Raw genomic sequence first — 230,686 nt, 5'->3', positions numbered from 1 at the left:
TCGGTCACGCGGCGATTCAGCTCCTCCGGCCACGGCGACCAGATGTCGCCGCTGCGCAGGCCGGCCTCCACGTGACCGACCGGCAGATAGCGATAGAACGCCGCCAGGCTCACCGCGAGCGTGGTCGTCGTATCGCCGTGGACCAGCACGACGTCCGGCCGAAAATCGTCGAAGACGACGCCGATCGCATGAAGAATGCCGGTCGTCACGTCGGTCAGCGTCTGGCCTTGCCGCATCAGGTTGAGATCGTAGTCGGGCTTGATGTCGAACAGCGTCAGCACCTGATCGAGCATTTGCCGATGCTGCGCGGTCACGCACACGCGGGCGTCGACATCCGTCTGCGCCTTCAGCGCACGCACCAGCGGCGCCATCTTGATGGCCTCCGGCCGAGTCCCGAACACAAGCAAGATCTTCTTCATCGTTATCCTCGTTTAGCCGCTTCGCGCCCGGCGATCCTGCACGCGGCGCGAAGCATGTATTCGGGCGGCGCATCCCGTACACGCACGCGATCGACATGCGGCGGTGTGGCGGGGCGAGCGCGCTGCCGCGTCCGCGCGGTCCAGGCCGCGCGAATCGTCGTACTACCGGCGTCCCGTTGCACTGGATCAATCACGTCATGAGTCGTTCCTCGCTGTGTCGAGCGTCACGTCCTCCCACACCAGCAATATTCAAACCAGCCGGCTCGCGTCGCGGCCCGCTTCGCTCCGCGGCCATTGCCCGCGAACGGTGCGTCATGGAATGTTTCACAACTGCTACGGACACCCGCATCGCCGGATCGACGCGGCAACGATAAACAGCCGGACGCTCGCGCGATCCGTCTGACGACGTCGTCCGACGAATCGCGCATGCATGTCGAGCCCTCGTGACGAAGCGAATCGCACGGACCTTTCGACGCGCGTTGCGTCGCCTCGATTCGCCCCTTTCGTCTGTGCAGTGCGCGGCGCGCACGCGAGCGTCGACCGCCGTGGCGCGCGCAGGATTTCGCCCACATCCGACGCCGCGTTGAATCACACGAATCGGGGCTCGGGAAATGTTGCGAATGTGTAACGCGGATTCGAAACCGGCGAATACATCGGAGTCCGGTCCATTCGTCTCATGTGAAAGCAGCGCGCGTAGCGATCGCGGGCCGACGCGTGCATGCCGAACGACACGCGACGGCCAGCCATGCCAAGCCGCACCCGGCCACGCGGCATCGGCAGCTGGGACGGTCCGGGCGCCGCGCGACGCGCTCGAGCCGCGCGGCCGACCGTGCGGGGTCGGATGCGACGCGCGCACGCTGATTCGTCAGTGAATCAAAACACGCCGGCTGCACGCATGCCGCATCCGCTTCCCGCGCGGGCCTCCTTGCTGCGCGGGGCATCGCGGCAGATGGCTCACCCCTTGCTTGATGTCGGACAGTGCGTCCCGAAGCACGCGCATCGCAGCAGACAGATGGGGACGCCAAAGCAACGAAGCCGGGAGACGATGCGACGCATCCGTCCGGGGCAGCCGACAACCGCCCCGCGACGAACGCGCCATCGTTTCCCATTGACGTCCGCGCGATCCACGGAGCGCCTTCAGCTCTCATCGGTCGTCGTTGCGGGCACGGGGATGGGGACATGAAGAAAAGGGCGGCGTCATTCTGCGAGCAAGGCATCCTGCTGCTGATCGTGCTTGCGTGCTCGCTGATCGTGCGCGACACCGCCTCGCAGGCGATCGCCGAACCGGCCCGGTTCGGCGTGCCCGCCGCAACCGCCGCAACGGCCGCAACCACCGGGATCGCGATGGCGCGCATCGCGCTCGTCGCGCCGGCCTCGCCCGATCCGGACGCGTCGCTCGAGCCGCCGCCCGCCGCCACGCCGGGCGTCGCATTCGATCCCGAGCTGCTGCTGATACCGTGCGTCGCGTACCTGTGGCTGTTCACGCTGTTGACGTGCGCGTATGCCGCCCGGCATTACGTATTCAGCCTCGACCGCCTGTTCAAGCCGCAACACGCGCCCTACCGGACGATGACCCACGGCGACTGGCCGCGGCTCACCGTCTTCGTCGCCGCCCACAACGAGGAAACCGTCATCGTCGATTGCCTGATGGCGCTGCTGGCGACGACCTACCCGCGCGACCGGCTGACGATCATTCCGGTCAACGACCGCTCGACCGACAACACGCGCGCATTGATCGACGAAGTCCGCGCACTCGCGCCCGAGCTGATTCAGCCGTTTCACCGCGAGACCGGCAAGCCGGGCAAGGCAGCCGCGCTGAAGGATGCGCTGCGCTTCATCCGCGGCGACATCATGGTCGTATTCGATGCCGACTACCTGCCGCGCCCAGGGCTGCTGAAGGAACTGGTCGCGCCGTTCTTCGACCCGGAAGTCGGCGCGGTGATGGGCCGTGTCGTGCCGCAGAACGCCGACAGCAACCTGCTCGCACGGCTACTCGATCTCGAGCGCGCGGGCGGCTATCAGGTCAACCAGCAAGCCCGCAACAATCTGAACCTGGTGCCGCAGTACGGCGGCACGGTCGGCGGCATCCGCAAGGGCGCGCTCGACGCCGTGGGCGGCTGGTGCGACGACACGCTCGCCGAAGATACCGACATGACCTACCGCCTGCTGCTGAGCGACTGGCGCACGGTCTATCTGAACCACGCCGAATGTTACGAGGAAGTACCGGAGCGCTGGGCCGTCCGCGCGCGGCAACTGACGCGCTGGGCGAAGGGCCACAACCAGACGATGCTGCGCTATCTGGTTCCGGTGCTGCGCAACCCGCTGATCTCGCGCCGCTGCCGGCTCGACGGCGCGCTGCTGCTCGGCGTGTTCACGATGCCCGCGCTGCTCGCGATCGCGTGGAGCGCCGCGCTCGCGCTCTACCTGTTCAACGGCGTCAACTCGACCGCGCTCGGCCTGCTGCTGTCGCTGTTCGCGCTGTTCTCGTTCAGCACCTTCGGCAACTTCGGCGTGTTCTTCGAGATCGTCGTCGCCGCGCGGCTCGACGGCCGCGCGACGCGGCTGCGGCTCGTGCCGGTCAACGTCGTCGGCTTTTGCGTGACGATCGCGGCGGTCGTCTCCGCGCTGTGGGGACTCGCGCTCGACGCGGCGTTCCGCCGCGAACTGAAGTGGGACAAGACCGAGCGTTTTCGCCGGCAGTTGAAACCGGAGCGATGAGCGATGACGACCTTCAACGTGATGGTGCCGGTGGCCGGCGTGCTCACGCTGCCGTTCCTGCCGATGCTGCATGAACTGATCCGGCGCAGCGACGTCGCGGCGCTGCCGATCGGCGACGGGCCGTTCGTCGACCAGGCGCTGCTCGCCGCGCGCTGGCACGACGCGCTGCGCGCGCACGTGGCCGGCACGCCGCCGGCGGATGTATCGGGCGCGCCGCCGTGGCAAGCGCTCGGGCTGGCCGTCGAGCATGCGGATGCGATCCAGGTCGCACGCGACGCGCATCGCGACGACGTGCTCTACGCCGACCGTTCGATCACGCTCGACGACGGCGCGCGGGCCGCGTACGCGTTCGCCGACCAGCACATCGACATCCGTGCCGGCGCGACGATCGGCACGCTCGCGCATGCGCCGCTGATCGACGTCGACGATGCGGTGCTGCGCGGCGTCGTGGTCGGCGACACGGTGCGCCTGCGCGGCGCCGGCGGCTTCGCGTGCCTGTATGGCGAGCCGCTCGTCTTCGGCGCGGCGCCCGGCCCGCGGCCCGCGGACACACCGGCCGCGCCGCGCCGCGCGATCACGCTCACCCGCCACTTCGCGTCGCTGCCGCATCGCTTCCTGCACGGTCGTTACCTGCTGCCGTGCGACGTTCGCCTGCCCGCGCACACGGTCGTGCAAGGCAACCTGATCGTCGAAGGAACGCTCGTCCTCGGCGAAGGCTGCGTGCTGCGCGGCAGCGTCAAGGCGCATCGCGTCGAACTCGAACGTCACGCGTTGCTGCACGGCGCGGTATTCGCGCGCGACGACGTGTTGCTCGCCCACGCGAGCTGCATCGACGGCGTCGTGTCGGCCGGCGGCCTGTTGCGACTGACGGGTGCGCGCATCGGCGTCGCCGGTCATCCGGTCAGCGCGTGTGCGCGCGACGTATCGATCGTCGATCATGCCTGCCTGCATGGCGATCTCGTCGCGTGGCGCAGCGGCTGGTTCCACACATCCCGTTAAGGAGCGCCTCATGTCCGATCGCCCCAGCCATCGCGGCCCGCGCGTGCCGGTTGCCACCCTCGCGATGCTGTGCGGCGTCGCCTTCGGCGCGCCCGCGGCGCTGGCGGAGCAGCCGGACGATGCCGCCGCCGCGCCCGCCGTGCAGCCGCCGCCCACGACCGTCATCACGCCACGGATGCGCGACGAATCGATGTTCGTGCGCGTCGACGCCGAAGGCCTGCCGGACGGCGTGCCGCTCGCCGAGTTCACGCCCGAGGATACGAACCGGCCGCCGCTGCCCGATGCAGTCGTCACCCATGTGCAGGCGCCGCAGGAATCGCACACCGAACTGTCGCTCGGCTATTCGAGCGCACATCTGACGCACGGCTACGGCGACTGGTACGGCGTGCACCTGCGCGGCGTCTATCAGGACGGCAGTCGCACCGTGCTCGGCGAACTGGCGCAACTGCACCGCTTCGGCGAGAACACGCAGCTCGGCGCGCTGACCTACGTGCAGAACCTCGGCCCCGACTGGTTCGGCGGGATCGGCTTTTCCGGCACCACGTCAGGCACGATCCTGCCGAGTGCGCGCGTCGACGTATCGATCAACCGCAAGCTGTTGTCCGATCGTTCGCTGGTCGTGTCGCTCGGCGCCGGCTACGCGTGGAACCGCAGCGGCCACCGCGACCAGCTCTATCACGCCGGCGTGATCTGGTACGCATTGCCGAAGTGGATTTTCGAGGCGGGCGCGAACTATACGGTCGATTCGCCCGGATCGGTGAAGGCGCCCGCCTACTACGGCGCCGTCACCTACGGCGAAGTCGGCAAGAGCGTGATCGTGCTGCGCGGCGGCGTCGGCCGCGAGGCGTATCAGGTCACCGGCTCGGGCTCGCAGATCGCGGATTTCCGCAGCCACGAGATCACCGCGAAATGGCGCTACTGGGTCACGCGCAAGTGGGGGACACAACTCGAATTCGCGTACTACCACAACCCGTATTACTCACGAATCGGCGGCGAGCTCAGCGTCTTCTATCGCTGGTAAGCGGGCGGGCGCCATGCAGATGCATCCCGTCCGTCCTCCCGTCGACCGTTCGCTGCGCACCCACGCGCACCCGCAGCGCTGGCTGTCGTCGATCGCGCTGCTGACGCCCGCGCTGTACGCGTCGCTGTGGTTCGGATTGCCGATGGCGTGGCGCTACTGGCGCGCGGTCATGGCGTGGGGCGCGCGCCAGATCGATCCGGCGCTTCACGTGATCGTGATCGGCTATCCGCCCGACGCACCGCGCGTGCCGCTGCTGTCGATCGACGTCGCGGCCCGCATGCCGGGCGGCACGCTGCTGGTCGCCACCGCCGCGCTCTGCATGATCGGCTTCGCCGCATCGTTCATCCGGCGCGCGCGCTGGCTGCCCGTTGCATATCTGTTACGTATCGCGAGCTTCACCCAGCTGCTGATTTGCGCGTACTTCTGGCTCGCGCCCGGCACGTTCCCGTACGTCCCGCAACTGCATCTGCGCGACATGTTCGTGTTGCACGGCGCGGCGATCGCGCTGATTCCGCTGGTCATGGCCGCGCTGTACTACCCGCTCGATTTCTCGCTGCTGCAAAAAGCCTTCGCGTCGCTGCTGGTGCTGGGCTACTTCGTGTTCGCGCTGCCGTTCGTGATGCTGCTGCACGCGACGATCGTCCATCACGGCTCGCTGCTGTTTTTGCCGTTCTGCTATTTCCTGCTCGGCGGGCCGCTGCTGATCGCCCTGCTGGTCACGCTCTATACCTACTGCGCGAGCTGGCCCGGCGCGCTGACGCGCGATCGCGATTCCGTCTGCTGATAGCGCGTCCCAACGCGCCGTATCAGCGATGAAACGAATCCGTCGGGTTTGCGACCGTGCCGCGCGACCGGCAGTGCAGGAAGCCAGCAGGACCGGGCCTCCTGCGCCAATGGCACGTTGTTCGCTTCTTTCCATGCGTCGCATCGAGTCCTCTCACCGGCGAAGGCAGCGCGGCGCACCGGCGCATTGGCGCGGTCGGACCGCCGTGACACGCACCGCTCGATACCCGACGAACCGGACAGCCGCAACACACCTACGGGGCTGGAATGCTCGACCTGGCGGCACGCGTATCCCGGCTGCCGCACGCCCCCATTCCTTGAGCGAGGAGCACACCATGTTGGCAAAGTCAGGCAAGTTCTTGCGGATCCTGTTCGCGCTGTTCGCGCTCGCGTTCGCATTCAGTCCGGGCGGCGTTCAGGCGGCCACCAACCAGCTTCTGCTGTTGGTGCCCGATACGCTGACGCTGCCCGATTCGCGCGTATCCGCATGGCTCGACAGTGCCCAGGAAGAAGGGCTGCAGATCAAGGTGATGACCGACAGCCAGTTCATGGCGGCCGGCGCGACGCTGTCGCAGTATCCGGGCCTGATCCTGCCCGATCAGGTGCATACGACGGCCGCCGACGCGCTCGTGACCGCGATCCAGAACTACGCGCTGAACGGCGGCAAGGTGATGCTCGTCTACGATTTCGGCGTACTGAATTCGGCCGGCTTCTACGTCAGCCCGAAATCGCGCTTCAGCAGCATGGCCGGTGTGGACTATGTGCTGTATGACCAATACGGCGGCAACATGATCGGTCTCGGCAATGTAACCGGCATGAGCAGCTGGCTGCGCACGCTCCAGGTGCCCCCCGGCAAGTCGATGGCATGGACCACGACTTCGTCGACCACCACGACCGCCAGCGCCCTCGCCTCGACGAGCACGTCGGGCACCTCGGGCACGTCGACCAATTCGACGTCGGGCAGCGCACAGTTTCTCGCCGCCAGCCCGTCGAACCCCGGCGGCCTCGCCAACTACACCCACGGCGCATGGTTTCAGTACACGACGCCGTCCACCGGCAGCGGCGTGCTGAACCAGACGGCCCCGAAGCTGACCGGCACCGTGACCGGCAAGCTGAAGAAAACCACGACGTATACCGCCAATTCGCTGCTGAGCACGTCGACCGGCAAGACGGCCACCGCGCTCGCGTCGACGCTGGCCACCACCACCGACACGCTCGAAGGCATCTCCGGCTACGTGTACGGCTTCCTCACCTATCCGAGCTTCGTCACGCAGGGGACGTACACCGGCACGACGATCCTGACCTCGCCGACCTTCGGGCTGGTGTCCGGCTACAACACGTACGGCAACGGCGGCGTGCTGTTCGTCAACCTGCCGCTCGCCTACCTCGACGGCCAGACCGACGGCATGCTGATTCACGGCTACCTGCATTATTTCGGCACGCAGATGCTTAACCTGCCGTCGCTGTCGCCGCTGCCGAAGGCGATGGCCGGGCTCGTGTTCAACTGGCACTTCTGCGCGGGCGACCAGATCCAGCCGGCGCTCTACCTGAAGAGCCTCGGCGTGTGGAACAACGGGCCGTTCTCGCTCGTGGTCACGGCCGGCCCCGATGAAGCGGCGTTCGGCGACGGTGGCGGCATCAATCTCGCCAACAACCCGTCCGCGCAGAATCTCCTCAAGTATTTCGTGAGCAAGGGCCATCGCGTCGGCAGCCACGGCGGCTGGATCCACGACTACTGGGGGGCGAATGCGAGCGAAACCAACGCGAGCACGTTTACGCAGTACCTGATGATGAACCATCAGGCCGTCCAGGCGACGACGGCCTTGCCCGACGTCGAGTACGCGGCGCCGGAAGGCAACACGCCGACGTGGTCGGTCAACTGGCTCGAAAGCAACGGCTTCAACGGCTACTACTTCACCGGCCACACCGGCTCGGCACCGACCCGCGCCTACCGCAACGGCGCGTTGCTGAACCCCGGCCTGTGGGCGTACCCCGTGATGCCGTTCGGCAAGTACGCGACGTTCGAGGAGTTCCAGCAATACGCGGTGCCGACGGCCGACGTGAACAACTGGTACGCATCCCTGATGAACTTCGTCGTCGCGAACCGCACGAGCCGGCTGATCTATGCGCACCCGCTCGGCGCGTCGTCCTACACGTCGACGCTGTCCGCGATCTTCAATCAAGCCAACACGCTGAAGCTGCTCGGTCAGTTCAAGTGGTACACGATGACCGACATCACGGTGTTCGACCGCGCACGCCTGAACGTCACATGGTCGGCCACCGATACGGGCAGCGGCTGGGCGTTCGCCGCCAGCCACCCGACCAGCCTCGCGAACATGACGTGGCTGCTGCCGAAGAAGGCCTTCGCGCTGCCGTTGATCACGCAAGGCCTCGGTAGCGTCGTCATCACCGACTCGACGTACTGGCTCGTGACCGCGAACAGCGGGACCAGTCTCAAGTTCACCAGCGCCAAGGTGCACTGAGCCGCGACATCGACCCACCCGCCGGCGCGCGACGCGGCCAACGCCGCGCCCGGCGGAATTTGCGCAGGACCACCGCGCAGGAGCCCCCCATCATGAACCGGCCCGCGCTTTTCCCGGCCGCACGCGCACGCGTGGCGGCCACCGCCCGGCTATGCCGCCTGTGGTGCGTCGCCTGCTGTATCGCCGCACGCGGCGTCGCACCGCATGCGGGCGCCGCCGAACTCCAGCTCAACGGGCTCTACCAACGCCCCGACGGCGCGATCACCGTGCGTCTGAACGGCGCCGGCATCGATCCGTATTTCGCCGCGAAAGCCCTGCTCGGCGCCACCGATGCGGGGCTCGACGCCCATCAGGCCGCGCTCGCCTGGATCGCGTGGCTGTTGCCGCGCCAGCGTCCGGACGGCGGCTTCGATCGCTATTGCGTGAAGAGCGGCCAGTACAGTTCATGCGCCGAAGCCGACGCCGACGACGCGATGATGGCGACCTGGATCGAACTGCTCGCCCGCTTCGCGCCGCCCGACGGCATGCCCGCCGCATGGGAACTCAGCCTGAATCGCGCCGGTGCGCATCTGGATACGCTGCTCAGCAAGCCCACGGGCGTCTATCAGATCTCGTCGACGCTGCATGTCGCGCTGCTGATGGACAACGTCGAGGTACACAGCGCGTTCCAGGCGCTCGCCGCGTATTACCTGCGGCATGGCGACGCCACGCGCGCCGGCCCGTGGAGCCAGCGCGCCGACCGGCTCGCGTCCGCGATCCTGAAGGTGTTCTGGCGCGGCACGCAGTCGGGCTTTCGCCCGAGCACGCAGCGCATCAGCGACACGACCTTCTATCCGGCGAAAGTGGCGCAGATCTTTCCGCTCCTGTCGGGCATTCAGGTTCCGCAGCAATCGAACGATGTGTTCTACGCGCAGTGGATGCAGAAGTACGGCAAGACCTGGCTGCAACTGGCCAGCTCCGATTATCCGTGGGGCTTGATCGCACTGGTCGCATTCAAGATGAACGACCGGAACACGGTCGCGTGCTGGCATGCGCTATCGGGCCCGTACCGGCACGGCGCACACTGGAACGTCCTGGAGGAAGCGCTTTACCTGGCATTCGAAAGCCGGATGGCCGACCCGGTCGCGCCCGCGCAATGCGGCTTCACGACGGCGGCGACAACGGAGACCGCGTCACGCTGATCCACGCGTGCGCACGGTCCGGGGGAATCTACAGGGAAGGAGACGTGTCATGTGTGGCATCGTCGGCGCGGTCGCGCAACGGGACATCGTCCCGGTTCTGATCGAAGGTTTGCGCCGCCTTGAATATCGCGGCTACGATTCATGCGGCGTGGCAACGGTCGTCAACGGCCAGGCACGCCGCGAGCGCAGCGTGTCGCGCGTCGCCGATCTCGACGCCCACGTGCGCAGCGCCGGCCTGGCCGGCAGCACCGGCATCGCGCACACGCGCTGGGCTACCCACGGCGCGCCGGCGACCTGCAACGCGCATCCGATCTTCTCGCGCGACGAAATCGCGCTCGTGCACAACGGCATCATCGAGAACCACGAAACGTTGCGCAAGCAACTATCCGACGAACACTACGAGTTCGACGGCCAGACCGACACCGAGGTGGTCGCGCACCTGATCCACAGCAAGTATCGCGGCGACCTGCTCGCCGCCGTCCGCGACGCGACCTCGCAGTTGCACGGCGCCTATGCGATCGCGGTGTTCAGCAAGCGCGAGCCGCAGCGGCTGATCGGCGCGCGGGCCGGCTCGCCGCTCGTCGTCGGCGTGAAGGACGGCGAATGCTTTCTCGCGTCCGACGCGCTCGCGCTCGCCGGCATCACCGACCGCTTCATCTTTCTCGAGGAAGGCGACATCGTCGAACTGACGCCGGGCGGCGTGCGGGTGCTCGATCGCACCGGCACGCCGATCGAACGCGCGATACAAACCATTCCGTCCGTGCAGGGCGTGGTCGAGCTCGGGCCGTACCGGCATTTCATGCAGAAGGAAATTTTCGAGCAACCGCAGGCCGTGGCCGCGACGATCCCCGATGCCGGACTGTTCGATCCGGCCGTATTCGGCCCCGACGCCCCGCGCGCGTTCGAGCAGATCGACAACGTGCTGATCCTCGCATGCGGCACGAGCCACTACGCGGGCCTGACTGCCCGCCGCTGGCTCGAGACGATCGCGCGCCTCCCTGCGCAGGTCGAGATCGCGAGCGAATACCGCTACAGCGACGCGCTCGCGATGCCGAATACGCTGGTGGTCAGCGTGTCGCAATCCGGCGAGACCGCCGACACGCTCGCCGCGCTCAAGTACGCGCAGGCGCTCGGCCACATCGACACGCTGGCGATCTGCAACGTGCCGACCAGCGCGATGATGCGCCAGACCGGCCTGCGCTTCCTGACGCGGGCCGGCCCGGAAATCGGCGTCGCGTCGACCAAGGCGTTCACGACGCAGCTCGCCGCGCTGTTCATTCTCGCCGTCACGCTCGGGCGGCTGCGCGGCTACGTCGACGATGCGCAACTCGCGCGCTATACGACACAGTTGCGGCGGCTGCCTGGCGCGCTCGAAGACGTGCTGGGGCTGGAGCCGCAGATCGAGCGCTGGGCGGCGGAATTCTCGCAGCATGAAAACGCGCTGTTTCTCGGGCGCGGGCTGCACTACCCGATCGCGCTCGAGGGCGCGTTGAAGCTGAAGGAGATTTCGTATATCCACGCGGAAGCGTATCCGGCCGGCGAGCTGAAACACGGGCCGCTGGCGCTCGTCACGCACACGATGCCCGTCGCGACGATCGCGCCGAACGATGCGCTGCTCGAAAAGCTCAAGTCGAACATGCAGGAAGTGCGCGCGCGCGGCGGCCAGCTTTACGTGTTCGCGGACGCCGATACGCGGATCGACAACGGCGAAGGCGTGTCGGTGCTGCGCATGCCGGATTACTACGGGTTGTTGTCGCCGATCCTGCACGTCGTGCCGTTGCAGTTGCTCGCGTATCACGCGGCGTGCTTGCGGGGTGCGGATATCGACAAGCCGAGGAACCTGGCGAAATCGGTGACGGTCGAGTGAGGGGGTTGCGTGACGAGGGGTTTGCGTGACGAGGGCTGGCCCGCGGAGGTCGCCTGGCGATCAAACGGGCCCGCCGTACACGATTCGAGCAGGGACGATTGACGCTTTCAACGGGAACGGCCCTCGGTTGCCCGGACATCCCGCTGACCGGCCCGCCCTTCTGCCCCGAACCATCCGCTTCCGGGTACGTTAATCGGCGACTCTCTCGAATGTATCCGCATTGGTCTGAACGGCATGTGCCCAGCCGAACGCCGATGATCGTGAGCCTTGCCGTGGCACCTTGCTGGTCACGACATGCCATACGGTCTGCAGCTTGCCGTCACGCAGCATGCCGGTGAAAGAACAGATCGCCGACACCAGGTCGTTCGACATGCCGAAAGCGAAGTTGATGCAATCGCCATACCCGACGCCGGAGACGGGCAGATCATGACCAAAGAACGCGCTGTCCCGCAACGCCGTGCTGAATACGCCACGGATGACGCCATCCTTGTCGTCCGCGATGGTCAATGTAGAGCCATATTGATTACGCCACGTGCCAATCCAGTTCATCACCCACCTCCTGAGCCCCGGACACTTGATCGCCTGCCAGGCGGCCGCGCGTGCTTGTCGTTCTTCTTCCGGCGGCAAAAGGGGCGCTCGAGCCAGCGCCGTGCATCGGCGAGCGCCGTTGTGACGAGTGAAGCCTGATACGAATCGAGCAATAGCAAAAAATTGCTGGCGCCCGCGATCCGGCATGACCACGGAAAGTATAGATGGTCGTCAGACGATATGAAGGGCTGCATGTCGCGATCCGGGCAGCTCGTACGCTCTTGTTCCCTACTTTATTCGCCGTAACATCGCGCACGGCGCGAAGTCTCGCCTCTGTCGCCGCGGCGACTTCGCGAGCGGTCGCGGACCTTCTTCCGCGCTGAGCGTCATGGGTCATTCTGAAGAAATTCGATACCAGGTTGATCGCAAAAGCACGATGTCGCATGCACCGTCAAAAATCGTGCTTGAATCTTCGAGTTCTTCGTACGATATTTGAACCGCACGGCGTGCTCGTGGGCAAACGAGCAGCCCGGAACCGAATTCGCGCCGACCCAGGCCCGACCCGTGCGGCAAACGACAACTCGAACCATACGGTGCAGCGCAGGCCAGATCTCTCGGGAGACCGCAGGATGTCCACGCAAGCCAGGAAGCCGTTGATATCGCTCGTCGTGCCGTGTCACGACGAAGAAGAAACGATCGACGCGTTCTTTGCCGAAACGCTGCCCGTTCTCGAGTCGGTCGCGTCGGTACGCTTCGAGATCGTCTGCGTCAACGACGGCAGCCGCGATCGCACGCTGGACCGGCTGCGCTCGGTCGCCGCCGGCGACCCGCGCGTGCACGTCCTGGACCTCACACGCCGCTTCGGCAAGGAAGCGGCGCTCACCGCGGGCCTCGACGAAGCGGCCGGCGCGGCCGTGATCCTGATCGACGCCGACCTGCAGGACCCGCCCGCGCTGATTCCCGCGATGCTCGAACGCTGGCGCGCAGGCGCCGAGGTCGTCGCCGCGAAGCGCACCGACCGCCGGTGCGACCCGCTGATGCAGCGGGTGGCCGCCGCGCTCTACTACCGCGTGCACAACCGGCTCTCCGAAGTCGAGATGCCGGAGAACGTCGGCGATTTCCGGCTGATGGACCGCGAGGTCGTCGACGCGCTGCGTGCGTTGCCGGAACGGCGGCGCTTCATGAAAGGGCTGTTCGCGTGGGTCGGCTACCGGACCGAGATCGTCGAATACACGCGTGCGGCACGTAGCGGCGGCCGCTCGAAATTCTCCGGATGGCGGCGCTGGAATTTCGCGCTCGAGGGCATCACGAGCTTCAGCACGGTGCCGCTGCGCGTGTGGACCTATGTCGGCCTCACGTTCGCGATGCTGTCGCTCGCGTATGGCGCGTTCATCGTCGCGCGCACGCTGCTGTACGGCAATCCGGTGCACGGCTACCCGTCGCTGATTTCCGTCGTGCTGTTCGTCGGCGGCATCCAGTTGATCGGCATCGGCGTGATCGGCGAATACCTCGGCCGGATCTATCACGAATCGAAGCAACGCCCCGTCTATCTCGTGAGGCAGCACTACCGTGCCGAGCGCGATGCGGCCGCGCGACCGGCATCGAAGCTGCTGCAGTTTCCGCTCAAGCGTGCGCACTCGGCACGCCGCCGGGCCGCGACGCCGGCCGCCGCGAGCATCACCGCCCGCAAGACGTCGTTCAAGTAGCACCGGGCCGCGTCAATTGGACATCCTCCGGCAATCGACCCGCCCGGCCGAACGGCCGGTCGTCGCATGGCTCACGTCGCGACGCGTCGTCCTGTACAGCGCGCTGATGCTGGTGTCGTACGCGGTGTTCATGGCGATCTGGACGGCGGTCGCGCGTCACGCGTCCGTCACCGGCGGCGTGATGCCGCGGCCCGGCGCCGACTTCTCGGTGTTCTGGTCCGCGTCGTACGTCATGCTGCACGGCGCGCCGTCGCACGCGTACGATTTTTCCGCCTTCTCGCGGCTGACGACCGCGCTGTTCCCGCACCTTCCGCGCGACGTCTTCGCGCCGTGGCTGTACCCGCCCACCTATCTGCTGCTCGTGACGCCGCTGGCGCTGCTGCCGTTCGCGCTCGGGTATCCGCTGTTCGTCGCGTTCGGCGTGTCGATGCTCGGCCTCGCCGCGTGGCGCGTATCCGGCCTCCGCGCGATTCCCGGCGCATCGCGCGCCGGCGCCTTCGCGCTGATCGCCGCGCCGTGCGTGTTCGTCACCGCGACGCTCGGGCAGAACGCGTGCCTGACCGCATCGTGTGCGGCGCTCGCCGTTCATTGGGCCGACCGGCGACCGCTGTGGGCCGGCCTGTGCATCGCGCTGCTGTCGGTCAAGCCGCAGATGGCGCTGCTGTTCCCGTTCGTGCTGGTCGCCGTGCGCGCATGGCGCACGATCATGTGGGCCGCGCTCGCGACCGGCGCATTCGTCGCATCGAGCGTGCTCGTCTGCGGCGTCGCGTCGCTGCGCCTGTTCGTCGCGAGCGCCGGCCTCGTCCGCTCGATCATCCTCGAGCATGGCGTCGGGTTCTGGCTCGCGTCGCCGACGCCGTTCGCGGCGCTCCGCCTCGCGGGCGTGCCGCTCGGCGCCGCGTATGTCGCCCATGCCGGCATCGCGGCGATCGCGATCGCCGCGGCCTGCGTCGTCTGGACGCAATCGCGCGACACCCGCGTGCGCGCGGCCGTACTGGCGGTCGCGACGCTCGTGGCGAACCCGTACGTGTGGCACTACGAGCTCTCGTGGCTCGCGATCGCGATCGCCTGCATGCTGTCGATCGGCTGGCGCGACGGCTGGCTGCGCGGCGAACAGGCGGCGATCGCGCTGATGTGGGCACTGCCGATCGCCGAATACCTGAACCCGTGGCTGCAGCTGCCGCAGATCGGCCCGGCCGTGACGCTCTTCGCGCTATTGATGCTGCTGCGCCGCGCGCGGCACGACGCGCGCAACACTCACAGCGCAAGCCGCGGCGGCACGTACACGCCGTAATACGGCCCGACGCCGGTCGCGACGCCGGTCATCTTGACGCCGGCGACGAAGTGCCCCTGGATGTACTTGTAGGTGCCGCCCAGCGACACGTCGATGCGGAACGCGGCGAACGCGACGATCGGCACGGAGGTGCTGCTCGACGTCTGCGTGACGACCGGCAGCACGACCGTCGTGCCGACCGGCACCGACGTGTAGAGCGTCGCTTTCACGCCGGTCGCGAGATTGATGCTGTCGCCGATATTGAGCGTGGTCGGGTTGCCGGTCACCATCAGGCCGCCCATCGTCGTCGTGTCGGTCGCGGTCGACTGGAACGACGTCCACTGGCCGCCCATGCACAGCGCGCCATACGTCTGGCCGTTCGTGATCGAAAACTCGTACGGCAAGCCCGTCAGCGGATTGATCAGCGGCTGGTTGGTCTGCGCGTTCCAATACTGGTTGTACACGCACTGGTCGATCGCGATCGGAAAGAGCCCGCCCGCCGCGACGCCACCCGGCGCGGCGAGCACCGCGATCGCGGTCGCGCGGCCGGATGCGCCGGGGATGCCCAGCAGCCCGCCGAGCAGCAGCGGGATCGATCCGCCATTGATGCCCGGCGCGCGCGACACGGTCACCTGCACGGCCGGCACGTCGTAGGGGCCCGGCGTGATCGTGGTCGGCTGCATCGACGCCGGCGTGCGCGTCACGTTCCAGTAGCCGGTCGTCACCGTGCCGGTCGCCAGCGGTGCGCCCGCCGCCGAGTTCAGCGCGATCACGCCGTTCGCCGCCGGCGCGGCCTGCGACCAGTTCAGCGGCCCGCCGGTCGGCGACATCATCGCATCGGCCGCCGCGAGCGCGGCTGCATCCGCGGCATTCTGCAGCTGGTTGCGCACCGTGGCGATCCATGCGATGTCGATCGCCAGCGCGCCGAACGACAGCAGCGGAATCAGGAACATCAGGAAGAACAGCGCGACGGAGCCGCGTTCGCGCGCCGTGCCGCCGGATGGCTTGCCGGCCGCGTCATTCATAGAGCATCACCGAGCTGGCCGTGAGCGTCACCGGGCCGGTCAGCGCGCTGAATGCCGAACCGAGCACCATCCCGGAATACGTGTAGGTCACCGTGACCGTCAGCGCGGTGCCCGCCGTCGTGCCATTCGCCTGCGTCACGGTCACGGTCGGCGTCGTCGGCGTGCCGCCGGTGATCAGGCTGTTCTGCGTATAGCTGAGCGCGACGTTGGCGATCTGCGTCGGGGTCAGCATCGGCACGCGCAGCACGACACCGGCGCGCGCGGCTTCGCGGCTCGCGTTCGTGATCACGGCCTTGTCGCACAGCAGCAGGCTCACGTCGATGATGCCGATCAGCACCATCAGCAGGAACGGCAGCATCAAGACGAACTCGAGGGATACGACGCCGCGCGCGTGGCGGCCGCGCATCGCCGCGCGTGTCATTTTGCGGCCCCCGCGGCGGGTGGCACCGTACGCGGCTCGAGCGCGGCGCCCTTCAACGGCCGCGCCGCATCGGCGACCGGGCGCGCCGCGAGCTGCGCACGCACCGCCTGGTACACGCGCAGATTGTCGGCCACCGCCGACGCCGGCAGATCCGCGGACAGCAGCTTCTTCGCCGAATCGGTGTTGCCGAGCACGCCATACGCGAACGCGAGATTCTGGCGCGCCTGCCACGGCGCATCGGGCAGCCCGGCCACGTCGAGCAGCACGTTCACGCCCTCGCGCGGACGATTGCTCAGCACGAGCGACAGCCCGAGGTCGACGCGCAGCCCCTGCGCGTCGGGATGGGCGCGGAGCGCGTCCCGGTACACGGCCTGCGCGTCCTCGTGGCGGCCCTGCAGGTCGAGCACCGTGCCGAGCCCTTCCGCCGCAAGCGGAAGGTTCGGCTGGGCGGCGAGCAAGTCGCGATAGCGGCTGGCGGCCTCGTCGAGCCGCCGCTGCCGCAACGCGACGCGCGCGAGCCCGACCTGCGGCCCGAGTTCCGCGGGCGCCTGCTGCCGCGCCTGCTCGTAGAGCACGCGTGCGCGCTCCAGATCGCCGGCGCGGTAGTTGACGTCGGCGAGCCCCAGTTGCGCCGCGAGCGAGTCGGGATGCCGGGCGAGCACCTTGCCGTACAGCGTCGACGCGAGATCGACGTTGCCGCCGACCAGCGCGCTGTCGGCAATGCGCAATTCGGCCTGCGGGTCGTCGCTCTTGTGCGACAGCGCCGGCCGCGTCTGGATGCCCGGCGCGCAGCCGCCGGCCAGCAGCGGCAGCACGGCCGCGAATGCGAACGCGAACGCGCGTCGCGCGGAGCCTTTCATTTGAACACCTCGAGCAGACGAATGGCCGCCGGGCCTGCCGCGATCAGCCCGACCGTCGGCAGGATGAACAGCATCATCGGCAGCGTGATCTTCGGCGCGAGCTTCGCGGCCTGTTCCTCGAGCGCGACGATCTGTTCGGTGCGCTCGCTGCGCGACAGCGTTCGCAGCGCCTGCGTGATCGGCGTGCCGAACCGCTGCGATTGCGTGAGCGTCGTGGCGAGCGAGCGCGCCGACGGGAAATCGACGCGGAGCGCGAAATGCGCGAGCGCTTCGGACACGTTGCCGCTCAGCGTCAGCTCGTCCGCGCAGACCGTCAGCTCGTCGGCGAGCGGCGGGCAGATGCGCTCGAGTTCGCGTGCGACGCGCCGCACGCCCGACACGAGGCTGTTGCCGGCCATCGTGCAGATCACGAGCAGGTCGAGCGCATCCGGAAAGCATGCGGCGATGATGCGCCGGCGCCGCCGGATCATCGCGCCGAGCACGTATTCCGGCACGATCACGCCGATCACGAACGCGGCGATCATCGCGACCGCCCGGATCACGAAGTATTCGCCGAAGCGCGGAATATACGGGCTGAACACGATCGCGACGCCGGCGAACAGCACGCCGCAGCTGAGCTTGATGCCGATCATCGACGACACCGCGCGCCGTTCGCGAAAGCCCGCGCGCGTCAGTTGCAGCCCGAGCTTCACGCGCTGCATCGGATCGAGCACGGGCAGCCGCTCGCCGAGCTGCGCGAGCCGTCGCGTCAGATCCTGACGCACGTCGCCCGGCTGCAGACGCCCGCCTCCCAGCGACGGCGGCCGCTGCCCGGCGGCCTGCTGCACGCGCACGGCGATCCGCTTGCGCGTGCCGCCGCCCGGCGTCGCGAGCGCCGCCGCGACGCACGCGATCAGCAGCAACAGTTCGAGGCCGCGGGCGGCCAGCATCGACATCGTCATCGCGCGGTATCCAGTTTCGAAATCTTGTGAATCGCCAGCAGGCCGATCGTCAGCAGCCCCGCCGCGATCGTCAGCATCACGCGGCCGGCATGCGTGTCGAACAACAGCATCACGTACGCGCGGTTCACGAGGAACAGCGCGCCGATCATCACGAACGGCACCGCCGAGATGATCTTCGTCGTGATCCGCCCTTCGGCCGTCAGCGCGCGTGTCTTCAGGCGGATGTCGCGACGCGTGCGGATGATGCTCGACAGCTCGTCGAGCGTCTCGCCGAGGCTGCCGCCGGTCTCGCGCTGCAGCAGCAGGTAGACGGTGAAGAACGAGAAGTCCGCGATCATCAGCCGGTCCGCCGCGTGCGTCAGCACGTCCTTCAGATCCGCGCCGACGCGCAGGCTGTCGCCCATCGTGCGGAAGGTCGAGCGCACCGGCTCGGCCGCGCTGTCGCCGACCGTGCTGATCGCCTGCGTGACCGGAATGCCCGCGCGCACCGCCCGCACGATCAGGTCGATCGCGTCGGGGAACGCCTCCAGAAAGCGCAGCCGGAAACGCTCGACCAGCATGCGGTAGCTCGCGCGCATCGCGATCAGCGGCAGTCCGACGTAAATCGCCGGATGCACGACGCTCGGCAGCGCGACGAGCTTCACCGCGACGATCCCGGCGATCGCGCCGGCGATCGTGCTCGCGACGACGATCCGCAGCCCGCGCTCGCCGCCGACCGCGCGCACGCGCGTCACGTAGCGCTGCATCCACGCACGTACGCGGGTTTGCCGGCGCGGCAGGTTGAACAGCGCGACACCGGACCCGGCGGCCTCGCCGGCGTCCCGGCCCGCGAGCGACGGTGCAAGGCGCTGCAGCCGCGCGCGAATGCGCTGCTCCGGCGTATGGCGCGCACGCTCGAGCAACGCGGACAGCCCGAGGCCCGCCGCGAGGATCGCGACGAACGCGCCGAGCGTGAAGAGATCGGCAGCCCTCATTGCCTGAATACCTCGGAGAGCACATCCTCGACGCCGTAGTACGCGGCGCGCGGCGCGAACGCGGGCCGCAGCGACGACGCCTCGAACACGCCCTTCACCGCGTCGCGCGTCGTGTCGCCTTCCTGGCGGAACGCGAACAGGTCCTGCGTGATCACCACCTCGCCTTCCATCCCGACGATCTCGGTGATCCGCGTCACGCGGCGCACGCCGTCGCGCATCCGCTCGACCTGCACGAACAGGTGCACGGCGCTCGCGATCTGACGCCGGATCGACAGCAGCTGCAGGTTCGCGTTCGCCATCATGACCATGCTTTCGAGCCGGCTGATCGCGTCGCGCGGCGAGTTCGCGTGGATCGTCGTCATCGAGCCGTCGTGGCCCGTGTTCATCGCCTGCAGCACGTCGAACGCCTCCGCGCCGCGGATTTCGCCGAGGATGATGCGATCCGGCCGCATCCGCAGCGCGTTGCGCACGAGATCGCGCTGCGAGATGCCGCCGAGCCCTTCCGTATTCTCCGGGCGGGTTTCGAGGCTCACCACGTGCGGCTGCAGCAGTTGCAGTTCGGCCGCGTCCTCGATCGTCACGATTCGTTCGTGCTCCTCGATGTGCTGCGACAGCGCGTTGAGCAGCGTCGTCTTGCCCGACCCGGTGCCGCCCGAGATCACGATGTTCAGCCGGCATGCGCACGCGATCTTCAGGACCTGAAGCATCCCGTGCGAGATGTTGCCCTGATGCGCCATCCGCGCGAGCGTGATGTCGCGCTTCGCGAACTTGCGGATCGAGATCGACGCGCCGCGCATCGCGATCGGCGGCAGCACCACGTTCACGCGGCTGCCGTCGGCAAGGCGCGCATCGACCATCGGGCTGCTCTCGTCGACGCGGCGTCCGACCGCCGCCGCGATCCGCTGCGCGACGCTCGTCACGTGCGCGTTGTCGCGAAACTTCAGCGACGTGAGCTCGAGCCGGCCCGCGCGCTCGACGTACACCTGATCGGGACCGTTGACGAGAATGTCGGACACGGTGTCGTCGGCGAGCAGCGGCTCGATCGGCCCGACGCCGAACATGTCGTTCAGGATCGCGTCGACGATCAGCACCTGCTCGCCCGCGGTGATCTTCAGGCGCTCGCGCTCGACCGTGTGCGCGGCCACCTGCTCGATGCCCGCGCGCACTTCGTCGCGCGTCTTCATCAATGCGGCCGACATGTTCATCGACGCGAACACCGCGGTGCGGATCGCATCGAACTTGCCGGAACGGATGAGGGCCTCCTGCGTATCGGCCGTCGCCGCCGCGCGCGCGGCCGCGGATGCGGCGGATGCGGACGTGGACAGCGACGCCGGCACCGGGCTCGCGGCCGGCGCGGGCGCGTCGTCGCGCGGCGCGGTACGGGAGCCCGCCGGCGCGGGGTCCGGCGTCCGCCGCTTGCGGGTACCGAACGTCACGATCCCTTCCTCCATTTGACGAAGCGCGCATACCACGGCTCGGCGACGGCCATCGATTCGCCGGTGATGCCGTTCGCGAGCAGCCGGATCTCGTCGAGGAAGCCGCTCCGTTTCGTGCCTTCGATCGGCTCGCCGAGGTTCTCGGCGATCGCGAGCGACTGCGCGTCGTGCGGCAGCTCGCGCAGCCGCACACCGCCGAACGCGTCCTCGAAATCGGACTGCGCGACGCGCCCCTTGACCGGCTCGAGCGGATTGTTCAGCACCATCGACAGCATCCGCTCGCCCGGCATTTCCTTCACGAAGCGCGCCAGCCGCGCGGCTTCGTACGCGGCGTGCACCGACCGATCGGCGACGATATAGACGAGATCGGACGCCGTCAGCGCATCCTCGAACAACTTGCCGGCACGCACGCCCACGTCGAACAGCACGTAATGGAAGCGGTCCTTCAGCATGTCGACGAGCTGCGCGATCGCATCGTCGCGCAGCAACGCGTCCTCGCCATAGGCGAGTTCGGCGGACAACACGTGCAGGCGGTCGCCCTTCGTGACGAACATGCGGTCGAACAGCGCGTCGTCGGGGCGCAGTTCCATGTTCAGCAATTCGATCAGCCCGTTGTTGCTCGACAGCCCGAGCATCGAGTTCGCGCCGCCGCCGTGCAGGTTCAGGTCGACGTAGGCGACGCGCCGCCGCTTCTCGCCCGCCAGGCAGCGCGCGAGGCTGACCGCGATCGTCGTCGTGCCGACGCCGCCGCGCGCGCCGACGAAGCTGACGATCTTGCCGGTGCGCACCTGCACGACCGCCTCGGTCGTCGTCAGCGCGCGCCGCATCAGCTCGACGGTCAGCGGCTTCACGATGTAGTCCTGCACGCCGATGCCGAGCAGGTTGCGGAACAGCCCGACGTCGTTCTGCGTACCGATCGCGACGACCCGCACCGACGGCTCGCACACGTCCGCGAGCCGCATCAGGTCCGACACCGGCAGCACCGAATCCGACACGTCGACGATCAGCTGGCGCGGCGAGCGCTCGTGCTGCTGCAGCAGCCGGATCGCGTCGTCGCAGTTGCCCGGCTGCACGTGGGCGCGCGCGATCGACAGGTCCTGCGCGACGCGGCGGATCACATCCTCGCTGCCGGCGTCGGACACGACCGCGATGAGGTCCGCCGCACCGGCTGCGGCGGCGTGCTTGGCGTTCTGGCGGTCGAGGACGTTCATGGGCGGCATCGCGATCGCATCGGAAGGGGGTCAATGGCCGGGCGAGCCGGTCGTCGTCAGCGTCTTGCCCGGCGCGGGCTGCTTCACGCGATCCTCGACGTAGCGGCGTACCGCGTCGGCCGCGACCTGCGCATCGGCGCCGCCGTACGGCACGGGCGCGACGAGGTCTTCCGGCCGCGCGAGCATCGTCGCGAGATTCGTGTAGGTCGCGCAGCCGAACGGCACGCCGGGCCGCCCGAAGCCGGCGTCGACGAGCTGCGACGGCTGCATCAGCTTCGCGCAGTCGGGCGGCACCGCACGGACGCCGTCGAAGCCGATCGCGCGCGCATCGGGCAGGTTGATCGGCGGAGGCGTCGACAGGCAGGCCGCGAGCGCCAACGGCAACGGCGCGGTGAACAGGGTTCGAAGTCGCATGCGTGCTCCTCCGGTCAGTACACGAAGCCCGCGGCGCCGACGAGACGCGGCGTGTCGCCGGTCAGCAGGTCGAGCCCGAGGTTGCGCTGGATCGCGAACTCGAGGTCGCTGCTCGGCCGCGCGACGGTGTCGAGCGCCTGCTCGAGCTGGCCGGGCCCGGTCGGCTGCACGATGTACGGCGTCACGATCACGACGACCTCGGTCTTGTTGTCCTGGAAGTTCTTCGACGAAAACAGCCGGCCGATGATCGGCAGCCGGCCGAGCCCCGGGATCTGCGACACGGTATTGGCCGTCTGGCTCTGCAGCAGCCCGCCGATCGCGAAGCTCTGCCCGCTCGACAGCTCGACCGTCGTCTCCACGCGCCGCACGGAGAGCCCCGGCACCGTGACGCCGCCGGTCGTCACGCTGTTGTTCGGATCGACCTCGCTCACCTCCGGGCGCACCTTCAGGCTGATCCGGTTGTCGGCGAGCACGGTCGGCGTGAAGTCGAGCGATACGCCGAACGGCTTGAATTCGACCGTGATCGCGCCGGTCGTGTTGCCGGCCTGCGCGACCGGAATCGGGATCTCGCCGCCCGCGAGGAAGCTCGCGGTCTGGCCGGACATCGCGGTGAGGTTCGGCTCCGCGAGCATCGTGATCAGCCCTTCCTGATCGAGCGCGTCGAGCACGACGTCGATCGACCAGCGCCCCGTATGGAAGCCGCCCACCACCGAATACGCGCCCGTCGGCGACAGGTTGAACAACCGGTTCGTCGAATCGAACAACGTGCGCCCGTTGAACAGCCCGCCGATGAAGTTGCCGGCCGCGCCGAGCGAACTCCAGTTGATGCCGAGCTGCTGCGTGATGTTGCGGCTCACTTCCGTCACGCGCACGCGCAGGTTCACCTGGATCGGGCGCGACAGCGTGAGCCGGTTGACGATCTTTTCCTTGTCGTTCACATACGGCGCGAGCGACTGCATCACGGCGTCCGCGTCGGCCGCGCTCGGCACCTTGCCCGACACCATCAGCGAGCCCGGCGCGCCGGACACCGCCAGCTTCAATTGCGGAAAGCGGCCGTCGAGCACCGTCTGCAGCGAGGCGGTGTCGACCTGCACGATCACGGTCCGGCGCAGGATCGGCCGATGATTCGCGCCGAGCGCGATCAGCGTGGTCGTGCCGGCCTTCTTGCCGAACACGAACACGGTGCGCGGCGACGGCACCTGGATGTCGGCGATGCCCGGGTCCGCGACGAACATCGCGGTCGCCGGTTCCGGCAGCGACAGCATCTCGCCCTTGCCGGTCGCGATCGACAACGCCGCGCCGGCGTCCGCCGCGTGCGCGCGCTGCGCGAACGCGACGTCCGGCGCGACGAGCGCGGCCAGGCACCAGAAAGCGATCCAACGAACCATGCGCACCATGCGTGTTCCCGTCAAATGCCGGCCGCCGGGCGGCCGGTTCCGAATCGACACCTCGACACCTCGTCCTCGCGTCACTGCGCGACCGCCGCCCGCGGCACTTGCGCCGTCGTGTCGGCAGCCGCATTGCCCATCGCGGGCGCCGCCGGCGCAACCGGCGTGCCCGGCCAGCCGGACGGCAGCGGCGGGATGCCCGGCATGCCGACGCCACCGACGCCACCGCCGCCGGTGCCACGCGAGCCGTCGTCCACCGACGAGCCGCGATAGATCACGACCGTGTTGCCCTGCGGTGCCGCCCGCATGCCCGTGTCGGGCTTCGCGGACGACGAACGCGTCGCGTCCCGGAACGCGCGCGATACGTCGCCGGCCCACACCGGCGGCGTATCGGGCTCCTGTTCGTCGCCGCCCGCGGCCTGGCGGCGATCGCTCGTCGCGAAGCTGCGCAGCGCGAGCGACAGCGAACCGAGGCGCGTCGCGACCAGCACGACCTGCGCGGTGCGCGGCGCGACCTCGAGCGTGACCGTGCGCGCGCGCACCGGCGCGTCGGGCGCACTCGCGGCCGTCTTCGCACGCTGGAATTCCGAGCCGACCGCGAGCACGCGCGCGCGGCGCACGACCGTCTCGGCTTCGAACGTGCCGGGCGTCGTCGCGGAACCGCCGATCTGCTGCGTGAGCACGACGTCGACGAAGTCGCCCGGCTGGATCAGCCCCGCGTTGCCCGACACGTCGTCGACCGGCACCGAGATCGCGCGCATGCCGGGTTGCAGCGCGGCCGCGAGAAAATCCGGCGCGCCGGCCGGGATCACGTTGTCCGCGCGAATCGGCGCACCGGCGTCCACGCGGTTGCGCAGCAGCGCGCCCTTGAGGTCCGCGCCCGGCTGCGACTCGACGAATGCGCCGGCCGGCACCTGCGCGCGCGGCATGCGCTTCCACGCGAGATCGTTGTCGCGCAGCAGCAGCCCTTCGGGCAGGTCGGCCGCCGCGACGCGCACGTCGACGTCGCTCGCCGCGCCAGGCGCCGGCGGCGTCGACGCGGCGACATAGAGCTGGCGCAAGAGGAACGCACCGATGGCGGCAGCGATGATCAGCACGGCCATTCTCAGGGGTTTGGGCATGGCGGCGTGCGTCCCCGCTAGGTGAGCGAAACCGCGTGAGGAAATGGCGCCCAGACGGCCAGTGCGCCGCCGAGCGAGAGCGCGATGCCGTACGGCACGCCACGCGTGTCGATCGCGCGCGCCGGCGCGATGCGGCGACGCCGCCACGCAACGGCCGCGAGCATCGCGAGGCCGCATGCGACGCCGCTCGCCCCGACGATCGTCAACACCGGGAACGCGAGCGCCGGGCCGGCCCACAGGAAGACGGCCGCCGCCAGCTTCACGTCGCCGCCGCCGATCCAGCCGGCGTGACGCAGTCCGGCGAACAGCAGCAGCATCGCCGCGGCGGTCGCGACGTGAGCGGCGAGTTGCGCGAGCCCTTCGCGTGCGAGCGCGGCCGCGACGAAATACAGCATCGCGAACGCGAGTACCGGGCGGTTCGACAGGCGCCGCGTGCGCACGTCCTGCAGCACGAGCGACATCAGCACGAGCGTCGCCGCCGACTGTACGAGATAGAGCATCGGAGAGCCGTCCGTCGGCGCGCCCCGGCTGGATACGTCGTACCGCTGCGGATCCGTGTATTCGTCGGCGGCGCGCGGGTTCAGGGGGATCAGATCAGCGCCGTGACCTTGTTGATCAGCGACGTGAACACGGCCGGCAGGCCGCCGGTGTTGCTGCTCAGGATCACCCCGACCGCAGCCAGCGCGACGACGACGATGCCGGCGAGGACCGCGTATTCGAGCGAGCTGACGCCGCGTTCATCGCGCAGCAGGGATTTGACGTAGTGCAGCATGACAACCTCCGTGTGACGGGGTCGTTGATCGACCGTTGAATGTAAAGACGCGGCGTTGCTTCGGTGGCGTTCACTGCGTTTCGCCCATTCATGACTCATGCGGCAGGCCCGGCAACGGGCCGTTCGCATCCCCCGGAATCCCTTCGATCGCTGCAACGCGAGTTCGGCGGCAATGGAATCCGCCATTACCCGCGCTCGCTTGTTGCCTGACCGCATCGACACGATACGGATCAAGCCGGTTCGTCTAGGGTATAGACAATTTTTTTGGCGTTTTCAAATAATTTAGCGTCGAAATGTATTTATGGAAAAGCCCGTTCACAAGTGAATCGAGATCCCGGCAGTCGGCGTATTATCGTGCCTCCGCATTATGTGGTCGCTATCCACTTTAATAGTCTTACGGCGTCGGGCGGAATGATTTTCCGAATCGCGCACAATTTACGCATTTGTTCGATTTTCGATTGCCGGGCAGTCCTCTTTATTGCCTGGGTATCGAATTCCGACAGCCGCCCGGCGTCGCGCGAAACGCGTTCCGCGAGCGTGCCGGTCGACGCCATGCGCACCTCCGCACCGTGCATGCTTCGAGCGCGTCGGCGGCTTCCGGTCAATGGCGATCGCGCGGCTCCGCCCCGCCGAGCGAGCGCAGCGGAGACGGGCGGATGCCGAGGCGGACCACGCCGAGATCGGCCCCGCTCATCGACGTGTGCTCGAACCGCTGGAACGACTCGGTGATGTGCTTGCGCAGCAGCGCGACGTCCCATGGCTTGATCAGCACCTTCTGAACGGACCCGTTGCCGGACGCGTCCGCGATCGACGCGCCGTCGCCGTAGCTGGACAGCAGGATGCGCACGATGTCCGGGTACAGCGCCTTGACACGCTGCAGCAGGTCGAGCCCGGACACGCTCGGCATCCGGAAGTCCGACACGATCACGCCGACGCGATGCTGCGCGAGCAGGTCGAGCGCCTCGTCGGGATCGGTGGTGGCGAGGATCTCGTAGCCGTCTCGGCCGAGCGCCTGCCTGAGCATCTGCAGGACCGCGCGGTCGTCGTCCACCAGCAGCAGCGTACGGTGCAGCAGTTCGCGCTGCCGGCAGTGCTCGGGCAACTCCGAGCCGGCGGACAACATGTCGGCGATCTCGTCACCGGTGACCGGATGGCTGAAGTAGTAGCCCTGCATCGCGTGGCAGCGATGCCGGTTCAGGAACGACAGCTGGGCTTCCGTCTCCACGCCCTCGGCCACCGTCTCCATGTGCAGCGACTCGGCCATCGCGATGATCGAGCGCGTCAACGACGCACCTTCCGCGCTGGTGGTGACGTCGCTGAGGAACGAACGGTCGATCTTGACGACGTCGATCGGCAAGTCCTTCAGGTACGACAAGCTCGAATAGCCGGTGCCGAAATCGTCCAGCGACAGCACGACGCCGAGCGCCTTCAGTTCGCGCAGCGTATGCGCGATCGCATTGGAGTCCTCCATCAGCACGCTTTCGGTCAGCTCCAGTTCGAGCGAGTCCGGCTCGAGACCGGTTTCCGCGAGCGCCGTGCGCACCAGGTGGGCCACGTCCTGCTGCCGGAACTGGCGCGCGGACAGGTTGACGGCGATCCGGATCGGCGGATGCCCTTCCCGGCGCCACGCGACGGCCTGCGCGCACGCGGTGCGCAACACCCACTCTCCGATCGGCAGAATCAACCCGGTTTCTTCGGCGATCGGGATGAAGCGGTCGGGCGGAATCACGCCGATGCCCGGACGTCGCCAGCGAATCAGCGCCTCGACGCCGCTGATCTGGCCGGTCTTGAGATCGACCTTCGGCTGGTAGTACAGCTCGAGTTCACCGTTCGCGACGGCCTGATGCAGCGCGTTTTCGAGGATGGTCTGCTCTTCGACGCGCGCGCCCAGTTCACGCGTATAGAAGCTGTAGCAATTGCGCCCGTGTTCCTTCGCGCAATACAGCGCGGCATCGGCCGTCTTCAGCAGCGTCTCCGCGTCGGTCCCGTCGGTCGGGTAAAGGCTGACGCCGACGCTGGTCGTCACGTGCAGGTCGTGGCCGTCGAGCACGAACGGCGCAATGAAGGTGTCCAGGATCTTGCGGGCGATCGTGTCCGCGTCCGACGCCGTCGCGAGATTGACCAGCATCACGACGAACTCGTCTCCGCCGAGCCGCGCGACCGTGTCGCCGTCGCGCACCGAACTCTTCAAGCGCGCGGCGACGACCCGCAGCAGCCCGTCGCCGGCCGAGTGACCGAAGCTGTCGTTGATGTGCTTGAAGCGGTCCAGGTCGAGCACCATCACCGCGATCAGCTGCCCGGTGCGCCGCGCCTGCGACATCGCCTGCTCCATCCGGTCGCCGAGCAGGTTGCGGTTCGGCAGGCCTGTCAGCGCGTCGTGATTGGCGAGGTATTCGATACGCCCCTGCTGCATCTTGCGTTCGGTGATGTCCTGCACGATGCCGCGCAGGATGATCGCGTGGTTCGGATCGCGGCCGGACTCCGCCTGGTGCAGCACGCAGCGCTCGGTGCCGTCCGCATGGATCAGCCGATGCTCGATCGAGAACGCGACGCCTTCGGTGCGCAGGCTCGTGTAGGACTGCACAAGGAGCGGCTGCTCGTCTGGCGGCACGGCCTGCACGAGGCGCTCGAACGTCGGCGGCGTGTGGGCGGCGTCGAGCCCGAGAATCCGGTACAGCTCCGGCGACCAGTAGCCGTCCGTCCGCCCGGCCTGGTATTCCCAGTTGCCGAGGTGCGCGAGCGCCTGCGCATGCGTGAGGCTGACCTCGGTCGTCGCCAGCTTTTCGACCGCCGCGGCCGCGCGCAACAGATAGCGGACCCGATACCCGAGCAGTTTCCACCGCATCGGCTTGGACACGAAGTCGGTCGCGCCGGCGTCGAACGCGCTGGCGATCGATGCGTCGTCGTCGTTGCCCGTGAGCATGACGATCGGCACGCGGCGGCCCTCGGGCAACGCGCGCAATGCGCGGCAACAGTCGAATCCGTCGCCGCCGGGCATTTCGACGTCGAGCAGGACGACGACCGGACGATGACGCAGGAACGCGTCGATGCCTTCCTGCGGCCCCGTCGCTTCCTCGACGCGAAAGCCTTCGGGTTCGAGCGTCTCCACGACCAGCAGGCGCGTCATGGCGTCGTCGTCGATGATCAGAATCGCCGGCACATCGGCATGTTCCTGGTTCACGAGCATCCTCCTGTTTTGCCGCCGCGCAATCGCCATGGCGATCGGCCGGCCCGGCGTCCGTTCAACCTTCGACGCGCTCCGCGATCAGCGCCGCGTGCGCGTGCCCGAATTCCGCGTCCGTGCCGGCGACCAGCTCCACCGCCGCGCCGACGTCGGCTGCGCGCGCCAGCTGCTCGATCGCGCGACAACGCGCCGACAGCAGGTGCGCGCCGACGTTCGCGCTGCTCGATTTCAGCGTATGGGCGGCCAGCTTCAGCGCATCGGCGTCGCCCGCTTCGACCGCCGCATGCATGTCGCGGATCAGCCGCGGCGCGTCCGCCGCGAATTGATCGATGATCCGCGTCAGGACATCCGGGCGGCCCGGCCGCTGAAGCGCGCGCAATGCATCGAGCGCCTTCTGGTCGATCACGCTGGCGTCGTCGTCCGGATCGGGGGCCGCGCCACCGCCCGCTTCCGGACGCGTATCGATGTCGGCGCCCGTCGTCGCCGCATCGCTTCCGGTTACCGGCGCGCACGCCGCGCCGCCGACATGGCGCGCGAGCATCTGCAGCAGCGCATCGCGGCGAAACGGCTTGCCGAGATAGTCGTCCATCCCGGCGGCCAGGCAGCGCTCGCGGTCGCCGCTGAGCGCATTGGCCGTCAGTGCGATCACCGGCATGCGCGGCGCGCCGGCTTCGGCTTCGCGACGGCGCAGTTGCCGCGTCGCCTCGAAGCCGTCGAGCTTCGGCATCTGGCAGTCCATCAGGACGACGTCGAAACCGTCGTCCGCCAGCCGCTGCAGCGCCTGCTCGCCGTCGTCGGCCACGTCGACCTGATAGGCGGTGTCCTCCAGCATCGCGAGCGCGATCTGCTGGTTCACGACGTTGTCCTCCACCAGCAGCACGCGCGCCGCGATCTCGTCGAGCGGCCGGCGCGGACCCGCGGCGGCGTCGTCGGACACCGGCTCAGCAGACGTCAGCCGCGGCGGCATCACGTGCATCGCCGAGGCGATGGCCGCATGGAGATCGGCGCCATGGAGCGGCTTCGTCAGCCGGGCGGCGATGTCGAGTTCGTGCGCGACCAGCACGCTGTCCATCATCTCGAACGCGGTCAGCGTGATGATCCTGAGCGCACGCAGCGACGGATCGCGGCGGATGTACTGCACGAGCGAGATGCCGTCCATGCCCGGCATCCGCACGTCGACGATCGCGAGATCGAACGGCGCGCCGTCGGCGACCGCCGCGCGCAACTGCGCCAGCGCGTCGTCGCCGCCGATCGCCGTGGCGACGCACAGCTGCCATTCGATCGCATGTTCGAGCAGCACGCTGCGATCGGTTTCGCTGTCGTCCACGATCAGCACCTTCAGGCCGGCGAGCGACGGCCGTGCCTCCGATGCGACGCCGACCTCCCCGGACGCCGGCTCGAACGGGGTCGTCACGGTGAACACCGAGCCCTGGCCGGGCGTCGATTCGAGCGTGAGCGCGCCGCCCATCATCTCGGCCAGCTGCCGGGAAATCACGAGGCCGAGCCCGGTTCCGCCGTATTTGCGCACGGTCGAGTTGTCGGCCTGCTGGAACGGCCGGAACAACTGCGCGGCCACCTCGGGCGCGATGCCGATGCCGGTGTCGGCGATCGTGAACACGATGCGGCCGTCGTCCGCATACGACACGCTGAGCGCGACGTGCCCGTGCTCGGTGAACTTGATCGCATTGCCCAGCAGGTTCGTGAGCACCTGGCGCAACCGCACCGGGTCGCCGCGCATCCATTCGGCAACGGTGTCGCCGCGCCGGTACACGAGCGCAAGCGCCTTGCGTTGCGCGTTCGGCTCCAGCAGCGCGACGACATCGTCGAGCAATTGATGCAGATTGAAATCGATGCGCTCCAGCGTCAGCTTGCCCGCCTCGATCTTCGAGAAATCCAGAATGTCGTCGATCAGCACGAGCAGCGTCTGCCCGGATCGATACACGGTGTCGACGAACTTGCGCTGCTTCGACGTCAGCCGCGTGCGCTGCAGCAGCTCGGTCATGCCGAGCACGCCGTTCATCGGCGTGCGGATCTCATGGCTCATCCGCGCGAGAAACTCCGATTTCGCCGAATTCGCGGCTTCGGCCGTGGCGATCGCCGCCTGCAAATCGACGTCGCGGCGTTCGATTTCGTCGAGCATCATGTTGAAGCCGGCGACCAGCGCCGCGACTTCGTCGCGGCCTTTGTGCGTCATGCGCAACGACAGGTCGCTGCCGCTGCGAATGCGCGCCATCGTGCGCGTCAGGCGCGACAGCGGCCCGGAGATCGACGCGCCGAGCCGATGACTGATCAGCAGCCCGCCGATCGCGAGCAGGAACGATACGCCCACGATCATCAGGATCGCGGTCGCCACGGCCCGGTAGACGTCCGATACGATGCCGCGCTGCTGAAGGTCGACGCGCACGGCCTCCTGCTCCGTGTAGGCCGCGAGGCGATTGGCCGTCGTATCGACGTCCGCGACGATGCCCTGCATGGCCACGTCGTTGGCCAGCATGTCGGACTTCACCGCGAGGATGCGGCGCGCGGATCCGGCCAGCTCCGTGGTCAGTCCGACGACCTCCTGGGCGCGCTTCACGTTGCCCGGGCCGTCCGCGGCGAGCGCATCGCGCAGTGCGCCGGCGGATGTGGCGAGCGCACCGATGTTCTTGTGCAGCTCGTCGTCGCCGCGCGCCAGACGGTCGTTGCCGTCGCTTTGCGCGATCATCCGCAGGTCGAACGCCAAAGCGCTGATGCCGCCGTTCACGATCGCCGACAGCGACGCGACGCGCGCGGCTCGCCGCCGGAATTCGATCGCCTCGTCGAGACGCTGTCGCGCCTTGACGATCTGCAATGCGAACGGATCCGCGATCTCCGCGAGCTTCGCGTCCAGCGCCTCGAGCGACTGCAGCACACTGCCCTCTTTCGCGCGGTAGCGGGCCGCGACGGACGGCTCGGCGAACATGACGCCGCGCAGCGCGACGAGGCCCTCGTGGCCGTCGAGGATGTCGGCCGCCACGCGCCCGAGTGCGGTCGTCACGCCCTGCGCGGTGGCGGCATCGAGGTTCGGCACCGCGAGCGCGAGCGCATTGCGCGCGCCGTCGATCGACGCCTGCATGCGCTCGCGCAGCGGCGCGAGCCGGTATCGGTTCGGCGCGACGTCGACGCGGCCGGCGACGGTGATGATGTCCTTGACGTTGGTGCGAACCTGGTCGAGCGCATGAATCGTCCGGTTGTATGCGGTGTTGGCCGCGAGCGCGCCGCTCACCGCCGCATCGGCGTCGTTGTCCAGCCGCTCGGTTTCCTTGCCGATCTCGGTCAGCAGCGCGGCGCCCCGCGCCTGCACGCGTTCGATCAGCCGGCGCTCGGCGACCAGTTGCGCCTCGCCGCGCAGGCGCTTGTCGACGCCTTCGTTCATCGACCGGAGCATCGTCCGCAGATCGGTGGACGGTTCGTCGATACCGTGCCGGTCGATCGCGCGCACGGCGGCCGTGATGCCGGCGATCCGCTGCAATTGCGTTTCGATCTGCGACGACGACTGCTGCCGCTCCGATGCGTCCTGTGCGTGCTCGAGCCGGCCGAACTCCACCGCGAGTTCCGCATACGCGCGCTGGAGTTCGTTGCTGCGCACCTGCAGCGGCAGCGATTCCGTCGTCAGCGTGCGCACGCCGGACGCAATGCCGTGCACCGCGATCAGGCTGGTCACCGAAATCGCCACCGCGCCCAGCAGCATCAGGCTGGTACTGGTGACGAGCTTCGCCTTGATGTCCATGCAGCCCTCCAGGATCGGAATGGCCTGACGGCCATCCGCCGCTCATTGCGCCGGCACGACCAGCGGCGTGACGTGCCCGTGCGCGATTTCGGTGAGGAACACGTCGTTCAGCGCCTGATGATCGTCGCTGCTCAGGTTGACCACCAGGCCGCCGAGGTCGAGATGGCGGATCGATTCGAGCGCCTGCTTCAGCGTTGCCCGCGTGGGCGATGGCCCCGCACGCTCCAGCCCGATCAGCGCGACCTTCGCGTCGAGGCAGCCCTCGATGTGCACCACGCCGATGTGCTCGTCCGGAAAGCGCTGGGCGATGAGCCGCGCGCAGTCCCGGATCACCGGGCGATCGCTCTGCGGCAGCGGCACGACCTGCGAAATCAGCATGCCATTCCCTTCGTCGCCGATGAGGCGCAACAGGTCGTCGGTGCCGACGAACGACACCGCCGCGAGATGGGCCGTGAGGCCTTCGCGGTGCGCGGCGCGAACGAATGCGGCGACCGGCGTATACGGGCCGACCATGATGACGACGTCGGGCCGCCCTTCGAGTACGGCCGCCAGACCCGTGTCGACCGCCGTCGTGCCGCGGCGGAACGTGCCGGTGGCGACGACGTCGAGGCCATGGCGGCGCAGCGCGAGCCGCGTGCCCGCCAGCACCGCGAGCCCGAAGCCGTCGTCCTGGTAGAACACCGCGAAACGCGTCGCGTGGTCGTGCGCGATCAAATGATCGACCAGCGCGCGCGTTTCGTCGTCATAGCTCGCCCGGATGTTGAAGACCTCCGGCGTGACCGGCTTGCGCAGCGCCATCGCGCCGCTGAACGTACCGACGAGCGGAATGCCAGCGTCCCGGATCATCGGCAGCACCGCGGTGGTCGTCGGCGTGCCGACGTAGCCGAACAGCGCCAGCACGTTGCCCCGCTCGATCATGTCCAGCGTGTTGTCCACCGTCCGGTCGGGTTCGTAGCGATCGTCGGCGACGACGAGGTCGATTTTTCGCCCGTGCACGCCGCCGCGAGCGTTCGCGTCGTCGAATACGGCTTGCGCGCCGATCAGCAGCCCATGTCCGAGGCCTGCGGAATTGCCCGATTGCGCGTTGACCATGCCCAGGCGGATCGTGTCGCCGGTCACGCCGGGCTCCGCCGCGAATCCGGCGCTCTGGCCGCTCAGTGCGGCGCAGCATGCGATCAGCGCCAGCGACTGCCTGCCGCCGGGACGCGCGAGTGCGCGCAGTAGGTTCGAAGACCAGGTGCGGGAACACATTGGTGCGACTGACACACTCTCGTCCATGTAGGGCTCCCGCTCGGCACCCGGTTGTTCTGATCTGACGATGCGCCCCGCCGCGTGCCGCACCGCTACCGTGGTACGAGTCGATTAGTCATATATATAGGTGGCATCCGTTGGGACTGCAAGGCGGGAGGCGCGGGGCCACGCCGTTGTGGCGGATTGTTGCGCTGCGGCGATCGAATGCGGGAGGGCGCGACTGTGTGGGATCGCGTGTGCGGCATTTCGATACGGTCGTCAGTGCGTCGGTTTGTTGCGGGAATTGGTGCGCAAGAACCGGACGCCCGTGCGATGTCGCGCGGCCGATTCCGGCGTTCGGAAGAGGGAATGCGCAGCGCGCGGACTTGCGGCGGCGCCGATGCGGCGATACGCCGACGCGTCGCGTAGCCAGGCCGCGCGTTGCCGATCTTGTCGATCGGCAACTTGGCCGCGCCCGTTGTTGGTGTGTCGGTTGAATGCCGCAAGCCGGTTCGACGAGGGATAAGCAACGGACTGCCAAACAAATTGATAGCGCGGCTACGGCCGACATACTGCTCGGACAAGCAACGCCTTTCTGCTTGCCGTGCAAATTGGACACGCTATGCGCGCATCGCCGTTCTCACATGGACTGGGTACGATCCGGGTTGACTATAAAAGCCACACGCTGCGTGAACACGCAACGCGATAAAGGAAACAGGCAAATTGAAAATATCGGCCAATGCATTGATTTCACTGGCCCGCCCTACACGATTCGAACGTGTGACCTACGGCTTAGAAGGCCGCAGTCCGTCACCTGGATCGAGATTGATCGACATGCCGACACGTCTCTACAAGCTTGAAATTAAACGATATTTTCTTCAACCACAACACTTCGATGTTGACTCGAATTGACTGACATCCCTAGAATTCCCCTACATGGCGCCTACACGGCACTACAAGCGGGGACTACAGGTGATCAAGGAAAATTTCACGACGGAACGTGTGGCGGGTTACGGGTGCGTACCTGGACGACAACAGACGATCTACTGGGACAAGAAGCAGCAAGGACTCGGTCTTCGCGTAACGGCTTCGGGTGTGAAGTCCTACGTATTCGAGGGGCGTTTGTTTGGCAAGACCGTTCGCATCACCATCGGCTCGCCGAACGCGTGGCTGCTGGAGCGACACGCCACGACCGACGCCGCAACCGGAAAAACGATCGAACGCCTCGGTGCGAGACAGGAAGCGGCCCGACTCAAAGCGCTGATGGATCGCGGCATTGATCCTCGCGAAGAAAGAGCGGAACAGCGCGCTGAGCATGAAGCCCGCAAACTCGAATCCCTCCGGCAAAACGCGACTGTATCGGAAGCATGGTCCGCCTATCTGGACGCGCACCGCAGCAAATGGAGTGATCGACACTACTACGATCACGAGAAGCTCGCACAAGCGGGCGGCCTACCTTGGAAGCGTGGACGTGGGACGACGATTCCTGGGCCGCTGGCGTCACTGATGCCGCTGAAGCTGACAGATCTCAACGCCGAACGAGTGGCTACTTGGCTTGAAGCCGAAGCAGAAAAGCGACCAACGAACGCTGAGCAGAGTTACCGCAAACTGCGGGCATTCATTCGCTGGTGCGATGACACGCCGGAATACTCAGGATCTATTGCTCCAAATGCGTATGCCGCTCGAGCCGTGCGCGCAGCAGTACCACGCACCAAGGCAAAAAGCGATTGCCTTCAGAGAGAACAGCTGCTTGCGTGGTTCAGCGCCGTACGTCAAATAGACAATCCGGTTATCAGCGCATACTTGCAGGGGCTCCTGCTTACTGGGGCTCGCCGCGAAGAACTCGCCGCATTGCGTTGGAAGGACGTGGACTTCCGCTGGCGCAGTCTGACCATGAACGACAAGATTGAGGGAACCGGCGGCCGCACTATCCCACTCACACCGTACCTAGCGAGCCTCCTGACGAATCTCAAGCAGATGAACGAGATGCCGCCAAACAGACGGCAGTTGGCCAGCCTCACCGAAAAGGGAAAATCTTGGTCCCCCTCTGAATGGGTGTTCACCAGCAACAGATCGGAGGACGGAAAGATCGCCGAGCCCAGAAAGGCCCACAACGGTGCACTCGAGGCCGCCGATCTGCCTCACCTCACATTGCACGGACTGCGACGGTCATTCGGTACGCTTTCGGAATGGGTTGAAGTCCCTGTTGGCGTCGTCGCGCAGATCCAAGGACACAAACCGTCCGCGTTAGCCGAGAAACACTATCGACGTCGGCCGCTCGATCTTCTGCGGATGTGGCACGATAAAATTGAGTCGTGGATGCTGCTGCAAGCAGGTCTCGACCATCCCGTTACTTCCGCGACGGAAGGGTAAACTAGTGGTGAAGTGGAAAAACGGCGACCGGATGCTAATGGCCACACCTAAAACCACTCATAGCTGAGCAGGTTGCACAAAGCCCGATGATGCAGCAGTACCTGCACCTTATCTGACACGGGTCCGCACACAAACTACGCCAAGACCTACGCTCGCTCTTTGGAGAATTGCCCACTAACGACCCTATGCGGTCCTTTGTGTTGTCCATAGTCTAATGGCAGACAACAGAGTGTAACAGTCGTTCGTGTCCTGTGGTCACCGGCGAGTTATCGGTAAAAATAGGCTACTTGTTCGTGAATTCGAGATAATCTAGTACACGCGGGGCGTCCAAATTGATTTGGATCGCCCCTTACACTCGGGGCAATCCAATTGGATAAATCAACAATTTATCATTCCGATTGCTGCGAGAAGCCTCCGGCAATTTCGAGTTTGCCACTAATAAATCGCCAAGCATTTGGAACAAATGTTTCATCTTTGGCGACGTCTTCGATTTTCCGGAAGGATGTTACACCGTTCGCAATCACGGAAACCATGTTCACGGGCAGTTTTGTAAATTCGTACTCGTCGCTGTGTGCATGCAGCAACGTCAATCCGAGACCATGAGGCGCCAAAGAGTTGAGAAGATCTTGCTTGTTATCCAATTTATTTACAGCATTAAAATAGTCCAAGCCTTCGGTTGATCCATCCCCCAAGGATTTTTGACTTGCATGCCCTCTGCAATGAATACAATCGCCATGCCCGTTTTGGTGCTTGCAGCTATGTGGCCCGGTACCTGGATGATTGCAGGAGGACCAAGAGGTTGCTCCTCCGCCCATCCACGCTATCGTTTTCGCATCTGGATCCTTCAATCCGGTGGATGTAACTGCAATTTTCAAGTTTGTCTCGGTCTGAGAATAGCCAGGCTTCATCATTTTGACCGTTCCGTCTTCTACATAGGCCGGGTAGAAAATCCCAAAATCCCCGCTATCCAGCTGATCAGAAAGGCTATCAAACTCACCAGAGTTTACCTTTTCGATAATCGAGCTGACATCATTTTCCAGGTTCATCGCTTGGTCTCCGTGTGGAAATTTTCAGGATAGTCAATTTTAAAAATAGTTCAAGGCTCCGTGTATCACGGTTTCGCTTAGGAGTGGACTGCAAATTACGGGATCGCTCAAATATGGGTTGGCATTAATATGAATAATTGGAGTTTATGCCGTGACCCTTGTGCGAGAATTGGCCAGACGGCTGCTTTCAGAGCCGCAATAGCCGTTTGAATAACTGCATTTGCAAACAGTGGGCGGACCGCTTCTGCCCGGTAGCCGCCTCCCGCCATCGCCGCCGACAACTGGGCAGATGGCGAACTTTGACCGATCCCGTTCGGGCCACTGGTAACCTCGGGCAGCCAAAGCAACTTTTCCCGGTCACATGAGCACGCAACCCACCGCAGCATCTGCCCCCGTCACGCCAATGATGCAGCAGTACCTGCGTTTTATCAGCCGGGCATAGATTACAAACAGGCTGGGACTGGCGAGCCATGTCGCCGTCGGGGCAATCACGCCTGTTTGAAGCCTGCTGCGCGCTCTAGTGCTTCCCGGCGCCGCTTATCTGTTTCGTCGTTGAGCTTGCGCCTCGTCGCGAAAAATATCCGTGCAACTTCGATGTCGGCCCTCAACTCGTCGGTGCTCGGGGTCGATGTGTTCGCGTCGGACGACGTGTCATGCGCCGCGAAATGCGAGCACCTCGCCATAGCTGCTTGGATAGCCTCGTAGTGCGCATCCTCGACGACAACGGCGCGCAGGCGCTGGGTTGAAACGCCGGGACGGAAGCGAACGACGGTCTCATTGAGCACGCTCTCTTCCACCCCACGCTCCCAAGTCTCGCGCAGTCGGCCATACGCGGTTCGAATAATCGTTTCACTTTGCTCGACGTCCCCGGCGTTTGCCGCGCGATCAGCGTCAGCCGCCATCGCTTTAATTTTTTCAAGGCGCTCGGGGACTTTCTGTCCCGCGAATGGAAGCTCGGGGAAGATCAAGCCGGCCCGCTCGTTGTGACGACGCAAGCTCATCGCCGTGGCCGCAACCGATTGACGGACCGCCTCGTCAGCCAAATGATTTGCAAATGCGAGGTCATGCGTGAAGACGATGACCTGGCGAACCCGAGCCTCCGATGCGAGGCGTCTCGCCACCTTTTCGCGGCGAGCATGGTCCAACGACGACATCGGGTCGTCAAAGATCACCGCTCCGTGTCCCGGAACCAACGAAACTTCGGCCATGAAAGTGGCCAACGCCAGCGCCCGCTGCTCGCCTTCGCTCAACACATCGCCAACCCTCTCGGAGCCAGCCGTGTCAAGCTTCACCTGCTGCTTCGCCTTGCCGCGCTCCATTCGAGTAGTGCTCCGAATCGGCACATGCGCGACTCCGAGCGCGGCGCATTCGCGCGCGAAGGCCGCTTCTGCGTCCGCCGACAACGCCTCCGCGTGTAGCGCCTGCATCTTTCTGGACACCGGCCCAGAGTCCGCCGCACGATGCGCGGACAAGAGAGCCTTTTTCAACGTCAAATCATCCGCGACCTGCAACACCTGATCGATCCGCTCGTTGAGCGCGCGACGCGATCGAAGATCGGCGAGGCGCTGCTCACTTTTCTTCCTGGCCTCAGCTACGGCCAGTTGCTCCAACCCCTCGGCGTTCTGGCCGAGTTGCAGTGCGAGAACACGCAAATCCGCCGATGCCGCATCGATCGGCGCCAACTCGCTCCTGAAGTCGCGCTTTTCCTCCGCCGTGAGCAAACTGCGCTTCCGCTCAGTCAGCGCGCCGCTTGTATCAAACAGGCGATCCCGCATACCCGGCTTGCTCGCTTCCAGTTCGTCGAGAAGCGGCTTGTCCGCCACCAACGATGACGGATCGACACGACCGATGGCCATAAACGCCGTGGCAGCGCTTTGTCTTGCCGCATTCGCCCGCTTCTGAGCCTCTTGCTCGATGAATAGCTCAAATTGCCGGAGCCTCGCGGCCGCCGAGCCGTCAAGGTGTTGCTGGCACAAGACGCATTTCGCGCCGTCTACATGCGGGAACGGGTGTCCCGGATACGCCACGTGCGTTGAGAACTCACGCGCTGCCACCAGCAGGTGTCGCCACGGCTCCGAGCCGGTTCCCGGCAGCATCTCGCCTTGTGCCGCGAAAGCCTCGGCGGCGAGCTTCGCCGCCACATCTGCCTCGACCAGGGCCAAGCCGGATTTAATCGCGGCATTTGCCTTCTCGTCCGAAAGCGCTGCTTCGCATTGCTCCCATTGAACGGCGAGAGCTTCGACACGGGCCTTCAACCGCCGAATCTCGATGGCCCGCGCGGCGGGATTGATTTCGGCAAGTTGAGCGGTGAGCTGACCAATCTCGGCCGATTCAGCGTCCGACACGGCCGCCACGGTTTTGAGGTCTTGACGGTAGGCCTGAGTCGCGAACTTCTTGCCAAACTGCGCGAGCAAATGCCCCGCCGCATGCTCTCCAATCAGGTCGGCAAAGGATGCCTCCGATGCCTTGATCGTGTCGATTTCCGATTCGAGTTGTGCTCGAACGCGCACGCAGAGCGAGGCCAGACCGGCAAGAACGTCCAGCCCACGAGGCGTGTAGGCAACATCTCCCTCCGCGTCCGTAAAGGCTCTAGCACAGTGAGAGTCGAAGACCGCGACGGCCGCCAACTCGGCAGGCGCGGGCTCGTTCTGGCTCCATGAAAGCGTTTCAGTTTTCTCGGAGCCGGCCCGCCGAATCTCGATCTCGGCGCTGGGAACCGCTCTCGCTCCGGAGAAAAAAACGTTGCCCAATATGGGGCCTCCGGTGACTCGCGCTCTGCATGCTTTGCGAAGCACGCGCGAATAGCCGGACTTGCCCGCCCCGTTCCCACCGTAGACCACCGTTAGCCCGGTCGGGGCGAAGTCGATCCGTTGGTCCGACGCGATAGCGTTCACGCCTATAAGGTTTCGTAAAGAGACCAGCGTGACGGAACTCTCGGGAGCGCCAGTTTTCGGGATCATGTCGGAAGTAAGCGGTTGCGGCGCGCGGCTAGCTGGGTCGGTGACCCCATATTCTGTTTTCAGCAGCGCGATGACATCGGCAAAGTCGCCGTCGTCAATTCGACCATTCTGGAAAAGCCGCCGAGCAGCGTCACTCATCCACGGCTGCTGGTCGAGCAGCCAGTCCACAATCTTTCCAATCAACATGTTGGTCCCCCGTCTTTTTTATCTGACCAGTATAACCTTCCTTAATTTCAGCACAATTTTTGTGGTCCACGGGATTTACCCCAAGCACTTGAATTTCCCACGCATGTGGCCGGCTCACTTCCCGCGAAAGCGGTTTTGCATGACGGTTACAGCGAGAAAGGACAGATGACCTCGACCGGTGAACAAACGTCCATTTTCGGCAATCGAGCGGCCGGACCTTGACCAACGACTCCGTCGCCACGCCGGGCTGCCGTCCGAGCTTTGCAAGTCGGATTAATGGTGCCGAGACGAGGAATTGAGACACATCATGAAAAAGATAGAAGACGAACGAGATGCCCGGTGCGAAGAATTGCTGAGAAGGCTGCCAAGGGCATGCTGACGAGAGCCGAACTGGCCTGAACGGCTTTGCAGGCCGCTGCTCACGCATAGAAATCAATTGTTTACAACAATTCGCCACCCGCATTACCGCACCGACGCATGTCCTCGCCCTAGCATCTCGTCCGGAGCCAATGAGTTAAAGGAAGGTTGCGAAATCGTCAGCGACTCGCTGGACCAAACCCTCAGGATCGACGCCGTCGAGCACCACCGCTGGCCATAGCGCAGCGCTCGTTAAATCAAAATCGAAAGCTCAAGTACACCGCTCCCACAGAACTTGAGCCAACCGGGATTGCGTGGATAGCTACCATTACAGACCTTATCGCAGTCCGAATTCCGCGATAAGAGAGGGTCGTGCTGCGAGCAATAGCTCCAGATGGCTTTCCGGCCACATCTCAATTCGCAATGCACTATCTGAGTGGTTGTGTTTCTCCACGGACAGGATGGCGTCGCTTGTGAAACGCCCAGATGTGGCAATAACATGGACATCGACGCGTGGAGGCTCCCAAGTCTTCATTTGTTCGCGAAGCGTCGCGATCTCGGCAATGCCGACGCTCTTACTGAGCCAATGCTTACATTGAATAATGACCCGTTGCCGCGTGGTTCCACCCAATGTGTCCGTCTGTACGCGGAACACCGAGACGTCACGCCCTCGGTCTGGCGCCTCAGTCTTAGTCAACCATGCCGCATTTTCGTACCCCGGCTCCGTAGCAACAAGCGCAAAAATAAGTCGCTCAAACTGTTCGTCGGTTAGATTGACCCATTTAAGTTTGGTCGCGACAGATCCTCTCGGCTTGGCACTGATTAAAGTTTCTAGATCTTCGACACCCACCGGCATAGGCTCGTTATCGCCGTACATAGATTTTTGAAGTCCCGCCTTTACGGCTGGCCAGTCGTGCAAGATGATGTCTCGTAGATCTCCGTATAGTCCGAAGTGCATGTGTCGACCTAGATCGCTCCATCGTGGAGGCTTGGATATGCTGCTGCCCATCAGCATGTTGATCTGGGCGACGCTCTGCTTCAACTCGTCGAATTGATGATGCGAGACTTCAAGATGTCTTTCAGTCGGTTCCGGAAGCTGAGAGAGGATTCGAACGCACTCATCGACTCCCGATATAAGCTCCTGCAATGCGTCGCGCACAAGCTCACGGCGCATCTGGTCGAACTGTATGCGATATTGCCGGAGTGTCCGTAACGGCTCATCTATTGAACGCTCCACGGAAATGCTGAATTCAATTTCGCCCAATTCCTGGGCATCCAGACGACTTTGCGCAATCTCATCTAATTCCATGAGCCGAATATCCGGTTTCCATCCTCGTATCTTAGGAAGGGCCGCATAAAGGGCATCAAAATGGTAACAGTTGCTTTCGTAAGTATGGTTACTGCCGAAGACAATTCCTTGCGGAATTGCCGAATCAATTGCATCAAGCAGGCGTTCCGCTTTTACGAGATTTGCCTCAACCATCTCAAATTGGCGCAGTGCGGCGTTCATGGTGCTTTCGGCCACTTCTTCCCCTTAGAAGTGCTCCTCGCATGCCTCATGCTTTGGCGCACTAAAAGTGCCCCACCCAAGCGAGGCCGTTTTATCGATAAATATTCATCAACCGATATGCAGCGACTGCGGGCTACCCTTTGCGATGCTTATATACGAGGCGAAAAGGATCCTCTCGTGCCGCCACCAACACAGAATCTTGGAGGCCAATATCTTCGATTTCCCGCCCCAATAGACGGAAATTCTTGAGTGGGAGCGTCGGCACATACATAAGTGCCTCTCTCTCTTCTCTCAAACGCCCACGAAGTTCCATCAGCAAGCGGCCCAGAACATTTTGGCCCCGAAGCAGTCCTTCACCGTTGTCGATAGCACCCCAATACGGGTCTTTGGCGGAATCCTCCACAATATCTCGCTCCCCCGTTGCAAGAAGAAGCGCGCCAAAAGCATCCCAATTTTCAGCGAGCTTGACACGGAGGCACCAGCGCATAATTTTATGCCTCACTTCATCCCAGTCTGGCCGCGATTGGGAACGATACGGCCTAGTCCGCATTTTTAGCGTCATAGCACTCGTCTCATTGACGATCAGGCGCTGCACATCCGGCTTGTGCGGGTAGCGGCATGCTTGGTACAACGCCTCTGCCGTTCGAATCTCCACCCCCGAGACCAGCAGGGGGTAACCGGGAGCCATATTCGACAGTCCACCGAACGCAAGAGCAAACGTAGCAGAGGATGAACCATTAGACCAGGAGGTCAACAATCCTAGTGAGTCAGCTTGCGCCACAAAACTAGGCGACGGCGCCACGTCCCATGGGAGCAACTTGTCTATATGGGTGACCTTGTAGCCTCACTCTCCTGCCAGAGCACCGGGCAGGACTCGTCGACATCATCGAAGGCATCCCGCACGAGAACGATTGCCACCTCGTAGTTCCGGGATGGAATGACAAATGCTAGGTTTACCCAGCAAGGCTTCCGCCGTTTCGGTAGCAAATCTATAGCGCACAAAAAAAGCCCGTTTTCAGCGGGCTTTTCATATGAAATTCGCCAAGCAATCTAAATGCCACGTGCATAATGCACAATGCTAGAATGCCGGAAAGTACGATTCCTCTATATCGAGGCTCGGTATAAATCGAAAACGTCTACATCCGCTTGCTCGAGCAAATCCTCAAACTCACTCTCCCCTCGCGCACGAAGGATTTCCAGCTCAGCCTCCGAAATAGGAATTCCTTGCAACCAATTAACCTTTACTCCACTGTCCAATTCAAGTTGCTTAAAATGCCCTTCACTCCACAAGAACGGTGCAGTCAAGTACAAGTGCGGGACTAACGTGTCACTGTAGTATTCTGCAACATACCCCTCCAGCACACTCCCTGGCATAACTGCCCGCCGCGATCGCATCAGCGCAAAAACAGCAGAGGCAAGCACATTAGGCCACTGCTCAATATCAGTGGGCATCGCGCCACACAACTCAACTCGAGTACCCAACTCCGCCTCATTTCCCAAAACAGTCTCAAATAGACCTATGGTGCTGTACGACACGAGATCAGGTTCGGGGGAGTCCACGACCGAAAGTACATCAACAGCCATGGGCAAATCATCGTGCAGATATTCCTGCACCTTGGGCTTACCGCCGAACACCGATAAGGCATGCCGCCCCACGGCTTTTCGATCAGCAGAAATTGGGCCTTTTGTCATGTCACGGTCCGAAATAGTCATCCGTCAAGTCTTCGCCTACGTGACTGCGATTGGACGAAGGAAGTTCAGGTCGATAATGGCTGGGATCATTATACTCATCAAGGAACTGTTTGCGCGTGAGATCACGTTCCGCAGCACTGATCACGTGCTTTCTGTGCTCGAGCCCCGGCTTGTGCCCCATGTCCCAAGGATCATCGGGATTCATTTCCTTCTCGGTCACCGGATCTCGAACCTTTCCATCAGGGCTGTTCTTCTTAGCATCTTCCCACGCCTTTTCACGCACACCCTTGCGGAACTTTCCTCGCTTGTAGCGCGGATCTTTGGACGGTTCGACCTTAAGCCCATTTCCCGCTGGTTTTGCGTCCGCACTCCCGGCCTTTGCTGCATCGGCCGCCCCCTCGGTTGCCTCTCCCCCCTTCGACGCAGCCCCACCGATGTCCGAGGCCTTGCCTGCTTGGCCAGCCGCCTCGGCAACCTCGCCAGTCTTCCCAACCGCGTTCGCAACCTCTCCCGTTTTTCCCGCGACATTTGCAACGTCAGCAACCTCGCCTGCCTTTCCGGCAACATTCACCGCCTCGCCAACCTTGCCTGCCACATTCCCCACTTCTCCGACCTTGCCGGCGGCACCGACTCCGCCGACAAACAATCCGCCGATGTCGACCGCCCCGCGCCCCAGCGCCTCGCCATAGTTGCCTTGGCTCCACGCCTCCATATACGGCTTGGTGATGCCATCGACGATCGCGCCAGGATGATCATAGATTGCCTGCGCCGTCTTTCCGGCTGAGTCCAGCGTCTGCGAGTACCCGTGGTAGTCGTATAACCCTGTCAGATTAGACAGCCCCTCCGCAGCCTGCGACACCGGCGATAACTTGGCCGCTCCGACCGCCAGCCCACCCAAGCCCGTCGCCATGTCCCACACGGCACCGCCGGCCCCCTTAAAGAACCCGCCGACCTGATGCATGACGCCCTTCTCGGGTGGCGGATTGGCATCCCCCACGACGTTTCCGCTCGCATCCACCGAGCTTCCCGGCGCGGGAGCGGTCACGTAGGTACCAGTACAGTTGCCGGAATTCATCGTGCACGGATCGCCATCACGAATAACCGGATGGCCGCCCGCGCGAACCGTCGTGCTTCCCTTCGTCGGCTTGGTCTCTCCTCCCACCGTACCGGAGCCCACCCCATCGGCCGAGCCCGCCTCGTCTCCCGTACATGTCGGGACCACACTCTGATCGAGCACGTACGCCGGCTTTCCGTTGAATCGCACGCTCGGCACGACGCCCGATGACCCGCTCAGATCCGAGACGACCTGATAGGGCACCGGCGGCGTCGAGCTACCCATCGGCGTCTTGCAGACGTCAGGCGTGCTACTGACCGCCTTGAAACTACCGTCCTGTCTCGACGCGATCCGATTACCCTTGGAGAAATGATCGGACGGTTGCGCCTTATCCTGCGGCTTATAAACGCCAGTTTCAAAGCGCCTTTGAACTGACTTCCCCGCCTCGTCAAATATATCCCGCAGGTCGGAACGGTGGCTCCACGGATTCGGTGTGTTCCATAGCGCATCCAGATTCTTCACCGCGTCGCGGGCCTGCTCGACGCTCTGGATGTTGAAGTGCTCACGGAAAACATCGCCTGCGTCGCCGGTAACTGTAATCTCCAACGGTTCAGCCATGTTGCGCTCCCGTCGATCCGACCGAAATTGCCGGCGAACCTGAAGCAAGTCGCTCCAGGTCGGCATGGTTCACAAACCTTGCCTCGAAGCGCTGCGCACGCACGGATTTCATCAGCGTCGCTCGCCACACCAACGTCACCATGGGCTTCGCCGCATCCGATACGTCGACAGACAGCGTATCGAGCAGCAGCGGCGCGAACTTGAGCGACTGGTCGGTGTAGACCCATCCCATCGGTAGATGTCCTGGCAAGGCGATGCGCAGGATCGTATTGCCACGCTCATCGACGGTCGATCCGGTCGTGCCGGCGGGAACAAGATTCGTCAGCACGATCGTCTCGTTACCCTTCAGGTGCGGCACCTGCATCTGCGGGGGCGCGCCATTCCAGTACCTGAACTGAAAATCGTCTGGCAAGCCCGGATGGCGCTCAGCGAGCCACTGGTCATCATAGGTCCCAGCAAGGTCACGCCTCGATCGCCATGCTTTCCCGATGATTCCGAAGCCAGCCGGATGCAGCGACGGATGCGCCTGCCCATTCGAAGCTGCTAGCCATCCTTGTATCGAAATGGGTTCACTGCTGGTTTCAATCTGCGGAGCAGCGATCCGCTGCTGCTTCGTCGCATTAAGGAACCAACGTTCAGCAAATCCCAGACCGATCGGATTGTCTTCGCAGGCCGTATGCGCCACCGGAACGTTATCTTGATCGGGATGCGCAGCCTGCTGTTTGTCATCGAGCCGAAATGCCTTCGGCACACGTTTCGCAGCCGGATCCTGCGCATCGACCCGACACTGGCCGCCCCACGCGTATTCGTAACGTATAGGCAGCGCTGCAATTGATTCGGGCGGCGTCAACCACCAGTCGACGGGACGCACGATGCCGAGCGAGGCGATCTTCACGAGTCGACTCATGCTTCGGCCAAACATCGATCGTCGAGCAAAGTACCTTGGGCCGGTTACGAGCAACCTACGATCCAGCAGGACTTTCGTCGTCGGCACACCCGCGTCGTCGTTGGATCGCATGGGTGCCGACACAATTCGAACTCCCGCCACGAAGCGCGGCAACGATCGCCCCTGCGGCGCATACGCAGTCCCGTTGATCAGTACATCGCAAAGCGGTTTATATGGCGCGAGATCGCTTTCCTCTGCCACGCTGGACTGATTCGGCTCGCCGTGGAAACGATCCGATGTCGCGAGAGGCATCTGCTCCTGCGCGAGCACTAACGCGCCATCGCGCAGCTCAAACGTCTGGCGCAATACAACGGTATGGAACGATGCGCCGTCCGGAGCAAACGACTCGAATGCCAATGCCGGGAAAGGCGTGTGATTGGAGAACTCCATCGCCGCTCCCGTCAGTTGACGTCAACATCCTTGCCGTTGATCTGCACCGGCCCCGAACCCTCGATTAGCAGTTGCGTGCCGCGCAGTGTGATATGTCCGTTGCTCTCCATAATGAGCACCGAGCTACCGGTCTTGAGCTCGATACGGTCGCCGGCTGTTATCGTGTACGTCTTGCCGACCATCGTGGTTTTCGACAAACCGACCTCTTCGGCACTCGCGAGGCCGGCGGCCGTGTTGATCGCGCCGGCAACCGTGACCGTATACGCACCGCCGACCGTCAAGGCTTTCGCGAGCCCAACCGTCTCTGTGGACGTCAATGCGATCAAGAGGTTTTCCATCCCTTGAATCGTTTCGTTCCGGTTACCACCGACCGTCAGCGTTTCGTTATTACCTACGGTTTCCGTCCGATCCACGCCAATGTGGATGGTCTCGTTGTTGTCGACCGTTTCGGTTCGGTCGTGCTTTACATGCACCGTTTCGTCGTGATCGATGTTCTTCGTGCGGTCGTTACCTACCCAATGCGACTCGTCGTGCTCGACCTCGATGCGCTGATCCTTCTCGGCATGCAGCCACACCTCCTCCTCGCCCTTCTTGTCCTCGAAGCGGATCGCATTGGCTGTGTTGACGTTACCGGTCTTGGTCGAACGCGTCAGGATCCCGCTCTGTGTCGCGTTGGCCGGCAATGCCCACGGCGGCATGTTCTGCGAGTTGTAAACGCGCGACGTCACGAGGGGACGGTCTGGATTTCCATCCAGGAAACTTACGACCACCTCATCCCCGATTCGCGGAATCTGAATCATCCCGAAACCGCTGCCCGCCCACGGCTGGCTTACGCGCACCCAGCAGGAGCTACCCTGGTCTCGTTTGCCGAGACGATCCCAGTGGAACTGCACCTTCACACGACCGAGACTATCCGTATAAATCTCCTCGCCTTTCGGACCCACGACGATCGCCGTCTGCGGCCCGACAATCGTCGGACGCTCGCCCTCGAACGCCGGGCGGTACGGAATTTTCTTCCGAATGCAGGTGAAGCTGCACGAGTACGCCGAACTCCCCTCACCAGGCTCATAGTTGTTCGTGCCAGCGTGTGACACAGTGAGCAACAAGAATTGCCGGTCTTCCTGTTTGGTACTGGCGTGATCGTAGTGGTCGTCCAGTTCGAAGTATCGGCACGGCATCATCCGCCGACCCGTCGTCACCCCGACGAACGTTTTGCTGTGTGCAGCCAGCGCTTCCGTCCGAAAGCGCGTGAGCTCTTCACCCCGATCGCTGTCGGCGAAACCATGCTCGCCGAGGTAGTCGTAGATCTCGTAGGACGGTACGTCGCCTTGATTGACTTCCGTCCCACCCGACACGAATCGCCGGGCATGAGGAATCTTGTAGTCGAAAGTTTTCAGTCCTACCGTGTCCGGTGCAAGCTGACGCTGCGCTTGAAATGACGTGATGACGGCCAGATTGTCCATCGCCTCGCCCTGGTTGTATTGCAGCGATGGGCTGCGCCCGTCGATCGGCTTCGCGGTCACCGAGTTATCGGCGATGATCAGCTTGTGCCCATCCTTCGCATGCTCGAAGTAATAGAACAGGCCATCCTCTCGCATCAGCCGTTCAACAAAGGCTAGATCGGTTTCCCTGTACTGGGTGCAATAGCTGCGATTCTGCGTTCCCTTCGAAAGCCGGAACTCGAACGATGCGAGCTTGCCGTACTCTCGAAACACGCGCGAGAGAATCGCCTCTGTATTCTCTTCCTGAAAGATCCGAATGTCCTGCCGGCGAGAGAGCATCCAGAGCCACGGAAGGATCGTTGCGCTGTACATCGCAAAACCACCATCGGTATCGAGATGCGAAAACGCTGCGACGTATCCGTGGAAGTAACGCTCTTCCGAGCTGGCGAGCGCATCGGTCAACTGCAACGTGATTGTCACAGGTTGGCCGATCAGCTTCTTCAGCTCGATATTCTTGTCCTGCGACGCGAGCCGGACATGCATCTCGAAATTCTGAGATAACCCCTCGGTACAATGGAAATCGACGAGCACGAGATCCGATCGACCTTTCAAAGGCGTTTCAATCGTAAACAGGCGATTGCTCTGGAGCTGGAAGAAGCTCGCAATTTCGGACATTTGCATATGTAGCCTCGGAATCTCTCAGCAGAGGGGCAGTTTTTTGTCGGCGCGGCCATTTTAATATGCCTGCGCGCCATTTGGACTAGATGTCGGCTCCGGAAAACGGGGACCGATTATCGCGGATTATTGAATATTTGCAGCGAATGGACCACCTGCTGTCACATTACGAACGTGAAGTCGGACTGCTTGCACGCAGTCTGGCGGACTTTGCTCGACGCTTTCCGAAGATTGCAGCACGCCTCGGCATGTCTGGCGGCCACGTCGAAGACCTGCACGTCGACCGAATGGTACAGACATTCGCGCTGCTAGCCGCTCGTGTCGATGCGAAGCTTGACGACGATTACCCGCAATTCACCGAGGCACTTCTCGAAAGTGCCTATCCTCAGTATCTGCGCACGGTCCCGTCATGCGCGGTTGCCTCGTTCGACCCATCGGTTCTGTTCGGTCAGCTTACCGAACCGCTGACGATAGCGCGCGGCACGATGCTGGACGCGAATGCCGCACCGTGCCGCTTCCGTACAGTCTACGACGTCACGTTGTCGCCGTTGCGTATTCACTCGACACGCTATTCACCAGCGACGCTTGCGCCAGCAGCGGCGCGCATCCCGGCAGAAGTGACGGGGATCATTTCGATTACCTTTACAAGCGAATCCGCGTCGCAAGCATTCGATGACGCCATTCCGTCCGCGCCAGTGCGGGTACATCTGTCCGGAGAGCGGCCGCTCGTCGCCGCGCTTTCCGATACGCTGTTGCTTCGTGCATCGGCCGCCTACGTGGAGGTGGACGAAAGCGGACGCTGGACCCGCTTGTCGAAAGTCCCCATTGAGCCGGCCGGATTTGCCGATGGCGAGCGATTGTTACCGAACGAAGACGATACAAGCGCACAATCGTTCCGGCATCTGATCGAGTATTTTGCCTTCCCCGAGAAGTTTGATTTCGTCGACATCGACCTGGGTCGAATGCGTCGCGCCGCGCGCGCCGAAGCAGTTCGACGACTGACGCTTCACATCGCCGTGCAAGGCACCGCCCATGATTCCGGCGCCGCTCAGATCCTGGCAACGCTGAACATCAGCACGTTCCGATTGTTTTGCACACCGGTCGTCAACCTGTTCGAACGCGCGGCAACGCCTATCCAGCTAACCAGTCATGATGCCACCTATCCGATCACGCCGACCCCGTTGGCAACCGGCATTCCGCTGAGCGTCTACTCGGTTGAAGCCGTGTATCTGGGCGAGCGTACGAAGTCGGATGAAGACAAGGCCGCCATCGCTTCACACGCGGCACCGCGCACGCAGGTGTGGCCGTATCGTGCATTCAGTCACGCGCGAACCACGGATTCGTCCGCCATCTATTGGCTGGCCTACCGAGATCCGGAAGCCATGCCGGACGGCGCGCTGGCGGTATCGCAACTGGCGTTGGTCGACTTAAAGGGTCAAACCGTTCATCCGCGACACCCTCAGGTGGATGTCGATGTTCTGGCAACCAACGGAGCAATGCCGTCCCGGTTGCCGATTGGAGCCCCGGATAGCGATCTTCTGTACGAGGGTTCGGCATTGGCGTGCCCGATCATACTGCTCTCTCGCCCCACCTTGCCGGCTGCCCTGCCGCGTGGCGGTGCGCTTTGGCGCGTCCTGTCGGCACTGGCGCCGCATCCGCTCGACCTGACGCGGACCGGACTACCCGCGCTGAAGGAGTTTCTCCGTTTCCATGCTCCGCGTTCCAGCGTGGTTGCCCAACGTTGCATCGACGCGATCATATCCGTCGACTACAAACCGGCGATCAGGTGGATGTCTCTCGACGATCACTTCCCGTCATTTGTTCGCGGTGTGGAGATCCTGCTTTCGTTCTCCGAGGCTGCGACACGAGATGTCAGCCTGCATCGGTTCTCGGCTGTCATGGACCGGTTCTTCGGCCCGTACGCTCAGTCAAACAGCTACGTTCAACTCGTCGTGTTATCGGCCGAGAGCGGCAAGGAACTCTTGCGGTGCGCACCACGCCCAGGGACGCAACCGCTGATATAGATCAGTGAACATATCCGGCAAGAATCCCGCCACTGCCCCCAGCCTGGAAACCCACCGTTTGCCCGCGCATGAACAATACAGCCGGCGCCTCGGAAATGGCTCGCGTGAGCAACCAACTGAAGGTGGGGTTTGCTAGCCCTGCTGCTAACAACGCGGGATTCATGCCGAGCAACATCGCGTCGCCCGCCCAACCATAAAGCGCCGACAACGACCCGTCGACATAAATCGTGCCACCTTGAAAATCCGATCGCGACAGCTCAGTACCGCGAAACGCGCTCGTCATGTAGATGCTACCGTAACTCGGGAAGTCCAGCGTGGAACCCGCCGCCCCGACGCTGCGGCCCCGGATCGGCGGCAACTTAATTTCCGGTATCGAGAACTTCGGCAATTTGATTTTCGGAATCTTCAGGCCCGCGCCGATCCCGATACCGACACCGCCGTAGTAGAAGCTCTGATCGTGCTTCTCGGGGTCAGTCAGCACGATCGTGCCGCCCGTTGCCATCACGATCTCAACGCTCAGGCCACCACCTGCCCCAGTGTGATACGTCCACTTGCTCAGCCTCAGAAATGACATATCTGCGTCCCAGTGATCTCGTTATTGTCGTGACGGAAGGTTGATCAACCCGCAAACGATGAAGCCCAATCCGAAGAGTGCGAAAAAGACCGCATTCCCCCAGATCGCATCAAATCGGTCGATTCTCGCAGTCGGAATCGGATTCTCGGCGAGATAGCGCACCTGCGGCCGATCACCGACAGCCATTTTTGACACAATCCCGCCTTGCGGATATGACACATGTTCGCCTGCCTTGGTCACGAACTCGATTTCAGGGTGATACCCGCCCGCGTTCAACTTAACCACTTCGCCCGGCACCATGATCGACGTCCGCATGAATTCGCGCGTCATCTGGACGTTTATCGCCGCTGCGATCAATAAGCCAATTCCGACCACGACAAAGGCTACGGCCTTGAACATAACTGTGCTCGCTCGTTTGTCAAATAGCAGTCGAGATGATACACAAGGCGAGTCTCGCACATGGACGGTCCGAGGGCATCCTTCCCACCCAGGGATTACAAACCAAGCTTGTCGGAGCGCACAATCGTCGGCCCAACAAAAATGACTTTGCGCAACGACGATTGCGGACCATGCGGCTGCATCTTGAAATGCGGGCGACGCCAGTGCGGACTCTTTTCGTGATGCGGTACGCCAGTCTCCTTGCCTTCCGCACCAATCAGCTTCCAATCCACGACCGCTGGTCCCACGATATGTCGATCGTACAAGTACTCGATCTCCGCGAGTCGTTCCCGGCGTTTCCGCTGCCCTAGTCCCTTGAACTCCCTCGGTGCCCGACTATAGGCAAGATCGGCCTCGACGTGTGCATCCGGAAGTTTCAGATATAACATCAGTTTTACGACGTAGTCGAAAACCTGATGCCAGTAGACAAGAGCCGTCTCGCGCCTCTCTGGAGCACATTGGTTGTTCAGATCTTCGAGTATCTGTTTGACCGTGCGATCGGGCTCATCCAGCGGATAGGAAACCAATTGCGTACGAAAGTCACCGCTGCTGAATTCCTGCCAAGTCACCATCGTCAATTGGTCAGTACTCGTCCTCTCTGATTCGAGCCTCCGTCGGAACAGAGCAATCGCTCGGATACCGTCTTCCTTGTATCCTTGCCACGCAGAATTTGGAATGATGCAAAGCGCAGAGGCTGGAAACTCAACCAGACCGATCGGTATGTCGTCTGCGATGTAAGCGCTATCCAGCAATCGATGGAGCGCGGCTGTCGGTTCGTACATTGCGCCGTTGCTGGCATGGTAAATCTGCCAAGTCAAGCTGCGACGAGCGTTTTCCAGATCCTGCGGGTCCAGTCCGGCCACCAATGAACGAACACAAGTGGTCACGAATCTAGGAAATTCGTCGAAGAGCCGATCTATTGGGTACGACGCCAGCATCGCCTGGAAATCAAACTGCCAAACCTTCTGCGCCTCAAGTCTGACGCGATCCCAAGCGTCCAACGCCCCGGAGGCTCGATAACGAACTGGCGGTGGCAACCGAGCATAGTTCGGCTCATCCGCTGCGGATGTATCTCGCAGCGCAACCTGTACGGACATTGCAAGAATCGCTTCGGGATTATGAAAGACAAATTGACGGCCTGGGTCCACTTGAGCGCCTCAATGCATGCGTATTCAACTCGAAACCATGGCACCCGGATAGCAAATCTCGGACCCGATGCTTTTCTCACCGTATCGAGCAAGCCACGCTCGATACGCCGCCCGAAGAATGGCTTGACAGTAGATCACAACGCCCATGTCGTGCCACATCCCCATCGATCACTACAAGCATAAAACCATTTCTTCCTGGTCGGGTTGTACTGCTTAAATCCCAACCCGTGGTCACACTGAGGACACTGCGGTGGCAGATCCCGCGTTCCATTGAACAATACCGTTCCGTCCCGATGAGTATGCACGAGCTCCAACGCATACGGTGATGGAAACTGTTGCTGAGTCAACAATGCAACGCGATGTTTCGCGCGAGTCAGTGCAACGTAGAAGAGGCGGCGTTCGTCAGCGTCGGATAGCGCCTCCTTCGGCGGCAGCACAAGTTGCAGCAGCGGATCATCCTCACGCTCGCTCGGGAAACAAAAAAAATCATGCTCGGCTCGATACATGCCGACAATCAACACATAGTCAGCCTGCAACCCCTTCGACGTATGCATCGTCGTATAAAGACTCGGCGATTCGTTATCCTTTGTTTTGAGTAGCTCGATTCGATCAGCCCATTTCTCGTCCAATTCCGCGAGCTGTTGTGCAGTCAGTCCACCGGCGTGGTGCTTCCCATAACGGCCCAATACGAATACTGACGGCTTGCGGCCAGGTGGATGTTGGGAAACCCAGCTCGTCAATATCTCATTGATGAGGGCTTCTGGCTCTCGCTCGGTTTTGTACGTTCGCACATCGATAACGGCCTCGCGGGTTCGATCGTATGCCTCAACGATCTTTGGCATCTGACTCACGTTGCGTAACACAAACGTTCGGGCGACGTCGGCAATCCCTTGATTGCTTCGAAAAGTCTGCGTCAAGGCACATTGTTTGTTCGCCGTCGTGCGGCGATTGAACGTCGAGCCAAATTCGCGGAAAAAACGCAGATCGGACCCGGCGAAGCGGTTGATGGCCTGCCAGTCATCCCCCACTGCAAAGAACAAACTGTCCTCGCGAGCATGCAGCATCTTGCGAATCATTTCACCACGCCCCGGCGCAGTATCCTGAAACTCGTCAGCCAGAATGAACCGATACGGCAAGAGATCCGGCTTGTCACGCAGATAGCCCAGAGCCCGACGGATCATCTCGTCGTAGTCGATGCACTTGTCCGCCTTGAGCAATTCGTTCACCGCCACGGCAACGGGCCACACCACCTTCAAAAACAATCTCGCGCGAGCGGGTTCGCTTTGCTCGGCAAGTCGTTCAATCAACGTTTGCTGGTCCCAGCCGTTCTGACGAATCTGCGAGACTGCCCGCGTAATAAGATCAAACTCCTCGATCAAGCCGATGTCCTTGAGCTTCGCAAGTACCTCCTCCGAGGAACGAGGACGCAATACGATCCCCGCTGCCTGCAACCGAACCCGAAGCTTGTCAAATAGCGTCCCATCCCTGAACTCGGCGCTCGTTGTCCAGAAATGACGAGCGTCGAGCTCGCTCAATATCCGCTTCTTTCTATCCGCTTCCCCGGCGTATCCCTTTGGATTCTTGAAAAACTTCGGTGCCTCTCCGTTCTCATTGAGCGCAAAATGCTCGTGAACAATCAGTGACACTCCGGCTACATCCTGCACGCTATATGTGAAGTCCGGTGTCCATATCGCTCCGGGACACAGTCTTTCTGCGCCTTCTGCATACCCGGCTTCGTATTCGAAATCGATTCCGTTGAGGAATAGCCAATTGGAAATGGCAACTTCCTCGAAGGACCGAACCGGTTTCGTACACCCCATAGTGAGAATGCCGTCTGCGAATTCCTTGTTCCTGTAGCCAAGCTTGCGCTGACGCCACATGCCGCGCAGGTACTCCAAGTATTCGTCTTCGGAATGGAAACGTGCCTCGGGTGGATTCGGGAACCGCGCAACCGATTGCAGGAGCAACCAGTCTGCTGCGAACTTCGGCTCTTTCTTGCACCGCTCGACCGCTCTTTTGAGACGATTGGCGTTCTCGGCAGACTCCGAAACGCGTAGACCGCGACCTTCGACTTGCTCGACAATCTTGCGACCAAGCGAGTGAAACGTGCGCGACTCAATCCTTACGCGACTATCGACCAACTCTCTGACTCGACTCTTGATCGCTGGATCGATCGGACACGCATTCGCGATCATCGCGCGAAATCGCGCGTTGATCCGTGTGGCAATCTCTGCGGCAGCCTTGCCGTTAAACGCTAGGCACAGGATTTCCTCCGGCCGCACAACGCCCTTCACTATGGCATAGGCAACCTTACCGACAACTGTGGACGTCTTTCCCGAACCAGCCGCAGCGATGAGCAATGTATTTTCTTCGAATGTGATTGCTGCTCTCGCTTGTTCGTCGGTCAACGCCCGCTCTTCGCAATATGCGAAGAAGCCTCGCCAGCGCTCCAATTCACGTTCCACGAATTCGTCGTTGCGTTGTTTAAGCAACCGCTCGCCATCGTGGTTCAACATGCGCAAATACGAAATTGCCTGCTTCAACTCTTCGCTGATCGTGAACCGCTTTGCATGCACGCTTTGGCTACGTGCAAACGCACCATCCAACCTCCCCTTCTTAGCGGCGATCCGATCAAGGAGATTCGCTCGATCGCGTGCCGCGAGGTAGCGATCCGCTTCCTGTTCCCGTACTACGCCCTGCCACAAAGGAACCAGCGTCTTCTCGTCGATCCCGAGTTCGGCTTCCAGCCGTTGCAATGCCGCCGCCTTCGCATGGGTGATTGCTATAACGAATCGCTCAGCATCTTGATGCGACAGTCCGCGTAGTCGTCGCATCTCCATCCCCTCGATATGCAGCGACGACCAAATCCACCCTCGCTGAGCGCGTAGCGACACGTCCAGTACGGACGCACGGGCGTCGTTCTCTGCGCGAACGCGCACAACGTCCGCGTCGATTTCTGCGTTCCAACGCGTCGTCCAACCGAGCCGGCACGCCCAGGCCCGAGGCGAAAACGATTCGTTAACGCTTCCCAGTATTTTCTTTTCCGGCGTGGTATGAGCCATCACATGCAGCCGAGTGAGCGATGTGAAACAGGTTCATCGCCTCCCCGTAACTCTTCGTAAAAATCAGAAGATTAGCGGTAGCTATCCGGCTTACACAAGAGCCTCGCAAAACTACCAGTTCAACGCTGGCCCGCTAAAATCGCTCGCATCGCACCATTCAAAAAACTTTCAAACCTATATCACCTCCACGAGCACGGCCCGCTACGGCCGCTCCGCCGATGCATTTCCGCATCGGCGTACTTCGCTCAGGAGGTTCCATGCACCCCACGCTTGCCTTTGCCATTGGCAATGCCGTTGTGCTAATTCTCATTAGCATCGGCGTCGTTCTGTTTTTGAAACGACACTCCGTTTCGCCCCCTATCGATACGCCCCCTCCCGCCGCTGCGGTTGCTTCCCCGGTCCAGTACGAGTTGTTCGATCCGACACTCGACGAATGGGAAGCCCAGGCCCCCTACCCTGACCACGCGCTGCGTGCAGTCCGACATGCGCCGCCGGCATCCTCCCCGACATCGGACGACTTCACCCGTCGTTCGCCCGATCCGTTTCCCGACGACGAGCCGTTCGAAACCGAACTCCGTCCTTCAGCCCCCTCAGCAGCGACCGTTGCGCAGCCCGATTACTTTTCTTACGCGCCGCCGTGGGCGACCGATGCGTTATCGCCGTCCAGCGATACGCATTCCTGCCCGCATTGCGGTTCAACACGGGTCGAGGGACTCCATGTCGGCCGTAAATTCGGTAGCACGATCGGCAGCGTCGCTGGCGCAACTAGCGGTGTCGCGATGGCGTTATCCGGGGCCGAAGCCGGTGCAGCAGTGGGAGCAATCGGCGGACCGGTCGGCGCAGTGTTCGGCGGACTGGCGGGTGCCGTCATCGCCGGGCTGCTCGGCAGCGCGGCCGGCTCTATCGCCGGCTCGGCTGTCGGAGGGGTACTCGACGACAACGTATTCGACAACCATCGGTGCCTGTCGTGCGGCCATACCTTCGGCGCGACGCTTCATTGACTCCGGCCCATGCCGCCCATTCCCCTCAGCAAGTCAAAGCTGTTCCATCAACGCCGGCGGGCCGTCGTATCTCGACGCGCCCCTCCTTTCCCAGGAAACCAACCATGCTCTCCCCCTCTCCCCTCGACTACCTTGCCGCTTTCGCGCTCGCGTTCATCGGCGGTGCGCTGGTCGCCGCGTGCCACTGCAAGTATGTCGGCAAGATCCGCAAGGAGGGTGCCGTTCATGCGTGACCCTCTACCGTTCGACAACGAAGAGGAACCCTGGTCCGCCCATGCATCACGCCCAGGTACCGCTGAAGCGACTCATTATCGTCCTGGTGCGGGTCCGGTTTATTCGTGTCCGTATTGCCAGTCGCCACGAACAGAACCACGTCATACCGCGAGACGCATCGGCGGTGCGATCGGCGCGGCGGCGGGCGCGACCAGCGCCGTCGCGCTTACGTTGTCCGGCGCAGAGGCCGGTGCAACTGCCGGCCTGATCGGTGGCCCGTTCGGTGCCGCGTGCGGCGGCATCGCTGGCGCCGTTCTCGCTGGACTCGTTGCCGGTGCGGCCGGATGCGCAACGGGTGCCGCATGCGGCGAAGCCATCGATCAGAAAGTGCTCGACAACTGGCGCTGTCTCGCCTGCGCACGAACCTTCAGCGTTCACCCGCGTTAATTCGCCTCTCGCCTCTCCCCTTTTCTGCCTTCATTCCGCTCGGCCTCGGCCGGGCTTTATGCACTGTTATTTTTTTCAATAGGAGTCCGTTATGCATCTCGTTTCCTCAATGGCCTATGTTGGTGCCGAACCCTGGCACGGTCTTGGCAACAAACTCGCGCCAAAACAACCGCTCGAAGTCTGGGCTCGCGCCGCCGGCATGGACTGGCGGATCGAAGAAGCCGAAGTGCGCTTCGTCGCGGCCGGCAACCGCAGCCTCGGCTCGATTCACGCGTTTCCGGAACAGAAGGTGCTGTACCGCTCGGACAACAAGACACCGTTGTCCGTCGTGTCGGCCCGCTACCAGGTCGTGCAACCCGAAGAGATCCTGGAGTTTTATCGCGACCTGACGGAGATCGGCGGGTTCCAGCTCGAGACGGCAGGTGTGCTACGGCAGGGCCGCAAGCTCTGGGCGCTCGCCCGCACCGGTCAGTCCGGCATGCTTAAAGGCAAAGACGAAGTGAATGGCTACCTGCTGCTCGCCACGGCATGCGACGGCACGCTCGCGACGACGGCGCAGTTCACGTCGATCAGAGTCGTCTGCAACAACACACTGCAAATCGCCGTGGGCAACAGCGCTGGCGCGATCAAGGTCTCGCACCGTTCGCAGTTCGACGCGGCGGCTGTCAAACGCCAGTTGGGCATCGCTGTCTCCACGTGGGATGCGTTCATGGCACGCACCAAGGCATTGTCCGAGCGCAAGGTGACCGACTCGGCCGCCGAAGCGTTCCTGCGACGCGTGCTGACGTACTCGACTGCCAACCTGCCCGATCGCGAGACCGTCGCCGTCAACGAGCGCGCCATCAAGGCGGTCGGTCAGCTCTATGACGGACGCGGGAAAGGCTCGGATCTGGCTTCGGCATCGGGCACGGCCTGGGGCGTTTTGAACGCTATTACCGAATATGTGGATCATCATCGCCGCGCGCGCAGTGACGATCACCGCCTGGACGCTGCTTGGTTCGGCGCCGGCGCAACGCTCAAGCAACGCGCGTGGGACGAGGCGATGAAGCTTGTCGCATGACCAATCCGATCCCGCCTCTGGCTGTCGACATGCGCATTCAGATTCCGCGCGGCGCCGGGTTACGGTTCGGCGGCCGTTACGCCACGATCCTGCAAATCAATCCACGAGGTACGACAGTCCACCTCGGCAACGGGAAGCTCGTGACCTTCGCATACGACGCATTGCAAGACGCCATGCGCCGTATCGGTTCCAAATAGCCTCCCATCCCCTCACCTCTCGCCCGGCCAGATTTGCTCTGCCGGGCTTTTTGTTTTTGGAGACCATCATGACTACACCTCACCCCGAACCACCTCGTGCGCGCAAGCCGGCGCTGAAGCTCGTCAAGACGCAGGAACTGAGCCGCGATGACTGGCTCGCCGTGCGACGCACCGGCATCGGCGGATCGGACGCCGCTGCTGCGGTTGGCCTGAATCCGTACATGAGCGCGCTGGAATTGTGGCTCGACAAAACCGGCCGTGCCGACGGCCTGCCCCGTCCCGATCCGAACGATACGACATCGCCCACGTATTGGGGCACGCTGCTCGAACCCATTGTCGCCGCGTCGTACACGAAGCAGACCGGCAATCGGGTTCGGCGCGTGAACGCCGTGCTGCGGCATCCCTCGATCCCGTTCATGTTGGCGAACATCGATCGCGAGATCGTCAGCGTGCCCGACGTGCAGATTCTGGAGTGCAAGACGGCGGGCGAATTCGGTGCGCGGCTCTGGCGAGACGGCGTCCCGGAGTATGTGCAGATCCAGGTCCAGCACCAGTTGGCCGTGACCGGCAAGACGGCAGCACACGTCGCCGTGCTGCTGTGTGGACAGGCGCTCGAAGTCCATCGGATCGAACGCGACGATGCGCTGATCGGGCGCCTAGTCGAACTCGAAGCGCGCTTCTGGCGCTTCGTGGAAACCGACACGCCACCGCCCGCCGATGGATCGGAGTCGGCCGATCGTGCGCTGAGGCACCTGTATCCAGGCAACGGCGAAACGGTCGACTTCAGCGACGACCACCGCCTGTCGTCCGTCTTTGCCGATCTGGTCGCGGTACGGGCGGAGATCGAGACGCGTCAGCAGCTCGAAGCGCAATTCAAGCAAACAATCCAGCAAGCGATGGGTGACGCGATCCGGGCTGTCTTCCAGACCGGCTCCGTGTCATTCAAGCGCAGCAGGGATTCGTCTTCAGTCGACCTGGAGCGGCTATTGGCCGATCACCCCGCTCTCCAACAGCAGTACGCCATCTCGAGGCCCGGTTCACGGCGCTTCCTCATTTCCACCTAACGGAGGTCTGACCGTGAGTCGACACATGACGAATCTCGAATGCCTCACCGACATCATGGAATTCTCGCGGTACGGCGCACTCGCGCAGGCGTTCGTCATGGATGTGCTCAGCAAGCACGCCGAACGCGTCGCGAAGCTGCCTCTCGCCGAGTTGCACAAACAACTCGGCGACCACCCGCTAGTAAGCGCGCGTACCTGGCACGGCGTCGCTCAGGAAATCCACACGAAGCTCGAAGCGCACTTTGCGCGGTAGTCAGCGCAGTTCTCCTTCCCTTTTCTATTGCGAGAATCACCATGCTCAAAGGTCTTTCCATCACGCCGCCCGTTGTCGGCCGCGTTTCGATCGGACGCATTGTCGAGAAAAACGGCAAGCGGCTGCCCGAAAAAGACGACCAATTCACACTGACCACCCAGGTGCAGCAGCGCGGCGAATGGATGTTGCATCCGATGAACGAAACGCTGCGCAAAGCTACTTCGGGCAAGCTGCGCGCAATTCCGATGCGCGTGCTGTTCAACGATCCGGACCTGAACCTGCGTGCCGAGTACACGTTGTTCGACCGAGATACCGGCCGCCCCGTGTGCGTCGGCAACGGGGAGACCTGCCGGCGCGTGACGGATGCCGGCATCGAAGCCCTTCCCTGCCCCTCGCCGGACGGTTGCACGTTCGGTCGTCAAGGCAACTGCAAACCCTACGGCCGGCTTAACGTGATCGTCGGCGACGACGACGAGTTGGGCTCGTTTATCTTCCGTACCACGTCCTATAACAGTATCCGAACGCTCGCCGCACGGTTGCATTACTTTCGCGCGGTGTCCGGCAATCTCCTCGCCTGCCTGCCACTGGAACTGAAGCTGCGCGGCAAGTCGACGACGCAGAGCTATCGGTCGGCGATCTACTACGTCGACCTCAGCGTGCGTTCGGGCAGTGCGCTCGAACAGGCGTTGATGGAGGCGAAGGAGCTGGATACGCGTCGCCGCGCCGCCGGGTTCGATCAGGCTGCGCTCGATGCCGCAGCACGTGCGGGGTTCGCCAACGGCGCGTTCGAGGATAGCCCCGACGAGCGAGCCGCCATCGCGGAAGAGTTCTATCCGGAGACGACGCAGGAACCATCGGATGCAGCGAACAGCGGCGCCGCCCAGACGCCGCCTACCCTGCGCGACAAACTCGAACGCAAAGCCGTCCTGCTCGGCGGCAAAGCGGCATGAGCGCGCGGCACTGGGCGTTCGCTCTGGCGACCGCCGCAACCGCCACCGCGCTCAGCCTGTCGATTCTGGCAGGCTGGCAGCGCGGCGGCGCGTTGGCCGAGCGAGTCGTCTGGGTCGCAATCGGCATCGTGCTGGTCGTCAGCGCTCACCTGTTGCCGGCGCTGATTCGCGATGCGCCGGTCTTGGTGCGCGGCGTAGGTAGCCTGCTATGGGGGGCGTGCTTGGTAACGGCCTGCTACGGGCACGCCGTTTTCTTCGTGACCGCGCTGCAACATGCGGGCGAAGTGCGGGCGTCGGCCGTGCCGCCGGCTCGACTGGCCGGGCGCAGCCTGACGGTCATCATGGGCGAACGTGTGACCGTCGCCGCACAGCTTGCGTCGGCCAACGCGCGTTACTGCGCCGGGAGTTGCACGGCGCTCGAAGCCCGTCGCGCGACACTCGCGGCGCGACTCGACGCGCTGAACGCCGAAGCGGACGACGTTCGGCGTCAGCAGGCCGCAACGGATCGCGTCACGGCGCAGCGTGACGCGTTACGCGTCGATCCAGTCACGTCGCGACTCGCCGCGTTACTCGGCGTCACGACACCGCGTATCGACCTTGTGTCGGGGTTGATGTTCGCGGCTGTACTGGAAGGTGTCGCGTGTCTGTTGTGGACCGTCGCGCTTCGGTCGTCGGCACCAGTCGCTGAATCGACCGGAACCAGCGCCGCGTCGCCACTCGTCCCGGCAGTCACGGGACCGGCCGACGTGACCGATCCGGTAGTCGCGACGGTCACGAATGTGACGGATTCCGACCAGCCGGAAGTCACGCTCGTCATGGTGAGTCACGTCGAGCCGACCGTTAGTCGCAAAAACGAGCGCCCTAGTCACGTCACTGCACCCGGCAGTCGTGCACCGCGTGACGCCCCGGTCGCACCGTTTCCCGCCGGTGCGCCTATCGACGACCACCTGTCGCAACTCGTTCAAGACGTGACCGCCGGTATGGTTCGCCCGACCGTCGCCGACATCCGTCGTCACCTCGGCTGCTCCCAGGCGCGCGCGACGGCACTCCGTCGTCAGCTCGCCGAACTCAACGTGACGGCATAAGGCCGGGCTTCGCGCCCGGCGCTTTTGCCGTTGTTTTCCCCATCACTTTCTCATCGCCATGAAACATGGAATCGAATACGCTCGTCCCCAGCATCAGCATCGCAAATCTCGCCAACCAGCGCGTCGCCGTCGTCGAACGCGTGCGCGCCGCGCTCGATTTGCTCGGCGAAGCCCAACAGCTTGCCAAGGCAGCGCACCTCGGCTTTCCAAGACTCGTCCTCGATGAAAGCTACGGCTGTCGTGGGCGACCGACCGTGACCGGAGACTATGCAAAACGCGACGAAGCCGAAGCCGCCATGGTCCGTATTGTCGACATACGCGGCTGGGACTACCTGCTGGCAGAGTCAGGGCTGCGCACCTTCATGGACGCCAAGGCCCGCGAACAATGGAGCAACCAGATTGCCGAAGGCGACGTTCCTGAACTGACGGCCGCCAATATCGAAGCGACCTTCGCGCAGCTCTACGGCGCACGCGGCGACATGTTCGAGCGCGGCGTTCTTCAGTGCTTCAAGCGGCTGTCGTGGAACTACAAAACGAACCAGCCCTTCAAGTTCGGCAAGCGCATCATCGTCCGGTATCTGCTCTCGCACGGTAGCTCGAACTACCGTGTCACGAACGAACTCGACGATCTGATGCGGGTGTTCAGCGTCCTTGATGGAAAACCGGAGCCGGATCATCGGCACGGCATCTCGGGGCTCATCATGGATGCGCAGCGTCAACGAAAAACCGAAACTGAAAACGCCTACTTTCACCTGCGCTGGTTCAAGAACGGCAACGGGCACCTGACTTTTTCGCGCCCGGATCTCGTCGAGCAAATGAACAAGATCCTCGCCAAGCACCATCCGGACGCGCTCGCCTCGGAAGCGAGGTAGCACCGGGACGCGTCCTGCGTCTCGTCTTTCCCCATTTCATTCAGCGACATCGGTATCCGGTTCATCCGGAGGATCGCATTCTCTCTTTTGAAAAATCACGCCATGTCATCCGTTACTGCAACGCTCAGACGGCGATCGGCTGCACGCTTGCGTGCGGCGAGAAACCCGTTACCCGCAATCCGCTACATCAATCGGTTGATCCGGAACGCCCCGGATCAGTTCGATGCCGTCGAGATTCACGGCGTCCGGCAGTTCCCCCACCCCAGCGATCCGGCGCGACGCTACTGCGAGATAGTTAACGACCATCCGTCGTTCTTCAGCGTCTACCTGCATCTCGTCACCGGCGGCGTCACGTGCTGCGCCGATCTGTCGACGCATGTCGTTGCGCTGCATTGCGCGGGCGTCGTCGCGCGCCGCCACGGCTGGCCGGTCTACGACTGCTGTCCAGCGCCAGCCCGGTAGCACGCGCTGCACCGTGCAATGACCGGCCCGTGCATTCCGTTTCCGCTGTCAGCGGTGCGCTGACGGCTTTCCGCTGATCTTTTCCACCTTCGATGCGCTTGCCATCCGGTTCTACCGGAGGTCAGCGCTCGTCCGTATTCAGGAGCAATCCATCATGACGCTACCTTCCACGATCCACGCCGGCCCGCGCTTCAAGCTCGGCCGCATCTTCGCAACCGCCGCCGCGCTGGAAGCGATCGCCGACGCGCGTGTTTCGATCATCGACCTGCTGATCCGCCACGTGCGCGGCGACTGGGGCGACCTGTCCGAATCCGACCGCCAGCAAAACGAACTGTCGGTCGACGCCGGACTGCGACTTCTGTCCAACTACGTGCTGCCCAGCGGACAAACGATATGGGCCATCACGGAGTGGGACCGCAGCTCGACCACATTCCTGTTGCCGGGAGATTACTGACATGCTGATCCAGAAACTCCATCCCGGTATGCGGCTCGGCCAGCAGCCAGTGCTTACCCGTTCTGGCTGCCCGCTGTTCAGTCGTCAGGGACACTGGGATAGCGGTAGCACATTGCACTGCGTCGCGATGGCGCTCGCGTTGCTCGGCAAGCTAGCTGATCCGGTCTACCTGCCGTATCACACCGACGGCCCGGAACAGGTTATGTGGGATGACGCCTGGCCGCACTACCTGCATGGTCTGGCATTGTCCGAACTCGCAAGCTTCATTGCCGAACTGAATCTTGGTGTGCGCCCAGCTACCTGCATGGCCTCCGGCCCAACCATCCTGCATTTTGCTCGCCGCGAGCTGGAAGCTGGTTGGCCGGTGATCGTCGGCTGGCGACAACGACATACGGTCAAGCGGCATGCCGCGCTGGTTATCGGCGTCGAGGGATGTCGACACGGTCGTGCGTTCGACCCGCAAGCATTGTTGCTGATCGATCCAGCAGGCGACGAGCCGGGACTTGCCGGATTCAACGCGCGTCTCGATCGACATGGCAAAGAACAATTCCGCTACCGATCGTCCGTCTCTGCGCGGGGTGTGAAGGTGCTGGGGAGCCTATCGATTCACGATGTAGCCGGCACGACCGCTGACGCGTGATCTTCGAGCGCCGCGTTCGCGCGGCGCTTTCAATTATCAAGAGTGAGGAAAGACAAGCTTCGGAAAAACGATCAGTCTGCGAGCAAGCGGCTGAAGTCGACTGCGGATTCAACCCGTTGCTGCCGCTCGAGCCTCGATGGTCAATGTCCACTTTGCAGCGGTTCTCGACATGGATCGGTCGCCGCGAGCAGATACTGTGCTATCGGGGGCTTGGGCAATCGCCTAACGCATCCGGCTGAGAAAGCACTCACCATCGCTGTTATCGGGCTGTACGGTCGCCCGAATGTTTGTTACCCAACCAACTATGTGTACAGGTGCAACTTGAGCGTCGAATTGAGGTTGTTGTGCTTTCTTGTCATGCTACCCCCTTAGACGGTCGGGCGTGTACGCTGTCATTCCGCAGCAGACTCACCATGCGGCGCAGGAGTTACGAATATGACTGTAACCTTGCGCGTTTCGTTATTTAGTCGTCGGACATCCTGTTCCAGCCGATGCTGGAGTTTCGGCGGAGTTACGCAAACCAGTACGACCTGCATGTTAAGCATAAGAAGCCGTTCAAGTTTGCGGAAGAACACGGCAGGTGTGCTTACGAATGACACTTCAATCGGAAGCTCTTCCCACGCGCCGTCGGGCTCGAGCCACTTCGCTACAAAATCGATTACGTAAGGACGCGGCCCGTCGACGACCACCCCCTCGTCGAAGTCTAGTTCGGGCAGCGTATTGGATGTGTGCAAATTCCTGAGGAACTTGGTGAAGTCAACATCCAGCATTCGCGGAGATAACGACGCATCAGGCCGCCATTCGGCGATCTTTGCCAGCAGCCGAGACTCAACGTCTTGACGATTCTGGGTTAGATCAACCGGCGAGTCCAAGTCTTTACTCTCTCCGAGCTCGCAAGCGTGGACGCCGAGAAGGGTGTGCAAGACATCCAGGTCGCGTAGACGACGAAGAATTTCGTATCCCTCCTTGTCGCTACGCATTTCAAAAACGATGCTTCCAGCGCGAACATTGAGAAGTTCCGCGCCGGGAACTAGCCTGATCAAGGCGCTCAGAATCCGCTGCCATTCGGGCTTCGCAAACGCGACGCCTATAACGCGAAGCATCCACGTGACTATGGGCGACGTTTGCGCATTGGAGCCATCTTCGAAGAGGATCTCTGCAAGCACTAATTGATCTAGCGCGGTCAACGACTTACGTTGTCCTCTACCGCCACGCCGAACAGACACTACATTATAGGTTTCGTTGAAGAGCGGATCTCCGGTGCGCAGGTCCCCGAGCTTGCGATGCAACTCTTCGAGGCCAAGACGTGTATCGTACCAAGCGCCGTCCGGAACATCTTTTAGCTGTTGCGCCGCCACACGCAACAGCGCTTTGGGCATCGGATCAGTTCCAGAGTAGGCCTTTAGGCTTCCAGTGCCGTTTGCGCTCACGGACAGGAATTCGTTACGGATCTTCTGTACATATTCGAGCGCGTAACGGTGCTCATCATCAATTGACAATGTTCCGGCACCATCGATGCCGAGCGTATGGTCTCCGTTCAACAGATTAAGATAATAATTTCGGGTAAAGAATCGCCTGGCTCCGCTTTTGTGGACATTCGCCTGTAACTCAAAACGAGTAATGGGTACGATGCTAACCCCTGGCTCATCACACGAAATCCGCTGGAGTCGAGGGATCATTTGCAGCTCCAAGTCGGCCTTATGCTTCAGCAGCTTCTGAACGGCCTTGATTCGCTCGGGCGCTGCGAGCTGATCTGTGAATAAAACAACAATGTCCAGATCACTTTGGTCACTGTAGAATTGCTCACCGCCGTTGTATATGGCGCTTCCAAAAAGGAAGATTTTAGCCGGCACGTCCTTGATGACATGTGCTGCCCAATCGCTGCATAAATCAATAGCAAGCTGCGCTTCATCGGTCCAACTTTGAGTCATGGCGGCGATCCCCGTTTCTGTTTTTCGGAGAGTACCTTAAATTGCTTCAAAGTTGCCAGTCAATCGCAATCCGGCTTTCGAATGGCCGAACCTGGCAGACAAACGGACGAAAGCTTGCGACTCGCGAACGGCCGCAGCCGAAACCGGAAGTTTGCCTCAGGTCCATCGACGCGCTTGTCGGTTCACGCGGAAAGCGGAAACGGCAATCGCTGCAAAAGACCACTGCCTCTCCTGCTTAGCGCAACCGCTGTCGCTTAATTTCGGGCGGCGTCGCCGCGTTCGCGCGGCGCTCACCCGTCGGCTTCAACGACACGCCATTCAGCGGCGCGAACAATTCCGCCAGCGTCACGTTGAGCGAATAGCAGATGTTCGCCAGTGTTTCGATGGACGGGTTCGCGATCCCGCGTTCGATCGCCGAGATGTAGGTCCGATCCACGAGTGCTTCGAAGGCAAGCGTCTCCTGGGATTTCTCAGCCGCATGGCGGCATTCCTTGATTCGCTTGCCGAGCGCAATCGAGATCGGAGCCGGACGCCCGGTGGGCGGTGTTGAGCGCTTCACAGTCATGGCGTGCAGGATGCCCCGCCGTCGACTGATTCACGACGTAGTATACACATCGTTACTAGTCGTGTTTACTCTACAATCCGTTAGCTATTGATCCGAGGGATGCCGGTTTGTCCTCTGCCGCTCGCGGCCGAGCGCGCCATCGCGCCCCGATTTGTCGAGTAAACACTACAAACAAAACGCAGCAATAGACAAGAACAACCATGACCAAAACTCTTTCCGCCCCGGCCACGGCGGCGGCCGGCACGCTCGTCTACCGGCCCGACATCGATGGCCTGCGCGCCGCCGCTGTGCTCGCCGTCGTGCCGTTTCACGCATTCCCGTCCGCGCTGCCCGGCGGCTTTGTCGGCGTCGACGTTTTCTTCGTCATCTCGGGCTACCTGATCACCGGCATCCTGTTGTCCGATCTAGAGACGGATCGTTTCTCCTTTCTCCGTTTCTACGCGCGCCGGATGCGGCGCATCTTCCCGGCGCTGATCACCGTGCTGCTCGGCACCTACGCAATCGGCTGGTTCAGCCTCTATGGCGACGAGTACCGCGAGCTCGGCAAACACATCGTGGCCGGCGCTGGGTTCATGTCGAACTGGGCGTCGTGGACGGAAGCCGGATATTTCGACCAGACGGCACAAGCCAAGCCGCTTCTGCACCTGTGGTCGCTCGGGGTCGAGGAACAGTTCTACATCGTCTGGCCGCTCGTGCTATGGGCGGCGTACAAGTTCAAGCGCATCGGATGGATGTGCGCCATCATCGGCCTCGCCTCATTCGCCGCGAACGTTGCGCTCGTCGGCCACCATCCTGCCGCCGCGTTCTATTGGCCGATGACGCGCATGTGGGAACTGCTGGCTGGCGCGGCGCTGGCGATCGGCGCCGCCCGGTTCCGGTTCGACGGCGGCGCATGGGCCAATGTGTTGTCGATGGGCGGCGGCGCGCTGTGCATCGCGTCGATTGCCCTGCTGAACGCGCGTGTCGCCTTTCCTGGCGCGTGGGCGCTGATGCCGGTTGCCGGCGCGGTCGCAATCATCGCGGCCGGCCGGGATGGCTGGCTCAACCGGCACGTACTCGCGCAGCCCGTATCGGTCTGGTTCGGCAAGATCAGCTACGCGCTGTACCTCTGGCATTGGCCGCTGCTGTCGTTCGCCTTCATCATCGCTGGTCAGCCGCCATCGCGGGCGGTGCGCGGCGGGTTGGTCGTGATGGCCGTCGCGCTCGCGTGGCTGACAACCGCGATCATCGAACGGCCGATCCGCTTCGGGTCGACGCAACGCTGGAAGCTTGTCGCGCCGTGTCTGCTGATGATGGGTGTCGTCTATCTCGGCGGGATGACGTACGCGCGCGGCGGACTCGGGTTCCGCAAGGGCTACAGCCCGGACGCCGACGTGACGACCGCCAAGCTCGGCGCAGGTCACGAGTTCGTCGACCTCACGTGCGGCGTGTCGCCGGACGAGCCACGGCTGTTTCCGTTCTGCGCAACCGACAAGCGGGTGCGCTCCCATTTCGCCGTGTGGGGCGACAGCAAGGCCGACGCGCTGTATTGGGGACTCGTGCGCAAATCAGCGCCCGGCGAAGGCTGGACGCTGATTGCGCGTCCGAGCTGCGCTCCGATGGCAGGTGTCTGGCGCACGTCGTCGAACGCGGGCGACGATCCGACACTGTGCCGTGACGCCAATACGGTGGCGCTGCACATGCTGCTCGATACACCCGAACTCAAGACGGTCGTGCTCGTGATGACCGACCGCGACGTGATCGGACAGGCGTTTGCCGATCGCGATCAGACCGCGCCCCGCGCGTCCGCCGCGCTCGACGGGCTTGACCAGGCCGTGACGGCGCTCGAGCGGGCCGGCCGGCGCGTTGCGCTGGTCCTCGACAACCCGCGCCTGCGTGATCCGCGACAGTGCATGGATCGACGCGCGCTCGCGTGGCCGTTCTTGCGGCGCGCGCTCGGCGTAACCGACATGAGCGCGGCGCAGCGCTGCGCGATCAGCTATCGCGAACACGTCGCCCGCACCAAGCCGTTCACGGCGCTCGTCGACGCGCTGAAGCGTCGACATCCTGCGCTGCTGGTCTACGACCCGGCAAACGCGCTGTGCGACAGCGGCCGCGACGTGTGTCCGATGACACGAGATCGCCACTACCTCTACAGCTACGGCGATCACCTGTCCGACTACGGGAACGGGCTCGTCGCCCGGCAGTTCCTGCCCCTGCTGCGTCAGTGAGTGCGCATGCAGCTTCACGCTCGTCCAGTTCGTTGCCTGGGTTCTGGCACACATCAGCCTCGGATTGCCAGAACCATTTCGTCGGCCGGTTCGCCGGTCGGCGCTTTTTATTCGTTGGGCCGGCTACGGCCGGCCGCTTTTCCGTTCTTCACTTCCGGCCCGCAACGGGTCCTTTTAAGCAAGGTGCCAACAATGAAAGTCAAAAACCATACGGGGTTCGCCAAGCACATTCTCGGCGTATCAATCGCGGTAGCGCTCGCTGCGTGCGGCGGTGGTGGGGATTCCGGTCAGCCGTCCGCAGGCGGGGGCACCACGCCAACGACGCCCACGCCCACCATCACGGGCAAAGCCATCGACGGCTATCTCCCCGGCGCAACCGTCTGCCTCGATCTGAACAACAACGGAGTCTGCGATGCCGGGGAGCCGAGCGCCATCACCGACGCAACCGGCCAGTTCTCGATTTCGTACAGCGGCGACGCCACCGGCAAGACGCTGCTGGTCCAGGTCACGCCGGCGACCACGGATCTTTCGCGCCCGGCGGGTTTCCAGTTTCCGGCGTCGTTCACGTTGTCGCGCGTCGTCCAGTCCTCTGCCAATCAAGTCGTCACGCCGCTCACGACGCTCGTCGCCGCGCAGATGCAAGCTGGTTTGAGCCAGACACAGGCGATGTCCGCCGTACAAGGCTTGCTGGGCAGTCAGGTCAATCCGAACGCCGACTACGTCGCCGGCAACGACACGGCAACGCAGTCGCGCGCAGCACAGGTGGTCGACAAGCTGAGCACCTTCGCTACCCACGGCGCGGTCGATGCCGCCACGGTCCGCAATGCCCTGAACGCGATGGTCGCCAAGGGCGACATTGCATCCGTCACACAGGACGACGTGGCGGCCCAGGCGATGAAGCCCGTCTATCAACTGGCGGACGCCTCGCAAGTGCTTGCCACGCCGACGTACAGCTTCGTCGACTACCTGATCTCATTCTTCGGCGGGTTCAACCCGACGCCCGGCTCGACCAATCAGGCTCTGGTCCGCGATATGCGCCAAATCGTCGGTAATACGCTGCAAACCCGGCGGCAGGAAAACCTGCCGGCCGGCAGCGATACATGGTCCGACGTGGGGCTGGGTGCGTACAACGGCGGGAAATACGACGGCCTTGCTGGCGAGTATGTGCTGAAAGCCGATGGCACGTGGTCCGACTTCATTTCGGAGCCGCAGAGCCTCGCGCCGCTGCCGCTCGCGCGCGTCGGCACGACGCTGTCCGGCACCGATCCGACCTCGGGTATCGGCTTCACGTACGAAGCCCGTGCGGTCGATGTGTCCGGTCAGCCGTTGTCGATCGCCGCTCCAGCTGTACCGGGCTTCTACGACTTCGCCCACGCAGCACCACTGACAGGCACGGCATTCCCGAGCGGCACAACGGCGTATCTCGGTATCCAGACCTATTCGGCCGATCGCATCGTTCTGCCGGTGTCGGTGCCGATGTGCGACAACACAACAGTGCAAACCGGCGTCGTCTGCGGGGCCGTGCCCGCGTACATGGACGGCAACGCCATCGTCATGACGTCGGGTCGCTCGAATACGACCTACACGTCGTTTCAGCAGGCCGTCGGTACAGCACTGTCCGGCCAGAACGTCGGCGTTGGCTCCATCGAACTGTCCGCAGATCATCGGGCCACCATCGACGCCAAGCCCGCCACGTGGTCGGTCTATTCCGGCAACGCGAACGTGCTGGTCTTCGACTTTGCAACGACCGACAGGGACGCATTGGCAGCAGGTAACGGTCGACTGCGCCCACTCGCGAGCGGCGCGCAACTGGTGCTAGCGCTCCGCAACGGACGGTTGCAGGTCGGCTGGTTGTACCCGTCGACGTACGCCGAGAAGTCGCTTCAGTTTGCGAACGGCCTGCCCCTCTCACTCATGGCAGCGCTCAACGCGGCGATCGCCGCTCGGTAATTGATCTCGACGTCTCACCACTTTGGCCAGGGTTCTGGCATGTACCGCCTCGGATCGCCGGAACCTTTTTTTGCCGACCAGTTCACTGGTCGGGTTTTTTTCATCCGCAACTGCCTCTCATTGGGAGACGGTCGCACTCACATTACTTTCCATCCATGAAAATCATGCACTCACGCCGACAAGTCGCGGCTCTAGCCGCCGTCTCTCTCGCAACGGCCCTACTCGCAGGCTGCAAGGGCGATGTACTCGAATACCGCAACATTCAAATCGTCAACGGTAAGGTCTATGCTGGCGACGCGAACACGCCTTTCTCAGGGAAGGTCACCAACGTACCTGCCCCGGACATTCTGAACAACCAGCAAGGCTACCAACGGATGATGCAGAACAGCGCGTACGTCGTGCCCGAGGCCTATCGCGGTGGTATCGATTCAATGATGATCCACGGCCTCCTCTGCGATGCGAAGGTCAGCAACGGCATGCTCGCCGGCGATGTTGCTTGCAAGGCTGCACAATCCGACACCGTTCGCCTAAAGATGTCGTTCAGCGACGCAGCGCTCACCGGCTCGATGCAGATATTCGACAGCTCGGGTGATCGAACTGTACTCGATGCGAATTTCAGCAACGGGAATCCGGACGGCTCCGAGAAGATCTACTACGCACCGACCAAACAGCTCATCGGGGAATTCCCCTGGAAGGATGGGCGGCTGGATGGTGTGGTCAAAACGTACGACGGCAAAACCGGAAACACGCTCCTGGAAGCGCACTATGAAAACGGTGCGGCCAACGGGGAGATGGTCCGCTATGCCCCCGACGGAAAGCGCGTTATCTACCGCGCGTCATTTACCAACGACAAGCTCGACGGCGCCGAAGATCGATTCGATCCCAACACGGGTGAGCCCGTGAGTCATAGCGTATGGCAAATGGGCATTCAAGTCCCCACACCAGAAGAAGCGCGGGCCACAGCTGACACGCTCGCAGCCCTCGAACGCATCAAGCAAGTGAAAGCTTGCATCCGAGAACTTCGTAACACCACGCCGCCGGACCCGATGGATGTCGATGGAAAACAAGAAATGAAATGGTCGGCGCAATGCGAGCAACGCTTCCCGCCTATCGGCAACAATCCAGCCGCATCCACGTCGACCTCCTCATCCCCTCCCGCCGAAGATCGCAACTCGTGGCCGACCGAGGACAATGCCTGTACGCAAAAATGGCAGAAGAACTTCACCGCGAAAAACGGTCCCGATGCGATCATCAGGTACGACATGGCATGGGAATGGGTCGACAATTGTCGAGCCGGAAAGCAGCCGTCGTAGGGCGGCAATCCAGACGGGCTCGTGCTGTATGGCCGATGAGTCCGTCGTTTTTTTTGCCTTGATCTCCGTCAGCTCCCGACGCGGCTCAACACCCGATGTCCGAGACGATCACAATATCAGGCGCTCAAGCCCCATACGGCGTTTCGTTCCAGCGTTCATCTAGCGGGGGCACCTGGCGCGATGGGCGCGCTCGAGCGCGGAGTTGCGCAACTGCGACTGAGGACGCAGCAACGGCCGTGCCAATTGGCACGCCCTCTTATCCCGACCTTCTTTTTTGCAGCTCAATCGAACGATCGTCATCGATCGACAAATCACCGAAACTATCTCCGGGCCGGCGACCCGAGTAGTTCCCCGGACTTGCGCCCCGGCAAGCCAACAGGTCTTACTAGGTCTCCAGACGCCAGCGCACCCAATCAACACTTCGCTCGATTCCGTCGACCGTCCAAACGTACGTGCCGAGTTCTGGATCGAAAAAGACATCGACCACCGATGTTCCGACCGACGCCATGGCGCCACGTATTCGTCTGGTGCTACCGTCCAGGGTGACGACTGTGATTCCCGTGCGAGCTGCGGCCGACAGCGCCTCTACCGTTGGAGCGCTCATGGGGAACACCTTCCGATTTGGAAACGCGTTGAAATAGCGAAAGCTTTCAAGATAGTCGAGGAGCCAGCATCCGGCAAAGAACCGGTGATCTTCGTCTATCGATCCCGCAGTCCGTAACGCGAAGTCGCTCCCCCTCGAAACGCGGTGGGCACACGAGCCAGGCCTCTTGTCTCGTCCATGCGCTGATAGAATCGCGTTCGCCCGCCGCCACACTCCGAACAATCATGGATTACCGCGTCTCCTACGAGCATAGCCTGCAACAGGCGCCGGACGATTTCATCGCCCAGGTCGCCTCGCAATTGATCACCGACGTCCCCGCCAACATTCCGCGCGCCCTATTGCCTGAATACATCGCCGACCTGATCCTGAAGCGGTCACCGGAGATCGCGCAGATTCGCCACCTACGCATCCTCTGATCGACGCCGCGCTCGGATCGGATTGCTTAAGTCAGTCGCCACCATCGAAAGGGCAACAAGCATGCGACGTGTAGTAGTCAGACGATCGACAGTTCATGGGCGCGGTGTTTTCGCGGCCCAGTTCCTTCACACCGGGGAACGCATCTTCGAATACAAGGGTGAGGTAATAACCTGGCAATCAGCGATTCAGCGTTACGAGCATCGAGACGATGACGGGGCACACTTTCCTGTTCGGCCTGTCGGATGGCATGGTAATTGATGGTAGACGCAGCGGTAACAGCACACGGTGGCCGAATCATGCGTGCGCATCGAACTGCGAAGCTATCGCAACGGATGGCCGTGTATTCGTCAACGCTGTGCGTGACATACGGAGTGGCGAGGAACTTCTCATCGACTACGCGCTCGAGGTTGACGATAGCACATCACATCGCGATCGTGCCGCTTACCGCTGTTGCTGCGGCGTGTCCGCCTGTCGCGGCACCATGCTCACCAGCGCGTAAGATTCGTGGTGCTAAATTACACTCGACCTCAATCCCCTTCAAGACAATGCATCATGAACAAACCAACGATTCGCGAGTTGCAAAAACAGCTCGGTCAATTGAATTTGCTTGTTGAAGAAACCAAGCAACGGGAAAAGCAGGCCATACTTGCCGAGATCGGCGAACACGTGAAAGAGTACGGCATCACCGAAATCGAGCTACTACGCGCCGCAGGCTTCATTCAGGCCAAACGACAGAAAGCGCCAGCAATGTATTACGATCCGGACTCTGGAAAGTCATGGTCTGGCAAAGGTCAGCGCCCCAAGTGGCTCGCCGACAAGAATCTCGACGACTACCTGATTCGGGAAGCACCGAAACCGTGGTGGCCGGAACGAACCTGATGGATCATCCGGTCTTCACGATCGACATGTAGCCCTGCAACGCAAGCGGCGTTTGATTCTGCGAACCAAGCACTTTCGCGAAACCCATCCAAAGCGGATTGACGCTGCCCCAGTTCGCCTGCACGCCGCTCAGGCGCAACGAACCGAGAACGCCGGAAACCGACGTGCTGCTGATGGGCGCGTCTGGGTATTGCTGCACGGCGTACTGATAGATGCCGGGAAACGCATAGACTTGGCCGGTCGCGAAAACCATCTGCGCCGGCAAGTGATACGTGTCCGTTGATGGTACGAGGATCTTCGCGCTGCCGGCGACCAGATAGACACCTGACGGAATGGTGATCGTGCCGTCGTCATTCGCGGTGTACTGAAAGCAATTGGCGATCGCTGCCCCGATTCGGAAATCAAGCTGATACCAGTTCCCCTTGTCGATACCCCGACCACCGTTTGCCTGTGCACCGTGGCCGAGTTCGATCGTAAGAACGGGCAGAACACCATGCTGTGATGGCAGATTGATGAGCCGACTTCCGTCGACCGCCGGCAATCTGCCGCTTGCGTCGAGCACGACGACATCGCCAGGCGCCGTGCCGACCAGCGATTTCGGAATCGCGGCCTCTGCCATCGCCTCCGCGTTTGTGGCTTCTGAAGCGATCGCCTGAAGACCCGGACCGAGACCAGTGATTGCATCCCCCAGCGCGGTGAGCGCCGACGACAGGGTTTGCTGGGAGCTTGTTGGCACGATGTACCCCTCGGTACGAAGTTAGACCATAGCATTTGGCTTCTCTACCTCCCTTGCGCCACAGCTTGTCGTGGGCAAAATTGCGCGCCGACCGTGCGATTGGCGGAGGCCCGGCCGTATACTTCGTGGCCCCACACTCGATGCAGTTTCTATGCGACAAATCCTCGTCTGTGCGCTGATGGTTCTCACCACGCACGCCTTTGCTTCCAACTCCTGCCCGCAGTTCAGCCCGAAAGGCAAGTCTCCGGTCGTCACCAATCCACGGATAGCCGTGAAGACGCGCCTCCTGTGCTATTCAGATTTTGAGGTATTGCACTCGAGCATCACGCACGGACCGCTTTGGTCGGCCGAGCACCTGACCCGCTCGCATCTGGCAGCAGCGAAGAACGAGATCCGCACGAACCGATTCTTTGAGGAGCCGAGGTTGCCCAATGGAGAAGGCGCGCGACTCTCCGACTATCGCAAAAGCGGCTACGATCGAGGACACATGAGTCCGGCCGGTGATCGCTGGAACGATCGCGCAATGGCCGAATCGTTTACGCTGGCGAACATGGTGCCGCAAAACCCGACGAACAATCGTCGCATGTGGGCGCACATCGAGGAAGCCGTTCGCCGAATCGGTCTGCGCGCGACGGACACCTATGTCGTCACGGGGCCGATGTTCAAGGGTGCAGAATTGACAACGATCGGCAAGAGCGGCGTCATCGTGCCCACGCAGATTTTCAAGGTAGTCTATGTCCCTCAGAAGCGACTTGCGTTCGCGGTTGTCGCGAACAACACGGCAACCAAGCGCTATACGATCGCGACGGTACATGAAGTCGAGGCGCAAAGCGGCTTGCGATTCCCTGGCATTCCAGAGCCGCTGAAGAACACGCGTATTGGAGGTCTGAATGGAGTTTAAGGCTTTTGCAGACGACTCGACTGTCGTGAACATTCACGGCGACGCGTTCGCCGTCACCAACGACCCTGAGCGCATCGTACTGACAGGAACTCTGGAACTGACGCGCGACAAGGCGGGCCTCACCGCCGCACTTGCGCTACAGCAGACCATCGCGAGTATTTTGAACGTGCTTCAGCACGATCCGGCGCTGCCCGAACACGTCGGCGATGAGCCTGCCGCGCCAACGGGCAAGATCAAGAATCCGTTCGAAGGGTGATCTGTGGCATGGTGGGCGGCGGGGCAAGGTCTGCGCCTGACTCTTACGCAGACGGTGCCCAAGACCCTGGGCGCGGTCGGCATTACCCACTGGTGCCCCTCTCGGGGTGTCCATCCCCCCGCCGCGACGACAGTATATCCGCCTCGCCTCATCAGCTATGTCCCACAACTGCTCATCCTGACGTAGCCGTTTGGCCCGCATTGCATGGACAAGTTGAAAATGCTGAGCGCGTTCAGTTTGTGAGGTGATGGGTGTTTCGTGTCGTCACAGCCTGCCGCGATGGACTGGGTAGTCGTATGATCTCGTGAAAATCTCCGGAACGAAAAATCAGAATGAAACCGAACTCAGCGTTAGAAGCAGCCCGCGCAAGCTTGCGCGAACGTCGCGCCGATTGGTGTCGCAGATATGCTGAATTGCAGGCGCTGATGCAAAATAAAATTGCAGAGGACCCCAATGCTCAATTTCATCTGGATGCCGATGCGCGGCACGCAATCAACCAACATGGGGAAGTCACCAATAACTTGATCGCGTATGCAGCAGAGATTGTTGAACAGTTCGACGCAAGTCCCGGTTCAAAGATCTTCCACTTTTTGATCGAGCACGATCCGATTCTCGAATCGGCTCTGGGCGCGTCTCCCGTGCAACTTGCCATCAAGAGCGGCACATTACGTCGCGACGTACAGGTCACGACCGAAGACGGCCGAAAGCTTCAATGGACCGGCCTTTTCCTCACGAGTGGCCAGTTCGTCGGACTGAAGAATCACGACGCAGAAGAATTGCGTTCCCCTCACCAACTCGAACTGGAGCGCCAAGGCTATATGCTGGTGGACCTAGGTGAGGTCCAATTGATCAAGGATGGAGAACTCATCGACGGTATCCGCACGGCGGACGGAATATTCTTCCCCATCGATGGCCCGCTCGCCTTTCTCAATCAGCATCGCGCCGACGACATCTAAGTGCACCCGCCATCTATCGCAAGATTAGCCATGTCGTTACAAGCAAAATTTCGTCCGATTACAGAGGAAGACACTCAGCACACTATTTCGTGGCTGACCACGTCCGGCTTTTCTACGGTCTCGACTTGGGACGAACTTGAGGAGCATCGCCATTTCGAAATTCAATTTCGCGACACACCACCGGTACTTGCCTATCTGTCACAAATAGGCGAGATACTGTCAATCTCTCGCATCACGCCGCACGGAATCATGTTCTATCTCACCGACGTTCCGTTGTGGGAAAGCGATCCGAAACAAAAACAGCGAATGATCTCGGATCATGCTGATGGCTCTCTATTCTGCCCGATGAGCAACGTCATCTGCCTCAACGATTTCGGCAGTATCTACGCGGCTCGCGCCAAGAAGTAAGCCGGGGCAACAAGTCCGGGCATTGCGCGTGGATCCGTTATGCGTCGCCGATGCTCCCGCATCACGTACCGACGTGGTCCGTTGCATGCCCCGTTCACGACTTATGTTCGTTATCGCACAACTACGAAACGGCCCGCATCCACGTATCAGTTGAAAACGGTATCATGCACGCGACACCACCAGCGGAGGAATGTATGGCGACTTACAAGGATCTGAAAGCGCAGGCAGAAGCACTCGCCGAGAAAGCCGAGGCTGCACGCCTTGCTGAATTCCAAGCAGTCCTCGACGAAGTACGCGCCAAGGTCACCGAGTACGGCATCACCGAGAAAGACATTTTCGGTAGACGTCGCGGCCAGTCGGCCAAATCGACTGCGGGAGCGAAGTATCTCGATCCAAAGACTGGCGCAACATGGTCCGGCCGAGGTCGCGCGCCTGCATGGATCAAGGACGCAAAGAATCGAGATCGTTTTCTGATCAAGGAGTGATTGCTCGACGGCAGATCTCGCAGTCGAACACTGAAAGCAGCTACTTTGACGCTTGTGCAGAAAAGCCCATGGAAAATGCGCTGGTTGCTATCGACGTCGCGTGGAAGCATACCCACAAAGATGAGCCGATCAGGCTCGTCTCCACGCTTGACGGGGACCGTTACGAGGTACGCAAACTCGAATTCTATCGTGATGGCAGTGTGGGATTTGCCGACGAAACAAGGTCGTCGCCAGAAACGGGACTGGGAACAGTTCCAGCGCCTTCATTGATCGAGATCAACGCCGATCCGGAGTTCGAGGCGCAAAAGATCTCGTTGGAAGTATTCGAGGCACTATGGTCACGCTATCTTGCGCGCATCGACCACCTCTAGGAAACCTCGTCCGAGCGACAAGCACCGAAGCCGTGGTGACCGACGCGAGCTTGATCGGATTACTCGGTCTTGACGATCGACATGTAACGGCAGTGACGGCGCCACGTTCCCCGGCATCAGCTCGTCGATGCGATTGATTAGATGGCCAGCGATGTGCTCGAGCTCACCGTCGCACAATCACAGATGTCCGAGGCACATAGAAAACCCGCCGAAGCGGGTTTGGTTGCCAACAATACCTACTTACCCTTCGGTTTCGATTTAGGTGCCGGTGGTTTTTTGGCCTGAGCTAGATCGGAGCCTGCGACAGACTTCTGAGCAGGCGTGCTTTTTTTGTTGGCAAGCTGCTTACTTGCCAACGATGCGTCTTTTTTACCCGTAGTCATCAACACCTCTCCTAGAAGATGGTCAATTTTTACTACGCGGTCAATGTATGACGATTATTTCGATCTCGGCGAGTAGAGTTTACCCGGAATACGGAAGCTACTCTGCCTAAGACACCTCACCTCGTCCTGCACGTCCTCCAGCAATCCAAGCATGACGATCACGCTCCATCTGCAATGGAGCAATTTTCGTCATCCAGCGCGTCGTTTCCTTCCGATAGAATCACCTTCCCAAACCGCCTCACACGGCTCATGCAAGTCCGCAAACCCGGCCATTCCGATAATCTCCACTCACCCCTCAAATTTCGAGGGGGCGAATCTGCTGAAATATAATCGGGAGTTCGTAGACCCGCTGAGACAGCACTTGCGCTCGATTGACACATCGAAATAATCCAGCATGCTCGTAAAACGCGAGAAAGTGTCCCAGTCGCTCATCAAGATCACCTTTTGCCGCCAACGCTTTTCCGATATGCCTCCGGACATCCCCCGAACTAAATCGAGTAGAATCCTTCGATCGCGACACCGCTTGCATCAATAGCATAGCAGGACGCTTAAAATCATCACTCAGACCGATTAGCGTATTTAGACAAATTCCTCGCGTTTCTTCGTACGCCGCAGAAACATGTTCACGCAGAACAAGCGGATATTCACCCTTTTCGGTTAAAGTGATCGATTGATCTGGATTATTACGATAATACTCACGCACCTTCGCAACACACGAATTTAGAAATTGAAGCATCACGCGAGGCGTTGTGTGCCCACCAGAAAAATGAAAGTGCGTCGAAAGATAATCCGTCAAATCAATAGTTGAGGATTTTCCACCCTTCATCAGATGCGTGACCTTTCTAGGAAAGATGGCCGTAATCAAAGCCTTGAAAGCCGCATCATACATGCTCGTATTACGTGCATCATATTCGTCTCGCCTGCTCAAATTTAATTTCATGCGAATATTCAAAACGAGCATTCTGAGACTTCGCATGAGGGTGGAGGCACTCTCATCGTGATCACAGCTAGCGTCTAGAGAGCTGAGAAGTCTTTTATCTAGACGAAGAGATTCAGCGTCATATTGGAATTTAAGGCTTCGACGACCGAGGGATTCGGCCAAATTATGAAGTATACGCACCGCCATAAACTGACGAATATCTTCTTGGGACCATTTCAGCTCAGTCTTCTTCGGGTCTATCTTATCTCGACCAATTGCAGAAAAATCCAGACGCTCGAACAAATCTCGCCTCAAGAAGAGTTTCGGCTTCAACTGCGGATAGGACTGGTAGTCGCGCCAGCAATGCAGAAGGGCTTGCAAGATAGCCTTTTGCGTCTCATATTCATCACCAGCAACAAACTCATCTATTTTATCAACAAGAAGATAGGCAATGCATCTCTTTTGCTTAAGAAATGCATTAAGCTCAGACTTGATCGACGGAACATCAATTAATTGATTCTCATCGAGTTCATTGCTGGATGGGCTGGTTGTCGGCTCAATGCTCGTGTAGAAATTCGGGATAACCAGGCCCAGATGGCCGCCCTCGAGCTTCACCCCTACCGTCTTCTTGGTGTTCTTGAATAGATCAAGGATGCCCAGCTTCTGTTCGGAGTTTTTCCCGAGGATCCGAAAGAAACCATCTCGTATCGAAAGGAAGTCCTTATCATCAGAAAAATGAGTGCTGAGGGCCTCCAAGCATCTGCTCAGAAGGAATATCTCCCAAACAATGCGATGTGGAGCGTCGAGCGTGTTTACGGGGTCGCGCACTTGAGACGTGACATGCTCCTTCAGCGTCTTGTATGCAAGCTCTTCATCGATTGGAACGTAGAATTGCGCGAACTTTCCTGTTGACTTGAACTCGAGCTTCCGCGCAGTCAGAAGACGGAACAGAGCTGTCTTTCCGGTTCCCCTGTCGCCAACCACGATGGATTTGCTCTCTTCAAGAAACTCGACGACTGGAGTAATTGGGAGCATACAAGCCTCGAGCAGGGGGTCATCCTTGCCGTCCGGCTCACCAAAGTTGAATCCCGATAGCTTGGTCAGGGAAAATCTATCAGGAAGACCGTGGATACGGTTCATTAGTCGTTTTCTCGTTTTCAATGCAATTCTATCCAGCCAATGACGGAAGTCTCATGCCCCGCCTTACCCCGTGCGCGACGCTTCCACTTTTCTAAATGAGGTGCCGTCGCATTTTACACCTGCGCAGCCCTCACGCGGCGCCATTCGTTGCTCGACGCACGCCTCGAACTTGCCGGATCGTACCGAATTTGTCATTCCCGTACACGTTTAACGTCGAACGCGGAGGCACACGGCAGTTCGTTCGGAGCGAACTGTCTCGTCTGCACTACTGATCAGACAGCCCACCTAGTCGCCCACAAAATTCGTGATCTTGATACCGTCGACCAGACTGTTTGTCCGGCGCCTAACGTACCAGTTTCGTGACTAGTACGAAACTGCATCCGTTTCGACAGATCCCTCTGCCGGTGAATCAACCGTGGGCGCCTTCTTGTGACCACGACGAATGGTTGATCGTCGTGTCGCGTGCTTATTAGAGCTCACAGTCGATTTCGACTCCGGCGGAACCAATTGGGGTGGCGCCACCGGTACTTGGGTACTCTGCGCAACAGCTTGATTGGAGACGAAATATCGATAACCGAAGAATGTACATAGACCTACCAGAATCAAATTAACAACGACTAGACCTCTGATATTCCAACGACTTGTAGTTGTTGCCGTCGATCCTGATGCAACGATATTGGCGGTAGCCGTCGTCAGTTTCTTGTTGAGTTCGTTGACGATGTCATCTCGCGCAGTCAGCTTCCCCTTGAGTTCTTCCACCTTGCCAGCAGACTCTCGGATCGTTTCATTCTGTTGAACCGATATTTGCTCCAGTTGAGCAATTCGATTCGAAGCATCACGAAATCGTTCAAGTGCCTCGTCCGCCTCACGCTTAGCATCAACCTGCCTGTTGCGAGCATCTTCAACTGCCTCGTTAAGCCTGGTCACGTCCCGTTCCAGGAACTCAACAGAACGTCGGTCACTAATAACACGTCCTGCAAGAAACCCCGTCTGAAGGACGTGACGAATCCTGTTCACATGCGCCTCCTCGAGCGCGTCAGTCGTGTCTTCATCCTTGACCGAATACTCGAAAGTCTCAGGTAGTCTCACCTCGACAACCGGCATGCGTAGGCGGCGCAGCTCTTTCTGCTTGTCCACCGGAACCGCATGCGTGTGGCAAACCTCGATATACATCTCCCCTGCCCACCGCAGACTCAGCAGGCTCTTCGAAGTAAAGCGCAAGTAGACGTCAGCATAGAACGGCTCCCCCGATGTGGGGATGCTCTTCTCCGTCTCACCATGAGTAATAGTGATCTCGTGCTCACTGTCTGAGCCAAATCTGAGCCGGGTAGTTGAAAGGCCCGCGATTGCATCCTTGAACAATCGATGCGACAGGGATTCACCACCCCCACCTTGCGCATCGTCGCCTGCGTTTATATATGCGAAGAAGGCCGAGCCACCCTTCTGAACATGCTTGACGGGCTTTCGTTTCCCAGGCTTATGCCAGCTCCAATATGTCCGCCCCAACGGCTTGCCACCATACTTCGAACGCTCTCGGCTCACAGCCCACGCTGTAATTCTTCCGCTGCCGAATTCACCAACATACGCCCAAGTTTTGCTCACTGACGTGCACTCAAAAAAAGTAACGTGCCCTGCAACTATTTAAGCGTTAGTTCGATCTATCGCAAGCAATTCAGCGAACAACGCACGCTCATGGAACACGACTGCCATTCTCGAAACACTACGTGCCATAGAAACTGCGTCACGCAGCATCTGTTCACTCCAATCCGCACGCCTCGCTGCTTCGACAATTAGCGAGAGAGACGTACCCGATCGAACATCCGGGAAACGAGTAGCCAAGATCCGTCGAGCCTTCTTATCGTCGAGAACCACGCTCCCCAACCCGTCGGCTGCCAGGGCGATTGCAGCACTTTCGCCGTCGTCCAAGGTGTCCGTCGACGGGCCACTCAACAAGGTTAGATACGTCTCGTATGCTTGCTCCGACATGCGGAGGAGACTCAAGCACCCATCGTCTATTAACGGTTGCAAAGGAGCGCTCTCCGTTCGTTGGCCAGGCATGCGACGAATCTCAAATGCCGTACGCTCCTCGACCCAGCACGGCACGCCTAGCGCACGAAGCAACTCCGTCGGCCGGCCCGTACCAAGCAGGTTGAACAGCACGCTGGCGTCAAGGACCAACGGGCCGGCGGGAAACCCACTAGATGGCAAGTTCAAGCGCTTCTCCCTCGCCACCAGGGCTCACATGCTCCAGAACGTCTCGAACCGCACCCAGATCCAGTTGCAGCTTTTTCGCAATTTGCTGCTCCGATAGCAATCCCTTCTCGAACGCCTCTGCGGCCAGCAATAGCGTTCGTGGCGTGAAGCGATTTACGGCTTCGGGCTCATCTAGCTCCCGCCGGACCTCCTCAAGGTGCTGCGTCCCTAATCCTTTTGCCTTCAAGGACTCGAACGTTCCTTTGGGCAGAAGCCCCAATCCTTCGAGTCGCCTCGTCATTGCTTCGATAGACGTATGGAAGTACACCGCCATAGCGAGCAGTTGTCGAACGGAGAACTGTCCCGCAGCGTCGCGCAATTCAGCAGCCTTCTTCCTCACCGTCGTCGCCGGCATCAGCAGAGCTCGCGCGAACGCGTCACAGAACCGTTCTTCGCGGTCGGCCGAGTTCATTTCGGTCGTGTGAATGACTACACCAGACCGTCGCAGCAACGCGTGGCAAAGCTCATGAGCGATAGTGATACGCCGTCGCGCTGCGGGATGTACCGCATTCACGACAATGAATCCGCCGACCGATTCATCGTACGCGAAGGCTCCGCTTACCCGTGGAGGAAGACCACGTTCAAATACTCGTAATCCCATGTCCAGCTCAACGAGAGATATAAGATCTGGTATCGGGCCGAGACCGATACCCAAGCGCTGTCGCGTAGCGAGAGCGACATCTTCGGCCTGCTGATCTACGGACCCAGACTTACCGATCGAAATGACCGGTAGATCTGGTTGAAGCATTGCTCGCTCGAGCATAGTCTCGAGTTCCACCGACGCCGCTGCAAGCTTGTTCAGAAGCACATGTGCGATTGCACTATCAGCATCGTCACTACTCGAGTGCAGCCGAAACTTCAACTCCATGTCTAGGCTTGGCGTACCATCGGCAAGAAGCTCGCTCTCCGACACTGCATACAGTTCGGCAAACGACCTTAACTCGTCTACCGAAACAGCTCTCTTCCCACTCTCGATAGCAACCACCGTCGTGCGAGCAAAGCCAAGCTTCTGCGCCGCTACATCCTGAGTCATCTTCGCCAGCGAGCGGGCGCTTTTCAGTCGCGCCCCCAAGACTTCCGGGCGGACCTTCAATTCGATAGCCATGCTATCCCCTCGCAGTTCGTGAAATCCATGAGTTTTCGCCGCACGTAGAAAGGAACTCATCCCACTCCGCCGCGTGACAATTCAATAGCCTAGTCAAGTTACTTGTCGCATATTCGATGCCACCGTCAACGAATCGGGCCAGATCGATTGCGGCGACAGCATTCGACGCCGAGACCAAATCTGCAAGACGTTGCATGTCCCTAGCACCGTTCCTCGCAAGGTCGGAGAAGAAGCGCATCTTGACGTTGCCGTTCCCTGACCTCAAGGCAGACTCAAGAGTGTCTGCACTCAAGTCTTCGAAAAGGTATTCGGTCGCACCATCAAGATTTGCGGAATGTTCAGCTGCGCGCCGCAGCAAGCAATTTCCACATACGCCGCAGTGGAACATCCGCTCATCGCGAGACGTGAGTCGAGCATCGCATGAGCAAGAGCGGTGTCTGCCTAGAACTGCGCGTACATCCTCACCAGCATCCGCAAGCGCGCGCAGGACAGCCCCTTTCGTTTCGAAAAGCGCCGGATGATAGAACTTCACGCGTTTCCCCGTCAATGCTTCGACGAAACGCGACAGCTTGGCGGTGAACCCTGGGTAACAACTCCGATGCTTCGCCTCATGCCCGGTCACAATTAGCGATCCACCTATGCTTCCTTGACCGTTCTCGGGGATCATGACCTTGTTTGCTCCCGACTCGATCGCTCCGAGGGCGGCCAGCAAATAGAACATAAACGGGCGCGACCTGAAGCTAGGCTCAGCTCGTCGCATCGGCTTCACTGAGACCGGGACCCGCACATACTGAATATGTTCAGACGTTTTGCGCTTCAAACCATTGCCATGATCGACGCCGGAGGTACGGGCATCAGCAAAAACGCAGACCACTTCGGTATCCGGCTGCTCGCGTTGCCAGAGACGAACTTGCCCATAAGAGTCCAACCCATGGCTGAACGGAACGAACAGGAGCTCCCGGTTGCTCAGAGATATGTCGGATAGCGGTGATTGCCCCAAGGTCGGCGGACGGCCCGTACGCTCCGTAAAGGAGAATGACCACATATCCCCCGTTAAGTAGTTCAGACAATGTACGAGCGAGTCTTGAACCGATTGTTGAAGCCAAATGTTGGATCTGAAGACAGGCAGCTCAACATGCAAATAACGCCCCCAGCCCTTCGAGTGGTGACGCATGAGCTTCCGGTCAGCGAATTTGACAGCGCCGATTAGCGTCATCAGATCGTGCGCAAGGCCGTCCGATTGACGAAAGCAATACGCGGAAAGACGATCCGGACGCACCTTAATGTCGTCCCCCAACCGCACTACGTGGACCTTGGTCGACTTTCGGACGCGCCGATCCGTGACACGGAAAAATGCCGAAGGTGAATCGGCATGTGCAGTAGCTTGGTGATTCATACGCTCATGTCTAGAGGTAGATCTAGGACCTGGTCCTTGCTCAGCTTCTTGCGCGTGCGGGGAGCAGGCTCCGAAGTGAAGTCAATTTCGGCAGCTAGCTTAGTCATGGCGCGCCTTAGCTGAGTGCTCTGCCCTTCGTTAAACTGATCGGCGACACTGAGCGCGCAGTGCTCAATTCCGTGACGCGCGCAGTCGCTGATGACGGTGGCTTGGACTACGTGCTCCAGCTTATCTACCGGTCCACCATAAGCGACTTGTCGAGCGACCTCACACACACTTCTCTCAAGCGGCCGGCTCGCGCTCTGCTCAAAACTATCCACAACGGCAAGAACGCTTTCGACGCTAAATAGACTTGAGCGAGCCTCTTCGACTTTGTGAACAAGTTCAGCGAACCACGCCGGCCGCACACCTTCCTCCCATTCACGACATGAAGCTCGATGAATTTCGATCGCCGCTTCGCCTTGGTCCGGCATTTCGACTGCACGCACAGCTTTCCGCCAGTGCGGCCTCAAGGCCACCGTCGTATGTAGGTCGTCACGCATGCCTGCTCCTGGGAGGTCACACGTCTATATGCTAACCCACAAAATGACAATGTCAATTAATTTCATTATATTTTTCAGACATTGTCACATCGTGCCGCCGGAAGCAATCCGCCCCCCCCAACAATCAAGAGCGCAAAGACCCACGAAAAGCCGCTGACGAGGACCTCCCTCGGGAGAAGGCAAGCATCATCGGTCAAATCAATGACTGATATCGCAAGAGCCAGCAACATGGCAGCATGGCCTCTCACTAACGCCCCGGCACGCCCTTCACAAGCGTGTGGGCCTTCGGAGAGGGCTTGACGCGCAGCGCTTGGCCTTTGTCCTTCACAAGGTAGCCCAGCACGTGCCGCTCGAGAGCCGCCAGCTCAGCGTCATTGCGGCAGTCCAGCGCATCAAGCGCCCAGCGCCCCTGTCTGCGCAGCTGCTGCACGTCCTCACGGTCGCGTGAGTGATATACCAGTCCCAGTCCACCGGTGACACGACGCCAGCGCTGCACCACGAGCGAATACAGGCGAACCAAGCCCTGCTGACTCACCCGATCAGCATCAAACAGAAACAGCACGTGGAAATGATTGGCACGGTGACGTCCACCCACCTCCATCTTGCACACGTAAGCGACCATCGCATCGAACAGTTCCCGATCCGCGCCCTTCCTGTTCTCGAAGAAGCGTGCGCGGTCCTCCATCGCACGTCGGGAATCAATTCTCGCCCGTACTTCGAAAGAACCCGACCAGCCAGGCGCATCGAATCGATCATCAGCATGCAGCGCTTTGCTATACGCTCCCCAACAGAGACGCGGCATGGCGTCCGCCTCCACTACGGCTGACGTGCTGTAATACAAGTCCACACGCATCGGTATCAACCGCTTATCGAGTGAACGCAAGTCCACCATCAGCTCTCTTACGGAGCGCGCCTGCTCAGTCAAGCCTCCTCGCCAATCTGAGAGCTGCTTTCCGATATTACGGCGCTTTCCCTCCTGCCGGAGATCATCAATAAAGCCGTTGTACAACGCAGCTTGCTGTTTCATTGCCGTAACCGTGCGAGAAGCGTCTGTTTGCCTCAAATCAGCTATCGGATGCGTGGACAGTACATCGAAGAAAAGCTGGAAATCCGGGCTGTAATAGTAACCCGGCCAACAAAGGTCCATACACAGATCAAATTTCGGAAGAAAGCCACCCAGATGCTTGTAGTCACCTGTCAGTACCGGTGTACGGGTGGGGTACGGCTTGCAAGGATCGAATGTGAAGGGAGCGTAATCTGTATCGATGGCAATATTTATCAGATCAACCAGATCAGTATAAACATCTCCGAAGGAGTTCAGCGACCATTGTATCGCCGAAGCAACTCGATCACCATTTAAGCCTGAAGAGCAATCATTACTCGCATGAGTCACGAAGAATCACTCCATGTTGTTTGAGTCAACTCATACAGACGAGCATTAAATTATCACAATCTAATCGATCAAAATAAGGATTCGCGATATCACGCCACAGCCACAAAGCAACACCACCCTCAAATCATAGGCTTATCTACATACATCTTATTTACAGATAGAGGACGATGAAAATATTACCATCTTACTATTAGCATTACCCAATTCAGCAACACCTCATTCGCAAGGAATTCCTCACCACGAGGATGGAATATTGAAGAAGAAGCCCATCAAATAGCAACCAATCAAATTTCAGACATATGTCGAATGGAGAAATTCCGAGCAGACGTAGAGTTGAGCGTACGCCAAAGATCGATAGACGCAATACCGATTACTTCCCTCTCCAATTTTTTCGTGGACTCGCAAATACATCCAAAAATTCCAGTGATCTCTTCTGGCTCTGCACATTACTGCCAGCATTCAGCCGCCGTTTCCGGATTCGGGATAGTGCCGAATCAAAACTATCTGGCGTGAAGCGCCAGCCCGCGTTAATCAAGAGATCCAGTACCTGAGAGCGGTCATAACCACGAGCAAGTATGGCTTCAACGACGTCCGTAACCGCCGCCAGTCTCGCAGTCATGGACTTTTGCCGGCAGTCCAGAGCCCGCTCTTCAAGCAGCGCAAAAAGGCTTGCGTCAGTCAGCGCCTCGTATTCGTTGCAGCTTTGCTGGTCGTGCATGGTCGCCCCTTTCAGCAAGTTCGGACATATAGCTTACACCGACGATGCAAGGATAGTGCACGCTTACTGCACTTTCGATGCACTACGAATGTCGGCTTCGGCTCCAGGCAGGCGGCCACGCAGACGGCAGCTACCCCAACTCCGGATGTAGGGATCGCACACAATCCATGCTGGCCGGCTCAATTTTTTCTCGGAGTCTATCTCCAAGGCGGCGTCCTACAATCCCTTATAAGGTATCGAAAGGGGGCTAACTTGATCTGCTTTCGGGTGCGTACTTGACCAGGCGCACTTTCGGATGCAAGACTGCGATGTCGTTAATTTGCCGGTTGCACGATGTCATCGTCCCAGCCCCATCCAGAGCCGAGAAAGCGCAAACGGGCATCGCCACCCGACCCCGCGTATCAGTTCGCCGTAGGACGCCCCGACGAAGGCGTGATCGAGCGCACATGGCAAAAATTGCATAGCGCCAACGAGGCGTTGCTGCCGCCGTACCCATCCCATTTCGAACCCGTCTGGAACATTCGGAATGTTGTGCGGCGAATGAAGGCATTCGTCCACACCTACCGTGGTAGCGTAGAGCCATTCGTCCTTCACCTCGACGCAAGGGGAAATTCAAGCATCGTTGCCCGGTCGCCAGCACGCGCCTTGGCTGAGCTTTTCACGTCAACTTTTGCGCAAGAACTTCGCCTCATCGGCACCCTGCACCCCGACCACCGATTCCACCCCCTTTTTCAGATTTTTCTTGATACCGACAGCGAGTACGGCGGGAATAACCAGGCGGCCGTCGCGACGCGAATTGAGATCGCTTGCAATAATTACCTGTCCATATTTTGGAGACCGACAGGACTGATGGGGCACGCACTTATTGATGCACTGCAAACGCTCAACGAACTTTCAAAGACCGTTCTTGAGAAAATTCGCAGCCGCTCCGATGAGATCAAGCAGTTTGAACGCGGCGCGCAAGATACCAGAACAAGCGCCATGCAGTATGCCTATCACCTGATAATGCGTGCACCCAATCCATTTTTCGCTCATTTCACCATCCACCGCTCCTCTCATTTAGCTGGGAATGGCCCCGTCTCGTACGTCGATATTCGTAAATATTTAAGCAAATTTAGGCGATCCATAAAGAAAGACATCCCAGAATCCAATTATCTTGGGTACACCATCCTACTGAGGAACAACAAGAATATCGGGTACTGGCTAGACGGGTTCATTTACCTAAGCGATAACCTTGGACAGGCGCCTGCCGCACTCGAGGAACTGACGCAGAAATGGAACGCCACAGTCGGAGCAAAGAGAGCCGAAATAAACTGCAAGGCGTGGCCGGCTCATCCCGATAATGTGGGCGCGGCAGTTCGCGCTCTCGAGACAATAACGATTTCTACCGAACCGGATTTCTACTGCCGCACTATCCCACTGGGCGGGCATCACGCATTCTGGTGCAGTCAATCACCGGTCGGCAAGCTCGCTAAACGCACACGGACCCGAAAACGGACTGCACGAAATGCACATCGCAAAGAGCAGGCCTCCGGCAATTCATTCGTGCGCGAATTACAGATGGATGAGTTAATAGCTCACGCCGCCGAGCAATGGACCCTGGCCGCAGAAAGGAAGAAGAAAACTTTGGCGACGAGGCAAACGAAGGCTGCAAAAACACTACACCGCAAAAATAATCGCAACGATTCCGAATCGTAAGACTGTCCGCGCAGCTCATCCTTCCGTCTTTTTGCGCCTCATCATCCGGTCGACCGAGTCGAGCGGCCACGCAAGCGACCGGTTGTCCTGCTTCTCGGGAGCAACTCCACGGTAGTGGCCGTCTTCCGAGTGCCGTTTGTAGATCGTCTGCGGCTGAACGCCCAATGCAGATGCGAGCTCTTCCGTTGTCAGATGCTGACGAAGCGGATTGATCACGACCTGGGGATAACCATCGCCGGACACCATGGGGACGACGGCGATCGAACCACGGCGCGCCGCCTTAATCGCGCGACGGTCGATCTCGTCAAGTTTCTCCAGGATAAACTCAAGCGGCTGGGCCGTCTTCGCAGCATAAAGTGCTACCTCGAACGGCACATGTCCGCTCGGGTAGCCAACCATATCCTTGAAGACATCGATCCACTGCAAGCGATGGTGGACAGCGAACCGCTCTTTGATCTCGTCCTCGACGCACCAGTCGATGAACTCGATGGGCTTCATTCCGATCTCGGAATCACGTCCGCGATCTTCGCACCAGTCTTTCCATTGCTTCAGGATGGTTCGGGCCTCGTGGTATTGCCCTTCTCCGAAGCCGACTATTTCGGTGCCGTCAAGGCCAATACCGCCGCTTTTCGGTAATTCCGTGCAGCCAAGAGGCGGCTGGATACCGGACAGCAGCAACGCACCCGTTACTGGCGTCCAGCTGTCCATATCGAGATAGCCGCGCAAAGTCTCGTGCAACTTCGCGCTGAATTCGATGATTTCCTGCGGCGCCTTCTGTTGCGTCACTCCTCACCCCGCTCTGTTATATCACCGGCGGCCAATCCGGCTTACCCAAGCATCGATATCGTGCCACAACTGACGCAGATCGGAGCATGATGGCAGCAGTCCCTCACGTCGGCTTGCGGCGCTGCCAATCACTCTCCAACGCCCCTTCCGACATGGATTAAATCTGGATCTGCATTGGCCGCGAACACCTACACGACGCCTACATGGAATTTTTTGAGGATGGAGATAGACTTTGAAATACGATCTAACCCATTGATTTCACTGGCCCGCCCTACACGATTCGAACGTGTGACCTACGGCTTAGAAGGCCGTTGCTCTATCCAACTGAGCTAAGGGCGGTCGGGGAGAAAAGACACGGCCTTTCGCGGACCGTATTCGGCATCGGGCTTTCGAGTAACGCACGGCAGCGACCGCACCGCCAAACTCAAACCCCCGAAACAAAACGGGCCCGACACGAAGCCGAGCCCGAAATTATACCCGATCATCGCACCAGATCACGCGAGACCGGCCCCCCGCGGCATCAAACCGGCTGCGGATGCAGCATGAACCAGCCGAGGCAGAACACGCCGGCGATCACGCAATACACGCCGAATGACGCGAGCCGGCCGCGCCCTTCGAAATAGCGCATCAGGAACCGCACGCTCAGGTACGCGGCGATCGCCGTCAGCACGCCGCCGAGCAGCGCATCGGCGAGCTGGTCGCGCGCATGGAACAGCTTCGGCAATTCGAGCACGCCCGCGGCAAAGATGATCGGCGTGCCGAGCAGGAACGAGAATTCCGCGGCCTTTTCCGCCGTCAGCCCGGCCACGTTGCCGGCGATCATCGTCAGCCCGCTGCGCGAGAAGCCCGGAATCAACGCGCCGATCTGCGCGAGGCCCACGAAGAACGCCTGCTTGAACGTCATCTTCTCGGGCGGCTGATGCGCGCGGCTGCGCTGGATGCGATCGCCGACCCACAGCAACACGCCGTTGACGATCAACGCGATCGCGACGATCCGCAGATCGTGAAACACGCGCTCGATTCGCTTCTCGAGCAGCAGCCCGACGATGCCGGTCGGGATCGTGCCGATGATCAGCGCCCACATCAGGTGCCCGTCGTCGTTCTTGCGGCCGCCGAGCTGCGCGAAGAAGCCGCCGATCAGCGCGATCCAGCGCGCGCGGAAGTACCACAGCAGCGCCAGCGCGGTGCCGAGATGGAGCGCGACGAGGAATGGCAGCAGTTGCGGCGCGTGCTTGTCGATGTGCATGCCGAACAGCGCCGGCACGAGCAGCGTATGGCCAAGGCTGCTGACGGGGAAGAGTTCGGTAACGCCCTGCAGGACGCTCAGGAATACCAGAAACCAGAGGCTCACGCGTCGGTCCTTTTAGTGAAGATTAAGCGGGAAGGAAGGCGGACGACGCGATGCGCGTCCTGAAAAACGCGCCCCGATTATGCCGAGCCAGGATTACTGCGCCAAGGCATTTGGCAGGATATTGCGGCGCTGCACACAAACACTTGCAATTTGTAAGCGCGCAGAAAGCAAAAAGCCCGCCATTTGCATGGCGGGCCTGTCGACTTCGGCAGGAATTGCCGTCAGCGGCCGAGCTGATAGAAAAATAATACCGTGCTGCCGGTAAACATGCCGAACAGTGCGATTCCCATTGCCATTGCCAGATCCATGGCCCCCTCCACGAAGTGTCATGACCCGGCAACATCACCGGTTTAGAGGCATTATCCCGACGGTCGACCGTGTTAAAAACTCGCAATTTCCCGAGAAGGGTTTTCCCCGACCGGCCGCGGCCCGATAATGGAACGCCCGTTGCTCCCGTCACCCCGCCCAACCCGATTCGCCATGCCGATCTTCCAGCAACACGACATTCACGAACTTCACGCCGGCCCGTCGCTCGTCCGGGTCGCCCCGCAATTCGGCGGCCGCCTGCTGTCCTGGCACGTCGATGGCGAACCGGTGATCTTCTGGCCGGAAACCGCCGACTGGAGCAACCTCGCACGCGTGCGCGGCGGCAATCCGCTGCTGTTCCCGTTCCTCGGCCGCCACCGCGTCGACGGCGAGATCGGCCGCTGGCGCGACGCAGCCGGCGTCGTCCGCGACCTGCCGATGCACGGTTTCGCGCGCGATCTGCCGTTCGACGCGCACCCGTCGGCCGACGGCGCCGCGCTGTCGATGACGCTCGACGCGAACGATACGCTACGCGCGAGCTACCCGTTCGATTTCCGCTTCGAAACGACCTACCGGCTAGCCGACGCGCATACGCTGGACGTCGCGCTGACGACGACCAATCGCGGCGACACGCCGCTGCCCTATTACGCCGGCCACCATTTCTATTTCGCGCTGCCGCACGGCGAGCGGGCCGACACCGTCCTCGAGCTGCCGCCGACGCACCGTTGCCAACAGCGCGCGGACGGCTCGATCAGCCAGCCCGAACCGGGCCAGGCCCGTTATCGCCTCGACGATCCGGATATCCTCGATCGGTTTCACTGCCTCGACGGCCAGCCGTTGGCGCCGGTGCGCATCGTGATGCCGGGCCGCCGCCGCACGATCGAGATCGCGCTGGACGTGCCGGGCTCGATCCCGTGGTACGCGGTCACGACGTGGACCGAAAAGCCGGATTCGGATTTCTATTGCGTCGAACCGTGGCTCGGCCTGCCCGATGCGATCCACAACGGCCGCGGGCTGCGCATGCTCGGGCCGGGCGCGACCGAAACGGCCACGCTGCGGATCCGCGTCGCGCCGCTCGCCGGCTGATTCGACACGCGCCGAACCGGGGCGCGGCAGCCGCACCCGCGACCGAAACTGCAGTGCGCGGGTCGAACCCGTTAAAATCTGACGTTTTGTGTTGCCTGCCGCGTCATGCGCGGCGGGGTTTTGCGAGGTTCAATGTTCGGAACAACAACGAAGCGACTCTTCGCAGCCGCCTGCGCGGCCCTGCTCGTCGCGTGCGGCTCCGCGCCCGTCGGCCCCGGGTTCTATCGCGTCGAGCGTGGCGACACGCTGTACAAGATCGCGCGCGACAACCGCACGTCGGTACAGAGCATCGTGCGCTGGAACCAGATGACGAACCCCGACGCGATCGAAGTCGGCCAGGTGCTGCGCGTCGCACCGCCGCCCGGCACGACCACCGCGTCGACGCCGTCGACCACCGGCACCGGCAGCACGGGCCGCGCGCGGCCGGCCCCTTCCGCGCCGGTCGAATCGGCCGTGAAGCCGGCCACGAGCATCGCGCTGATCTGGCCGGCGGCCGGCAACGTGGTGCGCACGTTCGACGGCTCGAAATCGAAGGGCATCGACATCGCGAATTCGCCGGGCACGCCGGTGGTCGCGGCCGCGCCGGGTGTCGTGGTCTACGCCGGTAACGGGCTGCGCGGCTACGGCAACCTGATCATCCTGAAGCACAACGCCGATTACCTGACGGCCTACGCGCACAACCGCGCGCTGCTGGTGAAGGAAGGCCAGTCGGTCACGCAAGGGCAATCGATCGCGGAGATGGGCAACAGCGACAGCGATCGCGTCGCGCTGCATTTCGAGCTGCGCTATGGCGGCCGCTCGATCGATCCGTCACGCTACCTGCCGGCGCGCTGAGCGCACGACAGACGACACGCGACGCCGGCGCGCATCGCGTGCCGTCGCGTCGAAAACGGAAAAAATCGAGTCAGCGCTTGCGCAGACGTCCGGTGAAACGGCCGGACAACGGATCGACGTGACGAGCAAACACCACCAGCACCCCGATTCCAATCAGGCTGAACCCCGCAGCTATCAGAAGCAAATCCATGGTCACACCACTGTTTTGTCTTGATCTTATGCGTCATTGTGGAATCGTGCACTGAGCCTCGCCTATTGGACGAGTCCGAACATTCCCTATCAGGAAACACCATTGTGGATTCGTCTGCGTGAATTCCTGATGTAAGCCGTTCACCCGACGCCACGCTCGACACCAGGAGACCGCCCGATGCTGCCCGCCGCCGACTGCTACGACGCGCGCCTCTCCCGCTTCCAGTGGGGCATTCCGGCGCGCTACAACATCGGCGCGGACGTGTGCGACAAATGGGCAGACGGCAGCGGGCGCCTCGCGCTGATCCACGAAACGACGCAAGGCGGCGTTTTCCGCGTCACGTTCGACGACCTGAGGAATGCCTCTAACCGGCTCGCGAACAGCTTTGCGCGTGCCCGCCTGCAGCGCGGCGACCGGATCGGTACCTTTCGCGCGCGACGCCCGCCGACTGGGCATGGAGCGCGCTGCGCGACGCGTGAGCGGCCCGCCCGGCCGGATGGTTTATAGTGGCGCCACGCAGTCTTTCCAAGAAACCGATGTCCTCTGATCAACACGCCGCCGCGGGCGCGTCGCACAGCCCGCTCTACGCCAAACTCCTCGGCGAGACCGCCAAGATCGACTGGTGCGATCTCGAGCGCTTCTTCGCGCAGGGCAAGCTGCTGTCGATCGCACGCGACCTCGATCTCGTCAGCGTCGCGGAAGCCGTCGCCAGCGACGACGCCGAACAGGTCACGCGCTGGCTGTCGTCCGGCCTCGTCGCGCGCATGCCGGCCGAGACCGCCGCCGACTACGCGGCGCGCAATCCGGAGCTGTGGGCGGTCGTCGTCTCGCCGTGGGTCTGCGTGCAGGAACGCGCCTGACGCGTCCGCCATGTCCGACTCCGCGTTACCGCACGGGGACGGCGGCGCCGCGGCCGCCGTCACGCATCGGCGCGTCCTCGCGCTCGCGTTTCCGATCGTCGTCGCGAACCTGACCCAACCGATCCTCGGCGCCGTCGACACGGCCGTCGCCGGCCACCTCGACGGCGCGCAATATCTCGGCGGCGTCGCGCTCGGCGGGCTGTTCTTCAATTTCGTGTTCTGGGGCTTCGGCTTCCTGCGGATGGGGACGACCGGGCTCGTCGCGCAGGCGCATGGCGCCGGCGACGCCGCCGGGATCCGCCTGAACCTGCTGCGCGCGCTGATCGTCGCGTTCGCGCTCGGCGCCGCGGTGCTGGCGCTGCAGGTGCCGCTGCTGTCGTTCGCGCTGTCCGCGCTCGGCGGCAGCGATGCGGTCCGCGCGACGGCGCTCGCATACAGCCACGCACGGATCTGGAGCGCACCGTTCGCGCTCGCGAACTACGTGGTGCTCGGCTACCTGCTCGGCATGCAGCGCGTCCGGCTCGCGCTCGTCGCGCAGGTGTTCATCAACGCGGTGAACATCGCCGCCGTGCTGCTCTACGTGTACGGCTTCGGCTGGGGCATCGCGGGTATCGGCGCGGCGACCGCCACCGCGGACGCATGCGGCTTCGCGCTCGGCGCGTGGATGCTGTGGCGGCTGCGGCCGCGCGGCTTGGCCCCGCTCGCGGCACGTGCGCTTGCCGACCGCGTCGCGCTCAAGCGGCTGATCGCGCTCAATCGCGACATCTTCCTGCGCACGCTGTGCCTGCTCGGCGCGTTCGGCTGGTTCGCGCATCTCGGCGCGAAACAGGGCGACGCGACGCTCGCAGCGAATGCACTGCTGCTGAATTTCCAGACCTTCATGGCGTACGGCCTCGACGGCTTCGCGCATGCGGCCGAGGCGCTCGTCGGCGCGGCGGCCGGCGCGCGCGATCGCCGCGCATTCCGGCAAGCCGTGCGCGTCACGCTGTTCTGGTCGGCACTTGGCGCGCTGCTGTTCGCGCTCGTTTACTGGGCGGCGGGCGGCTGGATCGTCGCGCGCCTGACCGATCAGGTCGAGATCCGCGCCGTCGCGCTGCGCTACCTGCCGTGGGCCGCGATCTCGCCGATCGTGTCGGTCTGGGGTTTCCTGCTCGACGGCGTGTTCATCGGCGCGACGCAGACGCAATCGCTGATGCGCGCGATGGTCGTGTCGTTGTCGATCTTCATCGCGGCCACGCTCGCCGCCGTCGGCACATTCGGCAATCACGGCCTCTGGTTTGCGCTGCTCCTGTTCATGGCCGCGCGCGGCGCGACGCTCGCGCGCTACCTGCCGGCGCTGTTGCGGCGCATTGGTGCGGACCCGCAGGCCGCGTCCGCGACCCGCGCGTGACGGCGAGCGCGGCCGAGCGTTACTGCACCGGCTTCGGCGACGGCGCGTCGAGCATCGACGGCGGCGTCATGTCGGTCGGCACGCCGTGATAGTCGGCAGGATCTTCCGGTGGGTGGCCGCGGCGCGCCTGGCGAGGATCGCTGCTGCAGGCGGCAAGGAGGGATGCGGCCAGCACGGCCAGCATGAAACGGGTCATCAGGTAGAGCTCCGGAAAACGGCGCGCCCATCGCACGCCGGGACCGCGCCGAGTCTAGCGGAAATCCGGTTTCGGGGTTGCGCCGCACATGTCCTACTATGTACGCATGGCGCTGTGCCGTTGAAAGGAGGCTGCCATGTCGTCTGAAGAAATTGCGGGCCTGATCGGCCTGTTCATCGGTCTGATGGTGCTCGTCGCGCTGTCGTACTTCGAGTCGCGCGAATACAAGCGCAGCCACGAAGGCGAAGGGATGATCCACCACTGGATGGCGGAACACCATCTGCTCGACTGGCGGCGCAAGCACTGAGCGCGTCGCTGCTGCTCGGCCCTCCCCGGGCCGTCGCGAACGTGCCGCACTGCGGCACGATGAGCGTCGCGTATCGCTGAAATTATCAGGGCCGATACATATACATGCGCCAGATACACGAACGCCGTCGCGCAGCACTTGCCACGCGACGGCGTTCGCTTGCGTGCGCCGCGCCTCAGGGGCGCGATACGGTTCAGACCGCTCAGCCCAGGAAGTGGCGTGCGTAGCGTGCGTTGATGTCCGACAGGCGGAACAGCGTCAGGAAATCCGCGCAGTTGAAGTCGGGATCCCAGGCCGGTGCGCCGCAAATCTTCGCACCGAGACGCAGGTAACCCTTGATCAGCGGCGGCGGCGCGACGACGGTGCCCGTCTGCAGTTCGTCGACCGGCAGGGCCGTGTGCGGGAACGCGCGATACTCGGGCGCCGTCAGCGAGCCGGCCGACAGCGACTGGTACAGGTTGGCCGCGTAGTGGCCGCCGTCGGCCATCGACACGCTCGCGCAGCCCAGCATCGTTTCGTAGCCGTTCTGCATCATGTACGCGCCCAGGCCGCCCCACAGCGCCATGATGACGGCGCCGCTGCGGTAGTCGCTGTGCACGCACGAGCGGCCGACCTCGACCATCTTGCCGCGCAGATGCGTGAGGCGCGACAGGTCGAATTCGCCTTCGGCGTAGAGGCGGCCGACACGTGCCGCCTGGTGCGGCGGCAGCACGCGGTACGTGCCGACGACTTTCAGCGTGTCGAGATCGCGGACCAGCAGGTGGTCGCAATACGCGTCGAACGGATCGACATCGAGACCGGACGGGCCGCTGACCTGCGCGCCCATCTCTTCGGCGAACACGCTGTAGCGCAGGCGCTGGGCTTCGCGCAATTCGTCTTCCGTACGCGCCCATGCGGCGCGCAGGCGATACTCCGATGTGACGGTTTCACTGGCGCGCGGCAGGTGGCGCCGCGACATGTCGAGGGGCAGCGAGGCAAAAGGGAGCGTAGGCGTCGGCAGTTCTCGCATTAGGCTTTCCTGATCGTAAGGAATAGGACGACATGCCCGCCAATGTAGTAACCGGCCGTGACCGTTATGTGGCACGACCGTGTCTTTTCAATGACGTGTCGCCGAATTGACTTTAGCAGAAAGCTTGCGAAACCGTACGATCAATCCCTTCAAACCCATTCAGGCGGGCTTCACACCAGTTCGGGCGTCAGCACCGCGCGCAGCACGGCCTGCCGGCTGCCGTCGCGCGTGCGGCTCGCGAGCCACACGATTCCGCCCTTCTTGACGCTCCAGCTGTCGTCGCCGCCGACGATCAATTGCGCGGCGACGCTGCCGAGCGTCGGCTGGTGGCCGACGATCACGACCGTCGGCGCGATGCCTTCCGGCCAGCCGGCCGCCGCGAGCACATCGTCGACGCTGCCGCCCGGCGCGAGTGCGTCGACGGTCCGGTACTGGTCGGTCAGCGCCTCGACGGTCTGCACGGTGCGCGCCGCCGGGCTCGCGAGGATCACGGTATTCGTCTCCAGCCGGCCGCGCAGCCATTTGGCCATTGCCTGCGCGTCCTTGCGGCCGCGCACGGTCAGCTGGCGCGCGAGATCGCTCGCCGCGTAGTCTTCGGCTTCGGCGTGGCGCCACAGGATCAGATTCATCATGATGTTCTCCTTGCTTCGGCGAGCGGCCGCGCGCGCATGCGCTCGGGCCGGCCGATCATCATGGGAATTGTCGCAAATCGCGGGCGGTTCGCGGTCGCGACATTTACCCGCATATCGTGATTGACCGGATCGGCCATTCGACGTTATTATCTTTGGCTCGTCGGAGCGTAGCGCAGCCTGGTAGCGCATCTGATTTGGGATCAGAGGGTCGTAGGTTCGAATCCTATCGCTCCGACCAAAGGAATCAAGGGGTTACATGCCAAAAGCGTGTAACCCCTTTTTCTTTATTCGGCTCATGTAACCACCATGTAACCCGATCTAGCCTAGCTCAATCTGGACCTTCTCACTCGACAGCAACAGGCCAAACGGTGAAGTTCGAGCGGTCCCGTTCGCTCCGCTGGGAAATCCGACGAAAGGGACGTAGCGTATCCGTTCAGTGCGGAACGATGAAAGCCTTCGTCACGAGGGCTGCGACACTAGAGTCAGGCTGTCGAAGAGCGGAAACAGTGATGCCGGCCGAACCATCCGGCATACAACCCTCAAGCGGCGGATCAAACTGCAAAGTAGCTGTGCCACGCAGCTGCAAGCCGCTCCACTGAACCTCACGGCGGTCGTTCACCTGCCTGATCGTTTGTCCGATCAGCTTGCTTCCCTTCGGAATGGCAACGTTGCCAAAACGGTCATAGACGTTGAGCGACACGATGCCGATCATCATGCCGCCAATTCCGGGATCGCCCGTTTCCAAGCCAACAACGATGGGAGTGCCCTCCGTGATTTCATACGGCCGGATGTGATGGAATTTCGCCACGATGGGTGCGTCCGGATCCGTGCCATCGTTGGCTTGGGCCCGCGCTTCATCCGAGAGCATCAACATCACCACGCACGAGAGGATGATCAGGGGCAACTTCACGGCGAACTTTTCCGTTGCTGAGGGGTGGGTGCCAGCCACATGCGAGTAAATACAGTGTCTTGATCCGATCATACGAGACTCGATATCAGGTGACAGCCACATGTGGCACGATGGCCGTGACGCGCGATTGGAAGGCCGTCATCCATCATCGATGCGTCGCCCTCTTCGATGACGTTGGGTGATACTTCAGGATGCTGAGGGCACGACACATAGTCGCCTTTTCGTGCGACGTAGCGGCCGTCAAAAGACATTGTCGAAGAGGCCGTAATCACCTTGCCTTCGTGGTCAGTGCCATCGTGAAGGCGGATTAAATTTATCATGATATTTCGTCTTGACAAAAAAATGATCCTAATTTTCTGTTTTACAAGAGGAGAATGAATTTGGGATGGCGACCATCTTAATATTTTCGTCGAGAATGAATTTCCGCTCCCGGCACTCGGCAGGTTTTCCGTTTGATGCATCGATATAGTATTTTGCGACAAGCATCTTGCTGTCTGCCTTGCTTAGCAATTCGGTGATATATGATCTGCCATCCCGGGTTTTGTTAGGCGTCTTGCCGTTTGACGAAAACATATCCAGGGAGTTTAAATCCTTTCCCGTTGAAAGGTCTGAGAAAGTGTAGTAACGACACTCCATGCCGCAACTATGGACCCCGATGTGATATTTTCCTGCGAAATTTATTACAGGAGGCGCCACTAGCTTGCCATCATCATCTCGCCAGCCGGAATCGGTTTTTTTGTAATACTTTGGTATATGCAGGGAACCTCGATAAAGAGCGGAAGGATGATTTGCGAAATCGATATCCTGCCCCCAGCACAGAGCATGGCTCATTGCTGCAACCACAATGGCAAATTTCAGTAAAATATCGCTCTTCATTGTTCGTTTTTTATTTAATCAAATCATCAAGACCGCCAACAGGAACTGCAAGATCACTATTTCCCTCCAGCTCGTCCGCCACATATTTTTCAAAATGCTCCTTCACCGATCTCATGTTGACGCCACCTTGACCATACTGATCGCCTGGCAGACTGGCCCACTCATTATTGGCGTGATGCGTGAAAATTGCTCGTTCCAAGTCCGCATTTTTCACATCATCGAGACAATTTCGTTTGTATTTCATGATCGCAACAATATACCTATCTTGAGAAATTGGCGAGAAATCTTTGACCTTTGCCAATCTTCTGTAGGTTTGCCCCTCTTCCGGGAACCAGTTATACCCCATGATCTGATAGGCGCCGGCAGCCGACGACGTTATGCTCTTTCCGTTATGTTCTCGGGTGATATATATCTTCGGATGGTCGCTAAAATCTCGATGATAATCTTTGATGAAAGATTGGCCGCCATATAGTCTCTCATATCCTTCCGGCCCCTCGGTGCCTTCCCCGACTCGAAGCATTCGCAAGAATGCGCGCACTCTAGCTTCTTCTAGAGTAATGCCAATCCCGCTAAGGCCGCAGAAATTACCTATAATCCCAATCGGATGGAAATGCCACGGATTTGGATCACCAGGAAACCCGTCCACTTTTTTCGCAGCGACCTCCTCCCACCATTGGAGCTTCCCGATGCGTTCGATTTCGGCCTTCCACAACCACAGTAGCTTCTTCATTAATGGCGATAACTCCTCCCATTTCCCCAAGCCACCGCCCCATTCACTTTCACAACGCACGATGAGGTGGGAAAGCGCTTCCGCCGACCAATCTACTTCTTGCGCATGTTTCAATTCTTGTGCAGTCACCTTGCCGTCGTGGTTTGCATCGAGGGCCTTCTCCAGCTTTGCGATAAGTGGGCTCGCATTGACCGTTGCCGCGCTTGTTTCGAATTCCGTCTTGCTCTCATCGGCGAGAAATTGCTCTCCGACGTGGATGTAACGTTTGAACATGTCCACGGGCTTGATACTGCTGTTGTCAACACGTTCGAAGCCGGGCCAGTCCCACGGCCCGCACATTTGCACGAGCGGGTGGTCCTGTTCACATACCCATCCTTCGCGAGTGCTGCCGTCCTTCGTCCCTATCTTCACGTAGTACCAACGGCGATCCTTGTCGTCTTTCGCGAAGTTGGTTGCACCGCTCTTATCCAACTCGCTCACGCGGAACACATCGCGAAAGTCCGCACCAGGCCCTTTGGCATTTGAGAAGCTCAGCGGGAAATCCTTCCAGCCAGGCACGATTGTCGTGGTCGTCGTGTTGGCAAAATTACTTTCGACCCAAACGGGGGCACCGGCATCGTTGTAAACGGGTTTCGTATGGCGTCCGCCATGAACGGGGGCTGCTGTTTTAGGCTGCACCTTGATCCATTTGCCCTTCGCGTCGCGGGAGAGAGGGACAAGCTTTACGCCGGGCTGCAGTTTTTGGTCCGCATCGGGGAGGTCTGCGATGAGTCGAGCGCCTGGTGAGATCTCTAGAAACGCTTTGGACTTGGGTAGCTGCTTGGCGCGTTCGCGGCTTTTATCGATGAATGCCTCGAGCTCAGGACCCGCGAATACCTCCAAATGCAGCAGCGGCCGCGTTGGCTTCGCCGGCAACAGCTTCGCGTCTGGGTAACGCAGATAGTGACCCAACTGGCCGATCACATCGCCGGCGTTCACCCACTTGGGTTCTTTGAGCACGACGATCGTATCCAGCGGCTTCGGATCGACGATCAGGTCAAGCTCCTTCTCAAATACGTATCCGAAGGGTGCATGCGGGGATACGGAATCACCGACGACGGCTGCCACCGGCTTCCCCGACTTGATTGCGCTGATTTTGACCCAGCCAGGACTTGCTTTTGCCTTCTCATCCGTAGCTGAGACGGTTAATTCTGTTCCCCTCGGCAAGATGCCGATGATCTTGCCGTTGGGTAGATCTCGGATGCGCAGGCCAACGATCGGGGCCGGCTGAGGCGTCGGGGTGGGAGTATCCTTGGGATCTGGTTTGAGTTGTGGTGGCGTTTTGAAATTGCTCTTGATGAAATCACCCAACACATCCTCACTGATCGTGTCTTTCAGCGAAGGCATCGGGATTTTCGGAAGTGGAACGCCTTGCGGATCCTTGGCTTTGTCACCGACACGATAGTACCGATCGCCTTCCCAATACGGCATCGCGTCCATGTTCAGCTTCGACGGATCGACTTGGGCGACCTTCGCTTGTTCTTTAGCCGATAGATAGCTGTCGTGATCCATCGTGTGCATGTACAGGCTGAAGAAGGTCAATACTTCGCCTGGTGCCGGTTTATTTGTGGTCGTTGGAGCAGTCGCTACTGGCGATGGCGTCGGCGGCGGAGCAGAATTTGATGAGGATGCTGGTTGGGCAGCCGAATTCTTGCTCGTGGCCGCATCCGTCTTCGACGGTTGCGACGGAGATGGCGGCGGCGGTAGTTGCAGGCGGTGGCGAACCAGCACGAAACCGGTCGAATACAGCGCGTGACGGCCGTCCTGATAATCTTGTTCGGGATACTTGCTGTCGAGCCGGTATGCGACGACTTCGCCATCGGCGATCGCGCGGAAGCCTTCATCTTGCTTCAGTTGGACGGCTGTGTTCTGGTCAAAGTGCACGCCTCCGTGCCACATACCGTTTGCGCCGAGCGGATAGAACCCGTCCTCCGCCGTCGCTAGCGCCTTCATGTACGTCATTGGTTTGTCCGCCCCGTCGGTATCGACCGGGGTAAACGGATAGGCCCACTTCAGGGGCTTGTAACTCGGTGCAGCGGTAGTCTGCGTTGCCCCCGGTGCGTTTGGCGCAGCTTTCGGTTTTGCGGGCGCGGGACCTTTCGCGGAATGATGGTTCGTGCTCATGTTTCTCGGAATCTCTCGTTTTTGCTTTCGTGTTGCGTTTCCGTGTCAGCCGGAGAAGAGTGAACCGCGTCCACCGTCAGTCGATACCGGCGTCGCCTTCAGCGGATCAAGCTTCATTCCGCTGCCACCACTCGGTTTGTCCCAACTGCCGCATTTTTCCAGAATCTGTCCGGTCGTCACGTTCTCGATCAAACCGCCCTTGATGCTGATGTATGAGCCGCCCGCCCCGATCCACACTTCCTTCGCGGCCGTCAGAATCAGCCGTCCGTCCGCGCTTTCGATCTTCACGTCTTGCAGCCCCACCAGCGAGGCCGAGCCGCTTTGCGCCTGAATGTCTACCGGTCCCTTTGCCGCGAAAATCTTGATGCCGAGGTTTTGCGCGAACAGGCTGATCTTGTCGAGCACACTGACCAGCAACGCTTTACCGGCGGCCAAGTTGACGTTCTTGCCTGCAACGACGTTCGCGTGCTGGTTCGCCGTGACATGCATCGACTGCTGCGTCGACGCGGCGATGCCTTCAGGGCTCGACAGCAGCATCACCGGCTTCGCAAAACCGTTCGCATTGCCCGTGCCGCCGCCCGCTGTACGGCCGCCGCTGGCAGAACCGGCGACCGTGCGCTGCGTTGCGTCGGTGAACGACTTCAGCGCGGCCTGACCGTCCTGGAGGCTTTCGGCGCGGTTCGTTTCACTGGCCTTCGACACGGTCTCGAGCACGGCTTCCGCGCCAGCAAGCGGATCGGTGGCGGCCGTTACGTTCAGCGGCTGGGCGGTGGCTGGCTGCGTCGATACATAGAGCCCCTGCTCGGCGCGTACCGCGCCGTACGCGCCGGACTTCAGGTCGAATCCGTTGCCGAGGAACGAGCCGCGCGTGTTATCGGATTGTTCGATCAGGTAGCCCAAATGCAGGTGAGAACTGTAGCTCGACGAGTAAAGGTGGACTCGGTTCTGACCGGTAGCGTCGTCCATGACGAGCTGGTTGAAGCCTTCACCGCCGTATTCGCGAGAACGGAAGCCGGACAGCAGGCCGTGCGTGTGCCACACCGGCATCGTTGCGCCACCGTGCAGTCGCGAGATGATTACCGGCCGGTCACAGTCGCCATTCACGAATCCGAGGAGCACCTGATCGTCTTTGCGCAACGGAAAGTAACCGCCGCGCTTTGAACCTGCGTCCGGCATCGCTGCGCGAATCCATGACGTCGACTTCGTATTGCGGTCTTTTCGGCTGTTCGATGTCCTGACCCGCACACGGTTGCCATCGTCCGTGACGATTTCTTCATCGCTGTCGGTTACGACAATCGCCGTCTGCAAGTGCATCTCGGGCTTCTCGTGCTCGAACGGACTACGAAACGGCGTCTTGCGGCGTTGTGCTTCGATCTCGACGTGAAAAAATCCGACACCGCCATCACGGTGGCTCACGGTCGTACCGGTCCCAGCCGCCTGGACCTGCTCGATCTCGCTGCGCAGGCTGCGCGGGAATCGCGTGAGCGCATCCATGCCGGGCAAGTTATTTTGGATCAGCCAATCGCTCGCGATGATCGACAGTTCGCGTTCTTCTTCCGGCAATGCATCGAAGAGCGGATGTCCCGACACCTTGAACCAGTAGCCGGGCAATGCATAACGGGGACTGCCGATCGCGAAATAGCGTTTTGCTCGCGAAGCCCATTCCTCGGTGCGGATGCGGGCCTGTTGTTGTCCAGCATCAGATTCTGCCCACGTCTGTGAGCCGGTATAGAGATACTCTTCGCCCTGACCGGGTAACTCATCAAGATCAGCCGCTGGCGTGCTCGCCTGTTTATCGAGGTCAGGTCGCTTATAGTCGGCGGTGCCGAGCGTCAGCGTCGCACTTTGGGCGTCCTGCTGTTCGCTCAACTGGGTGAGTCCGTCGAAATCCTCATCGGTACCCGCGTGGCTGAACTTCATCTCCGAATTCGGTAGCGACGGCCCAAAATAGAGGTCGTCCATCATGACGACCTTGTGCGACTTGCCGTCCTTCGCGAAATCGAAGCGCGGGAACACGCCGATTTCCTCCAGACTCCGGTGGACAAAATTCCAGTCGGTTTCCCACTGCACGCGGTGCGAATATGAGCGTATCGCCGTGCGCAGTTCCTGACCGTAGTTGCCAGAGGCTTGCGGATGTTTGTCGAATACGTCGGTGAGGATCTGCCAGCCGCTGGCTTCCTGCCAATCGCGCCGATCGCTGCTGAGCTTGAGGAAGCTCAACCATGAAGCGAAATGGAGCTGAAAATATGACAAAGTGCCATCGTTCCCCAAGCGACGAGCCTGTTGCACGTAGCCGTGGATTGGCAGATAGCCACCGTCCGTCTGGCGAATCCAGAGTGTGACGGGCTGCAGCATCAGGGCACCGAGCTTGATCTTGTCGCCCATGACGGATGAGGCGTCGACGGTCACCTCGAAATTGCGCCCGAGCCGCGCGTTGATCTTGACGTACAGTGGTGTGAGCCAGTTGTCGCCGAGTGGAGTGTCAAGTTTGACGATACGATCGAACTGCGCGTAACCGCCGCGCAGCGCCTTATCCAGCATGTCCGATGCCATGCAACAACCCCGTTTAGGGAAACACGTCTATTGCTCTCAGACAATTCGACGATAATGTTAATGTAAAATTACAGAAAGAGACTTGAAACAAATATCGATTCGATTTCAATCTTAGAGCATAGCAAACGTCAGTGAAAAAGCGTTCATTTCTTATAAAGACGCTGCTTTCAACAAGCTGACTAAGATCAGCGTGGTGAGTTGGCACTCCCTTACAAAGTCAGACAGTCACACGCCAACGCGCTCGACGTATCTACCCGTCGCAATTTAACGTCGAGGAGTCGCTGCGTCCGGCTTCGCCCCCACAAAGCTATCGGCCATTCCGTGACTTTGTGTGGCCACCCTGCAATGAATTTCCGATAGCATCTATCTACGCGAGCATCAGGTTCAAGAACGAACTCGTGCGGCCTAAGGTTCGACCACTGCGGTCGATTCTAAAAGGATTCACCTATATATCACCTCCACGAGCACGGCCAACTACAGCCGCTCCGCCGCCGCACTTCCGCCGCGACGCTCATCGCATCTCGGTTCGCTGTTCGCTCAACGACGGATGGCGAGCTCATGCGTCCTATCCCAGTCACGCGCTGCACGCGCTTCAGCTTGACGGACCGCGTCTGGACATGCGCCGTCGTTCGAGATGCGCCCTCGCAGGCATCGGCCATTCGAATTGAAGACAGGGGCCCTCGATATAGATAAATCCTGTTCTTCCGCAAATCCGACTGACTGCACCGCCCCAGCGCCATCCCAACGCATGTGACTGCTTGATTTCAATTGGGGAAGTAGTTCGCCACCGCCTGACTCGCACCAGACTATTCGACGAAACAAAAAATCGATAATTTCATTCGAATAAACAATTATCAACATTGCTAACGACCCTCTTTTTTACATTTCGTTTCATTTAAGAATGTTGATTTTTAAATTCTTAATTACTAGCCTTACGAGGCAGCAATTCCGCTGCACATCAAGGAGATTCCGATGAGTTTCGAAATCAATCTGACCGACATCCTGGAAATTACTGACGCTGAGTCGGTGAATGCAACCGACAGCACGATGGGCGCCGCCGGTGGCGCGATCCTCGAAGGAATTTCGTGGGTCTATATGGAATAATCGACTAGATCGATAGCTTTATGACCGCCCCGTCAAAAAACGGGGCGGAATGACCATGCACGCACGAGACAATCAAGCTCACATAACGTGGTTCGACGATCAGATAATCGCGCTCGATCTCACATCAGATCGCTACACCGTACTATCGCCGACACAATCCAAAAAACTAGAACCAGTTTCAAAATACAGTCTAAAAGACCACGGGTGCAGCCACCCACTCCTTAAACACACTGGCGTTCCGGTTAACTGCTGGAAAATCACGCCGGGCCAGTTGCGATTAGGTATACCGGCTTTTGACTGGATTAAGTTACTCACCACACTCCACCAGGTTCATCGCATCTCAAGAGAAAAGCGGATGTTAGGCCTTATAGAAGCAATCAATAACGAGCGATCCAAAATCAAGCCCCTCCAAACAAATGTGAGCAAAGAAGATCTTATCGCGTCGGTCAACCTGGCCTGCATGGCATATATTCGAAAGACAAAATGCCTGGAATGGGCCGCAACTCTAATTATTGCCGGCTATCGCTACGGATTTGATTTCAATCTCGTCATTGGAGTTCAAAGCCGCCCTTTCTTTGCACACGCATGGGTCGAATCCAATGGATTTGTCGTGGGCGATCACCCTGATCGCCGTATGCAACTCGCTGTAATTTACGAGTTTCCTAAAAATGGTTAACGCAACACTCTTCAACCATTCCTGTCAACGTGATTCTCATGACTTCGCTCGGGAAAAATTTTGGCGGACCGCTTCTCGCTATCTCGCAAGGTTCAAACTTTCCTCCCAAGCTACCAATCCCACCCTTATATTCGGCGAGAACAGCATTGCGCTATGGTGTATCGCAGGTCGCGTATTGTGTCGCGACAGCGGCGAAGCAGCGCCGCTAGGCAATTTCGTCGCGACATTTCTGCGAGATATCAGTGAGGTGGCGGCCCAATTTTGGGGGCATTTTGCTGCAATTGTATTTGACCGGAGAAATTCGACCTTTATTGTTCTTTGCGATTCTTGCGGCCAATTTCCAATTTATTATTCCCTCGATCGATCTGGCGATCTTCACATCGCTTCCGACGTGAACGACCTCCCCTCAATCGAACAAGGCCACGCGAAGCCGAATAATTCGTACCTTCACTGTTACCTCGCACATGGGTATGGCAATGCAGACGAGACAGGAATCGAGAATGTCTCCCTTTTGCCTCCAGGAATGTTCCTTACCTATCAACAGGGGAGTATTTCCCTGTCCCGAATGTGGGCTCCAAATGTACGGCGGAGACGATCAACCGATCATAATCCGATTGCGATATTGTCGACAGTCCTGCACTCGCTTATAGAGCCCGACCGACCAGCAGTTCTCGAGTTGTCGGGCGGTTTAGAGTCCACTGCCCTCGCGATCGCCGCACACCGCGCAGGACTGTCCGAGCAAATTACGGCTGTAACCCATTTCGATCCTGATCGGGCTTCATCAAACGAAGTATCGGTTGCTCGCATCGTCGCAGAAAAATGTCGGCTGCGACATGAAACTTACCCACTACTAAGCCAACTGCCATTCGCACCGGCCCACGAAGTGCCATTGACTGCGCGGCCATCGACACAACTATGCTTCCTCGCCCAGACCGCAAATTTGGCTCATGCTGGTGTTCCAGGGCGGGACGACACGCTCATAAACGGGCACGGCGGCGATGCACTCTTCTTGGCCCCCCCGCCCTTCGGAGTGCCTGTCGATGCTATGGCCAAACTTCGATTTGTACGCGCGATCACCGCCTTGCGGGATCTCGCGATTTACTATCGGATACCGATTTGGGCCGCGCTCAAACGATCAATGCACGACGCGCGCCAGTACTTTCGCGGCGGACTTGGGCAAAGCGCTGATCCGAGTGTCGTGCATGGGTGCCCGAGGGCGATGCCTGCCGGTCTATACGACGACTTGCTAACCAATTGGAGATTGTTGGTACAGCCAGGAAGAAGATATCAAATGGCTGCACTGGCGGCGACTCTGGACGAAACTGCGGTCCAGGTCCGCCCCACCATACGCCGTCCCATCTTGCCATTTCTCGCGCAGCCAATGGTTGAACTCGCCCTCGGAGCTAGTTTGGAAGACTTGTTCACGGGTTATCACAACCGCCTAATCGTCCGACAAGCGGCCTTCGATTCGTCGAATTTGCCAAATCTATGGCGGACCGACAAAGGCGACACAACACACTCAGCCTTACAAGGTCTTTACGTGCACTATGACCACGTACGAGAAGTTTGTCTGGACGGATTTTGTGTAGCGGAACGAATGGTGCGCCGCGATGGTCTAGAGAAGCTACTTAAACGTGCCGCCGATGGGTTTCCTGTCGGTCTTGCCGAAATCACGCGCATCTACGCGACCGAAACGTTTGTCCGGGGAATGTTTAGTCGGCAGAAGGTGGACCACACTGCACACAGAGACATAGCGCGTACCGCTCAATCGTTCCAGTAGAGATACGAGCGAGCATCAGCGGGTCACCATTTTTCAAGAGGGAAAAATGTCGTTTGTGCGAGAAATAACTAAAGATTATATTTCGGCATACCGTGTCGCAATCTCCAGCTACAAGTCCCTTCCGATTCACTTCATCTTTGCGACGATCGGAATGCTAGCGATTTCCGCGCTCGGGACTTCGATACCATATTTCCTGCGAGAAAGCACCAATGCCCTCTCTCATCAAGATTATGGATTTTCCAAACAATCAGCCTTGATTTTCGCTGCTGCATACGGGGCCTCTTGGACAGTCGCGCGAATCACTGAATGGATCAAAACAGCTTTTTCGGCAGCCATGCTAGCCAGATGCGACGCAGCATTCCAGAAGTCTTACTACTCACACCTGATTCGTGTAGAGTATTCCAAATTATCAAAATTGGACCCCGGCACGATAGCGTCAATAATATCCCGAAGTCGCGCAGCCTTCAGCGCGCTCACTTTTACGTTGTTTTGGATCATTGCACCGACCATTTTTCAACTCGCACTTACGACGACCGTACTTTGGCGACTAACAAGCCTATCTTTCGCGCTCGCCTTTGTAATTTCAATGCTTGTACTCTTCGCAGCCACATGGACCTTGGCCGCAAGAACCAAAAGCGCTCACGCTGAAATATTTGGTGCGTCCAATCTTCTGTCCAGTCACTTGATCGAAAAACTCGGCTTCATGACGGACATTAAGGTGAATGACGCATACGGTCGTGAAGAGCGTTCATTAGATCGCATCCTAGGGAGATATATTACTCAAGTGTCGCAAGGTAACGCACGGCTCTCGTTGTTGCTAGCTTTACAAGCTCTGCTCACCGGTATCGCTCTCACGGTCTTTACCGTGATCGCAGCAGCAGCAGTGACTCGGGGTAAATTTAGCGTCGGTGATTTCGTGATGGTTACCGGATATATTGTTGCGCTTACAGCACCATTTACCAATCTTGCCGCATCACTCTCCGATCTACGTCGCAATCATCTCGCCCTTTGTGAAGGCTTCGATATTCTCACCCTTCCTCGAGAATCAGATTTTTCGGAGATAACAGAAAGCACGGAGAAGGGCCCTGTTTTTGAGTTCTACGATGTAACCATGACATTAGAAGGTCGCGAGATTTTGCACAAAGTTAATCTCCATGCTTACAACAATGAAGTGACAGTACTAATAGGCCCGTCAGGAAATGGCAAGTCGACCGTCATTAATTTGATGCTAGGACTACTGCGTCCGTCCGAGGGTCATGTCCGGCTGAATGGTGTAGATATCTCAACGCTCTCCCCAACCGCAATATCTAAGATTGTGGCTGTGGCACCGCAGAACCCGTTAGTTGTCAGTGGTACGCTCCGGGATAATCTCGCCTTCGGTTGCGAAGAACCACCGAGCGATGATCAGTTGCTCGATCTAGTCGACGCACTTGAACTGCGAAGCTTAACCAAAAGCAGCACGAGCAATATACTGGATGCCACGCTCGGCGTTCAAGGCAGAGAACTTTCTGGGGGAGAAAAACAGCGGGTTGCACTTGGTCGGGCACTTGCACGCAAGACACCCATCATTGTTCTTGATGAGCCCACGTCATCTCTTGATCCCCTTCGTGAAATCAGAGTGTTCGAACAAATACGTCGACGCGTAAGTACAATCATCGCAGTCACGCACCGCGAGGCACTATTGGATGTCGCAGACCGTGTATATCACGTGGACCACGGGAGCGTCACAGAATTCGCACCCGAATCTCCCGATCCAACTGCCCATCAGCGCCGACAACACATGGATTAAGAGTACGATCTCGTGTCACACCACATCGGTCGCCTACTTGTGCGCCCCCCTGGTTCGACCGCTGCAATCGATTCTAAAAAGATTCACCCACATATCACTCTACTGAGCACGGCCAGCTACAGGGCGGTCTCAAGAATCAAGTGCAACGTTTAGCCAATCCGGCGGCAGCCAATTCCATCGCCATAGCCTCTTCAGGGGTTTTCCAGTTGAGGGTTTGGCGAGGGCGGCCGTTCATCAGTTTGGCAATGTCGTTCAATTGCATCTGGGTGACGCCTGACAGGTCGGCCCCCTTGGGCAGAAACTGGCGCAGCAGGCCGTTGGTATTTTCGTTGCTGCCCCGTTGCCAAGGGGCGTAGGGATCTGCGAACCAGATGTCCAGATTCAGTCGTTCAGCCAACTCGACATGACAAGTCATTTCCGATCCGCGATCGTACGTCAGGCTCTCGCGCAGAAAGGCCGGGAGCTTCTTCATCTGGCGCGTGAACCCCTCCAGTGCGTCCTGGGCCGTACAGCCATCCATGCGGCACAGCACGACGAACCGGGTCTTGCGCTCGACCAAGGTACCGACGCACGAGCGATTGAAGGCGCCTTTGATGAGATCGCCTTCCCAATGACCGGGCCATTGGCGCGTTTCGATTGCCTCGGGTCGATGGATGATGCGCAGTTCTTCCGGTACAAAGCTCTTGCGGGCCAACGTCTTGCGCGCGTTGCCGCGCACCGGCTTCTCCTGGCGCAGGGCCTCGATCATCGCCTGCTTCAAGCCGCCGCGGGGATGGGTATAAATGGCCGCGTAGATCGTTTCATGACTGACGCGTTGCTCGGGATTATCTGGATGCATCTCGCGAAGTCTGGCAGCAATTTGCTGCGGCGACCAGCGCCGATAAACCAGATCGTGATGCACTTGCCAGTACAGCGCGCTTCCTGTTGCCAGCTTCGCCTGAGGCCGACTTCGCTCGCGGCGCGCCCGGTAGGCTTCTCGCCGCGCTCGTGGCGTCATAACAGCGAGACGGTACGATTGCGTGCCAGTTCTCGCGTGATCGTCGACGCGCTGCGACCAAGCAGCCTTGCAATCGCCCTGACGCTCGTGTTTCTGGTCCTCTCGATCATGATCGCCGCGCGCTCTTCGGCGCTCAGATGCTGGTATTTCGTCATTGCAACACCCTACCTCATCAAAGGTGTTGCACTTGAAACTAGAGTCTAAGCAGTCAGCGTGGGGCCGACACCGTCTTGACGGCGCGAGTTACCGGTTTCCCCACCGATTGGAATCCATGCGTGGCAGTGTGGCATTGGCAGCACACGGATCGGACAGTTCAGCGTCGACGCCCAAGGGCGCCCGCATCCGCTGGCGGGCGTGCGCGAGCACCAATCGGAATGTGGTCCCAGCGCGCTGGGACGGAGGGCTGCGGTTGAACGCCGTAACCCCTGTGCCGTTTACGGGTGCTTTTTACCGGCCGTTGAATCCTCCACCCGTTTTCCGGCCAGCGGCGGCACGGCCCGGGCCCGGATCACCCGTCGCGTCCACGCGGCCGCGCATCCATCGTCCACCTCGCGCACGGAACTTGCTGGAACACGCGATAATACGTGTGAACAACCTGCAACCGCGCATGAAAAACAACATTCTCAAGCCAGCCCTCTGCGCGTCGCTGCTCGTGCTCGCCACCGCCGGCCCTGCGTCGGCGAAAGCGCTCGACGACGCGCTCGATTGCCATTCGACCGGCCACAAGTTCGTCGCGCCGCTGCTCGCGGCCGGCGACATCCAGTCGGAGCCGATGCACGTCGAATCGAATTCGGTCAATGCGTTCCGCACGAACCGCGCGCTGACGGCGTACGGCTTCGGCGTCTACGTCGTGCTCGGCTACCAGGCGAGCGACCCGATCTTCCGTCCGGGCGACGGCAAGCCGATCGGCGACTGGGCGTACGGTGTCGTCGTGCGTGGCACGAAGAGCGCGGTCGAGGAAGCCGTGCGCAAGGCCGGCAGCGACGCAACCGTCAAACAGGCGTTCCCGTTCCTGACCGCGATTGTCTGCTCGTCGGATTGAGCGGACCGTCAGCATCCGCGCTGCGCGGCCGCTGACGATCGTACGGGGGGCGACGCCTAGCGAGCGCCACCATCGAAGTATCCGCCGGGCCCGAGTCACCCTCCCGGCCCCGCTATCGCCCTGTCACGCGCCGGTATAAACCACGCGATACGGGATACCGACCTTCTCCCACTCCGCCGCCTCCTGACTGAGGCTGTAGTCGGTCAGCGGGTTCTGCTCGACCCAGGCGCTCGGCAGACGCACCTCGTACCCGCCCTTCTTCATCTGCGAAACGGAAATATCGGGCAGCCCCGCATCGGTCCGGCGCCGGCACAGTAGCGCCGCGAGCCGCAGGCAGAACAGCAGCGGCCACTCGACCTCGCGCGCCTGCGACAGCTTGCCGAGCTTGCCCGCATGGCCGAGCACGAGCGCGGCGAGCCGCGCCTGGTCGGTGCGCGAGAAACCCGGCATGTCCGCGTTGCTCGCGATATAGGCCGAATGCTTGTGATACGCGCTGTGCGAGATCGACAGGCCGATTTCGTGCAACGCGGCCGCCCAGCCGAGAAACATCCGCCCTTCCTCGCGCGCTTCCTCGTCGTCTTCCTCGAGCTCGTCGTAGAAACGCACCGCGAGCGCGCCGATCCGCCCGGCCTGCGCACGATCGACGCCGTAGCGGCGCGTGAAACCCTCGACGGTCACCGCGCGCATGTCCTCGTGCTGCGTCCGGCCGAGCAAGTCGTACAGCACGCCGAGGCGCAGCGCGCCGTCGGTCGTATCGACGTAGTCGACGCCCAGCTCCTCGAACACCGCCAGCATGATCGCGAGGCCGCCCGCGAGCACCGGCACGCGGTCGGGCTTCAGCGCGATCAGCTTCAGCCGGTTGACGTTCTCCGACTTGATCAGCGCACGCTTCAACCGCTCGAGGCCGCCGCGCGAAATGCCGTGCGTGATGCCCGGATCGTTGAAGCCGTTCGCCTCGACGAGCTCCGCGAGCGCGCGCGCGGTGCCGGACGAACCGATCGCCTGGTCCCAGCCGGCCTTCTTGTATTCGCTCGAAATGATCTGGATCTCGCGCTTGGCCGCGAGCTCGGCCTGCCGCATCGTGTATTCGTCGACGTTGCCGGCCGGGAAGAAGGTGCGGCTATGGCTCACGCAGCCGATATAGAGGCTCTCCATCACGATCGGCGTGTAGTGCGAGCCGATGATGAATTCGGTCGAGCCGCCGCCGATGTCGACGACGAGCCGCTTGCCGGCGCTCGCCGGCACCGAGTGCGCGGCGCCCGCATAGATGAGGCGCGCCTCTTCGCGGCCCGCGATCACTTCGATCGGGAACCCGAGCGCCGCCTCGGCCTCGCCGAGGAATTCGGGGGCGTTCTTCGCGACGCGCAGCGTGTTGGTCGCCACCGCGCGCACATGATCGGGATGGAAGTCGCGCAGGCGCTCGCCGAACCGCTTGAGCGCCTCCCAGCCACGCTCCTGCGACGCGCGATCGAGCATCTTGTCGCTCGACAGCCCCGCCGCCAGCCGAACCGGCTCGCGCAGCGCGTCGACGGGATAGATCTGGCTGCCCGCCGGCGTTTCCTCGACGCGCCCGACGATCAGCCGGAAGCTGTTCGAGCCGAGATCCACGGCAGCCAGCAAGTGGGGAGTTGTAACCATCAGAAGGGGGCTCCGTGCGCGTTCTTTCGCGGCAGCCGTGCCGGCAACCGCGGGCGATCAATCAAAGGCGACATTTTAAGCGTGGAACGCTTGCCGTTGCCACGCTTCACGGGCATGCACACTGCTTCATTCCATATAGCCGAAACATTTATGCGACGAAAGGGTTCGGGCGTAGAATTTCCCGACATAAAACCATGATTGTCATCAGCACGTCATCGTACCGTGAGAGTTTCCGAGCGTCCTTTCGAATCATCGCCTGAATCATCCCCTACTCTGCCGATGTCCGTCCGTTACCCGCTTCTCAATCGTGAACTCGGCATCCTCGGTTTCAACGAGCGCGTGCTGGCCCAGGCGGCCGACCCGCAAGTCCCGTTGCTCGAGCGCCTGCGCTTCATCTGCATCACCAGCAGCAACCTCGACGAATTCTTCGAAGTCCGGATGGCCGGCCTGCAGGAGCAGATCCGCGACAACCCCGGCGCGCTGACGCCCGACGGCATGTCGTTGCAGCACGCGTACGATCTCGTCGTCGAACGCGCGCAGCGGCTCGTGCATCGACAGTACACGATGCTGCACGAAACCGTGCTGCCGGCGCTCGAACAGGAAGGCATCTACTTCCATGCGAGCGACACGTGGAACGACGAGCAGCTCGAATGGGCGCGACGCTACTTCCTCGACGAACTGCTGCCCGTGCTGACGCCGATCGGCCTCGATCCGGCCCACCCATTCCCGCGCGTGCTGAACAAGAGCCTGAACTTCGTCGTCGAGCTCGAAGGCCGCGACGCGTTCGGCCGCCAGGCCGTGATGGGGATCGTGCAGGCGCCGCGTGCACTGCCGCGCGTGGTGCGCATGCCGCATGCGCTGTCGGGTTTCGAGCACGGCTTCGTGCTGTTGAGCTCGTTCATGCAGCGCTTCGTCGGCGAACTCTTCCCGCAACTCGTCGTGAAGAGCTGCAACCAGTTCCGCATCACGCGCAACAGCGAGCTGTTCGTCGACGAAGACGAAATCACCAACCTGCGTGTCGCGCTGCAGGGCGAGTTGCCCGCGCGCCACCTCGGCAACGCGGTACGCCTCGAAGTGTCGGCCGATACGCCGCTGCACATCGTGCGGCGTCTGCTCGAGGAAAGCGAACTCGGCGACAAGGACTGCTATCGCGTGGCCGGCTCCGTGAACCTCGTGCGCCTGATGCAGATTCCCGATCTCGTCGATCGCCCCGACCTGAAGTTCGCGCCGTTCACCGCGTCGACGCCGGCGGCCATCGCCAACGCGCCGACGATGTTCGACGCGATCGACGCCGGCGACATCCTGCTGCACCACCCGTACGAGAGCTTCCAGCCCGTGCTCGAACTGCTGCAGCAGGCCGCGAAAGACCCGAGCGTCGTCGCGATCAAACAGACGATCTACCGCACCGGCACCGACTCGCCGCTGATGGACGCGCTGATGGAAGCCGCGCGCAACGGCAAGGAAGTAACCGTCGTCGTCGAGCTGCTCGCGCGCTTCGACGAGGAAACCAACATCAACTGGGCGTCGCAGCTCGAAGCCGTCGGCGCGCATGTCGTGTACGGCGTGGTCGGCCACAAGTGCCACGCGAAGATGATGCTGATCGTGCGGCGCGTCGTGCAGGCGGGCAAGGCTGCGCTGCGCCGCTACGTGCACCTCGGCACCGGCAACTACCATCCGCGCACCGCGCGCCTCTACACCGACTTCGGACTGATGACGGCCGACCAGAAGATCTGCGAGGACGTGCATCACGTGTTCCAGCAACTGACCGGCATCGGCGGCGAACTGACGCTGCACGAGCTGTGGCAGTCGCCGTTCACGCTGCATCCGCGCATCATCGATTCGATCCGCGCGGAGATCGACAATGCGCAGGCCGGCAAGCGCGCGCGCATCGTCGCGAAAATGAACGCGCTGCTGGAGCCGTCGGTGATCGCCGCGCTGTACGAAGCGTCGCAGGCCGGCGTCAAGGTCGACCTGATCGTGCGCGGCGTCTGCGCGCTGAAGCCCGGCGTGCCGGGGCTGTCGGACAACATCACGGTGCGCTCGATCGTCGGCCGCTTCCTCGAACATCACCGAATCTACTATTTCCACGCGGGCGGCGCCGAGGACGTCTATCTGTCGAGCGCCGACTGGATGGACCGCAACCTGTTCCGCCGGGTCGAAGTCGCGTTCCCGATCCGCGAGCGCAAGCTCAAGCGGCGCGTGATCGCCGAAGGGCTGTCGGTGTGCCTCGGCGACAACCAGTCGGCATGGCAGATGCACAGCGACGGTCACTATCGCCGGCGCCGCACCGGCAAGACGATCCGCAACGCACAGCTCGGGCTGCTCGCGAAGTTCTGCTCGTGAGCCGTCGGCGCGATACGAGTCGCGCCGCCGCTTCGCCATGAAAAAAGCAGCCCTCGGGCCGCTTTTTTTTGAACACCGAACCGCTACGCGATCATGCTTCGTAAGCGGCCGGCCGGATCGCGATGACCCGCGAGCCCGGAAACCGCGCGGTGAACGTACTGCCGCGCCCTTCCTCGCTCTGCACGTACAGATGCGCATCGTGCCGCTGCAGCACGTGCTTGACGATCGCGAGCCCGAGGCCCGTGCCGCCGGTGTCGCGCGACCGGCTGCGATCGACACGGTAGAAGCGCTCGGTGAGCCGTGGCAGATCGGCGGCCGGAATCCCGAAGCCGCTGTCCGTGACGGAAAACACGCCCTGTGCGCCCTCGCGCCGCCACGACACGACGATCTTGCCGCCGTCCGGCGTATAGCGGATCGCGTTCGTGACGAGATTCGCGAACGCGCTGAACAACTCCGTCTGCGCACCGGTGACGCCGAGCGTCTCGTCGATGGAGAACGCGATGTCGTGATGCCCGTTCGACAGCGTGTGCGCATCTTCCTTCAGATGGTCGAACACCGCACGCATGTCGATCGCGTGATCGACCGGCGGCTTGCTCTCGCCTTCCAGCTTCGCGAGCACCAGCAGGTCGGTCACGATGTGCCGCATCCGCGACGCCTGCTGCTCCATCATGTCGAGATAGCGCGCGCGGTCCTCCTCGTTCAGCGGCAGCTCGCGCATCGTCTCGAGGAAGCCCGACAGCACGGTGAGCGGCGTCTTCAGCTCGTGCGACACGTTCGCGACGAAGTCGCGCCGCATCGCGTCGGTGCGCTCGAGCTCGGTGATGTCCTGCGTGAGCAGCAGCTTGCGGTTCTCGCCGTACGGAAACACCTGCACGGCCAGCACGTTCTGCCGCGAGTCGCCCATGCCGCGCATCAGCAGCGTGTCCTCGTAATGCTGCGCATTGAGGTAGCGGACGAAATCGGGATGACGCACCAGGTTCGTGATGTGCTGGCGCAGGTCGCGCTTCGCATCGAGGCCGAAATGGACTTCGGCGATCGCGTTGCACCACTCGATCTGGTCGTGGTCGTCGAGCATCGCGACGCCGTTCGGCGAGGCCTGGATCGCCTGGATGAAACGCGAATGCTGCTGCTCGACCTGTCGCACCTGCGCATGCCACTGCTTCGCGAGCTTGTGCAGCCGATAGTAGATCTCGCCCCAGATGCCCGGCGCGCTCGGCACTTCGCCGTAGACGGGCGCATCGAGCAGGCGCCACAGACGCTGCGTATGGAAGGTGCTGAAAAAGCCCTGCGCGACCAGCATCACGACCACGAACACAAGGCCCGCGGTCGGGCCGGCGAACACGCCGACCAGCACGCCGATCAGCACGAGCAGCACGAGCGACACCAGGAAGCGCGCCCAGATGATGTTCATGATTCAGCGTCCGAAAGAAGGAGCGGCAGCCGCGGCACGCGGCATGCCCGAATACGTTACGCGTGCTTGGCGAGGCGGTAGCCGCTGCCGCGCACGGTTTCGATCATCGCATCGCAGCCGGCCGGTTTCAAGGCCGCGCGCAATCGTTTGATGTGCACGTCGACGGTGCGCTCCTCGACGAACACGTGGTCGCCCCACACCTGGTCGAGCAGTTGCGTGCGGCTGTGCACGCGCTCCGGATGCGTCATGAAGAAATGCAGCAGGCGAAACTCGGTCGGGCCGAGATCGAGCTTGATCTCGCTGCCGTCCCCGTGTGCGGCGACGCGATGCGTGGCCGGGTCGAGGCGCAGCCCGTTGATCGACACGACGTCCTCGGTCAGCTGCGGCGCGCGGCGGCGCAGCACCGCCTTGATGCGCGCCATCAGTTCCTTCGGCGAGAACGGCTTCGTCACGTAGTCGTCCGCGCCGATTTCGAGGCCGAGCACCTTGTCCTGCTCGTCGCCGCGCGCGGTGAGCATGATGATCGGGATGTGCTTGGTCCGTTCGTTGTTGCGCAGGTCGCGCGCGAACGCGATGCCGGACTTGCCCGGCAGCATCCAGTCGAGCAGCACGAGATCGGGCAGCACGTCGCTGATCAGGTTCTGCGCCTGTTCGGCGTTGTACGCGCGGATCGGGCAGTGACCGGCGTGCTGGAGATTCACCGAGATCAGTTCGGAAATCGCGGGCTCATCTTCAACGACGAGAATGTTGCTGGGCATCGGCACCTCTGTTCTTCCTATGGAGTCGATTAACTGTTGGCTTCGCGATCGAGCGTGTCGCGCGGCTGGTGCCGCACGTCGGTGCCCTTCACGATGTAGATGATGAATTCGGCGATGTTCTTCGCATGGTCGCCGATCCGTTCGATCGCCTTCGCGATGAAGAGATAATCGAGGCCCACCGAGATCGTGCGCGGATCTTCCTGCATGTACGACACGAGCTTGCGCACGAACGCACGGAATTCCATGTCGATTTCCTTGTCGTCCTTGACGATCTGCGCGGCGGCCACCGTGTCGAGGCGCGCGAACGCGTCGAGCGCGCGGCGCAGGATCGTCACGGCCATCTCGCCCGACACCTTGATCTCGGCGATGTTGACCGCGCGTGCGGCCGGCTCGTCGACCAGGCGGCGCACACGCTTGGCGATCTTCTCGGCTTCGTCGCCGGCGCGCTCGAGGTTCGTAATCGTTTTCGAAATCGACATCAAAAGACGCAGGTCGCGCGCGGCAGGCTGCCTCCGCGCGATGATGTTGCCGCATTCCTGGTCGATGTCCACTTCCATCGCGTTCAGCGTTTCCTCGGCCGCGATCACCTTCTCGGCCGTATCGCGATCGAACTCGTTCAGCGCGCGCATCGCGCCGACGATCTGCGATTCGACGAGTCCGCCCATTTCCAGCACTTTCGACGACACGGCATTCAGGTCCGCGTCGAACTGGCTCGACAGATGTTTATCCGACATGGTTGTTGTTCTCCGTCATCAGCCGAAGCGGCCGGTGATGTAGTCTTCCGTTTCCTTGCGCACCGGCTTGATGAAGATCTTTTCGGTGTCGCCGAACTCGATCAGCTCGCCCAGGTACATGTAGGCCGTGTAATCCGAGCAGCGTGCGGCCTGCTGCATGTTGTGCGTGACGATCACGACCGTGTAGTCGCTCTTCAGCTCCGCGATCAGCTCTTCGATGCGGCCCGTCGAGATCGGGTCGAGCGCCGAGCACGGTTCGTCGAGCAGCAGCACTTCCGGACGGATCGCGATGCCGCGCGCGATGCACAGACGCTGCTGCTGGCCGCCCGACAGCCCGTAGCCGCTCTGGCCCAGCTTGTCCTTCACTTCGTTCCACAGCGCGGCCTTCGTGAGCGCCCACTCGACACGGTCGTCCATTTCCGAGCGCGTGAGCTTTTCGAACATCTTCACGCCGAACGCGATGTTGTCGTAGATCGACATCGGGAACGGGGTCGGCTTCTGGAACACCATGCCGATCCGCGCGCGCAGCAGCGAGATGTCGCGCTTCGTCGTCAGCAGGTTCTCGCCGTCCATCAGGATTTCGCCTTCGGCGCGCTGCTCCGGATAGAGCGCGAACATCTTGTTGAACGTGCGCAGCAGCGTCGACTTGCCGCAGCCCGACGGGCCGATGAACGCCGTCACCTTCCCTTCGGGAATGCGCAGGTTGATGTTCTTCAGCGCGTGGAACTTGTTGTAGAAGAAATTGAGGTTGTTGACCTCGATCTTCGCGTTCAGCGGCGCGAGCGGACGGCCGTGCGCCGCGTCTTGCGTGCCGGCGGGCGCAGCGGTGCGCTCGACGGGATTCAGGTGGCTTTCTGCCATATTCATCGGATTGCTCCGCCGTTACTTTTTCGAGAAGATCGAGCGCGCCAGGACGTTCAGTCCGAGCACCCCGAGCGTAATCAGGAACACGCCCGCCCATGCGAGCGACTGCCATTCCGCGAACGGGCTCATCGCGAACTTGTAGATCGTGACCGGCAGGTTCGCCATCGGCTGGCTCATGTCGACCGAGAAGAACTGGTTCGACAGCGCGGTAAACAGCAGCGGCGCCGTTTCGCCGGCGATCCGCGCGACCGCGAGCAGCACGCCCGTCACGATCCCGCCGACCGACGCGCGCAGCGTGATCTTCAGCACCATGCGCCACTTCGGCGTGCCGAGCGCGACGGCCGCTTCGCGCAGCGCGTTCGGCACGAGCTTCAGCATGTTCTCGGTCGTGCGGATCACGATCGGGATCTGCAGCAGCGCCAGCGCGATCACGCCGGCCCAACCGGAGAAGCGCCCCGACTTCGCGACGACGATCGCGTACACGAACAGGCCGATCACGATCGACGGCGCGGACAGCAGGATGTCGTTGATGAAGCGGATCGTGCTCGCCAGCAGGTTCTTCTGCCCGTATTCGGCGAGATAGACGCCCGCGAGGATGCCGATCGGCGTGCCGACCAGCGTGCCGAAGCCGCACAGCAGCAGGCTGCCGACGATCGCGTTCGCGAGACCGCCGCCTTCCGTGTTCGGCGCCGGCGTCGATTCGGTGAACAGTTGCAGCGACAGGCCGCCGACGCCGAGGTGCACCGTCGTGTAGAGAATCCACACGAGCCACAGCAGGCCGAAGGCCATCGCGCCGAGCGACGCGGTGAGCGCGATCGCGTTGACGACCTTGCGCTTGCGCTGCAGGCGGTTGCGCATCGCGTCGAGCGCGGCGCCGCTCGGCCCCGGGAAATTCATGATGGGCTCGCTCATTTCTTGCCCTCTCCCTTCTCGAGACGAAGCAGCAGCAGTTTGGAGATGGACAGCACGATGAACGTGATCACGAACAGGATCAGGCCGAGCTCCATCAGCGCGGACGTGTGCAGGCCCGGCTGCGCTTCCGCGAATTCGTTCGCGAGCGCCGACGTGATGCTGTTGCCCGGCGCGAACAGCGACACGCTGTCGAGCAGGTTCGTGTTGCCGATCACGAAGGTCACGGCCATCGTTTCGCCGAGCGCGCGGCCGAGGCCGAGCATCACGCCGCCGATCACGCCGGTCTTCGTATAGGGCAGCACGACCTTCCACATCACTTCCCAGGTCGTGCAGCCGATCCCGTATGCCGATTCCTTCAGCAGCACCGGCGTGACCTCGAACACGTCGCGCATCACCGACGCGATGTACGGGATGATCATGATCGCGAGAATCACGCCGGCCGCGAGGATGCCGATGCCGATCGGCGCGCCGGACGTCAGCGGGCCGAGCACCCACACGTCCTTGAGCAGCCGGCCGATGGGCTTCTGGAAGTATTCGGCGAAGATCGGCGCGAACACGAGCAGCCCCCACATGCCGTACACGATCGACGGAATCGCGGCGAGCAGCTCGATCGCGATGCCGAGCGGACGGCGCAGCCACACGGGCGCGAGCTCGGTGAGGAACAGCGCGATGCCGAAACTGACCGGCACCGCGATGACGAGTGCAATGATCGACGTCACGATCGTGCCGTAGATCGGCACAAGTGCGCCGTAGATGTCCGAGTTGGGATCCCACTCGGATTGCCACAGGAAGCCGAGGCCGAACTTCTGGATGGTCGGCAGCGACGCAATGATCAGGGAAATGATGATCCCGCCGAGAAGCAGCAGGGTCACGATCGCGGCGAGCCGCGCAAGGCCGCCGAACAGGACATCCCCGAGACGGCTCGGCGCGCGCTGCTGCGCACGGTCGGGCGATCGGGAGGACGGGTATGAAATATCAGACATGGGTGCCTGCTTTTGATCGCCGGGCGCCGTAACGCCCGGCTTTACCGCACACACTGCCCGACCGGCACGGCCGGGCAGCGAACCGCTGGATGGCTTACTCGGCGGCGACCGGCTTGCCCGAAGCGTCCGTCACCTTCGTCTTCCACTGCTTGCGGATTTCCGTCTCGACCGTCGCCGGCAGCGAGATGTAGTCGAGGCTGTCGGCAGCCTTCTCGCCGTTCTTGAACGCCCAGCTGAAGAACTTCAGCGTTTCCGCGCCCTGCTCCGGCTTGTCCTGCTTCGCGTGCAGCAGCACGAACGTCGCGCCGACGACCGGCCACGCGTCCTTGCCCGGCTGGTTCGTCAGGATCTGGTAGAACGACTTCGACCAGTTCGCGCCGGCTGCAGCGGCCTTGAACGTTTCCGTCTTCGGCTCGACCACCGTGCCCGTCGAATTCTTCAGCGCAGTGTAGGTCATGTTGTTCTTCTTCGCGTACGCCCACTCGACGTAGCCGATCGCGCCCGGCAGGCGCTGCACGAAGGCCGCGACGCCGTCGTTGCCCTTGCCGCCCGTGCCCGTCGGCCAGTTGACCGTCGTGCCTTCGCCGATCTTCGACTTCCACTCGTCGTTGACCTTCGACAGGTAGTTCGTCCAGATGAAGCTCGTGCCCGAGCCGTCGGCGCGGCGGACCACGGCGATGTCCGTATCCGGCAGCTTGACCTTCGGGTTCAGCGCGGCGATCGCCGGGTCGTTCCACTTCTTGATCTTGCCGAGGTAGATGTCGCCGAGCACCGGGCCCGACAGCGTCAGTTCGCCGGCCTTCACGCCCGGCACGTTGACGACCGGCACCACGCCGCCGACCACCGTCGGGAACTGGAACAGGCCTTCCTTCGCGAGATCTTCGTCCTTCAGCGGCGCGTCCGAACCGGCAAAATCGACCGTCTTCGCGTTGATCTGCTTCAGGCCGCCCGACGAGCCGATGCCTTGGTAGTTGACCTTCGCGCCGCCGGACTGCTGGTAGTCGGCAGCCCATTTCGTATAGATCGGCATCGCGAACGTGCTGCCTGCGCCCGTGATGTCGGCAGCTTGAGCGGCGACGGCGAAAAGCGCGCCAGCCAGGCCGGCAATCGCGGTTTGCATCAATTTCATGAGACCTCCAGTGTGTGAGCGGATGACTACGGCACCGCGAAGGTTAGGGGCTGCTCATGACGGTAATGTGACAATCGATGAAACTGGCGTGACAGTAACATGACTGGTTGAAAGGGAATATCGGGTCGCGCGTCGGGGCGCGGGAGCGGCGCTGGCGGCAAGAATTGCCTGGCTCGAAGGGAGGGGATGAACGCCGTTTCAACGGCGGGCGAGCGCATCGTAGCGCGGCGTCGGACGGACGGGAAGCCCGGTCCGGCCGGAAGTCTGATTCGGGGTCGGATGCCGGATTCGATGGAAGGGATGCGTTTACCGAAGCTTGCTTCTATTAGGTAACGCAAACCTTTGCGTCTGACAAAAACGACGGCGCCCGAGGGCGCCGCACACACATTCGTCGGGAGCCAGCGCGCGGGCGGTTGGACCGCCGCGCGCGCCCCCCCGTCAGGCCGTCGCCGCGCGCACCGCGTCGGCGATCGTCTCCGCATGGCGCACCGCATCGGCCGCCTGCCGTGCTTCGACCATCACGCGCAGCACGGGCTCCGTGCCCGATGCGCGGATCAGCACGCGGCCGCTGCCGGCGAGCGCGGCTTCGGCGGCATCGATCGCCGCACGAATCGACGCGCTGCCCTTCCAGTCGGCGCCGGGTTTCATCCGCACGTTGATCAGCTTCTGCGGGAACAGCGTGACGCCGTCGAGCACCTGCGCAAGGGTGCGGCCGCTGCGCTTGAGCGCGGCCAGCACGAGCAGCGCCGACACGATGCCGTCGCCGGTCGAGTGCCGGTCGAGCGACAGGATGTGGCCCGACCCTTCCGCGCCGAGCTGCCAGCCGTGCTCGCGCAACTGCTCGAGCACGTAGCGGTCGCCGACCGCCGCACGGACGAACTTCACGCCCTCGCGCTGCAGCGCGACTTCGACGGCAAGGTTCGTCATCAGCGTGCCGACCGCGCCTTCGACCTTGCCGTCGGTCGCGATCCGGTCCTTCACGAGCACGTAGAGCAGCTCGTCGCCGTTGTACAGGCGACCGGTCGCGTCCACGACCTGCAGACGATCGGCGTCGCCGTCGAGCGCGATGCCGAGATCGGCATGGTTCGCCCGCACCGCGCGCACCAGCGCGTCGGGCGCGGTCGCGCCGACGCCGTCGTTGATGTTGAAGCCGTTCGGCGCGACGCCGATCGGAATCACGTCAGCGCCGAGCTCGTGGAACACGTGCGGCGCGATCTGGTACGCGGCGCCGTGCGCACAATCGATCACGAGCTTCAGCCCGCGCAAGTTGAACGCAGCCGGGAACGTGCTCTTGCAGAATTCGATGTAGCGGCCCGCGGCGTCGTCGAGGCGGCGCGCCTTGCCGAGCCCGTCGGACGCCGCGCATTCGAGCGGCTTGTCGAGCCATGCTTCGATCGCGGCTTCGGTGTCGTCGGGCAGCTTATTGCCGTCAGCCGAGAAAAACTTGATCCCGTTGTCGTGATACGGGTTGTGCGACGCGCTGATCACGACACCGGCCGACAGACGCAGCGCCCGCGTCAGATACGCGACGCCGGGCGTCGGCATCGGGCCGGCCAGCATCACGTCGACGCCGGCCGCCGAGAATCCGGCCTCGAGCGCGGCTTCGAGCATGTAGCCCGATACGCGCGTGTCCTTGCCGATCAACACGGTCGGACGCGAGCCCGCCGCGACGTCGGCCGAGCCGGCCAGTACCTTGCCGGCCGCATAGCCGAGGCGCAACACGAAGTCCGGCGTGATGGGCGCTTCGCCCACCGTGCCGCGAATGCCGTCCGTGCCGAAATATCGACGTCCCATGGGGTCCTTCCTCCTTCGTCTTTCGTCTTTCTGACTTGCTTATCGTTGCCGCGCGGCTGCGCGCACGGCATTCCATACTTTCAGCGCATCGACCGTCGCCGCGACGTCGTGCACGCGCACGATCGCGGCGCCCCGCTCGACCGCGCACAACGCGGCCGCCACGCTCGCCGCGACGCGCTCCATCGGCGGCTTGCCTCCGATCACCGCGCCGAGCATCGACTTGCGCGACATGCCCGCGAGAATCGGATAAGCGCGCCCGTCGGGCCGCGCGGGCGCCGTGTCCGGCAACGCGGCCAGCAGCGCATAGTTGTCGTCGACGACCGCCTTGCCGAACCCGAAACCGGGATCGACGCAGATCCGCTCCGCCGCCACCCCCGCGTCGCGCAACGCCTGCGCGCGCGCGGCGAGGAAATCGCGCACGTCGGTCACGACGTCGCCGTAGTCGGGCTCGCCGACCTGCATCGTCTGCGGCTCGCCGAGCATGTGCATCGCGCACAGACCGCTGTTGCCGTCGCGCACCGCGTCGATCGCGCCCGGCTGGCGGAACCCCCAGATATCGTTGATCAGGTCCGCGCCGGCGGCCAGCGCCGCGCGCATCACGGCCGGCTTGTACGTATCGATCGACAGCGGCACGTTCAACGGCCGCAGCGCCTCGACGAGCGGAATCACGCGCGCGAGCTCCTCGTCGAGCGGCACCGGCGGCGCGCCGGGGCGCGTCGATTCGCCGCCGATGTCGATGAGGTCCACACCGTCGGCGATCATCCGCTCGGCCTGGCGCAACGCATCGTCGCGCGCGAGGAAGCGGCCGCCGTCGGAGAACGAATCGGGCGTGGCGTTGAGGATGCCCATCACGAGCGGACGTTCGAACGTCAGTTCGAAGCGGCCGCACTGGAGCGGCGCGGGAATGAACGGGGACACTGCGGAATCGGACACGAGCAACGGGCGTGGATGAATGCAAAACGGGCCGGTGTGAAGCCACACCAGCCCGTGAACGGTGCTAAAGCGGAGATTATGCCGCCGGCGTCGCCGGCGCCGGCGCGCTGCCGGGCTTGACCTCGGCACTGCCGCCGCCCGACGAATCGCCGCCGACAGCCGGCGAGCTCTTCGGTGAGCGCGGCGGACGGCCTTCCATGATGTCGTTGATCTGATCGGCGTCGATCGTCTCCCACTCCATCAGCGCGGCCGTCATCGCCTCGACCTTGTCGCGGTTCTCCTCGAGCAGGCGACGCGCGAGGTTGTACTGATCGTCCAGCACGCGGCGGATTTCCGAGTCAACCTTCTGCTGCGTCGCTTCCGAGATCGTGCGCGTGAAGCCGCGGCCGAACGGCGACGCATCGTTCTCGTCGTCGACGTAAACCATCGGCCCGAGCGCGTCGGTCATGCCGAACCGCGCAACCATCGCACGCGCGGTCTGCGTGGCCTTGTTGAAGTCGTCCGATGCGCCGGTGCTGACCAGGTTCATGAACAACTCTTCGGCCACCCGGCCACCGAACAGGATCGCGAGGCGGTCGAGCAGGTAATCCTTCGAATACGTCTCGTTGTCATGCTCCGGCAGCTGCCACGTGACGCCCAGTGCGCGACCGCGCGGGATGATCGTGACCTTGTGCACCGGGTCGGCCTTCGGCAGCAGCTTCGCGATCACCGCGTGACCCGACTCGTGGTATGCGGTTGCACGCTTCGCTTCCTCGCGGATCACGGCCGACTTGCGCTCCGGACCCATGAAGATCTTGTCCTTCGCGTCCTCGAAATCCTGCATCTCGACGATGCGCTTGCCGCGACGGGCGGCGAACAGCGCAGCTTCGTTCACGAGGTTCGCGAGATCGGCGCCCGAGAAGCCCGGCGTGCCGCGTGCGATGACCGCCGCGTCGACGTCGTTCGCGATCGGCACCTTGCGCAGGTGCACGCGCATGATCTGCTCGCGGCCGCGGATGTCCGGCAGGCCGACATAGACCTGGCGGTCGAAACGGCCCGGACGCAGCAGCGCCTTGTCGAGCACGTCGGAACGGTTGGTGGCGGCGATCACGATCACGCCCGAGTTCGCCTCGAAGCCGTCCATCTCGACCAGCATCTGGTTCAGCGTCTGTTCGCGCTCGTCGTTGCCGCCGCCCATGCCGGCGCCGCGATGACGGCCGACCGCGTCGATTTCGTCGATGAACACGATGCACGGCGCATGCTTCTTCGCCTGCTCGAACATGTCGCGCACACGGGCCGCGCCGACGCCGACGAACATTTCGACGAAGTCCGAACCCGAGATGCTGAAGAACGGCACCTTCGCTTCACCCGCGATCGCGCGGGCCAGCAGCGTCTTGCCGGTACCCGGCGGGCCGACCAGCAGCACGCCGCGCGGAATGCGGCCGCCCAGTTTCTGGAATTTCTGCGGATCGCGCAGGAAGTCGACGAGCTCGGACACTTCTTCCTTCGCTTCGTCGCAGCCCGCGACGTCGGAGAAGTTCACCGCGTTGTTGTTCTCGTCGATCAGCCGCGCACGCGATTTCCCGAACGAGAATGCGCCGCCTTTGCCGCCTCCCTGCATCTGCCTCATCATGTAGAACCAGAACACGATGATCAGGATCGTCGGCCCGAGGTAGTACAGCGCGGACATCAGCGCGTTCGGCTCGTCGTCGGCCTTGCCGCTGACCTGCACGCCGTACTTCATCAGATCGCCGACCATCCAGATGTCGCCGGGCGACACGATCTGGTATTTCTGGCCATCAGCCGGAGTGACGGTGAGGTTGCGCCCCTGAACGATGACGTTCTTGACCTTGCCATTCTTGGCGTCGTCCATGAACTGCGAATAGGACACGCCTTCCTGGACGCGGGGCTTGTCGAACTGCTTGAACACCGTAAACAGCACCAGTGCGATCACCAGCCACACCGCTGCCTTCGAAAACATATTGTTGTTCAAAGCACCACTCCTTCACTCGTAGACGAGCGCCTACATTTTCCTTGCGGCGCCCCTCGGTCATTCTAATCCAGTCCGACCACCCCTGCCATAAGCATTGACAACCGCCGCGATAGCGCTTCGCTTGTCCGGCAAGGGCCGGAGCCCGTTTGCGGCATCGCGTTCCGCATCAGCGCGGATGCTTCAGCTGCCGACCCAAAATGAACGTTTCGGACGATTTGTCGCGGGATGCCTTGGGCTTGCGCGGCGCGACAACCTTAAACTGCTGTTTGAACTTCTCGACGATCTGGCTGTAGCCGCTGCCGTGAAAGCACTTCACGAGCAGCGCACCGTCCGGCTTCAGATGGTTCTGCGCGAATTCGAGCGCCAGATCGCAGAGATGCTCGATGCGCGCCGCGTCCGCCGAGGCCACGCCGGAGAGGTTGGGGGCCATGTCCGAAATAACAAGGTCCACCGCGCGGCCTTCGAGCACTTCCTCGAGCTGGTGGAGGACGTCGTCCTCGCGGAAGTCGCCCTGCAGGAAGTGGACGTCGGCGATCGGCTCCATCGGCAGGATGTCGAGCGCAACGATCGTGCCGTCGATGCCGCCTTCGCGCTCCGCGTCGCGCTTCCTGCCCTGCGCGAGCTTGTTGCGGGCATACTGGCTCCAGCTGCCCGGCGTGGCGCCGAGATCGACGATCACCTGGCCCGGACGGATCAGCTTGTCCTGCTCGTCGATTTCCTTCAGCTTGTACGCGGCGCGCGCGCGATAGCCCTCCCGCTGCGCCATTTTGACGTACGGGTCGTTGATGTGGTCGTGCAGCCAGTGCTGGTTGAAGCGGTTTTTTGCCATTCGAGAGAGAGATTGCTGCCCATTGCTTCGTGAAGCCGCGCTTTTAGCGGATAATACGCGTCTTCTTCGCGCGGCTGCGGCCCCTTTTCAGGCCCAAGCCGCGATTTTACGTGGTTTCGGCGCACGGCTGACGCGGTAACGTCCCGCGATCGCTTTTCAGTCAGCGCGCCCTTATTTAGATTTCGACATTTCCATGCCCGCCCTTTCGCTTTCTCCCGCCGAGCGCTCCGCGCTGCGCTCCCAGGCCCATGCGCTCAAGCCCGTCGTGCTGATCGGCGCCGAAGGGCTGACCGACGCCGTGCTGAAGGAAATCAAGGTGCACCTCGACGCGCACCAGCTGATCAAGATCCGCGTGTTCGGCGACGAACGCGACGAACGCATCGCGATCTACGACGAGATCTGCGACCGCCTGAACGCGGCGCCGATCCAGCACATCGGCAAGCTGCTGGTGATCTGGAAGCCCGAGGCCGCGGCGGCGGCCCCGTCCCGCGGCCGACGTGCCGGCGCGCTGCCGAGCGCGGCCGAAGCCGTCGACGACAAGAAAGGCCGTGCACCGCGCACCGTCAAGGTCGTCAAGGTGTCGCCGAACGCGAGCCCCGTGCGCCGCCCGAGGCCGGTCAAGGTCACGGTGCGCGGCAACGAACGCGTGACGGCAGGCGGCACCGTGAAGCGCGCGAAAAAGCGCCAGGCCAGCACGAAGCGGCCGTTCCAGGACAAGTAAGACGCCCGTGCGGCACGGATTCCCGTGCCGCCCTGCCCGTCGTCGCGCAACGCGCGGCGGCGCGGCGCTCAGGCGTCGCGCGCCGGCAGACGCCAGACCAGCATCAGCCCCAGCACGCTTTCGACGAGATAGAACACGCTCGACACGCCGTGCAGCATCCCGAAGCGGCTCGCATACGGCGAATTCGCGATATCGGTGCCCGCATCCATCGCGGCCACCCGCAGCGCGTTCATGAACGGCTGCAGCGCAAAATACCCGACCAGCACGCACACGACCATCGCGGCGACGATCCAGCGGACGCGGCGATATTCGGTGCTGCCGCGCCGCACCTGCTGATTCGACAATGCGAGCAGCAGCACGCCGCACACGACGCCGAGGATCGCCTCGATGCGGAACAGCTGGGCGGCGACCGAACCGGCCGTCATCCGCTCCAGCGTCTTGAACAGGACAGGCGCGACCGCATACCCGATCGTCAGCAGGCTGCCGACCCACACGGCCGACAGCAGACGGAACACGCGATGCGGCATCACGTCGCCCCGCTTCAGATGTAGCTGACCGAGATGATCTCGTACTCGCGCACGCCGCTCGGCGCCTGCACGGCCGCGACGTCGCCTTCGGACTTGCCGATCAGCGCGCGCGCGATCGGCGAGCTGACCGAGATCAGGCCGTGATCGATATCGGCTTCGTCGTCGCCGACGATCTGATACTTGACGGTGTCGCCCGATTCGAGATCCTCGAGTTCGACCGTCGCGGCGAACACCACGCGGCCATCGGCGTCGAGCACCGTGGGATCGATGATTTGCGCGGCGGACAGCTTGGATTCGAGTTCCGCGATGCGGCCCTCGATAAAGCCCTGCTTTTCCTTCGCGGCGTCGTATTCGGCGTTTTCGGACAGATCGCCCTGTGCGCGGGCCTCCGCGATCGCGTTGATCACGGCCGGCCGCTCGACGGACTTGAGGCGCTGCAATTCATCGCGCAGTTGCTCTGCGCCACGCTTTGTCAACGGAATGGTGCTCATAAACGGCTCAATCGCTAAAAACGGCTATAAAAAAAATCACCGCGATTAAGCGCGCTTCCGATGCACTGGAAACACCGCCTAATCGCGGCACGTGTTGCTTCGACAGGTAACTGACTGCTTAGTTTAGGCGAGCGTGAAGACCTTGTAAATCATAGACTTCCAGATCCTTCAGGTAGCGCAAGCCTTCGACGGCCGCGCGCGCGCCCGACATCGTCGTGTAGTACGTGACCTTGTGCGCCTGCGCGCTCATGCGGATCGAACGCGAATCGGCGATCGCCTGGCGCGTCTCGTCGACCGTCGTGAACACGAGCGCGATCTCGCCGTTCTTGATCATGTCGACGATGTGCGGACGGCCGTCCTTCACCTTGTTCACGACCTTCACCGGCACGCCGGCCGCTTCGATCGCGGCAGCCGTGCCCTTGGTCGCGACGATCGGGTAGCCGAGGTCGTGCAGCATGCGCGCGACTTCGACGGCCTTCGGCTTGTCGGCGTCCATCACGGTCAAGAGCACCGTGCCCGACTCCGGCAGGCGCGAACCGGCCGCGAGCTGCGACTTGAACAGCGCTTCGCCGAACGTCTGGCCGACGCCCATCACTTCGCCGGTCGAACGCATTTCAGGCCCGAGGACCGGATCGACGGTCGGGAACTTGACGAACGGGAACACCGCTTCCTTCACGCTGAAGTACGGCGGCTCGACTTCCTTCGTCACGCCCTGCTGCGCGAGCTTCTGGCCGACCATCGCGCGCGCCGCGATCTTCGCGAGCGGCAGGCTGGTCGCCTTCGACACGTACGGCACCGTGCGCGATGCGCGCGGGTTCACTTCGAGCACGTAGATGATGTCCTGCTTCGAACCGTCGGCCTGCGGCACCTGCTGGATCGCGAACTGCACGTTCATCAGGCCGACCACGTTCAGCGCCTTCGCCATCGCGCCCGTCTGGCGCTTCAGCTCGGCCACGGTTTCCTTCGACAGCGAGTACGGCGGCAGCGAGCATGCCGAGTCGCCCGAGTGGACGCCCGCCTGTTCGATGTGCTCCATCACGCCGCCGATGAACACCGCTTCGCCGTCGCAGATGCAGTCGACGTCGCACTCGATCGCGTCGTTCAGGAAGCGGTCGAGCAGCACCGGCGAATCGTTCGACACCTTCACGGCCTCGCGCATGTAGCGCTCGAGGTCGCGCGGCTCGTGGACGATTTCCATCGCGCGACCGCCGAGCACGTACGACGGGCGCACGACCAGCGGGTAGCCGATTTCGTCGGCCAGCGCGAGCGCTTCGTCTTCGGCGCGGGCGGTGCGGTTCGGCGGCTGGCGCAGGCCGAGGTCCTGCAGCAGCTTCTGGAACCGTTCGCGGTCTTCGGCCGCGTCGATCATGTCCGGCGACGTGCCGACGATCGGCACGCCGTGCGCCTCGAGGTCGAGCGCGAGCTTCAGCGGCGTCTGGCCGCCGTACTGGACGATCACGCCGACCGGTTTTTCCTTGTCGACGATCTCGAGCACGTCCTCGAGCGTCAGCGGCTCGAAGTACAGGCGATCGGACGTATCGTAGTCGGTCGACACCGTTTCCGGGTTGCAGTTGACCATGATCGTTTCATAGCCGTCCTCGCGCATCGCGAGCGCCGCGTGCACGCAGCAGTAGTCGAATTCGATACCCTGGCCGATCCGGTTCGGGCCGCCGCCCAGCACCATGATCTTCTTGTTCGTGGTCGGCTGCGCCTCGCACTCATCCTCGTAGGTCGAGTACATGTAGGCGGTTTTCGTCGCGAATTCGGCCGCGCACGTGTCGACGCGCTTGTAGACCGGGCGCACGTTCAGTTCCACGCGGCGGCGGCGCACGTCTTCCGGCGTCGCGCCGAGCAGTTTCGCGAGGCGGCGGTCGGAGAAGCCGCTCTGCTTCAGGTAGCGCAGCTCGTCGAACGTGAGCGACGCGAGCGTGCGGCCCGACAGCGCCTTCTCTTTCAGGATGATCTGCTCGATCTGCTCGAGGAACCACGGGTCGATCGCGGTTTCCGCGAAGATTTCCTCGGCCGTCATGCCGATGCGGAACGCATCGCCGACGTACCAGATGCGGTCCGGGCCCGGCTCGTGGATCTCGATCGCGATCTCGTCGCGGTTGGTCGACTTCTCGTCGAGGCCGTCGACACCGACTTCGAGGCCTCGCAGCGCCTTCTGGAACGATTCCTGGAACGTGCGGCCGATCGCCATCACTTCACCGACCGACTTCATCTGCGTGGTCAGGCGCGAATCGGCTTCGCGGAACTTCTCGAACGCGAATCGCGGGATCTTCGTGACGACGTAGTCGATCGTCGGCTCGAACGACGCCGGCGTCTGGCCGCCGGTGATTTCGTTCTTCAGCTCGTCGAGCGTGTAGCCGACCGCCAGCTTCGCGGCGACCTTCGCGATCGGGAAGCCGGTGGCCTTCGACGCGAGCGCCGACGAACGCGACACGCGCGGGTTCATCTCGATGACGACCATGCGGCCGTCCTTCGGGTTGATCGAGAACTGCACGTTCGAGCCGCCCGTGTCGACGCCGATCTCGCGCAGCACCGCGAGCGACGCGTTACGCAGGATCTGGTATTCCTTGTCGGTGAGCGTCTGTGCCGGCGCGACCGTGATCGAGTCGCCGGTGTGCACGCCCATCGGGTCGAGGTTTTCGATCGAGCACACGATGATGCAGTTGTCGGCGCGGTCGCGCACGACTTCCATCTCGTATTCCTTCCAGCCGAGCAGCGACTCTTCGATCAGCAACTCGCGCGTGGGCGACAGGTCGAGACCGCGCTTGCAGATCTCCTCGAACTCTTCGCGGTTGTACGCGATGCCGCCGCCCGAGCCGCCGAGCGTGAACGACGGACGGATCACGACCGGGTAGCCGCTGCCGCCGGTGAGCGCCATGATCTCGGCGTGCACCTGGGTCGCCTCTTCCATCGAATGCGCGACGCCCGACTTCGCGGAGCCGAGACCGATCTTGGTCATCGCATCCTTGAACTTCTGGCGGTCTTCGGCCTTGTCGATCGCTTCCGGCGACGCGCCGATCAGCTCGACGCCGAACTTCTCGAGCACGCCGTGGTGGTGCAGGTCGAGCGCGCAGTTCAGCGCGGTCTGGCCGCCCATCGTCGGCAGGATCGCGTCCGGGCGCTCCTTCTCGATGATGCGTGCGACGACTTCCCACGTGATCGGCTCGATGTAGGTCACGTCGGCCGTGTTCGGGTCGGTCATGATCGTCGCCGGGTTGCTGTTGACGAGAACGACCTTGTAGCCCTCCTCACGCAACGCCTTGCAAGCCTGCGCGCCCGAATAGTCGAACTCGCACGCCTGGCCGATGATGATCGGGCCGGCGCCGATGATGAGGATGCTCTTGATGTCTGTGCGTTTTGGCATGGCTTGTGAATTCAATAAGTAATCGTTGTCGTGGGTCGGCCGGCGGCGCTCAGCTCAGGGTCGCGAGCGCCAGCTTCACCGAGAAACCGATGAACAGGCCGCCCACGCTGCTCGCCGCGCCTGCCGCGAGCTTGCGGCGGCGGCGGAAGTGCTCGGCGAGCCGCGCGCCCGCGAAGATCAGCGTGCTCAGGTACAGGAAGCTCGCGCATTGCGCGATCGCCCCGAGCACGACGAACGACAGCGCGGGATGCGGGAATGCCGGATCGACGAACTGGATGAAGAACGAGATGAAGAACAGGATGGCCTTCGGATTCAGCAGGCTCACGATCAACGCCTTGCGGAACGGACGTTCGCCGTCGACCGCCTGCGGCGCCTCGACCGGCGCATCGCCGCGCGCGCGCAGCTTGCTCCACGCGCTGCGCAGCATCCCGGTGCCGATGTACAGCAGGTACGCGGCGCCGCCGTACTTGACGACGGAGAACAGCAGCGGGTTCGCCTTCAGCAGTGACGCGACGCCCGCGGCCGACAGTATCATCAGCACGGTATCGCCGACGAACACGCCGCAGGCCGCGCGATAGCCGGCCTTCACGCCGCGCTGCGCGGCGAGCGACAGCACGTACATCGAGTTCGGCCCCGGCAGCAGGATGATGAAGATCACGCCGAACACGTAGGTCCAGATATCCGTGATGCCGAGTGCGTGGCCGAACATGATGCGAATCTCCGGTTCTTCGGTTGCGTCGATGACGTTAAGCGGTGCGCTGCTTCGCCGCGTCCATCAGCGCGGTGAAACGGTCGAACAGGTAGCCGATGTCGTGCGGGCCGGGCGACGCTTCCGGGTGGCCCTGGAAGCAGAACGCCGGCTTGTCGGTCAGCTCGAAGCCCTGCAGCGTGCCGTCGAACAGCGACACGTGCGTCACGCGCGCGTTGGCCGGCAGCGAATCGGCATCGACCGCGAAGCCGTGGTTCTGCGACGTGATCACGACACGGCCGTCGCCGAGATCCTTCACCGGATGGTTCGCGCCGTGGTGGCCCGTCTTCATCTTCAGCGTCTTCGCGCCGACCGCGAGGCCCATGATCTGGTGGCCGAGGCATATGCCGAAGGTCGGCACGCCGCGCTCGATGAATGCCTTGGTGGCCGCGATCGCGTAATCGCACGGCTCCGGATCGCCGGGGCCGTTCGACAGAAAGACGCCGTCCGGATTCAGCGCGAGCGCATCTTCCGCACTGGCTTGAGCCGGCAGCACCGTCACGTGGCAGCCGCGCTCCGCGAGCATGCGCAGGATGTTGTACTTGACGCCGAAGTCGTACGCGACGACGCGGTACTTCGGCGACTCCTGCATGCCGTAGCCGCCTTCGAGACGCCATTCCGTCTGCTTCCACTCGAACGGCTTGGTGGTCGACACGACCTTCGCGAGATCCATGCCGGCAAGGCCCTCGAACGAGCGCGCGAGCTCGATCGCCTTCGCTTCGTCGTCGGAGCCCGTCAGGATGCAGCCGCTCTGCGCGCCCTTGTCGCGCAGGATGCGGGTCAGCTTGCGGGTGTCGATGCCGGCGATCGCGACGACGCCTTCGTCGCGCAGGTAATCGCCGAGCGTGCGGTCCATGCGGAAGTTCGATGCGAGCGTCGGCAGATCGCGGATGATCAGGCCGGCGGCATGGACTTTCGTGGCTTCGACGTCTTCGGCGTTGACGCCGACGTTGCCGATATGCGGATAGGTGAGCGTGACGATCTGGCGCGAGTAGCTCGGATCAGTCAGGATTTCCTGATAGCCGGTGATCGCGGTATTGAACACGACTTCGCCGATCGTATGGCCTTCGGCCCCGATCGAATAACCACGAAAGACCGTGCCGTCGGCGAGTGCAAGCAAGGCGGGAGAAAAAGACGGCAACACGGGAGGCTCCTTGGGGAACACCCTGCTGCCGACCTGTTTACCCTGCCGCGCAAGCGCCGCGCTGCGTGGGCGCGCGCGGTCGCTAGCTGGACGCGGCCTGCGTTGTCGAGACGCGAACCCGGCGCGTGGCGCACGAGGCTTCGCGGCATCGCCCGGCAGGCGGCGTGCGGCGGATGAACGGGATGAATGAGGTAGGCGCTAGGGTGCGAGGTTGATCAGCACAAACTTTCAAATTATAGCCTGAAAATGGGCCTATCTTCAATGGATATGGCCGTCCGATCGTGTGTGCGCCGCGTCCGGCGGCGCAGCGCACCGTGCTACGGCCCCGTTTCCGCGGCCGCCCTACCCGCCAGCGTACCGCCGGATCAGTGCGCTTGACCAGTCCCGCGCGCGGGCCACACGTACCACACCGCGCTCGCGAGCTGCAGCGCGAGCAGCACGCCCCACGCGGTGAAGTGCGCGGCCGCCGGATAACGGCCGTCGACCGCCGGCCAGTGCGATAGCACCGCGCCAACGCCGATCTGGAACGCAAAGATCAACAGGAAGATCACGAGCGTGAGCGTGGTGTTCGCGCGGCCGATCAGATGGGCGGGAAAATGTCCGGCCATCACCGCGTAGGTCAGGATGCCCACGCCGCCAAACATTCCGTACGCGGCCCACAGCATCGCGGGCGACAACGGCACGCGCGCGACGATCGCGAGCTGCGTCGCGACGAACAGCGCCATGCCGATGCCGCAGGTGGCATAAACCGACACGCCGCGCCGCTCGAGCACGCGCGCCGCCGCGCCAAAGCCAACGCAGCCGGCCATCATCGCGAAGCCGAGCACCGACACGAGGCGTGCGGCATGCGGCGCGTCGAACCCGCCGACATCGCGCAGATACGGCCCGACCCACAACGATTGCATCGCGTAGAACACGCCCTGCGTGACGACGGAGAACGACGCAATCTTCCAGAACGCGCGGCTCGTCAGGATGTGCCACGTGCCCTTGAACTGGCTGACGAGCCCGCCCTGGTGGCGCGCCTGCTGCGCGTCGGGCGCGCCGAAGCCGATCGACGCCGCGACGATCACCGTCAGCACCGCGAGGCCGAAACAGATCGCGCGCCAGCTCGCCCAGCCGAGCAGCCAGGTCAGCGGCGAGCCGACCATCACGCCGCCGAGGCCGCCCACGGCCATCACGAGGCCATTGACGAGCGGCAGCCGGCCGACCGGGAAATGCTGCGCGAGCGCCTTGAACGCCGCGCCGAGACACACCGACACGCCGACACCAATCAGCAGCCGGCCGACCATCATCATGCCGATGCCGTGCGCCGCGCCGAACACGGCCGCGCCGGCCGCCGCGAACAGCAGCATGCCGGCCGTCACACGGCGCGGGCCGAAGTGGTCGAGCATCACGCCGGCCGGAATCTGCGCGCCCGCGAAGCCGAGGAAATACAGGCTGGTGAGCAGGCCGAGATCGGCGGCCGACAGCCCGAGCTCGTGCGTGACGAACGGCGCGAAGCCCAGATTGACGCCGCGAAACACGTACGACACGAAATACCCGACCGAAAACAGCGCGAGCACCCTCACCTGCACCGACGACATCGCTTCTCCTTGTTGGATGAAGACGCGCGACGCAGCCGCCGACGCGCCGCGCACAAACGAAAACGCCGTCACCTCGGTGACGGCGTTTCGTCGAATTCGTCGGATGATAGCGCAATCGTCCGGGCCTCACCGGCCGCTGCGCCGCGCGCGACGGCCGCGCTTACTTCTTCTTGCCCTTGTGCGCGGCGGTCTTGGCCGGCGCGGCTTTCACAGGAGCGGCAGCCTTCGCCGACTTCGCCGACGACTTGGCGACGCTGCGCTTGCCACCATGCGACTTGCCGCCCACCGCCAGGCTCGCGCGCTCGATGTGCGCACCGGCGGCTGACGTCGCGATCCGCTCCGGACCGGGTTCCGCCGGCACCGAACGGCCGACCGGCACGTGCAGCACGAGCGCCTGGCCCGGCATCACGAGATCGCGGTGCGTACGGTTCCACGCCTTCAACTGGCCGACCGACACGCCGTAGCGGCCGGCGAGCGCCGCCATCGACTGCTTGCGACGCACGCGGATCAGCATCTTGCGCGTATCGGGAACGTCCGGCTCCATCGCGAGCGCGCCGTTTTCGGCGACGTCGGCGCTGATGTCCTCGTCGTCGTCATCGCCGCGCGGCACGACGATCGTCGAGCCCGGCTTCAGGCGCATGCCGGCCGGAATCTTGTTGACCGACATCAGCGTATCGGCGTCGACGCCGATCTTCTCGGCGATCGCGGCCGGGCGTGCACGCTCGCTGACCGTGTAGGTGGTCCACGACGACAGCTGGCCGTTGTAGGCTTTCAGGCTCTTCTCGAACGCGGACGCGTTGTCGAACGGCAGCAGGATCTGCGGCTCGGTCGCGCCGAGGATCACGGGCTTCGAGAACGACGGGTTCAGCGAGCGGAATTCGTCGAGCGGCAGGTTCGCGAGCTTCGCGGCCACCGCCACGTCGATGTCGCGCGACGTCGTCACCGTCACGAAATACGGATGGTTCGGGATATCGGGCAGCGCGAGGCCGTACTGCTGCGGGCTCGCGATGATGTTCTTCACCGCCTGCAGCTTCGGCACGTAGTTGCGCGTCTCGTTCGGCATCCGCAGGCTCTGGTAGTCGGTCGGCAGGCCGGCCGCCTGATTGCGCGCGATCGCGCGCTGCACGTTGCCTTCGCCCCAGTTGTACGCGGCCAGCGCCAGATACCAGTCGCCGAACATGTCGTGCAGGCGGGACAGGTAGTCGAGCGCGGCGCTCGTCGACGCGAGCACGTCGCGGCGCTCGTCCTGCCACATGTTGCGCTTCAGGTTGTACGTGCGACCGGTGCCGGGCATGAACTGCCACATGCCGGCCGCCTTCGCGACCGACAGCGCCTGCGGGTTGTACGCGGACTCGATGAACGGCAGCAGCGCGAGCTCGGTCGGCATGTGACGCGCCTCGAGTTCCTCGACGATGTGGTACAGGTACTTCTGCGAGCGCTCGGTCATGCGCTGCACGTAATCGGGACGCTGCGTATACCAGGTCGTCTGCATGTCGACCAGATCGCTCTGCAGGTCGGGCATCTGGAAGCCGCGGCGGATGCGCGCCCAGAGATCGGAGTCTGCCGTGGTCAGGTCGCCGACGGATTGCTTGTCGACGTCGACAGTTTCTTTGGCGGTGGCTGATTTACGGAGGTAGTTGGACGTCGCCTGCGGATCGGCGGCGGTGTTGGCGACAGGGGGCTGGCTCGCACAAGCGGCGAGTAGCAGCACCACCATCGCACTCAATATAAGTCGCATGAAAATCTCTGCTTCCGACGGCTGGAAATTGCAGGCGATACTACGGAAGTGCGTGCTTCACGTCAATAAAAACACCGAAAACTCAGCGAAATCCTACATTTGGAGCAATTTTTACAGACACCGCTTGAGCTTTGGAGTCCTCCGAAAAACGTTACCGGAACCGGTTTTTCCATTCGCGCATCAGCGTGAACGCGGCCAGACGATCCGTCACCGTTTCGTGCAGCTCGGCCTCGAGCGTCGCGTGGATCGCCGCGCTGTCGGCCCGCATGAACGGGTTGACCGCGCGCTCGTGCGCGATCGTCGTGGGCAGCGTCGGCACGCCGCACGCACGCAGCGCCTGCGCGTCGTCGCGCCACGCGGCGAGCGCCGCATTGCCGGGCTCGCACGCGAGCGCGAAGCGGATGTTCGACAGCGTGTATTCGTGTGCGCAATGCACGCGCGTGTCGCCCGGCAGCGCCGCGAGCGCGTCGAGCGACGCGAGCATCTGCGCGGGCGTGCCTTCGAACAGGCGGCCGCAGCCGCACGAGAACAGCGTGTCGCCGCAGAACACGTGCGGCTCCGCGTTGCCCTGCCCGGCCGCGCCTTGACCGGCCGTCTGAAAATACGCAATGTGGCCGCGCGTATGCCCCGGCACGTCGAGCACGTCGAACGCGACGGTCGGCGCGTCGAGCGTCACGCGATCGCCGCCCGCCAGCGGCCGCGTGACCACGCCGATCGCTTCGGCGGCGGGACCGTAAACGGGGAGGAGAGCATCGTCCGGTTGGCTATTACGCAGCGCGTCGACACCGCCGACGTGGTCGGCGTGGTGGTGCGTGAGTAAAATAGCGGTCAACCGCCATCCGCGTTCGGCAAGAACCCGGCGTACGGGCGCGGCTTCACCCGGATCGACGGCGATCGCATCGCGGCCGTCCGAGACGAGCCAGATATAGTTGTCTTCGAATGCCGGAACCGGCACGTATTCCAGCTCGTTCATGGGCGCGCAATCATCGTTATGTCCGATCCACAAATTATAGACTGGCCCGCCTGGACCGACTCGCCGCCCGGCCGCTACGTGCTGGGCTGGGAACAGGCGCAGCTCGACCGGATCGTGTCCGACGTCTTCGGCTTCCACGCGCTGCAGCTCGGCCTGCCGCAGCTCGACGCGCTGCGGGAGAACCGCATGCCGTATCGCGGCCTCGTGCTCGACCCGGCGAGCGGCGCGAGCGCGCCGTATCAGTATCCGTGGGCGCGCGAAGCGCACACGGCGGGCCATGCGCCCGCCGACCGCAGCACGACCTGGTGCGACCTGCTCGACCTGCCGTTCGAGTCGCAGAGCGTCGACCTGATCGTGATGCCGCACACGCTCGAATTCACGTCCGACCCGCACCGCCTGCTGCGCGAGGCCGAGCGCGTGCTGATGCCGGAAGGCCAGCTCGTGATCACCGGCTTCAATTCGCTGAGCCTGTGGGGCATGCGGCAGTCGTTCGGGCGCATGGCGAACCGCCCGTTCGTGCCGGCCACGCGCGACCAGATCGCGTTCATCCGGCTGAAGGACTGGATCAAGCTGCTCGGTTTCGACCTCGAACGCGGCCGCTTCGGCTGCTACCGGCCGCCGCTCGCCACCGACCAGTGGCTGGCCCGCTACGGCTTCATGGAGGCCGCCGGCGACCGCTGGTGGCCGATCTTCGGCGCCGTCTACATGGTGACGGCCGTCAAGCGCGTGCGCGGCATGCGCCTCGTCGGCCCGATCAAGATGAAGAAGCCCGTGCTCGCACCGGGCCTGACGCCGGCGGCCTCCCCGACCACTCACCAAGAACGTTCATGACAATCGACACCATCGACATCTATACCGACGGCGCCTGCAAGGGCAACCCCGGCCCCGGCGGCTGGGGCGCGCTGCTGCGCTACGGCGACAAGGAAAAGGAACTGTTCGGCGGCGAGCCGAACACGACCAACAACCGCATGGAGCTGATGGGCGTGATCGCCGCGCTCGAAGCGCTGAAGCGGCCGTGCCGGGTGATCGTGCATACCGACTCGCAATACGTGCAGAAGGGCATCAGCGAGTGGATCCACGGGTGGAAGAAGAAAGGCTGGGTCACCGCGGCGAAGACGCCGGTGAAGAATGCCGACCTGTGGAAGCGGCTCGACGCGCTCGTCGTGCAGCACGAGATCGAATGGCGCTGGGTCAAGGGCCATGCAGGTCATCCCGAAAACGAGCGCGCGGACGCGCTCGCGAACCGCGGCGTCGAATCGCTGGCCGCCTGAACACCGGCCGCCCTCTCCCGTTTTTCCTGCTTTTCCCGACATGCGCCAGATCATTCTCGATACCGAAACCACCGGCCTGAACGCCCGCACGGGCGACCGTCTCATCGAAATCGGCTGCGTCGAGCTGCTGAACCGGCGGCTCACCGGCAACAACCTGCACTTCTACGTGAACCCCGAACGCGACAGCGATCCGGGCGCACTGGCGGTGCACGGCCTCACGACCGAATTCTTGAGCGACAAGCCGAAATTCGCGGAAGTCGCCCATCAGATCCTCGACTTCGTGAAGGACGCCGAGCTGATCATCCACAACGCGCCGTTCGACCTCGGCTTTCTCGACGCCGAATTCGCACGGCTCGGCCTGCCGCCGTTCACCGAGCATTGCGGCGGCGTGATCGACACGCTGGTGCAGGCCAAGCAGATGTTCCCCGGCAAGCGCAACTCGCTCGACGCGCTGTGCGACCGTTTCGGCATCAGCAACGCGCACCGCACGCTGCACGGCGCGCTGCTCGACTCGGAGCTGCTCGCCGAGGTGTATCTCGCGATGACGCGCGGCCAGGACAGCCTCGTGATCGACATGCTCGACGACGCGGGCGTCGGCGGCGGCGCGGCGAACGGCCAGCGCGTGTCGCTCGCCGCACTCGACCTCGCCGTGGTGGTCGCGAGCGACGACGAGCTGGCCGCGCACCAGGCTCAGCTCGACGAGCTCGACAAGTCGGTCAAGGGCACCTGCGTGTGGCGCCAGTCCGCCGAGACAGATACCGCCGAAGCAGCGTAATACCCGCGGCCCGCGTCGCGGCCGCGCTCATGCGCGCGGCTGCAGCGCGATGACGGCCATCCCGCCGAGCGCGAGCACCGCGCCGGCCACGTCCCAGCGGGTCAGCGCGACGCCGTCGATCACCCGCAGCCAGATCAGCGCCACCGCGATGTACACACCGCCGTACGCGGCATACGTGCGCCCCGCCGCGCTCGGGTGCAACGTCAGCAGCCACGCGAACAGCGCGAGCGACAGCGCGGCCGGCACCAGCAGCCAGGCCGGGCGCCCGGCCTTCAGCACGAGCCACGGCAGATAGCAGCCGACGATTTCGGCCAGCGCGGTAGCGGCGAACAGCGCCGCGATCCTGATCAGTTCGGTCATCCGGTTCCTCACGAATTCAGCCCCGTCGCGGCGGACGATCGGCCGCGCCGCGCGCCGCCGATCATACCCGAGCGGGCCGCGCCGAATGCCCCGCCAGGCGGGCGATTCCGCGCAATTTGCACGATCGTCCGTCATCGTGCTATCATGTCGCCTGTTTCAACATTCAATCTCTGTCTTTTCGATTTTGAGAGAAGTCCGTCCGCACGCTGCGGGCCGGTGCCTCGATCGAAATTGCATCCACAGGAAAGCCCGCCCGACAGGCCCGCTTTTCTCGTTTCGTTGCCCCTCCGGGGCGTTGCCGGAACACCGGACATCTCGTCCGCACCGGCATCTGCCGCTCGCATCACGCGGCCCATTCTTCATGAGCGCACTGTCGCGACGGCCCATCGGGCCCGCGTCGAAGCAACCCCTTGGCCCTTTGCTGCCCCCCGCGCAGTAAGTGCTTAAAGGTCTGCCCCGACGCGCAGCACACGACACCGCGCTCGCCGGCAAACCGTGTCGGACGGCCCTGCCCGTTCCGGCGCTGTCAAAGGAGTGCATGACCTTGACCGCAACACACGTCAGCCCGACCGCTGTCTCTTCCACCGCTTCGCCGTCCGGCGAAGCCCCGCTCGCCGCGGACGACATCACCGTCGTCGACCAGAGCCTGCTCAAGCGCGCCGTCAGCGCGATGGCCATCGGCAATGCGATGGAATGGTTCGATTTCGGCGTCTACAGCTATATCGCCGTCACGCTCGGCAAGGTGTTCTTCCCGTCCAGCAGCCCGTCCGCGCAGTTGCTCGCGACCTTCGGCACGTTCGCGGCCGCGTTTCTCGTGCGTCCGCTCGGCGGCATGGTGTTCGGGCCGCTCGGCGACCGCATCGGCCGCCAGCGCGTGCTCGCCGCGACGATGATCATGATGGCCGTCGGCACCTTCGCGATCGGCCTGATCCCGAGCTATGCGTCGATCGGCATCATGGCGCCGATCCTGCTGCTCGTCGCCCGCCTCGTGCAAGGGTTCTCGACCGGCGGCGAATACGGCGGCGCGGCGACCTTCATCGCCGAATTCTCGACCGACAAGCGTCGCGGCTTCATGGGCAGCTTCCTCGAGTTCGGCACGCTGATCGGCTATGTGCTGGGCGCGGGCGTCGTCGCGCTGCTCACCGCGTCGCTGTCGCAGGACGCGCTGCTGTCGTGGGGCTGGCGCGTGCCGTTCCTGATCGCCGGGCCGCTCGGCCTGATCGGACTGTACATCCGGATGAAGCTCGAGGAAACGCCCGCGTTCAAGCGCCAGGCCGAAGCGCGCGAAGCGCAGGACAAGGCCGTGCCGAAGACGCGCTTCCGCGAGACGCTGCTGCGCAACTGGCGTGCACTGCTGCTGTGCGTCGGCCTCGTGCTGATCTTCAACGTGACCGACTACATGGTGCTGTCGTACCTGCCGAGCTTCATGTCGTCGACGCTGCACTTCGACGAATCGCACAGCCTCGTGCTGGTGCTGCTCGTGATGGTGCTGATGATGCCGATGACGCTGTACGCCGGCCGCCTGTCCGACAAGGTCGGCCGCAAGCCGGTGATGCTCGCCGGCTGCGTGGGCCTGCTGGTGCTGTCGATCCCGTCGCTGATGCTGATCCACACGGGCACCACGGCATCGGTGTTCGGCGGCCTGCTGATCCTCGGCGTGCTGCTGTCGTGCTTCACCGGCGTGATGCCGTCGGCGCTGCCCGCGCTGTTCCCGACCGAGATCCGTTACGGCGCGCTCGCGATCGGCTTCAACGTGTCGGTGTCGCTGTTCGGCGGCACGACGCCGCTGGTGACCGCATGGCTCGTCGACGTGACGCACAACCTGATGATGCCCGCGTACTACATGATGGGCGCCGCGCTGATCGGCATCGTGTCGGTCGTCGCGCTCGCCGAAACCGCGCGCCAGCCGCTGAAGGGCTCGCCGCCGGCCGTCGCGACGCGCCGCGAAGCGCACCAGCTCGCGCGCCAGTTGCGCGAGGACGACGACGAATCGGACATCTACGGCGTCGCGACGCCCGCCCGCGCGTGAGCGTCGCCCAATGAAAAAGCCCCGGCCGAAGCCGGGGCCCGATCGAACCCGATCCACCCGACCGGCTTGCGCCGGCCGGGCTTTTTTCATTCAGTCGGCGTGCGCGTTCATGCGTGCGCTTCGCAGTGACGGCAGAAGATCAGCGCGCGCGACCGCGACACGGCTGCCTGCGCACCGCGCGCCGCGACGATCATCCCGACCTGGCCGAGATTGAAATCGCGCTCGACCATCAGCTGCGTGAGCCCGGCAAGCGCCAACACGACGGACGGGTGGTACAGGCTCGATTCAATCAGGGCTTTCATCATCGGCTCCATCTGGCAATGCGTGATTTGATGGAGTGGATTCTAGGGATCGGTCGCGTCCGGATAAACAGCGCGAATGCGAAGTCACTTGTCAGCGGCCGAGAACAATCGGCAGCGGCTTGCCGGACAACGGCGAGCGGCGCCTGGCAGCGGCGTGCGGCAGCCCGGCGAACCGCTTCAAAAGCTACGCGAGCGGCGTATCGACGAAGGCCGGCAGCGCTTCCGCCCGCGCGGAATGGGCGGCGAGCGCCGGATAACGGGCCGGATCGATCCGCGCCAGCGCCGGGTAGTCGGCCGCCATGAACTGCGTGAAGCGCCACGCCACCGCGACCGTCACGTCCGACTGCAGCAGCCGCGCGCCGCCGAACCAGCCGTTCGTGGCCGCGACCAGCGGCTCCAGTGCGCCGTATGCGCCTTCGAGCTGGCTCAGCACGCGTTCGACCCACGGTTCGTGCTGCTTGTCCGACGGCCGCAGTGCCTGCTCGTAGACGAACTGCACGGTTTTCTCGGCGGCGGCCAGCGCGAACCCGATCGGCACCAGCGCGCGCAATCGGGCATCGACGGCGTCGGGCAGCAGGCGCCGCTCCTGCGCGGCGAGATGATCGAGATAGTCGACGATCAGCGACGAATCGATCAGCGTCGCGCCGCCGTCGGTCACGAGCGTCGGCGCCTTGACGACCGGGTTGAGCGCCCTGAACCGCTCGACATGACGGAATACCGAGATCGACTCGTGTTCGAACGGCAGGTCGAGCAGCTTCGCCGAAATGGCGACCCGGCGCACGAACGGCGAATCCAGCATACCGATCAGTTTCATCGCAAACGCTCCGTTTCGAGGGAATGGGACCGACGACTGTAGCAGCGTCGCGCGGCAGCGCCTAGCGTGCGCGTGATGCAGATCAGCCGCCCGCACATCCGCCTCCCGCTGCGCGGCCACAGTGACCATAATGAATATTCACGCTCCTTCCGCCCCAGGGTCCGCCATGTGGTACGCCGTCGTCGAGCAGCAGCGGGAATGGATGCGCGCATGGCGCGCGGCGACGCGGTACGCGTTCGATGCCTGGCCCGCGGCGTCGCTGCCGCATGCCGCGTCGTCGTGCTACGACGACCTGTTCGAACCGCTGCTCGGGCCGCAGGCCGCGCCGCCGGGCTTCGATCTCGCGTGGCCCGACGTCGGCGAGCAGGTGGTCGCGCACACGCCGTTTTGCGACTTGCGGCGCTTCGCGCACGCCGACGCGCGCCGCACCGTGCTGCTGTGCGCGCCGCTCGTCGGGCACGCGGCCGTGATGATGCGGGAAACCGCCGAAACGCTGCTCGCCGATGGCGACGTTTGCGTGACCGACTGGCGCAATGCGCGCGACGTGCCGCTCGCGGCAGGCCGTTTCGGGCTCGACGAGTACGTCGCGATGCTCGACGGCTTCGTCGACGCGCTCCAGCACGACGATCGGCCGCTGCACGTCGTCGCCGTGTGCCAGGCGACCGTGCCCGCGCTCGGCGCACTCGCGCTGCGGGCCGCGCGCGGCCTCGCTCCGCCCGCGAGCATCACGCTGATCGGCGGCCCGCTCGATGCGCGGCTGAACCCGAGCGCGCTCGGCGCCGCGGCGGCCGCCCATTCGCTCGACTGGTGCCGGCGCCACCTGATCGACATCGTGCCGCCCGGGTTCGCGGGGCATGGCCGCCGCGTGTTCCCGACCTATCTGCAACAGGGCGAGATCGCGCTGATGTATCCGCAACGCTTCCTGGCGCTGATCGAGACCTACGCGCTGGCAGCCTCCCGCTTCGACATGGCCGGGCTTGCCGACGCCCGGCGGGCGCTGCGCGAATACACCGCGCTGCTCGACATGCCGGCCGATTATTTTCTCGATACGGTCGACGTCGTGTTCCAGCGCATGCTGCTCGCGACCGGCGCGTGGCGCGTGCGTGGCCGGCGCGTCGAACCGGCCGCGTTGCGCGACGTCGCGCTGCTGACCGTCGAAGGCGCCCGCGACACAGTCACGGGCGCCGGCCAGACGCATGCGGCGCTCGGCCTGTGCAGCGGCCTCTCGGCCGACGCGCGCCATCGCGTCGACGTCGACGATTGCGATCACTACGGACTGTTTACGGGGCCACGCTGGCACGGCAACGTCCATCCGGCGATGCAACGCGTGTTCGCGCTGGCGGAAGCCGGCCGACCGCGCCCGCGCCGGAACCGTCGGACGTGACGAAGCGTCAGGGGCGCGCCGCGTCGAGCAGCGCGCGCACCTCGTCGTCGCTCGTCTGCTCGAAGCGCGCGTAGAACTGGCTGATCCCGAAGAGCCGCGCCGGCTGCGACACCGCGACGAATACGTCGGCCAGGCCGTCGAACGCATGCGCCGCGCCCGCCGGCGCGACCGGCACCGCCGCGACGATGCGCGCCGGACGGCGCTCGCGCAGCGCCTGCAGCGCGACGCGCATCGATGCGCCGGTCGCGACACCGTCGTCGACGACGATCGCGATGCGTCCATCCACCGCCAGCGGCGGCGCCGCGCCGCGATACAGCGCCTCGCGGCGTTGCAGTTCGGTCGTCTCGCGCGCGATCACGTCGGCGAGTTGCGCATCCGATACGTCCATCGCGCGGATCACCGAACGCTGCAGATGGGTCGCGCCGCCCGTCGCGATCGCGCCCATCGCGAGCTCGGGGTCGAACGGCACGCCGAGCTTGCGCACGACCAGCACGTCGAGCGGCGCGCGCAGTGCGCACGCGACCGGATACGCGACGGGCACGCCGCCGCGCGGCAGCGCGAGCACGACGACGTCGGTTCGCCCTGCGTATTCGCGCAACGCGTCGGCCAGCTGGCGGCCGGCATCGGCGCGATCGGCAAAACTGCTTTCGGTCACGATCGGCTCCCTGCCGTTGCGCCGGGCGCGCGCAACCCGCGCCGACGCCTGTCAACGAGCATGGTTCATCGGTCGCGCCGATGCAAGCAGGGTCATACCGGTGCGCGACGCGCCGCGGGAAAGGGTCAGAGGCCGGCGGCCTGCCGGTACAGCCGCCAGAACGACTGCGCGTAGGACTGCGCGAGTTCGGGCGCGCGCCGGAACACGTTCACCGTGTCGGCGTGCTCGGCCGCGCCGTCGGACAGCGTCGTCAGCGCGACGCTGTCGTCGACGATCGCGAAGCGCGACGCGGGGCCGCCGTGCCGCGAATCGATCGCGACGTCGATGCCTGCGGACTTCAGATAGCCGGCGCCGCTGGTCTTGCCCGCGCGCGGCGAACGCACGAGCACGACGCGCACCTCGATCCCGCGCGCGCGGGCCGCCCGCAGCGCGCTCGCGACCGTCGGCGGCACCTGCGTATAGCCGGCCAGCAGCACGCGGCGCTGCGCCTGTTCGATCAGATCGACGGTCGCGTCGGCCGCCGCGTTGTCATACGAAAAGTACGTGCCGACCGATGCGGCGTCGGACGGAATCTGGCTGGCGTGGACGCTCGTCGCGCAGCAGAACGCGGCGAGGAGGAAGGCGGCTGGTCTCATGGCGGGCGCCATTGTAGCGACGCCAATTCGCGTGACAAGAGGCGGCTGCGACGCTGCTGCGCCGACGCAACACACAGTGCGGAACGGGTGCCCGGCCGCTGTGTTTCGGGCCGGGTTTCGCCCCGCCGATCAGCCGGCCGCGACGCGCGCGAGCCAACGCGTCACGCCGTCGACGGAACGGAAATCCGCGAGGCTGCGCGCGGGCAACGCGGGATACGCGCCACCGGCCATCTCGGCCAGCGCGCGCCCGGGGCCGAGTTCGAGAAACGCGGTCGCGCCGGCCTCCACGCACGCGGCGAGACAGGCCGCCCATTCGACCGGCTCCGCGATCTGCCGCGCGAGCTTGTCGAGGCCCGTGTCGACATCGAGCACGGACGCGCCATCGATCCCCGAGAACAGCCGGGTGCCGGGCAACGGCCGGCGCACGCGCGTCGCGGCCAGCGTCGCGCGGAAGGCCGGCACGGCCGCCGCCAGCCGACGCGTATGCGACGCGATCCGCACGCAGACGGGCGCGACACGCAGCGCGCCGGCGCGCGCCGCGTCGTCGGCCACGGCATCGACGTCGGCGTGCCGCCCTGCAACCACGAACGCATCGCCGGGGTTCGCGATCGCGATAGCCGCGTCGCGACCGTCGCAGAACTGCGCCAGTTGCGCGCGTGTCAGGCCGCGCACGAACACCATCCGCTCGTCGCCGCCGCTCGCGGCATCCATCTCGCGTGCACGCGCATCGGCCAGATCGAGCGCATCGTGCGGGTCGATCCTTCCCGCGACGCTCCACGAGCCGACCTCGCCGACGCTGTAGCCCGCGACGCAGCGCCGGCGTGGCCACACAGCGTCGAGCAGCGCGGCGGCCGCGAGCGCCTGGACCGTGCAGAGGATCTGCGCGGCCCGGTTTTCCTGCAGCGCGTCGGGGCCGGCCTGTCGGACCCACGTGCGCGGATCGTCGCCGAGCAGCCGGCCCGCATGCGCGAACAGTGCGTCGGCCTGCGGCGCCGATCCGGTCAGATCGAACATGTCGGCGCGCTGCGCGCCTTGCCCCGAACACAGGATGGCCAGCGTCATCGCGCGTGCCCTTCGGCTTCGAGCGCATCGACGAAGACGCTCATCGCGAGCAGGTCGGCCGCGCCGCCCGGACTCAGCCGGCGCGCGACGAACGCACGATGCGCGGCCGCCGCGCGCAGCCGCCAGTCGCGCGCCCGCACGCCGCCGCGCGCGACGAACGCACGGGCGGTCGCACGGGCGAAATCGAGGCCGTCCTGCCCGCCCCGGTGCAGCAGATTCGTGTCGTCGAGCGCGGCGATCAGCGCGAAGCACGCGGCGACGCGCGCGGCTTCCGGGTCGCCCGGCAGGTCGCGCCGCGCGCGGCGCAGCGCGGGCAAGCCGATCGCATACACGGTCGGAAAGCCGTCGGCCGCCTCGCGACGCGCGCCGCCGACACCGTAGCGGCGGCTCGCGCGCTCGCCGTGACTGTCCGGCACACGTGGACCGCCGAGGATCTCGACGCCCCAGCGGCGCGACACGAACGCACCGAGCGTCGTCCCGGCCGGCAGCGCGCCCGGTATCGTGCGCCGGCCGGCGGCCGCGCACAGCAGCCCGAGCCCGAAGATCGCACCACGATGCGTATTGACGCCGCCGGTCGCGGCGAGCATCGCGTGCTCGGCACGCAGGCCGATCTTGCGCAGCACGGCCATGTCGGCGTCGCGGGCGCCCGCGTCGGCGAGTTCCGCGAAGTACGGCCGCAGCACGACGGCGCTGCGCGTGAACGTCGCGGCATCCATGTCCGCGTGACTGCCGGTGTCGACGTGACTGACGAGGCCCGGCTTCGGGTAGGTGTCGATCTCGAGCACGAGGCTGCGCTCGGCCAGCGCGGCGATGCGCTCGGCCTCGGACGGCGCCGCGACGCGGCAGGCAGCCGCGGCGTTCATTGCGTGCCCCCGATGAACGCATCGGCGCACATCAATTCGACGGTAGTCGCGGTCTTCACCGCGACTTCGGGCAACCGCGCGTGCAGTTCGCGCCAGTTGGCGCCCGCGCCGTCGTCGCGCAGCAGTTCGCCGTCGATGCGCATTGGCGCGCGCGCATCGATCGTCGCGAGACCGTCGAGCAACGGCGCGAGCGACGCGGCGTCCGGCAGCGGGAACACGATGTCGAGATCGGACGATGCGCTCAGGTACGGCTCGCCGGTCAGCGCCTGCCAGGCGAGGCTGCCGAACACGCGGCCCTGCACGCCGCAGCGCGCGCCGAGCGCATCGAGCTCGCGCAGCGGCGCATGCCACGCGGCGGGCGCTCCGGAGCGTACGTCCGCCAACGCCGGCAGCGGGCCGACCGTCGCGAGCGCGTGGGCGGCCACGTTCAGCGCGATGCGCCGCTTGCCCGCCGGCGGCGGCAACGGCAGGCCGAGCGGCACGCGGCCGGCATCGGCTTCATCCGGCGACGCGCGACGCACGATCAGCGGCCAGCCGCGTTCGGCCCATGCGCGCACGAGCGGATCGCCCGCGAGCGCGGGGTCGTGGGCAAAGGCCGCGCCCCACCCGCCCGCCGTCAGCGTGACGAGCGTGTGGCGGCGCAGCGGCAGCTCAGCGTGCGGCACGCGCAAGGGCCTCGACGCGGGCGGCGACGTCGGTCGCGACCGGCCGGCCGCGCGCCGCGCGCCGGTCGACGCGCTCGGCCGGCTTGCCGAGCCATTCGCCGACCTGCGCGTCGAGCGCGCGGGACGGATCGAGCACGGCGTCGACGGCGCCCATCTTCACGAGGTTGTCGAGCCCCGGCGCGAACACCGGGGTCGAACGCGCCATCTCCTTCAGCACGTCGATCGGCAGCTTGGTCACGCGCGACATCGACGGCAGGTCCATCACCTCCGGCTCGGCACCCGGCACCGCGAGCAGCGTGCGGGTCGCGAGCGCGGTCGCGATGAACGCCCCCGCGGCCGTGTGGCCGTACAGCACGCCGATCGTCCGGTGTCCGGCGAGATCCGCGTGTATCAGGCACTTCGCGAGATGCGACAGTCCTTCGTTCAGGCCGAGCAGTTCGTCGCGCTTGCTCATCCGCTGGCTGTCGCTGTCGACCAGCACGACGATCGGCGTGTCGCCGCCGCGCGCGACCGTGTCGAGCACGCGCGACGCGAGCGTCAGCGCCTCGTCGAGGCCGAACGGCAAGCGGTCAGCAACGCCGATCACGTCGACGCGCGTGCCGGCCAGTTCCGCGTGGCCCGTCAGCAGGCCGCCATTGCGCACGATCGAATGGCCGTTGGGGAACAGCGAGGTCAGTACTTCATCGAGCGTCATGCTGCGGCTCCTGTAACTGGTCGGCGAGCTTCGCGAATGCTTCGTCGGGCATGCCGGGGATCGCTTCCGGCTCGGTGGCCCCGAGCGCGCGCCACACGTCGAGCGCATCGTTGCAGCCGCCGAACCGTTCGACCCGCGCTTCGAGACGCGCCTGTTCCGCGCGCAGCATCGCCGCATCGAACGTCGGCGCGCGACCGATCAGATCGAGCGCCGCCGCGCGGAACGCGTCGGGCGTATCGGCCACGTAGCGATCGGCGCCGCCGATCAAGCGCCGGTGCTTGCCGCCCATCGTGCGCCAGATCAGCGCGCGATCCTTCGAGTCGAATTCCTCGACGCCGCGATTGGTCTCGATCACTTCGGGGCCCGACACGCTGATGCGCCCCTGCTCCGACACCGCGAGCGCCGAACAGCACGCGGCGAGCAACCCGCCGCCGCCATAGCAGCCCGCGCGGCCGCCGATCAGCCCGATCACCGGCACGCCGGCCGCACGCGCTTCGACGAGCGCACGCATGATCTCGGCGATCGCGAGCTCGCCCGCGTTCGCTTCCTGCAGCCGCACGCCGCCCGTATCGAACAGGATCAGCACCGGCTTGCCGACTTCGCGCGCGGCGCGCAGCAGCCCGGTGAGCTTCGCGCCGTGCACTTCGCCGAACGCGCCGCCCATGAAGCGGCCTTCCTGAGCGGCGACGAACACCGGCCGGCCGTCGAGCCGGCCGTGGCCGACCACCATCCCGTCGTCGAACTGCTGCGGCAGGCCGAACAGCGGCAAGTGCGGGCTCGTCATGCGCTCGGCCGGCCCGAGGAATTCGCTGAAACTGCCCGCGTCGAGCAGCCCGTCGATGCGCTGCCGCGCCGATGCTTCGTACCAGCTCGCCGCATTCGCGACGAACGCCGGTGCGTCGTGGATCACGTCGCTCATCATGCATCTCCCTCGATCGCGCGCACGGCCTGCGCGAGCCGCAGCGACACCATGTCGGGTCGCGCGCCGCCGTCGTTGATCGACAGCTTCAGGCCGCCCGGCGTGCGCCGTTCGACGAAATCCGACACGACCGCCTGCCACACCGCGCCGAACCCGACCGCCGCGGTGCGGATGTCGATTTCGCATTCGTTGCCCGGCAGCACGCGCTCGACGAGCACCTCGAGATTGCCGGACGCGACCACGCCGACGAGCGCCGCGGCCTGCTCGCCCTTCGCGCGTTCGCGCGCGGTGAAGCGATAGTTCAACTGTTCCATGCCCTCTTCCTCACCAGTTGCGAAACCGGGCCGGCGGCGCATAAAGCCCGCCCGACCAGTGCACGAGATCCTTGATCGACCGCGCGGCGAGCCAGCGGCGGTCGGCGTCGAGCGGATCGATGCCGAGATCCTCCGGGCGGCGGATCACGCCGCGCTCGCGCAGCCGCTCCACCATCTTCCGGTCGCGGCCGCGGCCGACGTCCGTATAGCCGGCCACGCCGCGGATCGCGTGCTCGCGTTCGTCCTTGTCGCGGCACATCAGCAGGTTCGCGATGCCCTCCTCGGTGACGATGTGCGTGACGTCGTCGCCGTAGACCATGATCGGCGCGAGGTCGAGCTGCAGCTTGTCCGCGAGCTTCAGCGCATCGAGCTTCTCGACGAACATCGGCACGTTCTTGTCGCCGAACGTCTCGCCGATCTGCACGACCAGCTTGCGCCCGCGCCGCAGCGCCGCCGGCGTGTCGGGATCGGCCTCCGCGCCCGCCTTCAACCACGGTTCGCTCGGATGGCGCCGGCCGCGCGCGTCGCTGCCCATGTTCGGCGCGCCGCCGAAACCGGCGATCCGCTCGGCGGTGACCGTCGACGAATGGCCGGACAGGTCGATCTGCAGCGTCGAGCCGATGAACATGTCGCACGCATAGAGCCCGGCCGTCTGGCAGAACGCGCGGTTCGAGCGCAGCGACCCGTCGGGGCCCGTGAACCATACGTCGGAGCGCGCGCGGATGTAGTCGTCCATCCCGACTTCGGAGCCGAAGCAGTGGATCTGCTCGACCCAGCCCGATTCGATCGCGGGAATCAGCGTCGGATGCGGATTGAGCGCCCAGTGCGTGCAGACCTTGCCCTTCAGCCCGAGCTTCGCGCCGTAGGTGGGTAGCAGGAGCTCGATCGCGGCCGTGTTGAAGCCGATCCCGTGGTTCAGGCGCTTGATCCCATACGGCTCGTAGATGCCCTTGATCGCGAGCATCGCGGTGAGGATCTGCGTCTCGGTGATCGCGGCCGGATCGCGCGTGAACAGCGGCTCGACGTAGAACGGCCGGCCGGCCTCGACGACGAAATGCACGCGATCGCCCGGGATGTCGACGCGCGGCACCTTGTCGACGATGCGGTCGACCTGCGCGATCACGATGCCGTCCTTGAACGCGGTGGCTTCGACGACGGTCGGCGTGTCCTCGGTGTTCGGGCCCGTGTACAGGTTGCCGTCGGCGTCGGCGCTCACGGCCGCGATCAGCGCGACCTGCGGCGTGAGGTCGATGAAGTAGCGGGCGAACAGTTCGAGATAGGTATGCACCGCGCCGAGCGCGATCTTGCCGCCGAACAGCAGCTTCGCGATGCGCTGCGACTGCGGGCCCGAATACGCGAAGTCGAGACGCGTCGCGATGCCGCGCTCGAACACGTCGAGGTGCTCGGGCAGCACGACGCCCGACTGCACCATGTGCAGGTCGTGGAGCTTCGCGCTGTCGACGTCGGCGAGCGCGGTGGCGAGCAGATCGGCCTGCTTCTGGTTGTCGCCTTCGAGGCACACGCGGTCGCCTGGCCGCAGCACCGCTTCGAGCAACGCGACGGTGTCGCGCGCGTCGACCCGCTTGCCCTGCGCGTACGCCGCGCCGGCCGCGACGCGTGCATCGCGCGCCTGCCGCGCGTGATTCCATCCGGTCATGAACAGTTCTCCGCTTCGAGGGTTCAGCGGCATTCTAAGCCTGGCGCCGCTGCCGATTGATGATGTTGCAGAATGCGACTCAGAGGACGCCGCGATGGATGCGGCCCGCGCGCGGGCCGCATCCATCGCCCTACGCGCCGACCAGCGCGCGCGTCGTGAAGAACAGCAGCGACGGCCCGAGCAGGCAGCCGACGCCGGTATGGAACGTCGCGACCAGCGCGCCGTACGGCACGAGCCGGCGGTCGGTCGCGGCAAGGCCCGCGCTCACGCCGCTGACGGTGCCCGCGAGCCCGCCGAAGATCATCGCCGAGCGCGGCGTCTTCAGTCCCATGAAGTTGGCCGCGACCGGCGTGCCGACCATCACGATGATCGCCTTCACGAGCCCCGTCGCGATGCTGAGCGCGATCACGTCGGAGCTCGCACCGATCGCCGCGCCCGTGACGGGCCCGACGATGTAGGTGACGGCGCCCGCCCCGATCGTCGTCATGCTGACCGCATCGGTATAGCCGAACGCGCGCGCGACGCACGCGCCGACGATGAACGGCAGCACGGTGCCGAGCAGCAGCGACACGACGCCGACGAGCCCGGCCTTGCGCGCCTCGGTCGGCTGCACTTCGAACGCGGTCGCGACGATCGCGAAATCGCGCAGCATCGCGCCGCCCATCAGGCCGATGCCGGCGAACAGCTTGACGTCGGCCAGCCCCTTCTCGCCACCGGTGAACGCGCCGCCGACGTAGGCGAGCACGAGGCCGATCACGATCGCGATCGCCGAGCCGTGCACGCGGCCGAACGTGAGCTTGCGCGACGCGATCGAAGACAGCCACATGATCAGGCCGACCAACGCGAACGACGCGACGAGCCCGTTGTGGGCGACGGTTTTTTCGAGCATCTGCAGCATGGCGGCCTCCGTTATTGTTCTTCGAATTGCGGCACGCCCGCGAAGGCCGTGTCGTCGCGGCCCGTGCGCGCGAGTACCGCGATGCAGCATGCGCAGATCGCGACCGCGCCGACCGCGGCCAGCAGCGCGACCGGCCCGCCCTTCAGCGCGGCGACGACGTTCTGGTTCGCGGCCATCGCGACGACGACCGGGATGTACATCGCGCCCCAGAAACCGACGCCCGCCTCGGTCTCCTTCGGCAGCCAGCCTCGCCGGTGCAGCCACAGGCGCAGGCAGATCAGCAGCAGCATCGCGATGCCGACGCCGCCGACGTTGGTTTTCACGCCGATCGCGCTGCCGAGCAGGTCGCCGAGGAACAGTCCGGCCAGGTGGCAGAACGCCAGCAGCGCGGTTCCGTAGATGATCATGAGTCGTCTCCAGTCTCTTCGTGACGGGCGCCTGACGCGTGCGGGAGCCAGGCCCGCACGCCGATCCCGGGGCGGACTGTCTGTCTCCTGCGGCGGGGCGCCGCGGCCCGGCGGCTCGTCGTGCGAGCGCGTTCTCGGGGGTCGATGGGATGATGCGGGTTCGGGCCGGACGCCGGATGGCTTAGACTGATTGGTGCAGCCGGCGGCGCGACACGGGCTACGCGTCCGATGCCCCTCGTTCGCGGAGGCCGCACTGGCGCGTGATCCGATACTAGCGCCGCAAAATCCGGCCATTTATGAAGTTGTCGAAACCGATTCAGTGGATTTAGCAATGCGTCCGTTACCGCCCGAATTGCTGCGCAGCTTCGTCGCCGTCGCCCAGTCCGGCAGCTTCACCGCCGCGTCCGAGCGCGTGAACCTGTCGCAGTCGACTGTCAGCCAGCATATCCGCCGGCTCGAGGAGCTGCTCGACCGGCCGCTGTTCGAGCGCGACACGCGCAACGTGCACCTGTCGCAGCACGGCGACGCGCTGTTCCGCTACGCAGTGCGCATCCTCGAACTGATGGACGAGGCCGTCACGTCGGTCTGCGGGCCGCCGCTGTCGGGCAAGGTGCGGCTCGCAATGTCGGAGGATTTCGCGTCGGCGCACCTGACGGCCGCGCTCGCGAGCTTCGTGCAGCGCAACCCGGACGTCGAGCTCGCGATCTCGACCGGGCTGTCGGGCGACCTGTTCGACGCGCTCGACGAGGGCCGGCACGATCTCGTGTTCGCGAAGCGCATCGCCGGCAGCCGGCGCGGCCGCGTGATCCGCAGCGAACCGCTGTACTGGTGCACCGGCCCCGATTCGCGGATCACCGGCCACGAGGCCGTGCTGCCGCTCGCGATGCATCCGGAGCCGAGCGTGTCGCGCCGCCGCGTGCTCGAATCGCTCGAGGCCGTCGGGCGGCCGTACCGGATCGCCGTCGTGAGCAGCAGCATCGCGGTGCTGCGGGCGGCCGCGAGCGCGGGGCTCGGCGTCAGCGCGTTCGCCGGCTACGTGATCCCGGCCGGGCTCGCGCGGCTCGATGCGGGGCTGCCGGAACTCGGCGAACTCGAATACGTGATCGATCGCCCGGCGGCCGCGTCGCGCTCGACGCTCGCGCTCGAAGCCACGCTGATCACGGCGGCGGCCGAGTTGTAACGGCACGGCGGGCACCGCACGCGGGCGCGGTCGCATCCAGCGGCACCTGACAGCTTTGCCCGGAACGCGTCATCGTCCGCGCAGCACCCGCTCGCGACAATGGGCCCCATCCGAACGCACCGCGCATCGCCGCGCGAGTCCGGCACCCCGTCCCCTTGATCGGAGCCCGCCATGAAGAACGTCCTGCGATTCGCCGTCGCGACCACTGCAGCCGCCTTGCTGTCCCCCGCCTTTGCCCAGACCGACGCGTCGGCCCCCGCACAACAAGGCCTGACACGCGCGGAAGTCATCGACCAGCTCAAGCAGGCCTATCTCGACGGCGAACTGCCGACCAACGACGGCAACTACCCGCCGAACGCCGCGACCCGTGCGCGCAACCGCGAACTCGTGCAGGCCGTGAGCCCCACGTGGCTGGCTCACACGCCGCCCGCCAGCCAGGCGATGTCGCAGCAATGACCGGCGCCGCCACTGCGCTGGCGCGACCGGATGAGGATCAGGGCAGGAAGCTGCGGCGCCGCGCGTCGATCAGCTCGACGAGCAACCGGTCGCGCTCCGCCGCCAGTTCCTGCATCGAGCGCTCGCCCTGGATCGTGCGCAGCTCGTCGGTCAGCTTGCGATCGACTTCCGGATCGAACGACGGCGTGCCGAGGTCGTCCCACCAGCTCGTGATCGGCCCCGACAGGTGTTCGAGGAAATGCGCGATCCCGCCCGCGCCGCCGCCAAGGTGATAGGTCAGACACTGCCCCATTAGTCCCCAGCGCAGGCCGGGGCCCCACGCGACGGCCTTGTCCGCATCGGCGACGCTCACGACGCCTTCGCCGACGAGGTGATACACCTCGCGGAACAGCGCGGCCGCGAGCCGGTTGGCGACGTGGCCGGTCATCTCCTTGTTCAGCACGATCGTCTGCTTGCCGAGCGCATCGTAGAACTGCTTCACGCGCGCGATCACGTCCTGGCCGGTCGCGTCGCCGCCGACCAGCTCGACGAGCGGAATCAGGTGCGGCGGATTGAACGGATGCGCAATCAGGCAGCGCTCCGGATGCTTCGCGCACGCGGTCTGGATCTCGGACATCTTCAGGCCCGACGAGCTCGATGCGATCGGCACGTGCGCGGGCAGCACGTCGTCCATCTGGCGGTAAAGCGCGCGCTTCAGGTCGAGCCGCTCGGGGCCGTTCTCCTGCACGAAGTCGACGCCGTCCAGCGCGCGCACGAGATCGGCGTCGAACGACAGCCGCGCGGAAGGTTCGGCGGCCCGCTCGCCGAGGAAGGCGGCGAGCGCGTCGCGCAGCCGCGCGTCGGCTTGCGGCGCCGGGTCGGTCGCGACGACGTCGAAGCCTTGCGTCAGGTAGAAAGCGGCCCAGCTCGCGCCGATCACGCCGGCGCCGACGATCGCGATACGTCGAATGTCCATGGTTGTCCCGTGTGGTTGGTCTGCGGATATGTCGCGGCGATTGTCGCATCGAATCCCCTGCGCACGCGTCGACGCCGATTGCAAATTCCCTCTTGAAATGCGCGGCGGCGGCCACTAATTAAGCGTCGTCGGGCAGTGCCGCATGCAACGCACCGCCCCCGTTATCGACCCCGTGGAGCCACCCGTCGCGCCCGCCGCAGGCGTCGCGCCGTCACGTCTCCCGCGTTCCCTGTTCAGGAGGACCAACATGAGCGGTATCCATCACGGCTACGACTTGTTCGACGAATTCGCCCGCGTGCAGCGGCAGATGGCGAGCCTGCTCGGCGAACGGCCGTCCGGCATCCGTGCGGGGCGCGCCGGCGCGTTTCCCGCGCTCAACGTCGGCGCCACCGACGATGCGATCGAGATCGTCGCGTTCGCACCCGGCATGGCCGCGGCCGACTTCGACGTGTCGATCGACAAGGACCTGCTGACGATCAGCGGCGAGCGCAAACCGGCGCCGCGCACCGAAGGCGACGACGTGCGCACGTATGCGCAGGAGCGCTTTCACGGCGCGTTCCGCCGCGTGGTCGAACTGCCGCGCGACGCGGCCCCCGAGCAGGTCAGCGCCCGCTACGAGAACGGCTGCCTGCTGATTCGCGTCGGTCGGCGCGAAGCATCGAAGCCGCGTGCGATCACCATTCAGTAATCTTCAGGATACCGACATGAACACGAACCCGACCCTGGCCGAACGCCACCCGAGCACCGTTCACGCTGCCGCCGCCGAAGCCGCGCGCCGGCCCGCGATCACCCCGTCCGTCGACATCGTCGAGGACGCGCGCGGCGTCACGCTGCGGGCCGACCTGCCCGGCGTGCCGCGCGAGAACCTCGACGTGAAGGTGCACGACACGACGCTGACGATCGAAGCCGCGACGCAACTCGACACGCCGGCCGACCTGCGCGTGCGACACGCGGAAGTGCGCGCGACGCGCTATGCACGGTCGTTCGTGCTGAGCGCCGATCTCGACACGTCGCGGATCGACGCGAACCTGCGCGACGGCGTGCTGACGCTGACGATCCCGCGCCGCGAGGAAACGCGCCCGCGCCGCATCGACGTGACGGCCGGCAATGCGTAAGGGTCGACGCGTGTGCTGACGCGACGCGCATGAAAATGCCCCGCTCCGGCGTGATGCCGGGCGGGGCTTTTTTGCATCGGGCCGTGCGCGCTCAAACGCACGGACTTCAGATTCAATCGAAATCGAACAGGTCGAACACCGACTTCTTGCGGCGCCGGCCGTCGTGCCGGTATCGATCGTCGTGCGAGCGGCCGTCGCGGCCCCAGCCGTCGTCGCGCTCGCGCGACGCGTGCGCGTCGTGCTGCGCCGGCGCGGCATCGCGGCGAGCCGGCGCGTCGCCGGTCTCGCGTGCGATCAGCTTGTCGAGCTCGCCGCGATCGAGCCACACGCCGCGGCAGGTCGGACAGTAGTCGATCTCGATCGACTGGCGCTCGGCCATCAGCAGGTCGGGCGTCTTGCAGACAGGACATTTCATCGCGTTTCTCCTTTCCGTGCGAATTTCATCCGGATTCCGTACGAGGCGCGCGAACCGGCCGCCGCGGCGGCCGGCATCCCGCGCGCCGGCTCAGTCGCGCGCCACGTGCGCCGCACGCTTCGCCTTCGCGCGCCGCGCCAGCATGTTCATGCCCTCGACGAACGCCGAGAACGCCATCGCCGCATAGATGTACCCCTTCGGCACGTGCGAACCGAACCCTTCGGCGATCAGCGTCATGCCGATCACGACCAGGAACGACAGCGCGAGCATCACGATCGTCGGGTTGCGGTCGATGAAACGCGCGAGCGGCTGCGCGGCGAACAGCATCACGCTCACGGCGACGATCACGGCGACGAACATGATCGGAACGTGCTCGGTCATGCCGATCGCGGTCACGATGCTGTCGATCGAGAACACGATGTCGAGCATCACGATCTGGCCGATCGCGGCCCACATCGTCAGGCCGGCCGCGCCGGCGGCGCCGCCCGCGCCGTCACCGTCGTGCGACACGTGGTGATGGATCTCGGTGGTCGCCTTCCACACGAGGAACAGGCCGCCCGACAGCAGGATCATGTCGCGCCACGAAAACGCATGATCGAACAGCGTGAACACGGGTTCGGTCAGGCTCGCGATCCACGCGACGCTACCGAGCAGCGCGAGGCGCATCACCAGCGCGAGCGCGATGCCGAGGCGCTGCGTGCGGGCGCGCTGCGCTTCGGGCAGCTTGTTGCTGAGGATGGAGATGAAGATCAGGTTGTCGATGCCGAGCACGACTTCCATCACGACGAGCGTCAGGAGCGCGGCCCAGACGGCGGGGTCGGTGGCAAGCGTCAGCAGGTAGTCCATGGGATGGGCCGATACGAAAGTGGAAAGCCCGATGATATGCCGCCCCGTACTTCGGAAAAATCAGCGAGAATCTGACTTTGAGTTCGGTTTTTTCGATATATCGCGCGCCGATGCTGAATTTTCGCCATCTGTACTATTTCTGGGTCGTCGTGAAGGAAGGCGGCTTCGCGCGCGCGGCCGGCCGGCTGGACATGGCCGTGCAGACGATCAGCGCGCAGGTGCGCGAGCTGGAGAAAGCGCTCGGCCACCAGTTGCTGCGCCCGGCCGGGCGCGGCGTCGCGATGACCGACGCCGGGCAGGCCGCCTTTGCGCGCGCGGAAATCATCTTCGAGATGGGCCGGCTGATCCCCGACGACGTGCGCGCGGCGGCCAGCCAGCCGACCGTGCGGCTCGCGGTCGGCCTCGCGGACGGCATCTCCAAGCTCGCCGCGCACGCAATCCTGGCCCCGGTGCTCGACACGCCCACGCTGCGGCTGCTGTGCCACGAAGGCGAGCACGACGCGCTGCTCGCGGAACTCGCGCTGCATCAGCTGGATCTCGTGCTGGCCGGCCAGGGTGCGCCGTCCGGGTCGAACCTGCGCGTGACGAGCGAGCGGCTCGTCGCGTCGCCGGTCGACTGGTACGGGCCCGCAGCGCTCGTCACGCCGGCCGCGCGGCAACGCTTTCCGCACTGCCTGGCCGAGCTGCCGGTGCTGCTGCCGACTGCGCATTCGGCATTGCGCGCGCGTCTCGACCTGTGGCTGGAAAGCGCGCGGATCGTGCCGCGCGTGGCCGGCGAGTTCGAGGACAGCGCGCTGATGGCCGTGTTCGCGACGCGCGGCCTCGGCGTGTTTCCGCTGAGCGAACTCGGCGCGAACGATGCGTCGCTGCTGCGCGGGCTCAGGCGGCTCGGGCGCGCGGGCGACGTGACCGAGGAGATCCACGCGATCCGCTCGCGGCGCGGCGAACATCATCCGCTGACGGCGCAATTGCTGGCCGCGGCGCGCGGCGCGCCGGCCGACTGAAGCGAGCGCGACACCAAACGAAACTATAATGTCGCCCCGGCCATACGAGATGTGCGCCGCATCAATCCGGGCACTCCCCTTGCGCCGCCTCTCGCCGAGCCTTCTGAAAGACGCCATGCACAACCGATTTCGCCTGTTTTCCGTTTCGTGCGCGCTCGCGGCCGCGGCCGTGCTGGCGGCATGCTCGTCGCCGCCCAAGCCGATCTACCAGCAGGAACAGTTCGACGCGACCAGCAGCCCGTATGCGCATACGTTCCACTCGAAATCCGACGCGGCCTGCGAGGCCGCCCGGCGCGCGCTGCTGAGCCAGGGCTACGTGGTGTCGTCGTCGCGCAACGACGCGGTCGACGGCAGCAAGAATTTCCAGCCGAGCAACGACATGCACGTCGTGATCGAGTTTCACGTCGTGTGCGCGGACGCGACGGCGGACGGCGCGTCGAGCATCGCGTACGTGAACGCGGTGCAGGACCGCTATACGCTGAAGAAATCGAATACGTCGGCCAGCGTGGGCTTGAGCGTGTTCGGCTCGCTGTCGCTGCCGATCGGGTCGAGCGACGACGCACTCGTCAAGACCGCGAGCGAGACGATTCCCGCCGGCGTGTTCTATGAACGCTTCTTCACGCTCGTCGACCATTTCCTGAAGATCGACCCGGCGCGCCGCGACCGCGCGACCGTGAAGGCCGCGGAGAAGGAGCCCGTCGCGCCGCTGCCCGAGCCCGCGCCGACGCCGCAGGGCGAACCGATGAAGATGACGACGCCGGTCGTGCCGACGCCGCCCGCGGCGCCGGTGCCGCTGTCGGCGACGGGTGTCGCGCCGGGGTCGGGCGCGAATGCCGTGCCGGCCGCGGCATCGGCCGTCGCGGCGCCGGCTGCGATGCGCGCCGCGGCGCCGACGGCGGCGTCCGGGCCGGTGCCAGCTTCGGGGGCGGCACCCGCGGCCGCTTCTGCGCCTGCGCCGGCTTCGGCTGCCGGCCCGGCGCCTGCATCGACCCCGGCTCCCGCTTCGTCTGCTGCGCCAGCTTCGGCGCCTAAGCCGGTTTCCGGTCCGGCAACCGCGCCGGCACCTTCGTCGACCTCCGGTTCGACGGCCGCGCCGGTTTCCCCGCCCCCGGCTCTGTCGGAGCCGGCAACAGCCGCGGCCACAGCTACGCCGTCGTCGTCCTCGGCCGCGCCTTCGTCAGCGGCATCCACGCCCGCATCGGCATCGGCGCCGTCAAGCGCATCGCCTGCGCCGGCTACCGCCAACCCCGTCGCATCGTCCACGCCGTCCGGCGCGAGCGCACCCATCGCGAATTGATCGCGCTCCCGTATCGTCGCGCCCGGCCGCATGCGGCGCGGCGCGACGACTCGCCTCCCTTCCGCAACGTTCCTGAAGTCGTTTCCGCCCATCCGGCCGTGCGTCGACCGCGCATGGTCGCGCGGGATTGACGGTAAGGCAACGTCGACGCGTGGCGGTTCGCCATGCACGCGCCAGACCCGCCGTCACCGCGCGCGACAATCGCAAGCAATCCGCCGTCTCGCGAGTGCGCTGCTCACCCGCGCACTCGCCTACCGCAACGTCGCGCGCAGCGTCTGCAGATCCTCGGCGGTCGTGGCCACCCCGCCGCAGACGATCACGGCGATGTCCGCGGCCGACGCGAGCACCCGCACCGGCCGCTCCAGCGCGGCCAGCGCCGCGCCGCACGCGGGCTCGACGACGATCCTGTGTTCGTCGAGAAACCGCAGCGACGCCGCCACCGCGTCGGCGTCGGACACGACGACCGGATGGATCGCGTGGCGTGTCGCCCATTCGACCGCCGCGTCGCACGGCCGCTTCGCGCCGAGCGTCGTCGCGATGCTCGAGATGGCCGCCAGTTCGACCGGACGCCCCTGCGCGACCGAGCGCGCATAGCAGTCGGCGCCTTCCGTCTCGGCCGCGACGACCGGCACGTCGTGCCAGCCGTTGCGCGCCAGCCCTTCCAGCACGCCGCACAGCAGACCGCCGCCGCCCACAGCAAGCACGACCGCGTCGGGCTTCGGGCCGGCCGCCGCCATCTCGTCGATCATCGTCGCGTGGCCCTGCCACAGCACGCGATCGTCGAACGGATGCACGAACGCGTCGTGCGCGTCGAGCGCCGACTGCGCGAACGCGTTCGCCTCGGCCCAGCTCGCGCCGTGCACGACGAGTTCCGCGCCTTCGACGCGGATCAACTCGCGCGCCCGCGCCGACGTGCTTTCCGGCACGACGACGCGCACCGGCACGCCGAGCTCGCGGCCGCAGTACGCGACCGCGATGCCCGCGTTGCCGCCCGACGACGACACGAATCGCCGTGCGCCGGCGGCGTGCCGCGCCTCGCAGACGGCGCCGATGCCGCGCAGCTTGAACGAACCCGACGGCTGCAGCGCCTCGAGCTTCAGCCGGATGGTCGTGCCGAGCCGGCGGGATGCGATCGGCGAGCGGATATAAGGAGTCGGGATATGAAGCGGCATGGGACGGAACGCAATGAGGACGGAGGAAACGCACACGACGCGCAACGACGCGCATTCGGCAATGACGGTCATCGTACGGCAGGCCTGCCATGCTTTCCAATACCATCGAATGGCGTTTGCTATGCTTCACAGGCATATCCACACATCAGACCCCACACCGCATGCGCCAGATCGAACTGCGTCACCTGCGCTACTTCGTCGCCGTCGCCCAGGCCGGCAGCGTGATGGCCGGCGCCCGTGCGGCCGGCATCGTCCAACCCGCGCTGTCGCGACAGATCCGCGAACTCGAGGACGCGATCGGCACGCCGCTGCTGAGTCGTCGCGCGACGGGCGTCACGCTCACGGCGGCCGGCACGAGCTTCCTGCACGATGCGACCGGCCTGCTCGCGATGCTGCAGGACAGCCGCGAGCGCGCGCTGCGCAGCGCGGCCGGCCAGCTCGGCGAACTGCGGCTCGGCGCGCTGCCGAACTGCCTGCCGCTGCCGGTGGTCGCGAACGTCCTCAAGGCGTTTCGCGATGCGTGCCCGGACGTGAAACTGTCGATCGCGCCGATGCTGTCGGCCGAACAGGCGAGCGCGCTGATGCGCGGCCAGCTCGACGCCGGGATCATGGCGTGGCGTCGCGAGGAAGCGCCGCACCTGACGGGCGTGCGGCTGCTGAGCGACCGCTTCGTGCTCGCGATGCCCGCGCCGCCGGGCGGCCGCTTCGTCGCGCCGCGCACGCTGGCCGACGTCGCGAACGAGCCGTTCGTCTGGTTCGATGCGCAGCGCTCCGCCGCGCACCACCGGTTCCTGATGACGCAGTGCGAGCAGGCCGGCTTCACGCCGCGCATCGCGCAGGTCGGCAGCGACATCCCGACGCTGATCGGCCTCGTCGCGGCCGGCATGGGCTGCGCGTTCGTGCCGGAAAGCGCGTCGCCGACCTGCCCGCGCACGGTCCGGCTCGTCGCGCTCGACGCGCTCGCGAGCCGCTTCGACATCGAGTTCGTGTTCGACGGTGCGGCGGCGGCCCCGTCGCCCGTCGTCGCGCGGTTTCTCGCGGCGGTCCGCGACGCGGCCGGCGAACCGGGCTGAACGTACGCCGGATGCCTCGCCGCGCGATCGGGCGATGCAACTTGCAGCGCCGGCCGCTGGACGGAATCGCCCTCCGCGATCTCGCCGTTTTCGCCGTTTTCGCCGTTTTCGCCGTTTTCGCCGTTTTCGCTGTTTTCGCTGTTTTTGAGCACTGAACGACGCCGCCGTGCCACCGAAAAATCTTTCAGAACGCCGACGGACGGCGTCACGACGCCGCTATTTTCAAATTGACACCCAAAACGGCCGTTTAACGCCGATTCGAATCGTCCTGGCCCGAAATATACTGCCCGCGCATCCAATTCCTCGTGCCAAAGAGAGGATGCGTTTCCGCCCCGGCCACGGACCCCCTGTGGTCGGGGCTTTTTTCCTGTTGCGCGTCGAGTCACGCCCCACACACGCCGCATTATTGACATGAAATCAAGATAATTTCGTCCGGATGCGGCTTTTTCCGCAAAAGTAATGCAGGCACACTTCGGGCTGTCCTCAATGGCTTCGTGCCGTTGTCCCCCGCTTACAGGAGCCCGCCGCGTGAACCCCACGACTTCCTCTCCGTCCCGTCCGGGCGGCAGCGCCGCGCTGCCGCTGCTGGCGCTCGCCGCCGGCGCGTTCGGCATCGGCACCACCGAGTTCTCGCCGATGGGCCTGCTGCCCGTGATCGCCGACGGCGTGCACGTGTCGATTCCGCAAGCCGGCATGCTGATCAGCGCGTATGCGATCGGCGTGATGGTCGGCGCGCCGCTGATGACGCTGCTGCTCGCGCGCTGGTCGCGCCGCTCCGCGCTGATCGCGCTGATGTCGATCTTCACGATCGGCAACCTGCTGTCGGCCGCCGCACCGGACTACACGACGCTGCTGCTCGCCCGCCTCGTGACGAGCCTCAACCACGGCGCGTTCTTCGGGCTCGGCTCGGTGGTCGCGGCGAGCCTCGTGCCGCGCGACAAGCAGGCCAGCGCGGTCGCGACGATGTTCATGGGGCTGACGATCGCGAACGTCGGCGGCGTGCCGGCCGCGACCTGGCTCGGCCAGATGATCGGCTGGCGCATGTCGTTCGCGGCGACCGCGGGCCTCGGCCTGGTCGCGATCGCCGGCCTGTTCGCCGCGCTGCCGAAGGGCGAAGCCGGCAAGATGCCGGACCTGCGCGCCGAACTCTCCGTGCTCACGCGCCCGGTCGTGCTCGGCGCGCTCGCGACGACGGTGCTCGGCGCCGGCGCGATGTTCACGCTCTATACGTACGTCGCGCCAACGCTCGCCCACCTGACGGGCGCCACGCCCGGCTTCGTGACCGCGATGCTCGTGCTGATCGGCGTCGGCTTCTCGATCGGCAACATCGCGGGCGGGCGCCTCGCCGACCGCTCGCTCGACGGCACGCTGATCGGCTTCCTGTTGCTGCTGATCGCGACGATGGCCGCGTTCCCGCTGCTCGCCGCGACCCACGCGGGCGCCGCCGTCACGCTGCTGGTCTGGGGGATCGCGACGTTCGCGGTCGTGCCGCCGCTGCAGATGCGCGTGATGCGCGCGGCCCATGAAGCGCCGGGCCTCGCGTCGGCCGTCAACATCGGCGCGTTCAACCTCGGCAACGCGTTCGGCGCCGCCGCCGGCGGTGCGGCGATCTCGGCCGGGTTCGGCTACGCGGCGGTGCCGCTCGTCGGCGCGCTGATCGCCGCCGCCGGGCTCGCCCTCGTCATGCTGCAGGTCACGCAGCGCCGCCGCTCGCCGGCCACCGCGAATTCGTAAGCGCGGGGAAGCCCGGACTACCGGGAACCGTCCGCACGCATTTTTACGGCCGCGCCATGCGGCCGTTGTCGTTTCCGGCGCGCGGTCCGGTTCCGACGGCCCGATCAGCGTCCCGCGGCGAACCTGCCGAAGAACGCGCGCGCGTTCGCCTCGAGACTCTCGAGGTGATAGCCGCCTTCCTGCACGATCACCGTCGGCAACCCGAGCGCGCCGATCGCGCGGCCGAGCCGGCCGAACCCGTCGGTCGTGACCGCGACCTGCGATTGCGGATCGTCCTTGTAGATGTCGAAGCCGAGCGCGAGCACGAGCGCATCGGGCTGGAACCGCGCGAGCGCGCGCAGCGCGTCGTCGAGCCGCGCGAAGAACGTCGACTCCGGCGCGCCGTGCGGCATCGGCAGGTTGAGGTTGAAGCCGTCGCCGGCGCCCGCGCCCGTCTCTTCCTCGTAGCCCGCGACGACCGGGTAGAAGTTGGTCGGGTCGCCGTGAATCGATACGTACAGCACATCGTCGCGGCCGTAGAAAATCTCCTGCACGCCCTGCCCGTGATGCATGTCGGTATCGAGGATCGCGACGCGGCGATGGCGGCCGAGCAGCGCCTGCGCGGCGATCGCCGCGTTGTTCAGGTAGCAGAAGCCGCCCGCCGCGTCGCGGCGCGCATGATGGCCGGGCGGCCGGCACAGCGCGTAGGCTTCGCGTGCGCCGTCGTTGACGTCGGCCGCCGCGGCCAGCGCGCCCTGCGCGGACCAGTACGCCGCGCGCCACGTGTTCGCGCCGACCGGGCAACTGCCGTCGGCGAGATAGCGCGCGGCTTTCGCGAGCACGCCGCGCAACGGGTTCGGATCGCGCACGAACACGTTCGACATCACTTCGTCGCCCCAGTCGTCGGGCATCTGCTTCCAGTCGCGGTGCGCATCCTCGAGAAAGCGCAGGTAGTTCATGTCGTGCACGGCCGCGATCGGCGCGGTGCCGCGGTCGGTCGGCTCGCGCACGTCGAAGTCGAGCGACCGGACGGCCGCGACGAGCCGCGCCGCGCGCTCGGGCACTTCCTGCGGTTCGCGCATCTGGCCGCGCGACAGGTAGCTGCGCGGATGGTGCAGCAGTTGTTCGGGATGGAAATAGGTTTTCATCGTCGTCCTCGTCGATTAGCCGGATCAGGCGCCGTGCGCGGCGGCAGCCGCGTCGATGCGCGCCGCGATGCCCGCGCGCGCGAGCACCGCATGGAGCAGCACGTTCGCGCCGCGCGTCACGTCGTCGGGCAACGCATCCTCGGCTTCGTTGTGCGACAGGCCGTCGACGCACGGAATGAACACCATCGCGGTCGGGAAACGACGCGCGAGCAGGATCGCATCGTGGCCGGCGCCGCTCACGATCCGCTCGTGCGTGTAGCCGAACGCAGCCGCGGCCTGCGCCACCAGCCCCACGCAATCGCGATCGAACGGCGTCGCCGGGCTGCGCCAGCAGGTGTCGATCGCCACTTGCACGCCGCGCGCGGCGGCGATGCGGGCGCACGCCTCGCGCAGGTCGCGCTCCATCGCATCGACTTCGGCATCGTCGTGATGACGCAGGTCGACCGTGAACGTCAGCTCGCCGGCAATCGTGTTGCGCGATGCGTGGCGGATGCCGACCTGCCCGATCGTCGCGAGCCCGCGCGGTGCATAAGCGGCGACGATCCGTTCGAGTTCGAGCGCGATCTGCGCACTCGCGAAATACGCGTCCTTGCGATACGGCATCGGCGTCGTGCCGGCGTGCGCGGCCACGCCCGTCACCGTCACGTCGAGCCAGCGGATCGCCTGCCCGCCCGTGACGATGCCGATCGTCGTGCCGTTCGCCTCGAGCACGGGCCCCTGTTCGATATGCGCCTCGAAATACGCGTCGACCGCACCGCCCGTTGCGCGCGTGCCGCGATAGCCGCATGCGTCGAGCGCCGCACCGAGCGTGACACCGTCGGCGTCCCGCTTCGCGAGCGCGTCGTCGAGCGGCAGCGCGCCGGTGAACACGGCCGACCCGAGCATCGCCGGCGCGAAGCGCGCGCCTTCCTCGTTGGTCCACGACACGATCTCGAGCGGCTTGTCGGTCGCGATGCCCGCGTCGTTCAGCGTGCGCACGAGTTCGAGCGCGGCGAGCACGCCGTAGACGCCGTCGAAGCGGCCGCCTTCCGGCTGCGTGTCGAGATGGCTGCCGATCAGCACGGGAGCCGCCTGCGCATCGGCGCCGTCGCGACGCGCGAACAGGTTGCCGACCGCATCGACGCTCACCGTCAGCCCCGCGTCGCGGCACCATTGCGCGAACAGGTCGCGCCCGCGCCGGTCGTCATCGGTGAGCGCGACACGCCGCACGCCGCCGCGCGGCGTCGCGCCGACGCGCGCCATGTCGGCCAGGCTCTGCCACAGGCGGGCGCCGTCGATTTCCAGCAGGTCGTTCATTGGGATTCCGGATCGATTCGTTCGTTGAGGTTCAATGCGAGCCGAGCGCTTCGGCGGCGGCCGGCTGCGCGGCGCGGCGCGCGTCGAGCGCGACGATGCAGAGCAGCGAGATGCCGGCGAGACACGTGTAGAACACCGCGAGCGGCCACCACTGGCCCGTGAAGCGATGCGCGAGCCACGTGCCGACGAGCGGCGTCAGGCCGCCCGCGATCGCGCCGCAAATCTGGTAAGCGAGCGAGATCGCCGAATAGCGCACGTGGGCGGGAAACACGTCGCTGACGAAGCCCGCGATCACCGAATAGAAGCCGGCCATGCAGACGACGGCGAGCGCGATGCCGGCGATCAGCGACGCCGACGTGCCACCCTGCACGAGCATGAACATCGGATACGGCGACAGCATCGCGAGCAGCGCCGCGAGCTTCAGGAAGCGTGCGCCGCCGATGCGCTCGGCGATCCACGCGGCGAGCGGCTGCGCGAAGAACTGGATGATCGCGACCGCGAACAGGCTGTCGAGGATCAGCGAGCGCGACACGCCGACGTACTGCGTCGTGTACGCAATCATGAACGTGTTCGTGAAATAGACGCCCGCGATGCCGATCGTGTTCGCGCCGATGCAGAGCAGCACGAGCCCCGACGCGGAACGGAACACTTCCGCGACCGGCAGCTTCACCGTGCGGTTCGCTTCCTTGACCCGCGCGAACTCCGGCGACTCGTTCACGCCGAGCCGGATCAGGATGCCGACCACGAGCAGCACCGAACTCGCGAGAAACGGCAGGCGCCAGCCCCACGCGAGGAAGTCGGCCTTGTCCATCGACGTGACCGCGCGGAATGCGATCAGCGACAGGATCAGCCCGGCCGGGCTGCCGAGCTGCGCGAACGATGCGAAAAACGTGCGGCGCCCCTGCGGCGCATGCTCGCCCGCCATCAGCACCGCGCCACCCCATTCGCCGCCGACCGCGATCCCCTGCACGACCCGCAGCGCGACGAGCAGCACCGGCGCGAGGACGCCGACCTTCGAATAGGCGGGCAGCAGCCCGACGCAGACGGTCGCGACGCCCATCATCATCAACGTCGTCATCAGCGCCTTCTTTCGGCCGATGCGGTCGCCGAGATGGCCGAAGATCACGCCGCCGAGCGGACGCGCGAAGAAGCCGACCGCGAACGTCGCGAACGACGCCATCGTGCTGACGAACGGGTCGTGCGACGGGAAATAGAGTTCGCCGAACACGAGCGCGGCCGCGGTCGCGTAGATGTAGAAGTCGTACCACTCGATCATCGTGCCGATGAACGCGGCCGTCGCGGCGCGTGCCGGCTGGCGGGCGGAAGGAAGGGACTGAGTCATGCGGGCTCCTGACGCGCGCCGCGGCGGAGCGGCACGCACTATCGTGAGGACGGCCGTCTGTCGCGGCCTCGCGCCGCACGCTGCGGCGCCCCCCTTTATCGGTGGCCGCAAATCATTAGTCAAATTTCAAGTTATTATTCTCTATATAAATTCAACTAATGCCTGCCCGCCGCCCGCCCGGAGACCCGATGCGCCCCGACCTCGCCCCGTTCCTCAACGATCGCCTCGACTGGAACCTGCTGCGCACCTATCTGGTGATCATGCAGGAGCGCAGCGTGAGCCGCGCGGCCGCGCGCCTGCACGTCACGCAGCCGGCCGTGAGCCAGGCGCTGCGGCGGCTCGAGGAGACGCTCGAGCGCCGGCTGATCGAGCGGCGCGGCGCGCACTTCGCGCCGACGCCGGCCGGCGAAGCCGTGTACCGGATCGCGAGCGACATCTACGGCGGCATCTCGCGCCTCGAAACCGAAATCGACGACAGCACCGCCGACCTGACCGGCTCGATCCGGCTGCTGACGGTGAGCCGCATCGAATCGCCCGTCTACGACGAATTCCTCGCGGATTTCCATCGCGCGTATCCGCGTATCGATCTGCAGATCGAAGTGATGCGTTCGTCGGACATCCTGTCGTCGCTGCTGCAGAAGACGGCCACGGCCGGGCTCGGCCTGTGCCGCACGCCGCACGACAAGCTGGAGATGCGCTGCTTCCTGCGCCAGCGCTATGCGATCTACTGCGGCCGCCATCACCGGCTGTTCGGGCAGACGCAATTGCGGATGGACGATCTGCTCGCGGAGAATTTCGTGTCGTTCACGAGCGACCAGATCGGCGACAGCCTGTCGCCGCTCACCGTGTTTCGCGACCAGAAGGGCTTCACGGGGCGCATCGTCGCGTCGTCGCCGAGCCTCGACGAAGTGCGGCGGCTGATCTTCGCGGGCTATGGCATCGGCTGCCTGCCCGAGCACATCGTACGTGACGACATCGCGCAGCAACGGCTGTGGCGGTTGCCGCCCGACGACGGGCTCGTCGATGTCGACGTGTTCCTGCTGTGGCATCGCGACCGCAAGATGAATGCGGCGGAGCATGCGTTTCTCGACGCGATGGAGCGCTGCATGCAGCGCTACTCGCTCGCGGAGCGGCTGGGGAAATGATGACGCGGGTGCGCCCGATGCACGCGCCGGGCGCACGCGGCCCGGCGCATTGCGTGCGTCAGAAGCGATGCACGATGCCGAGTTGCACGCCGCGCGCATTCGCGCCCGGGTACGCGAGCGGCAGGCCGGGGTTTGCCGCGCCGGCAAGCGTGTAGTCGGCCTGGTTGCGGTTGCGCAGGTACGACAGCGCGCCGTAGAAGCTCGTGCGCTTCGACAGGTCGTACTCGTACATCAGTCCGAGCTGGTCCGCGTTATTGCGTTGCGACGACTGGTCGTGCAGGTACGCGTAGCCGAGCGCGATAGCGTTCGCCGGGTTGATCTGATATTTGACCGACAGCCCGTACACGCGCGAATCGATTCCGAGGTCGGCCCACTTCACCGCGGAGAACCCGCCGTAAACGGTGGCCTTGCCGATTGCGTACGATGCGCCGGCCATGATCGTGCGATCCGTCGTGGTCGCCGCGGCGTTCTTCAACCACTGGCCCGCGACGAATGCGCCGAACGGGCCGTGTTCGTAGGTCAGGTCGAACTGCCGGCTGGAGCCGGCCGAGCGCACGCCGCCCGCGTCGCCGAACCCGAAGTACAGCCCGCCCTGGAAACCGGCCATCTCCGGGCTCTGGTACGACAGCGTATTGCTCGTGCGGAATGCGAACACGGTCAGGTTGTCCATGCCGGACGCCTGCGTGACGCCGCCGAACGCATCCTGCCCGCCCTGGTCGTTGAACAGCGGCGAATTCTGCCGGCCCGCGCGCACCTTGCCCCACTGCCCCGCGATGCCGACCCACGCCTGCCGGTTGAACATCGTGCCGGCGCTCGCGAGCGAGCCGTCGTTCGGGTTGAAGCCGTTTTCCAGCGCGAACTCGATCTTCTGGCCGCCGCCGATCTCTTCGCCGCCCTTCAGCCCGAACCGGCTGCCCCACTGGCCGCCCGAGTTGATCGCGGCCGTATAGCCGTTGCCCGTGTTCACGTATTGCGCGAATTCGTCGATCACGCCGTACAGCGTGACGCCGTCCTGCGCGAGCGCGGCGTCCGAACCGGCGACGCAAGCGGCCGCGACGGCCATCCGAAGACCGGCATGCACCGGTCGCGCCCAGGAACGATGTCCTCGTGCGTTCATTTTATTAGTCCTGCTATTCAATGAAAGGAGAATGGAACGACGCCGGGCACGATGGTCCACCATGCCGGCATCGCGGATAACGAAGAGGATGTGCGGTGCGGTTGCCGGTCGCGCCGGTTCGGCGCGTCGGGCCGCTCAGGCCGGCGGCAGACCGGCCCGACGAACGACGTGATACGTCGGTGTCAGACCTCGCCGCGTTCGAGCGGCAGGATCAGGCGTTCGGGAATGCTGCGTCGCGACGCGCGGGCGCCGACGTAATACAGCACGGCCGGCACGACGAGGCCGAGGATCCACGAGATGTCGGTGCCGCCGAGCGCATCGACGAGCGGCCCCGTGTAGATGTGCGTCGACATGAACGGCAGTTGCACCAGGATGCCGACCACGTAGATCGTGATCGCCATCACGTTCCAGCGACCGTAGCGGCCGTCGGGATCGGACAGCGCCGGCACGTCGTAGCGCGAACGCGTGAAGCAGTAGTAATCGACCAGGTTGATCGCGCTCCACGGCGTGAAGAACGCGAGCAGGAACAGGATGAACGCGGTGAATTCCTTCAGGAACGAATGACGGCCCGCGAGCGCGATCAGCGTCGATACGCAGATCATCCCGAAGATGTACACGAGGCGGCTCTTCGACGATACCGCGCCCTTGCCGCGAAAGCCGCTGACGATCGTCGCCATCGACATGAAGCTGCCGTACGCGTTGAGCGCAGTCACCGTGACCTTGCCGAACGCGATGCTGAAGTACAGCAGCGCGGCCACGGCGCCCGTCGAGCCGAGGCCGACGATGTACGACACCTCATGGTGCGCGAACTGGCTGCCGGCCAGCGCGGCCGCGAACACGCCGAACACCATCGCCGCCTGCGCGCCAATTACCGAACCGAGGCCGACCGCGAGAAACGTCGCCACCGACGACGTCGAACGCGGCAGGTAGCGCGAATAGTCGGCCACGTACGGGCCGAACGCGATCTGCCACGACGCGGACAGCGACATCGCGAGCAGGAAGCTCGCGAGCGAGAAATGCTTGTTCGCGAGCAGCGCGCCGACGTCGTGGTTCGCGAACAGCTGCGCGAACATGTAGACGAACGCGACGATGCCGACCACGCTCGCGATCCGGCCGACGAAGTGGATCGCGCGATAGCCGAACACGGTCAGCACGACGATCACGGCCGCGAACAGCAGGATGCCGGCCGCGTCGTCGACGTGCAGCAGTTGCGCGACGGCCTGCCCGGCCAGCACCGAGCCGCTCGCGGAAAAGCCGATGTACATCAGGCACACGAGCACGATCGGGATCATCGCGCCATACACGCCGAACTGCACGCGGCTCGAGATCATCTGCGGCAGCCCGAGCTGCGGCCCCTGCGCGCCGTGCAGCGCCATCACCGCGCCGCCGACGAGCTGGCCGAGCAGCAGCGCGACCAGCGACCAGAACACGTCGCCGCCGAGCACGACCGCGAGCGCGCCCGTGACGATAGCCGTGATCTGCATGTTCGCCGACAGCCACAGCGTGAACTGGCTCAGCAGGCCGCCGTGGCGCTCGGCGTCGGGAATGAAGTCGATCGAGCGTACCTCGATCAGTCCGCCGGCTTTTCCACTGGAATTCGTTGACACGGGTCAATCTCCAAAATACTCAGGACCACACAGGGTTTGAACAGGACAGGAAGCTGCGAGCCGCCCTTTCGGCTCGACGGATGCGGGGCGCCGTGGATCGCCGGCATGCGCCACGCACGCACGGTCTGCACGCTGGCGCGCAAGCGGCACGACGTGTGCCGACATTGCCAGCGGATGATCTTGTATATACAACTTGCGAGATATCGGTGATTACCCGGAATCAATCGATTTTCGAAATCGTCCGAGAGATCCGTGCACGTCCGGGCGATTTCGCCGCAAGTCTGGCGTTGGAAAAATGAAAGGTCAGGCGCTGGATGAAATGACTGCCGGGATGGACATCGTGCACGCCGCGCTCGCCGAGCAGTTCGGCACGCTCGACGGAAACGCAGACGAATGGCCGGACGGGCGCACCCGTCCGCGCCGTATCAGACCAGTTGGTCGGATGCGACGACCTGCACGCCCGGCCGTGCGTCGATTGCCGCGTCGAGCAACGCGCGCGCAATCCGCGGCGCGGGATTCACGCGCCACTTCGCCGGCAGCACCGGCGCGGCGGCGCTCAGCGCGAACGCGAACAGCCGCTCGCCGAACCGGAATTCGTCGCGGCTACCGCCGATCAGGCCCGGCCGCACGCAAGTGAGCGAATCGAACCCGACGCCGGCGAGCGCCTGCTCGACCTCGCCCTTCACGCGGTTGTAGAAGATGCGCGACGCAGCATCGGCGCCGAGTGCGGAATTCAGCACGTAGGTCGACGTGCCGTGCCGGTGCGCGAGCCGCGCGACCGCGAGCGGATAGTCGTGATCGACGCGCCGGAAGGCCGCCTGCGAGCCGGCGGCCCGCATCGTGGTGCCGAGCGTGCAGATCACGGCATCCGCGTGCCACCAGTCGCCCGTGTCGGGCAGATGGTCGAAATCGACCTCCAGTGCGCGCATCTTCGGATGCGGCGTCAACGGCCGGCGCGCGAGGACGATCACCTGGTCGACCCGCGCATCGGCCAGCGCGACGTCGAGAACGTGGCGCCCGACGAGTCCGGTCGCGCCGACGAGCAGCAGTTTCATGTCTCGTGCTTCCGTGTGGAGCCTGCGTTGGCGGACCCGAAGCGGCCCGGTTTCCGGCTATCGACATGATCGTCGGCTGACGTGGCGTCGACAACCCTCCGCTCGTCTCGAAAAATTACGGCGCTGTCGGGTGCGGTCCCGCGCGACCGAATGTCGACTGAAACAACATGACGTTCATCAGACGCCGCAAGCGCCGCCGATACGTGCGTGACGTACCGGCGGCGCCCCGTCAGGCAATTACGTCAGACATGCAGCGCATGTCCGAGCGCGCGCAACGCCGCTTCCTGCAGCGCCTCGCCGAGCGTCGGATGCGCGTGAATCGTGTCGCCGATGTCCTCCAGCCGCGCGCCCATCTCCAGCGACTGCGAGAACGCCGCGGCCAGCTCCGACACCCCGCGCCCGACCGCCTGCCAGCCGACGATCAGGTGATTGTCGCGCCGCGCGACGACGCGCACGAATCCGTCGGTCGCCTGCAACGTCATCGCCCGCCCGTTCGCGGCGAACGGGAACGATGCGCTCAGGCAATCGACGCCAGCCGTGTGTGCATCGTCCGGCGACCAGCCGGCCGTCACGATCTCGGGATCGGTGAAGCACACGGCCGGGATCGACGCGGGCGTGAATTCGCGACGCCGGCCCGCGATCAGCTCGGCCACCATCTCGCCTTGCGCCATCGCGCGATGCGCGAGCATCGGCTCGCCCGCGACGTCGCCGATCGCCCAGACATTGCGCATCGACGTGCGGCATTCGTCATCGATCCGCAGCGCGCGGCCGTTGCGATCGAGCATCAGCGTCTCGAGCCCGAACCCGTCGACGCGCGGCCGACGGCCCACGGCGACCAGCACGCGGTCGGCCGGCAACGTCTGCTCGGCGCCATCGGCTGCCTGCACGCGCACCGCGCCGTGCGCGTCCAGCCCGAGCACCTTGTGGCCGAGCCACAGCCGCACGCCGAGCCGCGCGAGCGAATCGGCCACCGGCCGCACGAGTTCGGCATCGTACGCAGGCAGCACGCGCTCGGCCGCTTCGACGACGCTGACGTCGACGCCGAGCTTCCGATAGACGGTCCCGAGTTCGAGCCCGATATAGCCGGCCCCGACGACGACCAGCCGCTTCGGCAGCGTCGCGGGCGACAGCGCGTCGGTGGACGACACGACGTGCCCGCCGAACGGCATCGACGGCAGCTCGACCGGTTCGGAACCGGTCGCGAGCAACAGGTGTTCGCAACCGATCCGCACCGTATGGCCGCCGCCGACGACTTCGACGGTCTTGCCGTCGATCACGCGCGCTTCGCCGTGCAGCACGCGCACGCCGTTCTTCTTGAGCAGCGTGCCGACGCCGCGCGTCAGACGATCGACGATGCCATCCTTCCATGCGACGCTTCTCGCGATGTCGATCTCGGGCGTGCGCACGCGGATGCCGAGCGCGCCTTCGCCGGCATGACCGCACGCCTGTTCGAACGCGTCGGCCACGTGGATCAGCGCCTTCGACGGAATGCAGCCGATGTTCAGGCAGGTGCCGCCGAGCCGGTCGCGTTCGACGAGCACGGTCGGAATGCCGAGCTGGCCCGCGCGGATCGCGGCGACGTAGCCGCCCGGGCCGCCGCCGATGACGAGCAGTGTGGTGTGTTCGTTCTTCATCGGCTCACTCCACGAACAGCAGCGCCGGGCGTTCGAGCACCGCGCGCACGGCCTGGATGAATTCGGCCGCGTCCGCGCCGTCGACGACGCGATGATCGAACGACGACGACAGGTTCATCATCTTGCGCGCGACGATCGCGCCGTCGCGGATCATCGGCCGCTCGACAATCCGGTTCACGCCGACGATGCCCACTTCCGGATGATTGATCACAGGCGTCGACACGATGCCGCCGAGCGCGCCGAGGCTCGAGATCGTGATCGTCGACCCGCTCAGCTCGTCGCGGTGCGCGCGGTTCGCGCGCACCGCGTCGGCGAGCCGCGCGATTTCGGCGGAGATCGACCACACGTCGCGCGCTTCCGCATGACGCAGCACGGGCACCGTAAGGCCGCCGTCCGTCTGCGTCGCGACACCCATGTGCACCGCGCCGTAGCGCGTGACGACGCCCGCTTCGTCGTCGAAGCGCGCGTTGATCTGCGGGAAGTCGCGCAGCGCGATCACCATCGCGCGGATCAGCAGCGGCAACGGCGTGAGCTTGCCGCGCGTGTCGCCGTGGCGGCGGTTCAGTTCCGTGCGCAACGATTCGAGTTCGGTCACGTCGATTTCCTCGACGTAGCTGAAGTGCGGAATGCGGCGCTTCGCTTCCTGCATCTTGCGCGCGATCGCGCGCCGCAAGCCGATCACCGGCACTTCGGTTTCGTCGTGGCGTTCGTTGTAACCGCGCGGTTGCGCCCCTCGCGCCGAACCGCCGCCGGTGCGCGCATACGCATCGAGATCCTCATGCAGGATCCGCCCGGCTTCGCCGGTGCCGCGCACGTAGCGCAGCTCGATGCCCATGTCCCATGCACGCTGGCGCACGGCCGGCGACGCGAGCGGCCGTTCGCCCGGCGCAAGCGCCGCGCGCGGCTGCGCGGCCGGTTCGTCGCGGCGCGGTTTCGCCGGTGCGCGATGCGCGGCGGGCTGCACCGGCGGCTCGGCCGGCACGTCCGCCACCGGCTTCGCCGGCGCCGCCGCCGCGACCGGTGCGGTTGCTACCTTTGCTTCCCGCACCGGTGCCGCGGCCTTCAGGTTGCCGTCGCCTTCGACTTCCAGCCGAATCAGCTCGCTGCCGACCGCCATCATCTCGCCGATCCGGCCGCCCAGTTCGATCACCTTGCCCGTCACCGGCGACGGAATCTCGACCGCCGCCTTGTCGGTCATCACGTCGGCGAGCGGCTGGTCTTCGTTGATCGTCTGCCCGACTTCCACATGCCAGGCCACCAGCTCGACCTCGGCGATCCCTTCGCCGATATCCGGCATCTTGATGACATGAATCCCCATCTCACGCCTCCATCACGCGTCGCAACGCTTCACCGACCCGGGTGGGCCCCGGAAAGTACGCCCATTCCTGCGCATGCGGATACGGGGTGTCCCAGCCCGTCGTGCGCTCGACCGGCGCTTCGAGGTGGTAGAAGCAGTGTTCCTGGACCAGCGACACGAGCTCCGCGCCATAGCCGCAGGTACGCGTCGCCTCGTGCACCACGACGCAACGCCCGGTCTTGCGCACCGACGCGACGACCGTGTCGAGATCGAGCGGCCACAGCGTGCGCAGATCGATCACTTCCGCGTCGATGCCCGTCTCCTCGGCCGCGGCGAGCGACACGTGCACCGTCGTGCCGTACGTCAGCACCGTCACGTCGTTGCCGGGCCGCACGACGGCGGCCGTATCGAGCGGCACCGTGTAGTAGCCTTCCGGCACCGCGCTCGCCGGATGCTTGAGCCACGACGTGACGGGCCGTTCGTGATGGCCGTCGAACGGCCCGTTGTACAGCCGTTTCGGTTCGAGGAAGATCACCGGATCGTCGTTCTCGATCGACGCGATCAGCAGCCCTTTCGCGTCGTACGGATTCGACGGCATCACCGTGCGCAGCCCGCACACCTGCGTAAACATCGCTTCCGGGCTCTGGCTGTGCGTCTGCCCGCCGTAGATGCCGCCGCCGCACGGCATCCGGATCGTCATCGGCGCGGTGAACTGGCCGGCCGAGCGATAGCGCAGCCGCGCGCCTTCCGACACGATCTGGTCGGATGCCGGGTAGAAATAGTCGGCGAACTGGATCTCGCAGACGGGCCGCAATCCGTACGCGCCCATCCCGACCGCCGCGCCGACGATCCCGCCTTCGGAGATCGGCGCATCGAACACGCGCGATTTCCCGTATTTGTTCTGCAGTCCTTCGGTACAGCGGAACACGCCGCCGAAATAGCCGACGTCCTGCCCGAACACGATCACATCGCTGTCGCGCCCGAGCATCACGTCCATCGCGGAGCGCAGCGCCTGGATCATCGTCATCGGCTGCGTGGCCGTCCCTGTCTCGTGTTGCGCCATGATCACGCTCCCAGTTCCTGGCGCTGACGGCGCAGGTGCGCGGGCAGCTCCTTGTAGACGTCGTCGAACATCGAGGCCGGCGACGGAATCCGGTCGTCGGCCAGCGTCCCGTATTTCTCCGCTTCCTTCTGCGCGGCGATCACCTCGGCCTCGAGCTCGGCCGTCAACGCGTCGTGCGCGCCGTCCGACCAGATGCCCTTCACGATCAGGTGACGCTTGAAGCGCTCGATCGGATCGCCGAGCGGGAAATGGGACCAGTCGTCGCTCGGCCGGTACTTGGTCGGATCGTCCGACGTCGAATGCGCGCCCGCACGGTAGGTCACCCACTCGATCAGCGTCGGGCCGAGGTTGCGACGCGCGCGTTCGGCGGCCCAGCTGGAGGCCGCGTAGATCGCGAGGAAGTCGTTGCCGTCGACGCGCAGCGACGCGATCCCGCAGCCGACGCCGCGCCCGGCGAACGTCGTGCCCTCGCCGCCCGCGATCGCCTGGAACGTCGAGATCGCCCACTGGTTGTTGACCACGTTCAGCACGACCGGCGCGCGGTACACGTGCGCGAACGTGAGCGCGGTGTGGAAATCGGCTTCGGCCGTCGCGCCGTCGCCGATCCACGCGGACGCGATCTTCGTGTCGCCCTTGATCGCCGACGCCATCGCCCAGCCAACCGCCTGGATGAACTGCGTCGCGAGGTTGCCGGAAATGGAGAAGAAGCCGGCTTCGCGGTCCGAGTACATCACCGGAAGCTGGCGCCCCTTCAGCGGATCGCCTTCGTTCGACATCAGCTGGCAGATCATCCGCTCGAGCGGCACGTCGCGCGCGATCAGGATGCTTTGCTGCCGGTAGGTCGGAAAGCACATGTCGCCGTCGCGCAGCGCCATCGCGTGCGCGGTGCCGATCGCCTCTTCGCCGAGGCTCAACATGTAAAAGGAGATTTTCTTCTGACGCTGCGCGATCATCATGCGCGCGTCGAAAATACGGGTCTTGAGCATCGCGCGCAGCCCGGCGATCAGCCGTGCATCGTCGAGATCGGGGGCCCACGGGCCGACGGCCTTGCCGCTGTCGTCGAGCACGCGCACGAGGCTGCGGGCGAGATTGGCGGTGTCTGCCGCGGCAACGTCGATCGGCGGGCGGCGGACGGCGCCGGCCGGCGATAGATGCAGGTAGGAAAAGTCCGTCTTGCAGCCCGGGCGCCCGGTGGGCTCCGGCACATGCAGACGCAATGGCTCTGACAGGCTCATCGTGTCGTCTCCACGCTCGATTGTGTCTCACGCTGTTTGGGAACGCGCGGGCCGGTTGCCGGCCTGCGCGCGAGCTGACGCGCGGATAAGCACGTCAACCTTGGAAATCTATGCCTGGCAGCGGCGGGCGTCGATGCCCAAGCCGCTCGTTCGTGGTGAGCAGATTTGCCATGGTGGCGATCGGCGAAGGACGTGTTTGCTGCAGCGCATCGTCGCTGGGCTGGCGGCGACGACGAGCGGGCATCGAGGGACGGACGGATCGGTGTCGTCCCGATCATGTGAGGGTACGAAGCAAAAGACCCCGCGAAATCCTGGATCGTCGCGAGGTCTTTCGTCGGATGCGGGCGCTCGTGCGCCCGGTTGCCGGCTTACTGCGGCGTGCGATCGATCACGCGTCGGGACGGAACAGATCGAAGCGACTGTCGGGCGTCACGTGTACATAGGCCGACGGGCCGCCCGCACGAAGAATGATGCCCGCGCCGAACGTGTCGAAGATGCCGTCCTTCAGCAGGTCATGGCGGATATGGACCGCGACGACCTCACCCAGCACCAGCGTGGCCGGCGTCTCGACGCCGTGGTGATCGCGCAGCCGGATCACGTCGGTCACCTTGCATTCGAAGTTCACGCCGCTTTCCGCGACGCGCGGCACGTCGACGAGGCGCGACGGCACCGCGGTCAAGCCGCCGAGTTCGAACTCGTTCACGTCGTACGGCACGGCGGCGCAGGTCTGGTTCATCCGCTCGGCCAGATCGCGCGTCGCGAGGTTCCACACGAACTCGCCGGTCTCCTGCACGTTGCGCACGCTGTCCTTCGCGGCGGTGCTCGAAAAGCCGATGATCGGCGGCCGATAGTTGAACGCGTTGAAGAAGCTGTACGGCGCGAGGTTCAGCGTGCCGTCGCTGCCGCGGGATGAAATCCAGCCGATCGGGCGTGGGCCGATGATCGCGTTCAACGGGTCGTGCGGCAGGCCGTGGCCTTGCGACGGCTCGTAATAGTGATGGGTCGATTCGGTCATGACGGATGGTCTTGCGAGAGGCAAACGATGTGAAGGCTGTCGGCGGGACGCGTTGGCCGGTGGCGACGCAAGCGTCCGGTGCGACGTGCGTACCAGTATCACATGGCGCGGTTTTCGGCGCAGTGAAGCGCATCGTGAGCGGCGCGGACGCGCCGCTGCATGTGCGTGCGCCAAATAAAAAACCCGCGAGCGCTGCATTTCTCGCGGGTTTTTTACGCCTTCGTTGAATCGAATCGCGTCGACGCAATCGATGGTGCCGGGGACCGGACTCGAACCGGCAAGCCAGTTAAGGCGGCGGATTTTCGTCACACTGCTTCTTTCAAAGCCGGCGTCGCGTACGCGAGCCGTTCGTGCGCTGGACTATGCCTTCACCGTCGCGCGCGGGCATGACCGCTGCCCATGCGCCTTAGGCGCCCCCCGTCTAGTCTCTACACCTTCCTCGCGGATGCCGCGAGGCTTGGCTCGGCGTTGCCTCGATGCGCACATCAGGGGTTTCGCCGAATTTGAAGGGTTCTGCACCGACCGTTTCCGGCCGGGCACTCAATCGTTTAAGTCCGCTATGTTTACCAATTTCATCACCCCGGCAAGAGGGCGGACGCGATTCTACCATTGCTTGGCGCATGCGTTCCCTTATTCCGCCGTGCCGCATCGCGACACCGGCCGTCATCGCATCGCTTCTTCCTCAGCGTTCGACGCCGATACGACACCGACTCCACACGGCCCGCCGATTTCGTCCCGCCCCGCGACCTGCCCCGATACAATCGACCGCGCGTCGTCCCACGGCCCCAACGGTCTGACGTTTGTATCGTGCTTCTCGCGAAACAAGCGTCGCGTGCGTCATCGCGAAGTCACAAACGTTTTCGATAATTCCCCGGCCGAAAACGTTTACATCGCATGACTTCATGACCTCGACCATCAAGGACGTCGCCGCCCTCGCGGGCTTCTCGATCGCCACCGTTTCGCGTGCGATCAACGCGCCGCATACCGTCAGCCCCGCCACGCTGCAGACGATCCGCACCGCCATCGACACGCTGCAGTTCCGCCCGAGCCCGCTCGGCCGGCAATTGCGCGGCGAGCGCACGCGGCTCGTCGGCGTCGTCGTGCCGACGCTGTCGAACCCGGTGTTCGCCGACTGCCTGCAAGGCATCGACGAACTCGCGACCGCGGCCGGTTTCAAGCTGATCCTGATGACGACCGAATACGACGCGGCGCGCGAGCGTCATGCGATCGAGACGCTGCGCGAGCAGCGCGTCGAAGGGCTGATCCTCACCGTCGCCGATGCGGACACGCATCCGCTGCTCGACATGCTCGACCGCGACGGCCCGCATTACGTGCTGATGCACAACGACACGCAGCGCCGTCCATCGGTGTCGGTCGACAACCGCCGCGCCGCGTATGACGGCGTGCAACGGCTGACCGCGCACGGCCATCGCCGCGTGCTGATGCTGGCCGGTTCGCTCGCCGCGTCGGATCGCGCGCGCCAGCGTCATCTCGGTTATGCGCAGGCGCTCGAGGAAGTCGGCGTGGCGCCGCTGCCGCCCGTCGAAGTCGACTTCAACGCGCCCGAGCTGCCCGATGCGGTGCTCGCGCATCTCACCGCGCACGCCACGCGCCCGACCGCGCTGTTCTGCGGCAACGACCTGCTCGCGATGGTCGTGATGCGCGGCCTGCGCCGCGCGGGTTTCTCGATTCCCGACGACCTGTCGGTGCTCGGCTTCGACGGGATCGCGATCGGCGAGCTGCTTGCGCCGCCGCTCGCGAGCGTCGCGACGCCGAACCGCGACATCGGCCGCCACGCGTGGCAGCGTCTCGTCGAATGCATCGGCGGCGCGCCGATCGACCGCACGTCGACGATCCTGCCGCATGCGGTGCGCGACGGCGCGACGATTGCTCCGCCCGCCACCGACCTGCAACTGCGCAACGCCTGATCGCAACACGCACGCGCGACGCACACCGATCACCACACCACCCAGCGCCACCCTACTCGCCCGGAGATTCACCGTGTCCTTTCGCCTGACCTCGCTGCTGCGCGCGCTTGCCGCGCCGCTCGCCCTTGCCGCGCTCGTCGCCGGCGCCCCCGCTGCCCACGCCGACGAAACGGCGATCTGCTACAACTGCCCGCCCGAATGGGCCGACTGGGCCGCGCAGATCGCCGCGATCAAGCAGAAGACCGGCATCCGCGTGCCGTCCGACAACAAGAACTCGGGCCAGGCGATCGCGCAACTGATCGCCGAGCAGAAGAGCCCGGTGGCCGACGTCGTCTACCTCGGCGTGTCGTCGGCATTCCAGGCGAAGGACAAGGGCGTGATCGCGCCGTACAAACCCGCGCACTGGAACGACATCCCCGCGAACCTGAAGGACCCGCAAGGCTACTGGTTCGCGATCCACTCGGGCACGCTCGGCTTCTTCGTGAACAAGGACGCGCTCGACGGCAAGCCGGTGCCGCGTTCGTGGGGCGACCTGCTGAAGCCCGAATACAAGGGCATGGTCGGCTATCTCGATCCGTCGAGCGCGTTCGTCGGCTATGCGGGCGCGGTCGCCGTCAACCAGGCGCTCGGCGGCAGCCTCGACAACTTCAAGCCGGGCCTCGACTGGTTCCGCAAGCTCAAGGCCAACGCGCCGATCGTGCCGAAGCAAACGGCCTATGCACGCGTGCTGTCCGGCGAGATTCCGATCCTGCTCGACTACGACTTCGACGCGTATCGCGCGAAATACAAGGACAACGCGAACGTCGAGTTCGTGATTCCGAAGGAAGGCACGATCGCGGTGCCGTACGTGATGAGCCTCGTGAAGGGCGCGCCGCACGACGCGAACGGCAAGAAGGTGCTCGACTTCGTGCTGTCGGACGAAGGCCAGAAGCTGTGGGCCAATGCCTACCTGCGCCCGGTGCGTGCGCAGACGCTCGGCGCCGACATCGCCGCGAAGTTCCTGCCGGCGAGCGAATACGCGCGGGCGAAACCGGTCGACTTCGGCAAGATGGCGGCCGGCCAGCAGGCGTTCGGCCAGCAGTACCTGCAGATCATGCAGTAAGCCGCGGGACGCAACCGATGCTCGACCTGACTTTTCCGCTGCGCTGGCGCATCGCGCTCGTCGCGCCGGCGCTGGCGGTATTCGCCGCGTTCTGGCTGCTGCCGATGGCGTCGCTCGTGCAGGTGTCCGCCGACGGCGCCTTCTGCTCGCACTACGCGGCACTGCTCGGAAATGCGCGCTACATGAAGAGCCTCGGCGAGACGGTTGCGCTGTCCGCGGGCGTCACGCTCGCGACGCTCGCGCTGTCGACGATCTCCGGCCTGCTGCTCGCGCGCCGCGAATTCGCCGGCAAGCGCGTGCTGCTCGCGCTGCTCACGTTTCCGCTCGCGTTCCCGGGTGTCGTGGTCGGCTTCATGGTGATCATGCTCGCCGGGCGCCAGGGGCTGATCGGCATGCTGTCGGCGAAACTCACCGGCGACAAGTTCGTGTTCGCGTATTCGGTGGCCGGCCTGTTCATCGGCTACCTGTATTTCTCGATTCCGCGCGTGATCGTCACCGTGATCGCGGCCGCGTCGAAGCTCGACGCGTCGCTCGAGGAAGCCGCGCGTTCGCTCGGCGCGTCGCCGTGGCGCATCTTCGTCGACATCGTGCTGCCCGCGCTCGCGCCGGGCCTGGTCGCGGCCGGCGCGATCTGCTTCGCGACCGCGATGGGCGCGTTCGGCACCGCGTTCACGCTCGCCACCGACCTGAACGTGCTGCCGATGACGATCTATACCGAGTTCACGCTGAACGCGAACATCGCGACGGCGGCCGGCCTGTCGATCGTGCTCGGCATCGTCACCTGGGCCGTGCTCGCGCTCGCGCGTCGCTTCACCGGTCACACCGCCGCCGCCGCGGCCTGAGGATTTACGCATGCAATCGCTTTCCGGCTCTTCCACGCCGTCACCGGCACCCGCTCCAGCGCCGCTGCACGCGACACGCGCCGCCCGGCATGCGCCGCGCGTCGCCGGCGCGCGCGCGATCGCCGCGCTGCAATGGGGCGTCACGCTGCTGCTGTGCGCGTTCCTGATCGTGCCCGTCGTGATGTCGGTGCTCGCGGGGCTGACCGTCAACTATTTCCGCGGCCTGTCGAGCGGCCTCACGCTGCGCTGGCTTGAGCAGGTGTGGCAGCAGTATCACGGCTCGGTCGCGCTGTCGCTCTACGTCGCGTTCGCGACGCTCGCAATCGTGCTCGCGGTCGGCGTGCCGGCCGGCTATGCGCTCGCGCGCAGCAAGCGCCGCATCGCGCGTGCGATCGAGGAAGCGCTCGTGCTGCCGGTCGCGCTGCCGGGGCTGGCTTCGGCGCTCGCGCTGCTGGTCGTGTACGGCGGCTTCACCGCGTTCCGGATGAGCCTGTGGTTCATCGTCGTCGGCCACGTCGTGTTCACGCTGCCGTTCATGGTGCGCGCGGTCGCGGCCGTCGCGGCCGGCGCCGACCTGCGCACGCTCGAGGAAGGCGCGGCGAGCCTCGGCGCATCGTTCGTCACGCGCTTCGTCACGATCGTGCTGCCGAACCTGCGGCCGGGCATCGTCGCCGGTGCGCTCGCGGTGCTCACGCTGTCGATCGGCGAGTTCAACCTCACGTGGATGCTGCATACGCCCGACACCAAGACGCTGCCGGTCGGGCTCGCCGATACCTATGCATCGCTGCGCCTCGAAGTCGGCAGCGCGTACACGATCCTGTTCCTGCTGATGACGCTGCCGCTGCTCGTCGCGATGCAGTGGCTCGGCGTCGATCCGTCCGGTACGCGCGCACTGAAGAAGCGCCCACGCTGAAATTTTCGCAGACTTGACGTCCTCGTCCGCCTAAAGGCGGAGGATTCCCACACCTGGCGATGCACGTCCGCATCGGAGAATGTTCAGCGCAGCGTTGATATCACGATCATGCACGACACCACATCCACTGCAGGCCCATTCTCTTATTCGCAGTCCCGCGATACCTTTCGGCCGCGTCGTGCTGTCTTTCGACCCGCACGCCGAACAGGACTGGGTGGAACCGCTTTCGTCGACTTCCTCGAACGTGGCCCCGTGCGCGATCGCTTTGTAGCGGAGCTTGTTTCGGAAGGACGACCAGGATGCGTCGTAGACGCTCTTCGCCATCCTGGTTCTGGCGAGTTTGACAGCCGACACGTTGCCGACCGCGATGTAATCGAAGCGCCACACCAACTCGAGCACGAGCTTGTGCTGGAAATCGGCTCGGGCATTCGCGATCTTGGCGTGCAGCTTCGCGATATGTCGCTTGTGCTTTCGCGCCCGTTGCGCTTTCGCCAGCTTTTCCGCCGCTCGTCGACCGAATTGGTCATTGGGCAGTTTCTCGCCGGTCGAAAGTGTGGCGAAGTCTTTCAGGCCGAGATCGATGCCCACACCGGAACGGATCGGGCGAGCCTGAACATCCGGCATCTCGATCGCTATGTTCAAGAACCAGTTGCCGCGTGCATCCTGCGCAAAGTTGGCCCCGTCCTTGATCTTGCCTTCGGGAAGCGGGCGGCTATTGAACACGCGGAAGGTGTTGCCGGCGAAACGGAACGCGTCGCCCTCGCGCTTCAGGTCACGCCCCTTCAGCGGCACCCAGCCCAGCGATTTCCTGCCGCGATAGCGCAGGTAGGGCCGACGGCGCTGGCTGCGCGACTTCGCATATTGCTCGCACGTCGCGTTGACCGTGCCGGAGTGAATACCGAGTTCCTTGCTGCTGCCGGTGGTCAGCACGTTCAGGTCGAAACCGGTCGGCCACTTCTTGTTCCACTTGAGCGCGTGCTTCTGCGTGTCGTTGCAGAAGTTCCAGACGTAGTTCACCGCGCGGCTCTGCTTGTTGAGCAGTCCGTTGAGCGACTTCACCCGGTAGCGGTAGACAAGGATCATGCCGGTGATCCTAACCCGTGGAAGAAGCTGCCTGTCAACAGCACGCCTTTCCTTCCCGCCATCAATGGCGGGGTTTCTCGGAGCAAATTCTGATGAAACTCGATTCCACTCCCATTACCCTGACCGGCTGCGCGAAGACGTTCCGCGGCACACGCGTGCTCGAACCGCTCGACCTGTCGATCGGCGCCGGCGAAACGCTCGTGCTGCTCGGGCCGTCCGGCTGCGGCAAGACGACCACGCTGCGCCTGATCGCGGGACTCGACACGCCGGACGCCGGCGGCACGATCGCGTTCGGCGACGACGACGTCACCGCACTGCCGATCGAACGCCGGCAAGTCGGCATGGTGTTCCAGAACTACGCGCTGTTTCCGAACCTGACGGTGCGCGGCAACGTCGGCTACGGGCTGAAGATCCGCAAGACCGAGCCGCGTACGCTGCGCGAGCGCGTCGACGAACTGCTCGCGATGATGCGGCTCGATGCCCATGCGGACAAGCCGGTCGATCAACTGTCGGGCGGCCAGCGGCAGCGCGTCGCGCTGGCGCGTGCGCTCGCGGTGCGCCCGCGCGTGCTGCTGCTCGACGAACCGCTGACCGCGCTCGACGCGAAGCTGCGCGACGTGCTGCGTCGCGACATGAACGCGCTGCTGCGCGAGCTCGGCGTGACGACCGTCTACGTGACGCACGACCAGGCCGAAGCGATGGAGCTCGGCGACCGGATCGTCGTGATGGGCGCGGGCCGCATCGAGCAGATCGGCACGCCGCGCGAGATTTACTACCAGCCCGCGAACCGCACGGTCGCGCAGTTCATCGGCACGCTGAACCGGCTCGCGGGCCAGTGGCGCAACGGCGCGCTCGAAACGACGGGCGGCGCGATCGCCACGCCGCATGCGGCCGACGAATGGTTCTTCCGCCCCGAGGATGCGCAGCTCGCCGATCCTGTGCATGCATCGCTGCGCGGTGCGGTCGGTGCGTGCGCGTTCCTCGGCGAACGCACGCGGCTCACGATCGAGCATGCGGCGCCCGACGCGCTCGTGATCGACGTGCCGGGCCGCGTCGCGCTTGCGCGCGGCACGGCGGTCGGCCTCACGATCGCGCCGGAAGGCTTGATCGCGCTCGGCGCGTAAGCCGTCGATCGGGCATCATCCACGCAGCACCCCACGCGGCGCCCGCCGCCGCGACAACAACCAGACGATTCCGAGGAACGACGATGCTGCTTGCTCAAATCAGCGATCTCCACATCAAGCGGCCGGGCCAGCTCGCGTACCGGCGCGTCGACACGGCGGCCGCGCTCGCGCGCTGTATCGAGAAACTGAACGCGCTCGTGCCGCGCCCCGACGCCGTGCTCGTCACCGGCGACCTGACCGACTTCGGCCACGACGAAGAGTACGGCAACCTGCGCGGGCTGCTCGACGCGCTCGAGATTCCGTATTACCTGATGATCGGCAATCACGACGACCGCGCCGGTTTGCGCCGCGCATTCGCCGATCGCGCCGAGTTGCAGGACGGCGAATTCGTGCAGTACGCGCTCGACGTCGGCGCGGTGCGCGTGCTCGCGCTCGATTCGCAGGTGCCGGGCGCGAGCCACGGCGACCTGTGCGACGCCCGGCTCGCGTGGCTCGCCGCGCAGCTCGACGCCGCGCGCGACCGGCCGGTGATCGTCGCGCTGCATCACCCGCCGTTTGTGTCCGGCATCGGGCACATGGACAAGCTGCGTCTCGCGCCCGCCGCCGCCGCGAAACTCGATGCGCTGCTGCGCGGCCATCCGAACGTCGAGCGCGTGCTGTGCGGTCACGTGCACCGCACGATGTTCACGCGCTTCGGCGGCACGCTCGCGTGCGCGGTGCCGTCGCCCGCGCATCAGGTCGCCTTCGACTTGCGGGTTGATGGGCCGTCCGCATTCCGGCTCGAACCGCCGGCGTTCGCGGTCCATCGTCATGCGCCCGATACGGGGATGACGTCGCATCACGTCTATGTGGACGAAGGCGCCGGACCGTATCCGTTCTACGAGCCGACGGGCGAGCTGGTCGACTGACGACGTGAAGCGCGTGCCGTGACGGGGGCCGGCCGGTTGTGCCCGTTATACCGGTTATGCGGCCGGCAGGATTCGCGTCGCTCCGGTATGATCGGCAGCCTCGACCGGCGCCCGGCCTGACTGCGCACCCGACGCGTGCGCCGCTGCCGCGCCGCCCCACTCCGTCGCCGCCGCCATGTCCACTGCCTCGACCGACCGTCCGACCGACGCCCCCTCGCCCCACTACTCGCGCGGCCTGCTGTTGCTGCTTGCGACGATCGCGGGCGTATCGGTCGCGAACATCTACTACAACCAGCCGCTGCTCGACAGCTTCCGCTCGTCCTTCCCCGACAGCGCGTCATGGATCGGCGTGGTGCCGACCGCGACGCAGCTCGGCTATGCGGCCGGCATGTTCCTGCTCGCGCCGCTCGGCGATCGCTTCGATCGCCGCGGGCTGATCCTGCTGCAGATCGCCGCGCTGTCGATCGCGCTGATCGCGGCGGCCGCCGCGCCGTCGCTCGTCGTACTCGCACTCGCGAGCCTCGCGATCGGCATCCTCGCGACCATCGCGCAGCAGGCCGTGCCGTTCGCCGCCGAAATCGCGCCGCCGGCCGAACGCGGCCACGCGGTCGGCACCGTGATGAGCGGCCTGCTGCTCGGCATCCTGCTCGCGCGTACCGCCGCCGGCTTCGTCGCCGAGTATTTCGGCTGGCGCGCGGTGTTCGCCGCGTCGGTCGCGGCGCTCGTCGCGCTCGCTATCGTGATCGTGCTGCGGCTGCCGCGCAGCTCGCCGACGTCGACGCTGTCATACGGCAAGCTGCTCGGCTCGATGTGGCATCTGGCCGTCGAGTTGCGCGGGCTGCGCGAGGCATCGCTGACGGGCGCCGCGCTGTTCGCGGCGTTCAGCGCGTTCTGGCCGGTGCTCACGCTGCTGCTCGCCGGCGCGCCGTTCCATCTCGGCCCGCAGGCCGCCGGCCTGTTCGGGATCGTCGGGGCCGCGGGCGCGCTCGCCGCGCCGTATGCAGGCCGCTTTGCGGACACCCGCGGCCCGCGCGCGATCATCTCGCTCGCGATCGCGCTGCTCGCGCTGTCGTTCGTGATCTTCGCGCTGTCGGGTTCGAGCCTCGTCGGGCTGGTGATCGGCGTGATCGTGCTCGACGTGGGCGTACAGGCCGCGCAGATCTCGAACCAGTCGCGCATCTATGCGCTGAAGCCCGACGCGCGCAGCCGCGTGAACACGGTGTACATGGTGTGCTATTTCATCGGCGGCGCGCTCGGCTCGTCGGCCGGCGTCGCCGCATGGCGCGCGTTCGGCTGGACCGGCATGTGCGCAGCCGGCCTGCTGTTTACCGCGCTCGCCGGCTGGTCCCACCATCGCGGCGGCAGGCGCGGCTGAGCACGACCGGGCCACCGCGGCGTCACGCGTCGGTGCGCGACGCGGCCGGCTCCGCGGCGACGGGCGGCGGCGCGAACGCCGGGGCCGGGTCGATCACCGCGGCGGGATCCATCACTGCCGCGGGCGTTGGCACCGCGAGCGGGACGGCGGAAGGCGCGAGGATCGGCGCCGCCTCCTGCGTGGCGACCGGCTCGGCGACAGGCGAACCGTCCGCCGTCACCGCCTGCTCGGCCGCCATGGCCGGCGAACCGGCAGCAGCGGCCGCCGCGGGCCGGCGCGCCGGGTCGAACACGAACGACAATCCGACGCTGCCGAGGATCGCGACGGTCGCGACGACGGTCGCCATCGTCACCGGTTCGCCCAGCAGCAGCGCACCGAGCGCGACCGCGACGATCGGGTTCACGTACATGCAGCTGCTCGCGATGATCGGGCTCGTGTGGCGGATCAGGTAGCCGTACGCAACGTACGCGGCCATCGTGCAGAACACCATCAGGTACACGAACGCGAACACCGGCCCGACGGCCAGTTGTTCGACGCGTTCGCCGAGCAGCCACGCGACGATCGTCGACATCAGGCCGCCGAGGCCGATCTGCAGCGACGTCGACAGGAACAGGTCCGACGGCAGCTTGAGCCGCGTCGCGAGATGCGCGCCGCCCGCCCAGAACAGCGCGCCGGCCAGCACGCAGATCGTGCCGAGCGCCGAGTTCGCGGCGGGCGCGCCGCCCGAATTCAGCACGACGATGCCGACCATCCCGAGCGCGACGGCCGCCCATTCGCCCTTCGTCACCGGCCGCCCGGCCACCGCCGCGATCACGGTCGCGAACAGCGGCACAGTGGCGACCATCACCGCGGCCGACCCGCTGCTGACCGTGCGCATGCCGAGCGCGATCGTGCCGGACGACAGCGCGACGAGCATCGTGCCGACGATCGCCGAGTTGCGGATTTCCACGAGCGTCGGCCACTCGGGCTTGCGCCGCAGCGCGAAGATGAACAGGCCGATCCCGCCGAGCAGGTTGCGCAACCCCGACAGCAGCAGCGGCGGGAACGACTGCAGCGCGAAATGCAGCCCGCTGTAGGTCGAACCCCAGACGAAATAGATGAAGACGAGCGCGAGCGCCACGCGGCCGCCGCGGCTTTGCGGCAGGCGGATCCGGAACGAAAAACGGGCGAGGAAATCGAGGAGGCGGTCGAGCGGCGTCATCGAGTCACCCGCTCGCACGTCACGCCGCGTGCTCCGCTGAAAGGCGCCGGCGATGCCGGCAAACGGTCCATGCGGGACCGGGAAGGCAGAGCGAACGTGCGGGACGACATGGCAGTGCGAACGGCGACGAAAGAGAACCGGCAAGCGGCGGCAAAAGGGCAAAAACGGGGCAAAAAAAACGTGCGCAACCGCGCGGCTGCACACGCTCGGCATTATGGCATCAAGGATTCGAAAGCATCGTCAGACCTGTCTGAAAGATATCGACTGATGTTTCGGCGCGACATTTTTCGCGCGAAGGACGGGTGAAATGCGGGGCCGGATACGCGGGGGCGGATAACCGGCGCGTGGGCGACCCGCCTCGTCGCCATTCGCAGCCGTTGATCCAGCATCGGCCGGACGACCAGTCAAGTGCGCCGGCGCTTCGCGGCGCGTCTATCGTGACGGACGGCATGCTCGCGCATTGCCGTGAGCAGCCTCTTTCCGATACTCACACCGCCATACAAGATTTTGTATAATTCAGATATCCTTCCGCCGAAGCCGGTCGTTTTCGTCGGCACCGCGCTGGCCGATCTCCGCGACTTTCCGCTGCCCGCGCGGCGCGAAGCCGGCCACCAGATCGACCAGGTGCAGCGTGGCCTCGCGCCCGACGACTGGAAACCGATGCGCACCATCGGCATCGGCGTGCGGGAAATTCGCCTGCGCGATGCGAGCGGCGCCTTCCGGATCGTCTACGTCGCGACGTTCGCCGAAGCCGTCTACGTGCTGCACTGCTTCCGCAAGCAATCGTCGCGCACGAACAAGACCGATATCGACCTCGCCGCCCGCCGGTACCGGTCGTTGATGATGGAGTTGAAACAATGACCAATGAACGTTACGCGAACGTCTGGGACGCAATCGAAAGCGAGCCAGCGGAGGCCGCGAACATGAAGCTGCGCTCCGAACTGATGATCGCGCTCAAGCAGCGCATCGCGCGGCTCGAACTGAGTCAGGCCGAAGCCGCGAAGCAGCTGGGCGTCACGCAGCCGCGCGTGTCCGACCTGATGCGCGGCAAGATCAACCTGTTCGGGCTCGACGCGCTCGTGAACATGGCCGCGGCCGTCGGCCTGCGCGTCGATCTGCAGGTGCGCGAATCCGCATGACGCACGCGCATGCCCCGCGCATCGCTCACGATCCGCCGAACCAGTTGTAGCCCTGATCGACCCAGTAGCCACCCGGAAACGTATCGGTCACGAAGATTTCCATGATGTGCTTCGGGTTCTTGTAGCCGAGCTTGGTCGGCATCCGCAGCTTCATCGGGAAACCGTATTCCGGCGGCAGACGATGGCCGTCGTACTCGAATGCGAGCAACGTCTGCGGATGCAGCGCGGTCGGCATGTCGATGCTCTCGTAGTAGTCGTCCCCACATTTGAAGCCGACGTATTTCGCGTGCGTATCGGCACCGGCGCGCGCCAGAAACGCGCCGAACGGCGTGCCGCCCCAGCGGCCGATCGCACTCCACCCTTCCACGCAGATGTGCCGCGTGATCTGTTCCGCGTGCGGCAGCGCATACAACTCGTCGAGCGTCCACACGCGCTTGCCGGTCACGCGGCCCGACAGCACCAGCCGGTACGTCGACGCGTCGACGTGCCGCACTTCGTCGATCCCGTAGTACGCGTTGAACGGAAACGGCCGCGTGATGTCGGCTTCGGTGTAGGTCGGCGCGAGCTGGTTCGGGTTGAACAGCCACGCCTGCACGCGATCGTTCATGCGCGACACTTTTTCGAGAAACGTGTTGACCGATGCGTCATCCTGCAGCGTGCAGCCGGTCAGCATCGCAAGGCCGCCGAGCGTCAGCACGCGCCGGTTGAAGAGCCGTCGCGACGGCATCTCGAGTTCGCGGCGCACGTCAAGCTCGAGCGACTTCCGGTCGAGCGTCCAGCGCGGCTCGCCGCGGGATTTTTCGGATTCCGACATGATGATTTCCTTCGCCCGCGAAGCGGGTCAGCGGCCGCGCAGCATCGCGAGCAGCGAGCGCGGCACCAGCAACGCCATCGCGACGTGAACGACGACGAATGCGACGAGCAGCGCCATCGCCCAGAAGTGAACGATGCGCGCGTTGTCGTAGCCGCCGAACAGCTCGCGCAGCAACGGGAATTGCACCGATTTCCAGATCGTGAGCCCGGACAGCACCAACAAGACGAGATCGACGATCGCGGTCAGGTACGCGGCACGCTGCACCGCGTTGTAGACGCTCAGGTCGTCGTGCGACAGCCGCCCGCCGAGCGCGGCGCGCACGTCGCGCCACACCGACGCGGGCGTCACGGGCAGCAGCTTGCGTGCGAAGCGCCCCGTCGCGATCGACATCGCGAGGTAGAACAGCCCGTTGCCGACCAGCAGCCACATCGCCGCGAAATGCCATTGCAGCGCGCCGCCGAGCCAGCCGCCGAGCGTGATGCCGTGCGCGAACGTGAACGACGGATAGATCGGCGACGCGTCGTAGATGCGCCAGCCGGACAGCGCCATCAGGATCGCCGCGAGCGCGTTGAGCCAGTGGCTCGCGCGCACCCACCGCGGATGGATCGTCGTCGGCGCGGGCGGCGGCACGCTCGCACGATCGGTGACAGGAACCGTTTGCATGATGATGACTCCCGGAATGAGGCGACGGGACGCGATGCGCGCCGATGACCGGCCGCCCGCGCCCCGCACGCATTCGTCAGTTCGACGGGCTCATGGCGTCCTTCTTCATCGCGTCGCCCTTCTTCATCGCGTCGTGGCCCATCGCATCCTTCTTCATCGCATGCTTCTTCATGCCGTCCTTCTTCATGCCGTCCTTCGCCATCGCGTCGTGGCCCATCGCGTCCTTCGACATCGACATGCCGTCCTTCGACATCGCATCGTTCTGCGCATGGGCGCCCGTTGCGATCGTGGCAAGTGCGGCGACGCAGGCGGCAAGGAATACGTTTTTCATGACATCTCTCCGATACATGGGTTTGGGAGCCGAATAGACGGAGGACGCCGCCGGAAATGACAGCGATGTCGAAAATTTTTTCGAAACGGGAAACAACGGACGGAAATGCTGCACTGCCCGCTCCTTCTGTTCCGGGCGCCACGGCGGATAGACGGCCGCGCCTGCTGCGGCGCACCGCGTCGGCGTCGGCGTCCGCGCCCCGCCCGCTGCCCGCCGACATCGGCTTCGGACCCGGTTGAAACCGCCGCCAAGCCGGTGTATCGTGTGCCCTTGCTAACGCGGGGGTCCTGCAATGCGTTCGGTCAAACAACCGGCATTGCGGGTGAGAAATACCCTTTGAACCTGATCTGGATAATGCCAGCGCAGGGAAGCGTACGGATTTCGCCGCCATCCTTCTGACGAAATCCGCCGCCTCACCAAGCCTCGTCTCCTGCTTAGCTCGAGCCCCACATTCGTCAAGGGCTCCGGGCAAGCGCCGACGCGCCTGCCCGGAGCCCGCACAGGAGATTGCATGAACGCCAATCCGAAGTTTCTGTCTGCCGACGCGCACGTCGACGCCGCTGCCGTCGCGCCGCTGCCCAATTCGCGAAAGGTTTATGTCACCGGCTCGCAGCCCGATATCCGCGTGCCGATGCGCGAGATCACGCAGGCCGACACGCCGACCGGCTTCGGCGGCGAGAAGAATCCGCCGATCTACGTGTACGACACGTCGGGCCCGTACACCGATCCGGACGCGAAGATCGACATCCGCGCGGGCCTGCCCGCACTGCGCCAGCGCTGGATCGAAGCACGCGGCGACACCGAGGTGCTCCCCGGCCTGTCGAGCCAGTACGGCCTCGAGCGCGCGGCCGATCCGGCCACGGCGGACCTGCGTTTCCCGGGCCTGCACCGCAACCCGCGCCGCGCGCAGCCCGGCAAGAACGTCACGCAAATGCACTACGCGCGCCAGGGCATCATCACGCCGGAAATGGAATACATCGCGATCCGCGAGAACCAGCGCCGCGCCGAATACATCGAGAGCCTGAAGTCGAGCGGCCCGAACGGCGCGAAGCTCGCCGCGATGATGGGCCGCCAGCACCCGGGCCAGGCGTTCGGCGCCGCGGCCTTCGGCGCGAACGCGCTGGCCGAGATCACGCCGGAATTCGTGCGCGACGAAATCGCACGCGGCCGCGCGATCATCCCCGCCAACATCAACCACCCGGAATCCGAGCCGATGATCATCGGCCGCAACTTCCTCGTGAAGATCAACGCGAATATCGGCAACTCGGCCGTCACGTCGTCGATCGGCGAGGAAGTCGACAAGATGACGTGGGCGATCCGCTGGGGCGGCGACACGGTGATGGACCTGTCGACCGGCAAGCACATCCATGAAACGCGCGAGTGGATCATCCGCAACAGCCCGGTGCCGATCGGCACGGTGCCGATCTACCAGGCGCTCGAAAAGGTCAACGGCAAGGCCGAGGACCTGACCTGGGAAATCTTCCGCGACACGCTGATCGAACAGGCCGAACAAGGCGTCGACTACTTCACGATCCACGCGGGCGTGCGCCTGCAGTACGTGCCGCTCACCGCGAACCGGATGACGGGCATCGTGTCGCGCGGCGGCTCGATCATGGCGAAGTGGTGCCTCGCGCATCACAAGGAAAGTTTCCTGTACGAACACTTCGAAGAGATCTGCGAGATCATGAAGGCGTACGACGTGAGCTTCTCGCTCGGCGACGGCCTGCGTCCCGGCTCGATCTACGACGCGAACGACGAAGCGCAGCTCGGCGAACTGAAGACGCTCGGCGAGCTCACGCAGATCGCGTGGAAGCACGACGTGCAGGTGATGATCGAAGGCCCCGGCCACGTGCCGATGCAGTTGATCAAGGAGAACATGGATCTCCAGCTCGACTGGTGCAAGGAAGCGCCGTTCTACACGCTCGGGCCGCTGACCACCGACATCGCGCCGGGTTACGACCACATCACGTCGGGCATCGGCGCCGCGATGATCGGCTGGTTCGGCACCGCGATGCTGTGCTACGTGACGCCGAAGGAACACCTCGGGCTGCCGAACAAGGACGACGTGAAGGAAGGGATCATCACGTACAAGCTCGCCGCGCACGCCGCCGACCTCGCCAAGGGTCACCCGGGCGCGCAGGTGCGCGACAACGCGCTGTCGAAGGCGCGCTTCGAGTTCCGCTGGGAAGACCAGTTCAACATCGGTCTCGATCCGGACAAGGCGCGCGAATTCCACGACGAAACGCTGCCGAAGGATTCGGCGAAGGTCGCACACTTCTGCTCGATGTGCGGCCCGCATTTCTGCTCGATGAAGATCACGCAGGACGTGCGCGAATTCGCGGCGCAGCAGGGCGTGTCGGAAACCGAGGCGCTGAAGAAAGGGATGGAGGTCAAGGCGGTCGAGTTCGTGAAGACGGGCGCCGAGATCTATCACCGTCAGTAAGCGCGCGCAGCGGGCCGCACCGGCCCCTCTGGCGATGCCTGAAGCCCGCTTTCGAGCGGGCTTTTTTGCGCATGCCGTGTGCCTGCCGGCGGACCCGAAACAATTGATTACGAAACCGCGGGAGCCTTAACAAGTCCTTACAGCAGCAGCGCGGGGCGGCGCGTAGATTGGGGACATGCGCGGCCGCCAGCCGGTCGTGCGCCTTCCGTTCACTACCACAAGGACAACGATCATGAACTCGATTCGGCGTTTTGGGGTATGCGCGCTCCTCGTCGCGACGGTGGCCAGCCTGTCGGCCTGCGATTCGATGTCGCGACGCCAGCGTGATACGGCAATCGGTGCGGGTGTCGGCGGCGTCGCCGGCGCGGCGATCGGCGGCAACGCGCTGTCGACGCTGGGCGGCGCGGCGGCCGGCGGCATCATCGGTAACCAGGTCGGCAAGTAACGAGTCCGACATCGGCCGGTTGGGCGTCGTCGCCCAGCCGCAGGCCGGCCGGTCCAACGGCGTTTCCGCGGTGCGGAAGCGCCGTTTTCGTATGTCCTGCCGGAACCGGCGCGGCCGCTGCGCCCGGAAATGATCGGTTACCGTTTTTCATGCCGTGTCATCGGTACTCGGCCTAAGCTACAAGCATCTGCCGATAGCCGGCTCCGCCGGAGACACATCATGAACAGGACCTTCGTCGCCGCGGCGCTTGCCTGCACGACGCTTGCCGGCTGCTATTACCCGTACGGCTATTATCCGGGCGGCTATTACACGGCGGCGCCGGTGCCGGTACAGCCCGCGCCCGTGTATGTCGAACCGGCCCCCGCCTACTACTATCCGGCGCCTGCGTATGCGCCGGCATGGGGCGGTTATTGGGGCCCGGCGCTGTCGCTCAATTTCGGCTTCGGCGGACGCGGCGGCTGGCGTCATCACTGATCCGACCGGCCGCGCCGCACGCGGTCGGCCGGCCGCCGCCCGGCGGCAAACCGGCGAAATTCCCGTTTCTTGTCGTTTCATCCGATCATGAAACGACGGTGCGGTCGCGCGGTGTAAGATTCCTCGCATCCCGTCCCCGCCCTCGCCGATCGATGTCGCCCAAGAACGCTTTCCTGCTGACCGTGCTAGCCGCCCTGTGGGGCGCATCCTTCCTGTTCATCCGGGTCGGCGTCGTCGATTTCGGCGTCGCGCCGCTGATGGCGCTGCGTGTGGGCATCGGCGCGCTGTTTCTCGCGGGCTTCGCGCTGACGCGCTTCAAACCCGCCGATCTCGGCGCCCGGCTGCGCCGTCATGCGTGGCCGCTGTTCGTCGTCGGCGCACTGAATTCGGGCATCCCGTTCTGCCTGTTCGCGTTCGCCGAACTGACGCTGTCGGCCGGGTTGACGTCGGTGATCAACGCGACGACGCCGCTGTGGGGCGCGCTCGTCGCTTACCTGTGGCTGAAGGACAAGCTGTCGCTGCCACGCGCGCTCGGCCTCGTGATCGGGTTTGCCGGCGTGCTCACGCTCGTGTGGAACCAGGTCGCGAACGCGCATGGCGACACGGGCGCCAGCGCGACCGTGCTCGCCGCGGCGGCCGCACTCGGCGCGACGCTGCTGTACGGCATCGCGGCCAACTATACGAAACGCAAGCTCAGCGGCGTCGATCCGCTCGTCAACGCAGCCGGCAGCATGATCGGCTCGACCGTGCTGCTGCTGCCGTTCGCGATCGCGACGTGGCCGGCCGCGCCGGTCGGCGTGCACGCATGGGGCGCGGTGCTCGCGCTCGGCGTCGCGTGCACCGGCATCGCGTATTTCATCTTCTTCTACCTGATCGCGCATGTGGGGCCCGCCCGCGCGATTACCGTCACGTTCGTGATTCCCGTGTTCGGGCTGCTGTGGGGCGCGCTGTTCCTCGGCGAACACGTGTCGGCCGTAATGATCGAAGGCTGCGTGATCGTGCTCGTCGGCACCGCGCTCGCCACCGGCGTGATCAAGCGGATTCCGGGCGTCCGACCGCGCGGCGGCGAGGCGACCTGACGATCGGCGCGCGGGGCGCGCACGGACCGCCGCCGGTCGCGCGGCGCTGCCGGTGGCGACGCGACGCGGGTTGGCCGATGCGCCACCGATCGCACCGCAGTGCGCGGGCATTCGTTTCATTCGTCTGACGGCGGCGGTTGGCCGCCGGAATTTCCCGTACCCGCCTGCGCATCGGGCGGCATCGACGCACGGTCATGCCGCCGCGCTGCCGGGATTGTCATCTCCGCCGTCACACGCTTCGTTTCGCGACGGTCATGCACCGGACGCATGCACGCGGCGCCAGTCGACGCACCGCTGCGCACGGGCGGAATCGCGGTGTACCGTTTGCGTCTGGAGTTACCCTGATACGCGCGCCGCGGCAATCCCGTTACACTCGGAAAACTTATCCGCAGAAGGCGTTTCGATGCCCCACGTTCTTTCGCGTCCGCCTGCGCATGCGGCTGCATCGGCGTGGCGGGGCGTCGGCGCCCCGCCGCCCGCTTCCGGGCACCGTTGACATGAAGCCCGCTCGCGACCTGTCGCTCGACGCCCTGCTCGAACGCCTCACGCCGACACCCCACGGCTGGCTCGCCACCTATCGCACCACGACACTGCGCAGCGTGTTCCAGCCCGTGCTGTCGATCACGCACAAGCGCGTCGTCGGCTACGAGGCGCTGCTGCGCGTCGTCGACGCGAACGGTGCGCTGGTGTCGCCCACCGCCCTGTTCGACAAGACGCGCGGCGACGCCGACGCGCTGCTGCTCGACCGGCTCGCGCGCTGCCTGCACACTGCCAACTTCGTCACGCAAGGCATCGGCGACGGCTGGCTGTTCCTGAACGTGACGCCCCGCGTGCTCGACACGGGCCTCGTGCAGCGCGAGTTCGTCGAGGCGCTGTGCCGGCATTTCGCACTGCCGCCGAACCGCATCGTGCTGGAAGTGATCGAACAGCCGGCGCGCGACGAAGCCGCGCTCGCCCGCACGATCGACATGATCCAGCATCGCGATTTCCTGATCGCGATCGACGATTTCGGCACCGGCTTCTCGAACTTCGACCGCGTGTGGCGGGCGCGGCCCGACATCGTGAAGCTCGACCGCTCGCTCGTCGAGCGTTCGACCGGCTCGGCCGACGATCGCCGCATCATGCATCACCTCGTGTCGATGCTGCACCAGGCCGGTGCGATGGTGCTGGCCGAAGGCGTCGAAAGCGACGACGCGCTGCAGGCGCTGATGGAAGCCGACATCGATTTCGTGCAGGGTTTCCAGTTCGGCCAGCCCGACGCATCGATCGCGCACGCGAGCGCGGCGGCGCCCGCGATGCTCGACGCCGCATGGCGGCGCTTCATCGCCCGCCGGCACACGCCGGTGGCCGCCGAGCAGCCGGGCTTCGACGCGATCGAACGGCTCGTGCTCAGTGGCGCGGCCGCGTTTTCGGCGAGCGGCAACCTGCAGGACGCCGCGCAACGCGTGTTCGCGGTGCCGGCCGCGCGTCGCGTGTTCGTGACGGACGAGACCGGCGAACAGTTCCTGCCGTCGATCGGCGCACCGCCCGACGACAGCCAGGCAAGCGTCACCCGTCTCGCCCCGCTATTCCCGGAGACCCACAGCAACTGGTCGCGCCGCCCGTATTTCCAGCGCGCGATCGCCGCCCCCGGCCGCGTCGCGCTGATGGGCCCGCACTTCTCGCTGACGGAAGGCCGCGACTGCTATACGGCCGCCGTCGCGATCCGCGCGCAGAGCCGGCTCGTCGTGTTCTGCGTCGACTTCGTGCTCGACAGCGCCGGAACCGTGATGCGGTAGCCGGCGCGCACGGCGGACGTTCGCTCGCCTGCGACAAGCACCGACCCTTCGTTCGTCAGTCGACCACCTTCCCGCGCCCCGACTTCACCACGCTGCGGCGCGACTTGTGCTCGAGCCGCCGCTCCTTCGACGCGCGCGTCGGCCGCGTCGCGACCCGGGCGCGCGGCGTGTACGCGACGCTGCCGATCAGCGCATCGAGACGAGCGAGCGCGGCCTCGCGATTCTTCTCCTGTGTCCGATATTCCTGCGACTTGATCACGACGATGCCGTCGCGCGTGATGCGCTGGTCGGACAGCGCGAGCAGCCGCTCCTTGAGGACCGGCGGCAGCGACGACGCGCGGATGTCGAAGCGCAGATGAATCGCGCTCGACACCTTGTTGACGTTCTGCCCGCCCGCGCCCTGCGCGCGCACGGCCGTCCATTCGACGTCGGCCGGATCGAGCGTGTAACGGATCATCATCGCGAAGCCTCCATGCGGCGCCGCGCGAGCGCCTCGTCGACGCGGGCAGCGAGCCCCGAATCGCGCTGCGTGCGCGTCGCGACCGCCTGCGCCAGCACGCGCCGCGGCCCGATCACCTGCACGCGCGTGCGCGCGCGCGTGACGGCCGTATAAACGAGCTCGCGCGTCAGCACCCGGCCGAACGACGCGGGCAGCACGAGCGCCGCTTCGTCGAATTCCGAGCCCTGCGACTTGTGCACCGTCAGCGCGAACGCCGTTTCGTGCGGCGGCAGCGCAGCCGGCGACACCGCGCGCGCGGAGCCGTCCGCGCGCCGGAACCACACGCGCAGCACGCCGTGCGCGTCGGGCAGCGCAATGCCGATGTCGCCGTTGAACAGCCCCAGCGCATAGTCGTTGCGCGTGACCATGATCGGCCGCCCGGTGAACCAGTGCGCGCCGACCGCGAGCGGCACGCGCGCCGCATGCCGCATGTGCGCGGCCACCAGCGCATTGACGTGTTCCGCGCCGCGCGAACCGCTGCGGGTCGCGCACAGGATCCGGAACCGGTTGAGCGCGTCGAACAGCGGCAGCGGATCGGGCGCCGGCGCGGCCAGCGCGTCGCGCAACGCGTCGAGGTAGGCGCCGAAGCGCCGTGCGAGCCGCTCGACCGTCGATGACGCCAGCGTGTCGCCCGCATCGTCGTGAAACGATGCGGCTGCCGATTCGTCGGCGGGCAGCGCATCGAGCGCCGCCTGCACGTCGCCGCGGCGGATCGCGAGCGACAGCCGCCCGATCGGCGAATCGAGCCCGAAGCGGTAATTGCGTTCGAGCCACACGACGCAGTCCGCGAGCGGCGCCGACGCCGGTGCGGGCGTGCCGGCGGACGCGGCAGCGGCTTCGCCGGTCAATGGCGATGCAGCCGCCATCGCCACTGCCGATGCAAGTGCCGCGTCGTCCGCGTCGAACGGCGGTAGCTCGACGGCGTCGAGCCATGCGAGGTCGTTGGCCTCGATCCAGGCCGGCGCATTGCTGTCTGGTGCGCCGGCATCGGCCGGTGCCGACTCGGTGGGCTGTGGCGGCGCGATGTCGGCCGTCGACGACACTTCGTCATCCTGCGGTTCGTCGTCGAAGAGCGACGCCTGTCGCGCATCGACTTTCGACGACCGAGGCGCCGATCTGCGTGAAACGGGAGCAGACGCCGATGGCGACGCCGGAGCACGTGCGGAAGCAGGAACCGGATGCGCGGCCGAAATCGCCGCCGCCGGCGCAGCTTCGTCCGGCATCGGCAACGCCGCGACGAACGCCGCCTCGTCGATACCCAGCGCGTGCGCGATGCGCGTGCGCGCCGCGGCGGTGAACGCCGGCCGCGCGCTCAGCTCCGCGAACACGGCGCCGGCCTCGACCGCGGCCAGTTGATCCTTGTCGCCCAGCAACACGAGCCGCGCGCCCGGCGCGAGCGCGTCGAGCAGATGCGCGGCGAGCGCGACGTCGATCATCGACGCCTCATCGACGACGATCAGATCGTACGGCAGAGGATTGTCGCGATGATGCCGGAAACCGGCCGCCCCGCCGCCGCCCAGCAGCCGATGCAGCGTGTACGACGTGTCGGGCAGGCGCGCCGCGAGCTCGGGCGGCAGATCGCCTGCGCGCGCGTGCAGCGCCTCCTGCATCCGCTGCGCGGCCTTGCCGGTCGGTGCGGCCAGCGCGATGCGCAGCCCCGGATGGGCGTCGAGCAGACAGGCCAGCACGCCGACGACGGTCGTCGTCTTGCCCGTGCCCGGCCCGCCGCTGACGATCGTCACGCGGCCCGTCAGCGCGACGATCGCCGCCACGCGCTGCCAGTCGACTTCGCCCGTAGCCGGCCCGAAGTAACGGGCGAGACTGTCGCGCAAGCGGTCGGGCGACAGGCCTTCGTCCGGCGCGGCGACACCGGCCTGCGCGACGAGCGCATCGGCGAGCCGCCGTTCGTAATCGAAATAGCGCGACAGGTACAGGTGATCGAGCCGATCGACGATCAGCGGCCGCTCGTCGCCGCGCGCGAGCGTGCCGAACGCGACCACGCCGCTCGCGGCGAGCGCGGCGCGCACTTCGTCGAGCGGTGCTTCGTAGCGCTGCGCGAGCGCGCCAAGCGCGACGCACACGTGGCCGCCGGCGGTCGCGCGGCTCGTCGCGAACGCGGCGCGCGCCGCCCAGCGCGCCGACGCGGACGGCGCACCGGCTCGCCGCGCGAGGTCGCCGATGCGGCGCGCAAAGCCCTCCGCGAGCGCGATGCCGAAATCGGCCGGCTCGGGCAGCCGCGCGACGAGGCCGCCGGTGAATTCGAGCATGTCGTCGGACGCGGTCATGCGCGGCCCCCTTCCATCATCCGGTCGAGTGCGTCGACGAGCGCACGGGCGGGCCGCCGCGCATGCACGCCGGCCGGCTCGCCGCCGCTGCGCCAGCCGGGCCGCACGCCGCGCACGAACAGGTACAGGTAGCCCGCGATGTGCGTGTCGTAGTCGTAATCGGGCAGCCGGCCGCGCAGGTAACGATGCAGCGCGACCGTATAGAGCAGCGCCTGAAGGTGATACGCGTGATCGGCCATCGCGACGTCGAGCGCGCGCGGGCCATAGGCATCCGGCGTCGTGCCGAGGTGGTTCGACTTCCAGTCGACGATCCAGAAACGGCCGTCGTGTTCGACGATCATGTCGATGAAACCCTTGATGAAACCGGCGAGCGTACCCGCCTCCAGTGCAACGTCCGGATAGCCGTGCGCGACCAGCAGCCGGCGCAGCGCCAGCAGGTCGAGCGACGGCGCCGGAAACAGGAAGCCCATTTCGTCGAGCCGCTTCGCCGGATCGAGATCGACGAGCCGCATGCCCGGCACGAGCTCGGTGTGCACGACGTCGTCGACCAACTGCACCATCATCGCCGGCAGGCGCGTCGCAAGCGCCGGCCCGGCCTCCACCGGCCGGTCGTGCAGCGCGCCGAGCGCGGCCTTGTGCCACGTTTCGGGCGCCGTGAACCGGCTGAGCTCGAACAGGCGGTGCAGGCATTCGCCGGCCGCCGCGCCGCGCGGGAACGCGAGGATGTCGTCGTCCGGCGGGTCGGCCGCGACCATATCGGCCAGCATCGGTTCGCCGTCCGGCGTCACCGCGGCCAGCGCATCGTGATCGGGCCGCAGTTCGTCGTCGGGCACGGCCGCGACGCCCGCCTCCTCGCGCGCCATCGACGCGGTCAGCGAGCTGAAGCTCGCCATTCGCCACGCATCGCGCAGCACGCGCGTCGCATGACGCGCCGCGAGCGTCTGCGACGCGTCGTGCCCGGCCGCGAGACGCTCGCGGCGCGCAGGCACGGGCAACGGCGCGACGCTCACGGGGCCGCCCGCAAGCGCGCGCCACGCCGCATCGAGCGCGGCTTCGTCGGGCGGCTCGTCGAGCCACGCATCGAACGCAAGGCCGGCGCCCGCGACGAGCCAGTTGAGCACGCTACGCCGCGCTTCGCGCGTCGAGCGCGACGACAGGTAGGGCCCGGCCACGACATAGCAGCGATACACCGCACGCGTGAGCGCCACGTAGACGAGCCGCGCGCGCTCCGCGGCCTGCTCGCGCAACGCCTGCCGCGCCGCGTGCGCGGCCGCTTCGTCGTCGCATCCGTAATGCAGCACCGCATCGCCCGCGTCGTCGTGATACTCGCGCGCATCGGGCAGCGCGGACGACGGGGGCTCGCGCAGGCCGCCGTCGTTCAGGAACGGACAGAACACGACCGCGTATTCGAGCCCCTTCGACTTGTGCACCGTGACGATCTGCACGAGGTTGCGATCGGATTCGAGCCGCAGTTGCGCTTCCTCGCCGCCGCCGTCGAGCCGTTGCGCGGCGAGCCAGCGCAGCGTCGGCGCGATGCCCGGCTGCGCGGACGCACGCGCCTGCGTCAACTCGGCCAGATGGTTGATGTCGGTCACGCGGCGCTCGCCGTCCGCACCGGCCATCAGCCGCTCGGCGATCCGCAGCTCGCGCGTGAACGTGCGCCACATCACCGCGAAGCCGCGTTCGCGCCACAGCAGCCGATACCGCGAGAAGCGTTCGACCCAGCTCATCGCGTCGGCGCCGTCGGCCGCCGATGCACCGGGTGGCGCATCGCCGTCGCCTTGCTCCATGCGCCACAGCGCGCCGGCATCGAGCCCGAACCAGTCGGACGCGAGCGCCGCGCGCAGGCGCCGCAGGTCGCCCGGTGCATCGATCGCCGCCAGCACGCGTTCGAGCTGCTCGGCGTCGCCGGTCGAGAACACCGACGCCTGCGCCAGCTCGACGCTCCCGATGCCCCACGTCGCGAGCACGCGCTTCACGAGACTGCCCTGCCGGTGCGTCTGCACGAGCACCGCGATGTCGCCCGGCGACAGCGGCGTGTCGCCCAGCCGCACGCGCCCGTCCCGCGCGCCGCGCATCAGCCGCGCGATCTCGGCCGCGCAAGCCTGGGCAGCCTGCGCTTGCGCATCGCGCTTGTGCAGCGTGCCCTCGCCGCCCGGCAGCGCCCATACGCGGAAATCGCCGGCCGGACCCGGATCGGTTTCGTCGACGAACGGCGCACGCACGCGCGTGCCGGCGCGCACCGCGTAATAGTCGAGCCCGTCGAGCACGAACGCGCGCGGATTCGACATGAAGAAACGGTTGCATGCGTCGACGATCGCGGGCGTCGAGCGCTGGTTCACCGCGAGCGTGTAGCACGCGCTCGCCCGCGCGCGCGCGGCGAGATAGGTATGCAGATCGGCCGCGCGGAAACTGTAGATCGCCTGTTTCGGATCGCCGACGAGGAACAGCGGGCCGCCCGGCGCGAAGATCCGGTCGAAGATCGCGAACTGCAACGGATCGGTATCCTGAAACTCGTCGATCAACGCGGCCGGATAGCGTGCGCGCAGCGTCTCGGCGAGCCACGGATGCGCGTGCAGCGCGTGATACAGGTTCGCGAGCAGATCGTCGAACGACACGACGCGCCGCGTGCGCTTGCGCTCGGCCAGCTCGCCCGGCGCCATGTCGAGCCATTCGGCGATCAGCGCGAGCCAGCGCGCGCGCTGCGCGGCCTCGGCGGCGGCCACCGCCGCTTCGAGCGCGTCGGCCACGTCGAAGAACGCGTGGGCGGGTGTCGCGCCGCCTTTTTTGGTCGCCTTGGTCAGCGCGGTTTGCGTGAGCTTCAACGCGGCTTTCGGCAGCGCGGCCGTCGCGTCGCCCTGCTCGAAATGCACGGCCCACGCGGCGAGCGCATCGGCGACCGCATCGGGCTTGTGCGAGCGCTGATTGAGCGCCGGCTGCGCGGCATGCAGCAACGCATCGATCGCGTCGCGCTCGGCCGCCCACATCCGCGCCGCCTCGGCGAAGCATTCGGCCGCCGCCGCTTCCGCCGATTCGTCCGGCTCGGTCACGCCGTCCCAGCGCAGCGCGGCGAGCGGCTTCTTCAGCCGGCGTGCGAGCTGCGCATCGAGCGCGGCCGGGCCGGCGCCCGATTCGACGAGCCAGGTCGCGAAGCCCGGCCAGCGCGCGGCCGCCGGTTCGACGCGCGTGCGCCAGAAATCCGCCGCGAGTTCGAAGCGCAGCGACGCATCGTCGGCCTCCATGTCGAACGCGAACGGCATCGCCGCCGCGAACGGCGCTTCCTGCAGCGCGCGCTGGCAAAACGCGTGGATCGTATGGATCGCGGCCTGGTCGAACGCGCGCAGCGCGCGGCGGATCCGCTTCACGGCCGTCTCGGCGTCGAGCGCGCCGCCTTCGCCGAGCGTGGTCTCCAGCAGGCGCGCGATGAACGGATCGCCGCCGTCGTCGCCCGTGTCGAGCGCATGCGCAAGCTGTGCGAGCCGGCTGCGAATCCGCTCGTGCAGCTCGGCCGTCGCCGCTTTCGTGAAGGTCACGACGAGGATTTCGTCCGCGCCGAGATCCTTTTCGAGCAGCAGGCGCACGTACAGCGCGCAGATGTTCCAGGTCTTGCCGGTGCCGGCCGACGCCTCGATCTGGTTGACGCCGTCGAGCGGGCACGCGAACACGTCGAGTTCGAGCGCCGGCTGCTGCGACACGGCACTCATGCGACCTCCTTCAGATGCTCGACGAGCGGTTCGAACACGAGCCGCGCGAGCGTGCCGAACGGCTCGTCGAGCGACGGATGCGCACCGCGCCACGCGATCGCGATGGCCGGATCGTCGGCTTCGCTCACGACCCGCTCGTTGATCCACACGCTCGCGGCCTTGGCCTCGCCGTCGGATACCCTTGCCCACGCACTGCGCGGGAAAAACCGCAGCGGCATGCGTCGACCCGCGCGAAACAGCGCGGCCAGCGGCGCGAGCCGGTCGAGCGGCGCCGCCACCGGCGTCAGCTCGAACGCGCCGCCGCTGCCGAACCACAGCGTGCGGCGCGGGCCGCCGGGCTCGATCGCGCAGTAGACGAGATGTGCGAGCCACGCGGACAGGTAGTCGCGCGCGCTCGGCCGCGCATAGCGATAGATGACCTGCCCGGCCGGTGTCAGCCGGTTCAGCGTGCCGTGCAATTCGAATGGCGCGCGCACCGCATCGGCCGCCAGCATCGCGTCGTCGGCGCCGAACAGCGCCTGCTCGGTGTCGGGCCACTTCGGCACGACGATGAGCGAGAACGGCCGTCGCTCGATGCCGTCGGCCAGCGCATGGCGCACGTTCGACGCAAGCTGCGTCATCGAACCGAGTGCCTGGTCGCGCCACACCGCGCCCGTCGCGCCGCCGGGCAACTCCGGGCTCGCGTCCGCAATGCGCAGCGCGTGATCGTGCACGCCGCCGTCGCCTGCTTCGATCAGCAGCGGCAGCACGCGCTCGGCCAGCGCGTCGCTGCCGGCAAAGTCGAGCGCGAACGGCTCGGTATCGAGCAGTTCGGCCTGCGCGTCGGCCAGCACGATGCCGAGCCGGCCGCGCAGCAACGCACGCGCCGGATGCCGCCAGAAACGTTCGAATTCGCCGAACGCGACGGGCTCGACCGGCTCGGCCGGCAGCGGCTGCGCGAAGAAAGCTTGCTCGCGCGGCCCGTCGCGCGACGCTTCGGCAGCCAGCAGCGACGCGAGCGTCGCCCGCTCGGCGTCGTACGACACGAGATCGCTGCCCGGCTGGAAATACGCGGCCGCGAACGGTTGCAGCGGATGCTCGACGATGAACGCGCGGCGCGCGGCGTCGACCGCGTCCGGTGCGGCGCCGGGCCCGGCCGTGACGTCCGCCAGATGATCGAGCAGTTCGTCGACGAGCGCCGCGGGCGGCAACGGCGCATTGTCGCGAATGCTGCGGCCCGTATAGGCGATCAGCAACCGGTCGCGTGCGGCCAGCAGCAAATCGAGAAACAGATTGCGCTCGTCGTCGCGCCGCTGCCGGTCGCCCAGCTTCGGCAGCACGGCCATCAGGTCGAATTCGTCCGCACGCGCGAGGCTCGGCAGCACGCCGTCGTCCATCCCGAGCAGGCAGACGACGCGATACGGCAGCCCGCGCAGGCTCGTCAGCGACGAGAACGTGACGCCGCCCCACGGCACGCCGCCGCGGGCCGGATCGTCGAGCGCCGCCGCGAGCCCCGCGCGGACGACGGCCGCCGGCAAGGCCTCGTCGGGCGCGCCCTCCGTCATCGCGGCCAGCATCGCGTCGAGCGCGTCGCGCACACCGGCCAGCGCGTCGGCATACGCGGCGCCCGAATCGAAGAAGCGCGCGAGCGTGTCGCCAAACAGTTCGCTCCAGCCGCGCGGCGTGTGCGATTCCGCGAGCCGCCGCGCGAAGCCGTCGAGATCGTCGGTGAAGCGCGCGAGCCGGCCGAGCAGTTCGGCCTCGCTGCCGGTGGCCGCCTCGATCGGCAGCCATGCACCGATCGGCGCCGCGCCTTCGGGCATCGCATAGCCGAGAAAGAGCCGCGCGAGCGCATCGGAGAACGTATGGCGCGGCGCGGGCACGGCCGCGTCGTCGCTCGCGAGCGGCGACAGCCCGCGCCGCGCGCCGGCGGCCGCGAGCCAGGTCTGCACCGTTTCGAGCGCGGCCGCGTCGATGTCGTAGCGCGCGGCCACCGCATCCACGCGCAGCCATTCGACCAACTCCGGCGCGCCGACCTGCCGCTCCGGCAACGCGAGCCAGTCGAGCAGCACGCGCGCGACCGGGTTCGCCTGCGACGGCGGCAGGCCGGTGATCCGGTAAGGCACCCGCGCGCCGCCGGCGCCGGCCGTGCCGAACACCGCGTCGATCAGCGGCCCGGCCGCGGCGAGATCGGCCACCGCGACGAGCACGTCGGACGGCTGCAGGCTCGCATCGGCGTCGAACCACGCGAGCAGCCGGTCGTGCAGCACCTCGAGCTGGCGCGCGAGGCTGTGGCACACGTGCACCTCGATTCCGCGCTCGACCAGCGTGTCGCCGATTTCGGCTTCCGGCTGCAGCTCGAGGATCGCGTTCTGCACGCGCGCGAGCCAGGTGGATGCGGGATTTTCGACGAAACGCGACGCATCGCCCGACGCGGCGCTTTCGGTCAGCTCATGCAGCATGTGCAATTGCGCCTGCGTCTGCCTGCCCCATTCGGCGAGCAGCGGATGGCCGACTTCCTGGTAGTCGCGCCGCCCGGCCGCATCGAGCGCCTCGGCGTGCGCGGCGGTCACGATGTCGAACCAGAATTCGCGGCACGGGTTCAGCGCGTAGACACGCACGTCGATCCAGCGCGACAGTTCGCGCAGCAGCGCGACGTGCAGCGGCGGCATCGTCGGCAGCGCGAACACGCTGACCGATTCGGGCCAGTCGGCGCGTGCGACCGCCTCGGCATCGAGATGGCGCGCCTCGACGAGGAAACGGTGCGCCGGCGGCGTGCCGCTGTCGCTCAGCTCGGCCAGCAGCGCACGCCACAGCGCGGCCTGCCAGCGTTCGTCGTCGCGCGCGGCGTCGCTGATCCCGCGCGGCGCGCCGTCGCCCGCGAGCACCGATTCGCCGGCCTGCCACGCGGCCAGCCATTCGGGGCGATAGGTCAGGTAGTGATCGAGCACGGCCGCGACGCGATGGGCCAGTTCGTAGCGCATCGCGTCGTCGGAGGCCGACAGATACGCGGCCAGCCGCGGCGACGCGAGCCACGGCGCGTCGCCTGCCGGCTCCGCGAACAGCCGGTAGCAGCGCCACACGAGCCGGTCGGGCGCGAACGGCGAACGCGCGGGCACCGTCAGCACGCGGCCGATCTGCGCCCACAGCCATTGCGCGAGATAGGTGAACTCGACGTTCGCGCACACGCCATTGCGCGCGGCGATGTCGAGCTCGAGGCGGCGGCGCAGCGCCGCGCTCGGCACGATGACCTGTTGCGGCGCCCACGGGCCGTTGCGGGCCGGGAACGCGGCCAGATCCTCGAGCAGCGCGTCGGCCAGCGTTTCGTGACGGTTCGAATAGAAAAGATGGAGCATGAAGCGGGCGTCGGAACCTCGCACCGGCGGGGCCGGGCGAACAGGATCACCAAGGATAGCAAATGGGCCGCCGCCGCGAACCTCGGCCGGAAAGCCAGCTTTTACGAGACGCGAAATACGATAGACTCGTCGCCAGTCAATACGCCGCCCCGGGCGTCTTCGTCTGTCATTCAGCTCATCGATGCGCTATTCGGTCGAAATCAGAAAGTTTTTCTACAGCCAGTACTTTTTCGGCGGCCTGCGGATCGCGGTCGGCGTGTCGCTGCCGGCCGTGTTGTGCCTGATCGTGTTTCACAACCGGGAGCTCGGCTTCACGATCTCGACGGGCGCGCTCGGCGCGTGCGTCGTCGACATGCCGGGCCCGCTCAAGTACAAGCACAACGAAATGCTCGCGTGCAGCGTGATCGGCTTCCTCGCCGCGCTCGCCACCGGCCTCGCGACCCCGAACATCTTCGCGCTGTGGCTCACGATCGTGCCGCTCACGTTCGTGCTGTCGCTGATCGTCGTCTACGGCAACCGCTGGCCGCAGATCAGCTTCGCGACGCTGTTCATGATGGTGATGACGCTCGAGGAGAAATTCACGCCGCTGCAGGCGTTCGTCAACGCCGGCTGGATTCTCGCGGGCGGCCTCTGGTACACGTACTGGGCCACGCTCGTGTCGCAATGGCAGGCGCGTCGGATCGAGCAGCAGGCGCTGGCCGAAAGCCTGTTCGCCTGTGCCGACTACCTGCTCGCGCGCGCGCAGTTCTACGATCTCGACGCCGATCTCGACGAGTGCTACCGCAATCTCGTCGCGAAGCAGATCACCGCGGTCGAAACGCAGGAAACCGCGCGCGACATCGTGCTGCGCAACCTGCCGAAACTGCGGCGCGGCAAGCTCGATCCCGGCCGCACGACGATGTACAACCTGTTCATCAACAGCGTCGACCTGCACGAGCTGTTCGTCGGCGCGCACACCGATTATCCGCTCGTGCGCAACACGTTCGGCGGAACGGACCTGATCATTTTCTATCGCGACCTGATCCGCAAGGCCGCCGCCGATCTCGAGGAGGTCGGCCTCGCGGTGCTCGAAAACCGCGCGCCGCATTCGCACATCAGCGTGAAGGCCGAGCTGCGCGCGATCGAGTACGAGATCGAGCTGATGCGCAAGAAGAACTTCGCGGCCACCAACCCGGAAGCGTATGCGGCCGTGCTCGCGACGTTCCGGCGCATCTGGAGCGCGACGCGCCTGATCGACCGGATGCGCCGCAACCTGTCGGGCCGTGCCGATCCGCAGCAAACCGAACTGAAGATCGACAAGGCGCTCACGCGCTTCCTGCAGCGCCGCCGCATGTCGCCGCTGCTGATCTTCTCGAACCTGAACATGCGCTCGCCGAGCTTTCGCCATGCGCTGCGCGTGACGATCGCCGTCGCGGTCGGCTTCTGGATCGGCCGGCTGCTGCCGCTCACGAACGCGTACTGGATCGTGATGACCACCATCATCATCCTGAAGCCCGGCTACTCGCTGACCAAGCAGCGCAACGCGGCGCGTATCGTCGGCACGCTGATCGGCTGCGCGGCGAGCGTCGCGCTGATCTACACGGTCAAGGATACGCACCTGCTGATCGCGATCATGTTCGGGTCGATGGTGATGAGCTACAGCCTGCTGCTGTTCAACTATGCGGCGAGCGTCGTGTTCACGTCGTCATACGTGCTGCTGATGTTCCACCTGCTCGCGCCGGGCAGCATGCGGATCATCGGCGAGCGCGCGATCGACACGGTGGTCGGCTGCATGATCGCGATCGCGGCGAGCCGGCTGTTCCCGTACTGGGAATACCGGTTGATGGGCAAGCTCGTCACCGACATGCTGACGTCCACCCGCAAGTATTTCGAGGCCGTATGGCGCGCCGGGCGCGGCATGTCGCCGCCGCCGGTGCCGACCGCCGACGGCGCTGCCGTCGTCGCGGGCGTCGCGGCCGCGATCGAGTCGCCGACGGCCAGCCTCGAGGACGACTACCGCTACCGCCTCGCCCGCAAGGACGTGCACATCGCGTTCGCGAACCTCGGGCAGGCGTTCCAGCGGATGATGATCGAGCCGAAGGCGCACCAGCGCTTCGTGCCCGAACTGAACGACCTGCTCGTGCAGACGCACGTGCTCGGCGCGCAGATCACGGCCGCCGCGCCGCTGATCCGCAGCGCATGCGCGGCCGATGGCGGCCTCGTTCACGACGACGCGCTGCAGCGCGGCCTCGCCGCCGTGCTCGACAATCTCGAGAAGGCCGAGGCCGGCGAGCCGCCGCCCGCCGACCAGCTCGAAGCGTCGAAGCAGATCACGCGCGATCTCGATGCGATGGTCGTGTCCGCGGAAAAATCCGATGCGGTCGGCGCCGAGCTCACGCACGACCTGAAGGTGCTCGCGCACCAGTGCAAGCAGATGCTCGCGTCGTCGCTGCTGATCCGCAAGGATGCGAGCGTGATCCGCCTGCCTGCCTGACCTCCGTATGTCCACGCCGGCAGGCCGGCCCGCGCACGCCGCGGCTCGGCCACCGGCGCGCTTCGATTCAACCCTCTCCCGAAGCATGCTCCACCGCGCATTCAGCGCGCGACCGCCCCACGCCCCGTTCTGCTCGCCGCGCCAGTCAGGGAATACCCGATTCCGGTCACCGGCTCCGGCTTGTTATCATTCGTTCACATTCAAGTTGTATAGACAACTTGACGCATTCGAACCGGCCCCGCTCGCCAGGTTCGTCGCATAACGATATCGGAGACTCCTTGACGCCCTCTCCCGCCTAAAGGCGGAAGATTCCCACACCTGGCGATGCACGTCCGCATCGGAGAATGTTCAACGCAGCGTTGGTATCTCGATCATGTTCGACACCACAGTCACTACAGGCCCACTCTCTTATTCGCAGTCCCGCGATACCTTTCGGCCGCGTCGTGCTGTCTTTCGACCCGCACGACGAACAGGACTGGGTCGAACCGCTTTCGTCGACTTCCTCGAACGTGGCCCCGTGCGCGATCGCTTTGTAGCGGAGCTTGTTTCGGAAAGACGACCAGGATGCGTCGTAGACGCTCTTCGCCATCCTGGTCCTGGCGAGTTTGGTTGCCGACACGTTGCCGACCGCGATGTAATCGAAACGCCACACCAGCTCGAGCGCGAGCTTGTGCTGGAAATCGGCTCGGGCATTCGCGATCTTGGCGTGCAGCTTCGCGATATGTCGCTTGTGCTTTCGCGCCCGTTGCGCTTTCGCCAGCTTTTCCGCCGCTCGTCGACCGAACTGGTCATTGGGCAGTTTCTCGCCGGTCGAAAGTGTGGCGAAGTCTTTCAGGCCGAGATCAATGCCCACACCGGAACGGACCGGGCGAGCCTGAACATCCGGCATCTCGATCACGATGTTGAGAAACCAATTGCCGCGCGCATCCTGCGCAAAGTTGGTTCCATCCTTAATCTTGCCTTCGGGAAGCGGTCGACTGTTGAACACCCGAAAAGTATTTCCGGCAAAGCGAAACGCGCCGCCCTCGCGCTTCAGGTCACGCCCCTTCAGCGGCACCCAGCCCAGCGATTTCCTGCCGCGATAGCGCAGGTAGGGCCGACGGCGCTGGCTGCGCGACTTCGCGTATTGCTCGCACGTCGCGTTGACCGTACCGGAATGAATACCGAATTCCTTGCTGCTCCCCGTCGTCAGCACGTTCAAGTCGAATCCCGTCGGCCACTTCTTGCTCCACTTGAGCGCGTGCTTCTGCGTGTCGTTGCAGAAGTTCCAGACGTAGTTCACCGCGCGGCTCTGCTTGTTAAGCAGTCCGTTGAGCGATTTCACCCGGTAGCGGTAGACAAGGATCATGCCGGTGATCCTAACCCGTGGAAGAAGCTACCTGTCAACAGCACCCCTTTCCTTCCCGCCATCAATGGCGGAGTTTCGCGGAGCAAATTCTGATGAAAAACCTGCAGCGCCACCTGAGCGCGCGGCACATCCGCTTTCTCGCGCTGGGCTCGGCGATCGGCACGGGCCTGTTCTACGGTTCGGCGTCCGCGATCCAGCTCGCGGGCCCGGCCGTGATCCTCGCGTACATCCTGGGCGGCGCGGCCGTCTACATGGTGATGCGCGCGCTCGGCGAGATGGCCGTGCGCGAACCCGTCGCCGGCTCGTTCGGCCACTACGCGACCGAGAACCTCGGCCCGTTCGCGGGCTTTGTCACCGGCTGGACCTACACGCTCGAAATGGTGATCGTCGCGATCGCCGACATCACCGCATTCGGCATCTACATGGGTTTCTGGTTTCCGGACGTGCCGCAATGGATCTGGGTGCTCGGCGTCGTCGCGGTCATCTGCGGGCTGAACCTGTGCCACGTGAAGGTGTTCGGCGAGCTCGAATTCTGGCTGTCGATCATCAAGGTCGGCGCGATCGTCGCGATGATCGGCGGCGGCGTCGCGATCCTGCTGACCGGCATGCACTTCGGCCATTCGGCCGACGTGCCGACCTTTGCCAACCTGTGGAACCGTGGCGGCTTCTTCCCGAACGGCGTCGGCGGGCTGATCGCGTCGCTGTCGGTCGTGATCTTCGCGTACGGCGGGATCGAGGTGATCGGGATGAGCGCCGGCGAGGCGAAGGACCCGGAACGCGTGATTCCGCGCGCGATCAACGCGGTGCCCGCGCGGATCCTGCTGTTCTACGTGCTGACGATGGTCGTGCTGATGTCGATCAGCCCGTGGACCGGCGTCGGCAGCGACGGCAGCCCGTTCGTGCAGATCTTCTCGGCGCTCGGCGTGAAGTCGGCCGCGACGATCCTGAATCTCGTCGTGATCAGCGCGGCGATCTCGGCGATCAACAGCGACATCTTCGGCGCGGGCCGGATGATGTTCGGGATGGCGCGGCAAGGCCAGGCGCCGCGCGTGCTGACGACGACGTCGCGCCACGGCGTGCCGTGGGTCACGGTGCTCGTGATGGCCGGCGCGCTGCTGGTCGGCGTGCTGCTCAACTACCTGATGCCGAAGGACGTCTTCCTGGTGGTCGCCGCGATCGCGACGTTCGCGACCGTGTGGGTCTGGCTGATGATCCTGCTGTCGCAGGTGGCGATGCGTCGCCGGCTGTCGAACGCCGAAGTCGCCGCGCTGAAGTTCAAGGTGCCGCTGTGGCCCGTCGCGCCGGCGCTGACGATCGCCTTCATGGGCTTCGTGATCGTGATGCTCGGCTGGTTCGACGATACGCGCGTCGCGCTCTACGTGGGCGCGGCGTGGCTCGCGCTGCTCGCGGCCGTGTTCTACGCACGGATCCGCCCGAAATTCGCCGCTGCGTCACGTTGACGCACGGCTGAGCTGCCGATGCGGCGCGCCGGTTCCGGCGCGTCTTCTGCCGTCCCGGTTCCGCGCGGCGCCCGTCGCGCCGGCAACCGCGGATCGACTCCGTTCACATGCCCCGCACGCGACCCGCCGGGCCGCGCACCGGCGCGTCAGTGCGACGCCGCGCTCGCGGCCTCGGCCGGATGGGCCTCGTCGTACGCGTGCTTCTGCGAAATCGCGTTGTACAGGATCGTCCCGATCACGAGCAGCACGGCCACGACGATCAGGATGCTCACGTTGCGGACAGGGTTCTTCTTGCGCTGATCGTTCATGGTCGGTGCCGCTCCGTCAAATTCGTCGAAGCGGGCATTCTACGCGCTGGCGCCGCGCTGCGCCGCCCCGTTCGCCGGTCCCCGCCGCCGGCCGCTCTCCGGCTTTCCGCAAGCTTTCGTTTGTTAATCATTCCCATTTCGATTTAGAATCCAGCGTCTTTCATTTTGTAATGTTTCGGGTCGCGCGGGCGGCAGGCGCGCCGCGGAACGCTCCCTCGTCCACCTGCCGCACCGGAGTCTCCATGTCGAATCCGCGCACCCGCCTGCTGCCGCTCGCCGGCGCCCTCGCCCTGACCGCGGCCGCCTTCGCGCCGCTTGCCCACGCGGCCGAGGAAGTGAGCCTGTACACCACCCGCGAGCCGAAGCTGATCCAGCCGCTCATCGACGCGTTCACGAAGCAGAGCGGCGTCAAGGTCAACACGGTGTTCGTGAAGGACGGCCTGCTCGAGCGCGTGAAGGCGGAAGGCGCGCAGTCGCCGGCCGACGTGCTGATGACGGTCGACGTCGGCAACCTGCTCGACCTCGTCGACGGCGGCGTCACGCAACCGGTGCGCTCGAAGGCGCTCGACGACGCGATTCCCGCGAACCTGCGCGGCGCGAACGGCGACTGGTACGCGCTGTCGCTGCGCGACCGCGTGCTGTACGTCGAAAAGGACCTGAAGGTCGATGCGTTCCGCTACGAGGATCTCGCCGATCCGAAATGGAAGGGCAAGGTCTGCATCCGCTCGGGCCAGCATCCGTACAACACCGCGCTCGTCGCGGCGATGATCGCGCACGACGGCGAGGCCGCGACCGAGACATGGCTGCGCGGCGTGAAGGCCAACCTCGCGCGCAAGGCGACCGGCGGCGACCGCGACGTCGCGCGCGACATCCTCGGCGGCATCTGCGACGTCGGCCTCGCGAACGCTTACTACGTCGGCCATATGAAGAATGCGGAAGCCGGCAGCGATGCGCGCAAATGGGGCGACGCGATCAAGGTCGTGCGCCCGACGTTCGCGAACGCGAAAAGCGGCGGCACGCACGTGAACATCAGCGGCGCGACGGTGGCGAAGCACGCGCCGCACAAGGCCAATGCGGTGAAGCTGCTCGAATACCTGGTGTCGCCGGAGGCGCAGGCGCTGTATGCACAGGCGAACTACGAATATCCGGTGCGCGCGAACGTGAAGCTCGACCCGGTGATCGCGAGCTTCGGTACGCTGAAGGTCGACCCGCTGCCGCTCGCGGATATCGCGAAGCATCGCAAGCAGGCGAGCCAGCTCGTCGACAAGGTCGGCTTTGACAACTGACGCATCGCCTGCTGCCCGCGCCTGTCGCGAGCCGCGCGGTCCGCGACCGCGCGTGCGACCGCGCGCGGGCAGCCTGTGGCTGCTCGCGGCGCTGACGATCGCCGCGGCGGTCGCGGCGCCGCTCGCGGTGCTCGTGGCCGCCGCGTTCGACGCCGATCTCGCGCACTGGCGGCATCTCGCCGAATTCGTGCTGCCGCAGGCGCTCGTCAATACGCTGCTGCTGCTCGCCGGGGTCGGCACCATCGTGTCGATCGTCGGCACCGGCTGCGCATGGCTCGTCACCGCGTACGATTTTCCCGGCCGCCGGATCCTGACCTGGGCGCTGCTGCTGCCGCTCGCGGTCCCCACCTACATCGTCGCGTTCGCGTATCTCGACCTGCTGCATCCGATCGGCCCGGTGCAAGGCGCGATCCGCTGGCTGCTCGGCTTCGACAGCCCGCGCCAGTTCCGCCTGCCCGACCTGCGCTCGCTGCCCGGCGCGATCTTCGTGCTCGGCTTCGTACTGTATCCGTACGTCTATCTGAGCACGCGCGCGATGTTCGTCACCCAATCCGCAAGCCTGCTCGAAGCCGCGCGCACGCTCGGCGCCGGCCGCGTCGCGACGTTCTGGCGCGTCGTCGTGCCGCTCGCCCGGCCGGCAATCGCGGTCGGCGTGAGCCTCGCGCTGCTCGAAACGCTGAACGATATCGGCGCGTCGGAGTTCCTCGGCGTGCAGACGCTGACCGTGTCCGTCTATACGACGTGGATCACGCGCTCCGATCTCGCCGGCGCCGCGCAGATCGCACTCGCGATGCTCGCGATCGTCGTCGGCATGATCGCGCTCGAACGTTACGGGCGCCGCCGCCAGCGCTACGCGCACGGCCGGCGCATGCGTCCGATCGCGCCGCGCCGCCTGACCGGCCCGGCCGCGCTGGGCGCCGCGGTGCTCGGCTGGCTGCCCGTCCTGCTCGGTTTCGGCGCGCCGGCCGCATACCTCGCGGTCGAAACGGCCAAGCGGCTGCACGTCGTCGGCGGCGTGTCCGCGCAACTGATGACGGGGCTCGCGAACACGCTGACGATCGCGACCGCCGCTACCGCCGCGACGCTCGCGTGCGGGCTCGTCGTCGCGTGGGCCGCGCGCACGCAACGCGACAGCGCCCGCGCGGGCCCTGCCCGCCTGTGCGCGCGGATCGCGAGCCTCGGCTACGCGGTGCCGGGCACCGTGCTCGCGATCGGCCTGCTGATGCCGTTCGCGGCGGCCGACCGGCTGTTCGGCGCGGCGCTCGGCCGCGACGGGCTGCTGCTGATGGGCTCGGCCACCGCGCTCGCGATCGCCTATACGGTGCGCTTTCTCGCGATCCCGGCCGGCGGCATCGAGGCCGGCCTCGCGCGCATTCCGCCGTCGCTCGAACAGGCCGCGCGCTCGCTCGGCGAGACGGCCGGCGGCACGCTGCGCCGCGTCCACCTGCCGCTGTTGCGGCCCGCGCTCACGACGAGCGCGCTGCTGGTGTTCGTCGACGCGATGAAGGAATTGCCGGCCACGCTGCTGCTGCGCCCGCTGAACTTCGACACGCTCGCGACCTGGCTGTATGCGGAAGCCGCGCGCGGCACCTATGAAGAAGGCGCGGTCGCCGCGCTCGCGATCGTGGTGGCCGGGCTCGTGCCCGTGATCCTGCTCGCCCGCACCCGCCACAAGATCGGAGCCTGACACCGTGAACCTGCTCGAACTCGACGACCTCTGCATCGCCTACGACACGCCGCACGGCCGCCGCACCGTGGTCGACGGCCTGAGCCTCGCGCTGCCGCGCGGCGAGATCGGCTGCCTGCTCGGCGCGTCCGGCTGCGGCAAGACCACCGTGCTGCGCGCGATCGCCGGCTTCGAGCCCGTGCGCATGGGGCGTATCGTGCTGGACGGCACGCCGGTCGCGGCGCCGTCGCTCGACGTGCCGCCCGAGCGACGGCGGATCGGCCTGATGTTCCAGGATTACGCGCTGTTCCCGCACCTGAGCGCGGCCGACAACGTCGCGTTCGGACTGCGGCGCATGCCGAAGGCCGAACGGCGCCTGCGCGTCGCGGAGTTGCTCGACCTCGTCGGCCTCGCCGATGCCGGCGACGCCTATCCGCACGAACTGTCGGGCGGCCAGCAGCAGCGCGTCGCGCTCGCGCGCGCACTCGCGCCGTCGCCGGAATTGCTGCTGCTCGACGAGCCGTTCTCGAACCTCGACGTCGATACGCGCGAGCGGCTCGCGTTCGAGCTGCGCGACATCCTGAAGCGTACGGGCCACACCGCGATCCTCGTCACGCACAACCAGGCGGAAGCGTTCGCGATCGCCGACCGGATCGGCGTGATGAAGGACGGCCAACTCGCGCAATGGGATACGCCGTACGCGCTGCATCATCATCCGGCCAGCCCGTTCGTCGCGGATTTCGTGCGCCGCGACGCGCTGGCCGACGAACGCGCACGCGCGCTGGCGCGCGGCCGCTGAAGCCGCGCCGCCGACGCGATGGCGCGGCGGCGTGCCCGTCAGGCCGGCTCGGCCAGATCGCGCACGGGCAGCGCGGTCGAATACTTGATCTGCTCCATCGCGAACGACGAACTGACGTCGAACAGCGGCACCGTGCGAATCAGTTGCTTGTACACGCGGTCGTAGTCGTCGATGCCGGCCACGACAACGCGCAGCAGGTAATCGGTCTCGCCGCTCATCCGGTAGACCTCGACTACTTCCGGCATGTCGCGCACCGCCTGCGTGAAGCGCTGCGCCCACTCCTCGGTATGCTGGTTCGTGCGGATCGCGACGAACACGGTCGTGCCGACCCCGAGCTTGCGCGGATCGCACAGCGCAACCTGCGCGCGAATCGCGCCGGTTTCCTTCAGACGCTGCACGCGCTTCCAGCACGGCGTCTGCGACAGGTTCACGCGCTGTGCCAGCTCCGCGATCGGCAGCGTGGCATCCGCCTGCAGCAGCTCCAGCAGCTTGCGATCGATGGCGTCCATTTCTCCATTCCCTCGTCGATAGAAATTTATTCTATTCATCCTGCCCGACGGGGAACAATATGAAAACTGTCTTGGCGCGTCGACCGGTGTAAATACCGATCCGTCACGCAGTCGCCGCGCCAGAAGAAACAGGCGACGCCACCCGTGAGGATGGAATCGCCTGACATTGCCGCGCGTCGCGGCTTGCACGTCGCGCCCCGGCCGGCGCTCACACGCGGCCGGCCGTCATGCCGCTCAAATACTGCTCAATACGCGACCGTCGCGATCTCGCGCACGAAGCCGTCCTGCTCGAGCGCGTCGACGAACGCGACCGCGTAGTCTTCCGCCGAGATCTTGCTGTTGCCTTGCGCGTCCACGATCAGCTTGCCGACGCCCGTGCGGAACGTGCCCGTGCGCTCGCCCGGCGCGATCAGCGCGGCCGGCGCGAAGAAGGTCCAGTCGAGATCGGCGACCGTCTTCAGGAAGTCGAGCGCGTCGCGGTGCGCGAGCGCGACCGCCTTGTACGCTTCGGGGAAACCTTCGGTGTCGACGAGCTGCTTGCCCGGCGCGACTTCGAGCGAACCTGCACCGCCCACCACGACGAGCCGCTTCAAACCGGCCTGACGCGTGCCGGCGACCAGCGCCTTCGCAACCGCGACGACCTTCGCCGCGTCGTCCTGCTTCGGGCCGTACGCGCTTGCGACGACGTCATGGCCCGGCAGCGCGGCCGCGATGCTGGCCGCATCGAACAGGTCGGCCGCCTTCGCAGTGATGCCGTCGCCGGATGCGCCCGGATGGCGCGACAGCGCCGTGACACGGTGGCCACGCCGCACGGCTTCCGCCGCGATGCGCGAGCCGATCATGCCGGTGGCGCCGAACAGCGCGATATTCAACGAACGTTGCGTCATATCGATTCTCCAGAGTTGAAAATATGTAACACAATTAATTACATATAAGACCGAAAAAAACGGGGCGAAGCCCCCGTTGCGCCGATCGCCGCGCGTACGCGCCGTCCGGCTTCCTGCCCTGCCTGCCGACGGTCAATCGCCGTCGGCACCCGCCATCGATTACCCGCCGGCGCGCGCCGCCCGTTGCGTGCGCTGCTCCCGATCCAGCATGTCGGCCGTCACGTCGACGAGCGTGCGTGTGGCGAGCGACGCCTCCATCGCGCGCTGCGCGTCGCCGATATAGCCCGTCAGCACGCCCTGGATGTGCCGCCCGACGAGACACGCCGGATTCGGCGCCTCGCGGTGCAGCGCGAACAGCTGCGCATCGTCGACCGCGCGATACACGTCGAGCAGCGTGATCTCGCTCGGCTCGCGCGCCAGCAGCGCACCGCCGCCCGCGCCGAGCTGCGACGTCGTCAGCCCTGCGGCCGCCAGCATCGACAACAACCGGCGAATCAGCGCCGGATTCGTATTCACGCTGCCCGCGATGATGTCGGACGACAACGGCACGCCTTCCTGCATCGACAGCAAGGCGAGCACGTGGACGGCAAACGCGAACCGGCTGCTGGTATTCATTCGTGACTCACTCGGCGACGCCGGCCCGACCCGCAACCGGCGACATATGTAACCATCATAATTACAATTCGCGGATCATGCAAGCCCGCGTCATTCGCCGCTCGCGGGTTTCGTCCCCGAGGCGCCCTGCTGGCTCCACTGCTGGAGTTTCTTGCCGGCTTCGGCGATCTTCGCGCCCGCTTCGGAAGCCGCATGCGCGACGACCGCGGACGCCGCCGCGTCGATCTGCGCCTGCGCGGCCGACGCGAGGCCGCTGGCGGACAACGGCGGCACGGCCGACGCCGCGGACGCGAGGCCGGCCTTCGCCGCGTTGATCTGTTGATTGACGGTGCTTGCCACCTGGTCGAGCGCCTTGGCCGCATGGTTCGCGGCGTCGGCCGCCGCGCTGGCGGCCGTATCGGGTTGGGCGGCCGGCGTGCCGGACTTCTCGCAGCCCGCGAGCAACAGCAGCGCACCGGCGGCCACGGCCGCCAGCACGAACCCGGGCGCGCGACGCGCCCGCGATGTCTTCATGTTCATCAGCAATCTCCGGCCGCGCATGGCGCGACCTCGTGGTTGGACTGGGGTTGATGATACCGCCTGTGGAACAGGCCCAATGACGACCCACCATTAAAAATGCCTTTCAATTTCGGACTCGTCTGATTCAATCGCACGCGCCACGCCTCTAAAGTGGGCACGCTTCGATCCGCTTCGTACGTGCCCCTTTCCCTCGTCATGGCTTTCCTCGTTGATTGGCTCATCGCCCTGGCCGCGCTGCTCGCGGCCACCCTGTTCCTGTGTCTGCGCGCGCCGTCGGCGCGCCGCCTCGCCGCATCCGGGCGGCCGCGCCGCATCGCCTGTGCGCGCCTGCTCGCGCAGGCCGTGATCGGCTTCTGGACGGCCGCGCTGATCGTCGCGCAAGGCATCCTCGGCGCCGATGGCGACGGGCAGTCCCTCGCCAGCTTCGCCGCGCTCGCGTTCGCCGCGCTCGGGCTGGCGACCGTCGCCGCCTACTGGTCCGCGTGCGCGCTGCGGCTGCGCCGGCCGCCCACGCTGTTCGAGCGCCACTGACGCGCCAGATCGGTGCGCGCCTCGCGCCGGCGCGCACCGCTTCATTCGTCATACGCACCAGTTCGGCACGCATCGCACCACGCACGTGCACCCGACGCGCTGCGCGGCCGGCGGCGGTCACGCCCCGATCCCGTGCACGATTCACCGGAATGCCGCATCGCGCGGGTCTCCCGGCACCAATTCCACGCAGCCGTTCACCACGTTGGCTCGATACTTGCGTTCCTCGCCCGTTTTTTGCGCAAGGAAGCCACGGCATGGATGGTCTGAAATCCGGCGTCGACACACTGTTCCTGTTGATCGGTGCCGTCATGGTGCTCGCAATGCACGCGGGCTTCGCATTTCTCGAACTCGGCACGGTTCGCAAGAAGAACCAGGTCAACGCGCTCGTGAAGATCCTGGTCGACTTCTCGGTGTCGACGCTCGCGTATTTCCTGATCGGCTACACGATCGCGTACGGCGTCGAATTCTTCGACGACATCGGCACGCTGTCGCAGCACAACGGCTACGCGCTCGTGCGGTTCTTCTTCCTGCTGACGTTCGCGGCGGCGATCCCGGCGATCGTGTCCGGCGGCATCGCCGAGCGCGCGAAGTTCAATCCGCAGCTCGTCGCGACGCTGATCATCGTCGGTTTCATCTATCCGTTCTTCGAAGGCGTCGCGTGGAACGAGCGCTACGGCGTGCAAGCGTGGCTCACGCACGCGTTCGGCGCGCCGTTCCACGACTTCGCGGGCTCGGTCGTCGTGCATGCGTTCGGCGGCTGGGTCGCGCTGCCGGCCGTGCTGCTGCTCGGCGCGCGCCACGGCCGCTATGCGAAGGACGGCCGGATCGCCGCGCATCCGCCGTCGAACATCCCGTTCCTCGCGCTCGGCGCGTGGGTGCTCGCGGTCGGGTGGTTCGGCTTCAACGTGATGAGCGCGCAGACGCTCGACAAGATCAGCGGCCTCGTCGCGGTGAACTCGCTGATGGCGATGGTCGGCGGCACGCTCGCGGCATGGATGGCCGGCCGCAACGACCCGGGCTTCACGTACAACGGGCCGCTCGCGGGCCTCGTCGCGGTCTGCGCGGGCTCCGACGTGATGCACCCGATCGGCGCGCTCGTCACCGGCGCCGCGGCCGGGGCGCTGTTCGTCGCGATGTTCACCTGCGTACAGAACCGCTGGCGCATCGACGACGTGCTCGGCGTCTGGCCGCTGCACGGGATGTGCGGCGCGCTCGGCGGCCTCGCGGCCGGCGTGTTCGGGCTGCCGGCGCTCGGCGGTCTCGGCGGCGTGTCGTTCCTGTCGCAGCTCGTCGGCACGCTTGGCGGCATCGCGATCGCGACCGCGGGCGGCACGCTCGTCTACGGCGTGCTGAAGGCGACCGTCGGCCTGCGTCTCGATCGCGAAGCCGAATTCGACGGCGCGGACCTGTCGATCCACCGCATCTCGGCCACGCCCGAGCGCGACTGAGCGCAAACGCTTGCGACCGGCGTCCGTCAGCTCACCGGACGGACGCCCGACGCATCATTACGTTTCCGATTCAAAAAACTTTCATCTAGCGTCCTTACACTTCGGTCCAGTTTTCAATCCGCCTTCACGAAGCTTGCCGCTCGCCTGCTTCGCGAAGGCCATGCTTCCAACAACCGAAACTGGACTCCACATGCCCGCGTTGCCCAATGCTTCCCGTCGTCAGGCCCTGAAGATCCTCGCCGGCGCGCCGATGCTTCCCCTTTCCGGCCTCGCGCTGCCGGCCCTGCTGACGGGTTGCGGCGGCGACGACGATCCCGCGTCGACGCCGGTCGCCGCCGCCTATACGTCGGCGGCATTCTCGGCGATGGCCGCGCCGACGCTCGACAACGCGGCCGCGATGGCCACGACGACGGTTGGCTCGACGCTGGCGGTGTCGTTCTCGGACGGCTCGTCGCGCAACTTCAAGCTCGCGTACAAGCCGTTCTTCGTGACCGGCGACATGGTGCCGGACGGCAACGGCGGCACGACGCTCGCGGGCGGCTACTACGACATCAACAACCAGCCGATCATCGATCGCTCGGTCGCCGGCAAGGAACGCCAGTTCTATTCCGACTGCCCGGACGGCAGCTCGCTGCTGACGCTGAAGAACGCCACCGTGCCCGGCGTGAAGGGCAACGCGGTGTTCGCGGTCGTGCAGTTCGAATACACGACGCGCGACCAGGCGAGCGCATCGCAGTACGGCCAGCTGCCGTCGCCGATCGCGGTGATCACGCTCGACCAGGACCCGGCCACCGGCGCGCTGAAGGTCGTGAAGTACCACAACGTCGACACGTCGAAGGCGCACGGCCTGTGGATCACCTGCGGCGCGAGCCTGTCGCCGTGGGGCACGCACCTGTCGAGCGAGGAATACGAGCCGGACGCGACGAAGGCCGCGACCGACGCGCAGTTCAAGGCATTCAGCAAGAACACGTTCGGCGACGAGACGAAGGCGAACCCCTACCACTACGGCCACCTGCCCGAGATCACCGTGAATCCGGACGGCACCGGCACCGTGAAGAAGCACTACTGCCTCGGCCGCATCTCGCACGAGCTGATCCAGGTGATGCCGGACCAGCGCACCGTGATGATGGGCGACGACGCGACCAACGGCGGCCTGTTCATGTTCGTCGCGGACAAGGCGGCCGACCTGTCGGCCGGCACGCTGTACGTCGCGAAGTGGACGCAGACGTCGTCCGCCGGCGCGGGCACCGCGACGCTCACGTGGATCAGGATCGGCCACGCGACCAGCAGCGAGATCGAAGCGCTCGCGAACACGCTGAAGGCGTCGGACATCATGGACCTCGCGACCGTCGACCCGAACGATGCGAGCTACACGAAGATCCATTTCGGCGGCAAGTTCAACTGGATGCGCGTGAAGCCGGGGATGGAAAAGGCGGCCGCGTTCCTCGAGACGCACCGCTACGCGGCGCTCATCGGCGGCAGCATGGCGTTCACGAAGCTCGAAGGCACGACCGTGAACGCGAAGGACAAGATCGTCTACACGGCGATGTCGCGGATCGAGACGTCGATGGTCAAGGGCAACGCGGTGTCGCGCGACGTCGCGGTCGACAAGAAGATCGCCGCGGGCGCCGTCTACGCACTCAACCTGAAGGCCGGCCAGCGCGACACGACGGGCGCCGCGATCGACAGCGAATGGGTGCCGGTCGACATGGGCGCGCCGGCCGCGCTGGTCGGCGAGGATCTCGCCGCGGCCGACGCGCTCGGCAACCTCGCGAACCCGGACAAGATCGCGAATCCGGACAATCTGAAGTTCTCCGAAAAGCTGCGCACGCTGTTCATCGGCGAAGACTCGGGGATGCACGTGAACAACTTCCTGTGGGCCTACAACGTCGACACGAAGTCGCTCGCGCGCGTGCTGTCGTGCCCGGCCGGCGCCGAATCGACGGGCCTGCACGCGGTCGACGAAATCAACGGCTGGACGTACATCATGAGCAACTTCCAGCACGTGGGCGACTGGGAATCGCCGCTGCACGACAAGGTCAAGCCGACGCTCGACCCGCTCGTGCGCGCGAACTACAAGGATCGCTTCGGCGCCAGCGTCGGCTACCTGACGGCCGAGCAGACCAGCATCAAGCTCGCGAAGGGCTGACCGGCCACGCACGAGGGGCGTGGCTCGCCAGCCGGGCACGCCCACCGGGCCCCTTTCTTCATCATCGTTCATTCGTCGGCGCTCCACGCCGTTTCACGCGCGATGCCCACTGCGGGCATCGCGCTTTTTTTTGCGTGGGCGAATCGTGCAAACGGCGCAAACGGCGCGCGCAAGCAGGCGCGAAACCGGCCAGGACGGGGCGTTTGCGGCGATCGGGGGATAATACGGGCCTGACGCGTCCGGGCGGACGGTCGGAAAGACAGGCAAAAAAAAGCGCCACGGAGACCGTGGCGCTAAAAAAGTTCTAGCCATTCCGAGGGCCGTGCTAGAACCTGAGAGACTGCGCGAAACATCGTTGCCGGTTAAACTCTTGAAACGATGTTTCGAAAACGTGAGACATTCTTTCCGTTTCCGCCCGACAAGTCAAGCGGTATTTGCACCGGTTCATGCACTTTCCGGCAATGCTCCTTTGAGCGTTTTCCTAATAAACCAAGGGTGAACCCGTAAAATCTCATCCAATGACCGGTTTGCCCGCGGAACATGCATCCTTTGACAATAGTCCTACAATACCAACAAAATTGAAATCGAGTTTCGGAATTAGAGAGAATCCCTCGTGTCGACACCTGTAACCTCTCCCGCGTCGCGGGACCGTGAATCGTCGCCCGACGAGATCACCGCCCTTGCCCGCGGCCTCGCCGTGCTGCGCCGCATCGCGGCTGCCGACGCGCCCGTCAGCAACCGCGAACTGACCGAATTGACCGGCATCCCGAAGCCGACCGTCTCGCGCATCACCGCGACGCTCGTCAGCGCCGGCTTCCTGTTCCAGTTGCCCGACAGCGAGCGCTTCGTGCTGACCGCGTCGGTGCTCGAACTGAGCCACGGTTTCCTGCGCAACTTCGACATCCGCGCGCGTTCGCGGCCGTTCATGATCGAGCTGGCCGAGCGCACGTCGCTGTCCGTGCACCTCGCGGTGCGCGACCGGCTCGACATGGTCGCGATCGACGTGATCCGCCCGCGCTCGGCCGTGCTCGTCACGCGCCTCGAGATCGGCTCGCGGATGGACATCGCGCGTACGGCCGTGGGCCGCGCGTATCTCGCCGCGCTCGAGGACGACGAGCGCCGCCAGCTGCTCGAGTCGCTGCGCACCACGGCCGGCGACGACTGGCCGCACGTATCCGCCCGCCTGACGCCCGCGCTCGACGAAGCGATGCGCGACGGCCACGCGATCGCGATCGGCGAATGGCGCGAAGGCCTGAATGCGGTCGCGGCCGGTTTCGTCGGCCCGTCGGGCCAGCGCTATTCGGTGAATTGCGGCGGCGCGTCGCACCAGTGTCCGCCCGAATGGCTGCAGCAGCACGTGGTGCCCGCGCTGCAGGAATGCATCGCGAAAATCACCCGCGAAATCGGCGGCGCGCCGGCCCGGCGCATCGGCCTGTAACCGTTTCGTCATCGCGCCGTCGCGTTGTGTAACGACCGTAACCCGTTGAAAGATAGACCGCTGGACTGTAACGGGGACGGCACGTAGGATCATGCCCATCGTCGCGCCGCATTCGCGGTGCGCACCGCTCTTTTCCCGCGCGGATCGGCGGGGCCTCGGACCGAGCCGGGCCGCCCCGTCCCATCACCCGCACGCCCACGCGCAGCCGAGCAGCCCGATTTCCGGCCCGCCGCGCCGTCTTCCTGACAGAACACGATGGATAACGAACAAAAGCCCACGCCCCCTTCGAAAGACCCCGCGCCCGCCGTCGC

General features: G+C 64.7%; 203 protein-coding genes, 2 tRNA genes, 2 pseudogenes and 1 riboswitch (2 of these 208 only partly in view). Of the genes and pseudogenes, 89 read left to right on the top strand and 118 right to left on the bottom strand.

Annotated elements, in window-relative coordinates:
* Nucleotides 1-419 carry the start of a non-hydrolyzing UDP-N-acetylglucosamine 2-epimerase gene (wecB, locus tag KR541_RS06630; protein WP_050013729.1) on the bottom strand. It extends 799 nt beyond the left edge of the window, so only the first 419 of its 1,218 coding nucleotides appear in the window; its start codon is at nt 417-419; its stop codon lies beyond the left edge, outside the window.
* 1,179 nt (nt 420-1,598) lie between these two features.
* Here wecB and KR541_RS06625 point away from each other — a divergent pair.
* The 7 genes from KR541_RS06625 to glmS all read left to right on the top strand — a co-directional run bounded on the left by KR541_RS06625 (nt 1,599) and on the right by glmS (nt 11,471).
* Nucleotides 1,599-3,137, top strand: a complete 1,539-nt coding sequence (locus KR541_RS06625) for a glycosyltransferase family 2 protein (RefSeq protein ID WP_050013728.1) — start codon at nt 1,599-1,601, stop codon at nt 3,135-3,137.
* A gap of 3 nt (nt 3,138-3,140) precedes the next feature.
* Entirely contained in the window at nt 3,141-4,136 is a 996-nt protein-coding gene (locus KR541_RS06620) for a bactofilin family protein (protein WP_050013727.1), read from the top strand.
* Between the two features lie 10 nt (nt 4,137-4,146).
* Nucleotides 4,147-5,157 carry a YaiO family outer membrane beta-barrel protein gene (locus KR541_RS06615; RefSeq protein ID WP_050013726.1) on the top strand — a complete coding sequence of 337 codons (1,011 nt, stop codon included), beginning with the start codon at nt 4,147-4,149 and terminating at the stop codon, nt 5,155-5,157.
* A 13-nt stretch (nt 5,158-5,170) separates the two neighbouring features.
* Nucleotides 5,171-5,941 (top strand): hypothetical protein, encoded by a 771-nt coding sequence (locus KR541_RS06610; protein WP_050013725.1) that lies wholly within the window; start codon nt 5,171-5,173, stop codon nt 5,939-5,941.
* Between the two features lie 334 nt (nt 5,942-6,275).
* Nucleotides 6,276-8,423: a polysaccharide deacetylase family protein gene (locus KR541_RS06605; protein WP_216089453.1), complete on the top strand. Its 2,148-nt coding sequence runs from the start codon at nt 6,276-6,278 to the stop codon at nt 8,421-8,423.
* 92 nt (nt 8,424-8,515) lie between these two features.
* Nucleotides 8,516-9,604, top strand: a complete 1,089-nt coding sequence (locus KR541_RS06600) for a prenyltransferase/squalene oxidase repeat-containing protein (protein WP_216089452.1) — start codon at nt 8,516-8,518, stop codon at nt 9,602-9,604.
* 49 nt (nt 9,605-9,653) lie between these two features.
* A complete protein-coding gene (gene glmS, locus KR541_RS06595) occupies nt 9,654-11,471 on the top strand; it encodes a glutamine--fructose-6-phosphate transaminase (isomerizing) (RefSeq protein ID WP_050013722.1) in 1,818 nt (605 codons plus the stop codon).
* Between the two features lie 189 nt (nt 11,472-11,660).
* Here glmS and KR541_RS06590 read toward each other — a convergent pair whose 3' ends face one another.
* A complete protein-coding gene (locus KR541_RS06590; protein ID WP_204383780.1) occupies nt 11,661-12,020 on the bottom strand; it encodes an avidin/streptavidin family protein in 360 nt (119 codons plus the stop codon).
* Between the two features lie 608 nt (nt 12,021-12,628).
* Between KR541_RS06590 and KR541_RS06585 the strand changes: the two genes are divergently transcribed.
* Together KR541_RS06585 and KR541_RS06580 are read left to right on the top strand one after the other, a co-directional pair.
* Nucleotides 12,629-13,705 (top strand): glycosyltransferase family 2 protein, encoded by a 1,077-nt coding sequence (locus KR541_RS06585; protein ID WP_216089451.1) that lies wholly within the window; start codon nt 12,629-12,631, stop codon nt 13,703-13,705.
* Between the two features lie 16 nt (nt 13,706-13,721).
* The gene (locus KR541_RS06580) at nt 13,722-14,999 is read left to right on the top strand and encodes a glycosyltransferase family 87 protein (protein ID WP_050013719.1); all 1,278 of its coding nucleotides are present in this window, start codon (nt 13,722-13,724) and stop codon (nt 14,997-14,999) included.
* On the opposite strand, the gene KR541_RS06575 is transcribed toward KR541_RS06580, so the two are convergent.
* The 15 genes from KR541_RS06575 to KR541_RS06505 form a co-directional block, all read right to left on the bottom strand.
* On the bottom strand, nt 14,963-16,003 hold the full coding sequence (locus KR541_RS06575) for a TadG family pilus assembly protein (protein WP_050013718.1): 1,041 nt from the start codon (nt 16,001-16,003) through the stop codon (nt 14,963-14,965). The two genes, KR541_RS06580 and KR541_RS06575, sit on opposite strands and share 37 nt — an antisense overlap.
* Nucleotides 15,996-16,424: a TadE/TadG family type IV pilus assembly protein gene (locus KR541_RS06570; RefSeq protein ID WP_050013717.1), complete on the bottom strand. Its 429-nt coding sequence runs from the start codon at nt 16,422-16,424 to the stop codon at nt 15,996-15,998. Before KR541_RS06570 ends, KR541_RS06575 begins: the two co-directional genes overlap by 8 nt.
* Nucleotides 16,421-17,284 (bottom strand): tetratricopeptide repeat protein, encoded by an 864-nt coding sequence (locus tag KR541_RS06565; RefSeq protein ID WP_050013716.1) that lies wholly within the window; start codon nt 17,282-17,284, stop codon nt 16,421-16,423. The genes KR541_RS06570 and KR541_RS06565 overlap by 4 nt, the downstream gene beginning before the upstream one ends.
* Nucleotides 17,281-18,225: a type II secretion system F family protein gene (locus KR541_RS06560; protein WP_050013715.1), complete on the bottom strand. Its 945-nt coding sequence runs from the start codon at nt 18,223-18,225 to the stop codon at nt 17,281-17,283. The genes KR541_RS06565 and KR541_RS06560 overlap by 4 nt, the downstream gene beginning before the upstream one ends.
* A complete protein-coding gene (locus KR541_RS06555; RefSeq protein WP_050013714.1) occupies nt 18,222-19,199 on the bottom strand; it encodes a type II secretion system F family protein in 978 nt (325 codons plus the stop codon). Before KR541_RS06555 ends, KR541_RS06560 begins: the two co-directional genes overlap by 4 nt.
* Entirely contained in the window at nt 19,196-20,635 is a 1,440-nt protein-coding gene (locus tag KR541_RS06550) for a TadA family conjugal transfer-associated ATPase (protein WP_050013786.1), read from the bottom strand. The genes KR541_RS06555 and KR541_RS06550 overlap by 4 nt, the downstream gene beginning before the upstream one ends.
* A complete protein-coding gene (locus KR541_RS06545) occupies nt 20,632-21,855 on the bottom strand; it encodes a CpaE/TadZ family protein (RefSeq protein WP_050013713.1) in 1,224 nt (407 codons plus the stop codon). The genes KR541_RS06550 and KR541_RS06545 overlap by 4 nt, the downstream gene beginning before the upstream one ends.
* 21 nt (nt 21,856-21,876) lie before the next feature.
* Nucleotides 21,877-22,260, bottom strand: coding sequence for a CpaD family pilus assembly lipoprotein (locus KR541_RS06540; RefSeq protein ID WP_050013712.1), 384 nt, complete (start codon nt 22,258-22,260; stop codon nt 21,877-21,879).
* Nucleotides 22,261-22,274: 14 nt separating this feature from the next.
* Nucleotides 22,275-23,657 carry a type II and III secretion system protein family protein gene (locus KR541_RS06535; protein WP_050013711.1) on the bottom strand — a complete coding sequence of 461 codons (1,383 nt, stop codon included), beginning with the start codon at nt 23,655-23,657 and terminating at the stop codon, nt 22,275-22,277.
* 71 nt (nt 23,658-23,728) lie between these two features.
* The gene (cpaB, locus tag KR541_RS06530) at nt 23,729-24,769 is read right to left on the bottom strand and encodes a Flp pilus assembly protein CpaB (RefSeq protein WP_050013710.1); all 1,041 of its coding nucleotides are present in this window, start codon (nt 24,767-24,769) and stop codon (nt 23,729-23,731) included.
* Between the two features lie 17 nt (nt 24,770-24,786).
* Nucleotides 24,787-25,269 (bottom strand): A24 family peptidase, encoded by a 483-nt coding sequence (locus KR541_RS06525; protein WP_050013709.1) that lies wholly within the window; start codon nt 25,267-25,269, stop codon nt 24,787-24,789.
* Nucleotides 25,270-25,358: 89 nt separating this feature from the next.
* Nucleotides 25,359-25,541 carry a Flp family type IVb pilin gene (locus KR541_RS06520; RefSeq protein WP_050013708.1) on the bottom strand — a complete coding sequence of 61 codons (183 nt, stop codon included), beginning with the start codon at nt 25,539-25,541 and terminating at the stop codon, nt 25,359-25,361.
* Nucleotides 25,542-26,142: 601 nt separating this feature from the next.
* On the bottom strand, nt 26,143-28,728 hold the full coding sequence (locus tag KR541_RS06515; RefSeq protein ID WP_414590639.1) for an EAL domain-containing protein: 2,586 nt from the start codon (nt 28,726-28,728) through the stop codon (nt 26,143-26,145).
* Between the two features lie 55 nt (nt 28,729-28,783).
* A complete protein-coding gene (locus KR541_RS06510) occupies nt 28,784-32,473 on the bottom strand; it encodes a response regulator (protein WP_216089450.1) in 3,690 nt (1,229 codons plus the stop codon).
* A 42-nt stretch (nt 32,474-32,515) separates the two neighbouring features.
* Nucleotides 32,516-33,592 (bottom strand): ABC transporter substrate-binding protein, encoded by a 1,077-nt coding sequence (locus KR541_RS06505; protein WP_239468933.1) that lies wholly within the window; start codon nt 33,590-33,592, stop codon nt 32,516-32,518.
* 1,083 nt (nt 33,593-34,675) lie between these two features.
* Here KR541_RS06505 and KR541_RS06500 point away from each other — a divergent pair.
* Nucleotides 34,676-36,076, top strand: a complete 1,401-nt coding sequence (locus KR541_RS06500; RefSeq protein WP_216089449.1) for a tyrosine-type recombinase/integrase — start codon at nt 34,676-34,678, stop codon at nt 36,074-36,076.
* Nucleotides 36,077-36,465: 389 nt separating this feature from the next.
* Here the strand turns inward: KR541_RS06500 and KR541_RS06495 are convergent, their stop codons facing one another.
* The 8 genes from KR541_RS06495 to KR541_RS06460 form a co-directional block, all read right to left on the bottom strand.
* Nucleotides 36,466-37,122, bottom strand: coding sequence for a hypothetical protein (locus KR541_RS06495; protein WP_216089448.1), 657 nt, complete (start codon nt 37,120-37,122; stop codon nt 36,466-36,468).
* Nucleotides 37,123-37,610: 488 nt separating this feature from the next.
* On the bottom strand, nt 37,611-40,268 hold the full coding sequence (locus tag KR541_RS06490) for an AAA family ATPase (protein WP_216089447.1): 2,658 nt from the start codon (nt 40,266-40,268) through the stop codon (nt 37,611-37,613).
* Nucleotides 40,269-40,962: 694 nt separating this feature from the next.
* Nucleotides 40,963-42,135 (bottom strand): restriction endonuclease, encoded by a 1,173-nt coding sequence (locus KR541_RS06485; protein WP_216089446.1) that lies wholly within the window; start codon nt 42,133-42,135, stop codon nt 40,963-40,965.
* Nucleotides 42,136-42,268: 133 nt separating this feature from the next.
* Entirely contained in the window at nt 42,269-42,916 is a 648-nt protein-coding gene (locus tag KR541_RS06480) for an NADAR family anti-phage protein (protein WP_290369657.1), read from the bottom strand.
* Between the two features lie 323 nt (nt 42,917-43,239).
* Entirely contained in the window at nt 43,240-43,827 is a 588-nt protein-coding gene (locus tag KR541_RS06475; protein WP_252996649.1) for a suppressor of fused domain protein, read from the bottom strand.
* 1 nt (nt 43,828) lies between these two features.
* Nucleotides 43,829-45,499, bottom strand: a complete 1,671-nt coding sequence (locus KR541_RS06470; RefSeq protein WP_216089444.1) for a PAAR-like domain-containing protein — start codon at nt 45,497-45,499, stop codon at nt 43,829-43,831.
* The gene (locus KR541_RS06465) at nt 45,492-46,835 is read right to left on the bottom strand and encodes a DUF2169 family type VI secretion system accessory protein (RefSeq protein WP_216089443.1); all 1,344 of its coding nucleotides are present in this window, start codon (nt 46,833-46,835) and stop codon (nt 45,492-45,494) included. The genes KR541_RS06470 and KR541_RS06465 overlap by 8 nt, the downstream gene beginning before the upstream one ends.
* Nucleotides 46,836-46,846: 11 nt before the next feature.
* Complete coding sequence (locus tag KR541_RS06460) at nt 46,847-48,958, bottom strand: type VI secretion system Vgr family protein (protein ID WP_216089442.1); 2,112 nt, start codon at nt 48,956-48,958, stop codon at nt 46,847-46,849.
* 140 nt (nt 48,959-49,098) lie between these two features.
* Between KR541_RS06460 and tssF the strand changes: the two genes are divergently transcribed.
* The gene (gene tssF, locus KR541_RS06455) at nt 49,099-50,976 is read left to right on the top strand and encodes a type VI secretion system baseplate subunit TssF (RefSeq protein WP_216089441.1); all 1,878 of its coding nucleotides are present in this window, start codon (nt 49,099-49,101) and stop codon (nt 50,974-50,976) included.
* A 1-nt stretch (nt 50,977) separates the two neighbouring features.
* Here the strand turns inward: tssF and KR541_RS06450 are convergent, their stop codons facing one another.
* The 4 genes from KR541_RS06450 to KR541_RS06435 all read right to left on the bottom strand — a co-directional run bounded on the left by KR541_RS06450 (nt 50,978) and on the right by KR541_RS06435 (nt 56,198).
* Nucleotides 50,978-51,550, bottom strand: coding sequence for a hypothetical protein (locus KR541_RS06450; protein ID WP_216089440.1), 573 nt, complete (start codon nt 51,548-51,550; stop codon nt 50,978-50,980).
* A 21-nt stretch (nt 51,551-51,571) separates the two neighbouring features.
* A complete protein-coding gene (locus KR541_RS06445; protein ID WP_085539530.1) occupies nt 51,572-51,949 on the bottom strand; it encodes a DUF3592 domain-containing protein in 378 nt (125 codons plus the stop codon).
* 95 nt (nt 51,950-52,044) lie between these two features.
* Nucleotides 52,045-53,085, bottom strand: a complete 1,041-nt coding sequence (locus tag KR541_RS06440) for an AcrVA2 family anti-CRISPR protein (RefSeq protein ID WP_236872644.1) — start codon at nt 53,083-53,085, stop codon at nt 52,045-52,047.
* Between the two features lie 185 nt (nt 53,086-53,270).
* Entirely contained in the window at nt 53,271-56,198 is a 2,928-nt protein-coding gene (locus KR541_RS06435; protein ID WP_252996648.1) for a UvrD-helicase domain-containing protein, read from the bottom strand.
* Nucleotides 56,199-56,455: 257 nt separating this feature from the next.
* Between KR541_RS06435 and KR541_RS36655 the strand changes: the two genes are divergently transcribed.
* The 9 genes from KR541_RS36655 to KR541_RS06395 all read left to right on the top strand — a co-directional run bounded on the left by KR541_RS36655 (nt 56,456) and on the right by KR541_RS06395 (nt 63,340).
* Nucleotides 56,456-57,199, top strand: a complete 744-nt coding sequence (locus KR541_RS36655; RefSeq protein WP_252996647.1) for a hypothetical protein — start codon at nt 56,456-56,458, stop codon at nt 57,197-57,199.
* Between the two features lie 104 nt (nt 57,200-57,303).
* Nucleotides 57,304-57,432 carry a hypothetical protein gene (locus KR541_RS36915; protein ID WP_290369656.1) on the top strand — a complete coding sequence of 43 codons (129 nt, stop codon included), beginning with the start codon at nt 57,304-57,306 and terminating at the stop codon, nt 57,430-57,432.
* Between the two features lie 518 nt (nt 57,433-57,950).
* Nucleotides 57,951-58,919 carry a DUF932 domain-containing protein gene (locus KR541_RS06425; RefSeq protein ID WP_216089439.1) on the top strand — a complete coding sequence of 323 codons (969 nt, stop codon included), beginning with the start codon at nt 57,951-57,953 and terminating at the stop codon, nt 58,917-58,919.
* A complete protein-coding gene (locus KR541_RS06420; protein WP_216089438.1) occupies nt 58,916-59,116 on the top strand; it encodes a hypothetical protein in 201 nt (66 codons plus the stop codon). Before KR541_RS06425 ends, KR541_RS06420 begins: the two co-directional genes overlap by 4 nt.
* A gap of 68 nt (nt 59,117-59,184) precedes the next feature.
* A complete protein-coding gene (locus tag KR541_RS06415; RefSeq protein ID WP_216089437.1) occupies nt 59,185-60,180 on the top strand; it encodes a YqaJ viral recombinase family nuclease in 996 nt (331 codons plus the stop codon).
* A 25-nt stretch (nt 60,181-60,205) separates the two neighbouring features.
* A complete protein-coding gene (locus KR541_RS06410) occupies nt 60,206-60,433 on the top strand; it encodes a hypothetical protein (protein ID WP_216089436.1) in 228 nt (75 codons plus the stop codon).
* A gap of 41 nt (nt 60,434-60,474) precedes the next feature.
* On the top strand, nt 60,475-61,383 hold the full coding sequence (locus tag KR541_RS06405) for a recombination directionality factor (protein ID WP_216089435.1): 909 nt from the start codon (nt 60,475-60,477) through the stop codon (nt 61,381-61,383).
* Nucleotides 61,380-62,468 carry a hypothetical protein gene (locus KR541_RS06400; protein ID WP_216089434.1) on the top strand — a complete coding sequence of 363 codons (1,089 nt, stop codon included), beginning with the start codon at nt 61,380-61,382 and terminating at the stop codon, nt 62,466-62,468. The genes KR541_RS06405 and KR541_RS06400 overlap by 4 nt, the downstream gene beginning before the upstream one ends.
* A 65-nt stretch (nt 62,469-62,533) precedes the next feature.
* Complete coding sequence (locus KR541_RS06395; protein WP_216089433.1) at nt 62,534-63,340, top strand: DUF4942 domain-containing protein; 807 nt, start codon at nt 62,534-62,536, stop codon at nt 63,338-63,340.
* A gap of 168 nt (nt 63,341-63,508) precedes the next feature.
* On the opposite strand, the gene KR541_RS06390 is transcribed toward KR541_RS06395, so the two are convergent.
* On the bottom strand, nt 63,509-63,733 hold the full coding sequence (locus tag KR541_RS06390) for a hypothetical protein (protein WP_216089432.1): 225 nt from the start codon (nt 63,731-63,733) through the stop codon (nt 63,509-63,511).
* 223 nt (nt 63,734-63,956) lie between these two features.
* On the opposite strand from KR541_RS06390, the gene KR541_RS06385 reads away from it, so the two are divergent.
* Both KR541_RS06385 and KR541_RS06380 read left to right on the top strand, forming a co-directional pair.
* Nucleotides 63,957-64,256, top strand: coding sequence for a hypothetical protein (locus KR541_RS06385; RefSeq protein ID WP_216089431.1), 300 nt, complete (start codon nt 63,957-63,959; stop codon nt 64,254-64,256).
* 1 nt (nt 64,257) lies between these two features.
* The gene (locus KR541_RS06380; protein WP_216089430.1) at nt 64,258-64,896 is read left to right on the top strand and encodes a hypothetical protein; all 639 of its coding nucleotides are present in this window, start codon (nt 64,258-64,260) and stop codon (nt 64,894-64,896) included.
* Nucleotides 64,897-65,288: 392 nt separating this feature from the next.
* Here the strand turns inward: KR541_RS06380 and KR541_RS06375 are convergent, their stop codons facing one another.
* Complete coding sequence (locus KR541_RS06375) at nt 65,289-66,827, bottom strand: nucleotidyltransferase family protein (protein WP_216089429.1); 1,539 nt, start codon at nt 66,825-66,827, stop codon at nt 65,289-65,291.
* Nucleotides 66,828-67,062: 235 nt separating this feature from the next.
* Entirely contained in the window at nt 67,063-67,392 is a 330-nt protein-coding gene (locus tag KR541_RS06370; RefSeq protein ID WP_077021877.1) for a helix-turn-helix domain-containing protein, read from the bottom strand.
* A 200-nt stretch (nt 67,393-67,592) separates the two neighbouring features.
* Between KR541_RS06370 and KR541_RS06365 the strand changes: the two genes are divergently transcribed.
* From KR541_RS06365 to KR541_RS06355, 3 genes are all read left to right on the top strand, one after another.
* Nucleotides 67,593-69,602: an acyltransferase family protein gene (locus KR541_RS06365; RefSeq protein WP_216089428.1), complete on the top strand. Its 2,010-nt coding sequence runs from the start codon at nt 67,593-67,595 to the stop codon at nt 69,600-69,602.
* Nucleotides 69,603-69,794: 192 nt separating this feature from the next.
* Nucleotides 69,795-71,552 carry a hypothetical protein gene (locus KR541_RS06360; protein ID WP_216089427.1) on the top strand — a complete coding sequence of 586 codons (1,758 nt, stop codon included), beginning with the start codon at nt 69,795-69,797 and terminating at the stop codon, nt 71,550-71,552.
* A 155-nt stretch (nt 71,553-71,707) separates the two neighbouring features.
* On the top strand, nt 71,708-72,865 hold the full coding sequence (locus KR541_RS06355) for a toxin-antitoxin system YwqK family antitoxin (protein ID WP_216089426.1): 1,158 nt from the start codon (nt 71,708-71,710) through the stop codon (nt 72,863-72,865).
* Between the two features lie 385 nt (nt 72,866-73,250).
* Here the strand turns inward: KR541_RS06355 and KR541_RS06350 are convergent, their stop codons facing one another.
* Nucleotides 73,251-73,469 (bottom strand): hypothetical protein, encoded by a 219-nt coding sequence (locus KR541_RS06350; protein ID WP_150123323.1) that lies wholly within the window; start codon nt 73,467-73,469, stop codon nt 73,251-73,253.
* Nucleotides 73,470-73,693: 224 nt separating this feature from the next.
* Here KR541_RS06350 and KR541_RS06345 point away from each other — a divergent pair, with 224 nt between their 5' ends.
* The 3 genes from KR541_RS06345 to KR541_RS06335 all read left to right on the top strand — a co-directional run bounded on the left by KR541_RS06345 (nt 73,694) and on the right by KR541_RS06335 (nt 74,765).
* On the top strand, nt 73,694-73,885 hold the full coding sequence (locus tag KR541_RS06345; RefSeq protein WP_050013680.1) for a hypothetical protein: 192 nt from the start codon (nt 73,694-73,696) through the stop codon (nt 73,883-73,885).
* Between the two features lie 209 nt (nt 73,886-74,094).
* Nucleotides 74,095-74,385 carry an SET domain-containing protein gene (locus KR541_RS06340; RefSeq protein ID WP_425542605.1) on the top strand — a complete coding sequence of 97 codons (291 nt, stop codon included), beginning with the start codon at nt 74,095-74,097 and terminating at the stop codon, nt 74,383-74,385.
* A gap of 53 nt (nt 74,386-74,438) precedes the next feature.
* Nucleotides 74,439-74,765, top strand: coding sequence for an H-NS histone family protein (locus tag KR541_RS06335; RefSeq protein WP_216089425.1), 327 nt, complete (start codon nt 74,439-74,441; stop codon nt 74,763-74,765).
* A 4-nt stretch (nt 74,766-74,769) separates the two neighbouring features.
* Here KR541_RS06335 and KR541_RS06330 read toward each other — a convergent pair whose 3' ends face one another.
* Entirely contained in the window at nt 74,770-75,501 is a 732-nt protein-coding gene (locus tag KR541_RS06330; protein WP_216089424.1) for a hypothetical protein, read from the bottom strand.
* 151 nt (nt 75,502-75,652) lie between these two features.
* Here KR541_RS06330 and KR541_RS06325 point away from each other — a divergent pair, with 151 nt between their 5' ends.
* The 7 genes from KR541_RS06325 (at nt 75,653) to KR541_RS06295 (ending at nt 79,163) form a co-directional block, all read left to right on the top strand.
* Nucleotides 75,653-76,402 carry a DNA/RNA non-specific endonuclease gene (locus KR541_RS06325; protein WP_050013677.1) on the top strand — a complete coding sequence of 250 codons (750 nt, stop codon included), beginning with the start codon at nt 75,653-75,655 and terminating at the stop codon, nt 76,400-76,402.
* The gene (locus tag KR541_RS06320) at nt 76,392-76,658 is read left to right on the top strand and encodes a hypothetical protein (RefSeq protein WP_050013676.1); all 267 of its coding nucleotides are present in this window, start codon (nt 76,392-76,394) and stop codon (nt 76,656-76,658) included. The genes KR541_RS06325 and KR541_RS06320 overlap by 11 nt, the downstream gene beginning before the upstream one ends.
* Nucleotides 76,659-76,990: 332 nt before the next feature.
* A complete protein-coding gene (locus tag KR541_RS06315; protein WP_216089423.1) occupies nt 76,991-77,614 on the top strand; it encodes a hypothetical protein in 624 nt (207 codons plus the stop codon).
* A gap of 30 nt (nt 77,615-77,644) precedes the next feature.
* A complete protein-coding gene (locus KR541_RS06310; protein ID WP_060733577.1) occupies nt 77,645-78,022 on the top strand; it encodes a hypothetical protein in 378 nt (125 codons plus the stop codon).
* 194 nt (nt 78,023-78,216) lie between these two features.
* On the top strand, nt 78,217-78,507 hold the full coding sequence (locus KR541_RS06305) for an H-NS histone family protein (RefSeq protein WP_216089422.1): 291 nt from the start codon (nt 78,217-78,219) through the stop codon (nt 78,505-78,507).
* Between the two features lie 68 nt (nt 78,508-78,575).
* A complete protein-coding gene (locus KR541_RS06300; protein ID WP_252996646.1) occupies nt 78,576-78,878 on the top strand; it encodes a DUF6881 domain-containing protein in 303 nt (100 codons plus the stop codon).
* A 141-nt stretch (nt 78,879-79,019) separates the two neighbouring features.
* Nucleotides 79,020-79,163 carry a hypothetical protein gene (locus KR541_RS06295; protein ID WP_216089421.1) on the top strand — a complete coding sequence of 48 codons (144 nt, stop codon included), beginning with the start codon at nt 79,020-79,022 and terminating at the stop codon, nt 79,161-79,163.
* 393 nt (nt 79,164-79,556) lie between these two features.
* On the opposite strand, the gene KR541_RS06290 is transcribed toward KR541_RS06295, so the two are convergent.
* The 8 genes from KR541_RS06290 to KR541_RS06260 all read right to left on the bottom strand — a co-directional run bounded on the left by KR541_RS06290 (nt 79,557) and on the right by KR541_RS06260 (nt 88,727).
* Nucleotides 79,557-81,320 (bottom strand): P-loop ATPase, Sll1717 family, encoded by a 1,764-nt coding sequence (locus KR541_RS06290; RefSeq protein WP_216089420.1) that lies wholly within the window; start codon nt 81,318-81,320, stop codon nt 79,557-79,559.
* Between the two features lie 363 nt (nt 81,321-81,683).
* Nucleotides 81,684-82,922 carry a hypothetical protein gene (locus KR541_RS06285; protein WP_216089419.1) on the bottom strand — a complete coding sequence of 413 codons (1,239 nt, stop codon included), beginning with the start codon at nt 82,920-82,922 and terminating at the stop codon, nt 81,684-81,686.
* Between the two features lie 39 nt (nt 82,923-82,961).
* Nucleotides 82,962-83,552, bottom strand: a complete 591-nt coding sequence (locus KR541_RS37105) for a PIN domain-containing protein (protein ID WP_486194682.1) — start codon at nt 83,550-83,552, stop codon at nt 82,962-82,964.
* Nucleotides 83,518-84,678 (bottom strand): helix-turn-helix domain-containing protein, encoded by a 1,161-nt coding sequence (locus KR541_RS06280; RefSeq protein ID WP_216089418.1) that lies wholly within the window; start codon nt 84,676-84,678, stop codon nt 83,518-83,520. The genes KR541_RS37105 and KR541_RS06280 overlap by 35 nt, the downstream gene beginning before the upstream one ends.
* A gap of 1 nt (nt 84,679) precedes the next feature.
* Nucleotides 84,680-86,074, bottom strand: coding sequence for an adenine nucleotide alpha hydrolase family protein (locus tag KR541_RS06275; RefSeq protein ID WP_216089417.1), 1,395 nt, complete (start codon nt 86,072-86,074; stop codon nt 84,680-84,682).
* Nucleotides 86,071-86,616, bottom strand: coding sequence for a hypothetical protein (locus tag KR541_RS06270; protein WP_216089416.1), 546 nt, complete (start codon nt 86,614-86,616; stop codon nt 86,071-86,073). The genes KR541_RS06275 and KR541_RS06270 overlap by 4 nt, the downstream gene beginning before the upstream one ends.
* A gap of 247 nt (nt 86,617-86,863) precedes the next feature.
* The gene (locus tag KR541_RS06265) at nt 86,864-88,009 is read right to left on the bottom strand and encodes an inovirus-type Gp2 protein (protein WP_216089415.1); all 1,146 of its coding nucleotides are present in this window, start codon (nt 88,007-88,009) and stop codon (nt 86,864-86,866) included.
* A gap of 370 nt (nt 88,010-88,379) precedes the next feature.
* On the bottom strand, nt 88,380-88,727 hold the full coding sequence (locus tag KR541_RS06260) for a hypothetical protein (RefSeq protein WP_216089414.1): 348 nt from the start codon (nt 88,725-88,727) through the stop codon (nt 88,380-88,382).
* Nucleotides 88,728-89,060: 333 nt separating this feature from the next.
* On the opposite strand from KR541_RS06260, the gene KR541_RS06255 reads away from it, so the two are divergent.
* Complete coding sequence (locus KR541_RS06255) at nt 89,061-90,425, top strand: hypothetical protein (protein ID WP_216089413.1); 1,365 nt, start codon at nt 89,061-89,063, stop codon at nt 90,423-90,425.
* Between the two features lie 15 nt (nt 90,426-90,440).
* Here KR541_RS06255 and KR541_RS06250 read toward each other — a convergent pair whose 3' ends face one another.
* The 3 genes from KR541_RS06250 to KR541_RS06240 all read right to left on the bottom strand — a co-directional run bounded on the left by KR541_RS06250 (nt 90,441) and on the right by KR541_RS06240 (nt 92,562).
* Nucleotides 90,441-91,211, bottom strand: a complete 771-nt coding sequence (locus KR541_RS06250; RefSeq protein ID WP_216089412.1) for a hypothetical protein — start codon at nt 91,209-91,211, stop codon at nt 90,441-90,443.
* A gap of 262 nt (nt 91,212-91,473) precedes the next feature.
* Nucleotides 91,474-91,550: transfer RNA gene (locus KR541_RS06245), tRNA-Arg, on the bottom strand.
* A 181-nt stretch (nt 91,551-91,731) separates the two neighbouring features.
* Complete coding sequence (locus tag KR541_RS06240; protein WP_050013665.1) at nt 91,732-92,562, bottom strand: undecaprenyl-diphosphate phosphatase; 831 nt, start codon at nt 92,560-92,562, stop codon at nt 91,732-91,734.
* A 480-nt stretch (nt 92,563-93,042) separates the two neighbouring features.
* Between KR541_RS06240 and KR541_RS06235 the strand changes: the two genes are divergently transcribed.
* The 5 genes and pseudogenes from KR541_RS06235 (at nt 93,043) to KR541_RS06215 (ending at nt 97,228) form a co-directional block, all read left to right on the top strand.
* On the top strand, nt 93,043-93,954 hold the full coding sequence (locus KR541_RS06235) for an aldose epimerase family protein (protein ID WP_124630009.1): 912 nt from the start codon (nt 93,043-93,045) through the stop codon (nt 93,952-93,954).
* A 132-nt stretch (nt 93,955-94,086) separates the two neighbouring features.
* Complete coding sequence (locus KR541_RS06230; RefSeq protein WP_050013663.1) at nt 94,087-94,788, top strand: peptidoglycan DD-metalloendopeptidase family protein; 702 nt, start codon at nt 94,087-94,089, stop codon at nt 94,786-94,788.
* 367 nt (nt 94,789-95,155) lie between these two features.
* Nucleotides 95,156-95,428 (top strand): annotated as a pseudogene (locus tag KR541_RS06225) (AMP-dependent synthetase); the annotation flags it as partial.
* A gap of 86 nt (nt 95,429-95,514) precedes the next feature.
* Entirely contained in the window at nt 95,515-95,838 is a 324-nt protein-coding gene (locus tag KR541_RS06220) for a DUF2288 domain-containing protein (RefSeq protein ID WP_050013661.1), read from the top strand.
* Between the two features lie 10 nt (nt 95,839-95,848).
* On the top strand, nt 95,849-97,228 hold the full coding sequence (locus KR541_RS06215) for an MATE family efflux transporter (protein ID WP_124640438.1): 1,380 nt from the start codon (nt 95,849-95,851) through the stop codon (nt 97,226-97,228).
* 19 nt (nt 97,229-97,247) lie between these two features.
* Here KR541_RS06215 and KR541_RS06210 read toward each other — a convergent pair whose 3' ends face one another.
* Nucleotides 97,248-97,424, bottom strand: a complete 177-nt coding sequence (locus KR541_RS06210; RefSeq protein WP_089467143.1) for a hypothetical protein — start codon at nt 97,422-97,424, stop codon at nt 97,248-97,250.
* 136 nt (nt 97,425-97,560) lie between these two features.
* Here KR541_RS06210 and KR541_RS06205 point away from each other — a divergent pair, with 136 nt between their 5' ends.
* On the top strand, nt 97,561-97,731 hold the full coding sequence (locus KR541_RS06205; protein ID WP_006476323.1) for a hypothetical protein: 171 nt from the start codon (nt 97,561-97,563) through the stop codon (nt 97,729-97,731).
* A 202-nt stretch (nt 97,732-97,933) separates the two neighbouring features.
* Here the strand turns inward: KR541_RS06205 and KR541_RS06200 are convergent, their stop codons facing one another.
* Together KR541_RS06200 and sixA are read right to left on the bottom strand one after the other, a co-directional pair.
* Entirely contained in the window at nt 97,934-98,740 is an 807-nt protein-coding gene (locus KR541_RS06200; protein WP_124594931.1) for a GNAT family N-acetyltransferase, read from the bottom strand.
* A 170-nt stretch (nt 98,741-98,910) separates the two neighbouring features.
* Nucleotides 98,911-99,372: a phosphohistidine phosphatase SixA gene (sixA, locus tag KR541_RS06190; protein WP_050013658.1), complete on the bottom strand. Its 462-nt coding sequence runs from the start codon at nt 99,370-99,372 to the stop codon at nt 98,911-98,913.
* Nucleotides 99,373-99,533: 161 nt separating this feature from the next.
* Here sixA and KR541_RS06185 point away from each other — a divergent pair.
* Nucleotides 99,534-99,610: transfer RNA gene (locus KR541_RS06185), tRNA-Pro, on the top strand.
* A gap of 195 nt (nt 99,611-99,805) precedes the next feature.
* Here the strand turns inward: KR541_RS06185 and KR541_RS06180 are convergent.
* The 5 genes from KR541_RS06180 to KR541_RS06160 all read right to left on the bottom strand — a co-directional run bounded on the left by KR541_RS06180 (nt 99,806) and on the right by KR541_RS06160 (nt 106,604).
* Nucleotides 99,806-100,282, bottom strand: coding sequence for a TraB/TrbI/VirB10 family type IV secretion system protein (locus tag KR541_RS06180; protein ID WP_179233128.1), 477 nt, complete (start codon nt 100,280-100,282; stop codon nt 99,806-99,808).
* 68 nt (nt 100,283-100,350) lie between these two features.
* Nucleotides 100,351-100,602: a PAAR domain-containing protein gene (locus KR541_RS06175; RefSeq protein WP_080334308.1), complete on the bottom strand. Its 252-nt coding sequence runs from the start codon at nt 100,600-100,602 to the stop codon at nt 100,351-100,353.
* Nucleotides 100,603-100,630: 28 nt separating this feature from the next.
* Nucleotides 100,631-101,158, bottom strand: coding sequence for a hypothetical protein (locus KR541_RS06170; RefSeq protein WP_235356246.1), 528 nt, complete (start codon nt 101,156-101,158; stop codon nt 100,631-100,633).
* 10 nt (nt 101,159-101,168) lie between these two features.
* Nucleotides 101,169-104,051: a glycoside hydrolase family 24 protein gene (locus KR541_RS06165; RefSeq protein WP_080334307.1), complete on the bottom strand. Its 2,883-nt coding sequence runs from the start codon at nt 104,049-104,051 to the stop codon at nt 101,169-101,171.
* 45 nt (nt 104,052-104,096) lie between these two features.
* On the bottom strand, nt 104,097-106,604 hold the full coding sequence (locus KR541_RS06160; protein ID WP_050015232.1) for a type VI secretion system Vgr family protein: 2,508 nt from the start codon (nt 106,602-106,604) through the stop codon (nt 104,097-104,099).
* A 972-nt stretch (nt 106,605-107,576) separates the two neighbouring features.
* Between KR541_RS06160 and KR541_RS36910 the strand changes: the two genes are divergently transcribed.
* Genes KR541_RS36910 through KR541_RS06145 form a run of 4 tightly spaced genes read left to right on the top strand, consistent with a single transcriptional unit; the run spans nt 107,577 to nt 111,953 of the window.
* On the top strand, nt 107,577-107,708 hold the full coding sequence (locus tag KR541_RS36910) for a hypothetical protein (RefSeq protein WP_256975452.1): 132 nt from the start codon (nt 107,577-107,579) through the stop codon (nt 107,706-107,708).
* Nucleotides 107,709-107,763: 55 nt separating this feature from the next.
* Nucleotides 107,764-108,384 carry a lasso peptide biosynthesis B2 protein gene (locus KR541_RS06155; RefSeq protein WP_160300518.1) on the top strand — a complete coding sequence of 207 codons (621 nt, stop codon included), beginning with the start codon at nt 107,764-107,766 and terminating at the stop codon, nt 108,382-108,384.
* Entirely contained in the window at nt 108,377-110,164 is a 1,788-nt protein-coding gene (locus tag KR541_RS06150) for an asparagine synthase-related protein (protein ID WP_150123343.1), read from the top strand. The genes KR541_RS06155 and KR541_RS06150 overlap by 8 nt, the downstream gene beginning before the upstream one ends.
* A 46-nt stretch (nt 110,165-110,210) precedes the next feature.
* Nucleotides 110,211-111,953 carry an ATP-binding cassette domain-containing protein gene (locus KR541_RS06145; RefSeq protein WP_050015230.1) on the top strand — a complete coding sequence of 581 codons (1,743 nt, stop codon included), beginning with the start codon at nt 110,211-110,213 and terminating at the stop codon, nt 111,951-111,953.
* Between the two features lie 136 nt (nt 111,954-112,089).
* On the opposite strand, the pseudogene KR541_RS06140 reads toward KR541_RS06145, so the two are convergent.
* Nucleotides 112,090-113,105, bottom strand: a pseudogene (locus tag KR541_RS06140) (IS30 family transposase).
* Between the two features lie 452 nt (nt 113,106-113,557).
* On the opposite strand from KR541_RS06140, the gene KR541_RS06135 reads away from it, so the two are divergent.
* Nucleotides 113,558-113,992: a hypothetical protein gene (locus KR541_RS06135; RefSeq protein ID WP_050015246.1), complete on the top strand. Its 435-nt coding sequence runs from the start codon at nt 113,558-113,560 to the stop codon at nt 113,990-113,992.
* Between the two features lie 123 nt (nt 113,993-114,115).
* On the opposite strand, the gene ppx is transcribed toward KR541_RS06135, so the two are convergent.
* A complete protein-coding gene (gene ppx, locus KR541_RS06130; protein WP_050015227.1) occupies nt 114,116-115,630 on the bottom strand; it encodes an exopolyphosphatase in 1,515 nt (504 codons plus the stop codon).
* 279 nt (nt 115,631-115,909) lie between these two features.
* On the opposite strand from ppx, the gene ppk1 reads away from it, so the two are divergent.
* On the top strand, nt 115,910-117,973 hold the full coding sequence (gene ppk1 / locus KR541_RS06125; protein ID WP_216089411.1) for a polyphosphate kinase 1: 2,064 nt from the start codon (nt 115,910-115,912) through the stop codon (nt 117,971-117,973).
* Nucleotides 117,974-118,064: 91 nt separating this feature from the next.
* Here ppk1 and phoR read toward each other — a convergent pair whose 3' ends face one another.
* The 11 genes from phoR to KR541_RS06070 form a co-directional block, all read right to left on the bottom strand.
* A complete protein-coding gene (gene phoR, locus KR541_RS06120) occupies nt 118,065-119,384 on the bottom strand; it encodes a phosphate regulon sensor histidine kinase PhoR (protein WP_050015223.1) in 1,320 nt (439 codons plus the stop codon).
* A gap of 56 nt (nt 119,385-119,440) precedes the next feature.
* Nucleotides 119,441-120,142 carry a phosphate regulon transcriptional regulator PhoB gene (phoB, locus tag KR541_RS06115; RefSeq protein ID WP_006750313.1) on the bottom strand — a complete coding sequence of 234 codons (702 nt, stop codon included), beginning with the start codon at nt 120,140-120,142 and terminating at the stop codon, nt 119,441-119,443.
* A gap of 29 nt (nt 120,143-120,171) precedes the next feature.
* Nucleotides 120,172-120,876 (bottom strand): phosphate signaling complex protein PhoU, encoded by a 705-nt coding sequence (gene phoU / locus KR541_RS06110; protein ID WP_006476334.1) that lies wholly within the window; start codon nt 120,874-120,876, stop codon nt 120,172-120,174.
* 18 nt (nt 120,877-120,894) lie between these two features.
* The gene (gene pstB, locus KR541_RS06105) at nt 120,895-121,743 is read right to left on the bottom strand and encodes a phosphate ABC transporter ATP-binding protein PstB (RefSeq protein WP_050015221.1); all 849 of its coding nucleotides are present in this window, start codon (nt 121,741-121,743) and stop codon (nt 120,895-120,897) included.
* A gap of 15 nt (nt 121,744-121,758) precedes the next feature.
* Nucleotides 121,759-122,652: a phosphate ABC transporter permease PstA gene (gene pstA, locus KR541_RS06100; RefSeq protein ID WP_050015219.1), complete on the bottom strand. Its 894-nt coding sequence runs from the start codon at nt 122,650-122,652 to the stop codon at nt 121,759-121,761.
* On the bottom strand, nt 122,649-123,635 hold the full coding sequence (gene pstC / locus KR541_RS06095) for a phosphate ABC transporter permease PstC (protein WP_050015217.1): 987 nt from the start codon (nt 123,633-123,635) through the stop codon (nt 122,649-122,651). The genes pstA and pstC overlap by 4 nt, the downstream gene beginning before the upstream one ends.
* Before the next feature lie 94 nt (nt 123,636-123,729).
* Complete coding sequence (gene pstS, locus KR541_RS06090; RefSeq protein WP_050015215.1) at nt 123,730-124,764, bottom strand: phosphate ABC transporter substrate-binding protein PstS; 1,035 nt, start codon at nt 124,762-124,764, stop codon at nt 123,730-123,732.
* Nucleotides 124,765-125,202: 438 nt separating this feature from the next.
* Nucleotides 125,203-126,558 carry a phosphoglucosamine mutase gene (gene glmM, locus KR541_RS06085; RefSeq protein WP_050015213.1) on the bottom strand — a complete coding sequence of 452 codons (1,356 nt, stop codon included), beginning with the start codon at nt 126,556-126,558 and terminating at the stop codon, nt 125,203-125,205.
* 39 nt (nt 126,559-126,597) lie between these two features.
* Nucleotides 126,598-127,491, bottom strand: coding sequence for a dihydropteroate synthase (folP, locus tag KR541_RS06080; protein ID WP_143328868.1), 894 nt, complete (start codon nt 127,489-127,491; stop codon nt 126,598-126,600).
* A 76-nt stretch (nt 127,492-127,567) separates the two neighbouring features.
* Complete coding sequence (gene ftsH, locus KR541_RS06075) at nt 127,568-129,463, bottom strand: ATP-dependent zinc metalloprotease FtsH (protein WP_050015209.1); 1,896 nt, start codon at nt 129,461-129,463, stop codon at nt 127,568-127,570.
* A 166-nt stretch (nt 129,464-129,629) separates the two neighbouring features.
* Entirely contained in the window at nt 129,630-130,292 is a 663-nt protein-coding gene (locus KR541_RS06070; RefSeq protein ID WP_050015207.1) for an RlmE family RNA methyltransferase, read from the bottom strand.
* Between the two features lie 193 nt (nt 130,293-130,485).
* Between KR541_RS06070 and KR541_RS06065 the strand changes: the two genes are divergently transcribed.
* Nucleotides 130,486-131,013, top strand: a complete 528-nt coding sequence (locus tag KR541_RS06065; RefSeq protein ID WP_050015205.1) for a YhbY family RNA-binding protein — start codon at nt 130,486-130,488, stop codon at nt 131,011-131,013.
* Nucleotides 131,014-131,081: 68 nt separating this feature from the next.
* On the opposite strand, the gene KR541_RS06060 is transcribed toward KR541_RS06065, so the two are convergent.
* From KR541_RS06060 to gloB, 8 genes are all read right to left on the bottom strand, one after another.
* Entirely contained in the window at nt 131,082-131,540 is a 459-nt protein-coding gene (locus tag KR541_RS06060) for a DUF4149 domain-containing protein (RefSeq protein ID WP_050015203.1), read from the bottom strand.
* Nucleotides 131,541-131,554: 14 nt separating this feature from the next.
* Nucleotides 131,555-132,031, bottom strand: coding sequence for a transcription elongation factor GreA (greA, locus tag KR541_RS06055; protein WP_006476345.1), 477 nt, complete (start codon nt 132,029-132,031; stop codon nt 131,555-131,557).
* 118 nt (nt 132,032-132,149) lie between these two features.
* Nucleotides 132,150-135,404 (bottom strand): carbamoyl-phosphate synthase large subunit, encoded by a 3,255-nt coding sequence (gene carB / locus KR541_RS06050; protein ID WP_050015201.1) that lies wholly within the window; start codon nt 135,402-135,404, stop codon nt 132,150-132,152.
* A 49-nt stretch (nt 135,405-135,453) separates the two neighbouring features.
* Nucleotides 135,454-136,113: a leucine efflux protein LeuE gene (gene leuE / locus KR541_RS06045; RefSeq protein ID WP_176016675.1), complete on the bottom strand. Its 660-nt coding sequence runs from the start codon at nt 136,111-136,113 to the stop codon at nt 135,454-135,456.
* Nucleotides 136,114-136,150: 37 nt separating this feature from the next.
* Nucleotides 136,151-137,296 carry a glutamine-hydrolyzing carbamoyl-phosphate synthase small subunit gene (gene carA, locus KR541_RS06040; RefSeq protein ID WP_050015197.1) on the bottom strand — a complete coding sequence of 382 codons (1,146 nt, stop codon included), beginning with the start codon at nt 137,294-137,296 and terminating at the stop codon, nt 136,151-136,153.
* 365 nt (nt 137,297-137,661) lie between these two features.
* Complete coding sequence (locus KR541_RS06035; RefSeq protein ID WP_089488317.1) at nt 137,662-138,951, bottom strand: MFS transporter; 1,290 nt, start codon at nt 138,949-138,951, stop codon at nt 137,662-137,664.
* Between the two features lie 88 nt (nt 138,952-139,039).
* Nucleotides 139,040-140,617 (bottom strand): transglycosylase SLT domain-containing protein, encoded by a 1,578-nt coding sequence (locus KR541_RS06030; protein ID WP_050015195.1) that lies wholly within the window; start codon nt 140,615-140,617, stop codon nt 139,040-139,042.
* A 151-nt stretch (nt 140,618-140,768) separates the two neighbouring features.
* Nucleotides 140,769-141,590 (bottom strand): hydroxyacylglutathione hydrolase, encoded by an 822-nt coding sequence (gene gloB / locus KR541_RS06025; RefSeq protein ID WP_216089410.1) that lies wholly within the window; start codon nt 141,588-141,590, stop codon nt 140,769-140,771.
* Nucleotides 141,591-141,608: 18 nt separating this feature from the next.
* Between gloB and KR541_RS06020 the strand changes: the two genes are divergently transcribed.
* The 3 genes from KR541_RS06020 to dnaQ are packed head-to-tail and all read left to right on the top strand — an operon-like array spanning nt 141,609 to nt 143,636.
* On the top strand, nt 141,609-142,421 hold the full coding sequence (locus KR541_RS06020) for a class I SAM-dependent methyltransferase (RefSeq protein WP_050015191.1): 813 nt from the start codon (nt 141,609-141,611) through the stop codon (nt 142,419-142,421).
* Nucleotides 142,418-142,861, top strand: coding sequence for a ribonuclease HI (rnhA, locus tag KR541_RS06015; protein WP_050015189.1), 444 nt, complete (start codon nt 142,418-142,420; stop codon nt 142,859-142,861). The genes KR541_RS06020 and rnhA overlap by 4 nt, the downstream gene beginning before the upstream one ends.
* Before the next feature lie 40 nt (nt 142,862-142,901).
* On the top strand, nt 142,902-143,636 hold the full coding sequence (gene dnaQ / locus KR541_RS06010) for a DNA polymerase III subunit epsilon (protein ID WP_050015188.1): 735 nt from the start codon (nt 142,902-142,904) through the stop codon (nt 143,634-143,636).
* 27 nt (nt 143,637-143,663) lie between these two features.
* On the opposite strand, the gene KR541_RS06005 is transcribed toward dnaQ, so the two are convergent.
* Entirely contained in the window at nt 143,664-143,996 is a 333-nt protein-coding gene (locus KR541_RS06005) for a YnfA family protein (protein WP_050015244.1), read from the bottom strand.
* Nucleotides 143,997-144,534: 538 nt separating this feature from the next.
* Here KR541_RS06005 and proP point away from each other — a divergent pair.
* The gene (gene proP / locus KR541_RS06000) at nt 144,535-146,025 is read left to right on the top strand and encodes a glycine betaine/L-proline transporter ProP (protein ID WP_050015187.1); all 1,491 of its coding nucleotides are present in this window, start codon (nt 144,535-144,537) and stop codon (nt 146,023-146,025) included.
* Nucleotides 146,026-146,132: 107 nt separating this feature from the next.
* On the opposite strand, the gene KR541_RS05995 is transcribed toward proP, so the two are convergent.
* Nucleotides 146,133-146,330: a hypothetical protein gene (locus KR541_RS05995; protein ID WP_050015242.1), complete on the bottom strand. Its 198-nt coding sequence runs from the start codon at nt 146,328-146,330 to the stop codon at nt 146,133-146,135.
* 181 nt (nt 146,331-146,511) lie between these two features.
* On the bottom strand, nt 146,512-147,141 hold the full coding sequence (locus tag KR541_RS05990) for a glutathione S-transferase family protein (protein WP_050015185.1): 630 nt from the start codon (nt 147,139-147,141) through the stop codon (nt 146,512-146,514).
* Nucleotides 147,142-147,307: 166 nt separating this feature from the next.
* Between KR541_RS05990 and KR541_RS05985 the strand changes: the two genes are divergently transcribed.
* On the top strand, nt 147,308-148,525 hold the full coding sequence (locus KR541_RS05985) for a polyhydroxyalkanoate depolymerase (protein ID WP_050015183.1): 1,218 nt from the start codon (nt 147,308-147,310) through the stop codon (nt 148,523-148,525).
* Nucleotides 148,526-148,532: 7 nt separating this feature from the next.
* Here KR541_RS05985 and KR541_RS05980 read toward each other — a convergent pair whose 3' ends face one another.
* The 11 genes from KR541_RS05980 to madL form a co-directional block, all read right to left on the bottom strand.
* Nucleotides 148,533-149,180 (bottom strand): phosphoribosyltransferase, encoded by a 648-nt coding sequence (locus KR541_RS05980; RefSeq protein WP_050015181.1) that lies wholly within the window; start codon nt 149,178-149,180, stop codon nt 148,533-148,535.
* Between the two features lie 125 nt (nt 149,181-149,305).
* Nucleotides 149,306-149,827 (bottom strand): phospholipase D-like domain-containing protein, encoded by a 522-nt coding sequence (locus KR541_RS05975; RefSeq protein ID WP_050015179.1) that lies wholly within the window; start codon nt 149,825-149,827, stop codon nt 149,306-149,308.
* A gap of 117 nt (nt 149,828-149,944) precedes the next feature.
* Complete coding sequence (locus KR541_RS05970) at nt 149,945-150,877, bottom strand: acyltransferase domain-containing protein (protein ID WP_050015178.1); 933 nt, start codon at nt 150,875-150,877, stop codon at nt 149,945-149,947.
* Nucleotides 150,874-151,740 carry a triphosphoribosyl-dephospho-CoA synthase MdcB gene (gene mdcB / locus KR541_RS05965; protein ID WP_050015176.1) on the bottom strand — a complete coding sequence of 289 codons (867 nt, stop codon included), beginning with the start codon at nt 151,738-151,740 and terminating at the stop codon, nt 150,874-150,876. Before mdcB ends, KR541_RS05970 begins: the two co-directional genes overlap by 4 nt.
* A complete protein-coding gene (gene mdcG / locus KR541_RS05960) occupies nt 151,737-152,405 on the bottom strand; it encodes a malonate decarboxylase holo-[acyl-carrier-protein] synthase (RefSeq protein ID WP_089488631.1) in 669 nt (222 codons plus the stop codon). Before mdcG ends, mdcB begins: the two co-directional genes overlap by 4 nt.
* Complete coding sequence (mdcE, locus tag KR541_RS05955) at nt 152,392-153,099, bottom strand: biotin-independent malonate decarboxylase subunit gamma (protein WP_050015174.1); 708 nt, start codon at nt 153,097-153,099, stop codon at nt 152,392-152,394. Before mdcE ends, mdcG begins: the two co-directional genes overlap by 14 nt.
* Nucleotides 153,086-154,021, bottom strand: a complete 936-nt coding sequence (locus KR541_RS05950; RefSeq protein WP_050015173.1) for a biotin-independent malonate decarboxylase subunit beta — start codon at nt 154,019-154,021, stop codon at nt 153,086-153,088. Before KR541_RS05950 ends, mdcE begins: the two co-directional genes overlap by 14 nt.
* Nucleotides 154,018-154,332, bottom strand: a complete 315-nt coding sequence (mdcC, locus tag KR541_RS05945; RefSeq protein WP_006485317.1) for a malonate decarboxylase acyl carrier protein — start codon at nt 154,330-154,332, stop codon at nt 154,018-154,020. The genes KR541_RS05950 and mdcC overlap by 4 nt, the downstream gene beginning before the upstream one ends.
* Before the next feature lie 10 nt (nt 154,333-154,342).
* Nucleotides 154,343-155,989, bottom strand: coding sequence for a malonate decarboxylase subunit alpha (gene mdcA / locus KR541_RS05940; protein ID WP_050015171.1), 1,647 nt, complete (start codon nt 155,987-155,989; stop codon nt 154,343-154,345).
* 130 nt (nt 155,990-156,119) lie between these two features.
* Nucleotides 156,120-156,887 carry a malonate transporter subunit MadM gene (gene madM, locus KR541_RS05935; protein WP_027808885.1) on the bottom strand — a complete coding sequence of 256 codons (768 nt, stop codon included), beginning with the start codon at nt 156,885-156,887 and terminating at the stop codon, nt 156,120-156,122.
* Between the two features lie 11 nt (nt 156,888-156,898).
* Complete coding sequence (madL, locus tag KR541_RS05930) at nt 156,899-157,294, bottom strand: malonate transporter subunit MadL (RefSeq protein ID WP_006485307.1); 396 nt, start codon at nt 157,292-157,294, stop codon at nt 156,899-156,901.
* A gap of 331 nt (nt 157,295-157,625) precedes the next feature.
* Between madL and KR541_RS05925 the strand changes: the two genes are divergently transcribed.
* Both KR541_RS05925 and KR541_RS05920 read left to right on the top strand, forming a co-directional pair.
* Entirely contained in the window at nt 157,626-158,474 is an 849-nt protein-coding gene (locus KR541_RS05925) for a LysR substrate-binding domain-containing protein (protein ID WP_012328224.1), read from the top strand.
* 171 nt (nt 158,475-158,645) lie between these two features.
* On the top strand, nt 158,646-158,930 hold the full coding sequence (locus tag KR541_RS05920) for a DUF4148 domain-containing protein (RefSeq protein ID WP_050015169.1): 285 nt from the start codon (nt 158,646-158,648) through the stop codon (nt 158,928-158,930).
* 37 nt (nt 158,931-158,967) lie between these two features.
* Here KR541_RS05920 and KR541_RS05915 read toward each other — a convergent pair whose 3' ends face one another.
* Nucleotides 158,968-159,885 carry a 3-hydroxyacyl-CoA dehydrogenase NAD-binding domain-containing protein gene (locus KR541_RS05915; RefSeq protein WP_050015168.1) on the bottom strand — a complete coding sequence of 306 codons (918 nt, stop codon included), beginning with the start codon at nt 159,883-159,885 and terminating at the stop codon, nt 158,968-158,970.
* A gap of 247 nt (nt 159,886-160,132) precedes the next feature.
* Here KR541_RS05915 and KR541_RS05910 point away from each other — a divergent pair, with 247 nt between their 5' ends.
* Complete coding sequence (locus KR541_RS05910) at nt 160,133-160,573, top strand: Hsp20/alpha crystallin family protein (protein WP_050015166.1); 441 nt, start codon at nt 160,133-160,135, stop codon at nt 160,571-160,573.
* Between the two features lie 16 nt (nt 160,574-160,589).
* Complete coding sequence (locus tag KR541_RS05905) at nt 160,590-161,000, top strand: Hsp20/alpha crystallin family protein (protein ID WP_089488313.1); 411 nt, start codon at nt 160,590-160,592, stop codon at nt 160,998-161,000.
* A gap of 112 nt (nt 161,001-161,112) precedes the next feature.
* On the opposite strand, the gene KR541_RS05900 is transcribed toward KR541_RS05905, so the two are convergent.
* Both KR541_RS05900 and KR541_RS05895 read right to left on the bottom strand, forming a co-directional pair.
* On the bottom strand, nt 161,113-161,415 hold the full coding sequence (locus tag KR541_RS05900; protein WP_089488312.1) for a TFIIB-type zinc ribbon-containing protein: 303 nt from the start codon (nt 161,413-161,415) through the stop codon (nt 161,113-161,115).
* Nucleotides 161,416-161,505: 90 nt separating this feature from the next.
* A complete protein-coding gene (locus KR541_RS05895; protein ID WP_089488311.1) occupies nt 161,506-162,261 on the bottom strand; it encodes a TerC family protein in 756 nt (251 codons plus the stop codon).
* 110 nt (nt 162,262-162,371) lie between these two features.
* Here KR541_RS05895 and KR541_RS05890 point away from each other — a divergent pair, with 110 nt between their 5' ends.
* Together KR541_RS05890 and KR541_RS05885 are read left to right on the top strand one after the other, a co-directional pair.
* Nucleotides 162,372-163,265: a LysR family transcriptional regulator gene (locus KR541_RS05890; protein WP_216089409.1), complete on the top strand. Its 894-nt coding sequence runs from the start codon at nt 162,372-162,374 to the stop codon at nt 163,263-163,265.
* 115 nt (nt 163,266-163,380) lie between these two features.
* Entirely contained in the window at nt 163,381-164,562 is a 1,182-nt protein-coding gene (locus KR541_RS05885; RefSeq protein WP_216089408.1) for a DUF2242 domain-containing protein, read from the top strand.
* Between the two features lie 251 nt (nt 164,563-164,813).
* Here the strand turns inward: KR541_RS05885 and KR541_RS05880 are convergent, their stop codons facing one another.
* On the bottom strand, nt 164,814-165,734 hold the full coding sequence (locus KR541_RS05880) for a pyridoxal-phosphate dependent enzyme (protein WP_089488628.1): 921 nt from the start codon (nt 165,732-165,734) through the stop codon (nt 164,814-164,816).
* 161 nt (nt 165,735-165,895) lie between these two features.
* Between KR541_RS05880 and KR541_RS05875 the strand changes: the two genes are divergently transcribed.
* Both KR541_RS05875 and KR541_RS05870 read left to right on the top strand, forming a co-directional pair.
* Nucleotides 165,896-166,807: a LysR family transcriptional regulator gene (locus KR541_RS05875; RefSeq protein WP_213346001.1), complete on the top strand. Its 912-nt coding sequence runs from the start codon at nt 165,896-165,898 to the stop codon at nt 166,805-166,807.
* A gap of 528 nt (nt 166,808-167,335) precedes the next feature.
* The gene (locus KR541_RS05870; protein ID WP_089488309.1) at nt 167,336-168,541 is read left to right on the top strand and encodes an MFS transporter; all 1,206 of its coding nucleotides are present in this window, start codon (nt 167,336-167,338) and stop codon (nt 168,539-168,541) included.
* A gap of 104 nt (nt 168,542-168,645) precedes the next feature.
* On the opposite strand, the gene KR541_RS05865 is transcribed toward KR541_RS05870, so the two are convergent.
* From KR541_RS05865 to KR541_RS05855, 3 genes are read right to left on the bottom strand one after another with little or no spacing between them, the layout of a single operon-like run.
* Nucleotides 168,646-169,668: a histone deacetylase family protein gene (locus KR541_RS05865; RefSeq protein ID WP_050015152.1), complete on the bottom strand. Its 1,023-nt coding sequence runs from the start codon at nt 169,666-169,668 to the stop codon at nt 168,646-168,648.
* Between the two features lie 24 nt (nt 169,669-169,692).
* A complete protein-coding gene (locus tag KR541_RS05860; RefSeq protein WP_050015150.1) occupies nt 169,693-170,964 on the bottom strand; it encodes a Zn-dependent hydrolase in 1,272 nt (423 codons plus the stop codon).
* A gap of 31 nt (nt 170,965-170,995) precedes the next feature.
* Nucleotides 170,996-172,306, bottom strand: a complete 1,311-nt coding sequence (locus KR541_RS05855) for an MFS transporter (protein ID WP_050015149.1) — start codon at nt 172,304-172,306, stop codon at nt 170,996-170,998.
* Between the two features lie 188 nt (nt 172,307-172,494).
* On the opposite strand from KR541_RS05855, the gene KR541_RS05850 reads away from it, so the two are divergent.
* Nucleotides 172,495-173,451, top strand: a complete 957-nt coding sequence (locus KR541_RS05850) for a LysR family transcriptional regulator (RefSeq protein ID WP_050015147.1) — start codon at nt 172,495-172,497, stop codon at nt 173,449-173,451.
* Between the two features lie 58 nt (nt 173,452-173,509).
* Here KR541_RS05850 and KR541_RS05845 read toward each other — a convergent pair whose 3' ends face one another.
* From KR541_RS05845 to KR541_RS05810, 8 genes are all read right to left on the bottom strand, one after another.
* The gene (locus tag KR541_RS05845; protein ID WP_050015145.1) at nt 173,510-174,568 is read right to left on the bottom strand and encodes a porin; all 1,059 of its coding nucleotides are present in this window, start codon (nt 174,566-174,568) and stop codon (nt 173,510-173,512) included.
* Nucleotides 174,569-174,750: 182 nt separating this feature from the next.
* Nucleotides 174,751-176,175 carry a purine-cytosine permease family protein gene (locus KR541_RS05840; RefSeq protein ID WP_050015144.1) on the bottom strand — a complete coding sequence of 475 codons (1,425 nt, stop codon included), beginning with the start codon at nt 176,173-176,175 and terminating at the stop codon, nt 174,751-174,753.
* Between the two features lie 425 nt (nt 176,176-176,600).
* Nucleotides 176,601-177,230: an NAD-dependent epimerase/dehydratase family protein gene (locus tag KR541_RS05835; protein WP_216089407.1), complete on the bottom strand. Its 630-nt coding sequence runs from the start codon at nt 177,228-177,230 to the stop codon at nt 176,601-176,603.
* A gap of 242 nt (nt 177,231-177,472) precedes the next feature.
* Nucleotides 177,473-178,864 (bottom strand): dihydrolipoyl dehydrogenase, encoded by a 1,392-nt coding sequence (lpdA, locus tag KR541_RS05830; RefSeq protein WP_050015140.1) that lies wholly within the window; start codon nt 178,862-178,864, stop codon nt 177,473-177,475.
* A 4-nt stretch (nt 178,865-178,868) separates the two neighbouring features.
* The gene (locus tag KR541_RS05825) at nt 178,869-180,182 is read right to left on the bottom strand and encodes a dihydrolipoamide acetyltransferase family protein (protein ID WP_124557246.1); all 1,314 of its coding nucleotides are present in this window, start codon (nt 180,180-180,182) and stop codon (nt 178,869-178,871) included.
* A 1-nt stretch (nt 180,183) separates the two neighbouring features.
* Nucleotides 180,184-181,224 carry an alpha-ketoacid dehydrogenase subunit beta gene (locus KR541_RS05820; RefSeq protein WP_124629991.1) on the bottom strand — a complete coding sequence of 347 codons (1,041 nt, stop codon included), beginning with the start codon at nt 181,222-181,224 and terminating at the stop codon, nt 180,184-180,186.
* Nucleotides 181,225-181,226: 2 nt separating this feature from the next.
* The gene (locus KR541_RS05815; protein ID WP_050015135.1) at nt 181,227-182,459 is read right to left on the bottom strand and encodes a 3-methyl-2-oxobutanoate dehydrogenase (2-methylpropanoyl-transferring) subunit alpha; all 1,233 of its coding nucleotides are present in this window, start codon (nt 182,457-182,459) and stop codon (nt 181,227-181,229) included.
* Between the two features lie 388 nt (nt 182,460-182,847).
* Nucleotides 182,848-183,474 carry a flavin reductase family protein gene (locus KR541_RS05810; RefSeq protein ID WP_050015133.1) on the bottom strand — a complete coding sequence of 209 codons (627 nt, stop codon included), beginning with the start codon at nt 183,472-183,474 and terminating at the stop codon, nt 182,848-182,850.
* 902 nt (nt 183,475-184,376) lie between these two features.
* Here KR541_RS05810 and KR541_RS05805 point away from each other — a divergent pair.
* The 4 genes from KR541_RS05805 (at nt 184,377) to KR541_RS05790 (ending at nt 188,259) form a co-directional block, all read left to right on the top strand.
* Complete coding sequence (locus tag KR541_RS05805; RefSeq protein ID WP_089488304.1) at nt 184,377-185,402, top strand: LacI family DNA-binding transcriptional regulator; 1,026 nt, start codon at nt 184,377-184,379, stop codon at nt 185,400-185,402.
* Between the two features lie 73 nt (nt 185,403-185,475).
* Nucleotides 185,476-186,504 (top strand): ABC transporter substrate-binding protein, encoded by a 1,029-nt coding sequence (locus tag KR541_RS05800; protein WP_050015129.1) that lies wholly within the window; start codon nt 185,476-185,478, stop codon nt 186,502-186,504.
* 17 nt (nt 186,505-186,521) lie between these two features.
* A complete protein-coding gene (locus tag KR541_RS05795; protein WP_124629987.1) occupies nt 186,522-187,346 on the top strand; it encodes an ABC transporter permease in 825 nt (274 codons plus the stop codon).
* A 10-nt stretch (nt 187,347-187,356) separates the two neighbouring features.
* Nucleotides 187,357-188,259 (top strand): ABC transporter permease, encoded by a 903-nt coding sequence (locus KR541_RS05790; protein ID WP_216089406.1) that lies wholly within the window; start codon nt 187,357-187,359, stop codon nt 188,257-188,259.
* A 30-nt stretch (nt 188,260-188,289) separates the two neighbouring features.
* On the opposite strand, the gene KR541_RS05785 is transcribed toward KR541_RS05790, so the two are convergent.
* The gene (locus tag KR541_RS05785) at nt 188,290-189,342 is read right to left on the bottom strand and encodes an RNA-guided endonuclease InsQ/TnpB family protein (protein ID WP_216089405.1); all 1,053 of its coding nucleotides are present in this window, start codon (nt 189,340-189,342) and stop codon (nt 188,290-188,292) included.
* A 92-nt stretch (nt 189,343-189,434) separates the two neighbouring features.
* Here KR541_RS05785 and KR541_RS05780 point away from each other — a divergent pair, with 92 nt between their 5' ends.
* From KR541_RS05780 to KR541_RS05770, 3 genes are all read left to right on the top strand, one after another.
* A complete protein-coding gene (locus KR541_RS05780) occupies nt 189,435-190,466 on the top strand; it encodes an ABC transporter ATP-binding protein (protein ID WP_204383758.1) in 1,032 nt (343 codons plus the stop codon).
* An 83-nt stretch (nt 190,467-190,549) separates the two neighbouring features.
* Nucleotides 190,550-191,374: a phosphodiesterase gene (locus tag KR541_RS05775; protein WP_204383755.1), complete on the top strand. Its 825-nt coding sequence runs from the start codon at nt 190,550-190,552 to the stop codon at nt 191,372-191,374.
* A 175-nt stretch (nt 191,375-191,549) separates the two neighbouring features.
* Nucleotides 191,550-192,749, top strand: a complete 1,200-nt coding sequence (locus tag KR541_RS05770; protein WP_050015122.1) for an MFS transporter — start codon at nt 191,550-191,552, stop codon at nt 192,747-192,749.
* A 22-nt stretch (nt 192,750-192,771) separates the two neighbouring features.
* On the opposite strand, the gene KR541_RS05765 is transcribed toward KR541_RS05770, so the two are convergent.
* A complete protein-coding gene (locus KR541_RS05765; RefSeq protein WP_050015120.1) occupies nt 192,772-193,950 on the bottom strand; it encodes an EamA family transporter in 1,179 nt (392 codons plus the stop codon).
* Between the two features lie 108 nt (nt 193,951-194,058).
* Here KR541_RS05765 and KR541_RS05760 point away from each other — a divergent pair, with 108 nt between their 5' ends.
* From KR541_RS05760 to KR541_RS05750, 3 genes are all read left to right on the top strand, one after another.
* On the top strand, nt 194,059-194,256 hold the full coding sequence (locus KR541_RS05760) for a hypothetical protein (protein WP_176016593.1): 198 nt from the start codon (nt 194,059-194,061) through the stop codon (nt 194,254-194,256).
* Nucleotides 194,257-194,457: 201 nt separating this feature from the next.
* Nucleotides 194,458-194,811 (top strand): type II toxin-antitoxin system RelE/ParE family toxin, encoded by a 354-nt coding sequence (locus KR541_RS05755; RefSeq protein ID WP_050015118.1) that lies wholly within the window; start codon nt 194,458-194,460, stop codon nt 194,809-194,811.
* Nucleotides 194,808-195,089, top strand: a complete 282-nt coding sequence (locus KR541_RS05750) for a helix-turn-helix domain-containing protein (protein WP_050015116.1) — start codon at nt 194,808-194,810, stop codon at nt 195,087-195,089. The genes KR541_RS05755 and KR541_RS05750 overlap by 4 nt, the downstream gene beginning before the upstream one ends.
* Before the next feature lie 25 nt (nt 195,090-195,114).
* Here KR541_RS05750 and KR541_RS05745 read toward each other — a convergent pair whose 3' ends face one another.
* From KR541_RS05745 to KR541_RS05735, 3 genes are all read right to left on the bottom strand, one after another.
* Nucleotides 195,115-195,903 (bottom strand): molybdopterin-dependent oxidoreductase, encoded by a 789-nt coding sequence (locus KR541_RS05745; RefSeq protein ID WP_050015114.1) that lies wholly within the window; start codon nt 195,901-195,903, stop codon nt 195,115-195,117.
* A gap of 27 nt (nt 195,904-195,930) precedes the next feature.
* Complete coding sequence (locus KR541_RS05740; RefSeq protein ID WP_089488301.1) at nt 195,931-196,566, bottom strand: cytochrome b/b6 domain-containing protein; 636 nt, start codon at nt 196,564-196,566, stop codon at nt 195,931-195,933.
* A gap of 76 nt (nt 196,567-196,642) precedes the next feature.
* Nucleotides 196,643-196,897, bottom strand: coding sequence for a pentapeptide MXKDX repeat protein (locus KR541_RS05735; RefSeq protein WP_050015110.1), 255 nt, complete (start codon nt 196,895-196,897; stop codon nt 196,643-196,645).
* 270 nt (nt 196,898-197,167) lie between these two features.
* A riboswitch (TPP riboswitch) is annotated at nt 197,168-197,284 on the top strand.
* 124 nt (nt 197,285-197,408) lie between these two features.
* Here KR541_RS05735 and thiC point away from each other — a divergent pair.
* The 5 genes from thiC (at nt 197,409) to KR541_RS05710 (ending at nt 203,116) form a co-directional block, all read left to right on the top strand.
* Nucleotides 197,409-199,340 carry a phosphomethylpyrimidine synthase ThiC gene (gene thiC / locus KR541_RS05730; protein ID WP_050015108.1) on the top strand — a complete coding sequence of 644 codons (1,932 nt, stop codon included), beginning with the start codon at nt 197,409-197,411 and terminating at the stop codon, nt 199,338-199,340.
* 232 nt (nt 199,341-199,572) lie between these two features.
* Nucleotides 199,573-199,785, top strand: a complete 213-nt coding sequence (locus KR541_RS05725; protein ID WP_011545020.1) for a glycine zipper 2TM domain-containing protein — start codon at nt 199,573-199,575, stop codon at nt 199,783-199,785.
* A gap of 219 nt (nt 199,786-200,004) precedes the next feature.
* Complete coding sequence (locus KR541_RS05720; RefSeq protein WP_124680222.1) at nt 200,005-200,259, top strand: hypothetical protein; 255 nt, start codon at nt 200,005-200,007, stop codon at nt 200,257-200,259.
* Between the two features lie 152 nt (nt 200,260-200,411).
* Nucleotides 200,412-201,338 (top strand): DMT family transporter, encoded by a 927-nt coding sequence (locus KR541_RS05715; RefSeq protein ID WP_216089404.1) that lies wholly within the window; start codon nt 200,412-200,414, stop codon nt 201,336-201,338.
* Nucleotides 201,339-201,835: 497 nt separating this feature from the next.
* Complete coding sequence (locus KR541_RS05710; RefSeq protein WP_050015104.1) at nt 201,836-203,116, top strand: sensor domain-containing phosphodiesterase; 1,281 nt, start codon at nt 201,836-201,838, stop codon at nt 203,114-203,116.
* A 55-nt stretch (nt 203,117-203,171) separates the two neighbouring features.
* Here the strand turns inward: KR541_RS05710 and arfB are convergent, their stop codons facing one another.
* Genes arfB through recC form a run of 4 tightly spaced genes read right to left on the bottom strand, consistent with a single transcriptional unit; the run spans nt 203,172 to nt 212,939 of the window.
* Nucleotides 203,172-203,576 carry an alternative ribosome rescue aminoacyl-tRNA hydrolase ArfB gene (arfB, locus tag KR541_RS05705; protein WP_050015102.1) on the bottom strand — a complete coding sequence of 135 codons (405 nt, stop codon included), beginning with the start codon at nt 203,574-203,576 and terminating at the stop codon, nt 203,172-203,174.
* The gene (locus KR541_RS05700; protein WP_216089403.1) at nt 203,573-205,900 is read right to left on the bottom strand and encodes an AAA family ATPase; all 2,328 of its coding nucleotides are present in this window, start codon (nt 205,898-205,900) and stop codon (nt 203,573-203,575) included. Before KR541_RS05700 ends, arfB begins: the two co-directional genes overlap by 4 nt.
* Nucleotides 205,897-209,604, bottom strand: coding sequence for an exodeoxyribonuclease V subunit beta (gene recB, locus KR541_RS05695; protein WP_216089402.1), 3,708 nt, complete (start codon nt 209,602-209,604; stop codon nt 205,897-205,899). The genes KR541_RS05700 and recB overlap by 4 nt, the downstream gene beginning before the upstream one ends.
* Nucleotides 209,601-212,939 (bottom strand): exodeoxyribonuclease V subunit gamma, encoded by a 3,339-nt coding sequence (gene recC / locus KR541_RS05690; protein WP_050015096.1) that lies wholly within the window; start codon nt 212,937-212,939, stop codon nt 209,601-209,603. The genes recB and recC overlap by 4 nt, the downstream gene beginning before the upstream one ends.
* A gap of 181 nt (nt 212,940-213,120) precedes the next feature.
* Here recC and KR541_RS05685 point away from each other — a divergent pair, with 181 nt between their 5' ends.
* Entirely contained in the window at nt 213,121-215,412 is a 2,292-nt protein-coding gene (locus KR541_RS05685; protein WP_050015094.1) for an FUSC family protein, read from the top strand.
* 295 nt (nt 215,413-215,707) lie between these two features.
* Here KR541_RS05685 and KR541_RS05680 read toward each other — a convergent pair whose 3' ends face one another.
* Nucleotides 215,708-216,760, bottom strand: a complete 1,053-nt coding sequence (locus tag KR541_RS05680) for an RNA-guided endonuclease InsQ/TnpB family protein (RefSeq protein WP_204383747.1) — start codon at nt 216,758-216,760, stop codon at nt 215,708-215,710.
* A 92-nt stretch (nt 216,761-216,852) separates the two neighbouring features.
* Between KR541_RS05680 and KR541_RS05675 the strand changes: the two genes are divergently transcribed.
* Nucleotides 216,853-218,220, top strand: a complete 1,368-nt coding sequence (locus KR541_RS05675; protein ID WP_050011359.1) for an amino acid permease — start codon at nt 216,853-216,855, stop codon at nt 218,218-218,220.
* A gap of 146 nt (nt 218,221-218,366) precedes the next feature.
* On the opposite strand, the gene KR541_RS05670 is transcribed toward KR541_RS05675, so the two are convergent.
* Nucleotides 218,367-218,528, bottom strand: coding sequence for a hypothetical protein (locus KR541_RS05670; protein WP_006476417.1), 162 nt, complete (start codon nt 218,526-218,528; stop codon nt 218,367-218,369).
* Nucleotides 218,529-218,770: 242 nt separating this feature from the next.
* Between KR541_RS05670 and KR541_RS05665 the strand changes: the two genes are divergently transcribed.
* Genes KR541_RS05665 through KR541_RS05655 form a run of 3 tightly spaced genes read left to right on the top strand, consistent with a single transcriptional unit; the run spans nt 218,771 to nt 222,279 of the window.
* The gene (locus KR541_RS05665) at nt 218,771-219,814 is read left to right on the top strand and encodes a Fe(3+) ABC transporter substrate-binding protein (protein ID WP_050011360.1); all 1,044 of its coding nucleotides are present in this window, start codon (nt 218,771-218,773) and stop codon (nt 219,812-219,814) included.
* Nucleotides 219,804-221,501, top strand: a complete 1,698-nt coding sequence (locus tag KR541_RS05660) for an ABC transporter permease (protein WP_089488293.1) — start codon at nt 219,804-219,806, stop codon at nt 221,499-221,501. The genes KR541_RS05665 and KR541_RS05660 overlap by 11 nt, the downstream gene beginning before the upstream one ends.
* A 4-nt stretch (nt 221,502-221,505) precedes the next feature.
* Nucleotides 221,506-222,279: an ABC transporter ATP-binding protein gene (locus KR541_RS05655; RefSeq protein WP_124640392.1), complete on the top strand. Its 774-nt coding sequence runs from the start codon at nt 221,506-221,508 to the stop codon at nt 222,277-222,279.
* A gap of 38 nt (nt 222,280-222,317) precedes the next feature.
* Here the strand turns inward: KR541_RS05655 and KR541_RS05650 are convergent, their stop codons facing one another.
* The 4 genes from KR541_RS05650 to KR541_RS05635 all read right to left on the bottom strand — a co-directional run bounded on the left by KR541_RS05650 (nt 222,318) and on the right by KR541_RS05635 (nt 224,809).
* Nucleotides 222,318-222,788, bottom strand: coding sequence for an Lrp/AsnC family transcriptional regulator (locus tag KR541_RS05650; RefSeq protein WP_006484401.1), 471 nt, complete (start codon nt 222,786-222,788; stop codon nt 222,318-222,320).
* A 245-nt stretch (nt 222,789-223,033) separates the two neighbouring features.
* Nucleotides 223,034-223,675, bottom strand: a complete 642-nt coding sequence (locus KR541_RS05645; RefSeq protein ID WP_050011363.1) for an NAD(P)-dependent oxidoreductase — start codon at nt 223,673-223,675, stop codon at nt 223,034-223,036.
* Between the two features lie 159 nt (nt 223,676-223,834).
* Complete coding sequence (locus KR541_RS05640; RefSeq protein WP_050011364.1) at nt 223,835-224,290, bottom strand: Rrf2 family transcriptional regulator; 456 nt, start codon at nt 224,288-224,290, stop codon at nt 223,835-223,837.
* Between the two features lie 90 nt (nt 224,291-224,380).
* Nucleotides 224,381-224,809, bottom strand: a complete 429-nt coding sequence (locus KR541_RS05635; protein ID WP_050011365.1) for a BCAL1086 family glycoprotein — start codon at nt 224,807-224,809, stop codon at nt 224,381-224,383.
* 195 nt (nt 224,810-225,004) lie between these two features.
* Here KR541_RS05635 and KR541_RS05630 point away from each other — a divergent pair, with 195 nt between their 5' ends.
* The 5 genes from KR541_RS05630 to KR541_RS05610 form a co-directional block, all read left to right on the top strand.
* Entirely contained in the window at nt 225,005-225,340 is a 336-nt protein-coding gene (locus tag KR541_RS05630) for a hypothetical protein (protein ID WP_050011366.1), read from the top strand.
* 254 nt (nt 225,341-225,594) lie between these two features.
* Complete coding sequence (locus KR541_RS05625; RefSeq protein WP_050011367.1) at nt 225,595-226,788, top strand: ammonium transporter; 1,194 nt, start codon at nt 225,595-225,597, stop codon at nt 226,786-226,788.
* A gap of 190 nt (nt 226,789-226,978) precedes the next feature.
* Nucleotides 226,979-228,937: a PhoX family protein gene (locus KR541_RS05620; RefSeq protein WP_050011368.1), complete on the top strand. Its 1,959-nt coding sequence runs from the start codon at nt 226,979-226,981 to the stop codon at nt 228,935-228,937.
* 613 nt (nt 228,938-229,550) lie between these two features.
* Complete coding sequence (locus KR541_RS05615; RefSeq protein ID WP_050011369.1) at nt 229,551-230,375, top strand: IclR family transcriptional regulator; 825 nt, start codon at nt 229,551-229,553, stop codon at nt 230,373-230,375.
* Nucleotides 230,376-230,630: 255 nt separating this feature from the next.
* Nucleotides 230,631-230,686: the start of an MdtA/MuxA family multidrug efflux RND transporter periplasmic adaptor subunit gene (locus KR541_RS05610; RefSeq protein ID WP_216089401.1), read on the top strand. Its footprint extends 1,318 nt past the window's final position; only the first 56 of its 1,374 coding nucleotides appear in the window; the start codon lies at nt 230,631-230,633; its stop codon lies off the right edge, out of view.

It is taken from the genome of Burkholderia sola (assembly GCF_905400185.1).
Taxonomy (GTDB): domain Bacteria; phylum Pseudomonadota; class Gammaproteobacteria; order Burkholderiales; family Burkholderiaceae; genus Burkholderia; species Burkholderia sola.
The sequence above is the reverse complement of the archived record's forward strand: the minus strand, read 5'-3'. Positions and strand labels throughout refer to the sequence as shown.

Bases quoted from the DNA above. Each gene is read 5' to 3' on its own strand.
- KR541_RS06625 (WP_050013728.1), top strand. From the start codon at position 1,599: ATGAAGAAAAGGGCGGCGTCATTCTGCGAGCAAGGCATCCTGCTGCTG.
- KR541_RS06620 (WP_050013727.1), top strand. From the start codon at position 3,141: ATGACGACCTTCAACGTGATGGTGCCGGTGGCCGGCGTGCTCACGCTG.
- KR541_RS06615 (WP_050013726.1), top strand. From the start codon at position 4,147: ATGTCCGATCGCCCCAGCCATCGCGGCCCGCGCGTGCCGGTTGCCACC.
- KR541_RS06610 (WP_050013725.1), top strand. From the start codon at position 5,171: ATGCAGATGCATCCCGTCCGTCCTCCCGTCGACCGTTCGCTGCGCACC.
- KR541_RS06605 (WP_216089453.1), top strand. From the start codon at position 6,276: ATGTTGGCAAAGTCAGGCAAGTTCTTGCGGATCCTGTTCGCGCTGTTC.
- KR541_RS06600 (WP_216089452.1), top strand. From the start codon at position 8,516: ATGAACCGGCCCGCGCTTTTCCCGGCCGCACGCGCACGCGTGGCGGCC.
- glmS (WP_050013722.1), top strand. From the start codon at position 9,654: ATGTGTGGCATCGTCGGCGCGGTCGCGCAACGGGACATCGTCCCGGTT.
- KR541_RS06590 (WP_204383780.1), bottom strand. From the start codon at position 12,020: ATGAACTGGATTGGCACGTGGCGTAATCAATATGGCTCTACATTGACC.
- KR541_RS06585 (WP_216089451.1), top strand. From the start codon at position 12,629: ATGTCCACGCAAGCCAGGAAGCCGTTGATATCGCTCGTCGTGCCGTGT.
- KR541_RS06575 (WP_050013718.1), bottom strand. From the start codon at position 16,003: ATGAATGACGCGGCCGGCAAGCCATCCGGCGGCACGGCGCGCGAACGC.
- KR541_RS06570 (WP_050013717.1), bottom strand. From the start codon at position 16,424: ATGACACGCGCGGCGATGCGCGGCCGCCACGCGCGCGGCGTCGTATCC.
- KR541_RS06565 (WP_050013716.1), bottom strand. From the start codon at position 17,284: ATGAAAGGCTCCGCGCGACGCGCGTTCGCGTTCGCATTCGCGGCCGTG.
- KR541_RS06560 (WP_050013715.1), bottom strand. From the start codon at position 18,225: ATGACGATGTCGATGCTGGCCGCCCGCGGCCTCGAACTGTTGCTGCTG.
- KR541_RS06555 (WP_050013714.1), bottom strand. From the start codon at position 19,199: ATGAGGGCTGCCGATCTCTTCACGCTCGGCGCGTTCGTCGCGATCCTC.
- KR541_RS06545 (WP_050013713.1), bottom strand. From the start codon at position 21,855: ATGCCGCCCATGAACGTCCTCGACCGCCAGAACGCCAAGCACGCCGCC.
- KR541_RS06540 (WP_050013712.1), bottom strand. From the start codon at position 22,260: ATGCGACTTCGAACCCTGTTCACCGCGCCGTTGCCGTTGGCGCTCGCG.
- KR541_RS06535 (WP_050013711.1), bottom strand. From the start codon at position 23,657: ATGGTGCGCATGGTTCGTTGGATCGCTTTCTGGTGCCTGGCCGCGCTC.
- cpaB (WP_050013710.1), bottom strand. From the start codon at position 24,769: ATGCCCAAACCCCTGAGAATGGCCGTGCTGATCATCGCTGCCGCCATC.
- KR541_RS06525 (WP_050013709.1), bottom strand. From the start codon at position 25,269: ATGCTCTATCTCGTACAGTCGGCGGCGACGCTCGTGCTGATGTCGCTC.
- KR541_RS06520 (WP_050013708.1), bottom strand. From the start codon at position 25,541: ATGCTGCACTACGTCAAATCCCTGCTGCGCGATGAACGCGGCGTCAGC.
- KR541_RS06515 (WP_414590639.1), bottom strand. From the start codon at position 28,728: ATGCTCGTGAACCAGGAACATGCCGATGTGCCGGCGATTCTGATCATC.
- KR541_RS06510 (WP_216089450.1), bottom strand. From the start codon at position 32,473: ATGGACATCAAGGCGAAGCTCGTCACCAGTACCAGCCTGATGCTGCTG.
- KR541_RS06495 (WP_216089448.1), bottom strand. From the start codon at position 37,122: ATGAACCTGGAAAATGATGTCAGCTCGATTATCGAAAAGGTAAACTCT.
- KR541_RS06490 (WP_216089447.1), bottom strand. From the start codon at position 40,268: ATGTTGATTGGAAAGATTGTGGACTGGCTGCTCGACCAGCAGCCGTGG.
- KR541_RS06485 (WP_216089446.1), bottom strand. From the start codon at position 42,135: ATGAACGCCGCACTGCGCCAATTTGAGATGGTTGAGGCAAATCTCGTA.
- KR541_RS06475 (WP_252996649.1), bottom strand. From the start codon at position 43,827: ATGACAAAAGGCCCAATTTCTGCTGATCGAAAAGCCGTGGGGCGGCAT.
- KR541_RS06470 (WP_216089444.1), bottom strand. From the start codon at position 45,499: ATGGCTGAACCGTTGGAGATTACAGTTACCGGCGACGCAGGCGATGTT.
- KR541_RS06465 (WP_216089443.1), bottom strand. From the start codon at position 46,835: ATGGAGTTCTCCAATCACACGCCTTTCCCGGCATTGGCATTCGAGTCG.
- KR541_RS06460 (WP_216089442.1), bottom strand. From the start codon at position 48,958: ATGCAAATGTCCGAAATTGCGAGCTTCTTCCAGCTCCAGAGCAATCGC.
- tssF (WP_216089441.1), top strand. From the start codon at position 49,099: ATGGACCACCTGCTGTCACATTACGAACGTGAAGTCGGACTGCTTGCA.
- KR541_RS06450 (WP_216089440.1), bottom strand. From the start codon at position 51,550: ATGTCATTTCTGAGGCTGAGCAAGTGGACGTATCACACTGGGGCAGGT.
- KR541_RS06445 (WP_085539530.1), bottom strand. From the start codon at position 51,949: ATGTTCAAGGCCGTAGCCTTTGTCGTGGTCGGAATTGGCTTATTGATC.
- KR541_RS06440 (WP_236872644.1), bottom strand. From the start codon at position 53,085: ATGTCCGTACAGGTTGCGCTGCGAGATACATCCGCAGCGGATGAGCCG.
- KR541_RS06435 (WP_252996648.1), bottom strand. From the start codon at position 56,198: ATGGCTCATACCACGCCGGAAAAGAAAATACTGGGAAGCGTTAACGAA.
- KR541_RS36655 (WP_252996647.1), top strand. From the start codon at position 56,456: ATGCACCCCACGCTTGCCTTTGCCATTGGCAATGCCGTTGTGCTAATT.
- KR541_RS36915 (WP_290369656.1), top strand. From the start codon at position 57,304: ATGCTCTCCCCCTCTCCCCTCGACTACCTTGCCGCTTTCGCGCTCGCG.
- KR541_RS06425 (WP_216089439.1), top strand. From the start codon at position 57,951: ATGCATCTCGTTTCCTCAATGGCCTATGTTGGTGCCGAACCCTGGCAC.
- KR541_RS06420 (WP_216089438.1), top strand. From the start codon at position 58,916: ATGACCAATCCGATCCCGCCTCTGGCTGTCGACATGCGCATTCAGATT.
- KR541_RS06415 (WP_216089437.1), top strand. From the start codon at position 59,185: ATGACTACACCTCACCCCGAACCACCTCGTGCGCGCAAGCCGGCGCTG.
- KR541_RS06410 (WP_216089436.1), top strand. From the start codon at position 60,206: ATGACGAATCTCGAATGCCTCACCGACATCATGGAATTCTCGCGGTAC.
- KR541_RS06405 (WP_216089435.1), top strand. From the start codon at position 60,475: ATGCTCAAAGGTCTTTCCATCACGCCGCCCGTTGTCGGCCGCGTTTCG.
- KR541_RS06400 (WP_216089434.1), top strand. From the start codon at position 61,380: ATGAGCGCGCGGCACTGGGCGTTCGCTCTGGCGACCGCCGCAACCGCC.
- KR541_RS06395 (WP_216089433.1), top strand. From the start codon at position 62,534: ATGGAATCGAATACGCTCGTCCCCAGCATCAGCATCGCAAATCTCGCC.
- KR541_RS06390 (WP_216089432.1), bottom strand. From the start codon at position 63,733: ATGCAGCGCAACGACATGCGTCGACAGATCGGCGCAGCACGTGACGCC.
- KR541_RS06385 (WP_216089431.1), top strand. From the start codon at position 63,957: ATGACGCTACCTTCCACGATCCACGCCGGCCCGCGCTTCAAGCTCGGC.
- KR541_RS06380 (WP_216089430.1), top strand. From the start codon at position 64,258: ATGCTGATCCAGAAACTCCATCCCGGTATGCGGCTCGGCCAGCAGCCA.
- KR541_RS06375 (WP_216089429.1), bottom strand. From the start codon at position 66,827: ATGACTCAAAGTTGGACCGATGAAGCGCAGCTTGCTATTGATTTATGC.
- KR541_RS06370 (WP_077021877.1), bottom strand. From the start codon at position 67,392: ATGACTGTGAAGCGCTCAACACCGCCCACCGGGCGTCCGGCTCCGATC.
- KR541_RS06365 (WP_216089428.1), top strand. From the start codon at position 67,593: ATGACCAAAACTCTTTCCGCCCCGGCCACGGCGGCGGCCGGCACGCTC.
- KR541_RS06360 (WP_216089427.1), top strand. From the start codon at position 69,795: ATGAAAGTCAAAAACCATACGGGGTTCGCCAAGCACATTCTCGGCGTA.
- KR541_RS06355 (WP_216089426.1), top strand. From the start codon at position 71,708: ATGAAAATCATGCACTCACGCCGACAAGTCGCGGCTCTAGCCGCCGTC.
- KR541_RS06350 (WP_150123323.1), bottom strand. From the start codon at position 73,469: ATGAGCGCTCCAACGGTAGAGGCGCTGTCGGCCGCAGCTCGCACGGGA.
- KR541_RS06345 (WP_050013680.1), top strand. From the start codon at position 73,694: ATGGATTACCGCGTCTCCTACGAGCATAGCCTGCAACAGGCGCCGGAC.
- KR541_RS06340 (WP_425542605.1), top strand. From the start codon at position 74,095: ATGACGGGGCACACTTTCCTGTTCGGCCTGTCGGATGGCATGGTAATT.
- KR541_RS06335 (WP_216089425.1), top strand. From the start codon at position 74,439: ATGAACAAACCAACGATTCGCGAGTTGCAAAAACAGCTCGGTCAATTG.
- KR541_RS06325 (WP_050013677.1), top strand. From the start codon at position 75,653: ATGCGACAAATCCTCGTCTGTGCGCTGATGGTTCTCACCACGCACGCC.
- KR541_RS06320 (WP_050013676.1), top strand. From the start codon at position 76,392: ATGGAGTTTAAGGCTTTTGCAGACGACTCGACTGTCGTGAACATTCAC.
- KR541_RS06315 (WP_216089423.1), top strand. From the start codon at position 76,991: ATGAAACCGAACTCAGCGTTAGAAGCAGCCCGCGCAAGCTTGCGCGAA.
- KR541_RS06310 (WP_060733577.1), top strand. From the start codon at position 77,645: ATGTCGTTACAAGCAAAATTTCGTCCGATTACAGAGGAAGACACTCAG.
- KR541_RS06305 (WP_216089422.1), top strand. From the start codon at position 78,217: ATGGCGACTTACAAGGATCTGAAAGCGCAGGCAGAAGCACTCGCCGAG.
- KR541_RS06300 (WP_252996646.1), top strand. From the start codon at position 78,576: ATGGAAAATGCGCTGGTTGCTATCGACGTCGCGTGGAAGCATACCCAC.
- KR541_RS06295 (WP_216089421.1), top strand. From the start codon at position 79,020: ATGGCCAGCGATGTGCTCGAGCTCACCGTCGCACAATCACAGATGTCC.
- KR541_RS06290 (WP_216089420.1), bottom strand. From the start codon at position 81,320: ATGAACCGTATCCACGGTCTTCCTGATAGATTTTCCCTGACCAAGCTA.
- KR541_RS06280 (WP_216089418.1), bottom strand. From the start codon at position 84,678: ATGGCTATCGAATTGAAGGTCCGCCCGGAAGTCTTGGGGGCGCGACTG.
- KR541_RS06275 (WP_216089417.1), bottom strand. From the start codon at position 86,074: ATGAATCACCAAGCTACTGCACATGCCGATTCACCTTCGGCATTTTTC.
- KR541_RS06270 (WP_216089416.1), bottom strand. From the start codon at position 86,616: ATGCGTGACGACCTACATACGACGGTGGCCTTGAGGCCGCACTGGCGG.
- KR541_RS06260 (WP_216089414.1), bottom strand. From the start codon at position 88,727: ATGCACGACCAGCAAAGCTGCAACGAATACGAGGCGCTGACTGACGCA.
- KR541_RS06255 (WP_216089413.1), top strand. From the start codon at position 89,061: ATGTCATCGTCCCAGCCCCATCCAGAGCCGAGAAAGCGCAAACGGGCA.
- KR541_RS06235 (WP_124630009.1), top strand. From the start codon at position 93,043: ATGCCGATCTTCCAGCAACACGACATTCACGAACTTCACGCCGGCCCG.
- KR541_RS06230 (WP_050013663.1), top strand. From the start codon at position 94,087: ATGTTCGGAACAACAACGAAGCGACTCTTCGCAGCCGCCTGCGCGGCC.
- KR541_RS06220 (WP_050013661.1), top strand. From the start codon at position 95,515: ATGTCCTCTGATCAACACGCCGCCGCGGGCGCGTCGCACAGCCCGCTC.
- KR541_RS06215 (WP_124640438.1), top strand. From the start codon at position 95,849: ATGTCCGACTCCGCGTTACCGCACGGGGACGGCGGCGCCGCGGCCGCC.
- KR541_RS06210 (WP_089467143.1), bottom strand. From the start codon at position 97,424: ATGACCCGTTTCATGCTGGCCGTGCTGGCCGCATCCCTCCTTGCCGCC.
- KR541_RS06205 (WP_006476323.1), top strand. From the start codon at position 97,561: ATGTCGTCTGAAGAAATTGCGGGCCTGATCGGCCTGTTCATCGGTCTG.
- KR541_RS06200 (WP_124594931.1), bottom strand. From the start codon at position 98,740: ATGCGAGAACTGCCGACGCCTACGCTCCCTTTTGCCTCGCTGCCCCTC.
- sixA (WP_050013658.1), bottom strand. From the start codon at position 99,372: ATGATGAATCTGATCCTGTGGCGCCACGCCGAAGCCGAAGACTACGCG.
- KR541_RS06175 (WP_080334308.1), bottom strand. From the start codon at position 100,602: ATGATAAATTTAATCCGCCTTCACGATGGCACTGACCACGAAGGCAAG.
- KR541_RS06170 (WP_235356246.1), bottom strand. From the start codon at position 101,158: ATGAAGAGCGATATTTTACTGAAATTTGCCATTGTGGTTGCAGCAATG.
- KR541_RS06165 (WP_080334307.1), bottom strand. From the start codon at position 104,051: ATGAGCACGAACCATCATTCCGCGAAAGGTCCCGCGCCCGCAAAACCG.
- KR541_RS06160 (WP_050015232.1), bottom strand. From the start codon at position 106,604: ATGGCATCGGACATGCTGGATAAGGCGCTGCGCGGCGGTTACGCGCAG.
- KR541_RS36910 (WP_256975452.1), top strand. From the start codon at position 107,577: ATGAGTTTCGAAATCAATCTGACCGACATCCTGGAAATTACTGACGCT.
- KR541_RS06155 (WP_160300518.1), top strand. From the start codon at position 107,764: ATGCACGCACGAGACAATCAAGCTCACATAACGTGGTTCGACGATCAG.
- KR541_RS06150 (WP_150123343.1), top strand. From the start codon at position 108,377: ATGGTTAACGCAACACTCTTCAACCATTCCTGTCAACGTGATTCTCAT.
- KR541_RS06145 (WP_050015230.1), top strand. From the start codon at position 110,211: ATGTCGTTTGTGCGAGAAATAACTAAAGATTATATTTCGGCATACCGT.
- KR541_RS06135 (WP_050015246.1), top strand. From the start codon at position 113,558: ATGAAAAACAACATTCTCAAGCCAGCCCTCTGCGCGTCGCTGCTCGTG.
- ppx (WP_050015227.1), bottom strand. From the start codon at position 115,630: ATGGTTACAACTCCCCACTTGCTGGCTGCCGTGGATCTCGGCTCGAAC.
- ppk1 (WP_216089411.1), top strand. From the start codon at position 115,910: ATGTCCGTCCGTTACCCGCTTCTCAATCGTGAACTCGGCATCCTCGGT.
- phoR (WP_050015223.1), bottom strand. From the start codon at position 119,384: ATGAACATCATCTGGGCGCGCTTCCTGGTGTCGCTCGTGCTGCTCGTG.
- phoB (WP_006750313.1), bottom strand. From the start codon at position 120,142: ATGCCCAGCAACATTCTCGTCGTTGAAGATGAGCCCGCGATTTCCGAA.
- phoU (WP_006476334.1), bottom strand. From the start codon at position 120,876: ATGTCGGATAAACATCTGTCGAGCCAGTTCGACGCGGACCTGAATGCC.
- pstB (WP_050015221.1), bottom strand. From the start codon at position 121,743: ATGAATATGGCAGAAAGCCACCTGAATCCCGTCGAGCGCACCGCTGCG.
- pstA (WP_050015219.1), bottom strand. From the start codon at position 122,652: ATGAGCGAGCCCATCATGAATTTCCCGGGGCCGAGCGGCGCCGCGCTC.
- pstC (WP_050015217.1), bottom strand. From the start codon at position 123,635: ATGTCTGATATTTCATACCCGTCCTCCCGATCGCCCGACCGTGCGCAG.
- pstS (WP_050015215.1), bottom strand. From the start codon at position 124,764: ATGAAATTGATGCAAACCGCGATTGCCGGCCTGGCTGGCGCGCTTTTC.
- glmM (WP_050015213.1), bottom strand. From the start codon at position 126,558: ATGGGACGTCGATATTTCGGCACGGACGGCATTCGCGGCACGGTGGGC.
- KR541_RS06070 (WP_050015207.1), bottom strand. From the start codon at position 130,292: ATGGCAAAAAACCGCTTCAACCAGCACTGGCTGCACGACCACATCAAC.
- KR541_RS06065 (WP_050015205.1), top strand. From the start codon at position 130,486: ATGCCCGCCCTTTCGCTTTCTCCCGCCGAGCGCTCCGCGCTGCGCTCC.
- KR541_RS06060 (WP_050015203.1), bottom strand. From the start codon at position 131,540: ATGCCGCATCGCGTGTTCCGTCTGCTGTCGGCCGTGTGGGTCGGCAGC.
- greA (WP_006476345.1), bottom strand. From the start codon at position 132,031: ATGAGCACCATTCCGTTGACAAAGCGTGGCGCAGAGCAACTGCGCGAT.
- carB (WP_050015201.1), bottom strand. From the start codon at position 135,404: ATGCCAAAACGCACAGACATCAAGAGCATCCTCATCATCGGCGCCGGC.
- leuE (WP_176016675.1), bottom strand. From the start codon at position 136,113: ATGTTCGGCCACGCACTCGGCATCACGGATATCTGGACCTACGTGTTC.
- KR541_RS06030 (WP_050015195.1), bottom strand. From the start codon at position 140,617: ATGCGACTTATATTGAGTGCGATGGTGGTGCTGCTACTCGCCGCTTGT.
- gloB (WP_216089410.1), bottom strand. From the start codon at position 141,590: ATGAACGAGCTGGAATACGTGCCGGTTCCGGCATTCGAAGACAACTAT.
- KR541_RS06020 (WP_050015191.1), top strand. From the start codon at position 141,609: ATGTCCGATCCACAAATTATAGACTGGCCCGCCTGGACCGACTCGCCG.
- rnhA (WP_050015189.1), top strand. From the start codon at position 142,418: ATGACAATCGACACCATCGACATCTATACCGACGGCGCCTGCAAGGGC.
- dnaQ (WP_050015188.1), top strand. From the start codon at position 142,902: ATGCGCCAGATCATTCTCGATACCGAAACCACCGGCCTGAACGCCCGC.
- KR541_RS06005 (WP_050015244.1), bottom strand. From the start codon at position 143,996: ATGACCGAACTGATCAGGATCGCGGCGCTGTTCGCCGCTACCGCGCTG.
- proP (WP_050015187.1), top strand. From the start codon at position 144,535: ATGACCTTGACCGCAACACACGTCAGCCCGACCGCTGTCTCTTCCACC.
- KR541_RS05995 (WP_050015242.1), bottom strand. From the start codon at position 146,330: ATGATGAAAGCCCTGATTGAATCGAGCCTGTACCACCCGTCCGTCGTG.
- KR541_RS05990 (WP_050015185.1), bottom strand. From the start codon at position 147,141: ATGAAACTGATCGGTATGCTGGATTCGCCGTTCGTGCGCCGGGTCGCC.
- KR541_RS05985 (WP_050015183.1), top strand. From the start codon at position 147,308: ATGTGGTACGCCGTCGTCGAGCAGCAGCGGGAATGGATGCGCGCATGG.
- KR541_RS05975 (WP_050015179.1), bottom strand. From the start codon at position 149,827: ATGGCGCCCGCCATGAGACCAGCCGCCTTCCTCCTCGCCGCGTTCTGC.
- KR541_RS05970 (WP_050015178.1), bottom strand. From the start codon at position 150,877: ATGACGCTGGCCATCCTGTGTTCGGGGCAAGGCGCGCAGCGCGCCGAC.
- mdcB (WP_050015176.1), bottom strand. From the start codon at position 151,740: ATGAACGCCGCGGCTGCCTGCCGCGTCGCGGCGCCGTCCGAGGCCGAG.
- mdcE (WP_050015174.1), bottom strand. From the start codon at position 153,099: ATGACGCTCGATGAAGTACTGACCTCGCTGTTCCCCAACGGCCATTCG.
- KR541_RS05950 (WP_050015173.1), bottom strand. From the start codon at position 154,021: ATGATGAGCGACGTGATCCACGACGCACCGGCGTTCGTCGCGAATGCG.
- mdcC (WP_006485317.1), bottom strand. From the start codon at position 154,332: ATGGAACAGTTGAACTATCGCTTCACCGCGCGCGAACGCGCGAAGGGC.
- mdcA (WP_050015171.1), bottom strand. From the start codon at position 155,989: ATGACCGGATGGAATCACGCGCGGCAGGCGCGCGATGCACGCGTCGCG.
- madM (WP_027808885.1), bottom strand. From the start codon at position 156,887: ATGCTGCAGATGCTCGAAAAAACCGTCGCCCACAACGGGCTCGTCGCG.
- madL (WP_006485307.1), bottom strand. From the start codon at position 157,294: ATGATCATCTACGGAACCGCGCTGCTGGCGTTCTGCCACCTGGCCGGA.
- KR541_RS05925 (WP_012328224.1), top strand. From the start codon at position 157,626: ATGCGTCCGTTACCGCCCGAATTGCTGCGCAGCTTCGTCGCCGTCGCC.
- KR541_RS05920 (WP_050015169.1), top strand. From the start codon at position 158,646: ATGAAGAACGTCCTGCGATTCGCCGTCGCGACCACTGCAGCCGCCTTG.
- KR541_RS05915 (WP_050015168.1), bottom strand. From the start codon at position 159,885: ATGGACATTCGACGTATCGCGATCGTCGGCGCCGGCGTGATCGGCGCG.
- KR541_RS05910 (WP_050015166.1), top strand. From the start codon at position 160,133: ATGAGCGGTATCCATCACGGCTACGACTTGTTCGACGAATTCGCCCGC.
- KR541_RS05905 (WP_089488313.1), top strand. From the start codon at position 160,590: ATGAACACGAACCCGACCCTGGCCGAACGCCACCCGAGCACCGTTCAC.
- KR541_RS05900 (WP_089488312.1), bottom strand. From the start codon at position 161,415: ATGAAATGTCCTGTCTGCAAGACGCCCGACCTGCTGATGGCCGAGCGC.
- KR541_RS05895 (WP_089488311.1), bottom strand. From the start codon at position 162,261: ATGGACTACCTGCTGACGCTTGCCACCGACCCCGCCGTCTGGGCCGCG.
- KR541_RS05890 (WP_216089409.1), top strand. From the start codon at position 162,372: ATGCTGAATTTTCGCCATCTGTACTATTTCTGGGTCGTCGTGAAGGAA.
- KR541_RS05885 (WP_216089408.1), top strand. From the start codon at position 163,381: ATGCACAACCGATTTCGCCTGTTTTCCGTTTCGTGCGCGCTCGCGGCC.
- KR541_RS05880 (WP_089488628.1), bottom strand. From the start codon at position 165,734: ATGCCGCTTCATATCCCGACTCCTTATATCCGCTCGCCGATCGCATCC.
- KR541_RS05875 (WP_213346001.1), top strand. From the start codon at position 165,896: ATGCGCCAGATCGAACTGCGTCACCTGCGCTACTTCGTCGCCGTCGCC.
- KR541_RS05865 (WP_050015152.1), bottom strand. From the start codon at position 169,668: ATGAAAACCTATTTCCATCCCGAACAACTGCTGCACCATCCGCGCAGC.
- KR541_RS05860 (WP_050015150.1), bottom strand. From the start codon at position 170,964: ATGAACGACCTGCTGGAAATCGACGGCGCCCGCCTGTGGCAGAGCCTG.
- KR541_RS05855 (WP_050015149.1), bottom strand. From the start codon at position 172,306: ATGACTCAGTCCCTTCCTTCCGCCCGCCAGCCGGCACGCGCCGCGACG.
- KR541_RS05850 (WP_050015147.1), top strand. From the start codon at position 172,495: ATGCGCCCCGACCTCGCCCCGTTCCTCAACGATCGCCTCGACTGGAAC.
- KR541_RS05845 (WP_050015145.1), bottom strand. From the start codon at position 174,568: ATGAACGCACGAGGACATCGTTCCTGGGCGCGACCGGTGCATGCCGGT.
- KR541_RS05835 (WP_216089407.1), bottom strand. From the start codon at position 177,230: ATGAAACTGCTGCTCGTCGGCGCGACCGGACTCGTCGGGCGCCACGTT.
- lpdA (WP_050015140.1), bottom strand. From the start codon at position 178,864: ATGAAGAACGAACACACCACACTGCTCGTCATCGGCGGCGGCCCGGGC.
- KR541_RS05825 (WP_124557246.1), bottom strand. From the start codon at position 180,182: ATGGGGATTCATGTCATCAAGATGCCGGATATCGGCGAAGGGATCGCC.
- KR541_RS05820 (WP_124629991.1), bottom strand. From the start codon at position 181,224: ATGGCGCAACACGAGACAGGGACGGCCACGCAGCCGATGACGATGATC.
- KR541_RS05815 (WP_050015135.1), bottom strand. From the start codon at position 182,459: ATGAGCCTGTCAGAGCCATTGCGTCTGCATGTGCCGGAGCCCACCGGG.
- KR541_RS05810 (WP_050015133.1), bottom strand. From the start codon at position 183,474: ATGACCGAATCGACCCATCACTATTACGAGCCGTCGCAAGGCCACGGC.
- KR541_RS05805 (WP_089488304.1), top strand. From the start codon at position 184,377: ATGACCTCGACCATCAAGGACGTCGCCGCCCTCGCGGGCTTCTCGATC.
- KR541_RS05795 (WP_124629987.1), top strand. From the start codon at position 186,522: ATGCTCGACCTGACTTTTCCGCTGCGCTGGCGCATCGCGCTCGTCGCG.
- KR541_RS05790 (WP_216089406.1), top strand. From the start codon at position 187,357: ATGCAATCGCTTTCCGGCTCTTCCACGCCGTCACCGGCACCCGCTCCA.
- KR541_RS05785 (WP_216089405.1), bottom strand. From the start codon at position 189,342: ATGATCCTTGTCTACCGCTACCGGGTGAAGTCGCTCAACGGACTGCTC.
- KR541_RS05780 (WP_204383758.1), top strand. From the start codon at position 189,435: ATGAAACTCGATTCCACTCCCATTACCCTGACCGGCTGCGCGAAGACG.
- KR541_RS05775 (WP_204383755.1), top strand. From the start codon at position 190,550: ATGCTGCTTGCTCAAATCAGCGATCTCCACATCAAGCGGCCGGGCCAG.
- KR541_RS05770 (WP_050015122.1), top strand. From the start codon at position 191,550: ATGTCCACTGCCTCGACCGACCGTCCGACCGACGCCCCCTCGCCCCAC.
- KR541_RS05765 (WP_050015120.1), bottom strand. From the start codon at position 193,950: ATGACGCCGCTCGACCGCCTCCTCGATTTCCTCGCCCGTTTTTCGTTC.
- KR541_RS05760 (WP_176016593.1), top strand. From the start codon at position 194,059: ATGGCAGTGCGAACGGCGACGAAAGAGAACCGGCAAGCGGCGGCAAAA.
- KR541_RS05750 (WP_050015116.1), top strand. From the start codon at position 194,808: ATGACCAATGAACGTTACGCGAACGTCTGGGACGCAATCGAAAGCGAG.
- KR541_RS05745 (WP_050015114.1), bottom strand. From the start codon at position 195,903: ATGTCGGAATCCGAAAAATCCCGCGGCGAGCCGCGCTGGACGCTCGAC.
- KR541_RS05740 (WP_089488301.1), bottom strand. From the start codon at position 196,566: ATGCAAACGGTTCCTGTCACCGATCGTGCGAGCGTGCCGCCGCCCGCG.
- KR541_RS05735 (WP_050015110.1), bottom strand. From the start codon at position 196,897: ATGAAAAACGTATTCCTTGCCGCCTGCGTCGCCGCACTTGCCACGATC.
- thiC (WP_050015108.1), top strand. From the start codon at position 197,409: ATGAACGCCAATCCGAAGTTTCTGTCTGCCGACGCGCACGTCGACGCC.
- KR541_RS05725 (WP_011545020.1), top strand. From the start codon at position 199,573: ATGAACTCGATTCGGCGTTTTGGGGTATGCGCGCTCCTCGTCGCGACG.
- KR541_RS05720 (WP_124680222.1), top strand. From the start codon at position 200,005: ATGAACAGGACCTTCGTCGCCGCGGCGCTTGCCTGCACGACGCTTGCC.
- KR541_RS05715 (WP_216089404.1), top strand. From the start codon at position 200,412: ATGTCGCCCAAGAACGCTTTCCTGCTGACCGTGCTAGCCGCCCTGTGG.
- KR541_RS05710 (WP_050015104.1), top strand. From the start codon at position 201,836: ATGAAGCCCGCTCGCGACCTGTCGCTCGACGCCCTGCTCGAACGCCTC.
- arfB (WP_050015102.1), bottom strand. From the start codon at position 203,576: ATGATGATCCGTTACACGCTCGATCCGGCCGACGTCGAATGGACGGCC.
- KR541_RS05700 (WP_216089403.1), bottom strand. From the start codon at position 205,900: ATGACCGCGTCCGACGACATGCTCGAATTCACCGGCGGCCTCGTCGCG.
- recB (WP_216089402.1), bottom strand. From the start codon at position 209,604: ATGAGTGCCGTGTCGCAGCAGCCGGCGCTCGAACTCGACGTGTTCGCG.
- recC (WP_050015096.1), bottom strand. From the start codon at position 212,939: ATGCTCCATCTTTTCTATTCGAACCGTCACGAAACGCTGGCCGACGCG.
- KR541_RS05685 (WP_050015094.1), top strand. From the start codon at position 213,121: ATGCGCTATTCGGTCGAAATCAGAAAGTTTTTCTACAGCCAGTACTTT.
- KR541_RS05680 (WP_204383747.1), bottom strand. From the start codon at position 216,760: ATGATCCTTGTCTACCGCTACCGGGTGAAATCGCTCAACGGACTGCTT.
- KR541_RS05675 (WP_050011359.1), top strand. From the start codon at position 216,853: ATGAAAAACCTGCAGCGCCACCTGAGCGCGCGGCACATCCGCTTTCTC.
- KR541_RS05670 (WP_006476417.1), bottom strand. From the start codon at position 218,528: ATGAACGATCAGCGCAAGAAGAACCCTGTCCGCAACGTGAGCATCCTG.
- KR541_RS05665 (WP_050011360.1), top strand. From the start codon at position 218,771: ATGTCGAATCCGCGCACCCGCCTGCTGCCGCTCGCCGGCGCCCTCGCC.
- KR541_RS05650 (WP_006484401.1), bottom strand. From the start codon at position 222,788: ATGGACGCCATCGATCGCAAGCTGCTGGAGCTGCTGCAGGCGGATGCC.
- KR541_RS05645 (WP_050011363.1), bottom strand. From the start codon at position 223,675: ATGACGCAACGTTCGTTGAATATCGCGCTGTTCGGCGCCACCGGCATG.
- KR541_RS05640 (WP_050011364.1), bottom strand. From the start codon at position 224,290: ATGAATACCAGCAGCCGGTTCGCGTTTGCCGTCCACGTGCTCGCCTTG.
- KR541_RS05635 (WP_050011365.1), bottom strand. From the start codon at position 224,809: ATGAACATGAAGACATCGCGGGCGCGTCGCGCGCCCGGGTTCGTGCTG.
- KR541_RS05630 (WP_050011366.1), top strand. From the start codon at position 225,005: ATGGCTTTCCTCGTTGATTGGCTCATCGCCCTGGCCGCGCTGCTCGCG.
- KR541_RS05625 (WP_050011367.1), top strand. From the start codon at position 225,595: ATGGATGGTCTGAAATCCGGCGTCGACACACTGTTCCTGTTGATCGGT.
- KR541_RS05620 (WP_050011368.1), top strand. From the start codon at position 226,979: ATGCCCGCGTTGCCCAATGCTTCCCGTCGTCAGGCCCTGAAGATCCTC.